Origin of the sequence: Colwellia ponticola (assembly GCF_005885605.1) — a bacterium.
Classification (GTDB): Bacteria; Pseudomonadota; Gammaproteobacteria; order Enterobacterales; family Alteromonadaceae; genus Colwellia; species Colwellia ponticola.
Map to the genome: position 1 here is coordinate 1 of NZ_SZVP01000006.1, position 166157 is coordinate 166157.

Consider the following 166157-nt stretch of genomic DNA (forward strand, 5'->3'; position numbering starts at 1 on the left):
AAAGTGATCATTTACACGTGATACTAGTGATCAAAGCTTAATGAGAATAAGCGATCAAAGTTAATGCCACTGGGTGATCAAAGGTGGAGAGAATATGCACCCAGCAATACTATTTTAACTCGTCGTTATTGTTCATTGCTTTTAGCTGATACAGCTCAACAACTTAAGCGGGAAGTTTTAGTAAATAGTGTTGTCTATGGCAGCTCAAAATAACTCTATTTAAAGGGTGTTGAGCAGAACTTAACTGGCGGATAATGGAATTATACTCTCGAGCAAACCGAGTTAGAGATACCACTTTACAGCTCATGTTTATTAGCTTAATTCGGCATTTAGATGCTTTCTTAAACAAAATAACATCACCAATCTCAGCATAATCACCATATACATCTTTTGGCATTAGCAAAATAGACTCACCCGTTTCTACATCTGCCTCTAAACGTGTGCGATGCGGTAGTTTGCCCATATTGGCATCACAAACGCTAAATTGGCTGTTCAAATTATCCAAAAACTCAGCTGATTTCATTACACTAAACCTATGCACATTCATCGTGCTTCATTAAGCCTTCAATCGCTCTTATTTTCCCTAATATTTTTGTGTTGTTATCTCTAGCAACGTTGTACTGAGACTGTATTTCATTAACTAATTCTGGGAATTCAGTATAAATTTCTTTATATGCTTCTGTTTCACCAATGTTTAATAATAATTCGGCTTTATAGTGATTTAACTTCGTTGCCAACGTATGCGGTTTAGTGCTACCAGAAAATGGCTTAACTTCAACTTCAGTCTTCGTATTTTTAGTTAATTCGTTAGCGTCAAATAATGCTGTTTTACTAAAACGGGTGAGTCCTTTAATATTTGAAGACTTCTTATTCAGCCAACTTTTTTTCACCAGTTTTAAAAGTTCTGCATAAAGTTTTTTTCTGAGCTTAACAGGATCTAAAGAATCATCATTTTTTAACGTAATATATGATGATCTGACTTCGCTCGTGGTGAAGTTATCAAAGTTGGGCGCAACAATTATTTGAACCACTAAAACATCAATTTTCAAAAAAACACTCCAACTTGAGGAAATAAAACGCAGTGCTCCGATAGCGGAGCAATTTTAGGCTTTTTATTTGTGACAATCAAGCTCCGATATCAGAGCAAGAAAAGTTATGAATATTGTTGGAAAGAACGTAAGAACAATTCGTGAGACTAAAGGTTGGACTCAAGAGCAGTTTGTGGCTAAGTGTAATCTTGCCGGTTGGCAAATTAGCAGAAGTACTCTAGCTAAAATTGAGGCTAATGTCAGGAGAGTAACAGATATTGAAGTACAGAAATTGTCTGTAGCACTGAATGTGCTGGTTAATGAGTTGTTTTAACGTTTTGATTTGTAATCGAATACTGTTGAGGATATCTTCACTTTAGTTGAAAAAACAATTACTGTCATAAAAGTAAAGTTGGAAAGGCCTTGTTATATTGGGCTTTGACACATCGTCGTATATAAATCATGAATAGAGCAAACTTACTCAAGTGATTAGTTAACTGGCTTTACAGCTCAAAATTGTATTAGCTCACTAAGTTCGAAGTTTACTTCCAATTTGGTCGAATATTTATAAAAATTTGAAAGACTTGGAATCTAATAATTGGTGCAAAGGAAAATAAGGATAGTTATGGATAATCACTTTGATGATATGTCATCTGAAAATGAAAGACACCAAGAGGAGAACTCGTCGAATTTATTTGATAATAATATAGCTCCTGAAACGAATAAAAAGATGGAAGGGGTTTTGTATTGGAGTAACGAATCTAACCGGAGTGAAAAGCGCTTAAAAGATTCATTAAAACGCTTATTTTTTAAATACCCCACGCTAAAAGAAAAGTATCAAAAACACAGTGATGTTCCAGAAGATCAACTAGATAAATTTTTGAATGATTTTTTTATAGAGAATATTCCGCTACCCTATTTTGTAGCTAATTTATCAATAAGAGATGATGCAACTGAACGAATTAATCTCGCTATACGCATACCTAACCATGGTGAGTTTATTGAATATTTACCAATCACCAGTACTATCTGCATTAGAGGCTATTGGGGAGTGAATCAGAGAAATCCTGTGTTTATCCCCGAAGATATTTTTACTAGTTTTAATGATGAAAATGCTACTGCTTATGAGGTGGAAACGCTCACATCTGCTAGTTCAATACGCCCTGAGCCTCGCTGTACGAATAATATATTAACAAGGGAGCTGGCAGAATCACTACCAGCGATTTCAGTAAAGGCTGCTGAGAGGTTGGAAGCTTGGCAAGAGTTTTTGACTTTTAAAAGGCAATTAGTCGATCGTAAAACGATTGGCCTGAGGTATTTGGAATGTTCGGTCACTCCGGATAATAACTTAGCGTTTCTTGTTGTAAGTGAAGATGAACAGTCAATTAATCGGGCGAGTAATTTATTTAAAAGAAAAAGTCTTGAGGCGTTCGAGTTGGGGATCTCCCAAAACAAGTGGCATTTCGAACTTGATGCTAAGAAAAAGTCTAACCGTATCCCCCGCGGTGAAGAGCTTGGGCAGCTTAAAGGTAAGATTAATAAATTAGACGCCACTGCAATTAAGGAGAATACTGCTCATATTAATTATTTGAATGAGAGCGGCATTAATGACCCTACTTTAGCTTATTTAGTCGTTGAACCATCTGAGGATTGGAAGAATAAAATTGATAATGCACAGAGGCATGTTGAATTAATTAAAGCAGACTATAAAGCTGAAGAAGCACAGCTGCCTTCTATTACAGAGTCAGAGTTTGACCAAGTCGTCAAAGCATTACTTAATGCTATTCCTGAGCAAGGTTTTATTTCGTTTCCCTCCGTAGGTGATCTTGCTCTAATCAAACGACATGAACAAACAGTGAGAAACCTTCGCCAGAATGAGAGTTGTTATTCCCCATACTTGTCGAGCTATTTGTTTGATATTACTCAAGCAAATACATCAAAAAATGATGCCAACATTGAATCTTGGTTTAACGATCAATTAAACGACTCTCAGAAGCTCGCAGTCAATAAGATGATGTCTGCACCAGACTTATGTTTGGTGCAAGGCCCTCCAGGAACTGGTAAAACTACCGTTATCGCAGAAGCCATTCTTCAGCTGGCGCGTAAAGGTGAAACGATTTTACTTGCCAGCCAATCTCACGATGCCATCGATAATGCTTTAAGCTGTATTCATAACCGTCCTGAATTAAGGGCGATCCGCCTTGCGCGTGGTAAAGGGAAGATCACCGATGAAGGTAAAGGTTTTGCAGAAGATAAAGCATTGGAACGCTATTATTCAAGCCTAAGAACACATGTAGCAGAGCAGTGGATTGAGCCAAAAAAGAAGCGCGATAAAGAGTTCACGCAACTGAAATTATGGATTAATGAAGCTGAATATGTTGATTCTGATGTGAATTCTGCTCAAGAGAAGCACAAAGCCCTGCGTCAGGAAAGAAAATTAATTAAAGAGCGCCTAAGCAATGAGCAGCAAGCCTATAGAGGGGCTATCGCAAATTATGAAGCGTTGATTAAACGACAGGAGTCAACAAAAAACTCTTTAATGAACATTGAAGACCAAAAGTGGGAGTTTGTACATGACTCATTTCTTCCAAATGTGAGTGAAAAATTGCTTCGAAAATTGCAAACGATGGCTGAACTTAACATTGAAGTTGATACTGCTTTTTTGAATTTTAATCAACTTGATAATCAAAATTCATGTTTACTAGTGCTCAATGCGTTACTCGCTACTTGGTCTAAGGTTACGAGTCAGCTTCCAGCTATTCAAACTGACTTGTTACGACTTCGAGATGCTGGACGAGGTGCATTACAAAATAATTTGGTTAAGGAAAAGTTAGCATCACTGAAAAATCGTGAAATTGAGTTAGCTGAGCTGATGGATGAAGATGATACTGAGGAGTTAGCTGGACAATGGCGCAAAGTCAGAAAACAGATTAAAACGCTAAAAAGCCAAGCTACAGGGTTAGATATTGCTACTTACAATTGCTTTGATGATGGTAGAGATATCTGCAATGTCACCGATGCCTCTTACACTCACACATTATTAGCATCCCGTATTGATAATTTAGAGCTTCTTAAACAAGACATTAAAAAAGCCTTACACGATGTAATGGTTCAGTTAAAACAATGGTTAATTGAAAATAAAGATATTAAAGAGCCGTCTGATAAAGAATTAAAAGAAATAAATGCTTCGCTTGAGCAAATAGATCAAAAATTAGAGTCACAAAGCAACCGCCTTGAAACACTCCACTCAAGTGCTTCTAAATTAGTGTCTGATCGCAGTGACGGGTTGAGCTGTAGCTTGAGAGGATGCTTAATAAAAGCCAAAAAAGAATATGAAGAACAAATGCACGTGGCTATGGAGGAAGATAAAAAACAAGCACCACTGCAAAACTTCTTAACTGATTGGGCTGAAAATCTAGCAGGAGAAAATTCAGCGCAATATGACTGGGAGCATGTCAGTGAAACGTTTATTGAAAATTGTAATTTAGTGGCCATTTCGTGTAATGAAAGTGAGAGAACTCTTAGAGATGCAGGCATGGAAAGCTTTGATACCGTAATAATTGATGAAGTCTCTAAAGCAACACCTGTAGAGTTATTGTTACCTTTGATGCGAGCTCGCCGAGCAGTCTTGGTTGGCGACCATCGTCAATTGCCACCTGTTTTTCAAGAAAGCCAAGATGCGCAAGCCTTTACTGATAAAGTAGAGGAGTCTGAAGACGATGCAACAGAAACACTACTGACTAAAGACAATTTACAACGTTTCGAAAAGATGGTGACAGCATCACTTTTTAAAGAGCATTTTGAGAATGCAGATGAATCGATTAAAGAAAGACTAACGGAACAATACCGTATGCATCCGCAAATTATGAGTTTTGTAAATAATTTTTATGATGGGCAACTTATATGCGGAAATAAAGAAAAAGATCGATCGCACAATATTCTATTACAAAGCCATAATAATACACTTCTATCAGCGGATGACCATGTACTGTGGATTGACACTTCTCTCGATTTAAAGAGAAAACCTTTTAAAGAGAGTGAAGATAGAACCAATCGCTTAGAAGCGGCGCTCATTGCTCAAACGCTCGTTGAGATAAACCAGCAATGTCTAAAGCAAGGTTTTGGTAATAGGCAAAAGAAAAAGCAAGACGTTGGGGTTGTCTCTTTCTATGCGGCACAATGTCGGGTTATTCGTGATGAAATTAAAAAAGCAAATAATGGCAAGGTTCAATTTAATGCAATCCATGTTGAGATTAACACCGTTATAAGGTACCAAGGCAAAGAAAAGCCAATCATTCTTATGAGTTTAGTGCGTAACGATGGGGGACCAAAAGAGAAGCGTAGATCAGCTAAGGCTAACATTGCGCGATATGAGTTTATTAATGTTGCTATGTCGCGAGCACAAAATTTACTGATCGTTTTTGGCGCGCGGAATATGCTGGAAACAAGAGACGTATGGCTCCCTAACATGGATAAGCCAGGGAAACAGAAGAAGCAGGTTTATCGTCAAATTTTTGCTCAGTTAGATCGCGATGCTCGTATTTTTCATGCACAGGAAATGGCGGAACAATTTGCTCGGGACAAATCAGTAGGTAAAGGAGTACAAAGATGATTTACGAACATAATGTTAAAATAGATATTCCTGTTTTTAAAATAGATTCTAAGGTGGCCTACCAAACTGTACGTCGTCCTACCGTATTTGAGAAAAGCATATTACAGTTATTTGCTAAGCACTCAGAACAACTAGGTGCTTATAGCCTTGAAAATATAGCGAAGCAGTTGAAAGTTAATTCTGTCTTTTTTGTAGAAGCTCTTAGGTATTTAAGTGACTTCAAGGCTGTCGAATTTTTAGATACCCACACAATATCAGACGGCGCAGCATTGAAGTGTAATGACATTTTAATCACCACAGACGGGCGTAACTTTCTCGCTGAAAATGCGTTGCCGAGTAAAAGTAAAAATACGACGGAAACGACGTATTACCACCCCCTCTCAGGAGCGTTAATTGGTAAAAATCAAATAAAGATAGATTCATATCCGGATGTAAAGTGTCTTCCTAGCGAGGGGATGCGAGTCACGCTTTCTGTTGTAGAGCCGCTTGTCGATGACAAAATATATCTAGACTGGCAAAAAAAACCGAATGAGAGAGTTAAAAGTATAGAGTCTGTATTTAGCGGGGAGCTGCGTGATCGAAAAACCTTTAAAATAGATATCAATCACAATGGGAATATGACAATCCTTTCTAATGACAATGATTTCTCAGGGTGGCTAGAAGCAGCTGAAGCGGAGTATCTTTGGCAGTTTTTGGTCTCACCTATCTTTTCTACAAATTATAATAATCAGCCTTTTAAAATTGATTGGGCACAGGTACATGCTGTAGCAGCCGTAGATAAAGTAAACGATCTGATTGTTAAACAAAAACCCCACTACCTATTTTCTTTGGTAGATAGGATTAAGACGGACGTAGCGACTGTTATTTTAGCGCCATCACAAGAAATATCACTGGTTGATAAAATATTAACGATCAACGAGTGTCCACTCGAGTTTGATGGGGGCGTAGAAGCGTTAATTATAAGTGAGTCTAAAGAAGGGAGCGAATTAAAAACGGGACTCTCGGAAGTTTCATATCGTGGACAACCTCGGGAAATAGATCTTGCTCTACTTGTTCAGTCAGATAAAAAAGTAAATGAATTTGAGCAGTTTTTACTTACAAATGACGATATTAATATTGTCATTTTCTCTGCTGTCATCGACCCCGAACAGGCCGTTGAGCGCTTGCCTAGCTCATATATGCCTAAAGTGGTCGAATATTATGAAAAAATGAAGAAGCTTGTCCATAATTTACCCCCTCATAGCTTCAAAAGTAAAGTTAAGCTTTTAAGGAGTAAAGAGGAGGTGACTAATTATGCTCAGTTGTTTAATGATCAAGAAATACCGTTAGATAACTTAACGCCTGAGTGTGCAATTTCGCTGATTGACCGTGCTATTATAAAATCTGATCCCGTTTCTAGTTTGTCTATTTCTAAGACGTTAGCAGAATTAGCCGATATTTATGTGTCACTTAAAAATAAAACAGGCCAGGACTTATTAAGCTTAAACAACTATGATCTGTTAAAGCTTAATGTTGCACATTATAAATTCTTACATAACCTTTGCGATCACGTTAATGTGCTTCATGGGATACTTTGCTCCTCTATCTTCAATAACTCTAATTTAGCAATACTTAAAGATAAGGTTGCAAAAGCGCTGGCACACTTTGCTGCGCACTATAAAGACCCACAAAAAATCAATAAACGTATTATCGTCATTGACACCAATTGCCTCATGCATAACCTACCTCTCTTAGATAAAATAAAGCCTTCAGATCAGCTTATAATGCCTGTAACTGTGCTACGCGAGCTTGAAGGATTAAAAGAAGATAAGAATGAAGGTGGGTGGACTGATAAGGCTAAGCGTGCCAGAGCAGCAATTAATCGACTAAATGAGTGGAAAAATTATGAGCCATCTCATATCGAGCTTGTAGAAAAAATGGATAGAGCTTCATTAGACTCGCCAGATATGCATATTCTCTCTGTGGCTGTTTATTATAGATTGTGTAGTTCGTTACTACTTACCGATGATAAAAATTTAAGAAATATGGCCAATGCTGAAGGAATAGTAAATAAGTCGACACAGGAATACCTTGCTAGCTCGTCAAATAAAAAGTCGAAGAAAAGGAACTGGAAATGAGTCAGATACATGATGCGCGCTACAGATTAGAGCGTGAACAACGCCAGAGAGTTGCCGAGGAGCGGGTGCGCAATACAACAAATTCATTTATTGAACGTTACCACAATGAATTAGCTAGTATACAACAGCAAGGTTTAGCTGAGTATGTACAAGAACGTTATGACAGCTGTTTATCTCAGCTTGGGCAAATAGAAGCTGGTCTTGCTAGCGATCCGTTTAGGGCTAGAGAGCGATCTAAATCACTAGGCAATGAAATTTATGCTCTACGCAATGTTGCGCGGCGTATTAAAGTGCAAGTTGAAGAAGCACAATACCAACAACATAGAGATGAGCTTGAAGTTAGAGCTAATGCAAAGAAAGAAAGAAAAGTACAAATTAGTAGTGCTTGGAATGAAGAGCTACGTAATTGGTCTGATAAATTATCACTGAACTTAATGCTTAAAGAAATTAAAGAACTTGAGCAACAGGTATTTTCAGAGCAGTCTTTTGGAAAAACTCAAGATTTGTTAGTCCAGTTTCAGAAGCTTAAAAAGAAAGGTCTAGAAAAAGCAGTGAATCATAGGGCGCTAATAGAAAAGGAAACACAACACATAACTAATCGTGACGTTGCCCAAGCGATTGTTGAAATTGTTTCACCAAGCCTTCCTGGTGAAGAATCTAAAAAATTTACCGCGCAAGCGGATAAAATTCTTTCAGTTAATCCTCAAGATGCAAATGAGCAGCTTAAAGAAATAGATCAACTATCAGATCGAGCTGATGAAATATTCGAAAATGAAGCTATAAGAAAAGAAACCGTAAAAGCCATTTACAACACGTTGAAAATCACTGGTTTCACGGTGCAAAAACCTAAGATGGTCGAAACTAAAGAAGGAGTTCGAGAGGTTATTATTGCCGCTAGTAGGCCCGCAGGAAATAGAGCAAAATTTAAAATACGCCTAGATGGTAGTTGCACCTATGAATTTGATAATTATAAAGGGCAAACCTGTAAGAAGGATATTGAACAAGTGCTTCCTAAGCTCAATGAAGTATATGGGGTTGATTTGTCTGACTCACGTGTCGTGTGGAGCAACCCTGACGATGAGGATGCTCAAATGAAGCCCATTCCATCACAAACAATGAATTCAAAAGGATAGGGATATGAATATGAATAAACCCCATATGTCAGAGTGGCTCGGAGATCTTTCTCGTCAGGCTAAGTTACGCCGAGGTATTGTTATCAGCGGTAATGTTAATAATAGTGTATTCAACCAAGAGGGGACGCAGAAACCTTTCAAGCATGTGTTAAACAATACATTTGAAAAGCTTGGTTTTAAGCATGTTATTCATTATTCAAGGGTGGGAGGAATTTCAGGGATATCACAAGAAAATTGGAGTGAGTTACAGTTATCATCAGCCCCACCATCTGAATTAATAGAGGGAGATGATTATGATTTTGATGATGAGACTCCGGATGAAAAACAACAAGCAGATGCTGGGCAAACAGAACTAACGCCGCAGGACTTTTTTGCTGTAGCACAGCGTGTGATGCTAAATGCTAACTTGCCAAAAGTAGCGTTTATTATAGATTGGTCTAATTTACTATTTGGGCAAGTAAATGCACTGTCAGAGCAAGAGCGTGGCTGGTTATCCCAACTATTACAAAACCTTCGTGACTCAGCAGATGAGATGTCCCACACAGAAATAGATAAAGTGCAGAGTTTAATGGTCTTTGTCTGTGAAGGCGCGAACAAATTGCCCCCGCAACTTACAGTAGGCAATCCTCAGTTTGGTGAAGTGGTTGTTCCTTTGCCAAACCGCGCTGAACGCCAACAAGCAATACTGGGTCTTTCAACTACTTTCAACCTTGAAGAACGCCCTATCATTGGTTCTCGATTATTGGAAGATTTTGTTGATTTGACAGACTCTTTAACGCTTCGTGAGATTAACCAACTCGCTCGTCTCTCCCGCCAACAGCAAGAAGCCTTATCGTTAGATGCATTAGTATCATTATATCGTTACGGGAAAAAAGAATCGCCTTGGGAGCAATTGAACTACGATAAATTGAAAGATGTTGAGAGTACGCTACAACAGCGAGTTAAAGGGCAAGACGAAGCGATTAAATTAGTGAGGAAAGTGTTAGTAAGAGCATTTACTGGTTTATCCGGATTACAGCATTCGGCAAAATCTAGAATGCCCAAAGGAGCGCTGTTTTTTGTTGGACCCACAGGTGTCGGCAAAACTGAATTGGCAAAATCCCTTGCGAGCTTTTTATTTGGCGATGAAGATGCCTGTATGCGATTTGATATGTCTGAATTTAATCATGAGCATGCCGATCAGCGACTAGTAGGCGCGCCCCCTGGGTATGTCGGTTATGAGGAAGGTGGCCAACTGACGAATGCTGTGAAAAAAAGACCGTTCTCACTGCTATTGTTTGATGAAATTGAAAAAGCACACCCACGAATTTTAGATAAGTTTCTGCAAATTCTGGAAGATGGCCGGCTTACTGATGGTAAGGGAGAGACCGTTAATTTTTCTGACACATTTATCGTGTTCACTTCAAATATCGGTGCCAGTGAAATCAAACCTGGCGAGCAAGCGCTCGAACAGTTCAAAATCCACGTCACAAAGCATTTTGTTCAAGAGTTAAAACGCCCTGAACTATTAGGTCGAATTGGTGAAGCAAATATAGTGCCTTTTAATTTTATGACGGATTCAGACTTTCTGGTTGCAATCGCGAAGGCAAAATTAGAACCACTAAAAATACGCTTAAAAGAAAAATGGGGGATATCTGATCTCATTTTTGATAATGAAGATAAAGCCCTGACTACGATTGTCTCGCAAGTTGATAAAACTGCTGGGGGGCGAGGGGTTTTAAATGCTATGGTTTTTGCTCTTTTTGACCCATTAGCAGAGTTTTTATTTGAAAGTCTATCGGACTCTACTAGTTTTAATGGTCGCCCAATCAGAGTTGTTCAAGCAGGTAAAAATTTTGATTTTGAGGTGGATTAATGGCGTGGTTAAACTTAGCTGCTGTAGTAAACTCTACAGAGGTAGAAGGACCTGGCACTCGTACTGCTATTTGGGTGCAAGGCTGCTTGAAGCGATGTCCATCTTGTTGTAATCCTGATTTTTTAAAAGTTGAACCAGCGAATGTGGTCGATATTAATCAACTGAAAAAGCAAATTGAGTTAAACAAAAGTCATTTTGGTATCGAAGGAATAACCTTGTTAGGAGGGGAGCCGGTACTGCAAGCTCCAGGTCTATCGGAATTAGCTCAGTTTGCACACAGTATTGGCTTATCTGTCATGTTATTCACAGGGTATAAGCTTGAGGAATTAAAAGAGAATAAATTTAATGGTATAGATAAGCTCTTAAGGCATGTCGATATTGTGGTCGATGGGGAGTTTGAGTCTGATATTATTGAGCAAAACCGTAATTGGGTAGGCTCTAAAAATCAAAATTTTCATTATTTGAGCGAAAGATATGATGAGGCTATTGAGCCTATTAAAGAAGGCGTTATCACTGAGTGGCGCATAGACCCTGAAGGAGTTGTTTCTGCTAATGGTATACCATTTATTGTAAAAGTTTAAAATAATCAAGCGGACTTAGCAGCTGATACTATTGCGATAGTATCGTATAAAATAGCGAGCTTTTGTCGACACTCTTTCATGATTGTAAGCAATCAATGGGCTAAGTTTTAGAGATAAATATATTTTGATTAAACAGCGTAACTTTAGGTTAATCTTCACGGATATAAAAAGTAGTGTTCTCACTAGCTGCAATGATTATAGAACTTTTCGTATACCTTGCTCTAAGCTGCAAAGTACGCAAGTGTGGTGACGTAACTAAAGTCATATTCAGAATTGGGTTAGCACCTAAGTTTACTTCCTGAAGCTTATCACAGTGACCTAACTCTAAAGTCTTATTACTAATTTGGTTTCTATACAAAGATATACGCTCAATAGATTTTGGAAACCTAATATTAGATATATCAGTGATATGGTTTTTGTAGGCTAATAATGATTTTAAGTTAGGTAGCGAATTAATTGAACTGGGAAGTTCTGACAAAGAGCATGCTGATATATTAAGACTTGAAAGTGATTTTGCTGTATGTAATTCATATAAATCTAGGTGTGGGTTTCCCCGTAAATCAAGTTTCTCTAACTGAGTGAAATATGAAAAATCTGGCAAAAATGACAGTGCGTTAAAACATGCATTTATTTTTTTTAAATACCGTAGCTGAGAAACAATACGCCACAGTTCTAACATCTGTTTATTAGATAAATTGTTAGTAAGCCCTCTAGGATATAGTTGATTATCAGTCAGATCAATTGTCACAATTTTATCATTTTTGACTCTCACATAAACAGGAAAATTAAGCAAGTTACATACATGGAGATAAGCTTCCCTCTCACCACTACATAGAAAGTTAATATCATTTATCAGGGATATATCTTTTTTTTCATCAGGTATATTTTGTGGTAAATGAAAAGCATGCCATTTCATGTTTTGATATAAGTTAGGACCTATGTCTGCACCGTTTACCCAGCCCACATTTATCTGCTTCACTTCAGAGTTAGTTAGTATCAGTTTGATGGCTTCATATGAGGCGGGGCTTTCATCTGTAGGTGGGGGAAGCGCCATGAAGTCGCCAACAATTAATAAGTGTAGAGGTCTTTTTTCACTTTGCAGGTGCTCCTCGAGCCCATCAGGCAAGCGTTCATCAGAACATATTGAAAAAATTATTAAATCTTGTAAGTGACCTTCAAACTGTAACGCCACTTTTTGGCATGTGCCGCCACCAAAGATGTTATGCAAGTTCTACCTCCTGTTTAATTTCATTAAGTACGATAGAGTAAGATATTAATAACTCATCAGTTAATAAAGGGAGCGTAAAACTGTGAAGAATAAGCGCTACATGCCTTATTATCTTAGGGTACCTTTTATTTAAAACGTCGGCGCAACCCTGAGGAGAGCGCGTATAAGAACCCTCTTTTAATCTTAATAGGCCCGCAATGCGTAATATTGCCTTTGATAGGTGGGGGACACGTTTATTTTGAATTTTTTTATTTGAGGTTTGGATGACTGAATTCAACTTTGACTCAGCTTCAAGTAGGGTAAAAAGTATAATATCGCGCTGCTTATCGATAAGCAGCGCGGTGGAGACCGATAAGTCTTTTCCATATAACAACTTACCTGTTTTTGTAACTAATAAGGTATTAAATAATAATTCAGAGCTTTCAACACTACAGTTGATAACTTTAATATCAAGGTGTGGAGTTAAAGGAGAGGCTTCATTTGCATAGCTTGATATCTCAGCTGATATTGATTTTATCTTATTTATTTCGCCATGAGCGAACAATAAAAAATCAATATCAATAGGCTTACCTAAATTAGACTCCATGGGCAGTAATGAAGAGCCTCTAATATACAGAGAAACATTCCTTGAGCTAGAGCGCCAAAGCTTATTAATAAATGGGGTTAACTCTGTTTTCGATAAATCAAAAAAACTAATCATCGTTTACTGATGAAAGCAAAATATCGCAAATTATTTTAATATCATTTTTGCTTAATTCTTTGAAAGTTAAGCTATCCTCAGTAACAGAAAAAGGCTGGTCGGATCTAAGCTCTGGGTGGCGAATAGTTGCTCTATCAACTAAATCTGAAATAGAGTGAAAGCATCGCGGTGTATGTATCCCAATGGCTATATGAATAGATTGTTTCTCAGTCTTTACTGAGTGTGTTCGCCCAGGAGGTAGATATAATATTTCGTTTTCACTAAGCGTTAACTTACGTGGCGATAACTCTTCTGAATCGTTGAGAATTGTGACAGCCTTATGTGGATATAGCTGAGACTGTTCCGCACCAAGAGACCATTCTTTTTGCCCGTAAAGTTGAACAGCAAATATATGATGAGGATCGAAATGAATAGGTATCCCGTCGCTGGGTCCAAATGAGAAATACCCGTTAAGAGTGATCCTAGATGAAAAAAGCGTCGAAAGTAAGTTATCCCAAAGTTTGAACTCTGGTAAAATTGAAGCTAGGTTTTCCACTTTGACAGTGTTTGGTTTACAAGCTAGGTAAGCTACTTTTTTTGGATCTATCGTTTCATCTAAACCGTGTTCACTCGATTTTGTATATAAAATAGGGCTTAATGCTCCCCCTCCACTCAATACTCTAATTTGAGGATATTTCAGTCTAGGTTGTTCTAATATTTTAGTTAATAAATTAGAAGGCGTTTTTATTTGCAAGGCTGAAGGGATATTTGCTATATGCAAAAAATCTTTTCCCCAGTAATTTTGAAAGAAGTCAATAGTACTTTCTTGAAGGAGAAACTCTTTAAATTTCATAGTGTATAATACTTTTTAATGCATTTGAGCACCTAGGATCTCCCAAGTTAGGGAACCTGGCTCTACTGGAAGCGCCAGGACAACCACCATGACATAACTCCCAAGCTGGGCATGTGTGGCAAGTCGCTTCTAATTTAGGTTTTATTGGCAAGGTACTTAATCCATTTAGGATCTCATCCGTAGTGTTTATTTTAAAGTCGCCAGTAATATTTTCTTCCATACAAGCACACGGGTATACAGTACCATTAGGGTTTATGTACAGTTTAGATCTACCTGTGCCACAATTTTGTGCCAGCAAGCTTGAGTTTTTAGATTCTTTAGATGTGTTGGCTGAGTTGTAGATAGCAGTTTCGGAAAACATAGGTGCAATTCTTAAGCGCCGAGAATTTGTTGATTCGTATTTTATTTTCGAAACAAATTTGTTCCATTCTGGAGTTATAACATCATCACCATCATCAGCCCTACCAGATCCAACAACACGTTTTACGTTCCAGTATAAAAAGTTTATTTGTGATAAAGCATGGTCAAGTTTATTGAAAGAATGAAGGTTATGTCGTGTTACTGTAGAGGCTATCGTAACATTAATACCTAAATCAAACAGTTTATTAATATTAATAAGAGTTTTCTTAAAAGTACCTTCTCCTCTAATACCATTGTGAGTTTTTTCATCACCATCTAAAGAGATTTGAATAGAGACATTTTCAAAGTCAGCAACTCTTTTGAGTTGACTAAACCTTAAACCGTTCGTATTAACGACTACTTTTCTAAAGCTTTTAGCACTTTTTTCTACAATTTCATAGAATGAAGGGTGGAGTGTCGGCTCTCCCCCGCTAATTAGTATGACAGCTTCTTTTCTAATTAAAGATAGTTGAGAAATAATTTGAAAGGCTAGATCTATATCTATCATCTCAGTAAAAGAAGGGTTTGAAGAGCGGATACAGTGACTGCAAGAAAGGTTACATTTCCGAGTTAATAGAAGATATGTTTGCTCAAGCTGAAACCTTCCTTGATGGTTATTCAATATACATCCTTATTTACTTCATACATTATGCTTTTCTAATTTTAGTTAAAACTGCCGCGATAGCTTAAGATCTTAAGCTATCGCTTTAAAGCCGGTTTATTTTTAAATTAATCCCACTCACGCCAACTACCAAAACTGTCGGCTATATCTGTATCAATAGATGTGCTTGGAACAGGGTATTTATTATTAACTTCTCTTTCTAACGCGGAACTAAAATCAGGCTTAAATTCATAGTTTGAATGTTGTGTTGAAACTTTTTGTTTAGAGGAGTTTTCCATATTACTACCTTTATGTTTTTACTATAAAAATAAAAAGGTATAGTAGACAAGTCATAATATCAAGCTTAACAATTGTAAAATTAAAACCTTTAGTTTAAAGCACAAGCTCACGGCAGGAACACGATGTAAAATAATTTAAGTTATTGAATAAATTGTATTCACACTTTTATAACAAAATAATAAGCTTCAATAATTTTACTGTAATGCAGTATCAATATTGTATCTTTCCTCAATAAGTAATATAAACTAGAAAATTCCGTTAAAAAGTTTCGATCTTTATTGTCTTTTTTTGGGGGGGTAATGAGTCTGACATTATTTTAGTTTCAAACTTTATTATTACTTTTATCTTTTTACAAAGCGTAAGAATAAGCACTACCAAGAAGAAAAGTCCTAAACTTTATTGTCTTCCGACATTTTTGTAGGAGAACAATAAAGTTCTTTACTATACAATATAGTTTTTTACTTAAACCATCTAAACTATGCTTGATTAATGAGCAATGTTTTGGTGGTTTTTTTATGCCAGCAAAACAATACTTCAATACGACGTTAAAAATGCCAAATGGATTAAAGAAGGACGAGGTGCCGGTCATGGTGAGAACTACCTTCCTTGGTTGACGGTTCGTGATCTGGCATCACGTGGACGTTCACAAATACTGATATTCGTGAACAGTTCCCGCTGCGCTTTGAAGATACTCTAGCTCTAGCAAATTAGGGGAAGTCCACACCTCCTTTAGCCAAGCAGTCGCTGTTTGTGCCAAATAAGCTCCAGCGCTACTAGCCAGCATGATTGTCAAAGCCCAGCCTAGATTACGTTGTACTAGTTCGACGATAAGCCACTGGCTCTCAACCCACCAAACATAATATACAATTCGTAACCGTGCTTTTTCTTCGCTGTGATTACTAAGCACAAAGCTTTATTAATTAAATTATTATATAATATTCCTAAATTTACTATCTGTCCTACAATAAAGTCAGTCCATTAATAAATTGGTCTGCTTTTTAACCCGTTTAAATATTCAGAAAGTTAATGATATTGCTATGAATATGATTTAACACGTATCCATATTTTACAACAATGCACAAAAAATTAAGGGTCACTATGAACACATTAAGTATTAAACAAAGGATATTGATGCTTGCAATAGCGCCATTAATAGTGGCTTTGTTGGTTGTTATGTTACTGGTAAATATGCAGTTTAAAGAGCTGGGTGAAGAGCAAATTAAGCACACTCAAGAGACTATGATGAAGGATAAGCGCGCGGCACTCAAAAATTATGTTGATATATCTTTATCGGCAGTGAGTGGCTTGATTGAGCAAGCCAGCGGCATGAATGACGAACAGAAAAAAACTGAAGTCGCTAGTTATTTACGTAGTATTGTTTTTGAAGAATCAAAAGATGGTTATATTTTTGTTTATAAATATGATGGTGAAACTATTGCTCATCAAGCAAGCCCTAAACTTGAAGGTCAAAACCTTTATAACATGAAAGATTCTAATGGTGTTATGGTCATTAAAGGATTAATAGATCAAGCCAAAGCAGGTGGCGGTTATATTGAATACATGTGGCAAAAGCCCTCTAAAAATATGGAAGTGATTAAATTAGGTTATGCTAAATCTATTGATAAGTTCCAATGGATGGTAGGGACAGGTTTTTATATCGATGATATCGAAGATGAAATTGCTAACATTCGTACGGAAATTGATGCGGGTGTTAAGAAGGCAATGTACCTCATTGGTACGGTAGGAATATTTTTGATTGTACTTGTCATTTTCATCAGTCTTTACACCTCAGCCAGAATCACCAGACCTTTGCGTGATACCGCGCTTGCTTTAAATGATATTAGTCAAGGTGAGGGGGATTTAACTCGCCGCTTAACAATCTATTCTGAAGATGAAGTGGGTCAAGTATCAAAAGGGTTCAATTTGTTTGTAGAAAAAATACAGCAATTAGTCTTAGAGATAAAAACAGGAATAATTGATCTTAGTAGTTCATCAAAACAAATGGATACAGTCGTTACAAGTACTAACAGTAATGTTGAAAATCAAAGACAAGAAACGACTCTAGCTGCGACAGCCGTTCATGAAATGGCCGCGGCTACACAAGAAATTGCCACCAATGCTGAAAATGCTGCAACTTCGGCACAAGAAGCCGATACAGAAGCGATGACTGGTCAGCGAATTGTTGAAGAAACTATTACCGCTATTTCCAGTTTATTTGACAGTATTAATGGCGCTGCTGAAGTTGTGAATCAATTGAGTACTGATACCGTTGAGATAGGTAATGTGCTTAATGTTATTAAAGCTATTGCTGACCAAACTAACTTATTGGCTCTAAATGCCGCTATTGAGGCTGCGCGTGCCGGCGAGCAAGGTCGTGGTTTTGCTGTTGTTGCAGATGAAGTTCGTGCATTAGCAAGTCGTACTCAGCAAAGTACGGAAGAAATTCAGAAAATGATAGAGCGATTACAGCAAGGAGCAAATCAAGCGGTCAATGTGATGGAGAGTAGCCGCAAGCAAGGAGAAGATACTGTCCGAATGGCGGCGAGTGCGAGTGAATCATTAATCACAATCACAACCTCAGTGAGTACTATTACCGATATGAATACTCAAATAGCCACTGCGGCGGAAGAGCAAACGACGGTTGCCGATGAAATTAGTAAAAACGTTCAGCAAATAGCAGATATTGCTGAAGACTCCTCACAAAGGGCTGTTGAGCTTGCTAACACTACAGAGGAACTTATACAGCTAGAAAAGCGCTTATCTCAAATTGTTGATCAATTTAAGGTATAACTTTAATACTTACAGTAAGTGTTAATACCTAGAGTGCTATCGTTGGCGTACATTTGATTAGCATCTAAACTAAATTAAATGATACTAAAATAAAAAAGCGACTTACTCATCGAGTAGTCGCTTTTTTATTGAGGTAAGTATGTTAATTGCTTACTAACTAAAGCTTATACTGCGCAATAACACCCCTTAGCTTCTTTAATCACTATATTGGCGCTATAACCTTGGACATAATTATTAAGCATGGTTTGTGCGTAACCTGACGTTTGAGAGCAAGCGATGCCTTGACCATAAGGACCAAAGTAAATGACATCACCTGAATTATCAATAATAGCCACTGAAGGCGTTGCAGGAATGAGATTATCTTTAGTCATAACCACGCGTTTAATCGCAAAATTATGATTAAGGGCTAATTGATTGATATCTTTAATATGCGCTTCACTGTATTGCTGACAATCACAATTGGGTTGTGAAAAATGTATAATGGTATTACTGATACTATGATCAACCACGTCATTTTCACCGTCAGCGATATTAGGTATAGCGGCCTCAATGAACGATATTAAATGTGGAGCAAGCTCCTGATGTTCAATATCTCGCAATTTATGATCGGCATCAAAATTAACTAGCCTACCTTGTATAAAATAACTAAAAGCAAGCACAGTAAAGCTTAGCCATACCACCAATAGCACCAGTTGAAATTTAGTGATAAGGCCATTGCCTTTATTTAAACCGAGCAATGTTGTGTCCCATGTCACTAGCTACATGACTGACACGGTTGGCTTCTTGTCCTAAAGCATTAACTTTATCTCTATCTATTTGCACCGTATTTTTCAAGTTCTCCGCACTTCTAGCAATACCTTCCGTGGTTATTGCTTGTTGTTCTACCGCCGCGGCTACATTCATCGACACAGCACTTGCTTGAGCAACGATGTTAGACGCTTGTGTTATTTGCTCTTGCGCTTTATCAGCGCTTTCAATAACTAACTGTACTATTTTTATGCTGTCCGCCATTGAGTCTGTGGTCGATTTAGAATAGCTCTGTAAAAGCGAGAGGGTTTCGCCAATTTTGTCGGTACTCTCTTTGGTTCTCGTTGCTAGTGCTCGCACTTCGTCAGCAACAACGGCAAAGCCACGGCCTTGCTCTCCTGCTCGTGCTGCTTCAATTGCCGCATTAAGTGCTAACAGATTGGTTTGCTCGGCAATACCACTAATTTCAGATAATACTCGAGATATCGCTTCTGAAGAACTAGCTAATTCAGCGACTTGCATGCTGGTTTTCTCCAGTGCAGTGGTTAACTCTTTATTTTTGTTATTGATATTATAAATATCTTCAGTGGTCGACTTAGTGTAGGTGTTAGCCTCTTGCATTTGATCGCTTAACTGATTGGTTTCTTGGGCAATAGAAGCGACGGTTATTGACATTTCTTCTGCCGACGTGGCGATAATTTCAGTTTCTTGTTGGCGCTCCATGGTTGAGTTTTCTAGTTCGGTTTTGGTTGTCATAAGGTTGTCTGAATTAGACTGCAACTCTACCACTTGCTCTTTAACACCTTGAATAACCGTCGATAGTAGTACCAATAATTCGTTAAATGAAATTAAGGTGTTATTGTTGTGTGTTGTTGCTTTTATATTCAAATCAATTGAATTTACATCAGCAGTTAATGCGGTTGCGACTAAAGCAAGTTCTTTACCAGCCTGACTTTCTTTTTTCATTGATTTTGCTATATAACCACCAATCGTTGCTTCAACGATGGCATAAACCGCGTGAATAATTACTGTAGTAAACACTAAGCGACTTTCATCAAAAATATAGACGCCGGTATTGTTCACTTGCAAAAAATAGAAAGAAATATGGTGTATAGCGATAACTAAGGTGGCTGTTATAAATATTCGCCAGTCTTGGTAAATAATTAAAAACGCCATCAGTATAAATATTTCAAAATGTACTTCAATTAAGCCCATTGCTTGATGAATATGCAGTGCAGCAAATATCATTGCGGCCAGTGCTGACACGTGTCGAGTAATAGCAGCATCAGGCGCTGATTTGTAAAAATAAATAGGGATGAGTAGGGCAGGTAAGCCGATAACTATGCCAGATAAATATGAATTAAAAATATAGCCTAATAGTAAGCTTTCAATAAATAAGGCAGTGAGTAAATAGGTAAATAGTTGATTGTTTTTATTCATATAATATCCTAAAAAACTTCGCTTAAGTTGGCTATTGTTAAAAAGTATAGTTAACAATACGGAGTATACATAGAAAGGGATTAATAATCGAAAACTCAGAGTGGGTTTATTTGTACAACGCTTTAGCTAATGGTAAGTTATTGGGAGTTTTCGCCTGATACTAATGCTGATGCATTCGTATTTTTTACTTTCTTCATAGTTGCTGGCTTAGATAAGCCTAGATACTCTAGTCAGGCAGAAGTTCAGTTAGAAATATTAACTCCCATTAAAAGTATTGTATGAACCAGACCAATAAAACATTATCGCTGTACCATAAACTTGAAAAGTATCCGCTTGGTAAGAAGCTCTTTTCGATGATGGTTAGCCGTGTTGCCCCTTATTTTGCAACCATTAACCCTAAAATATCAAGCTTAGTGCCAAATCAATGTACCTGCCTTATCAAAAAAAGAAAAAAGGTTTTCAATCATATAAAGACAGTACACGTCATCGCTATTTGCAATGGCTTAGAAATGGCAATGGGGGTCATGGCTGAAGCATCAGTTCCTAAACACTTGCGTTGGATACCTAAAGGCATGACGGTTGATTATACCGCCAAAGCCGCTAGCGATATTCGCTGCGTGGCAACAGTCAATGCAGATTATTGGCGCCCTGGCGATATGCTGGTTAATATCACCGCGTATGATGATAATGACGTCATTGTTGTTAAAGGATATATTAAGCTTTGGATCTCTGAAAAACCTAAAGTGCTTACTATCAAGGCTATTTATAATAGAAATGTTTATTTCTATGTTTCTTTTGAGGTTAACCTACTGAGCGATAAATCACTATGCACAATCATTTTATTAGCCGTATAAATCGTAAAGCTAATAGCGATATATATTTTCCTGTTATTTCCAAACCGAAAAAAAGTGATGCGGTAATACTATGTACCTGTTTTGTTTTAGCGTTAATTACGGCTAAAAGTTTTGCAACACCCCCTATTGAACAAACGATAAACCCTGAACCGCCGCGGCTAGCACAATTAATTGATTATTATGATGTTTCTCACCCTGTTATTGGTAGAAAGGGCATGGTCGTCAGTCAAAAGCGTTTGGCGAGTGAAGTAGGTGCTAATATTCTTAGGCGAGGTGGTAATGCTGTTGATGCTGCGGTAGCGGTTGGCTTTGCATTAGCCGTGGTTTTACCTCGTGCAGGAAATCTAGCGGGCGGTGGTTTTATGTTGGTGTACTTAGCTGATAAAAAGAAAACCGTCGCCATTGATTATCGAGAAACGGCTCCAGCCTTAGCATACAAAGATGTTTTTCTTGATAAAGATGGTGAACCCATAGTCAATAAATCACTGAAAACACTCGCCGCTTCAGGGGTGCCTGGTACGGTAGCGGGCTTGCACTATGCGCTAAAAAACTATGGTTCAATGTCGTGGTCTGAAGTGATTAAGCCTGCAGAGAAACTTGCCAGAGAGGGCATTATAGTTGACCATGATATGGCACGATTTTTTACTAAAGAACAGCTATTTTTAGCTGATAATTCAGAAACCTGTCGAGTATTTTTAAAAGCAAACTGTCAGCCTTATCAAGCCGGAGAGCTTTGGCTTCAAGAAGACCTTGCCAATAGCTTTACCTATTTACGAGAGCAGGGTCGGGCTGGTTTTTATCAAGGTGATATTGCCAAAAAAATGGTAGCAGCAATGGAACAAGGTGGCGGTCTTATTACTGCACAAGATTTAGCCGATTATAAAGTGAATGAAGTAAGCCCAATACGAGGCACGTTTCGCGGTTATGAGATTTTGACTATGCCACCACCAAGCTCAGGGGGGGTTCACCTTATTCAAATGTTAAACATGCTTGAAACACTAAATATAGACAATATTAAGCAAGGCTCTGCAGCCATGATACATTTACAGGCAGAAATATTTAAACGTGCGTTTGCTGACAGAAGCCGTTTTTTAGGTGATCCAGCTTTTGTTAATGTACCAAGCCAAGGCTTAACCAGTAAGCAATATGCTCAAGCATTGAGCAGCAATATTAAAGCAGCTAAAATAACGCCATCAAGTGCGATTAAACCGGGTGAGCCCGGTGAATACGAAAGCCCTGATACCACGCATTTTTCGGTAATGGATGCCGCCGGTAATGTGGTCAGTAGTACTTATACTTTAAACCATAATTACGGTAACGGTATTACTATTCCTGGTACGGGTATTTTGCTCAATAACACCATGGATGATTTTTCAGTAAAGCCTGGCAGCCCTAATAGTTACGGACTTATTGGTGGTAAAGCCAACGCTATTGCGGCAAATAAACGACCACTTAGTTCAATGACACCAACAATTGTGCTTAAAAATGGTCTGCCGTATATTGCTACGGGCACGCCAGGTGGCAGTAAAATTATTACTTCGGTATTTCAACAGTTAGTGAATGTTTTGCATTTTGACATGAATATTGCTGAGGCGACCAACGCACCGCGTGTTCATCATCAATGGCAACCAGACATCTTGTACGTTGAAAGAAATATTCCGGCAGATACCGTGGATAACTTAATAGCGTTAGGCTACACGGTCAAGGTTTCTAGTTCGTTAGGGAGTCTACAAAGTATTATGAAGCATAACGGTGTTTTCTTAGGGGCTGCAGACCCACGTAGACCAGGCTCAGCAGCTATTGCCGTTGATAATATTGAACACGCTGTTAAACCGTAAAATAACAAACAGTTATCTAAGCTGTTTGTTATGATAAGGAGGTATTAATGTGAGTTGCGGGCTAGTGCTTATCTTGCCAAAGCGCTAGCCATTGACTTGAAGAAAGTGGTTTAGAAAAGTAATAACCTTGGATAACATCGCAATCATGCGCAGCTAAGTAATTGAGCTGTGCTTCAGATTCAACTCCTTCAGCAACAACTCTTAATTTTAATGATTTGGCCATTTGCAATATAGTATTAATAATAGGTACTTCATCAAACTCATTTTTTATATCATCAACAAAGCATTTATCCACCTTTAACTCTGTTATGGGGAGATGATGGATATAACTTAAGCTTGAATATCCAGTTCCAAAATCATCAATTGAGAAGAGAATACCTTTTATTTTTAATAACTCCATTTTCCCGACAACCAATTGTAAGTCAGAGACAAGTGCACTTTCTGTTAGTTCAAGTAACAGTTCAGAATAAGGTATTTGGTATTTATCAAGGGTCAGCAATAGGTTATCTATAAAATTTGGCTGGGCAATTTGTTTAGCACTGATATTGACAGACACAGGCGATGATTTTTTTGATAATAAACGCTTTTGTGCTATCAAAGCACAAGCCTCATTAAGCATCCAATTACCTAATGCTATGATAGTGCCACTCTTTTCGGCTAAAGAAATAAATTCAGCAGGAGATACAAAACCTAATGAAGGTGACTGCCATCGCACTAATGCTTCAGAGCCAACAATATCGCCCTGTGTTGAATATTGAGGCTGTAATACAATACTGAGCTCACTGGTGAACTGACAACACTTCATCGCGAGAGATAGTTCTGATTGCCTTTTTAATAAGTTAATATCTTTATAATTTGCAAACACATAACTATTACCCCCTTTCCTTTTAGCATTCACTACGGCTAACTCTAACAGCGGTTTAATGTCTATATAGTTAATCTCTTTAGCAGGAATATTTACGATGCCTATACTTGCTTCAACAGTAATTTTATTGTGATTGACAATAATGGGCTGGTTAATTTCTTGAAGAATTTGATATGCTAGCTCTTCACAGATAATTAGAGATGTTTCATCTACACGATTAATATCATGTAAAATAATATTAAAACTATCAGCACTGTTTCTATAGATAGTAGCCCAAGAAGGTAAACGCTCATTAAGTCTTTGGGCGGTTGCTTTAAGGATTGCATCACCAGTGTCATCACCATAAATTAAGTTAACTTGAGAAAACTTATCTAGATTGATTAACATTGCGGTGATACTTTCATTTAACCGTAATGATTTTTCAAAACACTTTTTAAAATCACGCTCGAACGAGTAACGATTCATTACGCCTGTAGTATCGTCAAAGTAAGCAAGTTGATGAATATCTTGTTGTGCTTTTTGTCTTTCGGTTATATCTCGAACGATACCAATAAACACTTTATCACTACCGTGCAGTACCTCTGAGATAGAGAGCTCCATAGGGAAGGTGGTGCCATCTTTTTTCATAGCTGGCAGCTCTCTTCCGATACCAATAATTTTAGCCTGGCCAGTCTTAAGGTAACTGCTCATATATTGTTGGTGTTTAGAAGCAAAAGGCTCAGGCATTAATATCGACACATTTTGACCTATGAGCTCGTTTTCTGAATAACCAAAGGTTTTTTTGACAACCCTATTAGCAGACAGAATAATACCGTCACTTGAGATAGTCACAATGCTGTCGTTTAAATTATCAACGATAGTTTTTAAATTTTCACTGGTTGATTTTTCAGAGTCGAGTAGCTTTTTTTGTGCAGTGATATCTTCAAAGGCACCATAAATATGAGTGGCAATACCTTGATCATCTGTTCTAATTTGACCAGTAGTTCTGACCCATTTTTTTATGCCGCGTACATCAGAAAAAGGTAACTCTACTTGATAGGGCTCTAATTTGTGTATGGCTAAGTCAAATAGTTTTTTTATCGTGCACTGAGCTTCAGGGCTATAAAAGCTAATAGCCCTATCAGCGCTTGCTTCTTCGCTAGGTGATAAACCATAAATACGATAGGTTTCATCGGTCCAATAGGTTTTTCCAGTAGCTATTTCATAGTCCCAGCCACCTACCTTGGCTAATGTTTCTATTTCAGCCATTAACTGATGTTGGTGTTTAAGTTTAGTTTCAGCAGCGCTGTGTTCAATGGCTAATAGTGCTCCGGTAAAAAGTTGCGCTAACGTCCTACTTGCAATAAGTATATCAGGTGACCAATCAATGCTGGTTTTGCTGTCGCCTAAAAAGATAAAACCTCTACTTTTACCATTAATGTGTAAAGGAATAAGTAAAATAGAACAGACTTGAAATACTGATAATATCTTATCTATATTAGTGGCCGTCAATTGCTGAGGCACATGATTATTAATGATAATTTCAGTGGTACTTTGTAAACATTGAAAAAGCGCGTTATCTGCTTTTTTAGCTAAACGGTTCGACGGATCAGAGTTTAGCATACCTTTATAAGTATCTGCTTTACAAAGATAAGCTTCTTCATTGTTATCTAATAACCACAAGGCTGCACGGTCGACAGAAAATAAAGAAGGCGTTAGGTAAAGTCCTTCTTCGATTAACTGTTGCATATTGTCAGAGTCTAGAGGAGAGCTTCGGGTCAATGACATTAATAAGTTAGTATAGCTAGTCATAACACTTATCCATTAAAGGCTTGCCCTAAGGCGCCAAGAGCGTTAGCTCTGTTTTTAATGTTGGTTGTTTCACTTTCTACCGTATGCGCTTGTTGAAGGTTGTTTTGAGAGGCGTCACTGATGTTAATAATATTACGGCTGATTTCTTGAGACACCATGCTTTGTTCTTCAGAGGCGGTTGATATTTGAATCGCTAAATCTGAGATATCGGTAATGGACACATAGACTTTATCAACCACATTATGCGCTTCAGTGGCTCTTTCAACACAATTATCAGCAGACTCTTTACCTTTGATCATGGTTTGTACCCAAGAGGTGAGCGTATTTTGCATTTCTGATATTGAGCTTTGTATTTGTTCGGTGGCAGCATGAGTTCTGCTTGATAAAGCACGAACCTCATCCGCTACTACGGCAAAGCCTCTACCATGCTCTCCTGCTCTTGCTGCTTCTATTGCTGCGTTTAAGGCTAATAAATTGGTTTGATCGGCAATACCTTGAATTTCATGCATAATAGCGCCCACTTTTTCTACTTCGCTGGAGAGCTCTGTTGCTGAAGACGCTGATTCTGCTACTTCTTGCGCTAATAGGTTTACTGTCTCCATCGTAAGGTGCATAGCTTTTGTCGCCACTTGGCAATCGGTATGTGCTTGATTGACTTTTTGTGAGGTGAAGGTTGTGCTTTGTGCTACTTCATCGATGGTGGCAACCATTTCTTCAACAGCCGTAGAGACTTGATGTAATTCAGCGGTTTCTTTCTCTGCGCCTTCTTTTGCCAGTTGTGCCGCTACTGCTAAGTTTTGCGCCCCTGAACTAAGCGCATTACTGCTGTCAGTAATACGCCCTAAAATAGTATTTATTTTACCTTCCGCTATTTTTAAATGAAAATCGGCAATACCTTGTGCTTTAGTGCCACTGTAAATGAGTCGTGAAATACTGTCGTATTCAGCAGCAAGTTTCTTGAAATACTTAGGGGTATCAATAATTTCATTTTTATAGGTAATAAAAGGTAATACAGGCAGTAAAAACATCATGTATGGATAGTATAGAGCGCTTACTAGTATGCTTATACTAACAAACCAGTACGCTAGATTTTTGACTATAGCTCTTTCGTACCATTTAGTTAACGATTGACCTTTTTGTAATGTTTGATAAGCGGTAATGGCATTTTGTTTGGTTTTATCATCTAAGCGTGTTCGAACCGATTGATATCCTACAAGCTCACCCGCTTCAAAAATAGGTGTTACAAAGGCGTCTACCCAATAATAACGACCGTCTTTACAGCGGTTTTTAACTACACCACGCCAAGGTAAACCAGATTTTATTTTTTGCCATAAATCTTTAAAAGCAGCGGCAGGCATATCGGGGTGTCTGACAATATTATGGTTCTGTCCAACGAGTTCTTCGAGGGTGAAGCCAGCAATGCGACAAAATGCTGCATTAGCGTAGGTAATAACGCCAGCTTTATTCGTAGTAGAAATTAACTCCTCACCACGTTCAAAGTTAACCTCCTCATTAATAAGCGAGTGGTTTTTATTTAACATTATTAGGTCCCTTTTATATGCATGAATATACATGAATAAGATTTACATTTTCTTTACAAGAATGTTTTTAGTCATTTACAAAAAACGACAAAAACGACAAATTCCGCTAAATATAGCGATTTATTCATATAAATTCAATAAAAAATAAGTTAAGTTGATCTACATTAAGTTGATCTACGTTAAGTAGTCTTTGTGATTAAACGCTATATTATTGATAGCTTAGCTTAGCTTAGTTTAGACTAGTTTTAAGAAGGACGTGTAATTGAAAATCAGTGAAAAATCACTTTTAACACCGGCAGAGGCAGCAAAGCTGTTACATGTGGCGCCAACGACTATTCGTCATTGGGCGCAAATAGGTCGGCTACCTTTTGTAACTACGCCTGGTGGTCATAGGCGTTTTGACAAAAACGATATTTTATCATTAATGTCGCTGCCTGAAGCAGATATAAAAGAAAGCTTCGCTATATTAATTATTGAAGATGATAAAGAGTTTGCTGATATGCTTGCGCAGTTTTTAGCCGCGCTGTTTCCTCGTGCACGTATGAAAATAGCGTACAACCCTTTTGATGCTGGTGATTTACTGAACACCTTTAAACCTGACTTGGTTATGTTAGATTTAATGATGGTAGGTATCAATGGCTTTTCTATTTGTCACCGTATTAAAAGTACGCCAACCACAGCACATATTACTGTGATTGCTATGACGGGCGCGTTAACCGGTGATAATGCCAGTAGAATAGTTGAGTTAGGTGCAGAAACTTGTTTTGCTAAACCGTTAAATTTTGAGTTGTTAGCAGAGACTATTACTCAGTTTATAACGCAAAAAAATACGCCAGTTGGCGTTACTTTATAGAGCAAGTTTTAATGATGCCAATTGATACCCCAAAGCATATTTATGAAAAGTTATTCAGCCAATCTCTTGATATGATGTGCGTCGCTAATACCGCAGGATATTTTCAATTAGTAAACCCATCATTTAGCGAAAAATTAGGTTATAGCGAAGTCGAGTTATTATCGACTGCGATGATCGATTTTATTCATCCCAATGATATTGATAAAACACTACAAGTATTCGCGCTATTGAGTAACGGACAGCATTCGTTATGCTTTGAAAATAGCTACCGACACAAAAATAATGGTTATTTAACGCTTGCATGGACTGGGCATGTTGACGCTGATTCTGGGCTTATTTATTTAATTGCGCGTGATATTACCCAGCAAGTAAAAGTAAGTAATAAACTCCAGCATTTACAGCAGGCTTTAGAGCAAGAAACCATTTATGCTGAAACCGATGTGAACGGTGTTATCACTAAGGTAAATGATAAGTTTTGTCAAATATCGGGTTACTCGGCAGCCGAGCTACTCGGTCATACGCATCAATTGGTTAATTCAGGTTATCATTCTAGTCTTTTTTTTCGTGAGTTATGGCAAACAATATCATCAGGAAAAATATGGTCAGGCGCCATCAAAAATAGAAAAAAAAATGGTGATTATTACTTTGTGCAAAGTATTTTAATTCCTATTTTTGATAATAATGAGATTTCTAGTTATGTTGCTATACGTCAAGACATCACTGATAAAGTAAACAGTGATTATAATTGCTTAAAGGCGCTTAAGATCCTCAATGAAACAAGTGCAGCAGCAAAAATTGGCGGCTGGGAGTTAGAGATTAGTACAGGGGTGCTATCATGGACAGACGAAACCCTTAGAATATTAGAAGTTGATGAACTCTATGGCGCAACACCTTTATTAACTCAAGGGTTAGAGTTATTTATTGATAAAGACATCCCTATTATTGAAAATGCTGTGCACCGCGCCATAACCTACGGAGAACCGTACGCTTTAGAATTACAAGCAAGCACACCCAAAGGTAATATAAAGTGGATATATACTAATGGTAAAGCTAATTACATAGACGGCAAGATCGTCACTTTATCGGGCACTATTCAAGATATACATGAACGTAAAATCACTGAAATTAATTATAACAAAGAAAAACAAAAGAACATTGTTAATGCCAAGTTTGCCGCATTAGGTGAATTATCAGCGAGTATTGCTCATGAAATTAATAACCCGTTAGGCGTTATCTCTGGTTATGCTGAACTGTTACAGTTAACCAGTACCAGTGCTTCAGCAGCTGATATTTGCAATAAATCTGATATTATTTTGAAGTCTTGTGATCGTATTAGTCATATTGTTAAAAGTCTTAAAAAGTATTCTCGTACTGATGAGGAAAGACAATATAGGGTATGTTCGCTGCAAGATTTAATTCAAGAGGCGGTTGTACTGACTAAGCCAAAATTAAAACAACGAATGATAAGGTTGCAATGTCACCTTATTGAAGATGTTCAGATCCTGTGTAATGAGATAGAAATAGAGCAGGTCATGGTTAACTTAATTAATAATGCGATAGATGCGGTATTATTACTGCCTGATAAGTGGGTTGATATTTCCATGATAGAAACACCAACTGATTATAATGTTGTAGTCACTGATGCAGGTTTAGGTATTCCTTTAGATAAACAGCATGTTATTTTTGAACCTTTTTTTACTAGCAAAAAAGCATCTGAAGGTACAGGTCTTGGTTTATCTATTGTAAAAGGGATCTTAGATAGCCATGACGCCACCATCTCGATAGATAATAATAGTATCAATACTCGATTTACCATTAGTTTTCCAAAAAGTGTGTAGTGAGTAGTAGGGGATTAGTTTGGTTAATTAATTCTTTAATTAAGAGGCTAATCAATAATGTTACGATGAGATAATAAGTAAAGTGGATGATAATAAAGTGCCAATCAAGGTTGTTTATATTGATGATGAAGAGCTGCTATGTCAGATATTCAAAGAGTATTTACACTCTACTGATATTAATATTACCACTTTTACTGACGAACTATCGGCTATAACGTATTGTAATGAGACTAACCCAGACATCATATTTATTGATTACCGATTAACACAACTCAATGGTGTTGATGTTGCTAAAGCTATAGTCAATGATGCCATTAAAGTGTTAATTACTGGTGAGCTTGATGTCGCTATGGATCACTGTTTTAGTGATAAAATTCAAAAGCCTTACCGATTAGCCGCTATTAAAAGCCTTATTATAGACGCTGCCTCTTATCGTAAAGCACTATAGAGCCTACAAACACTTGTCAAATTTTACATAATCTATCGTCTTTGTTACCGCTGTTTTTATTAGTAACTCATCGTGACAAAGTGCTACTATACTTTATATTCCACTCTCTTAAATTATCAATAACATGTTAGTTTTATCTGCTAAGACAGGTTGTCGTTGAGCTTAGCCCAAAGTAAAAATTCTGGCGTTGATAGCGCTTTATTTGAGTCAATAGCCAAAGATGTTATCGATAAGGGCTACAGTATTCGCCCTTATGCGTTACCTATAAAACTGACTCATTTGTTATCACAACATATTATCGACCTATCTAGTGACAAATTTAAACGTGCTGGCATAGGTAGAGTACAAGACCATATGATTAACGACTTTATTCGTACAGATGAAATAAGCTGGATAATCAATGATAACGAGGCTAGTTGCGCTTGGATAAACTGGACAGAAGCATTAAAGGTTTATTTAAATAGGCGTTTGTTTTTAGGGTTATTTTCGTTTGAAAGTCACTTTGCCCATTACGCGAAAGGAGACTTTTATAAAAAACATAAAGATGCCTTTAGGGGGGAGGGAAATCGTGTGTTATCCGTTGTGGTCTATCTTAATCAACAATGGGTTGCATCAGACGGTGGTGAATTAGTTATTTATGATAAAAAATTAGTGGACAGTGTCGTCTCAAACTATAATAAAATTACTGTAATTCCTAACTTTGGTACCATAGTGGTATTTTTAAGTGAAGAGTTTCCTCATGAAGTGTTACCAGCTAAGCGCGATCGATATTCTATTGCCGGTTGGTTTCGTCTAAATAATTGTATTGCCAATAACCTTGATCCGCCTAGTTAACGGTGTCTTCATGTAACGAAAATCTATCAAAGGTGTACGATTGTCTAAATTACCCCCTCAGCTACACTCTATTAAAGAGTTAGCGCATATTAATGAAAAAATAGCACCGTTAAAATTACTTGCCGATAGAGAGCGTGCTGCTATTTATGGTTTAACAGGTACGGTTTATACGCCACATATTGATGAATATATGCAGGCCAGTATACAAAAAGCCGAAATACTCGCTTGTTTAAAAAAACAAGGGCTTCTAGCTATAACGGAAGTTGAAGTCATTAGTTCAGCGTTAGACTTTTTACATAAACGTGCCAAAAATAATGCCATAGTTGACTATAACGGACATTGTTATAAACGCTGTTTTGCTCCGTTAAAATTAAGTAAGTCAGGTAAAGTGGTCAGAATATGGGCCAAATATTGGCTGTTACAATTATCAAATGGCAGGGTTGACCCTAAATGGGAGTCGCAAGTACGAGAAATTTGGCCGAGTTATTTTTTAATTAGAACAATAGATATTTAGAGAGTTAAACAGGTAATCAGTTTGGTATAACACAGGCTCAGTAGATGCAAAAAAACTATGTTCTTGACAATATTTACTGCTCAAAAGTAACCGAGCGTTACGGTATGGCAACAGCAATAGATAAGCATTGTATTAGTACTCGCCTTTATTTGTCAGATGAAGGCTTAGCAGGAGATGAGTGCGCAGATAAGTATCATCATGGTGGCTTAGACCGCGCTTTACATCAATACCCAAAAGAGCACTATACTTACTGGCAAGAAAAATACGCCAATACCGTTGCTCAATGGCAAGCGCCTGGCATGGGTGAAAACCTTAGCTCTGTAGGTATGACAGAGCAAAATATTTTTTTAGGTGACTGTTATCAGTGGGGAGAGGCTATTATTGAAGTAAGTCAGCCTCGTTCGCCTTGCTATAAACTGAATAAGCGCTGGGGTATAGAGGCCTTTTCAGTAGTGATGCAAAACATGAGTCGCTGCGGTTGGTTATATCGTGTTATTAAGCCTGGCATGGTTAGTGTTAATGAGCCCTTGGTGTTACTTAGCCGTGTTGATAATGCCATGAGCATTAGTGCGGTATGCCAAACCTTTTTTGGTGATCCACTTAATTACACAAAGTTGTTAGTGTTGAAGCAACAAAAAGCATTATCAGTAAGCTGGCAGGATAAAATTGAACAACGGCTAGTGAGTAATCAGGTTGAAAATTGGAATGTTAGATTATTAGACACGAGTAGTTAACAGCGTATATAGCAATAATGTTGGTATAGCATATGAAAATAGAAGAAATCATGAGTGACGATATTACCTGTATTAATTTAGATGAAAGGTTATCGGCGGTTAGAGAGCTATTTATTGAGCATAAATTTCACTATTTAATGGTAACCGATAAAAATAATAAGTTGGTTGCAGTTATCTCTGAGCGAGATTACTTTAAGGCAACAAACTCTAATTTAGAATTACCCACCGCTAATAGTAAAGATTTAGCGATGTTGAATAAACGTGTACACCAAATTGTTTCAAAAAAGCTTGTAGCCATTAAGCAATTTAGCTCCTTTAATGAAGCGATTAAACTCTTTCATGATGCTGAGGTATCTTGTCTACCTGTGGTAAATGGTGATAATGAGCCCGTGGGAATATTGTCGTGGCGAGATGTTATTAATTGGCTTTATAGTAGGGTGCATTCACCAAAACCTAGAAATTAGGTAAACAACAATGCTAAAGCATTATTGCCTTAACATTTTTACAGATAACTAAATAGCTTAACGTTTTTATTTTTATGACGCGTGGTGAGTCTCTTTATTGTCAATATAGTTCTCCCTTAATTATTTTTTTTCAAGGGTGCATCAGTTTTAACGTAACCAAGTTCAATGGAAATAGATTTTCCTGCCTTAACAAGATCTTTAACCCATTCATCTCTGCGTCGTTCAATAGGCGCTGATACTGATAAGCCAGCCACTACTTCACCGTAACGGTCATATAAAAGTACGCCTATGCAACCTACGCCAATCTCAGCTTCTTCGTTATCATAAGCAAAACCTTGCTCAACACAGAGCATACATTCATGTTCTAAACTTTCTATGTTGGAGAATGTTTTTCGGGTATATGTGGGCAAGTTAGTTCGCTGTGCATAGCCTACAATACCTTGGTGTCCTTCCATCCCTAACATCATTTTACCTACGCCAGTAACATGTAAAGGCGCGCGACTGCCAATAATTTGCTGTACATGCATCATTCTATTAGGAATAGCTTTTTCTACGTAAATAACCACATCACCTTCTCGAGCGGTAAGGTTAATAGTTTCACCAAATTTATCACGCAGCTTTTCCATATAAGGTATCGCTACTTTGCGAAAATCAACGTTTTGATATTGATAATTACTTAACCTGATAAGACGACCACTTAATTGATACTTACCGGTACTGTCTCGATCAACAAAGTGATTATCAATCAGTGAGTGTAATATGCGAAAAGCGGTAGACGGAGCTAAATTAGTATCGGCACTAAGCGCTTTTAAGGTAACAGGCATACTATAACGTGAGATGGCATCGAGCAATGTCGCCGCTCTATCGATTACTTGAATACGAGATTCTGGTTTAACTTTAATCTCTGCTTTTACTTTAGTCATAGTGTTGCTGCTCAGTTTAATTATCTAACATCTCTTTTCTTGACTACAGTGTCAACTTTCAGTTTTAATATAGAACTAAAAGCGACAAAAACCATCATTAATTCGAGTTTGAGTATTTCATATTGTGGAACTAATAAGTTTATTTTTACTTATCAGGCTTATAATTTGTTATTTATCAGCTGTGTGGAGTATTTCATACTGTGACAGGAAGTCAATATTTCATATGATGGAATCTGTCTTGTTTGCCTGTTCGACTAATATTCCATAAAGTGAAAATGAAGTGGTTCAAACCAAATATTCTGCAATATGCAACGAGCATACAGAAATAGCATTTGGTTAGCGAACGTAGCTAATAAAATGGGTAAACACATGTACAGCTGGTAAATATACGACAAGCTGGCGGTAATTACGACTAATACTACGAAAAGATTAAAAGAGGAACATATGAGTAATTCAACTAAATCGACCATGTACATTCCAACTTACGAAGACGTAATTGTTGCCCATGAGCGAATTAAACCTTATATCCATAAAACACCAGTGCTTACCTCAACTCGTTTAAACGAAATGACCGGTGCTGAATTATTTTTTAAATGTGAAAACTTGCAAAAAGCAGCGGCTTTTAAAGTTCGTGGTGCTTGTAATGCTGTTTTTGGTTTAAGCGAAGAAAAAGCAAAAATTGGTGTAGCTACCCATTCGTCTGGTAACCACGCATTATCATTATCTTATGCTGCAGGGCAACGTGGTATTCCTGTTACGGTCGTTATGCCGCGTACAGCACCACAAGCAAAGAAAGATGCTGTTATTGGCTATGGCGGTAAAATTGTTGAGTGTGAACCTTCAACAACTTCTCGCGAAGCAGTCTTTGCTGAAGTTGTTGGTGAGTCGGGTGCTGACTTTGTTCATCCATACAATGACCCACGTGTTATTGCTGGTCAAGCAACTTGTTCTAAAGAACTTGCAGAGCAAGTTGAAAACCTTGATGCAGTTATCGCCCCTATTGGTGGCGGTGGTATGATTTCAGGTACGTGTTTAACTATTTCTAATATTGCCCCTGACGTTAAAATTTATGCAGCTGAGCCACTTAATGCTGACGATGCAGCTCGATCTTTTAAAGCGGGTCACATTATTGCTGATGATGCACCAGATACAGTAGCAGATGGCCTTAAAGTGCCTTTGAAAGACCTTACTTGGCATTTTGTGAGCAACCATGTAACAGATATTTTCACTTGTACTGAAGAAGAGATCGTTGATGCAATGAAGCTTGTTTGGAAAACAATGAAAATTGTTATCGAACCAAGTTCAGCGGTAACAGTAGCTTGTATTTTGAATAACCCAGAGGTGTTCAAAGGCAAGCGTGTAGGTGTAATTATTACCGGTGGTAATGTTGATTTAGACAAACTACCGTGGATGAAAAATTAATAGCGAGTTAATTAATATACTTTGTTATTAAACGAATTAAACGAATTAAAAATTGAAATTAAGATAATTAATATTAATTTAAAATAATATAGATTTTGGAGAATAAAATGACAGCAATAAATGATTTAGAAGTAGGTTTTGACGTTCCAGCAGTACCAGGTATGGACGAAGCAGATATTCAAACTCCTTGTTTAGTCGTCGATTTAGATGCTTTAGAGCGCAACATTATTAAAATGGGCAAAATTGCTAAAGATATGGGTGTTCGTCACCGCGTACATGGCAAAATGCATAAATCAGTAGATATCGCTCTTCTTCAAGAAAAACTTGGTGATAGCTGTGGTGTGTGTTGTCAAAAGGTTTCTGAAGCTGAAGTTTTTGCACGTGGTGGCATTAAAGACGTTTTAGTTTCTAACCAAGTACGTGACCCTAAGAAAATTGAACGTTTAGCTAAAATGCCTAAACTTGGCGCTCGTGTAATTGTTTGTGTTGATGACATTGACAACGTTGCTGATCTTTCTGCTGCTGCAGTTAAAGAAGGTACGCAACTTGAGTGTTTAGTAGAGATTGATTGTGGTGCGGGTCGTTGTGGTGTTCAAGCTGGCCAACCAGTTGTAGACATTGCTAAAGCAATAGAAGCTGCTGAAAACTTAAAATACGCTGGTATTCAAGCTTACCAAGGTGCTATGCAGCACATGGAACACTTCGCAGACCGTAAAGAGAAAACAGCTATTGCTATTGAAATGGTTGCTAGCACTATTGAAATGCTTAAAGCTGAAGGTATCGAATCTGATATCGTTGGTGGTGGTGGTACGGGTTCTTACTACTTTGAAGGTGCTTCTAACGTATTTAACGAATTACAATGTGGTTCTTACGCGTTCATGGATGCTGATTACCAAACAATTCGTGACGAGTCTGGTGAGAAAATCACTGACTTTGAAAACTCATTATTCATTTTAACGTCAGTAATGAGCCACACGAAAGCCGATAAAGCAATTGTTGATGCGGGTCTTAAAGCACAATCTGTAGATAGTGGTTTACCTTACGTATTTGGTCGTGACGATGTTGAATACATCAAGTGTTCAGATGAGCACGGTATCGTTGCTGATGCAAACGGCGTATTAAAAATTAACGAGAAGTTAAAACTTGTACCAGGTCACTGTGATCCAACGTGTAACGTGCATGACTACTATGTTGGTGTTCGTAACGGTAAAGTTGAAACGTTATGGCCTGTATCTGCACGTGGTAAAGCATACTAAGCACTGCTTTTTCATCGTAAGCAATACCCAAACTATCTGAAGGTGCAAGACTCGCAGCTTAACGTAGTTTGGGTATAAAACCCTCGACGCTCGTCGGGGGCTCTATCATTTTCTAGGAGATAAGTTATGAGTGATTCAAAACAAGATAAAGGCGTCTCCGTTGTTTCAGAAACGGTTTGTCAAGAAGTTATGGGTAGAAGCGATGCTTTTACTGCGGTAGAAAACGTATTTTCTGCTATGGCAAAAGACACCGCCTACAATTTTCCTGTGATCCGTGAAGCCATTGGTCATGCGGATGCGTTATACGGCTTTAAATCAGGTTTCGACCGTGACGGTATGGTACTTGGTCTAAAATCAGGCGGTTACTGGCCTGGTAATATTGAAAAAGGTTTAACAAACCATCAATCAACCGTTATTTTATTTGATCCAGATACGGGTAAATTAAAATCATTAGTTGGTGGCAACTATTTAACAGCAGTACGCACTGCTGCTTCTTCTGCTGTTTCTATTGCGCATTTAGCCCGTAAAGATGCAAAAGTATTGGGTATGGTAGGTGCAGGTCATCAATCTACTTTCCAATTACGTGCTGCGGTTGAGCAACGTGATTTTGAAAAAGTCGTTTGTTGGAACTTCCACCCAGAGCATATCCCTAACCTTGAAGCGGTTGCTAAAGAGTTAGGTTTACCATTTGAATCGGTAACCCGTGAAGAGCTTTGTGCACAAGCTGATGTAATTATTACGATTACTTCTGCCTTTGAAGCTTTAATCGAGAAAGACTGGGTTAAGCCAGGTACTCATATTGCTTGTATGGGAACTGACACTAAAGGTAAGCAAGAAGTTGATGCTAAGTTATTAACTGTTGCCAAAGTTTTCACTGATGAATTAGCGCAATCTATTACTATTGGTGAAACACAGCACGCTGTAGCGCAAGGTTTAATTAAAGAAAGCGATATCACGCCTATCGGTGAAGTCATTAACGGTACTAAACCAGGTCGTACTTCTGCTGAAGAAATTACTGTGTTTGACGGTACCGGTGTTGGCCTACAAGATTTAGCCGTTGCTTCAGTAGCTGCTGATTTAGCCGAAGCTAAAGGTTTAGCCACTTACTTTAACTTATAAAACTAATTGATAAGTTAAACGTATAAAGTACGCTTAATAAAAGTTAATCGGTAACATGAAAATGGCTGTTTACTTAGGTAAACAGCCATTTTTTTTAGCGCTATGTGTTCAATAGCCTTTAACGCTTATAAACAGAGACTCTATTTCTACCACTATTTTTTGCTTGATATAGTGCGGTATCAGCTAATTTGAGTAAACCCGTGAAGCTGTTATTGCTTGTATCTAAAAACGCTAAACCAATACTAACGGTTAAATTAATATGATGAGATGACGTTATGTTAATAGGGGTTTGTGAAACTTTTGTTCTAAACAGTTCCATTTTATTGAGAATTTCTTTCTCGTCACCGCCGGTGATAATAACCGCAAACTCTTCACCGCCAAAACGGCCAAGTAAGTCAGATTTTCTAAAGCAAGAGCACATTATTTCTGATAATTGGCATAGCGCTTGATCGCCTACGTCATGTCCATAATTGTCATTAATACTTTTAAAATGATCGGCATCAATCATGGCAACGGTTAAGGTACTCTTTTGACTAACGGCAGCGCTAATCGCCATATCAGCAGCCTCGGTAAAAGCTCTTCTATTGAATAAACCGGTAAGTTCATCAATAGATGCTTGCTCGGATAAGTTATTCTCTTTTTCCTGTTGATTGGTTATATCTCGCTCTATTGCCGCAAAATATAATAATTCACCACTGGGGTTATGTAACGGCACTATATTCATATCTAACCAGTAACCTGTACCCGTTTTAGAGTAGTTATAAATACGCTCGCGTACTGGTTGATGTTGATCTAAAGCCGTCTTTATTCGCTTTCTTGTCGTAACAGAGGTTAATTCTCCTTGCAGCATTTTAGGTGTTTTTCCGATAGCTTCGTCGCTGCTGTAGCCAGTAAGCTTAGTAAACGCTTCATTGACATAAATAATTTTGTAACCAATATCTTTGGTATTTTCTGCTTCGGTAACAACAATGATATCACTAGCTAAATCAACGATTTTTTTAAAAGGTACGTATTGATGCTTATGGGTAATATCGACCAACGTCACGACAATTTGTGATAACAGTCCTTGTTCATCAAACTCAGGTGAGGCGCTGCATAATATCCAAGACGCAACTTTACCTTCGCGGACTACGCCTAGCTCTATATTCTCTACTGGCTTGCCTGACGACATTACTGCAGCAACAGGGTAATATTTACTTGCTAAACGCTTCTTATACTTATCAACAAAGTACCAGTCATAACTTGCCACTGTCTGACCTGTCATTGTCGACCATGACATAGTCATTAATTTCAGAGCGGTATTATTAGCATAAATTATCTCACTTTCTTTACCATGAATAATAATGCCAGTATTAAGGTTATTAAGTATATCTTTATGATTGAGAGCGTGATGGCTATTCATGGTTATTATTCATACCTATGGTTTTATGTACTTAAATTATCGATAAAAAATTTGCTCTATAAAATAAAGCAGTCCGTTTAGTATAAAGCATTTTATCGTCAATATGACAATAGACAAAGGCGCATGTTTTTATCCTGTGTGTAGTTGTGATACCAAGGACTATGGGCAATTTAAAAAGGACTACTGTAGATGATTTGTTAACGGCGGTAAGAGCCTATTTAAGCTATCATTGAGCGTCTTTCTTGTTAGATGCGGTGCATAATAAATTAAATAGCGAGAGATACTTTGGGTAGTAAGTTGAATAATGATGTCTTAATATTGTTAATATTAAGACATCATTAGCAGAGCATTAAGTCACCGTGAGCGACTTAAAAATAATACCAAGTAGCAGAGTTATCAGTAAACTCTTCTACTGGGTGTTGATAATTTATTGTCGCGGCGTTTATGTACTAATTATGTCGTGCTTTTTGGCTTTTCTTCCATCGTCGCCAAGAGAGCATGACGCCAGTATAAACCAGTAAACAGGCTAATAATGACGCCAAACCAGCGATGGCTTGTCCAATCGGGCCAAAAAGCTCCCCCGTATGCAGGAACCTGATATAGCTGCGTAATTTATTATAAGTCGATAGCTGTGCAAAGTTTTGCTCCTGCAGTAATTCACCTGTTAAGGTATTTAACACAACCTTAAGTTTTTTTTGCGGTTCGCCACCGTTGCCATTATCGACATTATATATTTTACTGCTAACAGGACTTTGATTTAATGAAGCAGCTGGTAAAGTGTCCAATGAAAATTGAATACTTTGCCATTGTGGGTATAAGGTTTTTACCTGGCTTAATTGTTGTTCAATAGGCTGTTGTAATTGTGCTTGCTCTGCTGAAATTTCTACAGGCTTCACAAGCGCTATCGATTGGTTTGATACTAAGTCTTTAAGGGTGTTACCTGGCCATTTAAAAGAGAAGAATATCGCGGTCACCACTAAGACAAACAGCACGGGTGCCATATAAATACCGAATACGTTATGCCACTGATAATTTCTAGCCGCTTTGTTAGGATAATTTCCTGATAATGTTAGTTGTTGCTTAAATGCTCTTGATTTAAGGCGTTTAGGTAGCCATAAATAAAGCCCTGACAATATTAATACTAGAAAAAAAATATTGGCTACACCATTAATCCAGCGACCTGTGTCACTAAACTTACCATCCAATGTTAACCAGCGATGAAAAGCACGTAGTTTAGCAAAAAAGTTGACTGTACTTTGGCCCGGCACGGTCATTTCAGTGCCGGTATAAGGGTTGAGGTAAGCGATTTTTTTTCTTCCCTCTTTTACGATAATTGGCGCATTCGCATAGTTTTCTATAACAATATCGACGCTTTGTTTTGTCGAGTAACCTCTGGCAATAGCTAAAATATCAGACAGAGGTAAAGTTTGAGTATTACTTGTTACTGGGGCAGCATAGTCAGCACGTTCAGCGGCTTTAATTAATTGTCGTTCATAGGTTAGTGCCACACCAGTGATCGACATTAAAAAAATAAAAATAGCGGCACTACAGCCGAGCAGTAAATGTAGCCAAAAAAAAGTTTTTCGTAGATTCATTATTTATCGAGCCTGTACTGAAAAAGAGTAGGAGTGTTATAAGGAAATTAATCCGCTTGATATAGCTGTATAAATTACAAGTAAACTAAGTATTAAGCAGTGAATGAAAATATTGCTTAGTAGAGGCTTACTCATACTGGATTTGTACAATATATTTTGAAGGATTATAAAGTAATTTTATCGAATTAAATAGAGTAGATACGAATGATTCGTTATTGCATGTGGTTTTTTAGCAGGGGAGCGATATAAATAAACTAACTATCGAAGTCATTATCAAACGCAGTGATAAAAAAGAGTCATTAAAAAGCCGCTATAAATAGCGGCTTTTTAAATATAACGCAATGGTTAGTCAAGTATTAGCTAAGCATCTTGCATATAGTTATCAGGTAAAGGTAAAACAGCAACGCCTGAATCAACAGCAGCTTTAGCAACTGCTAGAGCAACGTTTTTACATAATCTTGGGTCCATAGGACGTGGAATGATGTAGCCTTTACCAAATGATAATTGTGTTTCGCTGCCAGCTTCTAAAACACTTGCAGGCACTTCTTCTTTAGCAAGCTCTCTGATTGCGTGTACAGCAGCTATTTTCATTTCGCTGTTAATTTTACGCGCTCTTACATCTAAAGCACCACGGAAAATAAACGGGAAACATAATACGTTATTTACTTGGTTAGGATAATCAGAACGACCAGTCGCCATGATTAAGTCATCTCTAACACTATGTGCTAAATCAGGGTGTATTTCTGGATCTGGGTTAGAACAAGCAAATACGACAGGATTTGGCGCCATTTTCTTTAACTGTTCAGCAGATAATAGGTTCGGACCAGATAAGCCTAAGAATACATCGGCACCGGCAATAACGTCATCTAAAGTACGCTTATCTGTGTTATTAGCAAATAATTGCTTATATTCAGTTAAGTCATCACGACGAGTGTGGATAACCCCTTTTCTATCTAGCATGTAAACATGTTCACGGCTAGCACCACACTCTATAAGTAGTGTCATACATGCGATAGCGGCTGCACCTGCACCTAAACAAACGATGTTTGCATCAGCAATATCTTTACCTTGGACTTCAAGAGCGTTGATCATTGCTGCAGCAGTTACAATGGCTGTACCGTGTTGATCATCATGGAAAATTGGAATACTACAACGTTCATTAAGCGCTTTTTCAATAATGAAACACTCTGGTGCCTTAATATCTTCTAAGTTAATACCACCAAAGCTGTCTGCAATACAAGCAACAGTGTTGATAAACTCTTCAGTTGTTTTATGCGTTACTTCAATATCGAATGAGTTAATTTCAGCAAAACGTTTAAATAATAAAGCTTTACCTTCCATTACTGGTTTTGATGCCATAGGGCCTAAGTTACCTAAACCTAGTACAGCAGTACCGTTTGAAATAACAGCAACGGTATTGCCTTTAGCAGTATATTTATATACATCATCAGGGTTTTTAGCAATTTCGCGGCAAGGCTCAGCAACACCAGGACTGTATGCTAGTGATAAATCAGCGCTTGTTTCGGCTGGTTTGGTTAGGGCAATGGAAATTTTACCTGGAGTTGGTAAAGCGTGATAATCCAGAGCAGCTTGTTTAAAATCAGACATTAGTTGACCTACTTTATATAGTTATAAGATTAAAATACGGTTATATGTTAAGGGGGGTACTCAATACACTCGTGGGGAGTAATGCTTGAAGACCAAAATTTTTCTTAATAAAATTACATTGTTTTTACTTCAAAATACTTATGATAACTCGGTAAAATGCAGTGACTACTCATAGAACTGCATTGTAGGCTTGCTCGTTGTGGTGAATGCTAGGTTGAAGAGTGCAAATTCTACCAATAATAGCGAAGCGCATTGATTATATGGCTAAGTTGTCTTGTATACAACGAACCAAGTACTATGTGTTAGCCTAATTCGATCTATACAGCGTAACGTATCGTTTAGATCAGTCATTGCTGCTATTTTATAACAGCTGTTGCTCTGTGCAGCTAAGCCGACAAGTATCCCACCTGAACGCTTTAAGACTTAACTGCTTACTTGTTTCACATAGTTATGTAATAAGTTATTAGAAGCGCCATACCGCTAAGAATTGCACGGTATTGTCATCAACATCTTTAGCACCTAGTTTATTCTTAAAATATTGATACTCAATACCAGCAAATAAACGGTTAGATTCAGTACCAATTAGTTCACCTACATCTAGGCGAACTTGTGGTTGGAATAATATCCAAGATTCTAATTCCGTAGTACCAAAGTTGCTAACTTGCGTACGACCATCGATGTATTCTAAGTGACCTTCAATACTCCAACTTGTTGACCCCAGCTTAAAGGGATAAGCCCAAGCAAAGTCGACCATAAAACTAGAGTCTTCATCTACAATAGCAAATGGTCCTTTGAAAGTATTAGCTACCGATGAATCAGCACCATTTGCATGGATAAATGCAGACACATTCAATGTCGCAAAAGCAAAGCCGGGTAAATCTAAAGCGAAAGTTACCCCAGGTAGTACCCAGGTACTATCAACTTCAGGTGCGTAGTTTACGCCCATTACTAGCCCAATGTCTTTTACAGGACCAAAAGATAAATCGTTACCGGTAATAGCACCTAAACTAAAGTTTGAATACCACTCAGCATACATTTCAGCACTGTCGGCTCTGCCATCTTTACCAGAGTATTGCGCACTATCTACGAAAAAAAAGTTATCACCGTACTCCCAACCACCCGCATATTGAAAAGTAGTTATAGTACCGGTTGATTGGCCGCCATTAGCAGCTGTTTCAAACTCACCGCCTGCTTGTAATTGTACTTCTGTATTTCCCCATGTCTCTGCAGAAGCTACTTGAGCAGTTAATGCTGCAGTTAATGCCAGAGCGGTAAGTGTTGTTGAAAATTTCATATTGTTCCTAACTCATGTTGTTACTAGTAATGTAAATTAATTTACTCGATTTTAAAAATTTTATTTTTTTAATTTTTTTTAATTTTAAAATTTTTTATTTTTTTTTACAAATTTACCCAACTTGACACCTGTGTCAGCTTGAGATTAACTAAGATACATCAGGTTGTTTTGTAAACACAACTAATTATTAACACTTAAATATAAGGCGAAGTAATCATGACGTTTAAATCATTTAATCCACCAGAAAGAATCTTAATGGGCCCTGGCCCATCACAAGTTAGCGCACGTGTTCTTTCTGCTCTAGCTAGACCAACGATTGGTCATCTTGATCCTGAGTTTGTACGTATGATGGATGAAGTAAAAAGCTTATTACAATATGCATTTAAAACTAAAAATGAATTTACAATTGCGTTGTCAGCTCCTGGTTCTGCAGGTATGGAAGCATGTTTTGTAAACTTAGTAGAGCGTGGCGATAAAGTGATTGTTTGTCGTAATGGTGTGTTTGGTGGCCGTATGGTAGAAAACGTCACTAGATTAGGCGCAGAAGCTATCATCGTTGACTCTCCTTGGGGTCGTGCGGTTGAAATTGATAAAGTACAAGCGGCTTTAGATGCTAACCCAGATGCTAAGTTTTTAGCCTTTGTACACGCTGAAACATCTACGGGTGCTGTCTCAGACGCTAAAACATTATGTAAAATGGCTCAAGACAACGACTGTTTAACAATCGTTGATGCGGTAACATCTTTAGGTGGTGTAGAGCTTAGAGTAGATGACTGGGGCATTGATGCTATTTATTCTGGTACGCAAAAATGTATGTCTTGTGTACCTGGTATATCACCAGTATCGTTCAGCGATAAAGCGGTAGCGGTAGCTAAAAATCGTAAAACACCTATTCAAAGCTGGTTCTTAGACCAAACATTAGTAATGGCTTACTGGGGCGGCGCTGGTAAGCGTAGCTACCATCATACCGCACCGGTAAACTCTTTATATGCGCTTCATGAATCGCTATTAATGGTTCAAGAAGAGGGGATCGAGAACGCTTGGGCACGCCATAGAGCACAGCATGAAAGTTTAGCTAAGGGATTGAAAAAATTAGGTATTGAGTTCATCGTACCTGAAGATGAGCGTTTACCTCAGCTAAACACTATCCACATCCCTGAAGGCGCAGACGATGCTAAAGTAAGAAGCTACTTATTAGAGCATTACAACCTTGAGATTGGTGCTGGTTTAGGTGACCTTGCTGGTAAAGCATGGCGCATTGGCCTTATGGGTCACACGGCTCAAAGTGAAAATGTTGCCTTATGTTTAGCGGCACTAGAAGATGCATTAAACCAATAAAACGTATCTAAAAAGCTTTATTAATGAAAAAAGATCACTTTTTAGTGGTCTTTTTTTTCGCATAGTGAAATATAAAAGGCTTTTTTTGTGGAATCCTAATGATTGTATTTCCATATAGTGAAATAAAAAACCTTTTTTAGTCTCGGTTTTTTTAGCTTATTTTACATCATGAAATATAAGCGGGCTGTTTTTTTCTATATGATGAAATATTTTTTACTTTGATGTTCTGCCAAATATAGTACTTAATAACTTTACACATACTCGCTAGCATCAAGTTAAGTGTTCGTGATAACTCTGCCATCATGCTAGTTTGCAGTGTAGATTTAAGCGACCTTTGATTAAGTCATTTTTACCTCTAGCTGACGGCTAAGTAACCTTATACGGATTGATCGTAAGAGTGTCGTTATAGAGCCTTTCGCTAGGAGCATATTATTACAGGGTGAAGGTGGTATTAAAGCTAATATAGCAGGTGATTGCCCATTGATGAGACAGGGCTATTGACAGTCATTGATACGTAATACCGTGACCTGAGCTCGCTATAGACCAAGTGATAGTGATTTACCACTTACGGTCAATGTGAGCTTGTTGCGTATACTATGGTAGGTAGGATAACAGCTCAACGCTTAGCGCTTAGCTGTTATAGTAGGGGCTGAGTTACTTACTTAAGCCACAACCTTTTAAAATGATAGTGGTGAGTGACTTTATTACCTCATCAAAGTCATCATCACTCATCGCTTCTTTACCAAAGCCGGCTAAAATTTGTAAATTGAAATCAGCATAGTGCTGTGTTGAGCTCCAAATCAGGAATAATAAATGATGCGGGTCAATGGCATCTATTTGGCCTCGTTTTATCCACGTTTCAATGACGGTTACTTTTTTATCTAACCATTGCTTAAAACCGGTGTGTAAATAATCTTTCAGGATGGGTGCACCGTGGATAACTTCACTAGCAAAAATTTTAGAGCCATCTGGATCATGCTTAGCGTGCATAATTTTTTCATGAATATAAGCGGTAAGAATTGTTTTAGGATCATCATCAATACTTAAGGTATCAAAACTAGTATTCCAGCTGACTATAATTTCGTTGAGCAATTGTTGGTAAAGGTCTGTTTTATCAGCGAAGTAGTAATGGATATTTGCTCTAGGGATCCCAGCTCTTTCAGCTATACGTTTAATTGAAGCACCTTTGAAGCCATGAGTTACAAACTCTGTTTTAGCGGCATTCAAAATCAGTGCAACATTCTTTTTACGAATTTGTCCGGTTGATTCTTTTTTCACCTGCACAGGTACCTTATAAGTTATCTTAACAACAAGTTCAGCGTACAGCTATAGCACTATTTTACCTACGAAGACTGCATAACTAGTGTATAGATTGGCTTAGTTAAAGTCATCTATTCAGCGCTAGTGGTATGTATCATGTTATTTTAAAAGGGGATATGAGGCAGAACAGTTATTAAGATGTGTTTACAGCTATGTCGGCTCAGTTCTCATCGTTAGCTATTGTTTAAGCGTTCGCTATTTTCATTATAAATAACATGCTTGTCGTATGAAAAATTATATAAGCGTTCCTAGCTAGTATGAGAATGTAGTGTTTTCTATGGGGTCATTACTTATTATTTAAGAGGTGAGGGCCCGCAATACGGGCACCTCAGCCTCTACATTTTTATCTGTTTACTATTTTTGCTGGTTTATCCAAAGTGACAGAGTTAAACGTTCTTCATCTGTTATCTTTGTTTTATTCATAAACGGCATATCTTTAGAGTTGACTGCACGCGCTTCAATTCTTGGAGCCCACTGCTTAATAGAAGCAATGTCTGTGAAGATAACGCCACCTTGTGGAGACTTGAACACATCATCAGTAGGTACTTCTGCATGACAAGCGCTACAACGCGTTTCAATAATTGATAATACTTGTGCATCAGTAATAACTTGTTGCTTTTGCTCTGCAGTAATTTCAACCGTTTTTGGAGCAATTGCATAAGCAAGAGCGATAGTAGCAATAACAGCACCGATTAATACCATAGGTTTTTGCTTACCAAAGTGACGTAAAACAAAGTACTGACGAACAGTTGCAGTAATTAAGATGATTGCCATTAACACTAACCAGTTAGCACTGTGGTTATAAGTAATTGGGTAGTGATTAGAAATCATAATAAACAATACAGGTAACGTGATGTAAGTGTTATGCGTTGAACGTACTTTAGCGTTAAGGCCATATTTAGCATCAGGCTTAGTACCTTCTTCTACCGCTTTAACTAGGGCGCGTTGTGATGGCATGATACCAAAAAACACGTTACCAGCCATGATAGTACCTAAAATGGCACCCATATGCATGTAAGCACCACGAGCACTAAATACTTGCGTTAAGCCGTAAGATAAAGCTGTGATAATGGCGAATAAGATAAACGCTAATACTAAACCGTGGTCTCTAAGCTTAGTTCTTACTAAGATTTCATAACTACCTACACCAGTAATAATAGCACCTAGCCCAAGGCCAATTGCTTGCCACTGTGTTAAATCTTTAACGCGAGGGTCAATTAAGTAAGACTCAGCGCCAACATAAAACATAAGTGATAATAATAAGAAACCAGTGATCCATGTGGTGTAAGCTTCCCACTTAAACCAATGTAATAATGGTGGCATTTTTGGTGGTGCTAATTTGTATTTTGCTACTTCGTAGAAGCCACCACCATGGATAGCCCAAAGGTCACCAGAAACACCTTTTTCTTCTTTCCATTCAGGCGGTTTTTCAAGATGGTTATCTAACCAAACAAAATAAAATGAAGCACCGATCCAAGCGATACCTACGATTAAATGTGCGAAACGAATGATTAAGTTTAACCACTCAGTAATATACGGGTCCATAGTTCTTCCTTTTGTACGCCTACTCGTAGCAAGCGTTTTATAATTTTATAATTAACTAAATAGGGGTTGAATATTCATTTTTCTTAGTGATGTTGCCTTAACGTATGAGGGCAACTTTCTGTTAGACGTTACAGATACCCGTTATAGCAAGTAGCCTAACTTATTGATCGCTTAGTCAGTAATAAAAACGTAGAGGAAGATATTGATTGCAGAGAATGGTTCATCCCTTGTCAAAATCAATAACATTGCTTATAAGTTTTTTACAACTCACTCTTCGGAGTTCAGTCACAAGTTTGTAGTATCAAAAGTGTATCAACTATGTGCTTGTTCTAAACTCTCAGGTAGAGTGCTAAGCGGGTCAATAAATTAATCCGCTTGGTATTATACAAGTATTCATTTCTTAAGTGATATTGCCTTAACTCAGCGAAGGCAACTTTCTGTTGAACGTAACTGGTACACTTTATAATGTGTTCACCAATGATATGTGCGCTTAAATTTGGCTCAGATATATATAATCACCTAAGATGATCAAAATTAATAGCTTTTTATTAAATTTTTTCACCCATAATGTGGGTTGCTTTTACATGGCGGTCATCACCGAGCATGCTCAAGACAAATAATTTCTCTGTTAAATTCTTACAACGAGCTATGCGTTTTGCCATTAATGGCGTCGCATTATAGTCAAGTACAATAAAATCAGCTTCAGCGCCTTTGACGAAATTACCAATAGTCCCTTCTAAATCTAGCGCAATAGCACCGCCTAATGTGGCTAAGTAAAATGATTTAAATGGGCTTAATTTATTACCACGTAATTGTTGTGTTTTGTAGCCTTCATTCAATGTGGTTAACATGGAGAAACTTGTACCCGCGCCAATGTCTGTACCTAAACCAACATTGACATCAAACGCTTCAGCTTGTTGTAAGTTAAAACAACCACTGCCTAAAAATAAATTTGATGTTGGGCAAAATGCCACAGCTGAGTTGGTGTCACTTAAGCGCTGACACTCATGATCGTGTAAGTGTACGCCGTGAGCGAACACACTACGTCGGCCTAATAAGCTACTCTTGTCATAAACATCAAGGTAGCCGTCACTGTCTGGAAATAATTCACTTACCCAAGCTATTTCATTTTTGTTTTCTGATAAATGGGTATGCAAATAAACATCAGGGTATTCTTTTAATAATTCACCGGCTTTGTTTAACTGCTCGGTTGAGCATGTTGGCGCAAAACGTGGTGTTACCGCATATTGTAATCTGTCGGTATTATGCCATTTTTCGATCAGTGCTTTACTGTCGGCGTAGCCAGATTCAGTGGTATCTTTAAGGTCATCAGGGCAATTTTGATTCATCAGTACTTTACCGCAAATCATGCGTAATTTTTTCTGTTGGGCAATGGTAAAGAAGGCGTCGACAGATTCTTTATGAACCGTACCGAAAACCAATGCCGTTGTTGTACCTGCATCTAATAATTGTGTTAAGAAAAACTCGGCAACGCGTTTACCGTGTTCAATATCAGCAAATTGTTTTTCTTCTGGGAAAGTATAGTTTTCAAGCCACTCTAGTAATTGCTCACCATAAGAGGCGATCATTTCAGTTTGCGGGTAGTGCACATGAGTATCAATAAACCCTGGCATAATTAAGCCATTTTCATAGCGGCTAACGTCAATAGTGTCGGGTAATGAAGCTAATAGATCGCTGGCATTGCCGACGGCGTCAACCAAACCATCTTTTATTACTAAAAGGCCATCCTCAAAATATTGATAGCTTGCTTCTTCAGCGACTTTAGCTGGATCGGCGACAAAATGCAGTATTTCACCGCGATATGCTTTTGTGACATTGTGAGTTGCTATAGACGTTATTGTAGACATAGTTATTACCTGTTGTTTATTTATTTTATAATTATATTGATAATCTTTTAGTGGAATGACTAATTTATTTTTATGGTTTACTTTTGATAGGCAAATAAAAACCAGTAAAGTAACAGAAAATAGTAAGTAAACGCTTTATGCTGTTGCTATGTATTCAGTTTTTACTGGCTTGACACTTTTTCTTAATGTATTTACTACACCGGTATTACGCTAGCGTTGCTTTAGTAATACCGGTATTGTTATTAGCTACCGCGGTATGTTGAGTAACCGTAAGCAGTTAACAATAATGGAATATGGTAATGCGTACCACTTGCATCGATTTCAAAAACGATATCAACGTAAGGGTAAAAACCTTCTTCTTTATTTGCTTCAAAATAGGCCGCTGTTGCAAAATGCATGCGGTAAACGCCAGCAGGTAATTTTTCATCATCAGCTAATAAACCGGGTAAACGACCGTCGTCATTAGTAACGCCGCTATTGATTTTTGTCCAGCTGTCACCGTTTTGAGCAAACAAAGTAATAGGTACATTTGTTGCTGGTAAACCACGGGTAGTATCAAGTATGTGAGTAGTAATTTGGCTCATGTTATTTCCTTAAGTTATAGATAAAGTGAGTTTGTTATTAACCTTCAGCTAAGGCTTTATTAATGCGAAGTTGAAAGATTTTACGTTGTTCTTCAGCAGCATTTACAATTTCTTGCTCTCTGTTATTTGGTAAACGAGCTTGTAATAAATCTGACATTTCTTTGGCACTTTTTCCTGTCGCACAAATAATGAAGATAAAACCGAACTTTTCTTCGTAGTCAGCGTTGCCTTGAGAAAGCACTTCAAGTACTTCGTCATTAGCTTCTTTAACTAGACCTTGTTCGTTACCTGCTAATTCTTTAGTGTTGGCATACTTAGCACGTAAGCTACTTACGTCACCAATTTTTGGGTGACCTTCAAATGCTTCAAAGTAATCTTGTTCTGTTAAACCTTTCCAAGCCTCATCCGCTGCTTGTGTTAATGCTTCATGACTTGCAAATGGACGAGCTTCGACCATTCTGGTAACCCATGCGCTTGAAGTGCAACACTGCATAAACATATGGTGTGCATCTTTTTCTGGTAGTTGGTTTAAATCTTCTAGTATCATATTTTGGTTCCTTTCATCAGTTCTACTAAACAGTAGCAACTGACTTTAATGGCTTTAGTAACTATGCGGTTAACACAGTGCAGTTAGGTTAATCTTGCTAAAATGACGCGAATTAACCTTGGCGATTACCTAGCACTCGCATACGAGAAATACCCCCATCAGGATAAATATTTAAACGTACATGAGTAAAAGGTTGATTTTTTTCAGTAATAATTTCTTTGGTAAACACATGTTCGCGATGAGCATGTAATTTAGTATTTTGAATAATGGTTGTCCAAGTTCTGTTTACGGTATCGTCAGTAAAATCATCGTTATCACTAATACAGCCTTCGAGCATAAAGCTGTCTGGAAAGTTTCCTTTAAAGTGACAAGTATCTATGATGACTTTATTGACACTGCCAGTAGCAGCAAGTTTTATAATTGACCAATCGGGATCTGGGTTGCGACTACGCTTAGTTTGCCAACCATCGCCCATGTTAACACCACGACCAGGCATAATGAGATTATTTTTATTGCTAAAAAACATATCACTGGCTAATAAGGCTTTAGCACCATTACTAATTGAGGCTAAATTAATCAGCTCACCGTCGACAAAATCGTCCCAGTTAACATAAGCTTCACCATATACGCGAAAACGGGCAATTCCGCCATCAGGAAACATACGTAAACGTACATGAGTCCATACGGTATCATTGGCTATTTCAAACAGATTTTGGCTATGCGCTTCAATGTCAGTGGCTTCAAAAACGGTGTGCCAAACGGTATCTTTGTCTGGTTGCATTTCACTAACACAGGCTTCCACTGAGACTTTTTCTGGCGCATTACCACGAAAGTAATTAGTATCAATATCAAAGGCGCGGATAACACCACGAATGCCTAAACGAATGATGCACCAGTCTGAATCTCGGCCATTATTACGACCATAACTTCTGCGTGATTCCCAACCGTCCATCCATTTACCGTGTTCAGTAAATTTTTCGGCAATAAAAACCCCACGACCTGGCTTTAATAAGTTTTCCATTTTAGCAAAAAAATCATCACTACACGACAATGTTTCACCGCCAAGGCGCTCGCTAGCCAAATCGATATAGTGAGTCTTTAATTTTTGCTCTAATAGTGCATCAGTAGCAGATAACTTATTTTGTGCGAACCAATCTTCAATCATTACTTTATTTATCCTGTTAAGGCATTTTATTCCGTTATTTTAGTTGCTTACGAGCAAAGCCCAGAAGCCTTATTTTTATATCTTATTGTACTTACCTAAAATATAAGCCTCAGTAGTAAACTAACAAAATTAACGATACTGCCAACGTTCACGCGTTAACAGGCTTTTGCTTGAGGCACTAAGTCTTTTAGTTCTTGCCAAGCGATACCTTGTTTAGTGCTTTGTGACTTGGCATTTTTTTGTTTATTGGCGTTAGGATTAGCTAATACTTGCGCCGCTTGATAGCGCTGTATTATTTCACCGGCGACCGACACCGCAACTTCCATCGGCAATTTACCTTGTACTTGTGCTAAGCCAATAGGACAGTTCATTTTATCTATTAAGCTTTTAGCAATATCGCGGTGTTGAAATCTTTGCTGAAAACGTCGCCACTTAGCATCAGAGGCAATTAAACCTAAATAAGCAAAATCAGCACGTTTTAAAATATTATGACTAATGTCGTAATCAAGCTGATGGTTATGTGTCATGACTATGTAGTAGCTATTAACTGACATCAGTGATACTTCTTCCGCCGGGTTTTCACTCACTACTGCAGTGACATTGTGGTAATTGTCAACGTCGTTAGGAAACTGCTCTGCGCGACTATCTACCCAGGTGATGCTACAAGGTAAACCAGCCAAAATAGGTATCAGCGCTTTACCTACATGACCGGCACCAAATAACATAATGTTGGCCCCACTAGCACTAAAGCATTCAAATAACACGCTAGCATTGCCGCCACAACACTGACCTAATTGTGCCCCTAATTGAAAATGTTCTAGGTGCTGACAGGCATCACCCATCGTTAATAGTTGGTGAGCATGCTTAATCACTTTATGTTCAAGATGCCCCCCCCCTATGGTGTCAAAAATATCATCACGACTGATCACCATTTTGGTGCCACTATTACGCGGTGTTGAACCTGTTACACCAACAATTGTGGCAATAACATAGGCTTGTCCCTGTTTGTTTAATTGATGTGCAGCGCTAGCCCAATTCATTTTCATGATGATACTCCTCACACTAGCGAATTACTTCGCTGCTCTTTTTATTGCTTCAACAGCAAAGAGTACACGCTCAGGTGTTGCAGGCGTATCAAGTGTCGGGCTAGTCTTGTAATCATTAACACTAGCAATAGCATCTTTTAGTGCAGACCAAACTGACATACCTAGCATAAATGGTGGCTCACCTACCGCTTTAGAGTTGTAGATAGTGCGCTCACCATTAGGCGCATTAGGTACTAAGGCGACGCGAAAATCTTCAGGAGCATCATTAATCGCGGGGATTTTGTAGGTAGCAGGGTTGTTTGACAGTAAACGACCTTGCTCATTCCATACTAGCTCTTCAGTGGTTAACCAACCCATACCTTGCACAAAAGCACCTTCGATTTGACCAATGTCAATCGCGGGGTTAATGGACGAACCCACATCTTGTAAAATATCGGTACGTACGGTTTTGTACTCACCAGTTAAGGTATCAATAATGACTTCAGATACGGCAGCACCTGTGGCGAAGTAGAAGAATGGACGCCCTTGACCCGTAGCACGGTCAAAATGAATCTTCGGCGTTTTATAAAAACCGGTAGAAGATAATGACACACGACCCATGTAAGCGATTTGTGAGAACTCGGCAAAACTAAAGCTTTGTTCACCGACAATCACATGATTGTTTTCAAACTTAACTTGCGCTGCCTCTACTTGATATTTTTCACAAGCAAAGTCGATTAAGCGCTGTTTAATGGTTTTAGCGGCGGCTTCCGCTGCTTTACCATTTAAGTCGGTTCCTGATGAGGCGGCTGTTGGCGACGAATTAGGTACTTTATCAGTACGAGCAGCAGAGATAGCGACTGTGTCTACATCCACTTGAAATTCTTCGGCAACAATTTGCGCAACTTTAATATTTAAACCTTGACCCATTTCACTGCCACCATGGCTTAAGTGAATGGTGCCGTCAGTATAAATATGCACTAGTGCACCGGCTTGGTTTAAATGTTGAACCGTAAATGAAATACCAAATTTAACTGGTGTTAAGGCAATACCTTTTTTCAATATACTGCTGTTAGTATTATATTCCGTAATTGCTTTGCGGCGAGCTTGGTAATCTGAACTTTGTTCTAATGATGAAATAATTTCAGACAAATTGTTATGTTCAACGGTTTGGTGGTAGTGCGTTTCGTTACGTTCATCTTTACCATATAAGTTGATTTTACGAATGTCTAACGGGTCTTTACCTAGGTGGCGAGCAATGTCGTCCATGATCATTTCAATAGTCATCATACCTTGAGGACCACCAAAACCACGATAAGCAGTATGAGACACTGTGTTTAGTTTACAGCGATTACCGGTAATGGTTGCTTGGTCTAAGAAGTAAGCATTATCGGAGTGGAACATGGCCCTATCAACAATCGCATCAGATAAATCAGGTGAGTAACCACAGTTACCATTGACTTCAATGTTAATGCCCTTGATTTGACCTTGTTGGTCAAAACCAACGGTGTAGTTGTTTTCAAAGGGATGACGTTTACCTGTCATCACCATATCGTCTAAACGCGCTAATTTAAATTTAACCGGGCGTTTAGTGACATTCGCTAATAAAGCGGCAATACAGGCCCAAGGCGCTGCTTGAGTTTCTTTACCACCAAAACCACCGCCCATGCGGCGCATATCTACTAGCACCTTGTTTAGCGGAATATCTAACACTTCAGCAACTAGCTTTTGCACTTCACTTGGGTGCTGTGAAGAGGTGTAGATATTCATGCCGCCATCTTCAGTAGGCTCAGCCGTAGAGACTTGACCTTCAAGGTACATATGTTCTTGACCACCAACGACAATTTCACCTGATAATTGGTGAGCGGCAGTAGCAATAGCGGTATCTGAATCACCACGTTTCATGCTAAAAGGAGGGCGAACAAAGTTTTGTTTCGCTAAGGCATCTTTTACGGTTAGTACCGCTTCAAGCTCTTCATACTCTACTTTAGCTAATCTTGCCGCTTTACGGGCAAGATCGTAACTTGTCGCTGCGACAGCAAATAGTGGTTGACCAATAAATTCAACCTTACCAATGGCTAAGACGGGGTCACCTGGAAAAACAGGGCCGATATCAGTATGACCAGGCACATCTTCAACCGTAATAACAGCAACAACACCCTCGGCGGCTTTTACCGCAGATAAGTCCATTGACAGGATATTAGCGTGTGCCATGGTAGATTGACCGACATAAGCGTGTAATTCACCACGTAATGCTGGGCGATCATCAACATAAATCGCTTCACCGGCGACGTGTTTGTCGGCACTATCGTGTTTTTTAGAGCGACCAACACCACCTAAACCAATATTGTCTTGACCTTTAACAACACTTTTATCTGTATTTGAACTTGCTTTTTTTACATCAATTAGACTACGCATGATTCACCACTCGAGTTTCAATAACTTTTCTTGTCTTAGTGCTTTGCAGCTCCAAGTAGCACTTTTCAATTAAGTTTTGCGCTACGGTCATACGATACTTATCTGAAGCACGTACATCGCTCATCGGTTGAAAGTCAGTTGCTAAGGCTTTTTTAGCTTGGGCAACGCTTTCTTTGGTAAAATCTTTACCTAATAATGCCGATTCTGCTGCTAAGCCTCGTTTGGGAATACCTGCCATACCACCAAAGGCTAATCGCACCTTGGTGATTTTTTGTCCGTCTTGTTCAGTTTCTTGTTCAATAAAGAAAGCGGCTAATACCGCAGAGATGTCATCATCAATACGTTTAGATATTTTATAAAGTTTTAAGGTTTGTCCTGCTTTAGGTTTAGGAATTTGAATGGACTTAATAAACTCTGACGGTTGAATAACCGTCTTTTTGTAATCAATAAAGAAATCTTCTACTAAAATAGTACGTTCTTGACCATCAAGGTGTAAGGTCATGGTCGCGCCAAGCGCAATTAACGCTGGCGGCATATCACCAATTGGCGATGCGTTACCGACATTACCACCTAAGGTACCGGTATTGCGTACTTGCTTAGAGCCAATGCGTTCAATCATTTCTCCTAAGTCTGGGTAATAATGATGTAAGGTATCAATGAACTCACTATAAGGCAGAGCTGCACCAATAATAATGTCAGAGTCTGTTTCTGTTAACGTGGTTAATTCGGCCACGTTACCTACATAAATTAACTTATCAATTACCGCTAAATTTTGTGTAACAGACAAGGCTAAGTCAGTACCACCAGCGACTAACTTTGATGTTGGCTCATTGGTTAACTCTGTCGCTAACTCATCAATATTGGTTGGCGCGATGAAGTTATTACCGTTACCTACTAATGAAGGCGTCGGTAGTTTTTGTAACTCATTAAGCGAGGCAACGGTTTGTTGGTAGTGTTTAGCAAAAGAATCTTCTGCAACACCTTCACTAGAGGTGATTGCCGCTTCAATAATTGAACGATAACCCGTGCAACGACACAAGTTACCCGCCAATGCTTCGAGTACTTCAGCGCGATTAGGTTTGTTATTTTGCTTATGTAAGGCAAATGATGACATCACAAAACCAGGGGTACAAAAGCCACACTGAGAGGCATGGTTATCAACCATAGTCTGTTGGGCGTGATGTAACTTAGCACCCTCTTTCAAATCTTCAACAGTAATCAATTGTTTACCATGAATGCTACCGATAAAAGTGATGCATGAGTTGATTGATTTGTACGTTAATTGGGCTGGGTTTTCAGGATCTAGTTCAGCGAGTACCACAGTACAAGCACCACAATCACCAGAAGCACAACCCTCTTTAGTACCTGTTTTAAATTGCTCTTCACGTAAGTATTGTAACACTGTTGTATTAGGGTCTAGGTTAGCTATTTCAACTAACCTATTGTTTAACAGGAATTTTATTTTATTTTTTACCATTATTATACCCGCTTTCATTTTAGTTTTTAGTATGGTTTTGAATATCCGTATCGAATAACTATAGCAGAATGATTAGTTGACACAAGTGTCAACTTTGTATTTTGTTATAATTTTATTCTAATAACGAACTAAAACTGACCTTAATTTGGGGTGATAGTGGTCTAAAATAATTACTGTTTAACAATGAATCTTTTATAAAACAGAGAACCTTTAGAATGAATGTATATAGAGCCTATAACCAGTTTGGTAATAGCTATTAAATTTTATTCTATAAGATAACTTGTATTAGTAAACTACTTTTCATGGTAATCCCACTATGTGGAATTAAGTCAGGCAACTATGCATTTGTACAGATATCAAGCACCTTTTTATCTAACTATCTTGCTTACCTTTTGCGTTGATTTATTGCTTAAAAATAGAAAAAGACGCTTCACTTTTAACTCGTTTATTAATGAAAAATTCCATTCACCTTATAAAAACTTACTTTTACCTTTATTTAAGGCTTATGCTTTGACTTTATTAGTGGGCATTGGCAAAGTAATTTTTTCAATAGCAAAAAAGATAAAAATAATGCCTCAAAAAAATACTAACTTATGCTCGCTAACAGCCAATAAAACCACTCAAAAAGCTTCTGGTAAACGTACCTTCTTAATGACGATAGTTGCTTTATCATTAGGCATGGCGTTAAGTGCTTGCCAAGCACCTACTACACACAGCGAGCATAACCCTACTGTTACAGCTAACCAAACATCGTTAGCTCAAGTTATTGCTAAAAAGTATATTATTACTGATGGCCACATTGATGTGCCTTATCGTTTAGAAAATGAATTTGAAAATGTTGCTGAGCATACGGCACATGGCGATTTTGATTTTCCCAGAGCACTTTCTGGTGGCTTAGATGCACCTTTTATGTCGATATATATCCCCGCTTCACTTGAGCAAACTGGCGGTAGCAAAGCACTCGCTGATAAGTTAATTACCATGGTTGAAGATATCGTTAATGACTCACCTGATAAGTTTGCTTTAGCCTATTCAACGACAGACGTTGAAGAAAACTTTGCCAAGGGTATTATTTCACTACCAATGGGCATGGAAAACGGTAGCCCTATTGAGGGTGATTTAGCTAATCTCAAACACTTTTATGATCGCGGTATTCGTTATATTACCTTGACGCATTCCAAAGCTAACCATATTTCAGACTCTTCTTATGATGAAGCGCGCCCAGCAGGCGGCTTAACTGACTTTGGCAAAACACTAGTGACCGAAATGAATAATATTGGCGTAATGGTTGATGTTTCTCATATTTCAGACGATGCTTTTTATGACGTAATGGCATTAAGCAAAACCCCAGTTATTGCGTCGCATTCATCGGCTCGTCATTTTACTCCGGGGTTTGAGCGTAATATGAGTGATGACATGATTAAAGCACTGGCGAAAAATGGTGGCGTTATCCAAATTAACTTTGGCTCTAGTTTTATTAACCAAGAAGCGATTGATTACGGTAAGACACGCAAGGCGGCTATTGAAGAATTTATAGAGCAAAATAATGTTGAACAAAACAGTGAGGCGGTTGCAGCCTTTAAAGCGGAATATAAAATTAAGCACCCTTATCCGTTTGCTAGTCTATCGGATGTGCTAGACCATTATGATCACGTCGTTAAGTTAGTCGGTATTGATTATGTCGGTATTGGATCTGATTATGATGGCGTTGGTGATAGCTTGCCGCACAATCTAAAAGATGTCGCTTCTTATCCTAACTTGATTGCAGGTTTATTAAAGCGCGGTTATAGCGAGCAAGATATTGCTAAAATACTGTCGGGTAATGTAATGCGTGTTTGGCAGGCCGTTGAGAATTATGCAGCAAAACATTAAGCAGTAAATCATTAGCAGCTCTCATTAATAGAGATTAATGAGAGTTGTTTTACCAATTAATACCAATTCTATTAAATTTATTCCTAACTCAGAGCTGTATTAACGAGCTTAGAACAAGCAAAATTTGTTAATTATAGTTATTCTATATTTCATCAATTTTGTGCTGTTATCAGTTTGTTAATAAGCTCCCAAGGGCGAGTACCTAATAAAAGGTAAAGGCTTACATGCGGCGTTATAGATTTTGACAAGGACGCTACATGGAAGTAGCTTATTAGAGAATGCAGGAGCACATTCTCCTGAATAACCATTCTCTTCAATCAAAGCCTTGCCTCTAAGCCTTTTAATTCTCGCTGAGTGGGAAATAACTTAATAGACTTGGTATCACTATCACTGCCAATCAGTTACGCCATATTTTAAAAGTATTTTTTTTAGTCGGCCAGTTTTTCTAAGTGTTATTAAGCCCTGATTAAAAATTTGCACCTGTGCTTCACTCAATAACGGTGAAAAACCGACAAATAAAGGGGTAAATCCTCCTTCTGTGCCAGCATAAACAATTGTCGAGCTACTGGGTGACTTTACTGGTGCCGATTCAGTTAACAACTTTGATAATTGATATTGCACGGTAAACCTTGAATCCAATACAATATCTAAGCGCCCCATCTTGAGCATTTCAAGTTGCTTCAGTAAGGGGGAATTACCACTGGCGCGGAATACATGGTTAACATTTTCTGATAGTAATTGTGATATTTTACTACCGTATTGATAACCATTAATGATACCTAAAATAGCATTGCTCTTTAACTTAGCATCTAAATCATCAATCGTGGTAAAACGCCATTTCTCAGCAGAACGAACATAAAAGTCATTGTATAAACCACCGAAAGCCATCTGACTACTTTGTAGATTGAAATCAGTAATATGCTGGGCTGTTAAAGCGAGTAATAGGTCTACTTCACCCTTTTTAGCAAGGTCTAATGCTCTTGCTAAAGGGATTAAGTAAAACTTTACTTTAATGGCGTTATTCGCCGCTATTTCTGTCACTATTTCAACTAAGAAGCCCGGCAAGGTATCGTCCTTACAAACATAAGGACACCATTCATCAGAAGCAATAACTAAGGTTTTTGCTTGTACAGTTTTAGTGATAATAGCTACCGATAGCGTAAAATAAATCAGGCTAAAATAAAGTAAGTGTTTAGCGACTTTTATCATGCTTATTCTCTTGAGCATTATTATTTTAATTTAGCAGAGCGCCACAAATAATATAGCGTAGGTAACACCAGTAATGTTAATAATATAGCACTTACCATACCCCCTACCATAGGAGCAGCTATCCTACTCATAATTTCTGAGCCAGTACCTGAAGCATACAATATCGGCAGTAAACCGACAATCACGGTACCGCCGGTCATCATGATGGGTCTTATTCTTAAACCAGCGCCTTCAAGTACCGCCTGTAAAACCTCCGCTTTAGTGGTCTTTTTATTTTGCGTAGCATTTTCAGTTAATAAGGCTTGATAGGCTTGGTTCAAGTAAACTAACATGATAACGCCAATTTCGACAGCAACACCGGCTAGGGCAATAAAACCAACACCTACAGCCACTGAAAAATTAAAGTCTTGTAAGTAAATTAGCCAAACGCTACCCACCATAGCGAGTGGTAAGGTGCCTAAAATCATTACGACTTCAATAACATTACGAAAACTTAAATATAATAATACAATAATAATGGCTAAGGTTAAGGGTACAACATAGGTTAATTTAGCTTTGGCGCGTTGCATGTATTCATACTGACCCGCCCAAGTAATTGAATACCCTGTTGGTAGTATTAATTCCTTATCGAGTATTGTTTGCGCATGGGCTACGTAGCTGTTTACATCAATGCCTTTAGCATCCGTTAAATCAATGTAAGCCCAGCCAGTTAAGCGGGCATTTTCTGATTTAATACCAGCAGGGCCATCCTCAATAAATATATTGGCAACATCTCCTAATGAAATCCGTTGGCCGCTAGGCGTAACGATAGGTAATTGTGTAAGCTGCTCGGGTGAGTCTCGGTAATCTTGCGGGTAACGTAAATTTACTGGGTAGCGCTCTAAGCCTTCTACTGTGTTGGTGATATTCATACCGCCAATAGCACTAGCAACGACTTGTTGAATATCACTTATATTTAATCCGTAACGGGCGGCTTTAGCTCGTTGAATATCAACCTTGATATAACGACCGCCAGCAACACGCTCTGAATAGACTGATGCGGTACCGGGAACATTAACTAAAATACTTTCAAGTTGTTGGCCAATGTCTTGGATAGTCTCTAGTTTTGGTCCTGATATTTTAATGCCAACGGGCGTCTTTATGCCGGTAGCGAGCATATCAATACGGGTTTTTATCGGCATAACCCAGGCATTAGTGATACCAGGGAATTTGACTAAGGCATCAAGATCTTTTTTCAAGCTAGCGATAGTGACACCTTCGCGCCACTCACTTTTAGGCTTAAATTGAATAAAGGTTTCTATCATAGTTAAGGGAGCCGGATCGGTCGCTGTTTCTGCACGACCCACTTTGCCAAAAACAGTTTTTACTTCGGGTATGGTTTTAATTAACTTGTCTGTTTGCTGTAATAACTGTCTTGCTTGACCAATAGAAATACCAGGGTAGGTCGTTGGCATATACATTAGGTCACCCTCGTCAAGTGGCGGAATAAATTCACTACCTATTTTATCTAAGGGATATAAGCCAATGATAAGCACTACCACAGCGGTAGCTAAAGTCATTTTGGGAAAATGTAATACGGTTTTGAGAGCGGGCATATATAAACGAGTTAACAGCTTGTTGACCGGATTTTTATGTTCTGCCAGTACTTTACCACGAATAAAATAACCCATTAATACCGGCACTAAGGTAATGGCTAATGCTGCTGCGGCTGCCATAGCATAAGTTTTAGTATAAGCCAGTGGTGAAAACATCCGCCCCTCTTGTGCTTCAAGAGTAAACACAGGAACAAAGCTGACGGTAATAATAAGTAAACTAAAGAATAATGCCGGGCCGACTTCACAGGCAGAGTCTATCACTACTTGCCAACGTTTTGCGTTTGATAATGGTTCATTTTCGGGTAAGCGCTCCATGTGCTTGTGCATGTTTTCAATCATCACAATAGCGCCATCAACCATAGCGCCAATAGCGATAGCAATACCGCCAAGCGACATGATATTGGCATTTAAGCCTTGTGCATGCATCACAATAAATGCCGTTAAAATACCAACGGGGATACTAATAATGACCACCAAGGAAGAACGTAAATGAAACAGAAAAATAACGCAAACTAACGCCACAACGGCAAACTCTTCTAATAGCTTGACCGCCAAGTTACTTACCGCGCGTTCAATTAACGCAGAGCGGTCATACACGGTGACCAGTTCGACGCCATCAGGCAGGCCTTTTTTTAACTGTTCGAGTTTGGTTTTTACCCGGTTAATGACTTGCTGAGCATTTTCGCCAAAACGCATTACTACAATACCACCAACGGTTTCACCTTCACCGTTAAGCTCGGCAATACCTCGGCGCATTTGTGGACCAGTGCTTATGTGAGCAACATCTTTAAGCAATAAAGGCGTGCCATTGTTATTAAGTCCTAAGGGAATATTTTCAAGATCGTCGAGCCCTTTTAAATAACCGGTAGCACGCACCATATACTCAGCTTCGGCCATTTCTACTACAGAAGCACCAATTTCTTGGTTGCCTTGTTTAATAGCGGTTTGAATAAGCGATAACGGAATACCAAAAGCGCGTAGTTTGTCAGGATTCACCTGTACTTGGTATTGTTTAACCATACCGCCAAGTGGAGCGACTTCTGAGACCCCTTTTACCGTTTGCAATTCATATTTTAAAAACCAATCTTGTAAGCTACGTAATTGGCTTAAATCATGTTGTCCGCTTTTGTCGATTAACGCATAAAGGTAAACCCAACCAACACCGGTAGCATCAGGACCTAATTGTGGCTTTGCCTCACTAGGTAAGTTGGCGGAAACCTGACTTAAATACTCTAATACACGAGAGCGAGCCCAATAAAGATCGGTATCTTCTTCAAAAATAACATAAACATACGAATCACCAAAAAACGAAAAACCACGCACAGTGACAGCGCCTGGTACTGATAACATGGCGGTTGTAAGCGGATAAGTGACTTGGTCTTGAACCACTTGTGGCGCTTGTCCTGGGTAGCTCGTTTTGATAATAACTTGTACGTCAGATAAATCAGGCAGGGCATCAACAGGGGTATTTTTTATTGCATACAAGCCAGTCCCTACTAAGATCATGGTCGCTAATATCACCAAAAAACGGTTGCCGACCGACCAACGAATAATGGCAGCTATCATTATTTCTCTCCCTGATGCATGTTATGGCTCATGTCATCGTTCATATTTGTACTCATGTCAGTATTGGCGTTATGTGAAGTACCGTGAGAGTCATCATGTAAAGAGTCATGTGACATACCTTGCTCCATCACCATGGCGTTAACAATAATAAATTCGCCGTTATGAATCTCGAAAGTAAACATCAGATAAGCATCAACAGTAAAAAGTGTTATATCGACAGCTTCACTGACAATAAAGTCAACACTGGCAGCGGCGCGATCCCACTTGGCAATAGCCTCACGGTCGATAGTGACCATGCGATGATCAGTCATCACCGCAGTAACCGTACCATGGACAGTGGCTGAGTCAACTTCATTTTTTTGGGGGCTAGCATGGGCATTTTCTTTCGGGGTTTGCTCAACCGCCATACGCTTAAAATCTGAGTTTTTACTTGATTCTGAATCAAGTAAAAACTGGGCAGAGCTTACCACTTTTTCACCCGCAGAAAGACCTGACAGTATTTCAATATTATGATCATCAAAACGACCAATTTGCACCGCAACAGATTTAAAATAACCATCGCCGAGCGCTAACACGACTCGGTTTTGGTGACCCGTGCGAATAACTGCTTCTTTAGGTATTTGTAAAACAGGTTCTTGGTTACTATCCGTGGCAATGGTAATTTGCGCAAACATGTTTGGTCGTAGCTTATGGTCTGTATTATCAAAATGTAATCGAACAATACCGGTTCTGGTTATTGGGTCTAGCATCGGGTGTATATGCTCAACGCTACCGCGCCATTGTCTGGCAGGAGAATAATCTAATTGCATGTTGGCGCTATCGCCCATCGCTACTTTAAAAATATCGTGCTCAAAAACTTCAGCTTTTACCCATACTTGTGACAAATCGACTATTGATAATATATTGCTTTCAGGTTTTACGTATAAGCCTACTCTAACCGCTAAGCTTTCAATAACGCCATTTTGTGGTGCGTAAAAAGTGACATTACGTTGTATTTCCCTTGCTTTTTTTAAAGTGTTTATTGCTGATTGCGGGATTTTGAGCGCGATAAGGCGATTTTCAGCCGCGCTAATTAAAGGCTTACTTTTTCTTTCTAAAGCGAGTAGCAATTCCTCTTGAGCATTGACTAATTCGGGCGAGTAAATATCATAAAGTGGTTGACCTTTGGTGACCGGTTCACCAATGGCATTAATATAAAGTTTTTCAATCCAGCCAGTAACCCTTGGATTAATATAGACTAATTTTCTTTCATCATAACTGACATAACCAACAGTTTTTATTGTGCTGTTGAGCGCACTATAAGTCGCTGTTGCTGTACGAACCCCTAAATTGTTAATAACACTTGGCGATATATGAATAGTGCCAACACCTTCATCAATACTATTGTTTTGACTACCATAATAAGGAATTAAGTCCATGCCCATAGGAGATTTTCCAGGTTGGTCACGGCGATAATTAGCATCCATCGGTGCGACCCAATACAGCGGTTTACTTTCATCAGAGCTAGATGTGCTATTAGCCGTATTACCTGTAAGATTATTGTTTAAAGGCTGTACTGGTAATAATTTCAGCACAATCAGGGTGATAATAGCACCAATGAATATGCCTATAGCGATGAAGGTAGCGATACGTGTGTTATTACTTGGTTTGTTGTTATCGTTTTTGTGTGAACTAGTCATTATTTTTCCTCACGTTTAGCAAATGCTTGCTGCTCGTTTATTGAGCTTTTTTTAACGCTGCTTAGGGTATTTTGTGTTGCCAAACGGTTTGCTAAGCTACCGACAAAGAGGTAATTTAGCTCTAAAATTATTTTCTGTTCTTCAACGGTAATGTTTAATTGCTCAATTTCAGCATTGAGCACGGCAATACGAGCTCTTACTACGTCTGAAAAATCACCATTATCATTGGTATAGGCGGTTAATGAAGCTAACGCCTGATTATGTGTTTGTGGCAATAACCTTGTTTGGTAAAGGGTCTGACGATGATGCAGACGCGACAAGCGACCTTGTGCACTGGAGAATGCACCGAGTAACTGGCGTAGTAATAATATTTTTTCTGTTTTAACCGCTTCAGTGGCTGAAATCGCTGATTTTACCGTCATATCTTGACGATTATCAGTAAAGAGTGGTAAATCAAACGTTAGCCCGACAGAGAAAAAATCTGCACGGCTTCTTCCCATAGGATCATCATCGCGATAGCCATAACTAGCAGTAACGCCCCATTCAGGTTTATAAGCTTGCTCAGCTAAGTTAACTCCTGTTTTAGTTGCTAAGATTTTTTTATCCAAAGCCATAACGGCTGGGTGCTGAGCAAAGTAACGCGCGAGCTCATCTACAGATAGCCAGTTAGCGGTAGTGGCTAAGCGTTTATCAGCTAAGTCTTGATAAATTAAAGTTAGCTCTGGTAACTGTGGTGTTAACTTAAGCACGTGAAACTGATTGAATGTGGTGTTGCTTTGTTGAGCGGTATTACTAAGAAAAGCCATTGATAACCATTGTGACAATCGACCTAAATAAGCATTTTTTTGCTGCGCCAAAACATCCAGTCTGTCGTCAAGTTGGGTTAATTCAAGTTGCGCCCTTATTATGTCTTGTTGGCGCGTTTTACCTAATGTTGAAGAATAACTTGCCTGCGCGACACCAACTAATTGCTCGAATAAAGCACGATTTTTTTCTATTAAGGCAATACTCTGTTGTACGCGGTAGGCATCAAGCCACAAACTGCCAACGGTTACGGCAACTTGTGCTTCTCTATCGGCTCGCTGAAACGGGTAAGCTTGACTCTGAATACGCAGTTGCTGATTTTTTATTGATAAACTATCACCACGGGGGAACATTTGCGTAATGCCTACCTTGAGCTGTGTCATACCTTCTTGAGAAAAATCAAAACCATTGGTTGGTAAATTAGCCAGCGCCACTGACATTTTAGGATCAGGTAAGCTAGTAGCGGCGTGACTCATCGCCTCAATAGCTTGTTGTTGGTGCTTGTTACCGTTGAGCCAAGGGTCATTTTTTTGTGCGGTGTTAATGGTGTTATTAAACGACCAAGCTCTGTTGGGATCAGCAGCTGTGCTTATTGCACTATAGAACAATACTCCCGTTAAGATGAGCGTACTGACAACACGAGTAATAGCAATGTTTGCTGTCGCTGTAAAAGAAAATGAAAACATAACTCCCTCCTAGGGGGAATATTTTACCGAATAGCTGATTTACACTAATTACATTAATTACCTGAACATTTTTACCATTTAAAACAATAAGATAAGGTGTTATTTCTTTAATAGTTAACGCTACACGGATGTAGTTTATTAGACAATGTACGAGCACATTGTTCTGAATAACTCGTTATAAAATAAAAGCCTGTATTTGTTTTTTTCCTAGGTATAACGTAGATTACTTAATTAACGAACCTGGTCTTATCAGCGAAATTGCGATAATTTTTTACTGTTTAATGGAGATTTCTGCTACTTGATAAGCAGCAAAATCAAGACGTAATGAGGCCGTAACTAGCTCAGTATTGGTGGTCTATAAAGTGAGGAGGGGGTTTGACTAACAGTTAACACCTTGGTTAATGCTATTTTAGTGGTTGTAGCAAAAATTGGCGTGTAAGTGATTATTGCTGAAAATGCCGAGACGGTAGAGCAACTACTGGTTAAACAGTCACACTCTTGTGCACAGCAATCGTCAGTAGTCATAGCAGCCATATCATGCGCTGAATCGTCAGCTGCCATCATATGGTGTGTGTTACTTGTCGATGGTGCTTTAGTCATTGCTTGCATACTGACCATATTATAAAACATAGACATAGATGCCATTGATTGACCGATAAAGATCAAACAAAATAATAACACCATGGTGGTTTTATTGATAAAAGTAGGCACAAGCAACAGTTAGGTTATATAAAAGACACGTTAATTTTAGCACTATTAAAAACAATATATCAACAGTCCCAATAGTTAGCTGATTTAATTTATTGTTAACAGATGTAAAAATATAATGAACCAATAAACATAGTGTTATTGGTTCATTATATTAAGTAGCGGCAAAGTAACTAAAAAGAAATTAAAAGCTTATTAAAAATCAGTTAAAACATTAATTCAAAAATGTTTGGTAAGCAGGGTTGTCAGTTTCTTCTTGGCATTGATAACCAAGGGTCTCAATATGCTGAAAAAACTCTTCTTGCTGGCTATTGTCAAGATTAAAACCGGCAAGTACCTGTCCAAAGGCTGCGCCATGATTGCGATAATGAAACAAGGTGATATTCCAATGTTCGCCCATCGCGGCTAAAAACGTTTCTAAGGCGCCAGGGTACTCGGGAAATTCAAAACTAAATAAACGCTCATTGTCACTAATATCCGGAGTATTAGGGTTTTTACCACCAATCATGTAGCGAAGATGTAACTTAGCTAATTCATTATCGGTTAAATCCTTTACTTGATAATCTGCGTTTAGTAGTCCTTGCAGTAACTCTTGATGCTCTTGAGCACTACCGCCAAGACGAACACCAACAAACACTTCCGCACTCGCTTTATCTGAATATCGATAATTAAACTCAGTGATCGCGCGGTTGCCTATTGCTTGGCAAAAATTCTTAAAGCTACCTTTTTCTTCAGGGATTGTGACCGCTAAAATAGCTTCTTTTTTCTCGCCTAATTCACAGCGCTCAGATATATAGCGCAAGGTATGAAAATTCATATTCGCGCCAGAGAGAATGGCTGCTAAAGATTCACCACCTTTGCTGGTCATGCAATATTTTTGTAATCCAGCCAAAGAAAGTGCTCCAGCGGGCTCAGCAATAACACGTGTCTGCTCGAAGATGTCTTTGATTGAAGTACAAATTTCATCAGTAGTTACCGTAATGACTTCATCACAATAGTGCTTAATTAAATTAAAGGTATTTTCGCCAATACGTTTTACCGCGACACCATCAGCAAATAAACCTACTTGGGTAAGATCTACCGGCTTGCCGGCGTCAAAGGCCGCTTTTAAACAGGCAGAATCTTCTGCTTCAACACCAATAATTTTAGTTTTTGGGCTAAGTTGCTTTAAATATACCGACATACCCGCGAGTAAACCACCGCCGCCAACAGGAATAAAAACTACATCGGCATGAGGTAATTGCTGTAATAACTCTTTAGCCACTGTGCCTTGACCGACAATAACATCAACATCATCAAAGGGATGAACAAGGGTTTTGCTCTCAGCTTTAGCATACTCAATAGAAGCCGCTTGTGCTTCATTAAAGCTATTACCCACTAGGCGCACTTCACCACCAAAGCGTCGTACATTATCGACTTTAATATCCGGTGTGGTTTTAGGCATAACAATAGTTGCTTTAATCCCCAGTTTTTTTGCCGCAAGCGCTAAGCCTTGTGCATGGTTACCAGCCGATGCTGCAATAACACCGTGAATGCACTGTTCTTCACTAAGGTTATTAAGTTTGTTATAAGCGCCGCGTAACTTAAACGAATGCACGGGTTGTTGATCTTCACGTTTTAAATATATTTGATTATTTAAGCGCGTTGATAATTTAGTTAGGTGTGTTAATTCGGTTTCAACGGCGAGATCATAAATAGGAGCTAACAAAATGCGTCTTAAGTAATCTAATTGTGTGGCTTGTGTTGATTTTTCATCAGCGAGTGGCGCTTGTGTTTCTGTCATGGGATTGCCTAAATTACTTTAAAATATAGTGTTAATACCTAATCTCAGTAAGTAATGAAATGGGTATAACGATGAAATTGTCATCATTGAGGTGGTTTATCTAAGCTCTATTTGCTCTACGGAATAAAAATCAGCTTGCCGATAATAACACCCGGGCATGACACCATCAAACTAATGGCGTTAGCAAGATTGTTTCTTTGCTAACGCCATTTTTATTATGCAAGTCGATTAATCGACTAAACCATCAAGTAATGCACGGTTACGTACCGCACCTTTATCAGCACTTGTTGCTAACATGGCGTAGTTTTTAAGTGCATAGCTAATTGGACGAACACGATCTGCAGGTTTCCAAGCATTTTTGCCTTTGGCTACCATGGCAGCACGACGCGTATCAAGTTCAGCTTCAGATACTTGTAAAGTGATTTCACGCGTAGGAATATCAATATGAATGATATCACCTTGTTCAACTAAAGCGATGGTGCCGCCGTCAGCTGCTTCAGGAGAAACATGACCAATAGATAAGCCAGAAGTACCACCAGAGAAACGACCATCAGTCAATAAAGCACAAGCTTTCCCTAAGCCCATAGACTTTAAGTAAGTGGTTGGGTAAAGCATTTCTTGCATGCCTGGTCCGCCTTTAGGGCCTTCATAGCGAATAACGACTACTTCACCAGCAACAACTTTACCATCAAGAATACCCGCTACCGCATCATCTTGACTTTCAAAAATATGCGCAGGACCTGTAAACACTAGGTTATCGTCACTTACGCCCGCTGTTTTAACAACACAGCCATCTACCGCAATGTTACCAGATAGTACTGCTAAACCACCCTCTAATGAGAATGCATTATCAATGCTACGGATACAGCCATTCGCTCTATCGTCATCTAAGGTATCCCAACGACAATCTTGGCTAAAGGCTTTAGTGGTACGAATGCCAGCAGGTCCAGCACGATAGAATTTTTTAACGTCTTCATCGTCAGTTACTTTGATATCATATTTAGCGATAACATCAGCTAACGTCGTTCCTAATACGTTTGGCACGTCAGTTGTTAGTAAGTTAGCACGGGCTAATTCACCTAAAATTGCAATAACGCCACCGGCGCGATGGACATCTTCCATATGGTATTCAGGTGTCGATGGCGCAACTTTACACAGTTGCGGAACTTCACGTGATAATTTATCCATATCGTCCATGGTGTAATCAATTTCTGCTTCTTGTGCGATAGCCAGTAGATGCAAAATAGTATTGGTTGAGCCACCCATCGCAATGTCTAAACACATAGCGTTAGCGAACGAAGCTTTGTTAGCAATGTTGCGAGGTAGTGCAGAGTCATCATTGTCTTGATAATAACGCTTTGTTAGTTCAACAATTTGTTTGCCGGCATTTAAAAATAAGTCTTTGCGATCAGCATGAGTGGCTAACATTGAACCGTTACCAGGTAGTGCTAAGCCAAGTGCTTCAGCTAAACAGTTCATCGAGTTAGCGGTGAACATACCTGAACATGAGCCACAGGTTGGACAGGCAGAGCGTTCTATTTTATCACTGTCTTCATCACTTACTGTTGGATCTGCGCCTTGGATCATGGCATCAACTAAATCAAGCTTGATGATTTGGTCGCTCAATTTGGTTTTACCGGCTTCCATTGGGCCACCAGAAACAAAAATAACAGGGATGTTTAAGCGCATTGCCGCCATCATCATGCCAGGGGTAATTTTGTCACAGTTAGAAATACAAACCATGGCATCAGCACAATGAGCATTAACCATATACTCTACTGAGTCGGCGATTAAATCACGAGATGGTAAGCTATAAAGCATGCCAGAGTGACCCATAGCAATACCATCATCTACGGCAATGGTATTAAATTCTTTAGCAACGCCGCCAGCTTCTTCAATAGCGCCAGCCACTAATTGTCCCATGTCTTTTAAATGTACATGACCCGGTACAAATTGGGTGAAAGAGTTTACTACAGCAATAATCGGCTTGCCAAAATCGCCGTCTGTCATACCTGTTGCACGCCATAGGGCACGAGCACCGGCCATATTACGGCCTTGAGTAGAAGTTGCTGATCTTAATTTAGGCATGATGTTGGTATCCATTATAAAAGGTGGAAAGATTTTTAATAACTCTTTATAGGCTTATTAAAGATTTAGTAAAATAAATTTTATTTTGAAAAATATTTTAGAGAAGAGCTATAGCGCGGTTAAATACTTTTAAAAATAAAACCTTATTTGATTAATAATTTGCACACTTATATCTTTAGATATGCCTTGAGAGCATAGGCAATATAAGTGTGCTGAAGCTGGAAAGATACGTAACGGTTATGCTACTGGCTCTAACCAACCCCATTTATCTTCCGTAGTGCCATCAAAAATACCAAAGAAAGCATCCTGTAAGGCTTTAGTAATTGGACCACGAGAACCAGTACCGACAGGTAATCCGTCAACCGTTTTAACCGGCACAATTTCAGTCGCTGTACCCGTCATGAAAAATTCATCAGCAATATATAATGCATCACGCGCAATGCTTTCTTCGCGTACTTCATAACCTAAATCAGCAGCTAATGTCATAACTACGTCACGTGTTAATCCAGTTAAAATAGAAGCTGAACTAGGCGGCGTATAGATGACACCTTTACTGACTAAAAATAAGTTTTGTCCTGCACCTTCACTTACTAGGTTATTTACGTCTAACGCAATCCCTTCAGTGTAGCCGTGGCGGTGAGCTTCAGTTGAAATAAGTTGTGAAGATAAATAGTTACCACCTGCTTTTGCGGCAGTAGGCATAGTATTTGGTGCTAGACGATTCCAGCTAGAAACACCCACATCAACGCCATTTTCAATAGCGTCCGCACCTAAATAAGCTTCCCAGCTAAATGCTGCAATCATAGCATCAGCTACAGCATCTAATGGTGGACGTAAACCCATGCCAATATCACCTAAGAAAAATAGAGGGCGTAAGTAAGCTGACTTTAGGTTGTTTTTAACGACGGAGTCTTTACATGCTTGAATAATTTCTTGTTGAGTAAAGGGGATATTCATACGGTAAATTTTTGCCGAATTAAAAAGACGCGCGATATGTTCTTCTAAACGAAAAATACAGGTTCCTTTATGTGTTTCGTAGGCACGAATACCTTCAAAAACTGAAGAGCCGTAGTGTAATGCGTGACTCATGACGTGAACCGTAGCATTTTGCCACGGCATTAATTCACCATTAAACCAAATTAAGTCTGCGTTTACTTTAGCCATTATCTTTTCCTAATTTTGTGCTCTGCGGTAATTGACGTTACTCTACATATGAGTAACGTCAATTAATAGGAGCGAATTTTTATTACACAGCGCTGTTTCAATGCTGTATCTTTTACAGTCTACTATTGTCTACTTTGACACCTTTGATGTCGATCAATTTATTAATTTGATCAACAAGCAAAGTAATAGGGCGCTCGCTACTAACACTCATGGTGATGGTGGCTTCATTGTTACCTGTATTGACTTCAGCATTAATACCGTTAATGAGAAAGCCGCGATAACGAGTTACTTGTAAAATACGCTCTAGTACCACTTGTTTATCATCAGCCATAATGATTAATTGATACTTATTTAGTGTTATAGGCTTCATGTTAAACACCCTCCATCATTTGGTCATTTGCGGTATTTGGCGGAACTAATGGCCAAACATTTTCTGCGGCATCAATTTTTACTTGTAAGAAATAAGGACCGTCATGATCTAACATTTCCTCAACAGCAGCGTTTACTTCACTCTTTTTAGTGATCATTCTTGCTTTAATATCAAATGCTGTTGCTAACATCACAAAATCAGGGTTATCAGACAAATCTGTTTGGCTTAATCGTCCATCAAAGAAAAGATCTTGCCATTGTCGAACCATACCTAATTTAGCATTATCAATTAGCACTACTTTTACGGGGACTTGGTAACGCTTAATAGTCGCTAATTCTTGTACATTCATCATCACTGAACCATCACCAGATACCGCAATAACAGTATCATGAGGACGTGATATTTGTGCGCCAATAGCGGCAGGTAAACCAAATCCCATAGTGCCCATACCCGCACTGGTTAAAAAGTTACTTGGATCATCAAAGCTCATATGTTGCGCTGCCCACATTTGATGTTGGCCAACATCAGTGGTGACGCAAGTATTACTTGGCATAAGATCACTAATGGTTTTTAATACCGCAGGAGCAAAAATATTTTCTCCTGGATGGTCATAGCGCCAAGCAAAATCACGACTCATTTGCTGTAATTTTTGTTGCCAAGCAGCTATGTTTAAATCAGTAACGAGTGACGGTAAGTTCGCTTTTAGGTCGCCTAATATCGCTACGTCAGCAGCACGGCGCTTATTAATTTCAGCGGTATCTATATCAAAATGGATAACTTTTGCATTCGGTGCAAATTCATCAAGCTTGCCAGTTACTCGGTCATCAAAGCGAGCACCAACCACGACTAATAAATCACTTTCTTGTACGGCAATGTTAGCTGTTTTTGTGCCATGCATGCCTAGCATACCCAGATAATTCTCGTTATCTGGGTTAATTGAGCCCAAACCTTTTAAAGTTGAAACACTCGGCATACCGGTTTTTTCTGCAAAATCACGTACTTCTTCTACCGCGTTCGCCATACCAACACCGCCACCTACGTATAAAATAGGTTGTTTAGCTTTATTAAGTAGTTCAAGCGCTTGATTGATATCTGCTAAAGGCAATTGCACTTTGTTCTGTAGGTGAGACAGTTTATCAAAACGTTCGGTAACTTCTGCTAATTGAATATCTTTTGGAATATCAACTAGTACCGGACCTTGACGGCCTTCTAATGCAATTTCAAAGGCTTGATATAATACTCTTTCAAGGTCATCAATATCAGTTACTTGAAAAGAATGTTTAGTACAAGCGAGCGATAAACCAAAAATATCAATTTCTTGGAAAGCATCACTACCCATAGCTGCGGTAGGTACTTGTCCTGTAATGGCAACAACGGGAATAGAATCTGCTAAAGCATCAGCAAGCCCAGTGATCAGGTTAGTTGCACCTGGACCTGAGGTGGCTAAACAAACACCAACCGTGCCAGCAGCGCGTGCATAACCGACAGCAGAAAATGCTGCACCTTGCTCATGACGGCAGAGGAAATGTTTGACATTACTATCGTATAAAGCGTCATAAATTGGCATTATAGCGCCGCCAGGGTAGCCAAAAACGTGTTTAACCCCGTGTTCTTCTAATACTTCAAATAATAATGCGCCGCCTGTTAGCGTTTTACTTTCGGTCATGATGATTCCAAATGTTATTTTGTTAAAATCTATATTTTTAGCGTTTTTACCTTTACACCGTAAAGCCATAAAAATGAGTGGAAAAGGCTAAAAAGAAAACCCTCGGTTCTTGCGAAGCGAGGGTTATAATTTGATTGATTGCTTTTTTTTAGCTCAACAAAACCCTCGAGATGATTTAATAATCACCACGACGAGAAGGTTAATAATGATTGAGTTAAATGATTGCATTTTATCTCTTTGCTTGTGTTTTTTTGGTACATTCTTTTGCCAACTGAGTGTTAGTTTTACCTACTCAGTATCGTTTCCTTATTAAATTAGTACCATAGCTCTAATCCTATATGCAAGTTTTTTTGTTAGAGTTTTTTTGTTTATTAACGCATCATAGGGAATAAACTGATGTCAAATTCATCGGTATGAAATTGCTTAATCAAAGTAATATTTATTGAACTACACTAAAAAAAGGTTACCAATAAAATGGAATTTTTATGTCACTTTCTTGTGTGTATAGTCGAGCTCGAATAGGTCTTGAATCACCACTTGTTACCGTTGAAGTTCACCTAGCTAATGGTCTACCGGCATTTAATATTGTCGGCTTACCAGAGACCTCAGTTAAAGAGTCAAAAGATAGGGTACGCAGCGCAATAATTAACTGCGGCTATGAGTTCCCGGCAAAGCGAATAACGGTCAACCTTGCGCCAGCGGATTTACCTAAAGAGGGCGGGCGCTTTGATTTGCCCATTGCTATTGGTATTTTGGCGGCATCAGAGCAACTACCTCCCGTTGACTTATCTCAATATGAATTTGCTGGCGAGCTAGCACTATCGGGCGAGCTCAGAGCTATTGTCGGTGAAATACCGGTAGCGATGGCCAGTAGTCAAAGCCAGCGAACGCTAATTATCCCAAGTCAAAATACCGAACAAGCCAGTTGGGTTAAGCAAGCAAAAATTCATGCGATAAACCATCTTACACAACTGTTCGCTCATTTTTCCGGTCAGCAAATATTACCGTTAGTGTCAGAACAACTTATCGCTGAAGAATTTGTTGAACAAGAGCAAACGCTTGATATGAGTGAGGTCATGGGTCAACCTCTGGCTAAGCGCGCTTTAGAAATTGCGGCAAGTGGTGGCCATAATTTATTGTGATTATGTCGTAATCCTAATTATTTATTTAGAGGAATTCAAGGATGAATATTATTAAAATAGAAAGAATTAAATATTTAACAGATCAATTTAATTTAAAATCAATTACAGAAGAAGAATTAACCGAACTTAACCACCTACAAGCTGAATGGCTTGATATAGGTGATTTAGGTCAGAAAGAAGATATTGCAATAGAGAGGAGTATTAAAAGTATAAATTGATCCAGCACCTAAACCTATACACTTTTTACGAGATGTTTACATCTGTAAATCATACTTTATAAGCGAAATTATCTAATAAGTAATGTATAATATTTTATCAAATTAAAGCCCTGTATTTTTATACAGTATGGTAAGCTGTGATAAATAACTACAAGGTCTATTTATGATAATTACAGATGGTTTCTTAAAAGAAACATTAGATAATAAAAAGTTTAAAAAAGAGTTTTCTAATCAACAGGATATGATCGCCTCTTTAACTCACTTTTTACATAATAAAAGTGCAGTGTACTCTGAACATTTTAAAGCGGAAGCTCTTAACTTTATAAAGTCGCTATTATCGTGGAAGTTTCCAGACAAGGAAATCTCTGAAAAGATGCTCAACGATGCCTTAAATACGATTGCAGATAGTTCAAGTATGGATTACCCATTTCCAACATCTGAAAACTCACACTTTACTTTTATAGATTTATTTGCAGGTATTGGTGGTTTTAGACTGGCCTTACAAAATATTGGCGGTAATTGTGTTTTCTCAAGTGAATGGGACGCTTTTTCAAAACAAACTTATAAAGCTAACTTTGGGAAGTTGCCGTTTGGTGATATTACATTACCAGAGACAAAAGCCGCTATTCCTAAATCATTTGATGTTTTATGTGCAGGTTTTCCTTGCCAAGCATTCTCTATTGCAGGAAAGAGAGGGGGCTTTGAAGACACTAGGGGAACTCTTTTCTTTGATGTTGCAGAAATTATTAAAAAACATAAACCAAAAGCATTTTTATTAGAAAATGTTAAAGGGTTAACTAATCACGATAAAGGGAAGACTTTAGCGACAATTTTGAATGTATTAAGAGAAGATCTTAATTACTTCGTTCCTGACCCTCAAATTATAAACGCAAAAGATTTTGGTGTTCCACAAAATCGAGAGAGAATATTTATAGTAGGCTTTAGAAAAGACTTAAATATTAACTCATTTAAATACCCTAAACCATTAGATGTAAGTCCAAGCGTTAGTGATATTCTTGAAAAAGAAGAGGTCTCTGTAAAGTATTACTTATCAAAACAATACTTATCTACATTAGTAAATCATAAAAAACGCCACGAAGATAAAGGTAATGGTTTCGGTTATCAAATATTAGAAAATAACGGTATTGCTAACGCTGTAGTCTGTGGTGGAATGGGGCGAGAACGCAATCTAATTTTGGATCATAAGCTAACAAACTTTACACCCGTAACGAAAATTAAGGGCGAAGTTAACCGTGAGGGAATACGAAAAATGACCCCTAGAGAGTGGGCAAGGTTGCAGGGCTTCCCTGATACTTATGAAATTGTTGTTTCAGATGCTCAAGCATATAAACAATTTGGAAACTCTGTTGCTGTTCCTGCAATTCAAGCAACAGCTCAAGAAATATTAAATTTATTGGACTTAAAATGAGCATCAAAGGGAATATCGGAGAGTGGAGTGAGATTTACACACTTTTAAAAGTATTAGGTGATGAAACACTATTTGCTGGTGATGAATCTCTAGAGAAACTTAAAGATGTAGTTTATCCAGTGCTTAAAGTATTAAGAACGGAATCAACAGGCGATTTTGAATATTCTTTAAATCAAAACGTAGTATTTATTACAAGTAATGGTGAAGAGTTATTAAATCTACCTGTATCAGAGTTTGCTTTAAAAGCGCAAAAAACATTAGAAAAAATTATTGAGAATAAAAAACAAAAAAATACCACGTTTTCAATTCCAGAAATTGAAACATTTATGAGCCTGATTCACTGTAAATCATTAAAAGCTTCATCAAGTCAAAAAACAGATATAACAATTGTTATACACGATGAAAAAACAAATCAACAACCAGTGCTTGGTTTTAGTATTAAATCTCAACTTGGTGGAGCTTCAACTTTATTAAATGCAGGAAAAACAACAAACTTTTGTTATAAAGTTGACGGACTTAGTTCTGCTGATGTGATTGAAATAAATGCTATTGGGAACCCTAGTAAGATTTTAAAGCGAGTAGAAAAAATTACAGAACTTGGTGGAACATTTGAGTTTAATAAAATACTTAATAATATTTTTTCAAATAACTTAGTGTTAATTGATAGCCTCTTACCTCAAATAATTAGCGAGATACTTCTTAGCTTCTATACAACAAGTTCTAAAACAGTAATTGACTTAGTTAAATTATTAGAAGAGTTGAACCCTCTTAATTTTGATAATTCCAATAAACACCTTTTTTATACTTACAAAGTGAAAAAAATGCTTACGGATATCGCACTAGGCTTAACTCCTGCAAAGGTATGGACTGGTCAATATGATGCAACAGGTGGGTATTTAATTGTTAAAGATGATGGTGATGTACTATGTTACCACCTATACAATAGAAATGAATTTGAAGATTACTTATTTTCAAATACTAAATTAGAGACCGCAAGTACAAGCAGGTATAAGTTTGGTGAACTTTATGAGGAATCAGGTAGTATTTATTTAAATTTAAATTTGCAAATTAGATTTATTAAATAGTTTATTACAGAATACCCTATTTAATATTATCCAATCACCCCTGTAAGTTACTTTCTTTAAATGCCTATCTATCTGATAGGCGTTCATCAAAAAACATCTAATAAAGCCATTTTAGATAAGTTAGCTTTAATAATTTATCTTTATGCTCATTTCGCAAGCTCAAATCGCCAAACCAGAAAGCGGCTTTGCCGCAATGCTCTTTAAAATGTTTTTGAATAAAAATAAATCTCAATTTCAGTCTTTATTAAAGGATCTTTGTTAATAATCTGAGTTAGTCTTTTAGTGTGTATTATTAGGATGTTAAGTTGTTGCATTTTGTATATGTTGAGTTGTTGCAAGTGGAGCTGTTGACTTGTTACGCCTGTGTATGTTGAGTTGTTGCATTACTGCTTTGTTTGACTTCTATTTTTAAAATGATAGTTATATATCTATGGACGTAAAAAAAGCCACTTGGCGGTGGCTTGATTAAATTGAACTTTCTCTGTGTCAGGAGATAACTATATATTTAACACCTATTTAAATATTGTAAAGTGAAATCGGGTGTAAATATTATTGTATCTCTTATTAATTGTTGAAGTTCAAGCGTTTTATTTAACCATTAATGAGAGACAAATTATGAAAAATAATAAAAACACTAACACATTTTTAGCAGTTCCAAACGACATTATGAATACAAAACACCCATTACATTACGAATTATTAAACTTTGATACTAATATTGAATTAAAGCTTTTTATTGCAATATTAGCTAAATCCACAATGATTTATAAAAGCAATAAGAAGAAAGGAATACAAACTTTCTCTATCCAAGGTATTCTTGGAAAAGATAGTTTCATTCCAAGATCGAAATCAATTAATCACGAAAATTTATTAAAAATAATAAATAGCTTTAACAGTAAGTTTTTCAATTTTTTATTGCTAGAAAAGAAACAAATTCAGTTTGAGCTTTCTAACAAATATATAAAAACATTAAACAGTGGTTTTACTAATTTAAACCTGATGGATTTAAAAAAGCATAAAGATTTAAAAACCACTAAACTGGCGATGCTTACAACAATTTACCCAAGCACAACTAAAAACCCCAAGCCATATTTTCATTTAAATTATCTTTGTGAATATTTAAAAATTAATGAAACATTGAAACGTTTTGAAAAAATAAGACAAATTAAAAAAGCATTTTCAAAATTAGAAAATATAGAATTTGAGTATAAACACCCTGTAAATCAGAATGCCGAAGAATTACCAGAACATTACAAATTTCACTATAAAACTCTAACTAAAAAAAATGACGAAATTAAAGAAACAGAGGTAGAAATTAAACCTAATGTTGACTCTACTGAAAGAGAGAAAGCGATTGATAAAACTTTTAATGAAGATTTTGATTTAGATGAATTGCTAAAAGAACATAAAGAACCAAACCCTGTTGAAAAAAATGATGTTTATGACATACCATTTTGAGGTTAAAAAATGTTGATTAATTCGCCAGAAACTCATGAGCTAGCTTTGCTAGTTCTTGAAGTGTTAGAAGAAAATAACGCTGAAAATGTGATAGCTTTTGATATATTATTTAATGAAATATACGAGTATGAAGAAACAGCGCCAGAACTTACTGAATTCAATTCAAGATTTGTTTAAATCCTATTTCCTGAATGTCTTTTATTTATGTTTTTTGGTGCTATTTTTTTAGTAACTTTTGGGATTGATATTTTATTAGCTGCTTTTCGTTTTTCTTCAATTTTGATTTTTTCTTGTTCTTCTTTATTTTTTAGCTCACTAACTTCAATAGCTTTTTGTAATGAATGACCATCTTTTAAAAGTGAATTTATGACAGTTAAATCTTCTTTATGTTCTTTTAATTGTTGTTTAACAAAAACTAAAGCTTCTTTTTTATCGTCTTTATGAATTAAGTTATGATCAATTAATTTTATTAAGTTATCTTTTGATAATAGTTCATCTCCAATAATTTCTTTAAGCTCTGACATTTTTAAAGTCGGCTCATTTGTCGAAAAGAAAAATAAATCATCTTTATTTTCTTGGTATGCAACAGCCATACAACGTTGTATAAGATCTTTATTATCTGATTTTGCATTGCTCCAATTTTCATTTCTAGCTAAACGATAAGCAAGCTTCAAATCGTGATCATTACTAAACTGACCAAACGAAATTTTGTTTTTTTCTGCATTGATTTTTAAGTTGTGATTGTGCGGATATTTATCAGAATCTTTTTTATTATAAAAGATGGACGTTGAACCATCTGGATTGATTTTTTGTTTGTAGTTTTTATTGAGTTTTTCAATATTTAAAATAGGTGTCTCCGATGGAGACAGTTTATTAGTAATTTCACCAAATCCAGTTTCACCAGTCAAAAGAGCGAATAAATCAGGATCATTTTTTTTGATTTTGCCAAAAGTAAGATATGAGTTTACTTTACCCCCTGCCATTGAAATACCGCTATTTAAATCATTAAATGAAATACCGCCTTGTCCGTTTTGACGATAAGTAATACAAGCCTCTATATCGTTATCGTTGAGCGTTTTTAAGAATGTTTCAGCAGTTTTTGAACTACGGTAAGCATTATTTGTTAAGTCTCTAAAATCATTATATAGCTTGTCCTTTTTGGCATTTTCGTTAATGCCTTTTTTATCGTCTTTGATTTCAGCGACAACAGCTTTTTCTTTTTTTAGATTTGAACTTATAGCATCTTCAATTTTTATAATCTGTTTATAAATATCATTTTCTTTAACATCAGCAGATTTATTTATTCTGTGAATTTGTTCTTTTTCCTCTTTTAATTTTTCACTCCTCTCAAAAATATCTACTTCGGCAAAGTTAGTAATATATTTTTGCCAAAGCGTATAACGGACTGGTTGTTCTAACTGAGATATTGAGTTTTGAAGTGTTGAAATGTCATTAGTTCTTTTTGTGTGAACTTTATTTTTTTGCTGATAAAGTGCTTTTTCTTGTTTTCTATCATCAGAGATTTTTTTCTTTAAACTTTGGAAATATTTAATATTGCCTTTTTTATCAATTTTAATTTTATAATCTATGTCTTTATTTTTAGCTATTTTTGAATTGTTATTATTCCCTTGCGGAACATATACACGCTTATATTTTCCATCAACTTTTTTATTAATCCAATTGTCGGGGGTATTTTTGCCAGTCAAAACCAAGTTATGCTTTTTCTCAAACTTTTGTAGAAAATTATTCATAGTATGAAAATCATTAGATTTCTTTTGATACTTTCCTTGATCATCATGTAGCCCACGCACTAGATGGAAATGAAGTTTATTTTTATCTGTGTCAATTTGTGGCCATAACATTTGAGGCGCACCATTGGGATTTGCTTTTTTAGCAACTTCCAAAGCTAATTCCGTAGCTTTTTTCATTCCTAATTTTTCATCATCTTCCATTTCAAATGAAATTGTTGAGTGTTCATAAATATATTTTTGTCGTTTATTTGTTGATAATTTTGAATTAGCTTCAATGCTTAAAACAAAATCATCCATCAAGTTTTGATATTCAACAGTATCAAGAACGCTTTCACAACCTCCAACATTTGAATGAACATCAATTAATCTTGGATTGTCTTTGTTGTTAATTCCTTTCTTGTCGTTAGTGTTGTATCTAATAATATTTCTAAGGTTTCTTAATGTCTTACCATTATGCAGTGATATAAATACAGCCATTATTTTTTACTCCTAATTTTAAAATTAGGAATGACTTTTTTACAGAAATAATTTTTTACTTTTATAGATTCACGCCTAAAATCATTAACTTCTTTTAAATCCCGATCATCAATTTGTTTATTTTGATTTGCTATTTTTGCTATTTGATTTAAGTTGATTCCGATTTTTTGTAAATGATTAACTAACTTTAATGAGTGTCCTGTTTCATCAACTAAAACTTTTCTGTAAGAAGTTCTATCATCGTGCAGGTGTATTAAAACATCTTGCCAAGTTGCAAATTTATTGAGTGTTTTTAATTCAATAAATTGATTGTAAACATCTTCATTTAATCTAATTTTGATTACTTTGTTTTTTGGTTTTATCTCTTTTTTCTTGTCCTTTTTTTTATTACTCATCACTAAAAATCCTTTAATATTATCCAAATGCAATGCGGAAATATTGATCTTTAATGCTTTAATTACTTATCTTTTAATCGTTTCATTTTCGAAGAAAATCAAGAGGTTTTGGGGACCCAAAGCCATATCTTGCAATATATCCTTTATTATCGTTTTATCATTCAAGGAATTATTGTCAAATTAGTATAGGTTTTTGTTTTTATTGGCCTTCGGCTAATTGCTCGCAAGCTCGCTTTTCTGAAATTTTTGATTATCTCCTTATTCGCATTTTATTTAGGCGACATCTGTATACCGTTTTTTTATTTCTGTTGTCAGTATTGACAACTTAAAAAGAAATGATACGACATTAATAATAGTTAATTAAATTTTGAGGAGAATAATAATGAATAAAACTTATTGTGGTTGGACGAAAGAAGAAATATACGAGGCTGAAAATAGTGGTGATTATTATATTCCAACGGAAGTTTTAATTGCTTTTGAAAATGATGATTATGATGGTTCTGATGAGTGGAGTGAATAAATTATGTTATTAAATGATTTTCAAATTGAAATGCTTTTAGACAACATTGAAGAATTAGCATACTTCAATCAAGAGTTTAACGAAGAAAAAGAGACTCAATATGTTTTTGATTTTCTTCAATCATTACTTTCAACTATTGAATATAATTCAAATATTGAAGAGTCAAAAAAAGAAGAAATAAAAGAAAGATTTAAAAAATACGATATTTTATAAAAAAGGGGAATAAAAATGGAAGATACTAATTTATTTGAAACACAAGGAATGCTTTTTGAGTTTTTTAAATCGGAACTTTCAAAAAAAGATTTATTTATCTTTTTTCAAATGTATCTTTATAGAAATAAATACGACAAATTTTCTTTTGAAAAATATACTTGTTCCCAAGAAGTTATATTTAAGTGTGATAAATCTAATTTTTCAAGAAGTGTTAAAAAATTAATAGCTGCACAATGGCTAATTAAAATAAATACAAATGAATATGAATTATTGTATCACCAACCTTTTTAACTTGTTGTTGTCGAAGTTGACAACAACAAGTATTAAGTAATCTTTAATTTTATTAATAATTGAGTCGTTTTCTCTATTTGATAAATAATTTTATCGAATAGCTCAATATCTTGATCAAGAATTATTTTGTTAATTAATTTATTTATTCTATTGAGATAATTATCTAATTTTTTATTTTTAATATTTTTAGTTTCATCAAGTAAAGCAATAAAGTTCTCTTGAATTTGCCAAATCATCGGGTCGATAGGCGTAGGAACTCCGTTCAAGCGTTTATAGCTAACTTCTCCACTTGGCAAGGTGCAACCACCGAAATTATAATTTTCATCTAAAATGATTGTATGAACGTGTTTATCTTTCATTTTAAAGATAATAAAAGGACAATGATCATAAATAAAATATGCACTCTCAATTTTATTTAATAGATAACTATTAAAGTTTATTCTGTTTGAATATAACTTTGTTTTATCTTCTTCAAGAATTACATCATTATATAAATCATCATATTTATATTCGGGTTTGAAAGTTAAAATTTTATCTTCAAGATTATTAATTTCTAAACTGTAATTTTCTATATCTTTTGATAATTCACTTATTTTATTTTGTATTGGTAAAGCTGTGAAATCTCCCATTAGTAAAAAATTAAGATCATTACTCGCTTTTTCGTTTAAATCTTGAAGTTTAGCAAGCCTTAAATTTAGTTCTGTGGGTGGTTCAGGCTTTGGCATAAAGCCATTTTCTGTTGTAAGGTGCAATAGCATTAATTCAAGCGGTAAATACTTATAATGCTTATTTTGAGAACATTCACCGCCTCTTTTCGAGTTAGCACAAGTTAAATATTTACCACCTTTAACTCTATCATTTCCTTTATTTACAAACTCCATTTTTCCATCACAATGCCCGCATTTTATAAAACTTCTATATAAGTTTGAAAAGTGTTCATTGCTTAACTTGCCACGCCCGACCACTCTACTTTTTCTTGCTATTTGTGCTTTTAAAAAAGTTTCTTCATCAATAACTTGAGGATAATAATCTAAAATAGGATCTCCTAGAGGTTTACGCTTTTTATCTCCTATACCTCCGTGTTTACCGATGTGTGGCTGATATTCACCAAGAACTGATTTATCTGTCAAAATACGAGATACGCTTGTTCTCGCCCACAATTTACTTTTAGAGGTTGGAGTAGGAAATTGATCAAGATTATTGTTTAACTGCCTTACAAGCTGGGTTACGCCTACACCCTCAATACATTTATCATAAATATATTTTATTATTTCAACACGATCTTTTTTTATATGGAATGTGGCTTTATCTTTTGACAAATTCAGCCAGTGAGGAATTAAAGAAGTTAACTTTTTAGTTTGTATGTTTTCACGCCTTTCGTCCCAACTTTCTTTAAGTCTTTTTTGTTTTGTAGAGCTTTCATTGTAAGCTCTCGACATTATGACAAGGCTCGTAATGATGTCTAACATTTGATTATCATTTTTTTCTGCTACATCATCTTCATCATCTTTGATATGTAGGTATTTTTTCTCATCTTGCGTTGTATAAATATTTACATATTCTAATAAATGCAAAAATTGTCTCATTGCGACATTTATTTTTTTGCGTGATAATCGATCTAAATTTTCAACAATAAGAAGAGAACCTTTTTCAATTTTTCCTGTTTCACAATCTTGAATAAATCTTTTCAAATTTTCTTGATCACCAGAAAAACCTGAAATACCCAACTCTTTATAAATTGACAACTCTTGATCTAATTCATAACCATTTTTATCACAATACGCTTGTGTCGCTGCTAGTTGTCGTCTAAAACTGTCGCCTTTGGCTTGTTGCGGAGAAGAGTAACGAATATATGAATATGCTTTTTTCATTGCTTAAAATACCATTTAATAGCTTTATGCGGATTATAACATAACTAGTTATTTATTGGTCCACCTGGCACCGGAAAAACCATGTTAGCGAGTCGTTTGGCGGGTATTTTACCGCCGATGACGGAAGAAGAAGCGTTGCAAGTTGCCGCTATTCAATCAATTAGTCATCAAGATATAACGCGTAAATCTTGGTTTACTCGACCTTTTCGTGCGCCACATCATACCGCGTCATCGGCGGCTCTAGTCGGTGGCGGCAGTCAACCCCGACCAGGAGAAATTACCTTAGCGCATAACGGCGTACTGTTTTTAGATGAGTTGCCAGAATTTGAACGAAAAGTGCTAGACGTATTACGAGAGCCAATGGAGTCAGGTGAAGTCACTATTTCTCGAGCTCTGCATAAACAGTGTTTTCCTGCGCGCTTTCAATTAATTGCCGCGATGAATCCTAGCCCTACCGGTTTTTATAACGACCAGCGTAGTACACCAGAGCAGGTATTACGCTATTTAAACCGCTTATCAGGGCCTTTTCTTGACCGTATTGATCTGCAAATTGAAGTCGCTCGACTACCACGGGGTACATGGGCGCAGAGCACACAACAAAATGAGTCTAGTGCAAAAATACAGCAGCGAGTCCAAGCATGCCGAACAAGACAACTGCAACGACAGGGCAAGGCGAATGCCCATATTAGCAGTAGCGAATTGAAAAGCTATTGTGGATTAAGTACTCAAGACAATGAATTTTTAGAACTTGTTGTAGAGAAGCTTGGTTTATCGACGCGTGCCCATCATAAAATTTTAAAAATTGCCCGCACCCTTGCCGATATGGAAGGCAGTGAAGATATTAGCCATCAACACCTTGTTGAGGCGTTATCTTACCGCGCTATGGACAGACTACTGCGACACTTAACGGGTAGTGTGTCGATTTAGTATGTAGTTAGTTGCAAGGTTTAGCGGCGTTAATAAGACGTTAAGCAATAGACGAAAAAAATGCTTTGATCAGCGGCTGAGCTCTTGATTGATTCAAACAACAAACGCCTAAATCAAAAGGTTCAATATCGCCGATATTCTCAAGGTTAGTGACTTTATCTTTTACCGGGCTGTTATCAACAACAACTTGCGGCACTATGCCTACACCACAACCTAACGCTACCATACTCACTAGCGCTTCGTGGCCAGAGACGGTTGCGTAGATATTGGGTTTGCCTTGCTGCTTTTTTCGATACCAAAGTTCAAAGCGCTTTCGAGCCGCGCCATGCTCAGGCAAAATAATAGGAATGTCAGACCAACTCAGTATTTTTTGACTCAGTTGCTGCTGAACCTTACATATCATTGTTGGCGCTATTATCGCCAGCGCTATGGTATCAAGATGATGAAAGTAGACACTGCGGGGCAAATGCTCTGGGGCAGCAGCAATGGCAAAATCGACTGATTTATTGTGAACTTGTTCAAGAGCATCGGCCGGATCTCCGGTGATTAACATTATTTCTACTAACGGGTGTTGCACACGAAAGCGCTCAAGCAAGGGCGGTAAATGACTATAGGCTGCGGTCACTGAGCAGTAAATATGAAGCTTACCGGTTAATGCCGTTTGTTTATGTTCGAGAGATTGTTTGAACGAATGCCATTGCTCAAGCTGATGCTCAGCATAAATTTTAAATTTTTTGCCCGTATCGGTTAGTACTACTGTGCGATTGTCGCGATGTAATAACTCCCCACCTACTTCATCTTCTAGCCGTTGAATAGCTCTACTTAGCGTTGACGGACTTATATGGTGCGCTTGTGCGGTTTTACCAAAATGTAAGCTTTTACTTAAATGGGCAAACATCGCTAGTGCTTTTTGATCCATGTTAACTCTCTTGGTTGTGTTGCAATAAACGCAACGTAGTGGTGCGAATATATCACTTTTTGCAACATCAAGGCTAGGGTATGATGGCTTCATTGTAAGAATATTACAAAAAATATTGTCAGTAACTCTGACTCACATCATCAATAAATATAATTTAGTGATTTTATTAAGACATTCGAAGGAAGCAGCATGAGCAATTATTTTAATACTTTAAGTTTACGTGAAAAATTAGGCCAGTTAGGCAAATGTCGTTTTATGAAGCGTGAAGAGTTCAACGATGGCTGTAACTTCATCAAAGATTGGAACATTGTTATTGTTGGTTGTGGTGCGCAAGGTTTAAATCAAGGCTTAAATATGCGTGATTCAGGTTTAAATATTTCTTATGCATTACGTGATGCCGCTATCAGTGAGAAACGTCAATCATGGCAGTGGGCTACTGAAAATGGTTTTACCGTTGGTAATTACGCTGAATTAATTCCTCAAGCAGACTTAGTATTAAACTTAACACCTGATAAGCAACATACTTCAGCGGTTAATGCGGTAATGCCGTTAATGAAAAAAGGCGCTACTTTATCTTATTCACACGGTTTCAACATCGTTGAAGAAGGTATGCAAATTCGCCCTGATATTACCGTTGTTATGGTTGCTCCTAAATGTCCAGGTACTGAAGTACGTGAAGAATACAAACGTGGTTTTGGTGTACCAACACTTATCGCGGTTCACCCAGAAAATGATCCGCAAGGCAATGGCTTAGCTATTGCTAAAGCCTACGCAAGTGCAACAGGTGGTGATAGAGCGGGTGTTTTACAATCTTCTTTCATCGCTGAAGTTAAATCTGACTTAATGGGTGAGCAAACTATCCTGTGTGGTATGTTGCAAACAGCGGCTGTTTTAGGCCATAAGCAATTAGTTGCTCAAGGTATCGACGCAGCTTACGCACGTAAATTACTACAATACGGTTTAGAAACAACCACTGAAGGTCTTAAGCACGGCGGCATCACTAACATGATGGACCGTTTATCAAACCCTGCGAAAATCAAAGCGTTTGATATGTCTGAAGAATTAAAAGTTATTCTACGTCCGTTATTTGAAAAGCATATGGATGACATCATTGAAGGTCGCTTCTCTGAAACGATGATGGCTGATTGGGCTAATGATGATATTAACTTATTAACATGGCGCGCAGAAACAGCAGAAACTTCATTTGAATTAGCACCTGATTGTGACACTGAAATCACTGAACAAGAATACTACGATAAAGGTATCTTTGTTGTTGCTATGATCAAGGCAGGTGTTGAACTAGCCTTTGAAGCTATGGTTGCAGCTGGTATCATTGAAGAGTCAGCATACTATGAGTCACTTCATGAAACGCCATTAATTGCTAACTGTATTGCTCGTAACAAGCTTTATGAAATGAACGTTGTTATTTCTGATACAGCTGAGTACGGTAACTACTTGTTTACGCACGCTGCAGTACCATTACTTGAAGACTACGCTGCTAACTTAACGTTAGAGCAATTAGGTGAAGGCCTAAAAGATAGTTCAAACAATGTTGATAATGCACGTTTAATTGAAGTGAATGAAGCAATTCGCAGTCACGGCGTTGAAGTGATTGGTAAAGAGCTTCGTGGTTACATGACTGATATGAAAAAAATTGCTAGTGCAAAATAATGTTATTTTAGCGCGAAACGTTTAATGTCGAGTTACTTTTCAAATAACTCGTAATTAAATAACGCTTTAAATAATGATACTAAGCAAATAAAACGGTACTTGAGATTAATTCGGTACCGTTTTTTATTTTTAAATAATTTAAAACTTAATAAGGAAGATACCATGTCTGATTTTAAAGAAGTAACTATTAACAGAGCCGCTAACGTATATTTTGACGGTAAAGTAACCAGCCGAACCATCACTTTTAGCGATGGCAGCTTTAAAACGCTTGGTATTATGCAAGCGGGTGAGTACAACTTTGGCACCAAAGAAGCTGAATTAATGGAAATTACTGCAGGTGATTGTGAAATTTTACTTGCGGGTGCTACACAGTGGCAAACTATTAAAGGCGGCGAGTCTTTCAATGTTGACGCTAACAGTTCTTTTGATATTAAAGCGAAAACAGTTATCGATTATTGTTGTACTTATATAAGCTAATCACTTTCCGTGCTGCTGTTTTAGAGCAGTACATGATAAGTAACCCTAAAAGCACCTAACTTATTGGTGCTTTTTTTAGTTTTTGACATTGTAGAAAAAGCCCTAGAGTAGATCTAGGGCTTGTATTCATCATTAAAAAGCGTAGCTTAGCGCTATATTAATGTTATCAACATCAGTATCTGATAGTTGAAAGCGTTGCCAATTAGTCGAGATAGCCCAACGTTCACTGACTTGATAACGCGCGCCAACACTTAAAAATAAGTCGGTGCCAGTATCATCGGTTGCTATGGTGTTATTGTCAAAAGTGCTGGTTAACTCGGCTTTCCAATTGAACAAACCTAGTTGTAAATCAAGTGCTATATTTTCACTGACCCAGAACTTATGGCCTGCCGATAAGGTAAAACCATTACCAAGTACCGGTCCTATATTTGTTAATTCTTGTTTAAGCGTGCCTGCTTGCAGCGTGTCTGCGGTTAAGGTGACACTGGCGTTGCCTAAATCTAAGTAGCCTGCACTCACATACCAATGTTTATCAAATAGATAGGCAATGTTGGTATTGATACTGATGCCTGAATCATCAAGGGAAACAATGTGCAGTTGTTCACCTGAGGGAGTAATAGAAAGTTGCGTATCGGCAGTGCTATGACCTACACCTAGCGTAAGCTCCCATTGTGTACCATTCGCAACGGCTGTTGAGCTCATCACGAATATCGCCATTGCTGACATAGTCACCATAATTTTTTTCATTAGTTTGAGCCTTTTAATAAACGTACTGATATATAGCGATTGATAACCAATAAGCTAAGCATCAACACTATCCAGCTAGGCAATGAGCCACCAGACGATTTATTCGTTACCGTAATTGTTTCATAAGCTTGTACCGACACGGTAACAATGCCTGTTACGTCAACACCGTTACCGTCGCTTACGTTATATTCAATAGTATCAACACCTTCAAAGCCTACTTTAGGGGAGTACACTAATTGGTTACCTTTAATCACCACACTGCCATGTTTCGCAAAGGCACTACTGATAGTTAATGGGTCGTTGTCAGCATCAGTATCGTTGGCTAACGCATCAATGGTGATAGTGGTGCGATCGTTAGTTGACGTATTATCAGCAGCGACTTCAGGCAAGGTATTGCTAATAACTTTCACCGATACTTGTGCGCTTGCAACGCCGCCATTACCATCGGTAATGCTGTAAGTAATCAAATCGTTACCGAGAAAGTTAGGCGCGGCCGTATAGGTGAGCAGAGCCTCGTCTTTAATAACCACGTCACCGAAATTCACATTAACACTTGAAATGACTAATGTATCACCGTTTGCATCAGAGTCGTTCGCAAGCACATCAATATCAATTGACTCGTTCCAGAACACCTCAATACTATCGGTTGTTGCAATTGGTGCAGTATTGCCACTGTTTAATACGGCAACACCACCAGGGTCAACAATGGCATTGTTGATCATGCCATCATCATCGTTTGGTCCGCCATCGCTCAGTGTTAACTGCACACACCAATGACCTGCAGTCAGACCTGGAGTCCACTGAGCAGCATTAGGTGGAGGACAAAAACCAGGCTCTCCTAAGGTTGAATATATCGCGTTATATTCATCTTCAACAAAATTAACCCAAGTGTTATCGTTATTTAATTTGCGATAAATAGCGTTGTTTGGAATAGGCGCGTGTTGCGGGAATACTACTTGATACGTTTGACCTGCTTGTGGTAATCCGTAAGCGATAAAGTCAAATACACCACCAATATTGGCGGCTAACGTGTCATCACCCAAGGTGTTTTCAATTTCGGTATTACTTAATAAGGCACCACCACTTTGTGCACTGGCAACAGAATTACCTTTGCGTAAACAAACCCCTGGCTCACCTTCAACTAAGAAGCCTTTTTGATTAGTGATGTGCGAAGGTAATACATTACACGCATTAATCGCATCGAGATAATTTGGAATGCCGTCACCGTCCTCATCACTATAGCCTTCGGCGTTATCAGGAATTAAATCGCCATCAGTATCGGTGCTAGCTAAGGCAGTTAGTGCATTAACTACTTCAATATAAACATTGGCTTGTGTGGTTTTAGTGGGTTCGCCATTATCACTTACCTCGACACTGAGTAAATACACCCCCACATCAAGTTCACTTGGGTTGATATTGACTACTTTCGAGCTTTCGCCGCTAATCATATTGTTAACGTCACTGTCAGTACTGTGCCATATAAAGCTATGCATATCTGACACATTTAAGTCGGTTACTAAAGCTTCAATGACAGCGCTACCAGCATTTTTGGCGAATAGTAAACGTTGCTCAGTATCTTGCGTTACCAGTAAACTTACTTCTGGTGCAGCATTACCTTCAGTAATAGTAATTATCTGAGTTGCATTAGCGGAGGCATTGATTTCAGAGTCAATCGTGATAACAATAGTTTCAACATCTTCATCAAGGCCGTCATCAAAAATATTGAAGCTAACTGATGCGCTATTGGTTTCATCAATGCTAACAGAGTCAGCGATTAAGTCGTGGTCTGAGCCACTACTTGCACTACCACTAACCGTAAAAGGTACTTCAACAGGATAAGTGGGTGATTGTCCATTTAAGATAAAGTTAACAGTAACACTTGAGCCTTCAATTACGGTTTGGTCTTTTGATATAGACACCAACGGGTGCACGGTAACCGTTTGTGCCGCGATAGTTTGATTACCTAAGCGATCAACTGATTGCCAATAAGCCTTGTTATTGCCTGGCGCAAACATAATGTTGCCGTCAAGCAGATAAACCGGTAATGCCTGACCGTTAATATTAACGGCAGTGGCAACACCTAATTCGGCTTTAGTATATAAACCCGTGGCATTAATGACGATATCATCAGGTAAGGTGATGACGGGTGCATCAGGGTCAGTACTACCCCCAAGGGTTAACACTACATTGGCTTTATCACTGCCATTATTACCGTCGCTAATGGTGTAAGATAAATTAACAACACCGGCATACCCTTGCTCACCAATATAGGAAACAGATGCGTCGTTGATACTTACTTGACCAATATCAGCCGATATTGCCATGACTGTTAAGATATCACCATCTACATCTGTATCATTGCTCAGTAATGACAACGCGTATTGGTTATTCGCGGCTTTAGGAAGTGCAATAGTATCATCGACAGCATCTGGTTTATCATTGACTGGATTCACCGTAATAGAAACAGTGGCTTGTGTAGAGTCAACCTCGCCATCATTGGCAATAAAGTTAAAGCTGTCATCACCAAAGTAATTAGCGCCTGGCGTATACTGCCAATTATCACCCACTTGCTCTAGTGAACCATTGCTTGGCAGACTGGTGATGGTAATAGCTAAGACGTCGCCGTCTAGGTCACTTACAGATAACATAAAGGTTGTCACGCCATCTTCATCAACTGAAATACTCTCACTATTTGCTACTGGTACATCATTAACTTTTTTAACGGTAATACTAAAAGCTGCTAACGAAGCGCTACTGGTATCAGTATCAGATACCGTGATAACAATACCTGAAAAAACACCTGAATTACCGTTACCTGGCGTGCCTGTTAACGCACCCGTTGCGCTGCTAAAGGTTGCCCAGCTTGGTTTATTGGTAATACTAAAGGTTTTAGTATCACCGGTATCAACATCGGTCACGGTTGGTATAAAACTATAGGCGGCATCTTCTGCAACCGTTGTAGCAGGCGAGCCTGAAATAACGGGTGCATCGTTGGTATTTGTTACGGTAATGTTGAAACTCAGGCTATCTGTTGCTCCAGCTTTATCGGCAACGGTAATTACAATGCCGGTGACAGTACCTATATTGGCCTGTGTTGGCGTGCCCGTTAACGCGCCCGTTGCGGTGCTAAAGGTTGCCCAGCTTGGTTTATTGGTAATGCTAAAGGTTTTAGTATCACCGGTATCAACATCGGTCACGGTTGGTATAAAACTATAGGCAGTATCTTCTGCAACTGTTGTAGCAGGCGAGCCTGAAATCACGGGTTTATCGTTCACCGACGCAATATTGAAGGTAAGTGTTTTCGTTGTTTCACCTAGAGTGCTTTCCTTCGCTAGAACGATAATAGTCCCCGCGTTAATGCCATTTAAATTAGGTGTGGGAGTGAATGTGAGGCTGTTCAGAGCGTTGTTTACATCAACTAAAGCGCCAGAAAACCTAATAAGGCTATCATCTAAGCCGTCGCCGCTCAGCAAGTTTATTCCTGTAGTATCTATTGAAATGTTACCGCCATTAGCGCTTAAAGTAACTTCTTGATTTTCACAATCGACATCAGTTATTTCAATGTCGTCACTAATAGCAACATTAGTTTCATCTTCGCTCACAATTGGTAATGGTGGCAGGTTTATTGAAGGTGGGCTGGGCAAACTTAAATTTATATCGTCAAAATAAAGACTAAAAATGTCTCTGGTAAAGTTGGTAATTCGAAATTCATCAATATCTGCAAACTCTGGGGTATCAGCAAAGCATATTTTTGATAATGCTTTATTACTAATGGAGAATGTTTTTAAAGCACCAACAACCTGACTACCATCTTTATAGCCGACAACATCAAAAACCACAGGGTTTCTTGTACTTATATCACTGGGGTAAACTTTAAAGTTATTTAAAAAAAACTCTGAGCGATCATTCGAACTGAACGCTACATCGATTAATTTATTCGTCCGCCCCTGATCTCTACCTGAAATAGAGTCTGTGTCACTAGTAATGTGTGAATCATTATGTATACCAATTGCAGCGTATTGCCCAGGTTCATTATCTCCCGTAACTGAAAAGTCCCAGCCGGTGCCTAAAATATTTTTAGCCAATGCTGTTGGGTTCGCATTCACGAATTGACCATCAGAAGCGCTGACCAAACCATCAAAGGTGGTTATTGTACTGGGCGCCAAATTCCTTAATGCTAGAGTTAGCACAAGAGTTGATTCACTCTGGATATTATAATCACTTAATGTCCTATCATTTTCTAATTCTTTTATGCCAAAATGAAGGCGTTGCTGATCTGGAGGAATGCCCTCTTTATCTTGGATTTTAGCTTTTACGTTTTCAATCGAGTCACCTGCTTCAACTTCTAAAGCAATCTTTTTTTCTGTTGATGTTTCGACAAAAATTAGCATAGCTTGTAAATTAAAAGAGCAAAACATGAAGAGGACAATGGTTATTAATTTCATTATGTGTTTACCTTTGTTCGTAATGTACTTGCCGGCATTGAAAATGCCGAGCTAAGCAATAGGGTTGAGAAAACATAAAGGCTATATTGCTTAAAATGTTTTTTATATTTTTTTAGGGAAAGCTTGAAAACGTTTGCGGTAACAGCGCATTGCCATTTTTTTAAAAGCCAGTTCATAATTTAATTAATACCTTTAAAACTGTGATACGGATGTAGTGTGTAATGGGTAACCAAAAGATTGACAAGGGTGGGGTGTTAATCAGTTAGGTGTGAGTATTCTCAACGGATAATTTTACCTGTGATCTGGTGGCAGTAGTTATAGTTGATTGTGACCTTGTGTGACCTGTATGACCACGTTTGGCGGCGCATAGCCTTATGATTATGCTGTTCATTATTCATATTGTTATCAACGGATGAACACCTTATCATTGACACAATAAATACTTTCTACTCTGTAATACACAATGCTTGATTTACAAACACTTAGCCTATCAACGGTGATAGCTTCTAGTATTCATGCTTTATTTTTTATTCTTGTGTGGCGATTAAACCGGGAATTTTCAGGAATAAACTATTGGTTAGTAGGCATGTTATTGCAGCCTATAGGCTGGGCGTTACTTGCCGCTAGAGGTTATATTACCCCGTGGATAAGTATATTTGGCAGCATCATTATTATTATCTCAATGTTATCGTACCTGTTGGGCGCATATCGATTTTTTAAACGAGAACAGCCGCGTTATTTGCCGACTATTTATTTAGCCTTATTTTTACCTATTTTTATTTATTACACTTTTGTTGACGAAAGCATTACTGCGCGCATTATCATTGTTTACAGTATCGGTGCAGCCATAATGTTGCAGTGTGTTAGTATTCCTTTTTTAATCGATAAGACTCAGAGAATATTTGGTGGTTATGTTTTCTCGTTAATCAGCGGCGTGATATTTTTACTTATTTTTATTCGTTTAATAGCCACTGTGTGGTTTCCCGCTATCGATAAGCTTTATGATTTTTCTGTTAGTAATTTAATTGGCGTGCTCATTGGGTTTTTGATGTGTTACGGTATGGGGTTTACCTTCACTATTTTGTGTAATGAACGCCGTATTAGGGATATTGTTCAATTAAAAGAGTCGGCAAAACTTGATGCGCAACTCAAAAATAATTATTTAGCTGTTTTAAGCCATGAATTACGAACGCCACTCAATGCTATTGTCGGTACAGCTCAGCTTATGCAAACTAAAATTATATCTGATGAGTTAAAGCATGATTGCGACATTATTATTGATGTCGGAAAAGCATTGTCAGATATTTCTCTTGAGGCGTTAAGTTACGCTTCGTTTAATGACATTAAAAGCCAAGCTGTTCAATTAGATTGGGTTGAGTTACCTCATTGGTTAGCAACTATTGTTAAGCTACTCAACCCACTTGCTGAAAATAGAGGGTTAACCCTACGTTTAGTTGTAAAGAAATTGCCTAAAAGTGTAAAGCTTAATACGAAGACAATCAGGCAGGTGCTTATTAATTTAATAGGCAATGCCATTAAATATACCAATGATGGCGGTATTATTTTGGTTGTTAATTTCACTGAAATAGAAACACAGAGCCCTACACTTAAAGGAGAGTTTGTATTTGAAGTGATTGATACTGGTATTGGTATTCCTAAAACGGAACAAGCTCAATTACTAAAGCGCTTTACACAAGGTAAAAATAAAGGGGCTAAACAGACAACCATCAGCTCAGGAGGTGTTGGGCTAGGTTTGTCAATTGCAAATAAATTGCTAAAAGCGTGTAATAGCGAGTTAGCCTTTACGAGTGAGAAAAATAAGGGGAGTTGTTTTAGGTTTTCATTACAATTAGAGTGTTCAACAGATGAAAGTCTATCTTTTATAGAGCAAGCCGCTGCGTTAACTGGCTTAAATATTTTAGTGATAGAAGATGTAGCGCTTAATCAGCGTGTCATTTTGTCGATGTTAACGTTAGATAAACACCAAGTAGATTTAGCTGAAACAGGTATAGTCGCCTTAGAAAAATTATCAAGGTCTCCTTATGATGTCATTTTGTTAGATATGCAATTACCTGACTTGCATGGTTTAACTATTTATCAAGCATTACGAAACGATAAACAAAATGTGAATCATCACACCGCTATTATTGGCTTAACAGCAACCATAACGCCTCAAGATAAAGTAAAATATCAGCAAACCGATCTTATTAGTATTGTTGGAAAGCCTATTATGCTTGATAAATTACGTGCAGCAATAATTGATAGTCAACGTAAATCGAGTAAGAAAAAAGCGCTTCAGCTGGACAATAATTCTGCGATGGTTGGCAATGATGAGTTAACCGAATACCCACTTTTTAACCCCAAGCCTTTGACTTTTATCAAAGAAAATCTTGAAAGTAATGACTTAATACGCGCAATTAACGAGTTACCTAAGCAACTTGACGAGTATAATGCAATAATACAGCTAGCGTATCAGCAACAAGATTTGGCGCTAGTCAGTCAAACAGCACATCAATTAGCGGGCTATAGCGCTCAAATGGGCTTAGTGAGATTAGCAAAGTATGCTGAAGATATTGGATTACAACTCGCTGACGGGAAAGATATATGTTTGGTGCAATTACCTAAACTTTGTCAACGTAGCTCAAATGAAATTATTCAAATGAATTCTTCTTTATAGCTATTACTATGACAATCAAACTTGCGCCACCAGTAAGTAACCTTTGCCTCGTTGAGTAATTATATAATCAAAAACACCCCCTACTTTATTCAACTTTGCTCTAAGCCTACTCACTAACTTATCAATATTGCGATTGCTTTTTTCTAATTGAGGATAAAGGTTTGTCGCAATTTGCTGTTTACTGATCACACTTCCTTGTTGTCCTATCATTAACAATAATAGTTGGTGCTCAGAATAACCTAACTCGACCATTTGGTTTTTGCATCGCAATATCCGTGATTCAGGATTCACTTGAAAATGGAGAAAATTAATATTGGTATTAGCGGCGTCATCTGATGAAACAGCTGACAACGTTTTAATACGCAACAATAAAGCTTGGGTACGTAATAAAAGCTCAGTAGAGTCTAACGGTTTGACAATGTAGTCATCTGCTCCTAAACGCAACCCTTTGATTCTATGTTCTAAGGCGCTATTAATCGAAATAAATATTTTACCTAAATGGGGTTTGTTGTGCAGAGAGTCTATTAATTCATAGCCACAAGTATTCGGCATAACAATATCAGTGACAATAATGTTTACGGGAAATTGGCTATCTAAACTGTGTTCTATAAATTCAGCTACGCCATCGGCAGATTCAAAGTCAGTGGTAAGGTAGTTGCTTTTTTGATAGCAATTGACAATAGCTTTTCGTAATAAAGCGTCATCTTCAACCACGACTATATGGCCTTTATAATTCATCGAACATTCTCTTTTTTCATATTCTAGTATTTTAGATGGGCGTATGATCGACGCCGTTGCGCAAGGTGTACAGTTGTCATCACATACTAAAATGTGATTCAAGTATTAAGTTTACAATCTGAACGAGGCCCTGAGCAACGCTTATTATAGCCAGATGAAAGCCCTGAGCAGAATAAAAAATTTACATTTTTTTTACCTAGAATTCCCGGTACAACAATTAATTATTGAACAGTTACACTTTACCCGTGGTGAACGTGTGGTGTTATTAGGGCCTATTGGCTCAAGTAAATTTGTCGCTAAACTTCTTGGTGTGGTTAAGAGAGTCTGTGTGAGGGCAACCTCTGGACGTACATTGGATATTTTACCTGGGATGACTGCTCAGGTTGATATTCGTACTGGTGACAGAACGGTCATGGACTATTTATTAAAGCCGTTACGTAAAACCTTATCAGAATCCTTTGGTGAACGTTAAGTTAGGTGAAGCATTAAAATAATAACGAATGAAAGCGATAACCGAGATGTTATCGCCTTTTTTTGCCACACAAAGCAGTAATACCATTCTGCATAAAGAAGTGTTCACTTAGAATGGCATGGACGACAGTAGAACAAATAAAATTTATGCCGATATAGTTACCCTACATCAAGTAAATTTTATGACGTTATCATGGTGTCCATGCATTCCCAAAGGGCCATTTTTAAAGGCTTATATGCATCGTTATTGATTTTGACAAGGGAACAACCCTTGCCTACAATCAATGCCTTGCCTCTAAGCCTTTAAATTCTGGCTAAGAGATCACTTTCTTATGCAGATTGGTATAACTCCATCTGCTTGCAATAAAATGGAGTCAGCCTGACTACAGGGTAGACAATCCGAATAGCTGGAGCATAGTGTTTTGAACAACTAGTTATTGATATATTTTATCTGCCCAACGCGCTAAACCTGCGGTAACACTACCAAAGTGATCGCCAACCACAATAGGAATGTTAGGCATTTGTTGTTGTAAAAATTCACTTAATACTGGCGATTTAGCGGTGCCGCCAGTCACAAAAATTACTTCGGGCTGACAGCCTGCTTGCTGCACTGCCAAATGCATTATCTCAGCAATACTTGCTAGTGTGCGCTTGTTGGCTACGCGTAATGTTTCTTTGTTAACGTCGCTATAAAGTCCAGCGCTAATGTCATTGAGGTCGATGGTTTGTTTATCTTGTGCTGAGAGAGCAATTTTGGCTTGCTCAGCAGCATTGACTAATTGATAGCTCAGTTTTTGATCGTGCACAGTGACTAAGCGCTCTATCATGGCAGATTCTTTGGCGTCACGTGATAGTTGCAATAAATCACGTCTGTTTTTAGCGCTATAAAACTCGGTTTGCTCATTAATGTTATTAATCGCTAGTGCTTGATAAAAGCTACTGGTTGGCATGGGCTTACCTGTTTTTAATAAACTATTCATCCCCAAACTCGGCATAATACCTTGTAGCGCTAATTGAATATCAAAATCATTACCGGCAACACGCACACCAGAATGCGCTAGTAGATGCTCATTACGATTATCGTTATCGGTGAACTTAGGACTCATTAACAACATTGAACAATCGCTGGTACCACCACCAATATCAACCACTAGTACGCGGGTCTCTTTTGTTAATGAGGCTTCAAACTCAAAACCCGCTGCAACAGGTTCATATTGAAATTCAACCTCTTTAAAACCGACACGCTTAGCAGCATTAGTTAATACGGTAATGGCTTGTCGATTACTTTCTTCGCCGTGTAATCCTTGAAAATTAATAGGTCGACCAATAACGGTTCGTGTTACTTCTTTTTGTAATGCTTTTTCAGTGAGCTTTTTTACATTACTCATCATGCAGGCAACAATATCTTCAAAAAAGTCGATTTGAGCCGGGGCTAAACCACTCGCTCCCAGGAATGATTTAGGCGATTTGATGTAATAACCTTCTTCAGGGTCCTCAAGGTATTGTTCTAATGCTGTTTTGCCAAAGAGTAATTCAGTTGATATACCATCAAACGATAATTCACGTAGCGCTGCTTTGCCTTTTAGTAACTGATTTTTACGCTCAGCAAGAAAGGCCGCTTGTTGTGTCGTTGGCAATTGTTGAGACAGCCAATGACTGATTACATCGCGACTTGGCGCATAGAGATTAGAGGCAATGTATGACTCATCACCTAACAAGGGAATAATGTGTGGCTGACCATTGCGCATATTGGCAACACCGCAGTTAGATGTGCCGTAATCAAAACCTATCATTATTAGTACCTATTTAACATCTAGCAGGAAAAAGCCGCGTAGCATACTGAGTAACTGATATAATCTCAAGTCTTGTGAGGTATTAATTTGCCGACTTTTTAACGCTACGGTTCATTTTGCTGGTAGTGTTTATTTTTTAGACGGTTAAAATGATTGAAACGGTGTTGAGAATTAACGATGAAATTAACGAAAACTAATCAAAAAATTGATAATAATATTTGTAAAGCACTAACGATTGCTTGTGAATCATCTTTGCATGATATTGCTGGCTTTGTTTGGTTAACCCATAGAGCCAACTACACTAATTTTCCCGCTAGTTTAGTGATCACTTGTGTCTTTAATAGCAATGATGATATTGAGGCAATGAAAGCGCAACACCAAGATGAACAGTTACGCTTAACTATTCAAAAGCAATTAGTCAAAGTGGGCGTGGTAGTGAAAAATATAAAACAAAGCGTGCATTTTGATAGTGAGGAAGCCTGTCAGCAACAACATCGCGGCGAGTGGGATACACGTCTAGCGTTACGTGTTATCAAGCAAAAGCCAAATGCGGGTAAGGTTCACTAAAAGCACCTTAACCTTAAATAAATAGCGTCATCGTAGCTTGTTTTAACTCGTATAATACCAGTTTCATTAATTAGGTGATCTACTTTATACGCAGGAAAGACAGCCAAATACAAGGCGTTTATTTTAATAACTAGTTGTTCTAATTATAAAATAAATAACGCAGTAGTTGGTTGTTCTAACCAGTAGAAATGATCACATAGTTAGTGAGATTGGTATAAATGAGCTGATAATAGGTTAAGCATAAAAAAGCCTAAGGTGATATTCACCTTAGGCTTAGTATGTCAATTTAGCAGCTTACTGCTAATGGGTGTAAAACGTGTTATTTATACTCTAACTTGACCATCACCAAAGACAACAAATTTCTCAGTTGTTAAGGCCTCTAATCCCATCGGACCGTAAGCATGCAGTTTACTCGTAGAAATACCAATTTCTGAACCCAAACCTAATTGGTTACCATCAGAAAAACGCGAAGACGCATTTACCATAACAACAGACGAATTAATTTGGCGAACAAAATTTTGACCGCGTGAAATGTCTTGCGTGATAATCACTTCAGTATGATCAGAGGTATATTCATTAATATGATTAATTGCCTGCTCATAGCTACTCACTACTTTTACCGCAATTTCTTGCGCTAAATATTCAGCGTGGTAATCATCTTCTGTTGCCAATTCAGCATTAGTGAAATAGCCAATACTGTCTTTACACGCATGAATTTTTACTTGTGCTGCGTCATTAAGGGCTTTAGCCGCTAACGGTAGAAACTTAGCACTAATATCACCATGGACTAAAACTGTTTCAAAGGCATTACAAGCACTTGGACGTTGAGTTTTACCATTAACTAAAATATTAATAGCTTTATCTAAGTCAGCGTATTTATCAATGTATAAGTGACAAACACCCTTGTAATGTTGAATTACAGGGATACGGCTGTTTTCAGTAACATAGCGAATAAGACCTTCACCGCCACGTGGGATAACTAAATCAATCGTATCATTTTGCTGTAATAACTCTTCAATAACACTGCGGCTAGTATCGGGAATAACGCTGACAATATTTTTATCAATATTATGCTCTGTTAATACTTGATGTAAGCAATTTGCGATAGCTAAATTAGAGTGAATAGCTTCTGAGCCACCACGTAAAATTACTGCGTTACCTGACTTTATACATAATGCTGCGGCTTCAGCAGTAACATTAGGGCGTGCTTCGTAAATCATAGCTATCACACCAAGCGGAATACGCATTTTGCCTACTTGAATGCCATTTGGGCGTAATGATAATTTATCAACATCACCGACAGGGTCAGCGAGGGCAGCAATCTCACGAATAGCAGAGCTAATGCCTTTAATGCCTTTATCATCTAGCACTAACCTGTCTAGCATGGCTTGTGTTAAACCTTTCTCACGGCCAGCGATAATGTCTTTACTGTTTTCTTTGATAATTATCTCGCTATTGTGCTCAATGGCAGTAGCAATAGCGTTTAGTAGTGTGTTTTTTTCACTGGTGTTTAGCTGCGCAGCAACTCTACTGGCTTTTTTAGCTTGTTGTGCCATAGTGGCGATATTAAAGTCTGTCATTTTGCTCCTATTGTCTAAAAATTGTTGGCGAAAAATGTGTTATCACGGAAAGAAAATTTCGCTAGATTATAAAATAACCATGTCATCACGATGTACCACAACATCGCCATAGTCATGTCCTAAAATAGCCGTAATATCATTACTATGTTTACCCATAATTCGCTTCAGGTCATAGTGGCTATATAAGGTAATACCTTTGGCTATCACAGTATTATTTTCTGCATCTATCAGTTCAATGGCATCACCCGCTTTAAACCTATTGGTGACAGATTTTATACCTGCGGGTAATAAAGAAGCCCCTTGATTAACTACTGCGTTAACAGCGCCGGGATCAAGTTTAATTTTACCGCGACTTTTTAAGGTATGTTTTAACCAATGTTTTTTAGCGCTAATAATATCTTTGTCACCAGCAAAACGAGTACCTGGATTAACCTGTGCTAAAAGCGAGCTAAATACTTCACTTTTAGTACCATTAAGAATATAGGTGTTTATGCCGTGTTCAGTGGCTTTTTCAGCTGCTTGAATTTTAGTTTTCATGCCACCCTTAGCTAAAGGATTGCGACTTGTACCAGCCATGGCATAAATTTCATCGGTGATTTCATCTATATTAGGGATTAAGACCGCATCGTCAGCGATGTTAGGGTCTTTGGTAAATACCCCATCAATATCACTTAATATAAATAAACTATCAGCTTCACAAGCTTGCGCTACTAATGCTGCAATATTGTCATTGTCGCCTATGGAAAGGGCTTGCGTGGTAACCGTATCATTTTCATTAACAATGGGTAATATACCATTAGCTAATTGAATTTTGATGGTTTCCTGAATGCTTATATAGCGCTCTCTATCGGCTAAATCATTCTGTGTGATGAGTATTTGACTACAAGGAACATCAAAAAATCGTTGCCAGTTAGCCATCATTTGCATCTGACCAACACTAGACATTGCCTTTTTAGTGGCGAGTGATAACTCGGGGGAGCCATGTTGAATAATAGTACGACCAGCTGCGACACCGCCGGAGGACACTAAAATAATTTCTTTACCTTGCAGTTGACACTGAGTGATAAATTGCGCAATTGCTAAGATATATTGACCGCTACAACCATCACTAGTTGGGGCGACTAAAGCACTACCAACTTTGATTACAGCTCTATTAAAGTCCATCTGTTCTCCTTATGTTATGCTTGACCCAGTATGCTATAAATCGAGTAAAAACTCAATTGATAAGGTTATTGTTCATAATTTGAAGGTATAAAACGTATACTTTTAATCTTTTCATAACATATATATAGACAAGTGTTCATTTTACAAGGTTTCTCCTTACTAATAATGATCATTGCCCTACCATAAAATTATAATGTGTGTTTTTTATGCAAGTACAGAGCTTACTCGCAGTACTTCTTATAAATGAACTTGTTTGTTAATCTGCGATAAAAAATTTTAATTATTGATTGAATCGTGATTAAATGGCGCTATCCATATTACCTTATACCATTACGCTAAAGAAGTGACCACTTTCTTATACGGATTGGTATACTTATTATTCGTTATTATTAAGCTATGCTAAATTTTTTACCCGCAAAAGTGATCGGCTTTTTATCTATTACCCTTTATATAATTAATACTATATTTTGGTTGTTACCTATTTTAGTTTTTTCTTTATTTAAAGCCTTAATACCACTAAATACTTCTAAAAAAGTATTTAGTTATTTACTTGATTTAATGGCGAGTAATTGGGTTGCTATTAACAGTGTTATCCAAAAAATATTCACTAAAACAACCATTGTAGTCACTGGCTTAGAAGACCTTAAAATCGACGATTGGTATTTAGTGTTAGCAAACCATCAAAGCTGGGTTGATATTGTGGTATTACAGCGAGCATTACACGGTAACATTCCTTTTTTAAAGTTTTTTCTAAAAAAAGAACTCATTTATATACCTTTATTAGGGCTAGCCTGGTGGGCACTCGACTTTCCTTTTATGAAACGCTATAGCCAAGCCTTTTTAAAGAAAAATCCTCATCTGCGCGGTAAAGACTTAGAAACAACCCGCAATGCTTGTGCTAAATTTAAGCATAAACCTGTCAGTGTAATGAATTTTATTGAGGGCACTCGCTTTACCCAAAAAAAACATGATATGCAAGGTTCCCCGTTTAAAAACCTGCTTAAGCCTAAATCAGGTGGCATCTCTTTTGTACTAGATGCCATGGGAGAGCATTTAGCTAAAATTGTTGACGTGACAATTTATTACCCTGAAGGCATTCCTAACTTTAGTGACTTTATTTATGGGCAAGTAGGGACGGTTTATATTGATATTCAAACGTATGATATTGACAGTGAACTGGGGCATATCGATTTTTCAGACCGTAATGACCGAATTGCTTTTCAAAAATGGTTAACTCAGTTTTGGTCTGATAAAGATAAAAAGCTCGAGGCGTTGAAGCATAAGCATAGTGAGCCAAATAATAACGCTTTGGTGGACTAGTACCGCCTTTTTGGGTCATGGTTTGCTCGAGGCTAAACTACTTAATAGTGAAGGTATTTTAAATGAAGTCAATTGAAGAGCAGTTAGCGCGCTATAAAAGTGTTCATTTAAATCAAAAAAATATTAATACGCATTTTATTGGTGTACCTTTAATCGTTTTCGCGGTTACGCTCATGCTTAGTGCGATTACTATTGAAATAAATCTCGATAACGTCTTAAGTACAGAGGGGACGCTAAGCTTTACTTTAGCTATGGTCATCTTTGCTTTTGTCGCTTTGTATTATGCCGCCTTACACCGTTTATTAGCGTTGGGTATGCTGATTTATCTCTTAATTAATTTATTTGTTGCACAATTATTTAGTGACAGTGAAGGTCTGCTTTATATCGCGTTAGCTTTATTTGTTGTTGGTTGGATTATTCAATTTATTGGTCATTATTATGAGAAGGCTAAACCTGCCTTTGTTGATGATTTAAGTCAGTTTTTAATTGGGCCTTTATTTTTAATGGCTGAAGTCTATTTTTTCTTAGGTTTAGAGTCGAGATTACAGGCGGATATTACTAAATTAGCCATAGAAAAACGTAACGCACTATCCGATAAAGCCAGTTCTAAATAGTGCATCGTCATTTATTTAGCGTTGTCGAATAACGCCTTCCTGCATAGTAGAAGCAACTAACTGACCTTGACGGTTGTATATTTGCCCACGAACTAAGCCTCTACCATTACTTGCCGACGGACTATCCATACAATAAAGCAACCAATCATCAAAGCGAAATGGGCGATGAAACCACATAGCGTGATCTATGGTGGCAATTTGAAAGTTAGGGTGCCAATGGCTAGCGCCATGAGGAAGTAATGCCGTTGGTAAAAAGTTTAAGTCGGAAGTATAAGCGAGCATATAAGTATGTATGCCTAAATCATCAGGCAAATCACCGTTAGCTTTTATCCACATTTGACTGGCAGAATCAGTGGCTGTTGGCTGTAACCAGTTATATTGCTGAACAGGGCGCATATCAATAGGCTTCTCAGCTAAAAATTTCTCGCGTATAGGCTCAGGTATATACTGTTGATTGTCTCTAATGAAGTCCATAAATGAGGGCAACTCTTCAGGCGGTGTTACATCAGGCATGATATCTTGATGATCAAAGCCTGTTTCAGTATGTTGAAAAGAGGCAGTCATATAAAAAATAGCTTTACCATTTTGCACAGCTTGCACTCTACGTGTGCTAAAACTTGAGCCATCACGAATGTTTTCTACTTCATAAACAACCGGCAAACTGGCATCGCCTGGGCGTAAAAAGTAAGAATGTAGTGAGTGAACAAATCGATTAGCGACAATAGTCTCTTGCGCGGCTGAGAGTGCTTGGCCCATTACTTGGCCGCCAAAAAGTGAATTAAAGCCTAAATCTTGACTTTGTCCACGATAGATACCTTGCTCAATCACTTCTAATGTTAATAACGCTGATAATTCATCTAATACACGTGTCATTTTTTACCTATATATCAAAGACTATTTGATGATAAATTCACTAATTTAAGTTAACTAGTGTAATCGCTATTGATGTTATAAGTAAAGTGGGTTAAATTTCGTTCAAATTACTGTTAGTTATTCATAAAGACAATTATAAAGACAATCATAAAATAATTAGACTAGGGAAGGGAAGTTATGGCCGTAATTAGGCAAAGAGAAGAGCTGCTTGAGAGACGGCAAAAAGTGCTAGACAATACAGATGAGCTTTGGCAAGACTTAACCTTAGCCCAAAAGTTTTCTGCCAGTAGCCTAACCCAATTTGGTTATAAACTTAATTTCATTAGAGATTTTCATGATACCCATGTGGCCGTGTTAAGCTGTAATGACACTATTGCTGTTATTTCTAAAGGTGGAGAAATCAACACTCACCCAAATATTAAAATTCGCTCCTAAGTTCAGCTGAGGTTCAACTTAAGTTCAAGAAATAAAAAAGTGCTGAGAGCGCTTTTTTTGTTTCTTTTTCCTGCATTTAATCCATTAATGACGTAAAATAGCGGTCATTATTAGTAAAGAAGTTATTGTAATCATGTCTCGTTCAAAAAAATCTAGAAAACCAGGTGGAGCACCAACGGCTAAACCTAAGTTAAGTAAGCAAGAATTAGAAAAAGTAGAAAAACGTATCCGTAAAAAAACCGGTAAAGTGTCGGGCAATCGCCAGAAAGAAGCTAAACCACAATTCGCTGATGATAATAATAAAGCGGGTAATAAAGACCCACGTCTTGGTAGTAAAACGCCCATTGTCTTAGGGAAAGCAATTAGCAAACAAGAAAAATCAGCACAAGCTAAAGCTACTAGCGCCAAAGTTTCTCCTATTGCTAAGGTACGTTTTGTTGATAGCACCGATGCTGAGTTACCTTTAAAACAAGCGCTAACAGCAGAGCAAGAGTTAGACGCTATTGAAGAAGACGAGATGTTACAAAGCATTTTAGCTAAACAAGAAGCTAATATTGACTTAACGGAACAAGATGTTAATTACTACAATGACATGATGGATCGCCACCAAGCGTTATCAGCTGAATTAGGTCTTGATGAAGAAGATGAATTTAGCGAGAGTGATGAAGTAAACGACAACGAAGATGATTTGTGGGATAAATTAGATCGCACAGATTTTTCAGACTTTGAAAACAAAGAGTAATCCGAATGAGTGATTTTTGGTTCTATGCTTTGTTACTTGCTACTATTATTGTCATTGCGCTCGCGTTTTATGCCGGTAAATTATTAAAACAGCTTGCCGAGCAAAAAAACCAACAAGCGCAACAAAAGTTAGCCCAGCAGCAAGCACTAAAAAAACACGATAAAAAAATACTCGATAGTGTGTTATTAATTACCCGCGCTATGCAAGCGCAGCAGTGTGAGTTTGATGAAGGTTGCTGGCGCTTATCGGTATTGCTATCGTCTTTGAAGACATTCACTGACTTGTCTGCTCAGTTTCCGAGTATTTACGCGCTCTATGATGAAATTAAAGATATGGCTATTCTTGATGCGCGTAAACAGTTAACTAAAAAAGAGCGGATGCGAGAAGATTATAAGCGGATGACAGCGTTAAATACTATGCACGATGATGTGGTTACTGATTTAACTAACCTGTATGAGTTTACCTCCGAACAACTGACTCGTTTAGCAAGCTAACACAATAGCATCAAGCGCAATAATCATTCTCTGTTATTGCGCTTGATCAATACCGGCAAACCACAATCGGCTATAATATTTTCGTTAATTACATCAAACGGTAAGAAAATATGAAAGTAAGCCAATTTTTCGATAATACGCTATTAAATAAATACAATACTAGCGGACCAAGATACACCTCTTATCCGACAGCGCTAGAGTTTCATGATGACTTTACCCATGATGACTTTATTAACGCGATAGAAAACTCACAAAACCGAGAGTTGTCACTGTACGTTCATATTCCCTTTTGTCATACGCTTTGCTATTACTGTGGTTGTAATAAGGTTATTACTCGTCATCGTGATAAAGCCGATACTTATCTTGAGTATCTAGCTCAAGAAATTGCCCTACAAGCACCACTGTTTAAAGACTATACGGTTAAACAACTCCATTGGGGTGGTGGTACACCAAGCTTTTTAACCCACTCACAAATTACCAAACTGGTGTCTTTATTAAAAGAGAAATTTAACTTCTCTGATAATGTAGAAATGAGCATTGAAATTGATCCACGTGAAATTGAAATGGGGCTCGCTGAACATTTATATTCATTAGGTTTTAATCGTTTGAGTTTAGGTGTACAAGATCTTGATTTGAAAGTACAACAAGCTATTAACCGGGTACAGTCAACAGAGTTTATTGGTGACTTTATTGCCCACGCTAAAGCGGTAGGCTTTAAGTCAATTAACATTGATTTGATTTACGGCTTACCTCATCAAACGCTCGATAATTTCACTAAAACGTTAGTGAAAGCACATGAGTGGGATGTTGAGCGAATTTCACTATTTAGTTACGCCCATTTACCCAGTCGTTTTGCTGCACAGCGTAAATTACGTGACGAATGGTTACCTAATGTTGAAGAAAAATTTGCCTTAATGAAGTTAGCGATAGAAACACTTTGTGATCTTGGTTACGACTTTATTGGTATGGATCATTTTGCTAAGCCTAACGATGAGCTGGCTATTGCACAAAACAATGGCAGCTTGCATCGTAATTTTCAAGGCTATACCACTGGTGGTGACTGTGATTTATTAGGTTTAGGGGTGTCATCAATTAGCTCTATTGGCAATAGTTTTAGTCAAAATATAAAAGACCTGAAAGAATATTACCAAGCAATAACAGAAAAACAGCATGCGCTAATTAAAGGCGTAAGTTTATCTAAAGATGATATTTTGCGTGGAGAGGTTATTCAAGAATTGATGTGTAACTTGTACTTAGACAAGCACATGATTAATGAAAAATACCGTATCAATTTTGATGAGTATTTCGCTGAAGATTTACCGTTATTAACCTCGTTTATTGACGACGGTTTATTAGAAAATAATGAGAATTATATTAAAGTAGCGCAAAAAGCGCGTTTATTAATTCGTATTATTTGTATGAGTTTTGATGCTTATATGAAAAAACATATTAACCAACAACGCTTTTCACGCGTTATTTAAGCTCGTCAATCATAGGCAGGATTAATCCCAGGTTGCTCAAAGTCGCTCTAGGGTTAATCTTGTTTCTACCTCATATAACTCACTATCGTTTGTTTTTACTTGCTAAAGGCGATGAGTAATCAACTTTCCAATAGCGGCTGTAGCATTCCCTCTAAGCCATTGAGTTTTACCTCATACATTAACGCCATTTGTTGCCCTAGTTTACCTTCAGGAAAACCCTGGCCATGAAACCAAACTAAGTAAGGTTCAGGCAATTGTAATAGTTTTCTACCGGCATATTTGCCAAAAGGCATGGTTTGATTGATGGCTTCAATAAGGGCTTGTTGATCGTTTAACAAATGACATCCTGTATTAGGTACTGACTCTGTCATATTAATGACATATTAAAATCACAAAAGTTTCATAAGCGCTCATTATACTGCTCCTATCTTAAAAGGTTAACTTAACCTTATTAATTAATGTAGGGATAAAGATGACTATTATTAGAAAACGCAGTGCTGATCACCATGCTCATTTGCCTGGTAATGTACGCGATAATCAATATATTTTAGCTGAGTTTAGTTTAACTGATGCGCTATTTCAGCAGTTTTCAGGAAAATACAGTGAGTTAAAACCACAGCCTTATTATGATTTATATCAGTGTCTTGCTGATGTTTTTTTTAAGTTAACTGATGAAGTAGCGCTTGATAATTGCCAGTTTATTGCGAACGATAAATTAGCTCGAGTACGCTACAGTCAAGAAATGCATCAATGGCAAACCAATCAACAAATTCTATTTTATTATAGCCCCGAAAAGCATCACCTTAAAAAGTCATTTTTTGATGGCAGTAAAAGAGCACGCAAAATTTGCTTATTGTTTTTAGCAACGGGCAATGACATTCGAGTTAATGCGGCCAGCTTTCATCATAAGGTCAGTCAAGTAGTCGAGCAGTTTTGTCAAAAAATAAACATAGCAACTAGCGATATTCGCCTAAGAGATCATCAGCATATTACTTATGATTTATTTGCTAAGCAAAAGGGCTGTACAACCAGCCAGGTTCATCAACTACGTGAAATTAATAAACGTTACGCCAGTCAAAATGTAACCATACCAAGCCAGCATAGTGCCTTAAATTATGCCGTGGTTACCTTAAATATAACTAATGAATTATTGAAGAAAGTAGAAATAGATAGTCATTCAACAGACCCTTACAATCCTTTATATACTTATTTAACGGATAGTTTTACCAAGGTTGCCAAGCAGTATAATTTGAACAATGGTGCGTTAATTGCCAATGGTTTAGTACCGATTGTGAGGTACAGTATCCACGATATTGTTTCGCGGGTAGGGGAGTTACAAATGCTAGGCTATAATCCTGAGCAAAGCCCATGTGGCTTAGTGAGTAAATGGAATGCGGCAGAATTAACCGATAATGTACAGTTGATATTTGTCGCCACCCCAGAAAATAACAATGAACATGGCTTTGGTCGTTTTTTAAATCAAATTGAACAAGCAATTACCTTAATGGCAGAGGAGCTTGCCATTGAGCCAAGCAAAGAAGAGATTGTGGTTAGATTTCATCAGCACTTGGCATACCATTTTTAAACGTTTTGGTAACCAAGCTATCTTAAAACTTTGCTCAGTGGCTTACTTTAGGAAATCTTAGCAAATTATACCGGTTGAGGGCGCTTTTGTAACTTTCGTTGTAGTGTCCTTCTATGCATACCAAGCTGTCTAGCCGTTGCTGAAATGTTGCCTTGGTTTACCTTTAGTACCTGTTGAATATGTTGCCATTCAACTTGCTCTGCTGATAATGTTTGTTCGGTTAGTTGATCAACTTCAATAACGTCAGCTTTACTACCCTTTAGTGTTGCCAGTAGTGTTTTACTATCTACCGGTTTAGACAAATAGTCATCTGCTCCTAGCTTTATTGCGTCAACCGCTGTGGCAATGCTGGCAAAACCGGTGAGTAATATAATTCGGCTGTTTGGCCGCAATTTACGTAGCGGTGTGATAATTGATAGCGTATTTTCCTCAACTAACTTCATATCCAGTAAAATATAGTCAGGAGTGTATCGATGGCAGGCTAACAAGGCATCACTATTATTATCAACTTGTACACAGTCAAAGCCATATTTAGTTAAACGCCGGTTCAGTGTATTAGCAAAAATAATATCATCTTCTACGATTAATAGTTTTGATGTTGTGGGTTTTATTGCCGGTGTCGCTGCGTGAGTCATCATTACTCTCTTCTCGTTTACGTTGATGAAATCGGGATGCTCAGGGTCACAAGCGCACCACCATCTTGATGGTTGGTTAAGGCTAATTTACCCCCTAGACGCTCTAAACTGGCATGACTTAACAAAACGGCCATGCCAAAACCTTGCTCGCTATTCACAGGCTTTACGCCTAATTCTTTAAGTTTTTTTAACGTAAAGCCTTTACCGTAATCACGAATAGTAAATTGCCAGTTGTCATTAATAACTTCGCTGGTGAGACTCAGCGTTTTACTGTTATTGGCTTTACTGGCTCTGATAGCATTATTAATTAAATTGATAATGGCTGGTATTAAGGCAGCATCAGTATTAATAGTGATATTTTTACTGTTTTCGTCATTATTCTTTACTAATTGCAAGTTTATTTCGGGATTATTAATCCTAACATTATCGGTTATTTCAACAAATAAATCGTCACAATTAGCGATTTTAATCACTTGCTCTTTGATATCGAAAACCATAGCGCGAAAGTCAGATAAACTGTCTCGACAGCGTGCTAGCTGACTTTGTATATCGAGTATAATTTCATTGTCAGGGAAGTCTTCACTGAGTTCATCGGCAAGTAATTGTACTGTGGCAATCGGGGTCGCTAGTTGATGAGTTACCTGCGCAGAAGCGACGCCGAGTGAGGTGACTTTTTCTTGTTTTAATAAGTTTTCACGATAAGCGGCAATAGCCAGCTCTTGTTGATTAATGCTGCGCGCCATTTTACCTACCACAATAGCTACGACTAAAGCGGAAAACAAAAAGTTGATACCCATACCAATAAAGTGACCTTGCATATTACCGTGCATAACGCTCATGGGTAATGCCCATAATAAAATGCTATAAGAGGTAATAGCTAATGAAGCGACTATAGCCAGCAACAAAGGTGTTAAAGTGACCGCGGCTATTGCGATAGGGATGAGTAATAACGAAACAAAAGCATTAGTAGCGCCACCACTAAAAAATAGCAGTAACGACAAAAAAATAATATCAGCACATATTTGTACTAGTATTGCTTTTTGGCTCGATTTTTTATCACTGACATGGTTATGGTAAAAGTAACTGCTTATAGTAAATAGTATTTCTAAACTAATAACGCTGAACAAAGGTATCCAAGGCAGTTGATAAGCTAAACCTACATTGACAAATAAAATTAATAATAGTTGAATGATGATGGCAATACAGCGCAGCGCAATAATCACCTGTATTTGACTGGTTCTTTTGAAAAATTGTGACATATATTTCTTAGCAACTAAATAGGCGTATAATGTTTGGATTATGTAAATATCAGCGATAGTTCCGATAATGCCAAACGGATGAATTTTCGCGAAGTGATCTATTCATTGACCCACTTGGTATTACATCAATAAATCAACAAACATCTTAGCTTATTTATTAAGGTAAAAGACTGAGATAAACCATTAAACCTACATTCATTAAACATAACTTGATTAAATCTTCCTCGGTTAAAATAAGCTTAATGAGTATACATTGAATAAGGCAGTAAACATGACAACGCAACTTAAAGAACAGTCATCAACAGTAGCAACGCTAGCAGGAGGTTGTTTTTGGTGTATAGAAAGTGCTTTTAACAGTGTTAAAGGTATTATAACGGCTAAATCAGGTTATATGGGTGGGCATAGTACAGAGCCTACTTATGAAGAAGTCTGTAGCGGTAGTAGTGGCCATGCCGAAGTAGTGCAACTACACTTTGATAACCAAGTGATTAGCTACAGAGAAATATTAGAAATATTTTTTAGTTTGCACAACCCAACACAACTCAATCGCCAAGGTAATGATATTGGCACCCAGTATCGTTCAGAAATATTTACCCATGATGCCGAGCAACAGGCGCTAGCCGAACAGATTATTAACGAGATTAATCAACAACAGTTGTTTGACGATGCTATTGTTACCCAAGTTAGCCCTGCAGTGACTTTTTATTGTGGTGAAGATTATCATCAAGAGTATTTTAAAAATAATCCAGAAAACCAATATTGTCAGGCAGTGGTATCACCAAAATTGGCTAAGTTTAGAAAAACTTTTGTCGCCAAATTAAAATAAGCTATATGAGCATAAGCGAGACATTAAAAAAGTGACAAAACATCAGTTTTGTCACTTTTTATTATTTATATATTACTTATCTTTTAATAATATATTATTTATCCAGTGTTTATTTGAAACGCATTGATAAATCAATGGCGTTAACGTGCTTGGTTAGCGCACCACTTGAAATAAAGTCGACACCCGCTTTCGCGTACTCTTGTAAGATTTCAATGGTCATATTACCAGAAACTTCTATTTTTGCTTTGCCGCGCGTTGCTTTCACCGCACGCTCTATCATGGCAGGGGTAAAGTTATCGAGCATGATCATATCAGCACCAGCAGTAAGGGCCTGCTCAAGCTCATCGAACGTTTCAACTTCTACTTCAACAATTTTATCGCTATGATTACGTTTAGCGGTTGCTACCGCTTGGCTAATGCCACCGCAAGCGGCAATATGATTTTCTTTGATAAGAAAAGCATCGAACAACCCAATTCTATGATTAACACCACCACCACAAAGTACCGCATATTTTTGAGCGCTACGTAAACCAGGTAATGTTTTGCGGGTATCAAGTAATTTAGTGTCACTACCTGCTAATTCTTTCACATACTGGCTAGTTAATGTTGAGGTACCTGACAGGGTTTGTAAAAAGTTTAACGCGACACGTTCACCTGTTAATAAGGTTCTGGCATCACCTTCAAGTTCGAAAAGCGTGGTGTTGGCGGCAACAGATTCACCGTCATTAACAAACCAGGTTATTTTAGTCGGTGCTATGCTTGTTGCTTTTGTTGTGTTTTTATTTAACGAGTCATCAAGCTGTTTAAAGACTTCATTTACCCAAGCCACACCACAAACAATACAATCTTCACGGGTAATTACCGTGGCAATCGCTTGTTCATTTTCAGGGATAAGCATCGCAGTAATATCTTTGCTCGCTTGTGGTACGTTATTATCGACAACGCCCAAATCTTCACAAAGGGCCCAAGCGATAGTTCTGCTAATATCTTGCTGTAGTTTTTCTAATTGTGCGCTAAGCATTACTTCTTCCTATTACAGGGGATCCCGTAAGATTAATTGTTTACCGGTTTGATAAAAATCGACTTGTTTTAATGCGCTCATACCTAAGAGTATTTCATCTGTTTTCATTGCCGGGTTAATGTGAGCAGCAACATTATACAAGAAAATGTTGCCTAAGCTCAATTGGGTAATTTCAGTTTGATAGACAGTAACACTACCATTGGCCGTTTGTACCCGATAACTCCCTTTCGCGACTAAACCTAATTGCTCTGCTATATGAGCCGGAATTGACACCTGTGTTGCGCCAGTATCAAGTAAAAAGGTGACGGGGTTTTCATTTATCGTACCGCGAGCAACATAATGACCTTGTCTGTTTTGAGCTAAAATTACTTCGGCTTGACCACTTTGTGTTAAGCGTACTTCGGGCTGACTGTTGGGGTTATATTGACTATCAAGTACGTCTTGAAAAACAAACATTAATAAAGCTAAAGCTATTATCCAGGCTAGCCAAACGAATATTCTTGCTATTTTGTTTGTTGGGTCAACTTCAGTCATACTAACAGCCTCTATAATAGGTCAATATTGCTACGCCTATATCTTAATTACATCTAACAACATTATAAAATGAGTAGCCTATGTATTCTATTTCTGCTGGCTGGTTAACACAAGCACAGCATTTACCCTCGCCGCACTTTACACCGCGCGCACTAGATGAAGAAATTAATTTACTTATTGTTCATAATATTTCACTGCCGGCCGGACAATTTGGTGGTTGTTATATTAGTGACTTGTTTTTGGGACAGCTTGATTGCAATGCTCATGCTAGCTTTAATGATTTACAAGGCGTTGAAGTGTCGGCGCATTGTCTGATTCGCCGTGATGGTAGTGTTATTCAATATGTTTCTTTTAATGATAAAGCTTGGCATGCCGGTATTTCATCATTCAACCAAAGACCGTGTTGTAATGATTATTCTATTGGTATTGAATTAGAGGGTACAGACGATATACCTTACACCACAGAGCAATATCAACAATTAAGCGCATTAACGTTTTGTTTACAGCATAAATTTCCTGCTATTATCATTGATAATGTTGTCGGTCACTGTGATGTTGCTCCTGGAAGAAAAACCGATCCTGGGCCGGCATTTGATTGGCAATACTTTCGTCAGTGTTTAACTGAACAATCGATAAGGATTAACACCTAACATGAGTTTATTAAGTCTATTAATTGCATTGGCGGTAGAGCGCTCCTTATCTACCCAAGCATTTCGATTTAGCTTTTATTACCAGCACTACCAACATTTTTTTAGTAAAAATTTCACGGCTAAACAAGGGAAAGTGGCCAGTGCTATCTTTATTCTTTTACCGGTACTAGCGATATTCTTAGTAGTAGATACCATTGATAACCCAGTATTTGAGTTAGTTTTCTCTACGTTAATACTGATTGTTTGCTTTGGTTGTAATATCACTCGAACACGTTATAAAAACTACCTCTACTCAGCCTTTAAAGGTGAGCACACCACCACTAAAATGCATCACCAACAGTTATTATCCGATAAAAACTTGCCTGATATAGGTTTTGGTCAAGCACTCGTTTGGTTAAATTACCGCTACTATATCGCCATTATGTTGTACTTTACTGTCTTTGGTGCTGCTGGAGCCGTATTTTATCGTTTATTAACGAGTGTTATTGAAGATAAAAAATCAGCTTGTATAGCACAAAACTTTGCAACAGCCTCTACCGAGCATAGCGAAGTAGAGACTAATGTTACTGCTGAGGAAGAAGATTTAACCAATCAGCCAAAAACAGCGGATCAAGAGAAGATAAATCCAACGATACTAAGTGGCTGTCAAAATCATCACGATGTACTCTTTTGGGCAGATTGGCTGCCTGTGCGTATTGCTTCGTTTGGTTATGTGTTTGTAGGGCACTTTTCCAAAGCCATGCCTGTGTGGTTAGAAAGCTTGTTTGATAATAAAAAGCCAACGCATCAAGTGTTAATAACAGTAGCAGAAAGCTCAGAAGATATTATCGTTAATAAAGACGACTGTACCGAAGAGCCTTGTTTGCTCGTTAGGCTGGCAAAACGCAATGTGCTATTCGTCTTCGCAGTTATTTCGATATTAACCCTAGTAGGTTTGATTAATTAGCCTACTGTTCACGTTGAGATATAGGTGAGCGGGTAAACAGCATTACAAGACATTCACCTTATCTACATATCAGTATATTGTTAGTACCCACTTAGCACAGGTATTTGTTTCGTGGGTAATTCTTCTTAAAATAAATGGTAAGACCAATCTGTTTTTTTGCTTGAATAGCTAAAAAACATACCATTTTATCGTATAAAAACCTTGCGTAAATACTAGCCATAGACTAAATTTACTTGTCAAAAGTCGCTTTTTTTGTTATTTTATTACCTAGGAAAAGCAATGGTCTTACCAATTTACCAAATATTTCACTGGTGCTTATCGATTGTTTTTTAGGCGTTGAGTTAAGTGGTTTATGCTTTTTATTGTTTTTTAACCGTAGGGATAGCTTGCTAAATCAATTTTATGAATGCCAACGTAACGATAAAAAAACCATTGCAGGCATCAACATGCGCTGCGCGAGTTAAGCCGAAGAAATTAGCAGATATTATTTTAGCTCAACTTGAGGCGATGATAATTGAAGGTAGTTTACAACCCGGGGAAAAGTTATTACCTGAACGTGAACTTGCTTTGCAATTTGAAGTCTCAAGACCATCATTACGAGAAGCAATACAAAAACTCGAAGCCAAAGGACTGGTCACGCGTAAGCAAGGCGGTGGTACTTTCGTTTGTCAAAACCTATTAAGTGGTTTTTCTGATCCACTGTTTGAATTGATGTCGAATAATAGTGAATCACAATTTGATTTATTAGAGTTTCGTCATGGTATTGAAGGTATGGCGTCGTATTATGCTGCTATGCGAGGTACGCCAGCAGATTTTGAACAAATTCGCGTTAAACATGATGAAATAGGTACCAGTCAGTTAGAAGACGACTATAGTGGAGAAGCAGCAGCGGTGGTTGAGTTTCATTTAGCCATATGTGCTGCATCACATAATGCGGTGATATTACAGTCGGCTCGAAGTATGTCGTCATTACTCGCTGACAATATCGAACAAAACTTAACAGTACTAGCAAAACGTCCTGATATATTTAGCAGGATTACCAATTACAGAAAACGTTTACTCGATGCCATTATCAGTGGTCAACCCCAAAAAGCTTGGGGAGCTAGTCACAGACATTTAGCATTTATTGAAGAAGTGTTATTGAAGTTAACACAAGAAAACAGTCGCATGGAAAGATCAATGCGACGCATGTAAAAAATTATGCGCCAAGCGCAAATAACCAGAAAAAAATTAACGTATCTACATTACACATAGTTAAACATTAATTTTAAACATTTACTAAAAATAAAGTATTGGAGACTAAACAATATGTCAGATCTACCAAATATCGATGTTGATTCAGCAGAAACCCAAGAGTGGTTAGAATCATTAGAATCAGTATTAGAAAATGAAGGTCCAGAGCGTGCACATCAATTATTAGAAACACTAATTGACCGCGCTCGTCGTGGTGGTACGCATTTACCATTTGACGCGACTACGGCTTATGTTAACAGTATTCCACCAGGACAAGAACCACATATGCCTGCGGATCAAACCATTGAGTCACGCATTCGTGCGGCGATTCGTTGGAACGCTTTGGTATTAGTATTACGTGCTTCTAAAAAAGATTTAGAGCTTGGCGGTCATATTGGTAGTTTCGCTTCTTCATCGACACTTTACGATGTAGGTTTTAACCACTTCTTTAAAGCAGCAACACCAGAAAATGGCGGCGATTTTATTTTCGCTCAAGGCCATATTTCTCCAGGTATTTATTCACGTGCTTTTATGGAAGGTCGTTTAACTGAAGAGCAAATGAACAACTTCCGTCAAGAGTGTGATGGTAAAGGTTTATCTTCTTACCCACATCCGCATTTGATGAAAGATTTCTGGCAGTTCCCAACCGTTTCTATGGGCTTAGGTCCATTACAAGCGATTTACACTGCTCGTTTCTTAAAATACTTAACAGATCGTGGTATTAAAGACTGTTCAGGTCAACGTGTTTACTGTTACTTAGGTGACGGTGAAACAGATGAGCCAGAATCATTAGGTGCTATTGGTTTAGCAACACGTGAAGGTTTAGATAACTTATGTTTCGTTATCAACTGTAACTTACAGCGTTTAGATGGCCCAGTACGTGGTAACGGTAAAATCATCCAAGAACTTGAAGGTACATTCCGCGGCGCAGGCTGGGAAGTAGTAAAAGTTATTTGGGGCTCTTACTGGGATTCACTTATTGCTCGTGATACTTCAGGTAAATTACTACAGTTAATGAACGAAACAGTTGATGGCGAATACCAGAACTGTAAAGCGAAGGGTGGTAAGTACACACGCGAAAACTTCTTTAACAAGTACCCTGAAACGGCAGCAATGGTTGCTAACATGTCAGATGATGACATTTGGCGTTTAAACCGTGGTGGTCATGATCCAGTTAAAGTTTACGCAGCTTATGAAAAAGCGAAAAACACTAAAGGTCGTCCAACAGTTATCTTAGCTAAAACGGTTAAAGGTTTCGGTTTAGGTGCGTCAGGCGAAGCATTAAACATCGCGCATAACGTGAAGAAACTAGACGTTGATTCATTGAAGAGCTACCGTGATCGTTTCAACATCCCAGTAGGCGATGATGAAATTGCTGACTTACCTTTCTATAAATTCCCTGAAGACAGCGAAGAATTTAAGTATATGAAAGCGCGTCGCGAAGCATTAGGTGGTTCTCTACCTGCACGTCGTGAACAAGCCGAAGAGCAACTTGAAATTCCAGCATTAAAAATCTTTGATCCTATTTTAAAAGGTTCAGGTGACCGTGAAATTTCATCAACGATGACATTTGTACGTGTACTTAACAACTTATTAAAAGATAAGAAAATTGGTAAGCGTATTGTACCAATTATTCCTGATGAAGCGCGTACCTTTGGTATGGAAGGTTTATTCCGCCAAGTAGGTATTTATGCAAGCGAAGGTCAAAAATACGTTCCTCAAGATGCTGATCAAGTTGCTTATTATCGTGAAGATAAAAAAGGTCAAGTATTACAAGAAGGTATTAATGAGTTAGGTGCTATGGCGTCTTGGGTAGCGTCTGGTACGTCTTACTCAACGTGTAATGCAACGACTATCCCGTTCTACATTTACTACTCAATGTTTGGTTTCCAACGCGTTGGTGATTTAGCATGGGCAGCAGGCGATAGCCAAGCACGTGGTTTCTTATTAGGTGCAACTGCAGGTAGAACAACGCTTAACGGTGAAGGTCTACAACATCAAGATGGCCATTCACATGTACAAGCAGGTTTAATTCCTAACTGTGTGACTTATGATCCAACTTACGGTTATGAAATTGCAGTTATCGTACGTGAAGGTTTACGTCGTATGTACGAAGAAAATGAAAACATCTTCTTCTACCTAACGCTAATGAATGAAAACTACAAGCACCCAGCAATGCCTGAGAGCAAGTCAGTTGAAGAAGAAATTATTAAAGGTATTTACCAACTTGAGCAAGCTGCTCCTGCTAAAGGTAAAGCGATTGCTAATGTGCAATTACTTGGCTCAGGTACTATCTTAGAGAAAGTACGTGAAGCAGCACAAATACTTAGCGATGAATTCAACATCTCAAGTGACGTTTACTCTGTGACTTCATTCAATGAATTAGGTCGTGATGGTCAAGACGTAACACGTTGGAACATGCTTCACCCAGAAAGTGAGCAGCGTGTACCATACATTGCCCAAGTAATTACTAAAGATGCTGGTCCAGCAATTGCTGCTACCGATTACATCAAAAACTACTCAGATCAAGTACGTGCGTATATTGACACTGAATACCGTTGTTTAGGTACTGATGGTTTTGGTCGTAGTGATAGTCGCGATAACCTACGTACTCACTTCGAAGTAAGCGCCGCTTACATTGTTGTTGCTTCATTATATGAATTAGCAAACCGTGGTGATATCGAACGTTCAGTGGTAACAGCAGCAATTAAGCGTTTCAATATCAATACTGAAAAACTTAACCCTCTTTACGCCTAGTTAGTATAAATACCGGTTACCATGCAAATGTTATCTTGCTTGGTAACGGGTATGAATAAGGAAAATATAATGTCTATTGAAAAAGTTCTAGTCCCTGATGTGGGTGGCGATGAAGTTGAAGTAATTGAAATTTGTTTTGCAGTAGGAGATACCTTAGAAGCAGATGAAGGTATTATTACTGTTGAAACAGATAAAGCTTCAATGGATATCCCAGCACCATTTGCCGGTGAGCTTGTTAGCTTAGCCGTTAGCGTTGGTGACAAAATTAAAGAAGGCGATGTTATTGCCGAAATGAAGAGCGCTGCAGCAGCATCTACTGAAGATGCACCTGCTGTTGAAGATGCACCTGCTGCTGAAGCTGCACCTGCTGCTGAAGCTGCACCTGCTGTTGAAGATGCACCTGCTGCTGAAGCTGCGCCTGCTGCAGTAGCGACAGCTTCTGAAGTGATTGAAATCGTTATTCCAGATATTGGTGAAGACGGTGAAGTGGAAGCGATTGAAGTACTCGTTGCTGTTGGCGATGTGATTGAAGTAGAAGATGGTCTAATTACGCTAGAAACAGATAAAGCGACCATGGACGTACCGTCAACACATGCTGGTACCGTAAAAGAAGTATTTATTAACGTTGGCGATAAAGTTAAGCAAGGTAGTCTAGTTATTAAACTTGAAACTGCCGCTAGTGAAACGCCGGCAGCGCCAGCTGCTGCTCCAGTTGCCGCTCCAGCGCCAGCTAAAGCAGCGCCAGTTGCCGCTCCAGCGCCAGCTAAAGCAGCGCCAGTGCCACATCATCCACAAGCAGGTAATGTGAATAAAGGTGCTATTTACACTTCACCATCAATTCGTCGCATTGCCCGTGAATTTGGTGTTGATTTAACGCTTGTTAAAGGTACGGGTCGTAAAGGTCGTATTTTAAAAGAAGATGTACAATCATATGTTAAATATGAATTGTCTCGTCCAAAAGCGAATGCAGGTAGCTCAGTTGCTGCAGGCGAAGGTGGTTTACAAGTCGTTAGCGCTAAGCCAATTGATTTCTCTAAATTTGGTGAAATCGAAACTAAGCCATTATCACGTATTCAGAAAATTTCTGGACCATTCTTACATCGTAACTGGGTAACAATTCCACATGTTACGCAATTTGATGAAGCTGATATCACCAACGTTGAAGCGTTCCGTAAAGAACAAAACGTTGTTTGTGAAAAACAAAAGCTTGGTTTTAAAATTACGCCATTGGTCTTTATTTTAAAAGCAGCGGCAGATGCTTTACGTGCCTTCCCAACGTTTAACTCAAGCTTGAGTGAAGACGGTGAGAGCTTAATCCTTAAAAAGTACATTCACATTGGTGTTGCCGTTGATACACCAAATGGTTTGGTTGTACCGGTAGTACGTGACGTTGATCAAAAAGGTATTCATCAGTTATCTCGTGAATTACTTGAAATCAGCATGAAAGCACGTGATGGCAAGTTAAAAGCGACAGACATGCAAGGCGGTTGTTTTACTATTTCTAGCTTAGGTGGTATTGGCGGTACGGCATTTACGCCAATCGTTAACGCGCCAGAAGTAGCTATTTTAGGTGTTTCTAAATCAGAAATGAAACCTAAATGGAATGGTAAAGACTTCGAGCCTAAACTAATGCTTCCATTATCAATGTCATACGATCACCGTGTTATTGACGGTGCCCTAGCTGCGCGCTTTACTGTGCATTTAGCTGGTGTTATGTCAGACATTCGTAAACTGGTACTTTAGTCAACGAAAGTACGTTAAATCATCAATTGTGCTACTTTAGTCGGCACTGGTGAATTAACATTGGCGATTTTGCTTGGCAAAGAGTAAAATCGCCAACATACAACTTTCGTAAATTAACAATAAGCAAATGATGAGAGTGAACCATCGCTTATCATCATTGCCAATTAAATTTGAGGATAAGCATGAGTAACGATATCAAAACTCAAGTAGTCGTTTTAGGTTCAGGCCCTGGCGGCTATTCTGCAGCATTTCGCGCAGCCGATTTAGGTTTAGACGTAGTATTAGTTGAAAGCCGTAAAACATTAGGTGGCGTTTGTTTAAACGTGGGCTGTATCCCATCAAAAGCGCTACTTCACGTAGCTAAAGTTATCGATGACGCAGCGGCTATGGCATCTCACGGTGTTACTTTTGGGAAACCTGAAATTGACCTAGATAAAATTCGCAACTGGAAAGATAGTGTTGTTAGTCAACTTACTGGTGGTTTAGGCGGTATGTCTAAAGCGCGTAAAGTAACGACAGTATACGGTTACGGTAAATTTACTTCAGATAAAACCATTGAAGTTGCTGGTAATGACGGCGAAACAACGACCGTTACTTTTGATAACGCTATTATTGCCGCGGGTTCTTCAGTAATCGATCTACCTTTTATTCCTAACGACGATCCTCGTGTTATTGACTCTACTGGCGCATTAGAACTTAAAGATGTACCAGAAGAAATGTTAGTACTAGGTGGCGGTATTATCGGCCTAGAAATGGGTACTGTTTATGCTGCATTAGGCTCTAGCGTATCTGTGGTTGAATTTGCTGATCAATTAGTACCTGCTGCTGATAAAGATATTGTTAAAGTTTATAACAACTACAACAAGAAAAAATTCAACATTATGTTGTCTACTAAAGTGGTTGGTGTTGAAGCAAAAGATGACGGTTTATACGTGACTTTTGAAGGTGAAAAAGCACCAGCAGAGCAAATACGTTATGACAAAATTTTAGTTGCTGTTGGTCGTAAGCCAAATGGCCATTTAGTTGATGCTGATAAAGCAGGCGTCAATGTTGATGAGCGTGGCTTCATTAACGTAACTAACGAAATGCGTACTAATGTATCACACATCTTCGCTATCGGTGATGTTGTGGGTCAACCTATGCTTGCCCATAAAGCGGTTCATGAAGCTCATTGTGCGGCTGAAGTTATTTCAGGTAAGAAGCATACCTTCGAACCTCGTTGTATCCCTTCAATCGCTTATACTGATCCAGAAATGGCTTGGGTTGGTGTTACTGAAGCTGAAGCAAAAGAGCAAGGTTTAAACATTGAAGTGGCTAACTTCCCTTGGGCTGCTTCTGGTCGTGCTATTGCCTCTGCTCGTACGGAAGGTAAAACTAAGTTAATCTTTGAAAAAAGCACTGGTCGTGTGCTTGGTGGTGCCATTGTTGGTATCAATGCCGGTGAAATGCTTGGTGAAATTTGTTTAGCGGTTGAAATGGGCGCAGATGCTGAAGATATCGGTTTAACGATTCATGCTCACCCAACGTTAAATGAATCAATTGGTATGGCTGCTGAGATTTTTGAAGGTACTATTACTGATATGCCCAATGCAAAAGCAGTAAAGAAAAAGAAATAAAATAACATGTAGCTATTTCATTTAAGTGAAATAATGCTTACTAGTTAATAAAAGCCAAGCAGCGTTAGTTTATCTAATGTTGCTTGGCTTTTTTGTTTGCTAAGCTAAGGTATAACATCAACGTTAAAGGAAATAACCATGACCATGAAAAAAATAAAATTGATAGGCCGATATAGCCTAGCGGTTACCTGTTTTATCTTATTAGCGGCATGTACTGCGCCAAGCCCAATGATGGTGGGTCAAGTACAAAATAATTGGGACTTTGATCATAAACTACAATTTAAAACCACTAAATTTGCTGATAATCGCTACCAATTAGAAGTCATGGCTAATGATAAGCAGGGGTTTGAGCGCTTATCTGCTTTTTTATTACGCCAAAGTTATTCAATTTGCGGCAGTTATGGTTATACGCTTGAGCTTATTGCTGGTGTTGAAAGCTTTGATTATTCATTTACTTCACCTAACTTAATTCGGTCAAACTTAACGGCAAAGCTTGAATGCCCTCGTCAAGATAAAATTGCTAAAAAGTAATAACGGCTAGCCCTCTTTCTAAGATTAGTTTTTACAAGGGCAATAAAAAAGGGTTACTTATTTTAGTTGATGGTAAGTATTATCTTACCGAACTAAACAAGTAACCCTCGATGCTATCTTAATTACTGCTTAAGATAGCTTTTCTCGCTAAGGTAATAAGCTAGCGAACTATACTACCTTAATAGGTACAGCGGTACCTGCATACTTAGTGCTCATTTCTTCCGTTGGAGGAATGAAATCAGTTAGCGTAATTCCTTCTACTGCGTTCTTATATTCTGCAAGAGTAGGGAAGCGACCTAATACAGATGAAAGCACAACTAAAGGCGTAGAGCCAAGTAGTGATTCGCCTTTTTTCTCTGCGGTATCTGCTACAACGCGACCTTGGAATAAGCGTGTTGAGGTTGCAATAACCGTGTCACCTGGTTCCGCTTTTTCTTGGTTACCCATACATAAGTTACAGCCTGGGCGTTCAAGGTACATAATGTTTTCGTATTTAGTACGTGCAGCATTTTTCGGGTGCGCATCGTCAAATTCAAAACCAGAATACTTTTGCAAAATCTCCCAATCACCTTCAGCTTTAAGCTCATCAACAATGTTGTATGTTGGTGGTGCAATAACTAAAGGAGCTTTAAAGCTTACGCTACCATTTTGTTTTTCAAGGTTACGTAACATTTGCGCGATAATTTGCATATCACCTTTGTGTACCATACAAGAGCCAACAAAGGCTAAGTCAACAGGCTTATCTTGGTAGAATGATACTGGACGAATAACATCATGAGTATAACGCTTAGACACGTCTTCATTGTTGACGTCAGGGTCAGCAATCATAGGTTCGTCGATAGCGTCTAGGTCTACGACGACTTCTGCAAAGTATTTAGCATTATCATCAGGTGATAGCGCAGGGTTTGTGCCAGAAGTAATTTCTTCGATACGTTTGTCAGCTAAGGCAATTAAACCGTTAAGTGTTTTCGCTTCGTTTTCCATACCCTTGTTAATCATGATTTGGATACGGCTTTTAGCTAATTCAAGTGATTTCACTAATGTTTCATCATTTGAAATACAGATTGAAGCTTTTGCTTTCATTTCTGCAGTCCAGTCAGTGAAGGTGAATGCTTGGTCAGCTAATAAAGTACCAATGTGTACTTCAATAACACGGCCTTGGAAGACGTTTTCACCGAATTGCTTAAGCATTTGCGCTTGTGTTGCATGTACCACATCACGAAAGTCCATGTAGCTTTTCATATGGCCTTTAAAAGTGACTTTCACTGAATCTGGAATTGGCATTGCCGTTTCACCGGTTGCTAATGCAACGGCCACTGTGCCTGAGTCAGCGCCAAAAGCGACACCTTTTGACATACGCGTATGTGAGTCACCACCAATAATGATAGCGCGGTCGTCTACGGTAATATCATTTAATACTTTATGAATAACATCCGTCATTGCATGGTAAGCGCCTTTCGGGTCACGGGCAGTGATAAGACCAAACTTATTCATGAAGCTCATTAGTTTAGGGATATTTGCTTTAGCTTTACTATCCCAAACCGATGCCGTGTGACAACCTGATTGGTAGGCACCGTCAACGATTGGCGAAATAGTAGAAGCTGCCATCGCTTCTAGTTCTTGACACGTCATAGGACCGGTAGTGTCTTGAGAGCCAACAATGTTTACCTTAACGCGAACGTCTGAGCCAGCATGTAGTGGTGTGTCAGAAGCAATGCCCAATGAGTTTTTGTTAAATATTTTTTCAACAGCCGTTAAGCCTTGGCCTTCATGAGAAATTTCTTTAGAGGGTGCAAATACTGCTTTTAATGCTACGCCAAGCGTTTGTGCAGCAAACGTTTGTAGTTTTTTACCAAAAACAACCGCATAAGAGCCGCCCGCTTTCATAAACTCCATTTTTTGTGGCGTAAAGGCTGACGATATATCGGCAAGCTCTTGGTCACCGTTATATAATTTTTTCGTTTTGGTATTAATCGTTAATACCGTGCCAGTTGCTACTGAGTAAGCTTCTTCAAGTACAGTGTCGCCATTTTCGTCAACAATAGTGTTGCCGCTTGCGTCGGTTTTTTTCACCCAGTTTTTAAGATCAAGCCCAATACCACCGGTAACATCAACGGTTGTTAAGAATATTGGAGAAATACCATTAGTACCGGCAACAACTGGTGCAATGTTTATAAAAGGTACGTAAGGACTTGCTTGTTTACCTGCCCACAATGCCACGTTATTTACACCTGACATACGTGATGAGCCAACGCCCATAGTGCCTTTTTCAGCGATAAGCATTACTTTTGCTTTAGGGTGTTTCGCTTGTAGTGCTTGTATCTCGTTTTGAGCTTCTGGCGTGATCATACATTTGCCGTGCAATTCACGGTCTGCGCGAGAATGGGCTTGATGACCAGGCGATAATAAATCGGTAGAAATATCACCTTCACCAGCGATATAAGTAACCACTTCAATTTCTTCAGCTATGTCAGGTAGCTTGGTGAAAAACTCAGCATTGGCATAACTTTCAAGCAGTTCTTTTGCAATAGCATTGCCTGCTTTGAAGGCTGCTTCTAGGCGGCTAGTATCTGCTTCATATAAAAATACTTGTGTTTTTAATACTTCAGCGGCTGTTTTGGCTAATGAGGCATCATCAGATAATGCTAAATCAAGCAATACGGCAATTGAAGGGCCACCTTTCATATGAGACAGTAATTCAAAAGCAAAAGCTGGGGTAATTTCTGCGACAACCGACTCACCTAAAATAATTTCTTTTAGAAAAGCCGCTTTTACGCCGGCAGCGCTAGTGGTGCCTGGTAAGGTATTATAAATGAAAAAATTAAGGGAATCTGCGCGGTGCTCATTTTTAGTGTCTTTGATCTGAGCAATAATTTCAGATAATAAATTGGCAGCATCAATTGGCAGAGGAGCCAATCCTAGCTCGGCTTTACGATTTTCAATTTCTTTTATGTACTCTAAATATAGGCTCATTCGATACTCTCTTTAGCTATAATGCGCTAATTAATAGTGTAAATTAGCAGGACAAATTATCTTTCTAGTTTACCTGTTTTTATCTTTTCTACGAATCATTAGGCTAAATAAGCATTATTCACGCTTATTATAACTAATAGAAGGTGTAGTTATGATGGTTATATTACCTTGCTGGTAACACAGTTTTTATAATATTTTTTAACGAACAATTCGCTTGACACATATTCACGTTAATAATTGCTTATATTTAGTGATATAGTTTTTGTGTAGTAGTCATCATGGATGCACTTTAATGTACCATCAAGTATAAGCAAAAGTGTACCGTATAATTTTTAATTACAGATACTTAAATAATTATTGCCGAGTTGTTTGTACTGGCATCATGTCATTTTCAGCTTATGCAGTAGTAATGTATCACTAATCTTATTAGGTGAATATCGTGCTTAAAGAATATCGTATCCACATAGCAGAACGTTTAGCGCAAGGTCTTGTCCCTAAAGCGTTAAATGCTGAACAAACCGCGGCATTAGTTGAGTTAATTAAAAGCCCACCAGCGGGTGAAGAAAGCTTTTTAATTGATTTATTAACCAATCGTGTACCGGCTGGTGTTGATGATGCCGCTTATGTTAAGGCAGGTTTCCTTGCTGCAGTGACCAAAGGTGAGGCGACTTCAGCTATTTTAAGCCCAGAAAAAGCGACAGAACTACTTGGCACCATGCTCGGTGGTTATAATATTCAACCCATGATTGACTTATTAGACAATGACAAACTCTCTGCTATTGCTGCAAAAGGTTTATCACATACGCTATTAATGTTTGATGCTTTTCACGATGTACAAGAAAAAGCGCAAGCGGGTAATGTTGCTGCTAAACAAGTGATGCAATCTTGGGCTAACGCTGAATGGTTTACCTCAAAAGAAAAAGTAGCGGAAAAAATTACTGTTAAAGTGTTTAAAGTAACCGGTGAAACTAACACCGATGACTTATCACCGGCACCAGATGCTTGGTCTCGTCCTGATATTCCATTACATGCCAAAGCAATGCTTAAAATTGCCCGTGAAGGGATTACCCCAGATGAGGATGGTGTTGTTGGTCCTCTTACGCAACTTGAAGCATTACAAGAAGATGGTATTCCATTAGCTTATGTTGGTGATGTTGTTGGTACAGGCTCTTCTCGTAAGTCGGCAACTAACTCTGTTTTATGGTTTATGGGCGATGATATTCCTTGTATCCCTAATAAACGCAGTGGTGGTGTTTGTTTAGGCGGAAAAATAGCGCCAATTTTTTATAACACCATGGAAGATTCCGGCGCATTACCTATTGAATTAGATGTACAAAAAATGAACATGGGTGATGTTATTGATATTTACCCTTACGAGGGTGTTGTTAAAAATGCGGCTGGTGACGTTATTTCTCACTTCAAATTGAGCTCAGTACTATTAGATGAAGTACGAGCAGGTGGTCGTATCCCATTAATTATTGGTCGTGGTTTAACGGGTCGTGCTCGTGAAGCCTTAGGCCTTGGGGCAAGCGATTTATTTGCAACAGCGCCTGCGCCAGTTGTTTCTACTAAAGGTTATACTTTAGCGCAAAAAATGGTCGGTAAAGCGTGTGGTGTTGACGGTGTTCGCGCCGGGCAATATTGCGAGCCCAAAATGACCACAGTGGGATCACAAGATACCACAGGACCCATGACACGTGATGAATTAAAAGACTTAGCTTGTTTAGGCTTTTCGGCTGATTTAACCATGCAGTCTTTTTGTCATACCTCTGCTTATCCTAAACCCGTTGATGTGGTAACACATCATACCTTACCTGATTTTATGATGAATCGTGGTGGTGTTTCACTACGCCCAGGCGATGGTGTGATTCATTCGTGGTTAAACCGTATGTTACTTCCTGATACGGTTGGTACGGGCGGCGATTCTCATACCCGCTTCCCATTGGGTATTTCATTTCCTGCGGGCTCTGGCTTAGTCGCTTTTGCTGCGGCAACGGGTGTTATGCCACTTGATATGCCTGAATCAGTATTAGTGCGTTTCAAAGGGGAAATGCAGCCAGGTATTACCTTGCGTGACTTGGTTCATGCTATTCCTTATTACGGTATTAAAAATGGTTTATTAACCGTTGAAAAAGCAGGAAAAATTAATGAGTTTTCAGGTCGGGTATTAGAAATTGAAGGGCTAAAAGGCTTAACGGTTGAACAAGCTTTTGAATTATCTGATGCGTCGGCAGAGCGGTCAGCTGGTGGTTGTTCAATAAAGCTTGAAGAAGCAGCCGTTGCTGAGTACTTAACGTCTAATATCGTTATGCTAAAATGGATGATCAGTGAAGGCTATGGCGATGTTCGTACCATTACTCGTCGAATTAAAGGCATGGAAGAGTGGCTAGCTAATCCCTCTTTAATGTCTGCTGATGCCGATGCACAATATGCTCACATTCTTGAAATTGATTTAGCTGAGATTACAGAACCTATCGTTTGTTGTCCTAATGATCCTGATGATGCAAGGTTATTATCAGAGGTTGCTGGTGTGCAAGTTGATGAAGTATTTATCGGCTCATGTATGACCAATATTGGTCATTTCCGCGCGGCGGGTAAGTTAATTGAAAACTTCCTTGATAATAAAGGTGGCGCATTACCGACACGCTTATGGGTTGCTCCACCAACAAAAATGGACAGAGATCAATTAAGCGCTGAGGGTTATTATAATGTTTATGGTAGAGCTGGTGCGCGTATTGAAACACCAGGTTGCTCATTGTGTATGGGTAACCAAGCACGTGTAGCAGAAAAATCCACGGTATTGTCTACGTCAACACGTAATTTCCCTAACCGATTAGGTACCGGGGCCAATGTCTATCTGACCTCTGCTGAACTTGCCGGTGTTGGCGCTATTTTAGGTAAACTGCCAAGTCCTGCAGAGTATATGGAGTATGCCTCAAAAATTGATGCGACCGCTGCAGATACCTATCGTTACCTGAACTTTCATCAAATCGAAAGTTATACCAGTAAAGCCGATAAAGTTATTTTACAAGTAGAAGCCTAATGTATGACTAGCGCTTAACTGGCGTAAAGCAAACGAATAAAGTTATCTAACCAATACCCCCTTGTTTACGCAAGGGGGTATTTTTTTAGGTATAGGACATTTTAGTCTTTGAGTATGTCAGGTTATATATCGGCTATTAATAGCGCTATATTTATTGTTAAAAAATTCTGTTAAAATACGCGTCCCTAAAAACGTGATTACTATTACGTTTATTTTTATAATTAATTTTAAAAATTTAATCTACAGCACTGGATTTACGTTCCAGCTAGTTCAATGGAGAGCCCATGAGTTCATCAGAAAAAAAATTATCGAAAGCCGCTATCTTATCAACATCGTCAACGACCACTATTTGTGCCTTATACAAGTTTGTGCGTTTAGATGCCTTTGAAGCATTACGCGAGCCTTTAGCCAATAAAATGACCAGTGTTGATGTTAAAGGCACGCTATTATTAGCTGCAGAGGGTATTAATGGCACTATTGCTGGTCCACAAGCCGGTGTTGAGGCAGTGCTGGCGTTCCTTGATGAGCAGCCCGGTTTAGATAATATTTCTCATAAAGAATCTTATAACGAAGAAAACCCTTTTCACCGCACTAAAGTGAAATTAAAAAAAGAAATTGTCACCATGGGTGTTGAAGGTATTGACCCTAATCAAGTGGTTGGTACTTATGTTAAGCCAAAGGATTGGAATGCGTTAATTTCTGAACCTGACGTATTATTAGTAGATACCCGTAACGATTATGAAATTGAAATAGGCACTTTTAAAAATGCTATCAATCCAAATACCGAAACCTTTCGTGAATTCCCTGCTTACGTAGAAAAAAACCTTGATAAAAACAAGCACAAAAAAGTTGCCATGTATTGTACCGGTGGCATTCGTTGTGAAAAATCTACCGCATACCTTAAAGAGCAAGGTTTTGAAGAAGTTTATCATCTTGAAGGCGGCATTTTAAAATACCTTGAAGAAGTGCCAAGTACAGAAACACTATGGCAAGGTGAGTGTTTTGTTTTTGATGGCCGTGTTGCGGTTAATCATGACTTAGAACAAGGGCAGTACGACCAATGTTTTGCTTGTCGTTTTCCCTTAACAACAGCGGAAAAACAAAGTGAGCATTACGTTAAAGGCGTTAGTTGTCATCGTTGTCATGACAAAGTTACTGATGAACAGCGTAATCGCTATGCTGAGCGCCAACGTCAAATTTCGTTAGCCGAAGCACGCGGTGAAAGCCATATAGGCGGAGATATTCAACATATTATTGAAGAGCGCCGCCAAGAAAAAAATGACAAAAAAGCCAAGCAATCGGCTAAATAACGCTAGGCTTTTGACGAGTAAAGCTTTTATTAAAAACGTCAGTTTACGCTGGCGTTTTTTATTTATTAGCTTAACGATATCGTTTTTGCCAACCATATACATGAGGTCCAAATGAAGAAAAATGCTATTTTTGCTGTCTTATCGTTACTCGCAACACTGTCAGTTAATGTTTATGCACAAACTGACAGTGAAACTTTTACCGTTGAAAAGCTCAACCAATTAAACCAACTACATAATGTAACCTTATCTCCTCAGGGTGATATGCTTGTTTATGGTGTGAAAAAAGGTAGTAGTTCAACAGATAATCATTTATATAAACAAGTGATTAAAACAGGTACAGTCACACAACTGACTAAGCATGAAAAACCTGAAAGTAATGTGGTTTGGTCTGATGATGGGCAATCGGTGTATTTTCTTTCTACGCGCAGTGGTAGTAGTCAAATTTGGCAACAAGGTGTAAATAATAAAACCGCCATACAAATATCAGACTTCCCTGTAGCGGTTAACGGTTTTAAATTATCAAAAAATGGTCAGGTATTTGCTTTATCATTTACCGTTAAGCCCGGCTGTGAAACATTAGCTTGTACTGTACAAGCTAAAAAAGCTGATAAAGAGAAAAAGTATAATGTTCGTGCTTACGATCAATTAATGGTGCGTCATTGGGATACCTGGGTAACTGACTATAAAGAGCATTTATTTGTTGGCCATGTTAATCAGTATGGTTTGCTTAAAAATGTGCAAGATATTATGCCAAATTGGCAAAGTGATTTTGCCGGTATTAGCCAGGTAAGTCTTCACCCTGAAGCCACTGCTTTAGCTTTTTCAGCGAAAAACTCAGCAACAAAAGTTGCAGCTCGTGATCATGCCTGGACAACTAACTTTGATATATTTGAAGTGAACATTGTCGCGGGTCAAACATCGTTCGACTTAATTAATATTACTCAAGACAATAAAGCATGGGATGCTAGCCCTGTTTATTCAGATAACGGTCGTTTTCTTGCGTATAAAGCCATGAAAACGCCAGGGTATGAGGCTGATAAATTTACGCTGCACTTACGTGACAATAAAACCGGTAAAACTCGTGCTGTTGCCAGTGATTGGGATCGTTCAATTAGTAGTTTAGCATTTGCCCCTGATAATCAATCGCTGTATGTTATCGCGCAAGATCTCGGTCAAAAAAGTATTTTCGCTATTACGCCAGAGTTTGATGAAGTGCGTAAAGTTTATAATGTTGGTAGTAATGGTGATTTATCTAGCCATGGTAATCAGCTTTATTTTACTCGTCATACCCTTAACTCACCACAAGATATATTTTCCATTGATAACCATGGCGATAAGGTAAAACAACTTACCAATATTAATCAAGGTAAACTGAGTAACATTAAGTTTGCTGATTATCAGCAATTTAATTTTAAAGGTTGGAACGATGAAACTGTGTATGGCTATTGGTTAAAGCCAGCTAACTTTGAGGCAGGGAAAAAATATCCGATTGCCTTTTTAGTACATGGTGGTCCGCAGGGTAGTTTTGGTAACATGTTCCATTACCGTTGGAATGCTCAATTATGGGCAGCGCAAGGCTACGCTGTGGTTATGGTAGATTTTCATGGCTCTACCGGCTATGGTCAAGAATTTACCCATTCAATCAGTCGTGACTGGGGTGGCAAGCCACTAGAAGATTTGCAAAAAGGTTTAGATTTTATTGTTAAAGACCAGCCTTGGTTAGATGGCGATAATGCTTGTGCATTAGGTGCTTCTTACGGTGGTTATATGATGAACTGGATTGCGGGCAATTGGCCAACACGCTTTAACTGTTTGATCAATCATGCAGGCTTGTACGATATGCCAAGCTTTTATCAATCTACAGAAGAGTTATGGTTCCCTGAGTACGATATGGGCGGCCCTTCTTTTGGTCAACAAGTGAATAACGAAAAGGGTCGCGTTAACGCTAAAATAAGCCCTGATTATAGTCAATTTAACCCGTCGGCTTATGTTAGTAACTGGCAAACCCCTATGTTAGTGATTCAAGGTGAATTAGATTATCGCGTACCTTATGCACAAAGTTTAGGCGCCTTTACGACGTTACAGCGTAAAGGTATTGATAGTCGTTTAGTGATGTTTCCCGATGAAGATCATCATATTCGTAACCCTGATAACTTAGTCGTGTGGTACGACGAAGTGTTTAAATGGCTAGCAAAATATACTCAAAAATAAACGTTAATCCGTTGGGGATAAGATCTAAAAACAAAAAAGGCAGATAAACATAAGTTTATCTGCCTTTTTTAAATCACTACTTTACTCATTACGTGAAAAATATGTTGAAATGACTTCACAGTGCTGAAAACAAAGCACTCTCTATTGCTCAGCGGCTTCTTTAAGGTAAGCCAATCGGTCTTGCTCTTGCTCGAAAGCGGCTTGAATTTCGGCAAGTACCGTTTCAACATCAGCCGAGTGAGTGTCTTCTTTAAATTGTCCAGTTAACTTAGTGATATCGGTTAATTCACCAGCTTCATATAAGGCCCACATTTCTTCGCCAAACTTAGTTAACGCTAAATTAGGGGCAAACTGAGCATAGTAAGTGGTGATATTATTAACATCGCGCAATAACATCGCTTTGGCATTGTTATTTGCTGACGCATCAACGGCTTGTGGTAAGTCGATAACAACCGGGCCGTAAGCATCTACTAAGACATTAAATTCAGACAGATCGCCATGAACTATGCCAGCACAAAGCATGCGCATAATATAAATCATCATTAAGGCATGGTCTTCTATCGCTTGCTCTTTCGGCATGACTATGTCGTTAAGCCGTGGCGCAACATCACCTTGTTCATCAGTGATCAGTTCCATCAACAACACACCGTCAAAACAGCCGTAAGGTTGCGGTACACGTACATTGTGCTCGGCCAGCGTATATAAGGCTTCCACTTCAGCATTTTGCCACGCTTCTTCTTGTTGGCTTTTACCGTATTTAGAGCCTTTTTCTATCGCTCGAGCACGTCGGCTACTGCGACCTTTTCGGCCTTCAGTATACTGTACTGCTTTTTTAAAACTGCGTTTACTCGCTTCTTTATATACTTTCGCACAACGAATGTCATCGCCGCAACGCACACGATAAACAGTCGCCTCTTTACCGCTCATTAATTGGTTGAGTACTTCATCAATTAGGCCTTCTTCTACTAAAGGCAATAGTCGTTTTGGAATTTTCATTGGGCTGTTATACATTAGATAGGGTAAGGATGATAGTAAAACAAGCGAGTTATCTTAATGCAGATAATGACCGATTGTGTTAGTTATCGCTGAGGCGATCATACCTTGTTTAAAGGTTAGTTAACACCGTACTGTTTTATTAATAAAAGTATAATAAAAACAGTGTACGGGTTACTTCTGTGCTTTGTCCAACGCCGCTAACTTAGTTTCTAATACCGTTAGTTTTTGATAAATTTTATTATTAAGCTGTAAAATTTGTTCATTTTGTTTTCTTAACTCTCTATTTTTAATATTCGTATCAGCAAAACCAAAAATTTTATTCGCAAAAATAGCGCCAACAGTCCCGAGTATGCCAACACCTAAGATAAACATAATAAATACTGCGATACGCCCGACTAAGGTAATGGGGTAGACATCACCAAAGCCAATTGTGGTTGAAGACATTAACATCAACCAAAAAGCATCAGCATAATCTTTTACTGGCGAGCCCATTGCGGCAGACTCTGCCGTAAAGGTGACATAACCTAAGACGGCATTAATCAGGATAAATAGACTAAAAGAGACTAAGGCTAATATGCCATAGTTATAATTTTTTACGCCAAATTCATCAACGTTAAATAAATTACTTTTCTCCATCGCGTTTTGTAAAATAATCATAAGTAGTTCGAACCGTGTTAGTTATTTTTTGTCATTATTGTCGCTGTTGTATTAGCTACTATATTTAGTACTGTTGAGTTACTCGTGCGATTTAAGTAACTCAACCAATCCGAGCAAACAAGGCTAATGGAATGGAAACAAGTAGCTCATCCAAGACGACATACGTAGTAATATTTTTCGCATTATAGCAACATGATGAAAGTGATCTGAATAAATAGCGCTTTGCCCATAGGCACCACCAGGAACCGAGTCAGCATATTGCGCAAAGCGCGCATCAGTTATTTTCATTTGTACAGGAATACGACCAGGGGTTAAGCCAGATTGGGCTAAGTTAATCATAGTGCCGTGTGCTTGTATTTCTCCTTCAGCCAATACCGGTAGTACAGCGGTAACTTCTGCAGTAAATACCATACCCGGTAAAGCATCAAACGCGATTTCAGCTTCATAGCCTGGTTTTAGGCGCTTTGAACTATTTTGTCTGTACCAGCCAATGTAGGTAAATGATTCTTGCTGAACAAAAATCATGGCAGGACGAATTGGCATAGGGACCACATAGAGTCCAGGATAAACCATCAGCTGTGTAATGTAGCCTTTACCGTCAGCACGTACTTTGGTACGTAATAAGTCATACTCAGCATCATGTAATTTAGCGGTTATGTTATCTAATGTTGCTTTACTCATATCTACATCACGCTGCCTACCCACATTTTTCCTCATTAATTCTAAAGCACGTTGATAATCTAAATCGGCTGCTACTTGTTGAGCGTTTAACGCATCCACTTTATTTTGGTAGGGGATAGGATCAATAGAGAACAGCAGGTGACCAGCATCAATAGGCGTGTTGGGCTGTACGTTAATACTGATGACTTCACCTCTAACAGCAGGAATAACAGGGGTAGAAACAAAATACTGGCGTGTTGCCTCTGAGTAAGGGTGGTTATAATTCATGGTGAGAATTAAGGTACCGATGAGGAAAATACCTCCTAAAACGGCAGATGGTACAGTCCATTTATTTAAGGGAATTTTAAATACTTTAAATACTATTAGACATAGTGCGGCGTAAGTAAATATTAAGAGTATGTCCATTATTTCACCGGCCTTGATGTTGTTTGTTCGTTACTTTGTTCGGCTAATGCTTTTTCTACGCGATTAAGTCGCTCACACAAGACATCATACTCTTGTGGTGTGATTATACGTTGGGCATTATTTTCTTGATTAGGTATTAAGGGCTGTATATTTGCGTCTTTGTTAAAGCCCCAACCTCTATCTTCACGGTATAAGGTGGCCCAAATCCATAAAAATGGCCATAAAACATGCAAGGTAAATAAACTAACCCAACCGGCAATATGCAAAGCGTCTTGTTGTGGATGATTACGTTTTTTAGCTATTTCATAGGGAATATCATGTATAAGAATAATGCCATAAAAAATAGTAATAGCAGCGAATAGTAGTATGCCAAGGGCAATATACTCAAGCATAAGTAAGTCCATTTGCAATTATAATAAGGCTTATGAGAGTAAACAAATCATATTCAAATGTCTATATTGGCGAGAAAGTTAAAGAGACTAGCCTGTTTTTCTAGCGACTTTTTTGGTAAAGGTTTTCTTTCTGCGTTTAGGCTTAAAAGCAACTTGCGGTAATCCTGAGAAAGATTGTTGGCTAGCACCTTGTACCATCTCTGTCACTATAGCGGTTAAAGGTTGCATAAAACTTAAGTAATTAGCCTTTTTTTCACTAATGGCGGTCAGCGTTGCTTCCCATTGTGCGGTCATATCTGGCAAGGTAGCCATTTCAGGTAACGCATTAATTAAGGCTACACCAACCTCTGTTGCGGTGATTGCTTTACCTTGACGCTGTAAAAAATCGCGTTTAAAAAGTAAGTCGATAATGCCGGCGCGCGTTGCGTCTGTACCTAAGCCATCGGTTTCTTTTAACACCTTTTTAATAGCAGGGTCACTCACATAGCGAGAAATTCCCGTCATAGCCGCGAGTAGGCTAGCATCGGTGAAAGACTGTGGTGGCGAGGTTTGCTTTGCTATTAATTCACCTTGTTGACAATGCAATGTTTGGCCTTTAGTTAACGGCGGTAATGTTTTTTCTTGCTCGCTTTCGTGTTGCTTTTGATTTGAATTATTTACTGTTTTTGCTTTTTTACTTTTAGGAAAAAGTACTTGCCAGCCGAGTTGCTTTTCCATTTTTGCTTGGCTAAGAAACTGCCCTCCGGCAATTAATAAGTGAACTTTTGTTTGTTGATATATGTAAGCGGGATAAAATTGTAGTAAATATTGTCGAACAATTAGTAAGTAAATGTTTTTTTCAAAGGTATTTAAACTGCTATTCTCAGGTGACTTTTCGGTGGGAATAATGGCATGATGCGCGGTTATTTGCTTATCATTCCACGCTTTGCTTACTAACGAGGTATCTGCCCCTTGCGCGGGTTTATTGCAAGGCAGTGAAGAGTTAGCCAAGGTGTTAATAATACCTTTGGCTTGTTTTAATTGTTCTTTGGGTAAGTAACGACAATCTGAGCGCGGGTAGGTGATCAGCTTATGCTTTTCATACAAGGCTTGGCAGACATCTAATACCAGCTTAGCGTTCATTGAAAATTGTTTAGCAGCACTAATTTGTAATTGTGACAAATTAAAAGGCAGTGGTGCCGCTTGTTGTTTTTCAGTGCTGTCGATATGACTAACTAGGGCAGGTTGGTTAGCAATACGCTGCACCACATTTTCTGCTAATGCTTTAACTAATACCCGACCTTCTTCATCACAGTAAGGTAGACAGTTTTCACTGGGCTGCCATTTTGCGGTAAAGGCGACCTTTTCCGCTGAAGTCAGGGCGATATGTGCTTGTACCTGATAATACGGCTTGCTGACAAAAGCGGCTATTTCTTGCTCGCGCCTAACCACTAAACCCAGTAAAGGAGTTTGTACGCGACCTACCGATAATACGGAGTGATAACCGGTTTTTTGCCCTTGCAAGGTATACGCGCGGGTAAGATTAATGCCATACAGCCAATCAGCACGTGAACGTGCTAAGGCAGAAATAGATAAGGGCATAAAATCACTGTTCGCTTTAAGTGAGCTCAGTGCTCGTTTAACTGCAGGTAAGTTTAAGTCGCTAATTAATAAGCGTTTAATATTATTTTTTTTTGTTTTTGATAATTTGAAGTAATCAATAACTTCATCGACGAGTAATTGACCTTCCCTGTCAGGATCGCCTGCGTGAATAATTTCGTCAGCTTGCTTGACCAATTTTCGAAGTACGGTTAATTGCGCACGGGTACGCGTAATCGGTTTTAATTGCCACTGCTCGGGTACTATTGGTAAATTTTCCATGCGCCATTTTTTTAACTCGGCGTCATAATCCTCAGGATCTGCTTGCGCTAATATATGACCGATACACCAACTAACCACATCACCATTAGCGAGTTCAATATGGGTTTTTTGGTTTTTCTGCGGTTGCGGCAAGGCTGCAGCAATAGCACGACCTAAACTTGGTTTTTCGGCAATATAGAGTTTCAAGTTAGCTCCAAGTCAAGCGTCATTTATCTTAGTCGATATAAACGGATATCAATAGTAACAGTAAAAATTTAAGTATAAGCCAGTAACTGGTTGTATGTACAGTGCTTTGTGTGCACTACTTTTGTCTAACGCGATGTCTGATATATTAACTATGGATGTAGGAGCTATGTGTAGAGCTGTGTATAGAGTCGACGATAACCATTAGTGTTTACTGGCAACGTTTGTTTTCTTTAGCGAGCTATTTTTGAACATTAGCACTAATACTGTGCCCGTTAATATAGCCACAGCAGCGATAATTATCCGTAGGGTAATTGCCTCATTAAGTAATAGCGCACCGGCTAAGGTAACGATTAAAGGCACGCTCAGTTGTACTATCGCAGCTTGTGTTGCCTTGAGCTCTGGTAGCACACTGTACCAAATAATGTAACCTATGCCAGAGGTGACAATACCTGAAAGTAATGCGTAAATAATCCCTGAGTTGGCGAGGTTAATAGCACTAGTGGTTGAAAAGTTAACCGCTAGCCATAATATTATCGCCATCGGGGCTGCTTTGATGAAGTTGCCAGCAGTGGTAATTGCCGGGTTACTTGCTCCTCTACCTTGTAGTGTGTAAATACCCCAAGCGACGCCTGAAATACACATGAGTAATGCGCCTATAAATGAAGGCGCGGCTAGGCCAGGTAGCATTAATATTACCAAGCCACACAGGGCAAGCACAAACCCTATGAATTGTGTCGTATTAAGTCGCTCTCCTGCCCGATAACCGGCTATAGTCATAGTGATTTGTACGGCGCCAAAAAGTAATAATGCTCCTGTACCCGCAGCAATTAAACCGTAACCATAAGTAAAACTAACAGCATAAATAAAGAGTGCAAAGGCAGCTAGCCATGATCCTGCTTTATAAGATTGATGATGCTTTTTGATGCTTAAGAATAGCCACAAGAATAATGCTCCAGAAACAACCCTGAGCATAATGAAGCTTGCTGCATCGATGCTAGTTTCTTCTAAAGCAAACCTTGTGATCAACGAATTAGCTGCAAAAGCTAATAGAGAGAGTAAGGTAATGAATATTATGCGTAGTCGGATCATTTAATAAGCTTATATTTGTTTTAATACATCGTTGTTAAATGTAAATGACTTAGTGTTTATCGCTACGCTACTTTAGTAGGAACATTGGCTTTAACACATAAAAGAGAAACCAGTCGAAAGCCTACCATGATAGTATGCTTTCGACTATGTTATGAGAACAGCTTACACCATATCGGCAAAAGGATTTTCACTCGGTAGTTTGATTTTATTTTTAAATTCAGCAAAGGTTAAACTATCATTGGTTAGCGCAATATTATCTTCATTAAGTAAACCTTCACCAAACTTATAAATTAAATCAAATTGCCCACTATTAGCGTTATCACGATAAACTTGTTGTGCTTGCTCTACTGCCGTTAGCTTGTCTTGGTACGTTGCCATCGCTTCTGCGCCATAACGTTTAGCCATCATAGCTAAGCTTACTTTAGGCGAAAATACTGTGGCGGTGGCATTATTGCCACCAAAACCTTTTGAGTTGATAAAGGCAATGTCCATATCTGGACAATGCCAATGCTCTGTAGCAATGTGCAAGTGTTCGTTGTGAACATCTGCCGCGACTTCATCAATGGTGGTAATACCTGGCATGATGTTCTCGCTGAAAATGCCTAACGCCATGGCCATTTGATCGCCACTAGCTGTGCCTAGGGTATGACCTACATAGGCTTTAGGCGCAGCTACTGGCCAATTGTTAATGTTAAAACATTCCGCTACTTTATGATAAATTAACGATTCTGTGACTCGGTTTTGCGGTGTGCTTGAGCCATGAGCCAAAATAAAGCTACGTTTTTGTAAGGCTTCTTTACCTAGCACTTGTTCCGCTAAAGCCACAGATTTTGCCATGGTAATATAATTACCTGGACCTGGTGCAGTGATAGACTTTTTATAACCGTCAGCATTAATAAAAACATCGGCAACTGAGCCAAGTACCTGTGCGCCCATTTCTAAAGCAAGCGCATCATCCATTAAGACAATAAAGTGTGCGGCTTCGCCAATAGTGAAACCACAGTTTTGACCAAATGGACGACTTGTGCGGCGATGATCAACGGTATCAGTACCATCAAGTCGCTTTAAGCCTTCTTCATTGGCTAGCGCACTCATGTTACCAAAGCCTTCAATCACTTCGGGTGTAATAGCCGCTTCGCTACTACCGACAATAGCGACACGTGTTCGACCTGAAGCCATGTCATGTGTTGCCGCTTGTAGATTATATAAAAATGTTGCACAAGCGCCAGAGCTAGTAAAGGTTGTGCCAACATTGCCAGTAACATAGGCATTAATAAAGTCAGTCGACATGCTATTTAAGCCAAGCGCTAATTGTTTTGTGCTAACACGTGAGCCACTTAAACGGCTTTTAAGTAAGCCTCCTAAGCCTTCATCATTAACTTGTCCCATAATAGACGCTGAATAAGTACCCACTTCATCTGGGCTAATCTTATCTAAAATGGCATCCCAAGCTAAGCCAGTAGAACGAATGGCATCGGTAGCTGCAAAAATAGTCGCTTGTAAGCCGCGCGGTTGGTATCGGCTATTATAAAGCGTACCGGGTTCAAAACCTGTTGGAAATTGTCCTGCGGCTTTAATGGGGTTATCACGATAAGAGTCATGGGTAATGGTGAGTTGTTCAGGAATAGCAACCGATACTCTACCTTCACCTAAATTAGTCAGTAACCATGAGCTTGGCACTGGCTTAGGTAATTCTTTGATGCGTAATTCAAAAGTAATGTACTTATCAGTTGGATTTACATGCATTTTTTGATGCCAGTGAGTCGCATCAGGATCAAAATGATTTTTTTCAATTTTACGGATTAAGGTATCGTTGAGTATTTGTTGGCCAAACTTAGCTTCTATTTCAGTAGCTAAAACAATATTACCTTCCACATCAACTAACGTATCACCTTGCTTGCTAACAAGTTTCATTAAACTGGCAAGACCAACAAACGTTTCTTCACGTGCTTGCGCATTTAATTTGTCGATAACGATACGGCGAAAGCCTTGGTGAAATGAAGTTCGACCGGCGGCATTGATACCACCCATGCCAATAATTAAAGGTAAACGTGTCATGTAATAATCCATTTGAAAAAATTTTAATAAATGCAAAAAAGTAACAAGCATCAGATATTGTCTATATTAATTTTTTATGAATAACAATAATAAGCAAAAATGGCCGTATAGTGTGTAATAATGGCCAAACTTGAAAAAAGATAATAAAGGTCGTTTGATGACTCATCAGCTCAGCGTTAGTTTACTCATTTACCCTCATGTACTGGCAACAGGTGTTACCTTACCGGTAGAGATGCTGATGGCTGGCGAAGCATTTGCTAAACGTTATGATAAGTCAGTACTAAAACTCAATACCCAGTTTTTAAGTGAATCAGCGGCGCAAATCAAATCGCGTGCTGGCATTACTATGATTGCTGATGCAACGCTTGAGCATGAACTACTAACACACTCACCACCTCCAGATATTATTATTGTGCCGAGTTTATGGCGTAACCCTAGACCGGTATTGAGAAGTCATCAAAAATTGATTCACTGGTTAAAAAAATGTTGGCAGCAGGGGAGTACGTTAATAGGTGTGGGTACCGGCGTATGCTTTTTAGCTGAGTCAGGCTTGTTAGATAATCATTCAGCAACAACACATTGGCATTACAGTGCTCAATTTAAACGTGATTACCCCAAGGTTGATTTAAAACCAGACTTTTTTATTACCCAGTCAGAGCGCATTTACTGTGCGGCCAGTTTAAATGCTTTAGCTGATATTATTGTGCATCTTATTGCTCAGCATTATGGTAAAGCCGCTGCACAAAATGTAGAACGTAACTTCTCCCATGAAATACGAAAACCTTATGAAGAACAAAGATATTTAGAGGGGTCGGGTGATCGACATGCGGATGAACGCATTGCTGAAATACAATTTTGGTTACGAACAAATTTAAATACTGAGCTGACGTTAACTGATATTGCTAAGCAATTTGGCATGAGCCAGCGCTCATTCACCCGTCGTTTTAAAGCCGCCGCAGGTGTAAGAGCCACACAATATTGGCAGCAATTACGCATTGAAACGGCGAAAGACTTACTCGCCTCAAGTAATCTCACCATTCAAGAGATAGCCGATCAAGTGGGTTACCAAGACCAAGGTCATTTAACCCGCTTATTCAAGCAAGACTTAAATTTAACGCCAAAAGCTTATAGGGCGATGGTAAGAAAGAAACTGTTCAGTTAAATACCGTTAATATAAAGCTAATATATCGCTAAGTTTTACAATCAGGGTATATTACTTGTCAGCAGCTTTGAGCTGCGGCAAAATAGCAGTATTGATATTACTATTTGAGAAACACATGAGCGAAAAATTATCTAGCGCACTTTCTAAAGCTGAGAAACAAATTAATCAAATGTTGGCCATGCAAGATGCAATGAACAGTCGTGTTAGTGATACATGGCGTAATAATGGTTATGAGTGGTACCGAGCCATTTGGGTAGAATGTGCAGAGATGTTAGATCACCATGGTTGGAAATGGTGGAAGCATCAAGCAATTGATATTGCGCAAGTACAGTTAGAGTTAGTTGATATTTTCCATTTTGGTTTAAGTTTGCGTCTGATGTCGGGTGAGCGGGCTGAATTAATTGCCGGTGAATTGGCTAAAGAATTACATCAAGGCACAGCAGAAAACGACTTTAAAATAGCGTTAGAAAACTTAGCGTCAGCGGCGGTTACCCATAAAGCATTTGATGCTAAAGCACTGGCTGACTGTATGTCGTTAATGAATATGGATCTTGATGAGTTATTTAGACAATATGTTGGTAAGAATACCTTAAACTTCTTCCGTCAAGATCATGGCTATAAAGAAGGTACTTATCTTAAAGAATGGCATGGTGAAGAAGATAATGAAGTATTAGCTAAGTTAGTCACCACCTTAGATACCGGGGCAGAAGATTTTCAGCAACAACTATACCAAGCGTTAGAGGAAAAGTACCCTAGCTAGTGACCTGCAAGTAGCACTTGCTAACAGATAGCATATTATAGGTGCAGTCGTAAATACTGCACCTTGTACATAAAGTCTATATCAATATCTTTTCAAAAGTATCTCTTCATAATAAATAACCCAAATAAAAAAACACTGGTACGATTTTTGCTTTAAAAAGATAAAGCAGTACGTCTATTCTCTACAACAGAGAATACGTCAAAAATTTGAACCGGAGTAATGTATGGAACTGATATTATTTGCCTTAATCACCTTAGTAGTGATTGTTGCTGTGTTAGCGAGTCGTTTAAACGATAATAGCTTTCCTTTTCCTTTTGATAGTAAAAAAGCAATTTTTACCCCTGCGGAAAAAAACTTTCAAAATTTAGTTGAACAAGCATTAGGTACACAATACCGGGTATTAAATCGCGTAAGGTTAAGTGATGTTGTTACTATACGTAATGGTGTTTCAAGCCGTGCTAGCCAAACCGCAGCAAAAAGTGCGGAAACAAAATATTTAGATTTTGTTATTTGTGAACGCAGCACTATGAAATTACTTGGCGCTATTGATTTAGTTGATACACAAGGTCGTGGTTATAAAATTAAAAAAGACTGGTTTGTTAGTGGTAGCTTAGAAGCCGCATCAATCCCCCATCTTCGTATTAAAGTCAAAGCTAATTATACCTTAGAAGAGATCCGGTCTTGTATACATACACGCTTATTGGGTAAATCAGCCGCTAACTTTGCACCTGAACCTAAAATAAAAGGTCGGATTATTCCAGCACCTATGGTTCGAGCAAGAAATAAACCCACTAGTACATTAACGCCAGCTGCAGCTAGGTCACAACTTGAACAGCACAATCCAATGATGCCGCAAATATCGACAGGACAATTAGGCAATATGTCTACTTCCTCATTATCTCATTAATTAATCGTCCTTTAAGCAACAATATAAAAATCCGACACGCGTGATAAGTGTCGGATTTTTTATTTTTAGTGCTAATAACTGGCGGTGATAAAGAGTCGAGTAGTAAAATTAAGCGCAGTTTGGCTGAAAAAGCAACAAAAGCACAATAAAGTTCAAAAAAGTACACTTTATTTGAATTTAGCTATTGCAAGGGGCAAAACATTACACTAGAATTCGCACCACTTAATGTAGTGCCGACTTAGCTCAGTTGGTAGAGCAACTGACTTGTAATCAGTAGGTCGCCAGTTCGATTCCGGCAGTCGGCACCATTAATACTTAGTAAGCAAAGCTTAATAAGGTACCTTAATAAAAGGTATAGGCTTATGTGGAGGGGTTCCCGAGTGGCCAAAGGGATCAGACTGTAAATCTGACGGCTCAGCCTTCGGTGGTTCGAATCCACCTCCCTCCACCATATTTCGATTTAAACTTATTGTGCTTTTTGCAGTGTAAGGGTAAATCAAAAAACAGAGATAATTGATAGAAAAGCGGGTGTCGTATACTGGCTATTACCTCAGCCTTCCAAGCTGATGAAGCGGGTTCGATTCCCGCCACCCGCTCCAATCTTTGTATATGAATGCTGATATGGCTCAGTTGGTAGAGCGCACCCTTGGTAAGGGTGAGGTCGGCAGTTCGAATCTGCCTATCAGCACCATTCCTAGATTACTCTATTTTATCTCACACTAAATCGCACAATTAAACAGTAAATTATTACTATACCCAGAGGTATTTTAAAATGGCTAAAGAAAAATTTGAACGTAATAAACCACATGTAAACGTTGGTACTATTGGACACGTTGATCACGGTAAAACAACTTTAACAGCCGCTATCTCTGCGGTATTAACTAAAGTTCACGGTGGTGAAGTTAGAGATTTCGCACAAATCGATAATGCTCCTGAAGAGCGTGAGCGTGGTATTACAATCAATACTTCTCACATCGAGTACGATACTGAATCACGTCACTACGCACACGTAGATTGTCCTGGTCACGCCGATTACATCAAAAACATGATCACTGGTGCTGCACAAATGGATGGCGCTATCTTAGTAGTTGCTGCGACAGATGGTCCTATGCCACAAACACGTGAGCACATCTTATTATCTCGTCAAGTTGGTGTTCCTTACATCATCGTGTTCATGAACAAATGTGATGTTGTTGATGACGAAGAGTTATTAGAATTAGTAGAAATGGAAATCCGTGAACTGCTTTCTGAATATGATTTCCCAGGTGATGACTTACCAGTAATCCAAGGTTCAGCTTTGGGTGCTCTTCAAGGCGAAGAGAAATGGGAAGCGAAAATAATCGAACTTGCTGACCAATTAGATACATACATTCCAGAGCCAGAGCGTGCTATTGATGGTGCATTCATCATGCCTATCGAAGATGTTTTCTCAATCGCTGGTCGTGGTACAGTAGTAACTGGCCGTGTTGAGCGTGGTATCATCAAAGTTGGTGAAGAAGTAGAAGTTGTTGGTATCCGTGATACACAAAAATCAACTTGTACTGGTGTTGAAATGTTCCGTAAGCTTCTTGACGAAGGTCGTGCTGGCGAGAACTGTGGTATTCTTTTACGTGGTCTTAAGCGTGAAGATGTTGAGCGTGGCCAAGTATTATGTAAGCCTGGTTCTATCTCTCCACACACTAAATTTGAATCAGAAGTGTATGTTCTTTCTAAAGATGAAGGTGGTCGTCATACGCCATTCTTTAAAGGATACCGTCCACAGTTCTACTTCCGTACAACAGATATCACAGGTGCTGTAGAGCTTCCTGAAGGTGTTGAAATGGTAATGCCTGGCGACAACTTGAAGTTTGTTGTTGAGCTAATCAACCCAGTAGCGATGGACGAAGGTTTACGCTTCGCTATCCGTGAAGGTGGTCGTACTGTTGGTGCTGGTGTTGTTTCTAAAATTATTGATTAATTTTAGTTCACATTAGAACTGTAAAAAAAAGACGCTTCGGCGTCTTTTTTGTTTTTAGGGCGACCAACTCTGCATTGAGCAAGTTCCCAAGGGCGAGTACCTAATAAAAGGTAAAGGCTTACCTGCGGCGTTATTGATTTTGACAATGCCGCTACACGCAGGTAGCTTATTAGAGAATACAGGAGCACACTCTCCTGAATAACCATGCTCTTCAATCAATACCTTGCCGCTAAAGCTTTTCATTCTCACTGAGTGCCACCATCATGTGACGCTTTACTCGTATAACTATTGCCTATTAAATAATCGTGACTTGGTGGTAGGCAAAATCTAGGTCAATCAAACGGCTTATATTAGCCAATATACCAAATACTTCTTGAGTAAAACATGAGGCTGAGTATAATAGCGCCTCACTTCTTGACTATCTCTTATTTCCCAAAAAACTAAGATTAAGCCGATAAGTGTAACAGTTACTTTATAAGTAACCTGTAGGGGTGTAGTTCCAATTGGTAGAACAGCGGTCTCCAAAACCGACGGTTGGGAGTTCGAATCTCTCCACCCCTGCCATTTTAAGTAAACATAGGTAGTGCTACTTATGTTTTAGCTATCTGTAATAATAGGTAGTGTTATTAAAAGTAGATAATACGGAATAGAATTATGAATGCAAGTACAGAAGAGCAACCAAGCAGTTCTTTCGATACAGTAAAGTGGGCCGTTATTTTCCTACTTTTAGCTGGTGCTGTTGCGGGTAATTACGTTTACGGTGAACAATCAGTATTAATTAGAGCTATTGCTGTCGTTGTCATGGTTGGTATTGCGGGTTTAATTGCATTACAAACTGAAAAAGGCCGTAATGCCGCTATATTTGCAAAAGAAGCGCGTACTGAAGTACGTAAAGTTGTTTGGCCAACTCGTCAAGAAGCGGTGCAAACAACAGGTATTGTATTAGTAGTGACGTTATTAATGTCATTACTACTTTGGGGATTAGACTCTGTTCTTTTCTGGTTAGTTGGTTTAGTTACAGGTATGCAGGTTTAGTTATGACTGAAGAAAATATGTCAGAAGAAAATATCACTCCCGAAGGTGAAGAGAATAAAGCAAGCACTAATCCAAAATTGCGTTGGTACGTAGTACAGGCATTTTCAGGTTATGAAGGTCGTGTTCAAAAAACATTACTTGAGCATATTGAAATTCATGGCTTACAAGACAAGTTTGGTGAAGTGTTAGTTCCTACTGAAGAAGTAGTAGAAATGCGCGCAGGTCAAAAACGTAAAAGTTCACGTAAGTTCTTTCCAGGCTACGTTTTAGTACAAATGGAAATGGACGTTGACGCATGGCATTTAGTGAAAAGTGTACCACGTGTACTAGGTTTCATCGGTGGTACTAGTGACCGTCCTGCACCTATTACTCAAAAAGAAGCGGATCGTATTTTACAACGCCTTCAAGAAACAGATAAGCCTAAGCCTAAAACATTGTTTGAGCCAGGCGAGGTTGTTCGTGTTATTGATGGACCATTTGTTGACTTTAACGGTGTTGTTGAAGAACTTGATTACGAGAAAAACCGTATTAAGGTATCAGTACTTATCTTCGGTCGTTCAACGCCAGTTGATTTAGAATTTGGTCAAGTTGAAAAAGGCAGCTAATGAGTTGCTATTAGTCAACGGGTATTAGATTACTTATTATAAAACGCCTGCCTCGAGCAGGCGTTTTTGTTTCTGGGAAGCTATGTCTAGAGATTAATCAACTTGGTATTACACCAATGCCTTACCATTAAACCTTTTAATTCTCACTAAATGGTCAATAACTTAATGTGCTTAGTATTCATGTAAGTGACTGGTTATTTATCTGTACTATGCTGTTTGCTTTGCAGTAATTGATTTAATTTATCTATTTTTTCTTCCAGCATAAGCATGTCTTCTTTCGTTGCTATGGTTTGCTTAGGTTTACCTTCTTCTTCATGCATTACCTGCATCGCATCGACAATAATACCAATGAATAAATTAAGTACGGCGAAGCTGGTAATAATAATAAAAGGCACAAAGAAGATCCAAGACAGTGGAAATAACTCCATGGTTGGGCGAACTATCCCCATTGACCAACTTTCTAAAGTCATCACCTGAAATAAAGTATAAGCAGAGGCACCAATGCTACCAAACCATTCCTGCATATTAGCATCGACATGACTACCAAATATTTTCGTGGTGAGTACTGCAGAAACATAAAAAATAATCGCTAAGACACCAACAACTGACGCCATACCAGGTAATGAGTGACCTAATGCACCAATTACTCGGCGCATTTGTGGTACCACAGAAAGTAAACGTAATACCCGTAATATTCTAAAAGCACGTAGTACTGATAAAGCGCCACTTGTTGGCATCCAAGAAATAGCAACAATGATAAAGTCGAACCAATTCCAACCCGATCGGAAAAAACTTGTTCGATACACTATGAGTTTTAACAGTAACTCCGTTGAGAAGCACAGTAATATTATAGTATCAATAAGGTGTAAAATATCGGCATTAGCTTTGCCAAATTGACTTGTTTCTAGGCCTAGAGTAATGGCATTAAAGAGAATTAAAAAAATAAGCCCATTTTGAAACGGCTTACTTTCAATAAATGCCTGTAAATGACTGCGTTGTGTAACTGAAGGTAATAAGGTAGTGTCCAATGGTGATGTCCAATGTTAATAAACAAAAAGATAAGGTATGGGTTAGTCTTTACTATTCAAGCGCGCTAAGAGGATAGTTGAAAAATAGACAAAGTAAGCAATCGAATAAAGATCTTGTAATAAAAGGTCTGGTTAATATATAATCTGCTGCCGCTTATTTTTAGCGTGCACGAAATATGCTCAATGATGTCTTAATAATAGGCTTAATTATGTTATGTAAATAACTATTATTAAAGAAATTTTTAAAGCAATTTTGTAAACAGGGAAGCGATAACTTGACTATCGGTTGATGTATATCAACTTCGGTTACGTACATTGCGCTAATTACCCAAACAACAAGGTATTTTAAAATGGCTAAGAAAGTCCAAGCTCTAATCAAGCTACAAGTAGCTGCTGGTGCAGCTAACCCGTCACCACCAGTTGGTCCTGCATTAGGTCAACACGGTGTTAACATCATGGAATTCTGTAAAGCGTTTAACGCAAAAACAGATTCTTTAGAAAAAGGCGCTCCGGTTCCAGTAGTAATTACTGTATATAGTGACCGTTCGTTTACTTTCGAAACAAAAACTCCACCTGCCGCATACTTATTGCTTAAAGCAGCTGGCGTAAAAAGTGGCTCTGGCCGTCCTAACACAGACAAAGTGGGTACTGTTACTACAGCTCAACTTGAAGAAATCGTTAAGACAAAAGATGCTGATTTAACTGCTGGTTCACTTGAAGCTGCATTGCGTACCATTGCGGGTTCTGCTCGTTCAATGGGCTTAGTGGTAGAGGATTAATCATGGCTAAATTATCAAAACGCGCTCGTCTTATCCGTGAAAAAGTAGACGCAACAAAAGAATATGATATCAATGAAGCAGTTTCTTTATTAAAAGAATTCGCTACAGCTAACTTCCGTGAAAGCGTAGATGTTGCTGTAAATCTTGGTATTGACGCTCGTAAATCAGATCAAAACGTTCGTGGTGCGACAGTATTACCAAATGGTACTGGCCGTGATGTACGTGTTGCTGTATTTACTCAAGGCGAAAACGCAGAGAAAGCTAAAGCCGCTGGTGCTGACATTGTTGGTATGGACGATTTAGCTGCGCAAGTAAAAGCTGGCGAAATGAACTTCGACGTTGTTATTGCTTCTCCAGATGCAATGCGTGTTGTTGGTCAACTAGGTCAAATCTTAGGCCCACGTGGTTTAATGCCTAACCCTAAAGTTGGTACAGTAACTCCTGACGTAGCTAGCGCTGTTAAAAACGCTAAGTCTGGTCAGATCCGTTACCGCAATGACAAAAACGGCATCATTCATACCACTATCGGTAAGGCTGATTTCGAAGTTGCACAATTGCAAGAAAACTTAGAAGCATTGCTTGACGCGCTTAAAAAAGCAAAACCTGCAAATGCTAAAGGTCAATACTTGAAGAAAGTTTCTCTTTCTACAACTATGGGTGCCGGCGTAGTCGTCAACCAAGCGACTCTTTCTCAAGCATAATATTTACCGGTAAATTATTACCGTAAATTGCTGAGTAAATTTTCGTGTATTGAATCTTTACAAGGGTGAAATTATAACCTATAATTTCGCCCTTAAATTTTGGTAGGAGTTGTGAGTACTTTTGCTTTCCCTTTTTTATTGATTATTTCAGTCTTATAGATTGATATTTAGTCGATAAAGAAGGAATAAAGTTATTGAAAGACACACAACCCCCGTCCAAGACCGTAGGTGTAGCAGTAATGTTACTTAATTTCCTACGTAGATGGTGATTACCCAGATATTTCCTTACATTCTGGTCCTCGCCGTTATGGCCTAGTTAATAATTACTTATTAACTAGGGATTGTAAATACCGGTAATTTTTACCGGTTTGAACCAGGAGTTAAAGCCAATGGCTATCAATCTTGATGACAAAAAAGCAATTGTTGCTGAAGTTCAAGAAGCTGCTAATGGCGCTCACTCAGTTGTAATCGCGGATGCCCGTGGTGTAAAAGTTGAAGCAATTACTGTATTGCGTAAGCAAGCCCGTGAAAGTGGCGTATGGATGAAAGTTGTCCGTAACACACTAGCACGTCGTGCAGTAGAAGGTACACAATTTGAATGCGTCGCTGACGTATTTAAAGGTCCTTCATTAATTGCCTTTTCAAGTGAACACCCAGGTGCTGCTGCACGTTTATTCACAGCTTTCGCTAAAACTAACGAAAACTTTGAATTAAAAGCAGCTGCATTTGAAGGTAACGCAGTAGACGTAAATATGTTAGCAACGCTACCTACTTACGACGAAGCGATTTCACGTTTAATGAGCGTTATGAAAGAAGCATCTGCAGGCAAACTAGCCCGTACGATTGCTGCAATTCGCGATCAGAAAGAACAAGAAGCTGCATAGGTTATTTAAGCTTATTGCTTAGTACCCAGCTTTTTGTATTTGTAGTTATTTCAAACAGTGCTTTATTACTTAATAAGAAAGTAAATAAGGCCTGTTTATTAAAAAATTAGGAAATTATAGTATGTCTATCTCTAAAGACGATATCTTAAACGCAGTTGCTGAAATGTCAGTAATGGACGTTGTTGCTTTAATCGAAGCAATGGAAGAAAAATTTGGTGTTTCTGCTTCTGCTGCTGTTGCTGTTGCTGGTCCTGCTGAATCTGCTGAAGAACAAACTGAATTTGACGTTATTATGACTGGCTTCGGTGAGAAGAAAGTTGCAGTAATCAAAGCAGTTCGTGGCGCTACAGGTTTAGGCCTTAAAGAAGCAAAAGACTTAGTTGAATCTGCTCCTAAAGCGATCAAAGAAGGCGTAGATAAAGCTGAAGCAGAAGAGCTTAAGAAACTTCTTGAAGAAGCTGGTGCTTCTGTTGAGATCAAATAATCTGTTTTTAAACAGATTATTTGCCTGAAAAGGCATGGCTGGTGATTTAAACGTCACCGGCCTTTTTGCGCTTTTGCTGTTAGAGATTAAGTTTATTTTAGTCGACAGCAGTACGTTATTTATAACAAAAAAGCGTTTAGGTGATTTTCTACTTATTAGTCAATCATCTAGTAGTATTTAGACGTAAATACTACAGCATAACCTGTCTAACTGAGCTTTGCTCAGTAGGCAGATTTGGCCATAACCAGCAAGCTGAGGAACCCCATGGCTTACTCATACTTTGAGAAAAAGCGAATTAGAAAGGACTTTGGTAAAAGTGCACAAGTAATGGAATATCCATTCTTGTTGTCCATTCAACTCGATTCTTTCCGCAAGTTTATTGATATTGACGCAACAGGTGAAACCGGTCTAGAGGCTGCTTTTCGTTCTATTTTCCCAATCAAAGCTTATTCAGGTAGCTCAGAATTACAATATGTAAGCTATCGTTTAGGTGAACCATTATTTGACGTAAAAGAATGTCAAATACGTGGTGTGACTTATTCTGCACCGTTACGCGTAAAATTACGCTTAGTGGTATACGATAAAGAAGCCGCAGCAGGTACTGTTAAAGATATCAAAGAGCAAGAAGTGTACATGGGCGAAATCCCGTTGATGACAGATAACGGCACTTTTGTAATCAATGGTACTGAGCGTGTTATCGTTTCACAATTACACCGCTCTCCAGGTGTATTCTTTGATCACGACAAAGGTAAAACTCACTCATCGGGTAAAGTTTTATATAACGCACGTGTAATTCCTTACCGTGGTTCATGGTTAGATTTTGAATTCGATCCTAAAGATAACTTATTTGTACGTATTGATAGACGCCGTAAATTACCTGCGTCAATCATTTTACGCGCATTAGAATATTCTACTGAAGAAATTCTAGCGATGTTCTATGACACAACTAATTACACCATTAAAGGTGATAAGTTGATCATGGATCTTATCCCTGAACGTCTTCGTGGTGAAACAGCTATTTTTGATATTTGTATCAAAAAAGGTGAAGTATTAGTTGAGTCTGGTCGCCGCATTACTGCACGCCATATTCGCTCTTTATCAAAAGCCAATGTTGATAAACTAGAAGTACCTGCCGATTATATCGTTGGTCGTGTTTTATCAAAAGCTTACATCGACAAATCTACGGGTGAAGTGATTGCTGAAGCAAATACTGAAATCACCTTAGAATTATTAGCCGAGCTTAGCCAAGCGGGCCATAAAGTATTATCTACTTTATACATGAACGAATTTGATGTTGGTTCATACATGTCAGACACACTTCGTGTTGATAGCTCAACTAACAAATTAGAAGCGTTAGTTGAAGTATACCGAATGATGCGTCCTGGTGAGCCACCAACGAAAGATGCTGCTGAAACATTATTCAACAACTTATTTTTCGCATCAGAGCGTTATGACTTATCAACAGTAGGTCGTATGAAGTTCAACCGTCGTGTTGGTAACGCAGATGATATCGGTTCTGGTATTTTGTCTAAAGAAGACATTATTGCGGTAATGAAAACCTTAATCGGTATTCGTGACGGTAAAGGCGAAGTTGATGATATCGATCACTTAGGTAACCGTCGTATTCGCTCTGTAGGCGAAATGGCTGAAAATCAATTCCGTGTTGGTCTAGTACGCGTTGAACGTGCGGTACGTGAACGTTTAAGTCTTGGTGACTTAGATGCGATCATGCCACAAGATTTAATTAACGCTAAACCAATATCTGCGGCTGTGAAAGAGTTCTTTGGCTCATCACAATTGTCTCAGTTTATGGATCAAAACAACCCGTTATCAGAAGTAACGCATAAGCGTCGTATTTCAGCATTAGGCCCAGGTGGTTTAACGCGTGAACGTGCTGGTTTTGAAGTACGAGATGTACATCCAACGCATTACGGTCGTGTTTGTCCAATCGAAACGCCAGAGGGTCCAAACATTGGTTTGATCAACTCGCTTTCTTGTTATGCACGCACTAACGACTTTGGTTTCTTAGAAACACCATATCGTAAAGTGGTTGACGGTCTCGTGACTGATCAAATTGATTACTTATCAGCGATTGAAGAGGGTAACTTTGTTATCGCTCAGGCCAATGCTGAACGTGATAGCGATGACAGATTAGTACAAGAATTAGTTAACTGTCGCCATAAAAATGAATTTACTTTAAAAGCGTCTGCTGAAATTCAGTATATGGATGTTTCTCCACAACAAATTATTTCTGTTGCGGCGTCACTTATTCCATTCCTTGAGCACGATGATGCGAACAGAGCCTTGATGGGCTCGAACATGCAACGTCAAGCAGTACCTACTTTACGTGTCGACAAACCACTTGTTGGTACCGGTATGGAAAAAGTAGTTGCGGTTGACTCCGGTGTTACTGCCGTTGCCAAACGTGGCGGCGTAGTAAGCTATGTTGATGCATCACGCATTGTAGTAAAAGTTAACGAAAATGAAATGCATGCTGGTGAAGCCGGTATTGATATTTATAACTTAACTAAATACACGCGTTCAAACCAAAACACTTGTATCAACCAACGTCCAGTGTGTCGTATGGGTGAGCCAGTAGTTCGTGGTGATGTATTAGCCGATGGTCCTTCAACCGATATGGGTGAATTGGCGTTAGGTCAAAACATGCGTATCGCGTTTATGCCGTGGAATGGTTACAACTTTGAAGATTCAATGTTGTTATCTGAGCGTGTTGCAATTGAAGATAGATTTACTACTATTCATATTCAAGAGTTAACGTGTATTGCACGTGATACTAAATTGGGTAGTGAAGAAATTACTGCAGATATTCCAAACGTAGGTGAGTCAGCGTTATCTAAATTAGATGAAGCCGGTGTTGTTTATATTGGTGCTGAAGTAAATGGTGGTGATATCTTAGTAGGTAAAGTAACCCCTAAAGGTGAAACACAACTTACACCAGAAGAAAAACTACTGCGTGCTATTTTCGGTGAAAAAGCGGCTGACGTTAAAGACAGCTCTTTACGTGTACCTAACTCTGTTAAAGGTACGATCATTGATGTTCAAATATTCACTCGTGACGGCGTTGAAAAAGATGCTCGCGCAGTAGAAATTGAACAAATGCAACTTAAAGAAGTTAAGAAAGATCTTGGCGATGAATTAAGCATTTTAGAAGATGGTATTTACGCACGTACTAAGAAGTTATTGTTATCTACTGGTCTGAATGAGTCTGACTTAATGTCTATGTCTCGTGACAAGTGGTTAACGCAAAACTTATCTGATGAAAGTCAACAAGCTGAACTTGAACAAATTGCTGAGCAATTTGACAATATTAAGCAAGACTTTGATAAGAAGTTTGAAGTTAAGCGTCGTAAGATTACCCAAGGTGATGACTTACAACCTGGCGTATTAAAAATTGTTAAGGTTTACTTAGCTGTTAAACGTCATATCCAGCCTGGTGATAAAATGGCTGGTCGTCATGGTAACAAAGGTGTTATTTCAAACGTAGTACCGATTGAAGATATGCCATACGATGAACACGGTGTACCTGTTGATGTGATCTTGAACCCGTTAGGTGTTCCATCACGTATGAACATTGGTCAGATCTTAGAAACTCACTTAGGCATGGCTTGTCGTGGTGTTGGTGAAAAGATTAACCGTATGCTAGAAGCACAAAAAGAAATTCATAAACTACGTAACTTCATTCAAGAAGTTTATAACGTAGGTGAATCTCGTCAAGTAGTTGATGTTGCTAGTTTCTCTGACGATGAAGTGCTGCGTTTAGCAGATAACTTACGTGCAGGTTTACCGATTGCAACACCAGCATTTGATGGTGCAGCGGAAAAAGAAATTAAAGAGTTATTCAAGCTTGCTGATATGCCAGAAAGTGGACAATTCGTATTAACTGATGGCCGTACTGGTCGTAAGTTTGAGCGTCCTGTTACCGTTGGTTATATGTACATGTTAAAACTAAACCATTTAGTTGATGACAAAATGCATGCTCGTTCAACTGGTTCTTACTCACTAGTAACTCAGCAACCACTTGGTGGTAAAGCTCAGTTCGGTGGTCAGCGTTTCGGTGAGATGGAAGTATGGGCACTTGAAGCATACGGTGCTGCTTATACCTTGCAAGAAATGCTTACAGTTAAGTCTGATGATGTAAACGGTCGTACTAAGATGTATAAAAACTTAGTTGATGGTGATCATCGTATGGAGCCAGGAATTCCTGAGTCATTCAACGTATTGTTGAAAGAAATCCGCTCGTTAGGTATTAACATCGAGTTGGACAAAGACTAGGTTTTAGCCACAAGTCAGCTGAGCCTATCCTGATGGATAGGCCGGTAAGCGGAGAAGGCAAATAATTTTGCCTTCTTCTCAAAGTTTAACTCCGACAGGAGAAGTGTGTGAAAGATTTACTTAAGTTTCTTAAGCAACAGAATCAAACTGAAGATTTCGATGGTATTCGCATCGGTTTAGCATCACCAGATTTGATGCGTTCTTGGTCGTTTGGTGAAGTTAAAAAGCCAGAAACCATTAACTATCGTACGTTTAAACCAGAACGTGACGGTTTATTCTGTGCGCGTATTTTTGGTCCAGTAAAAGACTACGAATGTCTTTGTGGTAAATACAAACGCTTAAAGCATCGCGGTGTTATCTGTGAAAAATGTGGCGTTGAAGTTACTCTGACTAAAGTTCGTCGTGACCGTATGGGGCATATCGAATTAGCAAGTCCTGTGGCGCATATTTGGTTCTTAAAATCATTACCATCACGTATTGGTTTACTACTTGATATGACCTTGCGTGATATTGAGCGTGTGCTTTATTTTGAATCTTATGTTGTAACTGAACCTGGTTTAACAACACTAGAAAAAAGCCAAATTCTAACCGAAGAAGAATATCTTGATGCGTTAGAAGAGCACGGTGATGAATTTGACGCCCTAATGGGTGCAGAAGCTGTTTTAGCTTTACTACAACAAATCGATCTTGACGGTGAAGTAGCGCAGATGCGTGAAGAGTTACCTGAAATCGGTAGTGAAACTAAACGTAAAAAAATTACTAAGCGTTTAAAATTAATGGAAGCATTCGCTGCGTCTGGCAACAAGCCAGAGTGGATGATTATGAATGTTCTACCAATTTTACCGCCAGATTTACGTCCGTTAGTTCCTCTTGATGGTGGTCGTTTTGCGACTTCTGACTTGAACGATCTATACCGTCGTGTAATCAACCGTAACAACCGTTTAAAACGTCTTCTAGACTTAGTAGCACCAGACATTATTGTACGTAACGAAAAACGTATGTTACAAGAGTCTGTTGATGCCTTATTAGATAACGGTCGTCGTGGTCGTGCAATAACGGGTTCTAACAAACGTCCTCTTAAATCTCTTGCTGATATGATCAAGGGTAAGCAAGGTCGTTTCCGTCAAAACTTACTAGGTAAGCGTGTTGATTATTCAGGTCGTTCTGTAATCACCGTTGGTCCAACATTGAAATTACATCAATGTGGTTTACCTAAGAAGATGGCATTAGAATTATTTAAGCCATTCATTTACGGTAAATTAGAAGCACGTGGTTTAGCGACTACGATTAAAGCGGCTAAAAAATTAGTTGAACGTGAAGGCGCTGAAGTTTGGGATGTACTTGATGAAGTAATCCGTGAACATCCAGTTATGCTTAACCGTGCACCAACACTTCATAGATTGGGTATCCAAGCGTTTGAACCTGTGTTGATTGAAGGTAAAGCAATTCACCTTCATCCATTAGTTTGTGCGGCATACAATGCCGATTTCGATGGTGACCAAATGGCGGTACACGTACCGTTGACAATTGAAGCACAAATGGAAGCACGTACGTTGATGATGTCAACGAACAACGTGTTAGCACCAGCGAACGGTGAGCCAATCATAGTACCATCGCAAGATGTTGTATTAGGTCTTTACTACTTAACGCGTGACCGTGTTAATGGTTTAGGCGAAGGTATGATTTTTACTGACGAAAAAGAAGTAGAAAAAGCGTACCGTATTGGCGCTGCTGAACTTCATGCTCGCATTAAAGTTCGTATTACTGAGCATGTTAAAGATGCTGACGGTGAATGGCAACCTATTACTAAATTACGTGACACGACTGTTGGTCGCGCCATTATGTGGCAAGTATGTCCTAAAGGTTTACCTTACGACCTTATTGATCGACCGCTTGGTAAAAAACCAATTTCAAAATTGATTAACCATGCTTACCGTAACTTAGGTTTAAAACAAACTGTTATCTTTGCTGACCAAATCATGTACACAGGCTTCCATTACGCGATGATCGCGGGTTGTTCTGTTGGTATCGACGATATGGTTATCCCAGATGCTAAGTACACTATCATTGAAGATTCAGAAGCGGAAGTTGCTGAAATTCAAGCACAGTTTGAACAAGGTCTAGTAACTGCTGGTGAGAAATACAACAAAGTAATCGATATTTGGTCGTCTGCGAACGAAAAAGTATCGAAAGCGATGATGGACAACTTATCGAAAGAAACCGTTATCAACGCTAAAGGTGAGCCAGAAGAACAAGATTCTTTCAACTCTATCTTTATGATGGCTGACTCGGGTGCTCGTGGTAGTGCCGCTCAGATACGTCAGTTAGCGGGTATGCGTGGTTTGATGGCTAAACCAGATGGTTCAATCATCGAAACGCCAATCACGGCTAACTTCCGTGAAGGTTTGAACGTATTACAATACTTCATCTCAACACATGGTGCGCGTAAAGGTCTTGCCGATACCGCACTTAAAACAGCTAACTCGGGTTACTTAACGCGTCGTTTAGTTGATGTTGCACAAGATTTAGTGGTAACAAACCATGACTGTGGTACACATGACGGTTTATTAATGACACCATTAATTGAAGGTGGTGATGTTGTTGAACCATTACGTGAACGCGTATTGGGTCGTGTGGTTTGTGATGATGTATTGATTCCAGGTACTGATGAAGTATTACTTCCTCGTAACACCTTAATCGATGAAGCACTTTGTGATGTTATTGAAGAAAATTCAGTCGATCAAATCAAAGTACGCTCAATCATTACTTGTAAAACAGACTTTGGTATTTGTGCTAACTGTTATGGTCGTGACTTGGCGCGTGGCCACATGATCAACCAAGGTGAAGCTATTGGTGTAGTTGCTGCACAATCAATTGGTGAGCCGGGTACACAGTTAACAATGCGTACGTTCCATATCGGTGGTGCTGCATCTCGTGCTACTGCTGAGAACAACGTACAAGTTAAGAATACAGGTCACTTAAAACTACAAAACGCTAAGTTTGTTACTAACTCAGACGAAAATATCGTTATTACCTCTCGTTCATCAGAGTTAACGATTATTGATGAAATGGGTCGTGAGAAAGAACGCTATAAAGTACCTTACGGTTCTGTACTTTCTAAAAATGACGGTGAAGCGGTAACCTCAGGCGATATTATCGCTAACTGGGACCCACATACTCACCCTATTATCACGGAAGTAGCAGGTAACGTTCAATTCGTTGACCTTGTTGATGGCGTAACTATGGTTCGTCAAACGGATGAGTTAACTGGTTTATCAAGTATCGTTATTACTGATGCGGCACAACGTAATGCAACAGGTAAAGAAATGCGTCCAGCATTGAAACTTGTTGATGCGAAAGGCAATGAAGTAATGATCGCCGGTACTGAAATTCCAGCACTTTACTACTTACCAGGTAATGCGATTGTTAACCTTGAAGATGGCGCGGATGTGGGTGTTGGTGATGCACTAGCTCGTATACCACAAGCCAGTTCAAAAACACGTGATATTACCGGTGGTTTACCACGTGTAGCTGATTTATTTGAAGCACGTAAACCTAAACTTCCTGCGATACTTGCAGAAAAAACGGGTGTTGTTTCTTTCGGTAAAGAAACCAAAGGTAAAGTACGTTTATTGATTACTCAGCCAAGTGGTGAAGTCTACGAAGAGATGATCCCGAAAACGCGTCTGTTAAATATCTATGAAGGTGAGCCAGTAAACAAAGGTGAAGTTATTGCCGATGGTCCTGAATCTCCACATGATATCTTGCGTTTACGTGGTGTTGCTCCAGTAGCTAACTACATTGTTAACGAAGTACAAGAAGTTTACCGTCTACAGGGTGTTAAGATTAACGATAAGCACATTGAAGTTATCGTACGTCAAATGATCCGTAAGTGTGAAATTCTTGATGCCGGTGATTCGACTTTCCTTAAAGGTGAGCAAGTTGAAGTAGCGCGCGTTAATATTGCTAACCGTGAATTAGAAGAGCAAGGCAAACAGCCAGCTGAATATGAAATGCAAATGATGGGTATTACTAAAGCATCACTTGCAACGGAATCATTTATTTCAGCGGCGTCTTTCCAAGAAACTACTCGTGTGCTTACAGAAGCCGCAGTAGCAGGTAAGACAGATGGTCTTCGTGGTTTGAAAGAAAACGTTATTGTTGGTCGCTTAATTCCAGCAGGTACCGGTTATTCTTACCATCAAGAACGTGCCAGAGCTAAAGCACAAGCAGATATCAATATTGATACTACCGTATCAGCAGATGATGCAGAAAAAGCATTAACCGATGCGTTAAATGCTGATCTACTGTCAGGTGATAACGCATAACAAGTAATTGTTAAATAGTGCAATGATTAAATTGCACTACGTTATGTTAGAAACCGTGCCTTGAAAAAGGTGCGGTTTTTTTTTAGTCTTTTTTAGTACAAGGAGCAATGATCCTTGCGCTATTATTTGATCGTTTTGACCGGTATAAACGATCAAATAATAGTGAGATCGCTATTAAACCTTGACAGCTCAATGATTGACCTATAGAATTTCGCGACCTCATATTCTGTACTCAGTGTGCATAGTATAAGAGCGGTAATAAAGACGGCATTAAATGCAGTATTAAATATTACCGTGGTAAAGAGGTATATTACGAGCGCAGAAGCTTTTCCCATTGATTTAAAGCTAATGCAATTATTTATCAAGGCTACTTTCCTTGGTAACAACTAATCAGGAGCTATAATGGCAACTATTAACCAACTAGTACGTAAACCGCGTGTTAGACAAGTATCAAAAAGTAACGTTCCAGCGTTACAAGCTTGTCCACAACGTCGTGGTGTTTGTACTCGTGTGTATACTACTACACCAAAAAAACCTAACTCAGCTTTACGTAAAGTAGCTCGTGTTCGTTTAACTAACGGCTTCGAAGTAACTTCATACATCGGTGGTGAAGGTCACAACTTACAAGAGCATAGCGTGATTTTAATCCGTGGTGGTCGTGTTAAAGATTTACCAGGTGTGCGTTATCACACCGTTCGTGGCGCACTAGATTGTTCTGGTGTAAGCGATAGAAGACAAGGCCGTTCTAAATACGGTGCTAAACGACCTAAATCTTAAGTTTCCATCCTTTGCCTAGTTGCTAGGTAAAAGATAAAAACGTTAAGTAAGGCCAAATTAACAAATTTTTAAAATTTATATATTTTGGATTTATCCTGAATACTACGGAGAATTAAGATGCCAAGAAGACGCGTCGTTGGGCAACGTAAAATATTGCCAGATCCTAAGTTCCATAATGAACTTTTAGCAAAATTCATCAACATCCTTATGGTTGATGGTAAGAAATCTACTGCCGAAAAAATTGTTTACGGTGCACTAGATCTTTTAGCTGAAAAATCTGAGAAAGACCAGTTAGAGCTTTTCGAAGAAGCTTTAGATAACATCCGCCCATCTGTCGAAGTTAAATCTCGTCGTGTTGGTGGTTCTACTTATCAGGTTCCAGTTGAAGTACGTCCTGTGCGTCGTAATGCTCTAGCCATGCGTTGGTTAGTTGAAGCAGCTCGTAAACGTGGTGAAAAATCAATGGCTCAGCGCCTAGCTAACGAAATGTTAGATGCGTCTGATAGCAAAGGTTCAGCGGTTAAGAAACGTGAAGACGTTCACCGTATGGCTGACGCTAACAAAGCATTCGCTCACTACCGCTGGTAAGCTAGCAGTATTGACTGATTGTATTATCTACTTTTGGCGTTGCTCAAAAGTAGATACATGGCTAGCAAGAGTTTCTCTTGCTAGCCATACTCATTTTACGGACTAGTGCTTTTAGTACTGTTCTAGTCACTTAAAGTGATAATAACTTGAAAGTTTTATTAATTAACTGTTTGTACATTGGCTAACGATTAACCTAGCAATGCGCATAACAACGAATAGTTACTCAATAATACTAAGCACAATAAACATAAATCATTTGTTTTATTGTCCACCCATAGTAAGTAAGAGGATTTAATTTTGGCCCGTATCACCCCTATAGAGCGCTACCGTAATATTGGTATCTGTGCGCACGTTGATGCAGGTAAAACAACCACGACAGAACGTGTCTTATTTTATACTGGTCTTTCTCATAAAATTGGTGAAGTGCATGATGGCGCGGCCACTACAGACTGGATGGAACAAGAACAAGAGCGCGGTATAACTATCACGTCAGCAGCAATTACTTGTTTCTGGAAAGGCATGGAAGATCAATTTGATGCGCATCATATCAATATCATTGACACCCCAGGCCACGTTGATTTCACCATTGAAGTTGAACGCTCTTTACGAGTACTTGATGGTGCTGTACTGGTATTATGTGGTTCTTCTGGCGTACAGCCGCAAACCGAAACGGTTTGGCGTCAAATGGAAAAATATGCCGTACCACGCTTAGTGTTCGTCAATAAAATGGATCGCACTGGTGCTGACTTTCTTAGCGTTGTTAAACAATTAAAAGATCGTTTGGGTGCTAATGCAGTACCAATTTATTTACCTATCGGTGCAGAAGATGAATTTGCCGGTGTGGTTGATCTGATTAAGATGAAAGCCATTAACTGGAATGAATCTGATCATGGTATGACATTTACCTATGAAGACATTCCTGCTGATATGCAAGAGCTTGCCGAAGAATGGCGTGATAACCTTATCTCTGAAGCGGCAGAAGCTAACGACGAATTAATGGATAAATACCTTGAAGAAGGTGAGTTAACTGAAAGCGAAATTAAGGCAGGCCTACGTGCCCGTACTCTCGCTAACGACATTATCTTATGTAGCTGTGGTAGTGCCTTTAAAAATAAAGGCGTACAAGCAGTGCTTGATGCAGTGGTTGAGTATTTACCATCACCGACTGAAGTAGCCGCTATTACCGGTATTAACGACGACAAAGACGAAACCGAAGGCACGCGCTCTGCAGATGATGACGCACCTTTTGCAGCGCTTGCCTTTAAGATAGCAACCGACCCTTTTGTTGGCACACTAACATTTTTCCGTGTTTACTCTGGTGTAGTGCAAACAGGTGATAGTGTTTACAATCCTGTTAAAGGTAAGAAAGAGCGTTTTGGCCGCATAGTACAAATGCATGCCAACGACAGACAAGAGATAAAAGAAGTACGCGCGGGTGATATTGCCGCCGCAATAGGTTTGAAAGATGTCACTACAGGTGATACCTTGTGTGACGCTAAGCATGTTATTACGCTAGAGCGTATGGATTTCCCTGAACCGGTAATTTCAGTTGCTATAGAACCGAGAACCTTAGCCGCTCAAGAAAAACTGGTCATTGCTTTAGACAAGCTTGCTGCAGAAGACCCATCGTTTAAAGTAGCAATTGATGATGAAACTGGGCAGACCATTATTTCAGGTATGGGTGAGTTACACTTAGATATTCTTGTTGAACGTATGAAACGTGAATTTTCTGTTGAGTGTAATGTTGGTAACCCACAAGTTTCTTACCGTGAAACGATACGTAAAACGGTTAAGGTTGAAGGTAAATTCATCCGTCAATCTGGCGGTAAAGGTCAATTTGGTCATGTTTGGCTTAAAATGGAACCAAATGAAGAAGGTGCTGGCTTTGAATTTGTTAACGAAATCGTTGGCGGCGCAGTACCCAAAGAATTTATTCCTGCAGTAGAAAAAGGCTGTAAAGAGCAAATGGACAGTGGTGTTTTAGCTGGTTATCCATTACTAGACATTAAAGTCACGCTTTATGACGGTTCTTTTCATGATGTTGACTCTAATGAGATAGCATTTAAAGTTGCCGCTTCTATGGGCTTTAGACAAGGTGTACTTGATGCAAACCCTGTTCTTCTAGAGCCAATGATGAAAGTAGAAGTTATTACACCAGAAGTCAGTATGGGTGATGTTGTAGGTGACTTAAACCGTCGACGCGGTATGATCGACGGTATGGAAGAAGGTCCAGCAGGATTGAAAATTGTAAATGCATTGGTACCCTTAGCCGAAATGTTCGGTTATGCTACCGACTTGCGTAGTGCTACTCAAGGCCGTGCATCTTACTCTATGGAGTTTCAGCAGTACAATGAAGCACCGAAATTGGTAGCACAAAAAATTATGGAAACTCGTTAGAGTTTCCATTACTTGAATATTTAATATTTACATCTGGCAAGGTCATTTTGACTGCGCCTTTTAATTTATATAGTTTACTAAACTTTAAGGTAATTGAAAAATGGCTAAAGAAAAATTTGAACGTAATAAACCGCACGTTAACGTTGGTACTATCGGTCACGTAGATCACGGTAAAACAACGTTAACAGCTGCTATCTCTGCAGTATTAACTAAAGTTCACGGTGGTGAAGTTAGAGATTTCGCACAAATCGATAATGCTCCTGAAGAGCGTGAGCGTGGTATTACAATCAATACTTCTCACATCGAGTACGATACTGAATCACGTCACTACGCACACGTAGATTGTCCTGGTCACGCCGATTACATCAAAAACATGATCACTGGTGCTGCACAAATGGATGGCGCTATCTTAGTAGTTGCTGCGACAGATGGTCCTATGCCACAAACACGTGAGCACATCTTATTATCTCGTCAAGTTGGTGTTCCTTACATCATCGTGTTCATGAACAAATGTGATGTTGTTGATGACGAAGAGTTATTAGAATTAGTAGAAATGGAAATCCGTGAACTACTTTCTGAATATGATTTCCCAGGTGATGACTTACCAGTAATCCAAGGTTCAGCTTTGGGTGCTCTTCAAGGCGAAGAGAAATGGGAAGCGAAAATAATCGAACTTGCTGACCAATTAGATACATACATTCCAGAGCCAGAGCGTGCTATTGATGGTGCATTCATCATGCCTATCGAAGATGTTTTCTCAATCGCTGGTCGTGGTACAGTAGTAACTGGCCGTGTTGAGCGTGGTATCATCAAAGTTGGTGAAGAAGTAGAAGTTGTTGGTATCCGTGATACACAAAAATCAACTTGTACTGGTGTTGAAATGTTCCGTAAGCTTCTTGACGAAGGTCGTGCTGGCGAGAACTGTGGTATTCTTTTACGTGGTCTTAAGCGTGAAGATGTTGAGCGTGGCCAAGTATTATGTAAGCCTGGTTCTATCTCTCCACACACTAAATTTGAATCAGAAGTGTATGTTCTTTCTAAAGATGAAGGTGGTCGTCATACGCCATTCTTTAAAGGATACCGTCCACAGTTCTACTTCCGTACAACAGATATCACAGGTGCTGTAGAGCTTCCTGAAGGTGTTGAAATGGTAATGCCTGGCGACAACTTGAAGTTTGTTGTTGAGCTAATCAACCCAGTAGCGATGGACGAAGGTTTACGCTTCGCTATCCGTGAAGGTGGTCGTACTGTTGGTGC

The 166157-nt window shown here is 38.4% G+C and carries 129 protein-coding genes, 5 tRNA genes and 2 pseudogenes; 75 read left to right on the forward strand and 61 right to left on the reverse strand.

The window, feature by feature from the left end; all coding sequences use genetic code 11:
• Positions 1-163 precede the first annotated feature (163 nt).
• Together FCS21_RS08240 and FCS21_RS08245 are read right to left on the reverse strand one after the other, a co-directional pair.
• Complete coding sequence (locus tag FCS21_RS08240; RefSeq protein ID WP_138622299.1) at positions 164-523, reverse strand: hypothetical protein; 360 nt, start codon at positions 521-523, stop codon at positions 164-166.
• A 10-nt stretch (positions 524-533) separates the two neighbouring features.
• Positions 534-1049 (reverse strand): VspR family transcription factor, encoded by a 516-nt coding sequence (locus FCS21_RS08245; protein ID WP_138622301.1) that lies wholly within the window; start codon positions 1047-1049, stop codon positions 534-536.
• Positions 1050-1155: 106 nt separating this feature from the next.
• Here FCS21_RS08245 and FCS21_RS08250 point away from each other — a divergent pair, with 106 nt between their 5' ends.
• From FCS21_RS08250 to FCS21_RS08275, 6 genes are all read left to right on the forward strand, one after another.
• A complete protein-coding gene (locus tag FCS21_RS08250) occupies positions 1156-1362 on the forward strand; it encodes a helix-turn-helix domain-containing protein (RefSeq protein ID WP_138622303.1) in 207 nt (68 codons plus the stop codon).
• A gap of 291 nt (positions 1363-1653) precedes the next feature.
• Positions 1654-5640, forward strand: a complete 3987-nt coding sequence (locus tag FCS21_RS08255; protein ID WP_138622305.1) for a DEAD/DEAH box helicase — start codon at positions 1654-1656, stop codon at positions 5638-5640.
• Entirely contained in the window at positions 5637-7757 is a 2121-nt protein-coding gene (locus tag FCS21_RS08260; protein WP_138622307.1) for a PIN domain-containing protein, read from the forward strand. Before FCS21_RS08255 ends, FCS21_RS08260 begins: the two co-directional genes overlap by 4 nt.
• Positions 7754-8890, forward strand: a complete 1137-nt coding sequence (locus FCS21_RS08265) for a hypothetical protein (RefSeq protein ID WP_138622309.1) — start codon at positions 7754-7756, stop codon at positions 8888-8890. Before FCS21_RS08260 ends, FCS21_RS08265 begins: the two co-directional genes overlap by 4 nt.
• 4 nt (positions 8891-8894) lie before the next feature.
• Entirely contained in the window at positions 8895-10745 is a 1851-nt protein-coding gene (locus FCS21_RS08270) for an AAA family ATPase (RefSeq protein WP_246047126.1), read from the forward strand.
• Positions 10745-11326 carry a 4Fe-4S single cluster domain-containing protein gene (locus tag FCS21_RS08275; protein ID WP_138622311.1) on the forward strand — a complete coding sequence of 194 codons (582 nt, stop codon included), beginning with the start codon at positions 10745-10747 and terminating at the stop codon, positions 11324-11326. Before FCS21_RS08270 ends, FCS21_RS08275 begins: the two co-directional genes overlap by 1 nt.
• A 148-nt stretch (positions 11327-11474) precedes the next feature.
• On the opposite strand, the gene FCS21_RS08280 is transcribed toward FCS21_RS08275, so the two are convergent.
• The 5 genes from FCS21_RS08280 to FCS21_RS16785 form a co-directional block, all read right to left on the reverse strand.
• Positions 11475-12554 (reverse strand): leucine-rich repeat domain-containing protein, encoded by a 1080-nt coding sequence (locus FCS21_RS08280; RefSeq protein WP_138622313.1) that lies wholly within the window; start codon positions 12552-12554, stop codon positions 11475-11477.
• A complete protein-coding gene (locus FCS21_RS08285) occupies positions 12547-13254 on the reverse strand; it encodes a hypothetical protein (protein ID WP_138622315.1) in 708 nt (235 codons plus the stop codon). The genes FCS21_RS08280 and FCS21_RS08285 overlap by 8 nt, the downstream gene beginning before the upstream one ends.
• Positions 13247-14086, reverse strand: a complete 840-nt coding sequence (locus FCS21_RS08290) for a JmjC domain-containing protein (protein WP_138622317.1) — start codon at positions 14084-14086, stop codon at positions 13247-13249. The genes FCS21_RS08285 and FCS21_RS08290 overlap by 8 nt, the downstream gene beginning before the upstream one ends.
• Positions 14076-15107 carry a radical SAM/SPASM domain-containing protein gene (locus FCS21_RS08295; RefSeq protein WP_138622319.1) on the reverse strand — a complete coding sequence of 344 codons (1032 nt, stop codon included), beginning with the start codon at positions 15105-15107 and terminating at the stop codon, positions 14076-14078. Before FCS21_RS08295 ends, FCS21_RS08290 begins: the two co-directional genes overlap by 11 nt.
• A gap of 107 nt (positions 15108-15214) precedes the next feature.
• Complete coding sequence (locus tag FCS21_RS16785) at positions 15215-15385, reverse strand: hypothetical protein (protein WP_171035665.1); 171 nt, start codon at positions 15383-15385, stop codon at positions 15215-15217.
• A 1099-nt stretch (positions 15386-16484) separates the two neighbouring features.
• On the opposite strand from FCS21_RS16785, the gene FCS21_RS08310 reads away from it, so the two are divergent.
• Positions 16485-18176: a methyl-accepting chemotaxis protein gene (locus tag FCS21_RS08310; protein WP_138622321.1), complete on the forward strand. Its 1692-nt coding sequence runs from the start codon at positions 16485-16487 to the stop codon at positions 18174-18176.
• A 164-nt stretch (positions 18177-18340) separates the two neighbouring features.
• Here the strand turns inward: FCS21_RS08310 and FCS21_RS08315 are convergent, their stop codons facing one another.
• Together FCS21_RS08315 and FCS21_RS08320 are read right to left on the reverse strand one after the other, a co-directional pair.
• Positions 18341-18913: a DUF6436 domain-containing protein gene (locus FCS21_RS08315; protein WP_171035666.1), complete on the reverse strand. Its 573-nt coding sequence runs from the start codon at positions 18911-18913 to the stop codon at positions 18341-18343.
• Positions 18897-20363 carry a methyl-accepting chemotaxis protein gene (locus FCS21_RS08320; RefSeq protein WP_138622325.1) on the reverse strand — a complete coding sequence of 489 codons (1467 nt, stop codon included), beginning with the start codon at positions 20361-20363 and terminating at the stop codon, positions 18897-18899. The genes FCS21_RS08315 and FCS21_RS08320 overlap by 17 nt, the downstream gene beginning before the upstream one ends.
• 278 nt (positions 20364-20641) lie before the next feature.
• Between FCS21_RS08320 and FCS21_RS08325 the strand changes: the two are divergent.
• Positions 20642-21106: pseudogene (locus tag FCS21_RS08325) on the forward strand (hotdog fold domain-containing protein); the annotation flags it as partial.
• 83 nt (positions 21107-21189) lie between these two features.
• Positions 21190-23055: a gamma-glutamyltransferase gene (ggt, locus tag FCS21_RS08330; protein ID WP_138622329.1), complete on the forward strand. Its 1866-nt coding sequence runs from the start codon at positions 21190-21192 to the stop codon at positions 23053-23055.
• Positions 23056-23116: 61 nt separating this feature from the next.
• On the opposite strand, the gene FCS21_RS08335 is transcribed toward ggt, so the two are convergent.
• Both FCS21_RS08335 and FCS21_RS08340 read right to left on the reverse strand, forming a co-directional pair.
• Entirely contained in the window at positions 23117-25711 is a 2595-nt protein-coding gene (locus tag FCS21_RS08335; RefSeq protein WP_138622331.1) for a bifunctional diguanylate cyclase/phosphodiesterase, read from the reverse strand.
• 5 nt (positions 25712-25716) lie between these two features.
• The gene (locus FCS21_RS08340; RefSeq protein ID WP_138622333.1) at positions 25717-27252 is read right to left on the reverse strand and encodes a methyl-accepting chemotaxis protein; all 1536 of its coding nucleotides are present in this window, start codon (positions 27250-27252) and stop codon (positions 25717-25719) included.
• Between the two features lie 262 nt (positions 27253-27514).
• On the opposite strand from FCS21_RS08340, the gene FCS21_RS08345 reads away from it, so the two are divergent.
• The 7 genes from FCS21_RS08345 to FCS21_RS08375 all read left to right on the forward strand — a co-directional run bounded on the left by FCS21_RS08345 (position 27515) and on the right by FCS21_RS08375 (position 32937).
• Positions 27515-28105 carry a response regulator gene (locus FCS21_RS08345; RefSeq protein ID WP_138622335.1) on the forward strand — a complete coding sequence of 197 codons (591 nt, stop codon included), beginning with the start codon at positions 27515-27517 and terminating at the stop codon, positions 28103-28105.
• Between the two features lie 11 nt (positions 28106-28116).
• Positions 28117-29943: a PAS domain-containing sensor histidine kinase gene (locus tag FCS21_RS08350; protein WP_246047129.1), complete on the forward strand. Its 1827-nt coding sequence runs from the start codon at positions 28117-28119 to the stop codon at positions 29941-29943.
• Between the two features lie 82 nt (positions 29944-30025).
• On the forward strand, positions 30026-30391 hold the full coding sequence (locus FCS21_RS08355; protein WP_246047131.1) for a response regulator: 366 nt from the start codon (positions 30026-30028) through the stop codon (positions 30389-30391).
• A gap of 150 nt (positions 30392-30541) precedes the next feature.
• Positions 30542-31225 carry a 2OG-Fe(II) oxygenase gene (locus FCS21_RS08360; protein ID WP_138622337.1) on the forward strand — a complete coding sequence of 228 codons (684 nt, stop codon included), beginning with the start codon at positions 30542-30544 and terminating at the stop codon, positions 31223-31225.
• 40 nt (positions 31226-31265) lie between these two features.
• The gene (locus tag FCS21_RS08365; protein WP_138622339.1) at positions 31266-31739 is read left to right on the forward strand and encodes a hypothetical protein; all 474 of its coding nucleotides are present in this window, start codon (positions 31266-31268) and stop codon (positions 31737-31739) included.
• Positions 31740-31783: 44 nt separating this feature from the next.
• The gene (locus FCS21_RS08370; RefSeq protein WP_138622341.1) at positions 31784-32473 is read left to right on the forward strand and encodes an MOSC domain-containing protein; all 690 of its coding nucleotides are present in this window, start codon (positions 31784-31786) and stop codon (positions 32471-32473) included.
• Positions 32474-32505: 32 nt separating this feature from the next.
• Positions 32506-32937 (forward strand): CBS domain-containing protein, encoded by a 432-nt coding sequence (locus FCS21_RS08375; RefSeq protein WP_138622343.1) that lies wholly within the window; start codon positions 32506-32508, stop codon positions 32935-32937.
• Positions 32938-33053: 116 nt separating this feature from the next.
• On the opposite strand, the gene FCS21_RS08380 is transcribed toward FCS21_RS08375, so the two are convergent.
• On the reverse strand, positions 33054-33860 hold the full coding sequence (locus tag FCS21_RS08380; protein ID WP_138622345.1) for an IclR family transcriptional regulator: 807 nt from the start codon (positions 33858-33860) through the stop codon (positions 33054-33056).
• A gap of 444 nt (positions 33861-34304) precedes the next feature.
• Here FCS21_RS08380 and bhcB point away from each other — a divergent pair, with 444 nt between their 5' ends.
• From bhcB to bhcD, 3 genes are all read left to right on the forward strand, one after another.
• Positions 34305-35282, forward strand: coding sequence for a beta-hydroxyaspartate dehydratase BhcB (gene bhcB, locus FCS21_RS08385; protein ID WP_138622347.1), 978 nt, complete (start codon positions 34305-34307; stop codon positions 35280-35282).
• 107 nt (positions 35283-35389) lie between these two features.
• The gene (bhcC, locus tag FCS21_RS08390; RefSeq protein WP_138622349.1) at positions 35390-36538 is read left to right on the forward strand and encodes a 3-hydroxy-D-aspartate aldolase BhcC; all 1149 of its coding nucleotides are present in this window, start codon (positions 35390-35392) and stop codon (positions 36536-36538) included.
• A gap of 126 nt (positions 36539-36664) precedes the next feature.
• Positions 36665-37657: an iminosuccinate reductase BhcD gene (gene bhcD, locus FCS21_RS08395; protein WP_138622351.1), complete on the forward strand. Its 993-nt coding sequence runs from the start codon at positions 36665-36667 to the stop codon at positions 37655-37657.
• Positions 37658-37775: 118 nt separating this feature from the next.
• On the opposite strand, the gene FCS21_RS08400 is transcribed toward bhcD, so the two are convergent.
• From FCS21_RS08400 to FCS21_RS08415, 4 genes are all read right to left on the reverse strand, one after another.
• Entirely contained in the window at positions 37776-39059 is a 1284-nt protein-coding gene (locus FCS21_RS08400; RefSeq protein WP_138622353.1) for a sensor domain-containing diguanylate cyclase, read from the reverse strand.
• 449 nt (positions 39060-39508) lie between these two features.
• Positions 39509-40654 (reverse strand): PepSY-associated TM helix domain-containing protein, encoded by a 1146-nt coding sequence (locus FCS21_RS08405; RefSeq protein ID WP_138622355.1) that lies wholly within the window; start codon positions 40652-40654, stop codon positions 39509-39511.
• Positions 40655-41014: 360 nt separating this feature from the next.
• Positions 41015-42262 (reverse strand): malic enzyme-like NAD(P)-binding protein, encoded by a 1248-nt coding sequence (locus FCS21_RS08410; protein ID WP_138622357.1) that lies wholly within the window; start codon positions 42260-42262, stop codon positions 41015-41017.
• A gap of 463 nt (positions 42263-42725) precedes the next feature.
• On the reverse strand, positions 42726-43556 hold the full coding sequence (locus FCS21_RS08415; protein WP_138622359.1) for an outer membrane protein OmpK: 831 nt from the start codon (positions 43554-43556) through the stop codon (positions 42726-42728).
• Positions 43557-43772: 216 nt separating this feature from the next.
• Here FCS21_RS08415 and FCS21_RS08420 point away from each other — a divergent pair, with 216 nt between their 5' ends.
• Positions 43773-44894 (forward strand): pyridoxal-phosphate-dependent aminotransferase family protein, encoded by a 1122-nt coding sequence (locus tag FCS21_RS08420; RefSeq protein WP_138622361.1) that lies wholly within the window; start codon positions 43773-43775, stop codon positions 44892-44894.
• A gap of 654 nt (positions 44895-45548) precedes the next feature.
• On the opposite strand, the gene FCS21_RS08425 is transcribed toward FCS21_RS08420, so the two are convergent.
• From FCS21_RS08425 to xdhA, 9 genes are all read right to left on the reverse strand, one after another.
• Positions 45549-46172, reverse strand: a complete 624-nt coding sequence (locus FCS21_RS08425; RefSeq protein ID WP_246047133.1) for a TetR/AcrR family transcriptional regulator — start codon at positions 46170-46172, stop codon at positions 45549-45551.
• A gap of 396 nt (positions 46173-46568) precedes the next feature.
• A complete protein-coding gene (locus FCS21_RS08430) occupies positions 46569-47759 on the reverse strand; it encodes a urate hydroxylase PuuD (RefSeq protein ID WP_138622364.1) in 1191 nt (396 codons plus the stop codon).
• Between the two features lie 548 nt (positions 47760-48307).
• Positions 48308-49627 carry a guanine deaminase gene (gene guaD, locus FCS21_RS08435; RefSeq protein WP_138622366.1) on the reverse strand — a complete coding sequence of 440 codons (1320 nt, stop codon included), beginning with the start codon at positions 49625-49627 and terminating at the stop codon, positions 48308-48310.
• 242 nt (positions 49628-49869) lie between these two features.
• Positions 49870-50211, reverse strand: a complete 342-nt coding sequence (gene uraH, locus FCS21_RS08440; RefSeq protein WP_118056131.1) for a hydroxyisourate hydrolase — start codon at positions 50209-50211, stop codon at positions 49870-49872.
• Positions 50212-50248: 37 nt separating this feature from the next.
• Positions 50249-50758, reverse strand: a complete 510-nt coding sequence (uraD, locus tag FCS21_RS08445) for a 2-oxo-4-hydroxy-4-carboxy-5-ureidoimidazoline decarboxylase (protein WP_138622368.1) — start codon at positions 50756-50758, stop codon at positions 50249-50251.
• A gap of 112 nt (positions 50759-50870) precedes the next feature.
• Positions 50871-51923 carry an allantoicase gene (gene alc, locus FCS21_RS08450; RefSeq protein WP_138622370.1) on the reverse strand — a complete coding sequence of 351 codons (1053 nt, stop codon included), beginning with the start codon at positions 51921-51923 and terminating at the stop codon, positions 50871-50873.
• A 155-nt stretch (positions 51924-52078) separates the two neighbouring features.
• Entirely contained in the window at positions 52079-52969 is an 891-nt protein-coding gene (gene xdhC / locus FCS21_RS08455; RefSeq protein WP_138622372.1) for a xanthine dehydrogenase accessory protein XdhC, read from the reverse strand.
• Positions 52970-52993: 24 nt separating this feature from the next.
• Positions 52994-55366 (reverse strand): xanthine dehydrogenase molybdopterin binding subunit, encoded by a 2373-nt coding sequence (gene xdhB, locus FCS21_RS08460; RefSeq protein WP_138622374.1) that lies wholly within the window; start codon positions 55364-55366, stop codon positions 52994-52996.
• A complete protein-coding gene (xdhA, locus tag FCS21_RS08465) occupies positions 55359-56843 on the reverse strand; it encodes a xanthine dehydrogenase small subunit (RefSeq protein WP_138622376.1) in 1485 nt (494 codons plus the stop codon). The genes xdhB and xdhA overlap by 8 nt, the downstream gene beginning before the upstream one ends.
• Positions 56844-57494: 651 nt before the next feature.
• On the opposite strand from xdhA, the gene FCS21_RS08470 reads away from it, so the two are divergent.
• Positions 57495-58715: a dipeptidase gene (locus FCS21_RS08470; protein WP_222927961.1), complete on the forward strand. Its 1221-nt coding sequence runs from the start codon at positions 57495-57497 to the stop codon at positions 58713-58715.
• Positions 58716-59102: 387 nt separating this feature from the next.
• Here FCS21_RS08470 and FCS21_RS08475 read toward each other — a convergent pair whose 3' ends face one another.
• The 10 genes from FCS21_RS08475 to ilvG all read right to left on the reverse strand — a co-directional run bounded on the left by FCS21_RS08475 (position 59103) and on the right by ilvG (position 74033).
• Complete coding sequence (locus tag FCS21_RS08475) at positions 59103-59924, reverse strand: substrate-binding periplasmic protein (RefSeq protein WP_138622378.1); 822 nt, start codon at positions 59922-59924, stop codon at positions 59103-59105.
• Positions 59925-59944: 20 nt separating this feature from the next.
• Positions 59945-63085, reverse strand: coding sequence for an efflux RND transporter permease subunit (locus FCS21_RS08480; protein ID WP_138622380.1), 3141 nt, complete (start codon positions 63083-63085; stop codon positions 59945-59947).
• Positions 63085-64764, reverse strand: a complete 1680-nt coding sequence (locus FCS21_RS08485) for an efflux RND transporter periplasmic adaptor subunit (protein ID WP_138622382.1) — start codon at positions 64762-64764, stop codon at positions 63085-63087. Before FCS21_RS08485 ends, FCS21_RS08480 begins: the two co-directional genes overlap by 1 nt.
• A complete protein-coding gene (locus tag FCS21_RS08490) occupies positions 64764-66254 on the reverse strand; it encodes a TolC family protein (RefSeq protein ID WP_138622384.1) in 1491 nt (496 codons plus the stop codon). The genes FCS21_RS08485 and FCS21_RS08490 overlap by 1 nt, the downstream gene beginning before the upstream one ends.
• 336 nt (positions 66255-66590) lie before the next feature.
• Complete coding sequence (locus FCS21_RS08495) at positions 66591-66965, reverse strand: CopL family metal-binding regulatory protein (protein WP_138622386.1); 375 nt, start codon at positions 66963-66965, stop codon at positions 66591-66593.
• A 211-nt stretch (positions 66966-67176) separates the two neighbouring features.
• A complete protein-coding gene (ilvA, locus tag FCS21_RS08500) occupies positions 67177-68745 on the reverse strand; it encodes a threonine ammonia-lyase, biosynthetic (protein WP_138622388.1) in 1569 nt (522 codons plus the stop codon).
• A 228-nt stretch (positions 68746-68973) separates the two neighbouring features.
• Positions 68974-70833: a dihydroxy-acid dehydratase gene (gene ilvD, locus FCS21_RS08505; RefSeq protein ID WP_138622390.1), complete on the reverse strand. Its 1860-nt coding sequence runs from the start codon at positions 70831-70833 to the stop codon at positions 68974-68976.
• Between the two features lie 237 nt (positions 70834-71070).
• A complete protein-coding gene (locus FCS21_RS08510) occupies positions 71071-71997 on the reverse strand; it encodes a branched-chain amino acid transaminase (RefSeq protein WP_138622392.1) in 927 nt (308 codons plus the stop codon).
• Between the two features lie 112 nt (positions 71998-72109).
• A complete protein-coding gene (ilvM, locus tag FCS21_RS08515; protein WP_138622394.1) occupies positions 72110-72367 on the reverse strand; it encodes an acetolactate synthase 2 small subunit in 258 nt (85 codons plus the stop codon).
• A gap of 1 nt (position 72368) precedes the next feature.
• A complete protein-coding gene (gene ilvG, locus FCS21_RS08520; protein WP_138622396.1) occupies positions 72369-74033 on the reverse strand; it encodes an acetolactate synthase 2 catalytic subunit in 1665 nt (554 codons plus the stop codon).
• Positions 74034-74518: 485 nt separating this feature from the next.
• On the opposite strand from ilvG, the gene FCS21_RS08525 reads away from it, so the two are divergent.
• The 6 genes from FCS21_RS08525 (at position 74519) to FCS21_RS16795 (ending at position 79542) form a co-directional block, all read left to right on the forward strand.
• Positions 74519-75175 carry a magnesium chelatase domain-containing protein gene (locus FCS21_RS08525; RefSeq protein ID WP_246047135.1) on the forward strand — a complete coding sequence of 219 codons (657 nt, stop codon included), beginning with the start codon at positions 74519-74521 and terminating at the stop codon, positions 75173-75175.
• A 41-nt stretch (positions 75176-75216) separates the two neighbouring features.
• Positions 75217-75393 carry a hypothetical protein gene (locus FCS21_RS16790; RefSeq protein ID WP_171035667.1) on the forward strand — a complete coding sequence of 59 codons (177 nt, stop codon included), beginning with the start codon at positions 75217-75219 and terminating at the stop codon, positions 75391-75393.
• Between the two features lie 163 nt (positions 75394-75556).
• Entirely contained in the window at positions 75557-76822 is a 1266-nt protein-coding gene (locus tag FCS21_RS08530; RefSeq protein ID WP_171035668.1) for a DNA cytosine methyltransferase, read from the forward strand.
• Positions 76819-77907, forward strand: coding sequence for an HpaII family restriction endonuclease (locus FCS21_RS08535; RefSeq protein ID WP_138622398.1), 1089 nt, complete (start codon positions 76819-76821; stop codon positions 77905-77907). Before FCS21_RS08530 ends, FCS21_RS08535 begins: the two co-directional genes overlap by 4 nt.
• 615 nt (positions 77908-78522) lie before the next feature.
• Positions 78523-79365, forward strand: a complete 843-nt coding sequence (locus FCS21_RS08540; RefSeq protein WP_138622400.1) for a hypothetical protein — start codon at positions 78523-78525, stop codon at positions 79363-79365.
• Positions 79366-79374: 9 nt separating this feature from the next.
• On the forward strand, positions 79375-79542 hold the full coding sequence (locus FCS21_RS16795) for a hypothetical protein (RefSeq protein WP_171035669.1): 168 nt from the start codon (positions 79375-79377) through the stop codon (positions 79540-79542).
• Here the strand turns inward: FCS21_RS16795 and FCS21_RS08545 are convergent.
• Both FCS21_RS08545 and mobC read right to left on the reverse strand, forming a co-directional pair.
• A complete protein-coding gene (locus FCS21_RS08545; RefSeq protein ID WP_138622402.1) occupies positions 79539-81593 on the reverse strand; it encodes a relaxase/mobilization nuclease domain-containing protein in 2055 nt (684 codons plus the stop codon). The two genes, FCS21_RS16795 and FCS21_RS08545, sit on opposite strands and share 4 nt — an antisense overlap.
• A complete protein-coding gene (gene mobC, locus FCS21_RS08550; protein ID WP_138622404.1) occupies positions 81593-81988 on the reverse strand; it encodes a plasmid mobilization relaxosome protein MobC in 396 nt (131 codons plus the stop codon). The genes FCS21_RS08545 and mobC overlap by 1 nt, the downstream gene beginning before the upstream one ends.
• A gap of 382 nt (positions 81989-82370) precedes the next feature.
• Between mobC and FCS21_RS16800 the strand changes: the two genes are divergently transcribed.
• The 3 genes from FCS21_RS16800 to FCS21_RS08560 are packed head-to-tail and all read left to right on the forward strand — an operon-like array spanning position 82371 to position 83012.
• Entirely contained in the window at positions 82371-82508 is a 138-nt protein-coding gene (locus FCS21_RS16800) for a hypothetical protein (protein ID WP_171035670.1), read from the forward strand.
• Positions 82509-82511: 3 nt separating this feature from the next.
• On the forward strand, positions 82512-82721 hold the full coding sequence (locus FCS21_RS08555) for a hypothetical protein (RefSeq protein WP_138622406.1): 210 nt from the start codon (positions 82512-82514) through the stop codon (positions 82719-82721).
• A 15-nt stretch (positions 82722-82736) separates the two neighbouring features.
• Positions 82737-83012 carry a hypothetical protein gene (locus FCS21_RS08560; RefSeq protein ID WP_138622408.1) on the forward strand — a complete coding sequence of 92 codons (276 nt, stop codon included), beginning with the start codon at positions 82737-82739 and terminating at the stop codon, positions 83010-83012.
• A 32-nt stretch (positions 83013-83044) separates the two neighbouring features.
• On the opposite strand, the gene FCS21_RS08565 is transcribed toward FCS21_RS08560, so the two are convergent.
• Positions 83045-84883, reverse strand: coding sequence for a recombinase family protein (locus FCS21_RS08565; protein ID WP_138622410.1), 1839 nt, complete (start codon positions 84881-84883; stop codon positions 83045-83047).
• A gap of 48 nt (positions 84884-84931) precedes the next feature.
• Here FCS21_RS08565 and FCS21_RS08570 point away from each other — a divergent pair.
• A pseudogene (locus FCS21_RS08570) lies at positions 84932-85810 on the forward strand (YifB family Mg chelatase-like AAA ATPase); the annotation flags it as partial.
• 40 nt (positions 85811-85850) lie between these two features.
• Here FCS21_RS08570 and ilvY read toward each other — a convergent pair.
• Entirely contained in the window at positions 85851-86729 is an 879-nt protein-coding gene (gene ilvY / locus FCS21_RS08575; protein ID WP_138622412.1) for an HTH-type transcriptional activator IlvY, read from the reverse strand.
• A 189-nt stretch (positions 86730-86918) separates the two neighbouring features.
• On the opposite strand from ilvY, the gene ilvC reads away from it, so the two are divergent.
• The gene (ilvC, locus tag FCS21_RS08580) at positions 86919-88400 is read left to right on the forward strand and encodes a ketol-acid reductoisomerase (protein WP_138622414.1); all 1482 of its coding nucleotides are present in this window, start codon (positions 86919-86921) and stop codon (positions 88398-88400) included.
• Positions 88401-88562: 162 nt separating this feature from the next.
• Complete coding sequence (gene ppnP / locus FCS21_RS08585) at positions 88563-88877, forward strand: pyrimidine/purine nucleoside phosphorylase (protein ID WP_138622416.1); 315 nt, start codon at positions 88563-88565, stop codon at positions 88875-88877.
• 132 nt (positions 88878-89009) lie between these two features.
• Here the strand turns inward: ppnP and FCS21_RS08590 are convergent, their stop codons facing one another.
• Both FCS21_RS08590 and FCS21_RS08595 read right to left on the reverse strand, forming a co-directional pair.
• Entirely contained in the window at positions 89010-89624 is a 615-nt protein-coding gene (locus tag FCS21_RS08590; protein WP_138622418.1) for an outer membrane beta-barrel protein, read from the reverse strand.
• Complete coding sequence (locus tag FCS21_RS08595; RefSeq protein ID WP_138622420.1) at positions 89624-94069, reverse strand: Ig-like domain-containing protein; 4446 nt, start codon at positions 94067-94069, stop codon at positions 89624-89626. Before FCS21_RS08595 ends, FCS21_RS08590 begins: the two co-directional genes overlap by 1 nt.
• 463 nt (positions 94070-94532) lie before the next feature.
• Between FCS21_RS08595 and FCS21_RS08600 the strand changes: the two genes are divergently transcribed.
• Positions 94533-96746 carry an ATP-binding protein gene (locus FCS21_RS08600; protein ID WP_138622422.1) on the forward strand — a complete coding sequence of 738 codons (2214 nt, stop codon included), beginning with the start codon at positions 94533-94535 and terminating at the stop codon, positions 96744-96746.
• Between the two features lie 15 nt (positions 96747-96761).
• Here the strand turns inward: FCS21_RS08600 and FCS21_RS08605 are convergent, their stop codons facing one another.
• Positions 96762-97484, reverse strand: a complete 723-nt coding sequence (locus FCS21_RS08605) for a response regulator transcription factor (RefSeq protein WP_138622424.1) — start codon at positions 97482-97484, stop codon at positions 96762-96764.
• A 154-nt stretch (positions 97485-97638) separates the two neighbouring features.
• Here FCS21_RS08605 and FCS21_RS16930 point away from each other — a divergent pair, with 154 nt between their 5' ends.
• The gene (locus tag FCS21_RS16930; protein WP_222927963.1) at positions 97639-97956 is read left to right on the forward strand and encodes a hypothetical protein; all 318 of its coding nucleotides are present in this window, start codon (positions 97639-97641) and stop codon (positions 97954-97956) included.
• Between the two features lie 433 nt (positions 97957-98389).
• Here the strand turns inward: FCS21_RS16930 and yegD are convergent, their stop codons facing one another.
• Entirely contained in the window at positions 98390-99748 is a 1359-nt protein-coding gene (yegD, locus tag FCS21_RS08615; protein ID WP_138622426.1) for a molecular chaperone, read from the reverse strand.
• Between the two features lie 177 nt (positions 99749-99925).
• On the opposite strand from yegD, the gene FCS21_RS08620 reads away from it, so the two are divergent.
• Positions 99926-100315, forward strand: coding sequence for a Fis family transcriptional regulator (locus tag FCS21_RS08620; RefSeq protein ID WP_138622428.1), 390 nt, complete (start codon positions 99926-99928; stop codon positions 100313-100315).
• A gap of 323 nt (positions 100316-100638) precedes the next feature.
• Here the strand turns inward: FCS21_RS08620 and FCS21_RS08625 are convergent, their stop codons facing one another.
• Positions 100639-101895 carry a glutamate-5-semialdehyde dehydrogenase gene (locus tag FCS21_RS08625; protein WP_138622430.1) on the reverse strand — a complete coding sequence of 419 codons (1257 nt, stop codon included), beginning with the start codon at positions 101893-101895 and terminating at the stop codon, positions 100639-100641.
• A gap of 66 nt (positions 101896-101961) precedes the next feature.
• The gene (gene proB / locus FCS21_RS08630) at positions 101962-103059 is read right to left on the reverse strand and encodes a glutamate 5-kinase (RefSeq protein WP_138622432.1); all 1098 of its coding nucleotides are present in this window, start codon (positions 103057-103059) and stop codon (positions 101962-101964) included.
• Positions 103060-103455: 396 nt separating this feature from the next.
• Between proB and yihG the strand changes: the two genes are divergently transcribed.
• Together yihG and FCS21_RS08640 are read left to right on the forward strand one after the other, a co-directional pair.
• Positions 103456-104379 carry a 1-acylglycerol-3-phosphate O-acyltransferase, YihG family gene (gene yihG / locus FCS21_RS08635; protein WP_138622434.1) on the forward strand — a complete coding sequence of 308 codons (924 nt, stop codon included), beginning with the start codon at positions 103456-103458 and terminating at the stop codon, positions 104377-104379.
• A gap of 62 nt (positions 104380-104441) precedes the next feature.
• A complete protein-coding gene (locus FCS21_RS08640; protein ID WP_138622436.1) occupies positions 104442-104993 on the forward strand; it encodes an Mpo1 family 2-hydroxy fatty acid dioxygenase in 552 nt (183 codons plus the stop codon).
• Between the two features lie 15 nt (positions 104994-105008).
• Here FCS21_RS08640 and tesB read toward each other — a convergent pair whose 3' ends face one another.
• Positions 105009-105866 carry an acyl-CoA thioesterase II gene (gene tesB / locus FCS21_RS08645; protein WP_138622438.1) on the reverse strand — a complete coding sequence of 286 codons (858 nt, stop codon included), beginning with the start codon at positions 105864-105866 and terminating at the stop codon, positions 105009-105011.
• A 177-nt stretch (positions 105867-106043) separates the two neighbouring features.
• Here tesB and FCS21_RS08650 point away from each other — a divergent pair, with 177 nt between their 5' ends.
• The 4 genes from FCS21_RS08650 to hemN all read left to right on the forward strand — a co-directional run bounded on the left by FCS21_RS08650 (position 106044) and on the right by hemN (position 109018).
• Positions 106044-106301 carry a hypothetical protein gene (locus tag FCS21_RS08650; protein ID WP_118056204.1) on the forward strand — a complete coding sequence of 86 codons (258 nt, stop codon included), beginning with the start codon at positions 106044-106046 and terminating at the stop codon, positions 106299-106301.
• 133 nt (positions 106302-106434) lie between these two features.
• Entirely contained in the window at positions 106435-107043 is a 609-nt protein-coding gene (gene yihI, locus FCS21_RS08655; RefSeq protein ID WP_138622440.1) for a Der GTPase-activating protein YihI, read from the forward strand.
• A gap of 5 nt (positions 107044-107048) precedes the next feature.
• Positions 107049-107537, forward strand: a complete 489-nt coding sequence (locus tag FCS21_RS08660) for a DUF2489 domain-containing protein (RefSeq protein ID WP_138622442.1) — start codon at positions 107049-107051, stop codon at positions 107535-107537.
• A gap of 110 nt (positions 107538-107647) precedes the next feature.
• Entirely contained in the window at positions 107648-109018 is a 1371-nt protein-coding gene (hemN, locus tag FCS21_RS08665; RefSeq protein ID WP_138622444.1) for an oxygen-independent coproporphyrinogen III oxidase, read from the forward strand.
• Positions 109019-109137: 119 nt separating this feature from the next.
• Here the strand turns inward: hemN and FCS21_RS08670 are convergent, their stop codons facing one another.
• Positions 109138-109389 carry a DUF3820 family protein gene (locus FCS21_RS08670; protein ID WP_138622446.1) on the reverse strand — a complete coding sequence of 84 codons (252 nt, stop codon included), beginning with the start codon at positions 109387-109389 and terminating at the stop codon, positions 109138-109140.
• A 101-nt stretch (positions 109390-109490) separates the two neighbouring features.
• Here FCS21_RS08670 and FCS21_RS08675 point away from each other — a divergent pair, with 101 nt between their 5' ends.
• The gene (locus tag FCS21_RS08675; RefSeq protein WP_138622448.1) at positions 109491-110603 is read left to right on the forward strand and encodes a DUF3083 family protein; all 1113 of its coding nucleotides are present in this window, start codon (positions 109491-109493) and stop codon (positions 110601-110603) included.
• A gap of 65 nt (positions 110604-110668) precedes the next feature.
• Here the strand turns inward: FCS21_RS08675 and FCS21_RS08680 are convergent, their stop codons facing one another.
• On the reverse strand, positions 110669-111241 hold the full coding sequence (locus tag FCS21_RS08680) for a response regulator transcription factor (protein WP_246047136.1): 573 nt from the start codon (positions 111239-111241) through the stop codon (positions 110669-110671).
• A 14-nt stretch (positions 111242-111255) separates the two neighbouring features.
• Positions 111256-112497 carry a sensor histidine kinase gene (locus FCS21_RS08685; protein ID WP_138622450.1) on the reverse strand — a complete coding sequence of 414 codons (1242 nt, stop codon included), beginning with the start codon at positions 112495-112497 and terminating at the stop codon, positions 111256-111258.
• A gap of 271 nt (positions 112498-112768) precedes the next feature.
• Here FCS21_RS08685 and msrA point away from each other — a divergent pair, with 271 nt between their 5' ends.
• Positions 112769-113323, forward strand: a complete 555-nt coding sequence (msrA, locus tag FCS21_RS08690; protein ID WP_138622452.1) for a peptide-methionine (S)-S-oxide reductase MsrA — start codon at positions 112769-112771, stop codon at positions 113321-113323.
• 109 nt (positions 113324-113432) lie between these two features.
• On the opposite strand, the gene nadC is transcribed toward msrA, so the two are convergent.
• Entirely contained in the window at positions 113433-114344 is a 912-nt protein-coding gene (gene nadC / locus FCS21_RS08695) for a carboxylating nicotinate-nucleotide diphosphorylase (protein ID WP_138622454.1), read from the reverse strand.
• A 12-nt stretch (positions 114345-114356) separates the two neighbouring features.
• Complete coding sequence (locus FCS21_RS08700) at positions 114357-114878, reverse strand: retropepsin-like aspartic protease family protein (protein WP_138622456.1); 522 nt, start codon at positions 114876-114878, stop codon at positions 114357-114359.
• Positions 114879-114958: 80 nt separating this feature from the next.
• Between FCS21_RS08700 and ampD the strand changes: the two genes are divergently transcribed.
• The 7 genes from ampD to FCS21_RS08735 all read left to right on the forward strand — a co-directional run bounded on the left by ampD (position 114959) and on the right by FCS21_RS08735 (position 124354).
• On the forward strand, positions 114959-115528 hold the full coding sequence (gene ampD, locus FCS21_RS08705; RefSeq protein WP_138622458.1) for a 1,6-anhydro-N-acetylmuramyl-L-alanine amidase AmpD: 570 nt from the start codon (positions 114959-114961) through the stop codon (positions 115526-115528).
• Position 115529: 1 nt separating this feature from the next.
• Complete coding sequence (gene ampE / locus FCS21_RS08710; protein ID WP_138622460.1) at positions 115530-116474, forward strand: beta-lactamase regulator AmpE; 945 nt, start codon at positions 115530-115532, stop codon at positions 116472-116474.
• 402 nt (positions 116475-116876) lie between these two features.
• Positions 116877-117668, forward strand: a complete 792-nt coding sequence (gene pdhR, locus FCS21_RS08715; RefSeq protein WP_138622462.1) for a pyruvate dehydrogenase complex transcriptional repressor PdhR — start codon at positions 116877-116879, stop codon at positions 117666-117668.
• Between the two features lie 114 nt (positions 117669-117782).
• Positions 117783-120464 carry a pyruvate dehydrogenase (acetyl-transferring), homodimeric type gene (gene aceE, locus FCS21_RS08720; RefSeq protein WP_138622464.1) on the forward strand — a complete coding sequence of 894 codons (2682 nt, stop codon included), beginning with the start codon at positions 117783-117785 and terminating at the stop codon, positions 120462-120464.
• Positions 120465-120533: 69 nt separating this feature from the next.
• Entirely contained in the window at positions 120534-122207 is a 1674-nt protein-coding gene (aceF, locus tag FCS21_RS08725; RefSeq protein ID WP_371287227.1) for a dihydrolipoyllysine-residue acetyltransferase, read from the forward strand.
• 182 nt (positions 122208-122389) lie between these two features.
• The gene (gene lpdA / locus FCS21_RS08730) at positions 122390-123823 is read left to right on the forward strand and encodes a dihydrolipoyl dehydrogenase (protein WP_138622466.1); all 1434 of its coding nucleotides are present in this window, start codon (positions 122390-122392) and stop codon (positions 123821-123823) included.
• 144 nt (positions 123824-123967) lie between these two features.
• Entirely contained in the window at positions 123968-124354 is a 387-nt protein-coding gene (locus FCS21_RS08735) for a hypothetical protein (RefSeq protein WP_246047139.1), read from the forward strand.
• A gap of 168 nt (positions 124355-124522) precedes the next feature.
• Here FCS21_RS08735 and FCS21_RS08740 read toward each other — a convergent pair whose 3' ends face one another.
• Positions 124523-127327 carry a bifunctional aconitate hydratase 2/2-methylisocitrate dehydratase gene (locus FCS21_RS08740; RefSeq protein WP_138622470.1) on the reverse strand — a complete coding sequence of 935 codons (2805 nt, stop codon included), beginning with the start codon at positions 127325-127327 and terminating at the stop codon, positions 124523-124525.
• Positions 127328-127766: 439 nt separating this feature from the next.
• Here FCS21_RS08740 and acnB point away from each other — a divergent pair, with 439 nt between their 5' ends.
• The 3 genes from acnB (at position 127767) to FCS21_RS08755 (ending at position 133891) form a co-directional block, all read left to right on the forward strand.
• The gene (acnB, locus tag FCS21_RS08745; RefSeq protein ID WP_138622472.1) at positions 127767-130370 is read left to right on the forward strand and encodes a bifunctional aconitate hydratase 2/2-methylisocitrate dehydratase; all 2604 of its coding nucleotides are present in this window, start codon (positions 127767-127769) and stop codon (positions 130368-130370) included.
• Positions 130371-130654: 284 nt separating this feature from the next.
• On the forward strand, positions 130655-131680 hold the full coding sequence (trhO, locus tag FCS21_RS08750; RefSeq protein ID WP_138622474.1) for an oxygen-dependent tRNA uridine(34) hydroxylase TrhO: 1026 nt from the start codon (positions 130655-130657) through the stop codon (positions 131678-131680).
• 111 nt (positions 131681-131791) lie between these two features.
• Positions 131792-133891 carry a S9 family peptidase gene (locus tag FCS21_RS08755; RefSeq protein ID WP_138622476.1) on the forward strand — a complete coding sequence of 700 codons (2100 nt, stop codon included), beginning with the start codon at positions 131792-131794 and terminating at the stop codon, positions 133889-133891.
• Positions 133892-134032: 141 nt separating this feature from the next.
• Here FCS21_RS08755 and FCS21_RS08760 read toward each other — a convergent pair whose 3' ends face one another.
• From FCS21_RS08760 to FCS21_RS08790, 7 genes are all read right to left on the reverse strand, one after another.
• Entirely contained in the window at positions 134033-134887 is an 855-nt protein-coding gene (locus FCS21_RS08760) for a PA4780 family RIO1-like protein kinase (RefSeq protein WP_138622478.1), read from the reverse strand.
• Between the two features lie 171 nt (positions 134888-135058).
• On the reverse strand, positions 135059-135544 hold the full coding sequence (locus tag FCS21_RS08765) for a potassium channel family protein (RefSeq protein WP_246047141.1): 486 nt from the start codon (positions 135542-135544) through the stop codon (positions 135059-135061).
• A gap of 123 nt (positions 135545-135667) precedes the next feature.
• On the reverse strand, positions 135668-136630 hold the full coding sequence (locus tag FCS21_RS08770) for an HlyD family secretion protein (protein WP_138622480.1): 963 nt from the start codon (positions 136628-136630) through the stop codon (positions 135668-135670).
• Positions 136630-137022 (reverse strand): DUF3302 domain-containing protein, encoded by a 393-nt coding sequence (locus tag FCS21_RS08775; protein WP_138622482.1) that lies wholly within the window; start codon positions 137020-137022, stop codon positions 136630-136632. Before FCS21_RS08775 ends, FCS21_RS08770 begins: the two co-directional genes overlap by 1 nt.
• Positions 137023-137109: 87 nt before the next feature.
• Positions 137110-139068: a DNA topoisomerase III gene (locus FCS21_RS08780; RefSeq protein WP_138622484.1), complete on the reverse strand. Its 1959-nt coding sequence runs from the start codon at positions 139066-139068 to the stop codon at positions 137110-137112.
• A gap of 201 nt (positions 139069-139269) precedes the next feature.
• Positions 139270-140157 (reverse strand): DMT family transporter, encoded by an 888-nt coding sequence (locus FCS21_RS08785; RefSeq protein WP_138622486.1) that lies wholly within the window; start codon positions 140155-140157, stop codon positions 139270-139272.
• A 162-nt stretch (positions 140158-140319) separates the two neighbouring features.
• On the reverse strand, positions 140320-142215 hold the full coding sequence (locus FCS21_RS08790) for a beta-ketoacyl synthase (RefSeq protein WP_138622488.1): 1896 nt from the start codon (positions 142213-142215) through the stop codon (positions 140320-140322).
• A 157-nt stretch (positions 142216-142372) separates the two neighbouring features.
• Between FCS21_RS08790 and FCS21_RS08795 the strand changes: the two genes are divergently transcribed.
• The 8 genes from FCS21_RS08795 (at position 142373) to tuf (FCS21_RS08830) (ending at position 147001) form a co-directional block, all read left to right on the forward strand.
• A complete protein-coding gene (locus tag FCS21_RS08795; RefSeq protein WP_138622535.1) occupies positions 142373-143377 on the forward strand; it encodes a GlxA family transcriptional regulator in 1005 nt (334 codons plus the stop codon).
• A gap of 115 nt (positions 143378-143492) precedes the next feature.
• A complete protein-coding gene (locus FCS21_RS08800) occupies positions 143493-144137 on the forward strand; it encodes a dUTP diphosphatase (RefSeq protein ID WP_138622490.1) in 645 nt (214 codons plus the stop codon).
• A 223-nt stretch (positions 144138-144360) separates the two neighbouring features.
• Complete coding sequence (locus FCS21_RS08805) at positions 144361-145044, forward strand: DUF2726 domain-containing protein (RefSeq protein ID WP_138622492.1); 684 nt, start codon at positions 144361-144363, stop codon at positions 145042-145044.
• Positions 145045-145276: 232 nt separating this feature from the next.
• Positions 145277-145352: transfer RNA gene (locus tag FCS21_RS08810), tRNA-Thr, on the forward strand.
• A gap of 58 nt (positions 145353-145410) precedes the next feature.
• Positions 145411-145495 (forward strand) — tRNA-Tyr (locus tag FCS21_RS08815).
• Positions 145496-145568: 73 nt separating this feature from the next.
• Positions 145569-145643: transfer RNA gene (locus FCS21_RS08820), tRNA-Gly, on the forward strand.
• A gap of 16 nt (positions 145644-145659) precedes the next feature.
• Positions 145660-145735, forward strand: a tRNA-Thr gene (locus FCS21_RS08825).
• Between the two features lie 81 nt (positions 145736-145816).
• Positions 145817-147001 carry an elongation factor Tu gene (gene tuf, locus FCS21_RS08830; RefSeq protein WP_138622494.1) on the forward strand — a complete coding sequence of 395 codons (1185 nt, stop codon included), beginning with the start codon at positions 145817-145819 and terminating at the stop codon, positions 146999-147001.
• Positions 147002-147055: 54 nt separating this feature from the next.
• On the opposite strand, the gene FCS21_RS08835 is transcribed toward tuf (FCS21_RS08830), so the two are convergent.
• Entirely contained in the window at positions 147056-147244 is a 189-nt protein-coding gene (locus FCS21_RS08835) for a hypothetical protein (RefSeq protein WP_138622495.1), read from the reverse strand.
• A 244-nt stretch (positions 147245-147488) separates the two neighbouring features.
• Between FCS21_RS08835 and FCS21_RS08840 the strand changes: the two genes are divergently transcribed.
• The 3 genes from FCS21_RS08840 (at position 147489) to nusG (ending at position 148641) form a co-directional block, all read left to right on the forward strand.
• Positions 147489-147565: transfer RNA gene (locus tag FCS21_RS08840), tRNA-Trp, on the forward strand.
• A 90-nt stretch (positions 147566-147655) separates the two neighbouring features.
• Entirely contained in the window at positions 147656-148036 is a 381-nt protein-coding gene (gene secE, locus FCS21_RS08845) for a preprotein translocase subunit SecE (protein ID WP_138622497.1), read from the forward strand.
• A gap of 17 nt (positions 148037-148053) precedes the next feature.
• Complete coding sequence (gene nusG / locus FCS21_RS08850; RefSeq protein WP_138622537.1) at positions 148054-148641, forward strand: transcription termination/antitermination protein NusG; 588 nt, start codon at positions 148054-148056, stop codon at positions 148639-148641.
• 194 nt (positions 148642-148835) lie between these two features.
• On the opposite strand, the gene FCS21_RS08855 is transcribed toward nusG, so the two are convergent.
• Complete coding sequence (locus tag FCS21_RS08855; protein ID WP_138622499.1) at positions 148836-149669, reverse strand: ion transporter; 834 nt, start codon at positions 149667-149669, stop codon at positions 148836-148838.
• Between the two features lie 350 nt (positions 149670-150019).
• Here FCS21_RS08855 and rplK point away from each other — a divergent pair, with 350 nt between their 5' ends.
• The 10 genes from rplK to tuf (FCS21_RS08905) form a co-directional block, all read left to right on the forward strand.
• Positions 150020-150448 carry a 50S ribosomal protein L11 gene (rplK, locus tag FCS21_RS08860; RefSeq protein WP_138622501.1) on the forward strand — a complete coding sequence of 143 codons (429 nt, stop codon included), beginning with the start codon at positions 150020-150022 and terminating at the stop codon, positions 150446-150448.
• Positions 150449-150450: 2 nt separating this feature from the next.
• A complete protein-coding gene (gene rplA, locus FCS21_RS08865; RefSeq protein ID WP_138622503.1) occupies positions 150451-151149 on the forward strand; it encodes a 50S ribosomal protein L1 in 699 nt (232 codons plus the stop codon).
• A gap of 389 nt (positions 151150-151538) precedes the next feature.
• The gene (gene rplJ, locus FCS21_RS08870; RefSeq protein WP_138622505.1) at positions 151539-152033 is read left to right on the forward strand and encodes a 50S ribosomal protein L10; all 495 of its coding nucleotides are present in this window, start codon (positions 151539-151541) and stop codon (positions 152031-152033) included.
• Positions 152034-152154: 121 nt separating this feature from the next.
• Positions 152155-152517: a 50S ribosomal protein L7/L12 gene (gene rplL / locus FCS21_RS08875; RefSeq protein ID WP_138622507.1), complete on the forward strand. Its 363-nt coding sequence runs from the start codon at positions 152155-152157 to the stop codon at positions 152515-152517.
• Between the two features lie 264 nt (positions 152518-152781).
• On the forward strand, positions 152782-156810 hold the full coding sequence (gene rpoB / locus FCS21_RS08880) for a DNA-directed RNA polymerase subunit beta (protein ID WP_138622509.1): 4029 nt from the start codon (positions 152782-152784) through the stop codon (positions 156808-156810).
• A gap of 107 nt (positions 156811-156917) precedes the next feature.
• A complete protein-coding gene (gene rpoC / locus FCS21_RS08885) occupies positions 156918-161138 on the forward strand; it encodes a DNA-directed RNA polymerase subunit beta' (protein ID WP_138622511.1) in 4221 nt (1406 codons plus the stop codon).
• A gap of 402 nt (positions 161139-161540) precedes the next feature.
• Positions 161541-161915, forward strand: coding sequence for a 30S ribosomal protein S12 (gene rpsL, locus FCS21_RS08890; protein WP_138622512.1), 375 nt, complete (start codon positions 161541-161543; stop codon positions 161913-161915).
• 117 nt (positions 161916-162032) lie between these two features.
• Complete coding sequence (gene rpsG, locus FCS21_RS08895; protein ID WP_138622514.1) at positions 162033-162503, forward strand: 30S ribosomal protein S7; 471 nt, start codon at positions 162033-162035, stop codon at positions 162501-162503.
• A 297-nt stretch (positions 162504-162800) separates the two neighbouring features.
• Positions 162801-164900 (forward strand): elongation factor G, encoded by a 2100-nt coding sequence (gene fusA, locus FCS21_RS08900; RefSeq protein ID WP_138622516.1) that lies wholly within the window; start codon positions 162801-162803, stop codon positions 164898-164900.
• Positions 164901-165000: 100 nt separating this feature from the next.
• Positions 165001-166157 (forward strand): elongation factor Tu (gene tuf, locus FCS21_RS08905; RefSeq protein WP_138622518.1); only part of this gene is annotated, 1157 nt, incomplete at its 3' end.

Coding starts and splice junctions, on each gene's coding strand:
- ampD (WP_138622458.1), top strand. CDS start 114,959: ATGTATTCTATTTCTGCTGGCTGGTTAACACAAGCACAGCATTTACCC.
- trhO (WP_138622474.1), top strand. CDS start 130,655: ATGAGTTCATCAGAAAAAAAATTATCGAAAGCCGCTATCTTATCAACA.
- FCS21_RS08800 (WP_138622490.1), top strand. CDS start 143,493: ATGAGCGAAAAATTATCTAGCGCACTTTCTAAAGCTGAGAAACAAATT.
- msrA (WP_138622452.1), top strand. CDS start 112,769: ATGACAACGCAACTTAAAGAACAGTCATCAACAGTAGCAACGCTAGCA.
- FCS21_RS08565 (WP_138622410.1), bottom strand. CDS start 84,883: ATGAAAAAAGCATATTCATATATTCGTTACTCTTCTCCGCAACAAGCC.
- alc (WP_138622370.1), bottom strand. CDS start 51,923: ATGATTGAAGATTGGTTCGCACAAAATAAGTTATCTGCTACTGATGCA.
- FCS21_RS08255 (WP_138622305.1), top strand. CDS start 1,654: ATGGATAATCACTTTGATGATATGTCATCTGAAAATGAAAGACACCAA.
- FCS21_RS08795 (WP_138622535.1), top strand. CDS start 142,373: ATGACTCATCAGCTCAGCGTTAGTTTACTCATTTACCCTCATGTACTG.
- FCS21_RS08755 (WP_138622476.1), top strand. CDS start 131,792: ATGAAGAAAAATGCTATTTTTGCTGTCTTATCGTTACTCGCAACACTG.
- secE (WP_138622497.1), top strand. CDS start 147,656: ATGAATGCAAGTACAGAAGAGCAACCAAGCAGTTCTTTCGATACAGTA.
- pdhR (WP_138622462.1), top strand. CDS start 116,877: ATGAATGCCAACGTAACGATAAAAAAACCATTGCAGGCATCAACATGC.
- FCS21_RS08490 (WP_138622384.1), bottom strand. CDS start 66,254: ATGTTTTCATTTTCTTTTACAGCGACAGCAAACATTGCTATTACTCGT.
- rpsG (WP_138622514.1), top strand. CDS start 162,033: ATGCCAAGAAGACGCGTCGTTGGGCAACGTAAAATATTGCCAGATCCT.
- ilvY (WP_138622412.1), bottom strand. CDS start 86,729: ATGGATCAAAAAGCACTAGCGATGTTTGCCCATTTAAGTAAAAGCTTA.
- FCS21_RS08475 (WP_138622378.1), bottom strand. CDS start 59,924: ATGATAAAAGTCGCTAAACACTTACTTTATTTTAGCCTGATTTATTTT.
- uraH (WP_118056131.1), bottom strand. CDS start 50,211: ATGAGCCAAATTACTACTCACATACTTGATACTACCCGTGGTTTACCA.
- rplA (WP_138622503.1), top strand. CDS start 150,451: ATGGCTAAATTATCAAAACGCGCTCGTCTTATCCGTGAAAAAGTAGAC.
- FCS21_RS08660 (WP_138622442.1), top strand. CDS start 107,049: ATGAGTGATTTTTGGTTCTATGCTTTGTTACTTGCTACTATTATTGTC.
- rplK (WP_138622501.1), top strand. CDS start 150,020: ATGGCTAAGAAAGTCCAAGCTCTAATCAAGCTACAAGTAGCTGCTGGT.
- ilvA (WP_138622388.1), bottom strand. CDS start 68,745: ATGACAGAAACACAAGCGCCACTCGCTGATGAAAAATCAACACAAGCC.
- FCS21_RS08480 (WP_138622380.1), bottom strand. CDS start 63,085: ATGATAGCTGCCATTATTCGTTGGTCGGTCGGCAACCGTTTTTTGGTG.
- FCS21_RS08740 (WP_138622470.1), bottom strand. CDS start 127,327: ATGAGCCTATATTTAGAGTACATAAAAGAAATTGAAAATCGTAAAGCC.
- FCS21_RS08555 (WP_138622406.1), top strand. CDS start 82,512: ATGTTATTAAATGATTTTCAAATTGAAATGCTTTTAGACAACATTGAA.
- bhcC (WP_138622349.1), top strand. CDS start 35,390: ATGACAGCAATAAATGATTTAGAAGTAGGTTTTGACGTTCCAGCAGTA.
- FCS21_RS08760 (WP_138622478.1), bottom strand. CDS start 134,887: ATGAAAATTCCAAAACGACTATTGCCTTTAGTAGAAGAAGGCCTAATT.
- mobC (WP_138622404.1), bottom strand. CDS start 81,988: ATGAGTAATAAAAAAAAGGACAAGAAAAAAGAGATAAAACCAAAAAAC.
- hemN (WP_138622444.1), top strand. CDS start 107,648: ATGAAAGTAAGCCAATTTTTCGATAATACGCTATTAAATAAATACAAT.
- FCS21_RS16785 (WP_171035665.1), bottom strand. CDS start 15,385: ATGGAAAACTCCTCTAAACAAAAAGTTTCAACACAACATTCAAACTAT.
- xdhC (WP_138622372.1), bottom strand. CDS start 52,969: ATGAAAATGAATTGGGCTAGCGCTGCACATCAATTAAACAAACAGGGA.
- FCS21_RS08560 (WP_138622408.1), top strand. CDS start 82,737: ATGGAAGATACTAATTTATTTGAAACACAAGGAATGCTTTTTGAGTTT.
- ggt (WP_138622329.1), top strand. CDS start 21,190: ATGCACAATCATTTTATTAGCCGTATAAATCGTAAAGCTAATAGCGAT.
- FCS21_RS08370 (WP_138622341.1), top strand. CDS start 31,784: ATGCAAAAAAACTATGTTCTTGACAATATTTACTGCTCAAAAGTAACC.
- FCS21_RS08605 (WP_138622424.1), bottom strand. CDS start 97,484: ATGAATTATAAAGGCCATATAGTCGTGGTTGAAGATGACGCTTTATTA.
- FCS21_RS08545 (WP_138622402.1), bottom strand. CDS start 81,593: ATGGCTGTATTTATATCACTGCATAATGGTAAGACATTAAGAAACCTT.
- FCS21_RS08375 (WP_138622343.1), top strand. CDS start 32,506: ATGAAAATAGAAGAAATCATGAGTGACGATATTACCTGTATTAATTTA.
- FCS21_RS08260 (WP_138622307.1), top strand. CDS start 5,637: ATGATTTACGAACATAATGTTAAAATAGATATTCCTGTTTTTAAAATA.
- xdhB (WP_138622374.1), bottom strand. CDS start 55,366: ATGCGTAGTCTAATTGATGTAAAAAAAGCAAGTTCAAATACAGATAAA.
- FCS21_RS08770 (WP_138622480.1), bottom strand. CDS start 136,630: ATGGACATACTCTTAATATTTACTTACGCCGCACTATGTCTAATAGTA.
- proB (WP_138622432.1), bottom strand. CDS start 103,059: ATGGACTTTAATAGAGCTGTAATCAAAGTTGGTAGTGCTTTAGTCGCC.
- tuf (WP_138622494.1), top strand. CDS start 145,817: ATGGCTAAAGAAAAATTTGAACGTAATAAACCACATGTAAACGTTGGT.
- FCS21_RS08670 (WP_138622446.1), bottom strand. CDS start 109,389: ATGACAGAGTCAGTACCTAATACAGGATGTCATTTGTTAAACGATCAA.
- FCS21_RS08805 (WP_138622492.1), top strand. CDS start 144,361: ATGGAACTGATATTATTTGCCTTAATCACCTTAGTAGTGATTGTTGCT.
- FCS21_RS08265 (WP_138622309.1), top strand. CDS start 7,754: ATGAGTCAGATACATGATGCGCGCTACAGATTAGAGCGTGAACAACGC.
- FCS21_RS08540 (WP_138622400.1), top strand. CDS start 78,523: ATGAAAAATAATAAAAACACTAACACATTTTTAGCAGTTCCAAACGAC.
- uraD (WP_138622368.1), bottom strand. CDS start 50,758: ATGATACTAGAAGATTTAAACCAACTACCAGAAAAAGATGCACACCAT.
- FCS21_RS08410 (WP_138622357.1), bottom strand. CDS start 42,262: ATGTCTGATTTTAAACAAGCTGCTCTGGATTATCACGCTTTACCAACT.
- FCS21_RS08270 (WP_246047126.1), top strand. CDS start 8,895: ATGAATATGAATAAACCCCATATGTCAGAGTGGCTCGGAGATCTTTCT.
- rpsL (WP_138622512.1), top strand. CDS start 161,541: ATGGCAACTATTAACCAACTAGTACGTAAACCGCGTGTTAGACAAGTA.
- FCS21_RS08640 (WP_138622436.1), top strand. CDS start 104,442: ATGAAGTCAATTGAAGAGCAGTTAGCGCGCTATAAAAGTGTTCATTTA.
- ilvC (WP_138622414.1), top strand. CDS start 86,919: ATGAGCAATTATTTTAATACTTTAAGTTTACGTGAAAAATTAGGCCAG.
- FCS21_RS08335 (WP_138622331.1), bottom strand. CDS start 25,711: ATGACTAGCTATACTAACTTATTAATGTCATTGACCCGAAGCTCTCCT.
- FCS21_RS08340 (WP_138622333.1), bottom strand. CDS start 27,252: ATGTTAAATAAAAACCACTCGCTTATTAATGAGGAGGTTAACTTTGAA.
- FCS21_RS08590 (WP_138622418.1), bottom strand. CDS start 89,624: ATGAAAAAAATTATGGTGACTATGTCAGCAATGGCGATATTCGTGATG.
- aceF (WP_371287227.1), top strand. CDS start 120,534: ATGTCTATTGAAAAAGTTCTAGTCCCTGATGTGGGTGGCGATGAAGTT.
- FCS21_RS08400 (WP_138622353.1), bottom strand. CDS start 39,059: ATGAATAGCCATCACGCTCTCAATCATAAAGATATACTTAATAACCTT.
- FCS21_RS08595 (WP_138622420.1), bottom strand. CDS start 94,069: ATGAAATTAATAACCATTGTCCTCTTCATGTTTTGCTCTTTTAATTTA.
- rplJ (WP_138622505.1), top strand. CDS start 151,539: ATGGCTATCAATCTTGATGACAAAAAAGCAATTGTTGCTGAAGTTCAA.
- FCS21_RS08775 (WP_138622482.1), bottom strand. CDS start 137,022: ATGCTTGAGTATATTGCCCTTGGCATACTACTATTCGCTGCTATTACT.
- FCS21_RS08275 (WP_138622311.1), top strand. CDS start 10,745: ATGGCGTGGTTAAACTTAGCTGCTGTAGTAAACTCTACAGAGGTAGAA.
- nadC (WP_138622454.1), bottom strand. CDS start 114,344: ATGCTTAGCGCACAATTAGAAAAACTACAGCAAGATATTAGCAGAACT.
- FCS21_RS08700 (WP_138622456.1), bottom strand. CDS start 114,878: ATGACTGAAGTTGACCCAACAAACAAAATAGCAAGAATATTCGTTTGG.
- lpdA (WP_138622466.1), top strand. CDS start 122,390: ATGAGTAACGATATCAAAACTCAAGTAGTCGTTTTAGGTTCAGGCCCT.
- yihI (WP_138622440.1), top strand. CDS start 106,435: ATGTCTCGTTCAAAAAAATCTAGAAAACCAGGTGGAGCACCAACGGCT.
- FCS21_RS08530 (WP_171035668.1), top strand. CDS start 75,557: ATGATAATTACAGATGGTTTCTTAAAAGAAACATTAGATAATAAAAAG.
- FCS21_RS08420 (WP_138622361.1), top strand. CDS start 43,773: ATGACGTTTAAATCATTTAATCCACCAGAAAGAATCTTAATGGGCCCT.
- rplL (WP_138622507.1), top strand. CDS start 152,155: ATGTCTATCTCTAAAGACGATATCTTAAACGCAGTTGCTGAAATGTCA.
- FCS21_RS08510 (WP_138622392.1), bottom strand. CDS start 71,997: ATGGCTAAAGTAAACGCAGACTTAATTTGGTTTAATGGTGAATTAATG.
- FCS21_RS08765 (WP_246047141.1), bottom strand. CDS start 135,544: ATGATTATTTTACAAAACGCGATGGAGAAAAGTAATTTATTTAACGTT.
- FCS21_RS08485 (WP_138622382.1), bottom strand. CDS start 64,764: ATGACTAGTTCACACAAAAACGATAACAACAAACCAAGTAATAACACA.
- xdhA (WP_138622376.1), bottom strand. CDS start 56,843: ATGGTAAAAAATAAAATAAAATTCCTGTTAAACAATAGGTTAGTTGAA.
- FCS21_RS16790 (WP_171035667.1), top strand. CDS start 75,217: ATGAATATTATTAAAATAGAAAGAATTAAATATTTAACAGATCAATTT.
- FCS21_RS08405 (WP_138622355.1), bottom strand. CDS start 40,654: ATGAATCTACGAAAAACTTTTTTTTGGCTACATTTACTGCTCGGCTGT.
- nusG (WP_138622537.1), top strand. CDS start 148,054: ATGTCAGAAGAAAATATCACTCCCGAAGGTGAAGAGAATAAAGCAAGC.
- FCS21_RS16930 (WP_222927963.1), top strand. CDS start 97,639: ATGAAAGCCCTGAGCAGAATAAAAAATTTACATTTTTTTTACCTAGAA.
- FCS21_RS08320 (WP_138622325.1), bottom strand. CDS start 20,363: ATGAATAAAAACAATCAACTATTTACCTATTTACTCACTGCCTTATTT.
- rpoB (WP_138622509.1), top strand. CDS start 152,782: ATGGCTTACTCATACTTTGAGAAAAAGCGAATTAGAAAGGACTTTGGT.
- ampE (WP_138622460.1), top strand. CDS start 115,530: ATGAGTTTATTAAGTCTATTAATTGCATTGGCGGTAGAGCGCTCCTTA.
- FCS21_RS08600 (WP_138622422.1), top strand. CDS start 94,533: ATGCTTGATTTACAAACACTTAGCCTATCAACGGTGATAGCTTCTAGT.
- FCS21_RS08650 (WP_118056204.1), top strand. CDS start 106,044: ATGGCCGTAATTAGGCAAAGAGAAGAGCTGCTTGAGAGACGGCAAAAA.
- FCS21_RS08380 (WP_138622345.1), bottom strand. CDS start 33,860: ATGACTAAAGTAAAAGCAGAGATTAAAGTTAAACCAGAATCTCGTATT.
- FCS21_RS08680 (WP_246047136.1), bottom strand. CDS start 111,241: ATGATGACTCACGCAGCGACACCGGCAATAAAACCCACAACATCAAAA.
- FCS21_RS08785 (WP_138622486.1), bottom strand. CDS start 140,157: ATGATCCGACTACGCATAATATTCATTACCTTACTCTCTCTATTAGCT.
- FCS21_RS08290 (WP_138622317.1), bottom strand. CDS start 14,086: ATGAAATTTAAAGAGTTTCTCCTTCAAGAAAGTACTATTGACTTCTTT.
- FCS21_RS16795 (WP_171035669.1), top strand. CDS start 79,375: ATGTTGATTAATTCGCCAGAAACTCATGAGCTAGCTTTGCTAGTTCTT.
- bhcB (WP_138622347.1), top strand. CDS start 34,305: ATGAGTAATTCAACTAAATCGACCATGTACATTCCAACTTACGAAGAC.
- guaD (WP_138622366.1), bottom strand. CDS start 49,627: ATGTCTACAATAACGTCTATAGCAACTCACAATGTCACAAAAGCATAT.
- FCS21_RS08625 (WP_138622430.1), bottom strand. CDS start 101,895: ATGACAGACTTTAATATCGCCACTATGGCACAACAAGCTAAAAAAGCC.
- tesB (WP_138622438.1), bottom strand. CDS start 105,866: ATGACACGTGTATTAGATGAATTATCAGCGTTATTAACATTAGAAGTG.
- ilvD (WP_138622390.1), bottom strand. CDS start 70,833: ATGCCTAAATTAAGATCAGCAACTTCTACTCAAGGCCGTAATATGGCC.
- FCS21_RS16800 (WP_171035670.1), top strand. CDS start 82,371: ATGAATAAAACTTATTGTGGTTGGACGAAAGAAGAAATATACGAGGCT.
- yegD (WP_138622426.1), bottom strand. CDS start 99,748: ATGATAGGTTTTGATTACGGCACATCTAACTGCGGTGTTGCCAATATG.
- ilvG (WP_138622396.1), bottom strand. CDS start 74,033: ATGACCGAAAGTAAAACGCTAACAGGCGGCGCATTATTATTTGAAGTA.
- yihG (WP_138622434.1), top strand. CDS start 103,456: ATGCTAAATTTTTTACCCGCAAAAGTGATCGGCTTTTTATCTATTACC.
- FCS21_RS08535 (WP_138622398.1), top strand. CDS start 76,819: ATGAGCATCAAAGGGAATATCGGAGAGTGGAGTGAGATTTACACACTT.
- FCS21_RS08240 (WP_138622299.1), bottom strand. CDS start 523: ATGAAATCAGCTGAGTTTTTGGATAATTTGAACAGCCAATTTAGCGTT.
- FCS21_RS08415 (WP_138622359.1), bottom strand. CDS start 43,556: ATGAAATTTTCAACAACACTTACCGCTCTGGCATTAACTGCAGCATTA.
- FCS21_RS08620 (WP_138622428.1), top strand. CDS start 99,926: ATGAAATTAACGAAAACTAATCAAAAAATTGATAATAATATTTGTAAA.
- FCS21_RS08430 (WP_138622364.1), bottom strand. CDS start 47,759: ATGGACCCGTATATTACTGAGTGGTTAAACTTAATCATTCGTTTCGCA.
- FCS21_RS08285 (WP_138622315.1), bottom strand. CDS start 13,254: ATGATTAGTTTTTTTGATTTATCGAAAACAGAGTTAACCCCATTTATT.
- FCS21_RS08470 (WP_222927961.1), top strand. CDS start 57,495: ATGACGATAGTTGCTTTATCATTAGGCATGGCGTTAAGTGCTTGCCAA.
- ppnP (WP_138622416.1), top strand. CDS start 88,563: ATGTCTGATTTTAAAGAAGTAACTATTAACAGAGCCGCTAACGTATAT.
- FCS21_RS08835 (WP_138622495.1), bottom strand. CDS start 147,244: ATGAAAAGCTTTAGCGGCAAGGTATTGATTGAAGAGCATGGTTATTCA.
- aceE (WP_138622464.1), top strand. CDS start 117,783: ATGTCAGATCTACCAAATATCGATGTTGATTCAGCAGAAACCCAAGAG.
- FCS21_RS08350 (WP_246047129.1), top strand. CDS start 28,117: ATGATGCCAATTGATACCCCAAAGCATATTTATGAAAAGTTATTCAGC.
- FCS21_RS08685 (WP_138622450.1), bottom strand. CDS start 112,497: ATGTCACAATTTTTCAAAAGAACCAGTCAAATACAGGTGATTATTGCG.
- FCS21_RS08525 (WP_246047135.1), top strand. CDS start 74,519: ATGTCACTTTCTTGTGTGTATAGTCGAGCTCGAATAGGTCTTGAATCA.
- FCS21_RS08675 (WP_138622448.1), top strand. CDS start 109,491: ATGACTATTATTAGAAAACGCAGTGCTGATCACCATGCTCATTTGCCT.
- ilvM (WP_138622394.1), bottom strand. CDS start 72,367: ATGAAGCCTATAACACTAAATAAGTATCAATTAATCATTATGGCTGAT.
- FCS21_RS08250 (WP_138622303.1), top strand. CDS start 1,156: ATGAATATTGTTGGAAAGAACGTAAGAACAATTCGTGAGACTAAAGGT.
- FCS21_RS08735 (WP_246047139.1), top strand. CDS start 123,968: ATGAAAAAAATAAAATTGATAGGCCGATATAGCCTAGCGGTTACCTGT.
- FCS21_RS08310 (WP_138622321.1), top strand. CDS start 16,485: ATGAACACATTAAGTATTAAACAAAGGATATTGATGCTTGCAATAGCG.
- bhcD (WP_138622351.1), top strand. CDS start 36,665: ATGAGTGATTCAAAACAAGATAAAGGCGTCTCCGTTGTTTCAGAAACG.
- FCS21_RS08790 (WP_138622488.1), bottom strand. CDS start 142,215: ATGACACGTTTACCTTTAATTATTGGCATGGGTGGTATCAATGCCGCC.